Consider the following 225,722-nt stretch of genomic DNA (forward strand, 5'->3'; position numbering starts at 1 on the left):
CTCCCTTGCATGCTGTCGACCAACGACAGGAGCATATGCGGCTGTTTGTAACGGCGTCGTACGGATTTGATGCGCTGTCGGTTGGGGTCCGGATCAACGGGACGGGCGCGAATGCGGGAGCCCGGAAGGCCTGAGGAGCTCAGCAGATCGTACGCATGCGGATGCCATCCACACCCGGTGGGCGACAACTGTGAAGTGGATCACCGACGTTGACCGACGCCGGTTGGGTGAGAGGTACCGGAGGGCGCCGCTTCCCACAGCCGACGAGGCGTCAAAGAGCATGGTGCGAAGGTGAACCGTGTGCCATTTCGCCGGTGATATCACGCGGGTGATATCCCCTGAACCGGGCCGATGGTTGGATGCCCCCATGACTGAGGCACGAGGGGAACTCGCCCTGAACCACCAGGACATGATGCGCGCGAATGAGCTCAACTGGGACGCGCGCACCTCTGTCCACATCGCCAGCAAGTACTACGGGCTCCATGAAGGCGAGACCCCTGATCCGTGTCACTGGTTCGCCCCCTTCGAGTGGGAGGACATGGGTGAGGTGAGCGGCCTCGACGTCCTCCACCTCCAGTGCCACCTCGGTACGGAGACGATCGCCTTCGCCCAGCGGGGGGCGAAGACCGTCGGCCTCGATCTCTCCGGCGAGGCCATCTCCTCGGCCCGCGAGCTCGCGGACCGCGCCGGTATCTCCGTCGAGTACGTCCACGCCAATGTGTACGACGCGGCCGACGTACTGGAGGGGCGCCAGTTCGACATCATCTACACGGGCAAGGGGGCTCTGTACTACCTTCCCGACCTAGGTCCCTGGGCCGAGACGATCGCCAGGCTCCTGCGGCCGGGCGGCAAGCTGTACGTCGCCGAGTTCCACCCCCTCCTCAACGCCCTCAGGCCCCGGCCCCACGAAGGCGACGGCCCGGACCACGTGGGCCACGACCGCCATGCCCGGAGCCTGGAGGTCGGCCACGACTACCTGGCCAACGGGGTCATGCACCGCGAGTCGACCCATACGTACACCGATGGGCCGGCGATCGAGGAGAACGCCAAGGACTTCTTCGAGTGGATGCACGGGCTCGATGACGTGATCAACGCGATCACCGGCGCGGGACTGAGGGTCGAGAGTCTCCGGGAGAGCCCGCTGCTGCCCTGGCGGCGCTGGGAGCGGATGTCACCCACTCCCGACGGATGGTGGCAGCTGCCTGCCGACGAACCCCGGATTCCGCTGTTCTACGCCCTGCTCGCCGGGCAAGGATGACGGACCCCTCTCCGCCGTACTCCTGACGCGTCCGACGGCCGGGCCGGTCCCGCGACCACAGGGTCACGCCCCGGCCGTCAGGTCGTACACCGCGAAGTCCGTCACCGGCCGGTAGCCGATCCGCTGGTAGAGGGCGTTGCTGGTGGGATTGGCGAGGTCCGTGAAGAGGAGCACCTGCTCCGCTCCCCGGGCGAGCGCGGTCAGGCCGGCCTCGGTGGTCGCGGCACCCGCGTAGCCGCGCCTTCGCAGGTGCTCCGGGGTGTAGACGGGGGCCACCCGTATCTGCCCGGCGACCAGGGCCGTCAGCCCCGCCATCGAAACGGGTGTCCCGTCGGGGGTCTCCCAGAAGGTGATCGCGCGGTCGGCGATATGCGCATCGGCCCACGCACCGGGGTCCTGGGCGCCGCCCCCGTCGATGTCCCGCACGAATTGCGCGTACCACCGCGCGACCAGCTCCCGGTCCCGCGCCTCCGCGACCCGGGCGCGGCCCTCCGGCACCGGCTCGGGCCGCTGGAGCTCCCCGAGCCGGTAAAGCCGCAGGCGCTCCTGGAGCCGGGGCTCGGCCCCCGTAAGCGTCCGCCATGCCTCGGCGAACGCGGCGGCGGTCGTGGCGTCCGCGTTGATCCCGGGGACGGGGTCGCCCACGGCCTCCAGATGCGCGGCCAGCGAACCGGCCTCCTCCGGCGTGAGGGGCGTGACGATCAGCGGGCGGGGCGGCGTCCGGAAGTACGCGGCGCGCACCTCGCCGTCCCGCTCCAGCACTCCGAAGACGGGCGCCTCGTCCCCGTACGCCTGCGAGCCCCGCGCGCGCAGCCCCGCGCACACGGTCAGGGTGACGGTGTGCAGAGCGGGCCGCGACCGCAGGAAGTCCCCGGCGCGGGCGAGGAAGGAATGAACGTCGGCGATACGAAGCCAGTTCGAGGTATCCATGGCTCATCCTCCCGCGGCGGGGGAGGGGAGCGCCTGTGGTTTTCGGGACCCGCGACCGGGCTACTCGACGTCGATCCCGTACTCCGTGACCAACTCCTCCAGACCGCCCCGGTATCCCTTGCCTCCGGTGACGAACTCCCAGTCGCCGTTGGCACGTCGGCGGAACGAGCCCAGGACGAGCGCGGTCTCGCCGGGCCGGCCGTCCGAGACGTCCAGCTGGCCGAGCGGGGTGCGCTCGGCGTCGAGCAGCCGGATCCCGGCGTCGGTGAAGCCGGACAGGTCGGCGTCGGGGTTGGCGACGGGATCGACCGCGGCGATGATGACGAGCCGGTCCGCGCGCGACGGGAGCGCGTCGAAGCCGACCTGGATCGCGGCCTTGTCGGGCGCGACGGGAATCAGCTCGCGGACCGAGCCGTCCGGGGTGCGCCGGTTGTTGAAGAACACGAAGTGGTCGTCGTCCAGGACGCGGTTGCCCTGGCAGACGAGCGCGCAGACGTCCAGGGCGACCGGGCCCGACCAGTACATGCCGAGCACGTTGTGGTCGTCGTCGCGGCTCTCGGTGTCCGGCGCGGTCCGCTGGGCCGGCACCGGCCGCTCCCCGCCGCCCAGCCGCCCGCGCAGCCCGTGCCGGTGCAGCAGATCGACCAGCTCGGAGCCCGGGACCAGCTCCAGCGGCTTGCCGTTGGCGAAGGTGTGCGAACCGGGCCCGAACGTGGAGGTGGTGACCAGGACGCCCTTGTTGGCGCCGGCGTCCTGGACCGTCCCGTACAGATCGCGGACGGCCGTCGGCGGCACGGTGTTGCGGTAGCGCTTCACCTGGACGACGATCTTGCCGCCGCGTATCGGCGTCGGGTCCAGCGCGTCGACGTCCACGCCGCCGTCGTTGGAGCGCTGCGTGGTGACGGCCTGCATGCCCATGGCCCGGAAGAGCTCGGCGACCAGCGCCTCGAAGGCGAGCGGGTCCATCTCGTACAGGTCGGGCTCCTCGTCGCCGCCGTGCGTCACGACCCCGTTGCCGACGTCCTCGGGGACCCGGCCGGGCCGCACCGCGGCGTACTGGTCGGGGCGCGTGGACAGCTGCCCGCGCAACCCGTCCACCAGGCAGTTCACCGCGTTCACCTGCTCCAGGTGCAGCCCGGCGAAGTCCGCCCGGGTCGCCATGACCGTGCCCAGGAACATGGGCACCCGCCGCCCGGTCACCGGGTCGTGGTCGTCCACGAAGCCGTTCAGCGCGACCGACTCCAGGGCCCCGAACTCGTCGGCGGCGAAGAGATCACGCAGGACGAGCAGCAGGCACTGGGCGAGCACGTCCCGGTACAGGGCCCGGCGCTGCGTGACCGGCCGGGGCGACTCCTTCTCCTGGTCCGCGTTGACCATGTACCGCACGGACTTGGCCTCGGGGACGACGTCGTACCGGGGCAGCTCCCAGTTCAGCACCAGCTGCCGTGCGCCCGAGTCGTACGCCGCCGCCACCTGCCGGGGCAGCTCGTCGGGCCAGCCGGTGGAGGCGTAGAGCGCGGCGGAGAAGTACTCCACGGCCGCCTCGGCGTCCCCGGCGCGCAGTCCGGCGGTCATCTCCGCGATCCCGGCGTTGTGGAGCCGGATCTCCGCCAGCCGCGCGTCCGCCCACTGCTGGTACTGCCGCTGGTACGTGGTGAACTGCGCCTGCCGCTGCGCCTCGGCTGCCTGCGCCGCCTGCCGGTCCCGCTCGAACCTGGCCCGCGCCTCGGCCTGCGCCTGGGCCCGCCGCCCGGCGGTCCACCCGCCGCCCTGCGCCTCGTACCGCCCCGGATCGGGCATGGGCACCGGCTGCGCCAGCGGCCCCGGCGCGAACGGCTCGACCTGCTCCGCCCGGGTCAGCGCCGAGGCCCGGAACGCCGGCGCCCGGCACCCGGCCGCCAGCAGCCCCTGCAACGCCTCGACCCGGGCGTCCAACTCCCGCGTACGCCGCCGCGCCTCGGCCTCGCGCTGCTCCCGGTAGGCCGCCTTCTGCTCCCGCTGACTGCGGGCGACCTCCCGCTGATACGCCCGCTGCGCCCGCTCCTGATCCCGCTGATACCGGGCTTGCGCCTCCTGCTGCCGCTGCTGCTGCCGCTGCGCCTCGGCCCATACGGCGACCAACCCATTGGAGCGACGACTCATCCCGCCCAGGCCCTCCCCACCGGGACGCGCCCGGCCCCCTCAATCAGCAGTGATGGCGCAACTTTAATGCGCAACGGTCCCGGGTCCCATGAACTCGACAGGGTTTGGGGGGAAGTTGAAGGTGCGAGGATGAGCCGTCCATCGCGTGGACCTCATGGAGGCTCTGATGCCGCTCGCCCTGTTGCCGTACATCGACGAGCACGAGACGGTCATCGAGGCGGCGGCCGACGACGTCTGGCGCGGCCTGAGCGAGACCCTGGACCGCTCCTTCGCGGGCCCCGGCGCGACCGCCTGCGCCCGCCTGGTCGGCGCTACGGACCGTACGCCCTCCGGCCCCCGCCCCCTGACGGAGGACGCGACGCTCCCCGGCTTCCGGGTGACCACCGCAACCCCGCCCCACGAGCTGGCCCTGTCGGGACGCCACCGCTTCTCGACGTACACCCTGACCTTCCGCCTGGACGAGCTGTCCCCCACCCGGTCCCGCCTGCGTGCGGAAAGCCGGGCCGCCTTCCCGGGCCCGGCAGGCGGTGCCTACCGCCGCCTGGTCATCACGACAGGCGGCCACGCCCTGGGCATGCGCCGCCTCCTGAGAGCGATCCGCCACTGCTCCGAGCAACCCCCGGCCGCGAACGGCCCCGGACCACCTGGCAAACGCCCGTCCCGCACTCGCTTTGGTTGTCCCTACAACCTTTCAGCCCTTCCAGAGGTCTGGAACGGCTGATGAGATCTTGATTCCCTGGGGGGAACAGCATGAGAAGACGCACCCTCTCGGCGCTGTGCGCACTCGGCGCACTCGGCGCATTCGGTGGCGTGCTCGCGGCTCCGACGGCGGCACAGGCGGCCGACCCGCACCCGTCGGGCCCCTCGGTCCGGACCGACGAGACCCGGATCTACGTGGACTTCGGCACGCGCACGCTGCCGAAGGACCTGAAGGTGCTCCTGCGCAAGTCGGGCACCGACACCCCGGTGGCGACCATCGATGAGTTCAGCTTCCTGGAGGACACGGACCCCTGCATGCCGTCCTGCCAGGACGACCCCGGCGAGACCGCCGTCGAGACCACCCCGCTGCGCCTGGCGGACCTGGGCCAGTACGCGGTGGACGTCGAGTACGACGGCACCGAGGGTGAAACGATCCTTCACAAGGACGAGGCGGTCTTCGACTACCACCTGATCCCGCAGGTCAAGACGTTCGAGGTGAGCGGGAAACCGGACCTGGAGCACAGGACGGTGACCGTCAAGGCGGACGCGACGCTGCGCGACCCGCGCGACGGGACCGAGACGCCGATGGCGAACGGCCGGCTGGTGCTGGAGACGACCGCGGCGAAGACGGGACTGACCACCGACGCCGCGGGTCACGTCGAGAGGCCCTTCACCTTCACGGGCACGGAGAAGCACGACGCGACGACGCAGCAGAACGACGTGAGATTGGTCCTCCGGCCGGCCGGCGTGGACGCCGCGCACGGTCTGACCCGCCAGGTCGAGGTCGGCTACACCACGACCGACATCACGCTGGACTCGCCCACGGTGCGGGGCGCGGACGGGACGGATGCCCCGTTGACCGGCCGGGCCACCTACCGCGACAACAACGGCGTCTCCAAGCCGGTCCCCGTCGGCACCCCGATGGCGGTGTACACCGTACGGGCCTTCAAGACCGGGGAGGACGGCCGCTTCACCGCCCAGGTCCCCGTCTACGGCACCCGACGGCAGACGATCGCTCTCCTCGGCACGCCATGGCTGTCCACCAGGTACGCGTACGTCAGCCCCGACCCCACGACGAGCGCGGGCTTCCACAAGCTCCCCACGGTCACCGTCAGCCGGTACAAGAAGGTCACGGTGTCAAGCGTCTTCGACCGCTACGACGTTCCGGCTCCGACGACCCTGAAGGTGAACCTCCAGTTCAAGGCGGAGGGCACCACGACCTGGGTCACCAAGAAGACCATCGACAGCCCCGCCATCGCGGGCGACACCTCCCGTACGGTCACGGCCGCGGACCTGCCCTACCAGGGCGTGGGCGTCTGGCGGTTCCAGTTCCCCGGCACCAAGCAGATCCCGGCCGGTCCCGCCCCGGAGTCGTACCTGGTGTACCGCCGGATGACGGCCTTCCCGGAGTTCAACGCGAACCCCGAGCCGGTCAAGGCGGGCGCCCCCCTCACGATCACCGGCAAGCTCAACACGAAGAGCGAGGACAACGGGCAGTGGTCCGCGCTCGCCGGCGCGCGGATCGACGTCTACTTCCGCGCGAAGGGCACGACCACCTGGCGCGGGGCCGGCGTCGCCGTGACGGGCAATGACGGCAGGTTCACGAAGACCTTCACGGCGGCCAAGGACGGCGACTGGCAGGCCAAGTACGACGGGGACGAATGGAATCACTTCTACAGCTACAGCCGCCTGGACTTCGTGGACGTCCAGTGAGCACGGCCCGTGTGAGGTGACCGCACCCGCCCGCTCGCGTCCCGGGGCTCTTCCGGGACGCGACGGGCACGACTTCGTCGAGCCGCAGGGTGGGTGACTACGCGCAGCGGATTCCGGACGACTGGGCCAGGGCCCGGATGACCGCGGGCGTCACGGCCGGCCGAACCGCACGTCCAAGATCTGCGGCGCACGGGCAACACTCTCCTGCCTCAACGGCCGGGGCCAGTACGCGGGAGCTGAGGACGCGATGGGACACAGCAGCTCCCGGGCCGCGCTGACCCACCATCACCCGGCACTCGCCGTGAGTCCGCGGCGGGGGTCTGTTGTGAGACTTCCTGCCCATGCGTGGCCGGGTCGTCGGCGACATAGCGGCACGTCCATGGCACGACACCTGCAACACGGAAGGGCCGGCCTGGGAGGAACCCCCTCCCGAGCCGGCCCTTCTGCCTGTGCCCCCGGCAGGATTCGAACCTGCGACACCCGCTTTAGGAGAGCGGTGCTCTATCCCCTGAGCTACGAAGGCCGGGCGCCCGCCGTGAAGGTGGGGCCCCGGTCGGTCGCCCTGCCTCGCGCCCAGGGGCGTGCACAAGGTCGACTGACCGCTGACAGCCTAGCGGATCGAGGTCGGGGCGGGTGCGCCCGTCAGGAGTCGGGGCTCAGGACCGCGTCACCTGTACCCGGTAGTCGCCCTTGTCGTCCTTCTCCAGCACCGAGATCCGTATGCCGTTCGTCCGGTCCGTGAAGGTGTCGCCCGGCTGGTACGGGGCGTCCGAGAGTTCGGCGTGGACGTTGGGGAGGCGGGTGCAGCCGGGGCTGTTCCTGGTGCTGTCGGCCACCGAGATCGGGCCCTGGCCCGTGTCCACGTCGGAGCTGACCTTGTAGATCAGGACGCCGGGGCGGCAGACCGCCTGGTCGTTGCCCGCCTGGGTGCGGACCTCCACCGCGTAGCCGGACTCCGCGGTCAGGGGGACGAAGGCCAGCTTCAGGCCGCCCCGGGTGGCCAGGGGCTGCAGGACGTGGTCCGTGGTGCCGGGGCGGGCGGCGCAGCTCACCTGGTCGTTGTCCAGCCAGCCCAGCTTCCACTTGTGCCAGCCCAGGAGATCGTTGTTGGCGCCCCAGTCCTCGGACATGATGTCCCAGTGCCCGACGGAGCCGCCGCCCTCCATCGTGTAGAGGTCGGGCAGGCCGAAGACGTGGCCGTTCTCGTGGGGGAGGACCCGGTAGCCGGTCTGGTCGTACGAGCCGGAGCCGTCGTCCTGGCGGCTGTAGACGAATGAGGTGTTGGACAGCGGCACCCCGTCCGCGATGGGGGCGTCGTCGTTGCCCGAGAAGGTCACCGAGAGCACGGTGTCCAGGGCGGAGGGCCCGGCGTTCGGGGTGACCAGGATGTTGACCAGGTCGTATGCGTCGAAGTCCACCTTCGGGTCCGCGGCCGCCACGATGTCCTGGACCAGGTGGCGGTAGCCCGGTTCGTACGGGGAGCCCCGCTCGATTCCGTACTCCTCGAAGGGCAGCGGCATCCGCAGCCACGAGCGGATCGGCGCCTCGGGTATGTAGGTGAGGCGGCCGTAGGAGCTCGTCCGGAACCACTTCGTGGTCTGCGGGAAGAATTCGGCCAGGCGGTCCACGGCCGGCCCGGTGCCCTCCGCGTCCGGGAAGTCGATCATGAGGTTCAGCGCGCGGACGCGGCCGGTGGAACGGGCGTAGCCGGGCTGCGTCGGCATCCCCTCCGACATCTGTACGCCCATGGCCGAGGCGATCCGGCAGGGGCCGAGCCCCGTGGCCAGGGGGGCCGTCGCGGCGGGGCCGGCCGACGCGGGGCTCTGGAGGGGCAGCGTGCTGCTCGCGGTCGCCAGGGCCGCGATGACCAGGGCCGTTGCAGCGCCGAGAGCGACCGGGCGGCGGTGCGTGCGTATCCGGTGGCGGGGCTGCTGCATCGAGGCGCCTTCCGGTCCGCGGCAGCCGGCCGACCCCGGCTGCGCTCTGCCGTCAGCCTCTGCCGGGTGATCGCGGGCCGCTCGTTGGGTGCGCCGTTCGGCTGGTTTCCCCGGGGCGATGGTGTGCGTGACGCAGGTCACAAATGGTCGGGAAATAACCGGGGACCGCTTCCCCGTTTGCACCGGTGTCCCCGCGAAACGGGGAAGCGGTCCCCGGTTGGTCCCCAGCCGTGACCGCAGCCGTAAGCACCGGAAGACAAGGAGCATCGCCGTGGCCACCACCGCACCCGCGCAGCCCCGTACGCCCAAGCCGAGGGCCGACGCGCTGCGCAACCGGGAGCGGATCGTCACGGCCGCGCGCGAGATGTTCGTCGAGTTCGGGCCCGACGTGCCCCTCGACGAGGTCGCCCGCCGCGCCGGCGTCGGCAACGCGACGCTCTACCGGAACTTCCCCGACCGGGCCGCCCTCGTCCACGAGGTCGTGCTCGCGGTCACCTCCCGTACCACCGACCGCGCCGAGGAGGCCACCGCCGAGGAAGCGGACCCCTTCGCCGCGCTCACCCGCTTCGTCCACGCGGCGGCCGACGAACGCATCGGGGCCCTGTGCCCCATGCTCTCCGGCGGCTTCGACAAGGACCACCCCGAACTGCTCGCCGAGCGCCGGCGCCTCGAAGAGGCCGTCGAAGGGCTCGTCGCGCGCGCCATGTCCGCGGGGCGCCTGCGCACCGACATCGCCGTCGGTGACGTACTGGTCGCCCTCTCCCAGCTCACCCGGCCGCTGCCGGGCATCGCCTGCCCGAACATCGACCGGTTCACCCACCGCCACATCCAGCTGTTCCTGGACGGACTCGAGGCCCCGGCCCGGTCCGTACTCCCCGGAACGCCGGCGACCTTGGAGGACCTGCGGCGCCGGATGTGACGTGATCCGCGCCCGCCCTTCCCCCTTCCCTCATACCTGAAGCCCACGACACCCCGTCAGACCTGCCCTCAGCCGTGCCCGCGCCCAGCGGACGCACGGTTCGCGATCTCTCGCGCCCTCGCGCGCTCCTAGGTGGCTACTCCCATGTCGAAAACAGCTGATATCCGACTCCCCGATCCCAGTCGCTGGAAGGCCCTGGCCTTCATCGCGCTCGCGCAGCTGATGGTGGTGCTCGACGCCACGATCGTGAACATCGCGCTGCCGCACGCCCAGACCGCCCTCGGCATCACCGACGCCAACAAGCAGTGGGTCATCACCGCCTACGCCCTCGCCTTCGGCGGGCTGCTGCTCTTCGGCGGGCGCATCGCCGACCTCTGGGGCCGCAAGCGCACCTTCGTCGTCGGCCTGATCGGCTTCGCGCTGGCCTCCGCGCTCGGTGGCGCGGCGCAGAACCAGGGCATGCTGTTCGGCTCCCGCGCCCTCCAGGGCGTCTTCGGCGCGCTGCTCGCGCCGGCCGCGCTCTCGCTGCTCGCGGTGATGTTCACCGACGCCAAGGAGCGCGCCAAGGCGTTCGGCATCTACGGGGCGATCGCCGGTGGCGGTGGCGCCGTCGGCCTGATCCTCGGCGGCTTCCTCACCCAGACGCTGAACTGGCGCTGGACCTTCTTCGTCAACATCCCCTTCGCGATCGTCGCCGCCGCCGGTGCCTACTTCGTCATCCGCGAGCCGGCCGGCACCCGCAACCGCTCGTCGCTCGACATCCCGGGCGTCGTCCTGTCCGCGCTGGGTCTGGTCTCGCTGGTGTACGGGTTCACCCGCGCGGAGTCCGCGGGCTGGTCGGACGCGCTGACCGTCGGTTCGTTCGTCGCCGCCGGTGTGCTGCTGCTGTCCTTCGTCCTGACCGAGGCCAAGGTCAAGTCGCCGCTGCTCCCGCTGCGCGTCGTGATGGACCGCAACCGCGGTGGCGTCTACCTCTCGCTGGGCCTGGCCGTCATCGCGATGTTCGGCCTGTTCCTCTTCCTCACGTACTACCTCCAGGTCGTCAAGGGCTACTCGCCGATCAAGACCGGCTTCGCCTTCATGCCGATGATCGCGGGCATGATCACCGGCTCCACGCAGATCGGTGCCCGGCTGATGACCCGGGTCCCGGCGCGCACGCTGATGGGCCCGGGCTTCCTGACCGCCGCCGTCGGCATGCTGCTGCTCACCCAGCTGGACATCGACTCCTCGTACGCGGCGGTCATCCTGCCGGGCCAGCTGCTGCTGGGCCTGGGCATGGGTACGGCGTTCATGCCGGCGATGTCGCTGGCCACGCACGGTGTCGAAGCGCGTGACGCGGGTGTCGCCTCGGCGATGGTCAACACCTCGCAGCAGGTCGGCGGTGCGATCGGTACGGCGCTGCTGAACACGATCGCCGCCTCGGCCGCCACGGCGTACGCCACCTCGCACGCCGCGCTCGGCGCCAAGAACCCCGAGCTGCTGAAGCTCCAGTCGATGGTGCACGGCTTCACCGGTGCCATCTGGTGGGCCGTCGGCATCCTGGTGGTGGCCGCCGCGATCGCGCTGACCTTCGTCAACGCGGGCCGTCCGGTTCCGGCGGAGACCTCCGGAGGTTCCGCTTCCGGCGACGCGGAGGGTGTCGAGGACGAGATCAGGGTCCCGGTCGTCGCCCACTGATCCCGGCCGCCCGCGCGGATACGTTTCTGCCCCGGTTCCCTCGTACGGAGGGACCGGGGCAGACGTGCGTGCCGGCGGGGCTCAGCGCAGCCAGGGGAGGTCGGCGTCCGCGCCCTCCGGCTGGAGTCCGGCCGCCAGGATCTGCATGATCTCCCCCAGCGAGTGCACCTGCTCGGGCGTGAGGCGGTCGAACATCGCCTGGCGGACGGCCTTCACATGGCCGGGGGCGGAGCGGCGCAGCATCGCGTGGCCCTCGTCGGTCAGGACGGCGTTCTGGCCGCGCTTGTCGGAAGGGCAGTCCTCGCGGCGTACCCAGCCGTTCTTCTCCAGCCGGGCGACCGCGTGGGAGAGGCGGGAGCGGGTGATCTTGGCGTTCCTGGCCAGTTCGGTCATGCGCAGCCGTCGGTGGGGTGCCTGGGAGAGCTGGACGAGCAGGCCGTAGTAGATGTGCGGCATGCCGGCATCGGCCTGCAACTGGCGGTCGAGGTGATCCTCCAGGAGCGTGGTGGCGTGCAGATACGCGCGCCAGACGCATTGTTCTTCGTCGGTGAGCCAGAGCGGCGCACCGGTTGATGCCGTGGTCATGTACTCCACTGTACGACCTTTTCTTGAAAGTTGAACTAGATAGAGCTAAGGTCTCTCAAGGTGGGAGCTTGAAGATTAAAGAATCCTTCCTCTTGAAGCCCTCCAAGAAGAATTACCTTGAGTAGCCGCAGTTGGGGAGTGTCATGACAATCACCGCGGAGCGCATGCCCGCCCTCTACCTCTCCCACGGCGCCCCGCCGCTCGCGGACGACCCCGTCTGGCCCGGGGAGCTGGCCGCCTGGTCGGCGGAGCTGCCGCGCCCCACCGCCGTCCTGATGGTGTCCGCGCACTGGGAGGAGGCCCCGCTCGCGCTCGGCGCCACCGAGACGCTTCCGCTGGTGTACGACTTCTGGGGCTTCCCCGAGCACTACTACCAGGTGCGGTACGCCGCCCCCGGCGCCCCGCGGCTCGCCGAGAACGTCCGCAAACTGCTGCGCGGCGCCGGCACGCCGGTCCAGGACATCCCGGACCGCGGCCTCGACCACGGCGCGTACGTACCGCTGGTCGAGATGTTCCCGGAAGCCGACATTCCGGTGCTCCAGATCTCCCTGCCGACGCTCGACCCGCAGAAGCTGATGGACATCGGGCGCAAGCTGGCGCCGCTGCGCGACGAGGGCGTCCTGATCATCGGCAGCGGCTTCTTCACGCACAACCTCGCCGCCCTGCGCCACACCGGCGGCGGCGTCCCCGGCTGGTCGGCGGAGTTCGACGACTGGGGAAACCGCGCACTCCAGGCGCAGGACATCGACGCGCTCCTGGACTTCGAGCACAAGTCCCCGGCGGGCCGCCTGGCGCACCCGCGCACCGAGCACTTCGCCCCGCTCTTCGTCACCCTCGGCGCCGCCGAGCAGGAACTCGGCCAGGGGCGCAGCGTGATCGACGGCTTCTGGATGGGGCTGGCGAAGCGCTCGGTGCAGTACGGCTGACCTCGTTACGGCCGAAGCGCTCGGTGCAGTACGGCTGACCTCGCTACGGCCGAGGCGCTCGGTGCGGCACGGCTGACCTCGCTACGGCCGAGGCGCTCGGTGCGGTACGGCTGGCCTCGGTACGGCCGAAGCGTCTACAGCGCCGGAGGGTTCAGCTCCACCGAGCGCAGCGCCGCCGCCAGGGCCGGCGCGTCGCCCACGTCCAGCGCGGTGTCCGTGAACTTGATGGTGTGGTCGTCGCCGTGCGCCGCCGCCCGCGCGAACACCTCCCCGGCCGTGAGCGACGCCCCGTACCCCGCCGGGAGGACGGCGGCCTCGGCGGGGGAGTACGCGGCGGTCACCGCCGCGCTCGCCGCCCACGCGGCCCCCACGCTCGGCGCCCACAGCTCGCGCGGCAGCGCCGGCAGCGTCCGCAGGACGGCATTGGGCGCGGTCGCCGCGTGCACCAGCATCACCGGCGCACCGTGCCCGTACTCCGCGTAGCGGTGGACGGCGGCCCCCACCAGCTCCTCCAGCCCGGCACGCGCCTCGTCCGCCCCGGCCGCGGCCGCGCCCCGCCACTGCGGGAAGGCCGTGATCTGGGCCAGCCGGGCCCGGATGCCGCCGGTCTGGTCGGGCACCCGGGGCACGGCGTCCAGCGCGGCGCCGGCGGTGCGGACCGGGGTGAGCGGGGCCGGCGGGGGCAGCGGCTGGTGGCGGGCCGCCCAGTAGCCGAGCGCGTGGGCCAGCTCCCTGACCCGGGGGCCGGTCTCCTCGGTCGTCAACAGGGTGCGCACGCCGTGGCCCACCCGGATCACCGGGTGCGTGGCGCCGCCCGCGATGCCCGGGAGCAGCCGGGGCCACCACTCGGCGAGCACGTCGCGCCAGGGCCGGCCGGCGGTCTCCCGCTCGAAGTACGCCGCCCAGTCGGCGATGCGGCGGGGGTCGCCCAGGGCCTCCCGCCAGTTTGCCGGGGTGACCTCGGCGAAACGGTCCGGCATGTCTTCCAGCTTCGCCCGGTAGTGGTCGAGCCAGCGGTGCACGGTGGCCGCCTGGCCGTTGCGGACCAGGGCCTCCACGGCCATGGGCGCGTGATTGGACAGCCAGCCGTCGCGCTCGGGGCCGGAGGAGTGCAGCCGCTCCAGGGCCTCGTCGAGCGTGCCGGTGGAGTCGGGGACGGTGCGATGCGTCGTCTCGTTCATGACAGTGACGCTAGGCACCTGGTGCGCGCCCGGTAACGGACTGCGGTCCCAAGGTCCCGGGCATGGGGCCTAGGACTCCGGACGGGGGCCGGCGAGGCCGGGACCCGGGACAGCGGACCGGGCAACCGGCGACCCGTACCCGGCGTCTTCCGGGGTACTAGCGCGGAAGAGTTACCGCAGAGGCTGTTGAGAGGGCTCCGGACCCCCGGGCGCCCGCTCTGACCAGCGCGGACGTGCTTGGCTGCGGCATGCGCCCGCCCCGGCGGCGAAACAGGGTACTGCATGATCGCGAAATTTAATGCCATGCATGGGAATTCTGTCCGGATTCCAGTCGTTGTTTCCATCGGATGCAGGGCACCCGGGAGGGTGTCGCGACCTACTCAGCAAGGGAGCACGCATGGCAACCCGTGCCGTCGCCCGTCGTTCGTCCGCCACCGGCGGGACCAACCGGGCGAGCAGTGTTCGCGCCGTGGGCGGAGAGATCGCCGATCGCGACCTGGTCGGCATGTACTTGGACGAGATAGCGCGTACGCCGCTGCTCGACGCCGCCAAGGAGGTCGACCTCTCACAGGCGGTCGAGGCCGGGGTCTACGCACGCCAGATCCTCGACGGCGAAGTGGAGAGCGACGCGGGCGGTGCCTCGCGCGAGGAGCTGGAAGCGCTGGTCGCCGAGGGCGAGCGCGCCAAGGACGTGTTCATCCGCTCCAACCTCCGTCTCGTTGTCGCCGTCGCCCGCCGCTACCCGCGGGCCGGGCTCCCCCTGCTCGACCTGATCCAGGAGGGCAACGCGGGCCTGGTGCGCGCGGTCGAGAAGTTCGACTACGCCAAGGGCTTCAAGTTCTCCACGTACGCCACGTGGTGGATCCGCCAGGCCATCACCCGCTCCATAGCGGACCAGTCGCGCACGATCCGGCTCCCCGTCCACCTGGTGGAGGAGCTGGGCCGCATCCGCCGGGTGCAGCGCGAGTTCAACCGGGAGAACGGCCGCGACCCGGAGCACGCCGAGATCGCCGCCGAGCTGGGCTCGACGCCGGCGCGCGTCGGCGATGTCCTGGACTGGGCCCGCGACCCGGTCAGCCTCAACATGTCCGTGGACGACGAGGGCGACACGCAGTTCGGCGACCTGCTGGAGGACACCTCCGCCATCTCGCCCGAGCAGTCCGTGCTCACGCTGCTGCGCAGCGAGGAGCTGGAGGAGCTGATCGGCAAGCTGGACAACCGCACCGCGTCGATCATCCGCATGCGGTACGGCATCGAGGACGGCCGCGAGCGCACGCTCACCGAGGTCGGCAAGGAGCACGGCCTCACCCGCGAGCGCATCCGCCAGATCGAGAAGCACGCACTGCTCGAATTGAAGCGAATGGCTCACGACACGGGCTTTGACGCTGCGGCCTGAGCCCGAGTCCAGTAACCTCCGAATTGGGCCGCTTCACACGGCCCCCCTGAGCTGAGTCCCGGCGCCCACCCCCCCTGGCGCCGGGGCTCATTCTTTTACGCGCCGCCCGGTTCCCCGCCGGCTCCCGCGCGGCTGAGCCGGCCGCCCAGCTCCGCCACGTACGCCACCAGCCGCGGCGGCCGGTGCACGGTGAATTCGCAGTCCACCATCGCGAGCCGCACGGCCACCCATTCCAGCTGGTCCCGCAGCACGGCCCGCAGCCGGCAGCCGCCCTCGCCCTCCGGTTCCAGCTGACCCAGCCGGCCGTGCAGCCGCGACGCCACGAACTCCGGCGGCGCCGCGAAGCTCACCTCCACCTCGATCTCGGGCTGACGGCGCGCCATCGAGCTGGACAGGAACTCCGCCGCGTCCCCCTCCGGCAGCTCCCTCGGCGCGAACCGGGCCCCGGTCGCGAACGGCTCGCTGACCCGGTCCACCCGGAAGGTGCGCCACGCCTCGCGCCCCAGGTCGTACGCCACGAGATACCAGCGCCACCCGGTGCTCACCAGCCGGTACGGCTCGACCTGGCGCCGCGTCTCAACGCCGTCGCCCGCCCGGTACGCGAAACGCAGCCGCTCCCGCCCGGTGACCGCCGAGGCCATGACGGTCAGGGTCTCCGGGGCGATGGTGGAACCGTCGCCCCGGGCCAGCGGGACCGTCGCGTTCTGGAGGGTGGAGACCCGGTGGCGCAGCCGGGACGGCAGCACCTGCTCCAGCTTGGCCAGCGCCCGTACGGACGCCTCGTCGACGCCCTCGATGGCATGGCCGGCGCCGGCCCGCAGCCCCACCGCGATGGCGACCGCCTCCTCGTCGTCCAGGAGGAGCGGCGGCATGGCGGTGCCCGCCACGAGCCGGTAGCCGCCGACCGAGCCGCGTGAAGCCTCGACCGGATAGCCGAGGTCGCGCAGGCGGTCGACGTCGCGCCGGATCGTGCGCGGGCTGACGGCGAGCCGCTCGGCGAGCTCGCTGCCCGGCCACTCGCGCGGTGTCTGGAGCAGTGACAGCAGATTCAGCAGTCGTGCCGGGGTATCGGTCATGCCACCCAGCATGCGCGCTCATTGGGTCACGAACTGTCCTATTGGCTGTTTAGGTTCTTCCCATGACTTCCTCCGCACCACTGCCGTCTCCCGCGGCTCCTTCCGACCGCCGCCGGTGGTTCGCCCTGGCCATCGTGATGACCGCGGCCTTCATGGACCTGGTCGACGTCACGATCGTCAACATCGCCATCCCCAGCATCAAGCAGGACACCGGCGCCTCGTTCAGCTCCATCCAGTGGATCGTCGCCGGATACGCCCTGGCCTTCGCCGCCGGGCTCATCACCGGCGGCCGGCTCGGTGACATCTACGGCCGCAAGCGGCTCTTCCTCATCGGCATAGCGGGATTCACCCTCGCCTCCGCGCTCTGCGGCTTCGCCGCCAACCCGGAGATACTGGTCGCCTCCCGCTTCCTCCAGGGCGCGACGGCGGCCCTGATGGTGCCGCAGGTCCTGTCGATCGTGCACGCCACCTTCCCCGCCCACGAGCGCGGCAAGGTCTTCGGCCTCTTCGGCGCGATCGTCGGCCTCGGAGCCGTCTCCGGGCCCCTGCTGGGCGCGCTGCTGACCGAGTGGAACATCGCCGGTCTCGAATGGCGCCCGATCTTCCTGATCAACCTGCCCGTCGGCATCCTCGGCCTGGTCCTCGGCAGCAAGTTCATCACCGAGTCCAAGTCGCCCAAGGCGCTGCGCCTCGACCTGGTCGGCGTCGTGCTCGTCACGCTCGCCATGCTGATGCTGATCTACCCGCTGACCCGCGGCCGTGAGCTGGGCTGGCCGCTGTGGGGCTATCTGTCGATGGCCGGGAGCCTCCTCGTCTTCCTCGTCCTGGTGCTGTTCGAGCGCGCCAAGGCCGGCCGTGACGGGGCGCCGCTGATCGAACTGTCGCTGTTCCGGGTCAGGAGCTTCGCCGCCGGTATCGCCGTGCAGCTGACCTTCGGCGTCGGGCTCGGCATCTTCTTCCTGGTCTGGACGCTGTACATGCAGATGGGCCTCGGCTGGACCGCGCTGCGGGCCGGTACGACCGGAATCCCGTTCTCCGTCTCCGTCTCGGTGGCCGCCGGCCTCTCCGTGCAGAAGCTGGTGCCCCGCTTCGGTCGCAAGGTCCTCCAGGCGGGTGCCCTGCTCATGGCGGCCGGACTGCTGCTCTACATCGGGGAGTCGAACCACTACGGCATGGACATCACGTCCCTCCAGATGGCGCTGCCCCTGGTCGTCATGGGTGTCGGCATGGGCCTGATCGTGGCGCCGCTGGCCGACGCGGTGCTGTCCGAGGTGCCGAAGGAGCACTCCGGTTCCGCCTCAGGCCTGTTCAACACCGTGCAGCAGATGGGCAACGCGCTCGGCCTCGGGCTGGTCTCGGTCGTCTTCTACGGGGCGATCGGCGACCGGCTCACCCGGGCGCAGATCGGCCCGGCGTACGCGGACGCCTTCGAACAGTCGCTGTGGTGGGTGACCGGTGTGCTGCTGCTGATCTTCGTGGTGATGTTCGCCCTGCCGGCGAGGCCGAAGCAGCACGTCGAGGGCGCGGCGGAGGACGAGCCCGTCGCGGAGGAGTCCCCCAAGGAGCCGGTGCTCACGCACTGAGCCGGCGGTGTACGAGGCGGAGTCACCGGCGCCCGCGTCCCTCCGGGGAGACGCGGGCACCCGTGCGGGCGGCCCGGGGGGCGGGAGCCGGTCCCGGCCCAGCGGTCAGCAGATGCGCGTACGGGCTTCCATCGCGCAGCGGGCCGTCTCCTCGTCGCCGTACACCTCGCACATGTGGCGGCCGTCCGGGGTCGCCGTGTGCTCGACCTCCCACAGGCTCGTCTCGCTGCCGTCGAGGAGCAGGAACGCGTGCTCGTACAGCGTGAAGCCGGCGTCCCGGCCCTCCACGCGGCACTGGCGGCCGAAGACCTGCGTGATGTGGTGCGCGAAGGCGGCCCGCAGCAGCCGGGCGGTCTCCTCGCCGGGCACGTCGCCGTTCTCCGCGCGGCGCAGCACGCGGCGGGCGTGGTCCGCGGAGTTGTCCGGCGCGTACATCCGGGGGAGCGGGGCCGGGGGCGCGGCCAGCAGCGCCGACATGAGCTCCAGGTCGGCCTGGGCCCCCTCCTCGTCGCAGAAGTCGGGAACGTCCCACAGGCTGCCGGTCAGCCGGGCGGCGGCGATGTGGGCGTCCGCCTCGTCGTCGTACACCTCGTGCTGCCGGGTGTCGGGATGGCCGTCGCCGCGCGGCCCGCTGTGCACCAGCTCCCACAGGGTCAGGGCGGAGCCGTCGCTCAGCAGATACGCATGGCGGTAGGTCTCGCGGTGCAGGTCGGCGCTGTGGTGCGAGGAGTACAGGGAGCTGCTGTGGGCCAGCGCGGAGCCCAGCCGCTCCACCGTGCCGTCGGGGAGGTCGAACGAATTGAGAGCCCGACGCAGGATTCGCTCGAGGTGCTGATCGGTCGTCTCGTACGGATCGCTCAAGGTGCTGTCTCCAGGCCGTCGCCGCGTGTGACTTGGTGCGTGCATAACGTAGCCCCTGGGGCTGACATCAGGACCGGGGTTCAGAAAAACGCACGGGGCGCACGGAAGGTTCCGCGCACGCGGCTCGACCTCCTCGCGCGGGCCGGGCTTCCTCACGCGGGCGGCGGGCCCGTCCCGGCGCCCGGCCCGCTCCCGCCGCGCGGGGACGGCCCGTAGAGGTCGCCGTACGAGGGGAAGGTGCCCCCGCCGTCGCGGCCGTGGACGCCCTTCGCCGCCCGGACCGCCTTCACGATGGCCCGGGTCACCGCCTCCGCACCCGCCGCGAGCAGCGGGTTGAGGACGACGGGATCCTCCGCGTCCAGGTCCCGCCGGCCCGTGGCGAGGGCGAACACGGTGTCCCCGTCGGTCATCAGGTGCACGGGCCGGATCGCGCGCGCCAGCCCGTCGTGCGCGGTGCCGGCCAGCTTCTGCGCCTGCGCGCGGGTGAGCCCGGCGTCGGTGGCGACGACGGCGAGCGTGGTGTTGAGCGGGGGGCGCGCATCCGTGCCGCGCGCGTGGGCCAGGCGCCGTCGCGCCCCCTCGTGGACGTCGGCCGGCGGGGCGACGGCCGGCTCCTCGCCCCCGTACTCCCCGAACAGCACCCCCGTACGGGGGTCGAGCACCGAGCCCGCCGCGTTGACCACGACGAGCGCGCCGACGGTGAGCCCGGACGGGAGGAGGATGCTCGCGGTCCCCACCCCGCCCTTGAGCTGCCCGGCGACCGCCCCCGTGCCCGCGCCGACGCACCCCTCGGCGACCGCCGCGCCCTCCTCGGCCCGGGCGGCGTCCTCCACGGCCGCCCGGCCCGTCGCCGCGTCCGGCCTGGCCCGCCAGTCGCCGCCCCGCCCCAGGTCGAACACGCAGGCCGCCGGGACCACGGGGACCACCTGGGCCGGATCGGGGCCCACCCGCACCCCGCGCCCCCGCTCCTCCAGCCAGGCCATCACCCCGGACGCCGCGTCGAGCCCGTACGCGCTGCCGCCGGTGAGCACGACCGCGTCGATGCGCTGGACCAGGTTGCGCGGATCCAACGCGTCCGTCTCCCGCGTCCCCGGACCGCCCCCTCGCACATCGACGGCGGCGACCACCCCGCCCTCGGGCGCGAGCACCACGGTGGTACCGGTGAGGGCGCCCTTCCCGGGGACCTGGGCATGGCCGACGCGCAGCCCGCGCACATCGGTGAGGGAGTCCTGACGAGGCATCCGGTGCTCCTTCGGGGCGGAGGTGGAGGGGTGAGCGGTCAAGGTACCGCCGCCGCCGCCGAAGGCCCCTGACGCCCGGGGGGGCTCCCCCCCCGCCCCCGCCCCCCCCGCCCCCCGCCCCGCCCGCCTCCGCTCACCCACCCCGCCCCGCCCCCACCCCCGCGACTCGCTCACCCCCTGGCCCCGCAAAACAGGACCAATCGCCTCACACCGCCCTACCGTGGCACCGTGACCGAGCCACCTGAAGCCGCAGGCGCAGCCGCGCAGCCCGTTCCCGGGGGTCGTACCGGAGCCGTCGACGGGGCCGGCGGTGCGCCGGCGCCAGGCGGGTCAGGGCGGGTCGGAGGGCTCGTTCCCAGGTCCGTCACCGCCCGGGCGACCGCGGCAGGCGTCATCGTCTCCCTTCTGCTCGTCGTGGCCATCGTGCTCGGCAGCAGGTTCCTGGAGCACTTCGACTCCGCGCTGCTGCCGTACGCCGTGGCCACGGTGTTCCTGGCCTTCGGCGTCGCGTACCGGTACACCGTGTGGGTCTCCGCCCCCGGGGCCAAGCGGCTGTTCAAGAAGGGCTGGGGGAGCCTCTTCTCGGTGGCCAACTTCCGCCGCGCGCCCACCGCGCTGCCGAAGATGACCGCCACCTACCTCGGCTTCCAGAAGTTCCTCGGCGCCCGCTCGCACGCCCGCTGGGCCGCCCACCAGCTGATCTTCTGGGGCTGCGTCCTCGCCGCGCTGATCACCTTCCCGCTGACCTGGGGCTGGTTCACCTTCACCTCGGGCACCGGCTCCGGACCCGGCTACGAGATGCGTATCTGGGGCTTCAAGATCATCGGGTTCGACTCGCTCGACTTCCTGGGCTGGCTGATGTTCCACGGCCTGGACATCGCCGCCGTCCTCGTCATCCCCGGCGCCTCCTACTTCCTGTGGCGGCGGATGAAGGACCGGGCGGCCATCACGGGCCAGCGATTCGCCTACGACCTGGTGCCGCTGATCGCACTCATCGTCATCTCCGTGACCGGGCTGCTGCTCACCTTCTCCTCGATCTTCCTGCACGGCGGCGGCTACGAGTTCCTGGCGATCCTCCACATGGTCGCGGTGGTCTTCACCCTCATCTACATCCCGTTCGGGAAGTTCTTCCACATCGTCCAGCGCCCCGCCGCCGTCGGTATGCAGCTGTTCAAGTACACCGGCCGGCAGGAGGAAGAGGTCTTCGCCTGCCGCCGCTGCGAGGAACCCATCGACACCGCCCCGTACGTCGACAACCTCCGCGGCACCATGCGCGATCTCAGCCTCGGCTTCGACGAGTGGGCCGAATACTGCCCGCGCTGCAAGCGGGTGCTGCGAGGCAGCGCCTATCTCTCCCAGGTGAAGAAGGGCTTCAAATGACCGCGGACTCGCGAACGCCCGAACCGCATGCGGTCGTTCCCATCGACCCCTCCCTCGCGCCGCCGGGCACCCGCGCCTTCCGCGACGCGGGCGGCATCCCCGCCGACCGGTGGCACGCCGACCAGAACGGCGAGACCCTCGTCCCCACCCACTGCTGCTTCTGCGGCGTCCAGTGCGGCATGTATCTGCGCGTCGACCGCGGCGGCAAGGTCTTCGGCGTCGAACCCCGCAACCACGACATCAACCGCATGCGCCTGTGCCCGAAGGGCATCAACGCCTACCAGCAGGTCAACCACCCCGACCGGCTCACCGCCCCCCTCATGCGCCGCTCCCGCGACGAGGATTTCCAGGAGGTGTCCTGGGAGGAGGCGCTCGACTTCACGGTCTCCGAGATCCGACGCATCCAGGAGCAGTACGGGAAGGACGCCTTCGGGCTGTTCGGTGGTGCCAGCCTCTTCTCCGAGAAGACCTACCTCGTGGGCAAGTTCGCCCGCGTCGCCCTGAAGACCCGCCACGTCGACTACAACGGCCGGCTCTGCATGGTCAGCGCCGCCGCCGCCAACAAGCTCGCCTTCAACATCGACCGGGCCGGCAACCCCTTCGCGGACATGCTGCTCACCGACTGCCTGCTGATCGCCGGCTCCAACGTCGGTGAGTGCTTCCCCGTGCTGACCCAGTACGTGTGGGGAGCGCGGGACCGCGGCGCCGGCCTCATCGTCATCGACCCGCGCGAGACCGCCATCGCGCGCACCGCCGACATCCACGTCGCCCTGAAGCCCGGTACCGACGCCGCCTTCTTCAACTCCCTGCTCTGCGTGATCATCGAAGAGGGCCTGACCAACGAGGACTACCTGGCGGCCCACGCCACCGGCTGGAACGAGGTGCGGTCCAAGGCGCTGGAGTACCCGCCGTCCCGCGCCGCCGAGATCTGCGGCGTCCCCGCCGAGCAGATCGTCCAGGTCGCCCGCACCTTCGCCCGCGCGCCCCGGGCCATGGCCTGGCACGCCCGAGGGATCGAGCACCAGTCCCAGGGCGTCGAGAACTGCCTCACCGTCATCAACCTCTGCACGGCCACCGGCCACATCGGCAGGCCCGGCGCGGGCTACGGCACCCTCACCGGCCAGGGCAACGGGCAGGGCGGCCGCGAGCACGGCCAGAAATCGGACCTCCTCCCGGGCGGCCGCTCCATCAACAACGAGGAGCACCGCCGGCAGATCTGCGAGATCTGGGGGATCGACGAATCGGAACTCCCCCAGGCCGGGACCTCGATGATGGAAATGATCCACCAGATGCGGCGGGGTGAGATCCGCGGGCTGATGGGTGTCTGCAACAACCCCATCATCTCCCTGCCGAACTACCCCGTGGTCAAGGAGGGGTACGACGCCAACGAGTTCCATGTCCAACTCGACTTCTTCCTTTCCGAATCCGCGGCCAATGCCCATGTGGTCCTTCCCGTCACCTCCTGGGCCGAGGACGAAGGAGTGATGGCCAACGCCGAGGCCAGGGTCGTCAAGCACAACAAGGCCCAGGACCCGCCCCCCGGCGTACGGACCGACACCTGGGTCATGTGTGAACTCGCCCGCCGCCTCGGCGTGGGCGACAAGTTCGCGTTCAACGGCTCCCGCGACGTCTTCGACGAGCTCCGCGTGGCCTCTGCCGGAACGGTCATCGACTACTACGGCATCACCTACGAACGGCTGGAGGAGACGGGCGGCATCTCCTGGCCCTGCCCCTCCAAGGACCACCCGGGCACGCCCCGGCTCTTCGAAGACGGCAGGACCTACCACCCCGACGGCAAGATCCACATGCAGGTCGTCGAGTGGCACCCGCCGATGGACCCGTACAGCGACGAGTTCCCCATGTCCCTCACGACCGGCCGCACCGTCGCCCACTTCCTCTCCGGCAACCAGACCCGGCGCCTGGGAGCCCTCGTCGAACAGACCCCCCGCCCCTGGGCCGAGATCCACCCCTCCCACGGTTTCCGCAACGGCGAACCGGTCCGTGTGGTCACCAGGCGCGGCAGCGCCTCCTACCCGGCCCTCGTCACCGAGGCCATCCGTCCCGACACCGTCTTCATCCCGTACCACTGGCCGTTCCCCACGTCGGCCAACGTCCTCACCATCGACGCCCTCGACCCCCGCTCCAAGATCCCCGAGTACAAGGTGTGCGCCTGCCGCATCGAGCACGCCGACGCGGTCGACGTGGTGGCGGCCCCTCCGGTCCCACCCGGCCACGTCGCCTACCCGGAGGCCCAGGTCTCCCGCACCGACCCGCTGCCGCCCACGTCCCCGCAGGGCCGCGGCACCTCCGAGAGGAGCTGATGCCCGCATGATGGGCCGAACGATCTTCGTCGACCCGGGCCGCTGCATCGGCTGCCAGGCGTGTGTCTCCGCCTGCCGCGAATGCGACTCGCACCGCGGAAAGTCCATGATCCACCTCGACTACACCGACGAGGGCCAGTCCGTCGCCTCCCTTCCCACCGTCTGCATGCACTGTGAGGACCCCGTCGCCCCGTGCGCCGAGGTGTGCCCCGCCGACGCGATCCTGGTGACCGCCGACGGCGTGGTGCAGCAGGCCGACACCACCCGCTGCATCGGCTGCGCCAACTGCGTCAACGCCTGCCCCTTCGGCGTACCGAAGATCGACCTCCAGGCGAAGCTGCAGATGAAGTGCAACCTCTGCTACGACCGCACCGCCTACGGCCTCGCCCCCATGTGCGCCACCGTCTGCCCGACCGGAGCGCTCTTCTACGGCACCGCCGAGGAACTCCAGGCCGAACGCCCCGGTGTCCAGGTCGCCGACTCCTTCGTCTTCGGCGAGAGCGAGGTCCGCACCGGCGTCGCGATGGTCGTGCCCGCCGACCGGGTCCAGTGGCCGGTCCCCGGCGGCCTGCCCGTCGTGGAGATCAACGGGAAGGACGTCCGACGGTGACCGAGACCGGCTACCCGCCCCCCGGCGACCCGAAGCAGCCCCCGCCCCGCGACCCCGGCAGCACGCCCCCCGCCGCCCCCGGACAGCCGGCCTCCGGCGACCCCCGCGAGGCCCTGCACGACCGGATCGCCGCCGACGCCCTCACCACCCGGCGGGACTACCTGCGCATCGTCGCCACCGTGTCCGGCGGGCTCGCCATCGGCGGTCTCGGCGTCGCCGGCGGCATCCTGCCCCGCCACGGCGACCCCGACGACGGCAAGGCCCCCGCCCCGAAGAAGATCGCCGCCCAGCTCCTCCCCGGCGAGTCCATCGCCTTCGACTACCCCGACGAGGAGGACCGCGCGGTCGCCGTCCGGCTCAACGACGGCACCCTCGTCGGCTACTCCGCCATCTGCACCCACCTCGCCTGCGGCGTGCTCTGGCGCAAGGACCGGGGCACCGAGGGCGAGCTGTACTGCCCCTGCCACGAAGGCGTCTTCGACGCCCGCAGCGGCGAGGTCACCGCAGGCCCGCCGCCCCGGGGGCTGCCCAAGGTCGTGCTCACCGAGGAGACCGACGGCAGCATCTGGGCCGTCGGCACCACCCGCTCCGGCGAGAGCATCGAGCACGGGCTGTGCCGCCAGTTCGGCGAGGAACGCCCCGACCTGGCCTCCCGCCTCGGCTGCCCCGGCGTCCGCGACGGCGCCGAGGCACCACCCGCCCCCGGCGGACCCGCCCGCACGCTGGCCCCCGGACCGGTCGCCCCCGGCCCGTCCCGTACGCGTACCGGAGCCGGGGCGGCCGACACCACCGAGAGCCCGTCATGAGCGACGACGACCGCCGGACCCCCGGGGCCCCGGGCCCGCAGCCCGCGCCCGACCCGCAGACCCCCGGGCCCCCGCAGCACCCCGGCCCGCGCTACCCCGCGTACCACCCCGGCAGCGCGCGGGCCGAGCTCAACCGGCCCGTCCACGAGCGCTACCCGCAGATCCGGCCCACCAGCGGCTACGGCGACCCCCGCGTCCGCCACACCGGGCCCGGACCCGGTGCCGGCACCGACCAGGAACCCGAGCGGTCCTCCAAGCTCACCGCCCGACTCGTGCTGGCCATGTCCGTCGTCATCGGGCAGCTGTGGGGCCTCACGGTCATCGTGGACGAGTGGATGGAGGGCAACTCCGGCACCGCGTGGTGGGGCGCCGGCTTCCTCTGCCTGTCGTTCCTCGTCGTGCTCGGGCTCTGGCTGCTCGACCCCAAGGACCGCTGACCGGCCGACCGGGGCGGGGCGGCCGTACCCTGGGGGTATGAGTACCGCCCCCGCCCCCGGACCGCGCGACGCGGAGCCCACCACGCCGGACCGGCCCAGGCCCAAGCCGGCGCTGATCTTCGACGATCCGCTGGACCAGCAGTCCGCGGACGATACGGACCAGGGGTGGGGCGAGCGGGCCCCGTCCGGCGGCAGCGCCGCGGACCTGGCACGTTTCCTCGACGAGAAGCCCCCGCACCACATCTGACGCCGGGCCCCGGCCAGGGCGGTGACCCAGCGCCGTACGGCCCGGGCAGCACGCCTCAGCACAGGACCACCGCGAATCCACCGGAGATCCCCGCACCGGCCAGGTCCGCCGCCGTCGCCCTGGGCACCGCGAGCACGACCAGCGCACCCTCGCCCGACGAGCCCCCGGCGTCCGCCCGCGGCACCCGCTCCACGCGCGCACCCCTGGCCACCACCCGGGCCTCCGCCGTCGCCCCCGGACCCCCCGACGCGACCACGTCCACGCGGTCGCCCGGCCGCAGCAGCCGCACGGTCTCCGCGTCCGCGATCCGTACCGGCGCCGACACCAGGCGTACCGGAGGCGAAGCCCGCTCCCGGGACGCCGCCCGCGCCGTGTCACCGCCGTGCCCGCCTGCACCGCCCCCTGCCAGTCCGGAGACGGCCAGGGCGGCGGCGGTCAGCGCCAGGCCCGCCGCCATCGACCGCCGCTGCCGCCACACCGCACGGCGCAGCCGCTGACCGGCACCCCCGCGCACCCGCAGCGGCGGGAACGCGGGTACCCCGCACGGCGGGGGAGCGGGCAACGGCCCCGGTGGCGCGCCCGCGTACGGAGCGGTGGAAGCGGTCTGGGTGAAGGAGTGGGAACCGGACGAGCGCATCGCGAACACCGCCTGCGTCAGGGGCCGATGGGTCGGGCCGAGCAGCCGGAACCCCGAGGTCCCGGCTGCCGGACAACGCCCACGATCCACCAGCCGCCGGATTCTCGCCGGAGCCTGTGGACCGTCCACCACATGTGGAAAACTCCGTCACCCGCAGCGGGAAACCGGCGGGCGGGAAACCCGCGGGCGGGAAACCCGCAGAGGGGAACACCCGCAGCCCGAAGCCCCGCCGCACAGACGGGAACACCCGCAGCCCGAAGCCCCGCCGCAGCCAAACACCCCCTACGGCAGCGCGAGCCCCGTCTCGATCCCGTCCAGCGCGTGCCCGCACGGGCAGTTCCGGTCCTCCGCAGCCGGCAGCCCCGCCACCGCGTCGAAGAGGACCGAGCGCAGCCGGTCCACATTGGCGGCGAAGACCTTCAGCACCTCCTCGTGGGAGACGCCCTCGCCGGCCTCCGCGCCCGCGTCCAGGTCCGTGACCAGGGTCATCGTGGTGTAGCAGAGGCCCAGTTCACGGGCGAGCACCGCCTCGGGGTGCCCGGTCATGCCGACCACGGACCAGCCCATCGCCGCGTGCCAGCGCGATTCGGCGCGGGTGGAGAAGCGCGGCCCCTCGACCACCACCAGCGTGCCGCCGTCCACCGCCTTCCAGTCCCGGCCCCGCGCGGCGGCCAGCGCGACCTTGCGGCCCTCGGGGCAGTACGGGTCCGCGAAACCCAGGTGCACCACGTTCGGCAGGACCCCGTCGGCCCGGGGCTCACCGTCGTAATAGGTCTGCACACGGGTCTTCGTCCGGTCCACCAGTTGGTCCGGCACGATCAGGGTGCCCGGCCCGTACTCCGGGCGCAGGCCGCCCACCGCGCACGGGCCCAGCACCTGGCGCACCCCGACCGAGCGCAGCGCCCACAGGTTGGCGCGGTAGTTGATGCGGTGCGGGGGCACGTGGTGGCCCCGGCCGTGCCGTGGGAGGAAGGCGACCCGGCGGCCACCGGTCTCGCCGATGAAGACGGAGTCGCTGGGGTCTCCGTACGGGGTTTCCACGCGGACCTCGGTGACGTCCTCCAGGAAGGAGTACAGCCCCGAGCCGCCGATCACGCCGATCTCTGCGTTCACCATGCGGTCACCCTAGGCCGTGTCCGCGCAGCCCCTTCCGGCGGGCGCGGGCGCGCGAAAACCCCGCCGAGCAGGTCGGCGGGGTCTTCGTGAAAGCTGTGGAGCCGGTCGCTCAGGCGGCCGACGAACCGCTCGTCGAGGAAGAGGAGGACGACGACGCGGACGCCGGGGCGGCCGACGACTTCGTCTCCGACGACTTCGTCTCCGACGACGTCGAGGAGCTGGACGAGGACGACCCGGAGCCGGTGCTCTTCGAGGCGGAGGAAGCCGGCGTGCTGCTCGACGAGGAGCCGCGGCTGTCGTTCCGGTAGAAGCCGGAACCCTTGAAGACGATGCCGACCGCCGAGAACACCTTCTTCAGGCGTCCATCGCAGTTCGGGCACACCGTGAGGGCGTCATCGGTGAACTTCTGCACCGCTTCGAGGCCCTCGCCACACTCGGTGCACTGGTACTGGTAGGTCGGCACTTTGTTCCTCCTGGCACTCTGACTCGATGAGTGCTAACGACGCTCCATAGTGACGTATTCCGTGGAATCAGTCCACCGTGACCGGCCCGCGGTGACCGATACCACGCGCCACGGTCCGCCCCGCACCGGCCGCCAGGAGCCTCGAACGCAGCGTCAGCAGGGTCGCCAGGGCCAGCACCGTACCCACCAGCGGGACCAGGAAACCGGCGCTCGCGCCGTGCCCGTCCGCGAGTTGGCCGGCCACCGTCACCGCCGCCGCCTGGCCCAGCGCGACCGCACCCGTCAACCAGGTGAACGCCTCGGTCCGCGCCGAGCCCGGCACCAGCGCCTCGACCAGCGTGTAGCCGCTGATCAGGGCCGGAGCGATGCAGAGCCCGACCAGCAGGCCGAGCCCGGCGAGCAGCGGCGCCGAGTGCACCGCCCACAGGCCCGACGCGGTCAGCGCCAGCGCCGTGTAGCCGACGAGCAGGCGGCGGCGGGGGCCGGACTTCCAGGCGATGGCCCCGCAGGCGATCCCGGCGAGCATGTTGCCGGCGGCGAAGATCCCGTACAGCACACCGTTGGCGCCCGGGTTGCCGATCTCCTCGGCGAACGCGGTCAGCGAGACCTGCATGCCGCCGAAGACCGAGCCGATGCCGAGGAAGGCGACCGCCAGCACGCGTACGCCGGGGATCGACAGGGCCGAGGCGTGCCGCTCGGCGCCGGGCAGGGCGCGGTCGCGGACCGGCGGCTGCGTGGCGCGTCGCGCGGCGAAGAGCAGGCCGCCGAACAGGGTGAGCGCGGCCTCCGCGATCAGGCCGGCCGCCGGGTGCACGCCCGTGCAGAGCGCGGTGGCGACGACCGGGCCGATGACGAAGGTGAACTCGTCCGTCACCGACTCGAACGCGGCGGCCGTCGCCAGCAGCGGGGACGCCTCGCGGCCCGGTGCCGCGCCGAGCATCGCCGCCCAGCGGGCCCGCACCATGGGGCCGATCTGCGGGACGGACGCGCCGGTCGGGACGGCCGCGGCGAACAGCGCCCACAGGGGCGCGTCCGCCAGGGCGAGTGTCACCAGGAGCGAGACGGAGGCGGTGTGGACCAGGACGCCGGGCAGCAGCACGGCCCGCTGGCCGAACCGGTCGGCGAGCTTGCCGGTCTGCGGGGCGAACAGGGCCATGGAGACCCCGGTGACGGCCGCGACGGCGCCTGCACTGCCGTACGAGCCGGTGGTGTGCTGGACCAGCAGCACGATGCCGATGGTCAGCATCGCGAAGGGTTGCCGTGCGGCGAAGCCGGGAAGGAGGAAGGTCCACGCCCCGGGGGTGCGCAGCAGCTGCCCGTATCCGGGGCGTTCGGAGACCGTGGACGCCACGGTCCTTGCCTTTCTGCCGCCTGGTGGCCGTGCCCCCGGGGCGGCCGGCACTGGAGTGCGGGCCCGGGCGGGGCTGCCGAGAGCTGTCCTCTTCGCGCGGAACTGCGGTAGATGCCGGGCGCTCGCGGCCGGTGTGCGGGCACAACCGGTACGGAGGACGCCACGACCGCCATACGGTCGCGCCAGCTCTGCGTCAGGCAGAGTTGGTCGATCAATCGGTGGTTCTGGGTTTCCTTCATGCTACAGGCAGGAAGGGCGGAGGCCCTGTGATTGTGTGCGCCCCGCCCTTCGTCGCCTGTGAACGCGGTGTGTGCTCAGTGATGTGCCTTCGCGTCGCGCTTCTTGCCCTTGTCCGCCCTGCCGCCGAGCTTCTTGACCGCCTTGAGCGCCCCGCCCACCTGCGGCACGGGGGACTCCTGTCCGGTGGGGTGTCCGCCGGGCGTTCCGAGCCAGCCGGCCAGCTTGCCGCCCTCGGCGACCGCGCGCAGCCGTGCCTCGGCCGCGTCGCGCACCGGGTCGGTGGCCACGACGAGCAGTTCGTCGCCACGCCTGAGCACCGTCGAGGGGGCGGGTACGAAGCTCTTGTCGTCCCGCACCACGAGGGTGACCGCGGCGCCCGCGGGCATGCGGAGCTCCCCGACCTCGACGCCGTGCATCTTCGACTTCGCGGGGACGGCCACCGACAGCAGGTGCCCGCGCAGCCGTTCCAGGGGCGCCGATTCGATGCCCAGGTCGGCCGCCTCGGACGGGTCGTCGCCGATATCGAGGGCCTTGGCGAGCCAGGGAAGGGTCGGGCCCTGGATGAGGGTGTAGACGACGACCAGGACGAAGACGATGTTGAAGACCCGGGTGGAGCCTTCGATCCCGGACACCATGGGAATGGTCGCCAGAATGATGGGTACGGCGCCGCGCAGCCCGGCCCACGACATGAGGGCCTTCTCCTGCCAGGGCAATCGGAACGGCACCAGCGAGATGAAGACCTCCAGCGGCCGGGCCACCACGGTCAGCACCAGGCCCACGACGACGGCGGGCCAGAAGTCGTCCAGCAGGTCGTGCGGCGTGACCAGCAGACCGAGCAGGACGAACATGCCGATCTGGGCGAGCCAGCCGAGCCCGTCCGCGAAGCCCCGGGTCGCCGGCCAGTGCGGCAGCTTGGCGTTGCCGAGGATCATCGAGGCCAGGTAGACGGCGAGGAACCCGCTGCCGTGGAGCATGGCACCGGCGGCGTACGCGGACACCGCGATGGCCATGACGGCGATCGGGTAGAGGCCGGAGGCGGGGAGCGCCACATGGCGCAGCCCGTACGAGCCGAGCCAGCCCACGGCGATGCCGACGGCGGCGCCGATGGCCAGCTCCAGGGCTATCTCGCCGATCAGCACGTACCAGCTGTCGACCTCGCCGATGGTCGAGAAGGCGACGACCAGGATGACCACGGGGGCGTCGTTGAAGCCGGATTCGGCTTCCAGGACACCGGTGACGCGGGCGGGCAGCGGGACCTTGCGAAGCACGGAGAAGACCGCCGCGGCGTCCGTCGAGGAGACGACCGCGCCGATGATGAGCGCCTGCCGCCATTCCAGGCCGACCAGATAGTGCGCCCCGGCCGCGGTCACGCCCACGCTGATGCCGACGCCGACGAGCGACAGCATCACGGCCGCGGGCAGCGCCGGTCTGACCTCTTTCCACTTCGTGCCGAGTCCGCCCTCGGCGAGGATCACGACGAGTGCCGCGTAGCCGATGACCTGCGTCAGTTCCGCGTTGTCGAACTTGACGTCGAAGAAGCCGTCCTGGCCCATGGCGATACCGATGCCGAGGTACAGGAGCAGGCTGGGGAGCCCGCTGCGGGACGAGACGCGTACCGCTACGACGGCGACGAGCAGGACGAGTGAGCAGACGAGCAGGAGTTCGTTGAGCGTGTGGACAGTCAGTGGCCGGTCCCTTCCCTGCGTACGCCTGCCGGATCGTCTTCCGGCGGCCGGTACTTCGTTACCTTACCTAATCTTTAACGTTTTCTTGATGCGTTCGAGTATTCGTACGATCACTACGCAATTCGAGCCATCCTGATACCGCGTCCGAGTGGGTGACGCGCTGCGCCTATGGTTGCTCCTGCACTCCCAGGACCGCCCTGCCCTCGAAGGACAGCGATGCCCGCCACAACAACCGCCTCTTCCGGATCCACCGGTACCGCCGGTGGCGGGCCGCGCAAGAAGAAGAAGGGGCGCCGCGCCCGCCTGCTCGTGATCGTTCTGGTGCTGGCGCTGGTCGCGGGCATCGGTTACGGAACGTACTGGTCCGTGTCCACCGTGCGCGCCTCGTACCCGCAGACCAACGGGACCATCCACCTCGACGGCCTCTCCGGCAACGTCGACGTCAAGCGCGACGGCTATGGCATCCCGCAGATCTACGCGGACTCGGACGCCGACCTGTTCCGCGCCCAGGGCTTCGTACAGGCGCAGGACCGCTTCTGGGAGATGGACGTACGCCGTCACCTGACGGCAGGCCGGCTCTCCGAGATGTTCGGTTCCGGCCAGGTCGAGACGGACTCCTTCCTGCGGACGCTGGGCTGGCGCAAGGTCGCGCAGGAGGAGTACGACACCGTCCTCTCCGCCGAGACCAAGAAGAACCTCCAGGCGTACGCGGACGGCGTGAACGCCTACCTCAAGGGGCGCGACGGCAAGGACATCTCCGTCGAGTACGCCGCGCTCGGCCTCACCAACGACTACAAGCCGTCGGAGTGGACCCCGGTCGACTCGGTCGCCTGGCTGAAGGCCATGGCCTGGGACCTGCGCGGCAACATGCAGGACGAGATCGACCGCTCGCTGATGACGAGCCGGCTCGACGCCGACGAGATCGAGCAGCTCTACCCCGCATACCCGTACGACAAGCACGAGCCGATCGTCACCGAGGGCGGCATCTCCTCGGTCACCGGCACGTTCGACCCTAAGGCGACGGACACCGGCGCGAGCGACGCGAACACCGTCGCCGGCGCGACCCAGGGGCTGAACACGCAGCTCGGCGCGCTCTCCGACACCCTGGACGAGATTCCCGCGCTGCTCGGCCCGAACGGCACCGGCATCGGCTCGAACTCCTGGGTGGTCTCCGGCACGTACACGACGACCAACAAGCCGCTGCTCGCCAACGACCCGCACCTCGCGCCGATGCTGCCGTCCCTCTGGTACCAGATGGGCCTTCACTGCCGGCAGGTCTCCGAAACCTGCAAGTACGACACCGCCGGCTACACCTTCTCCGGCATGCCCGGTGTGATCATCGGCCACAACCAGGACATCGCCTGGGGCTTCACCAACCTCGGCGCCGACGTCACCGACCTCTTCCTGGAGAAGGTCTCCGGCGACGGCTACCTGTACGACGGCAGGACCAAGCCCTTCACCACCCGCGAGGAGACCATCAAGGTCGCGGGCGGCAAGGACCGGCACATCACGGTCCGCGAGACCAACAACGGCCCGCTGGTCTCCGACCGCAGCAGCGAGCTGGAGAAGGTCGGCCAGAAGGCCCCCGTCACCAACTCCGCGCCGGACCGCGCCGACGGTTACGCCGTCGCGCTGAAGTGGACCGCGCTGGAGCCCGGCCACTCCATGGACGCCGTGTTCGAGCTGAACCGCGCCAAGGACTTCACGAGCTTCCGCAAGGCGTCCGAGCACTTCGAGGTTCCCTCGCAGAACCTCATCTACGCCGACACCAAGGGCAACATCGGCTACCAGGCCCCGGGGAAGATCCCGGTCCGCAAGCAGGGGGACGGCACCACGCCCAGCCCCGGCTGGTCCTCGGCGTACGGCTGGAAGAAGGACCCGATCCCGTTCGACGAGCTGCCCTACGAGTACAACCCGAAGCGCGGCTACATCGTCACCGCCAACCAGGCCGTGATCGACGAGGACGAGTACCCCTACCTGCTCACCAAGGACTGGGGCTACGGCAGCCGCAGCCAGCGGATCAACGACCTCATCCAGTCGAAGATCAAGGGCGGCGGCAAGATCTCGACCGAAGACATGCAGAAGATGCAGATGGACAACACCAGCGAGATCGCCGCGCTGCTGGTGCCCGAACTGCTGAAGATCAACGTCTCCGACAAGGACGTCCGCCAGGCGCAGAAGCTGCTGGAGGGCTGGGACTACACCCAGGAGGCCGACTCGGCCGCCGCCGCGTACTTCAACGGCGTCTGGCGCAACATCCTGAAGCTGGCCTTCGGCGACAAGCTGCCCAAGGAGATGCGCGTCGAGGGCGAGTGCCTGAACGTGCCGCCGCCGAAGAACTCGGGCCCGGCCGACGAGCAGGACCGGCTGGTACGCGAGTGCGGCCAGCGCTCCCCGGACTCCGCGCAGCCGGACGGCGGTGACCGCTGGTACCAGGTCGTCGCGAACCTCATGGACAAGCCGGACAGCAAGTGGTGGAAGTCGCCCAAGAGCCGCAAGGACAAGGCGACCGAGACCCGCGACCAGCTGTTCGCCCGCGCCATGGAGGACGCCCGATGGGAGCTGACGGCCAAGCTGGGCAAGGACATCACCACCTGGAACTGGGGCCGGCTGCACCAGCTGACCCTGAAGAACCAGACCCTCGGCACCGAGGGCCCCGGACTCCTCCAGCGGGTCCTCAACCGGGGCCCCTGGAACCTCGGCGGCGGCGAGGCCGCGGTGGACGCCACCGGCTGGAACGCGGCCGGCGGCTACGAGGTGGTCTGGGTGCCGTCGATGCGGATGGTCGTCAACGTGGCCGACTGGGACAAGTCCCGCTGGATCAACCTCACCGGTGCCTCCGGGCACGCGTTCGCCGCGCACTACACCGACCAGACCGACAAGTGGGTCAACGGTGAGCTGCTGCCGTGGGCCTACGGCACGAACGCCGTGGCCGGGACGACGACGGACACGCTGACCCTGAAACCGTAAGTGCCTCTCAAGGCCCCCGGTGCTTCAGCTCACGCCGAAGCGCCGGGGGCCTTGTGGTGTGACCACCGCGTCCACGGGGAAGTCGTGCGGCTCCGCCGGGACCCGTGCGGTCACCTCGTTCGCGTACAGCAGGACGATGAGCGCGGGCGTGGCCCCGGCGGCCGTCAGGCGCGCCAGCACCCGGTCGTAGCTGCCGCCGCCGCGCCCCAGGCGCATGCCGCGCGCGTCCACCGCGAGACCGGGCAGCAGCACCGCGTCCGCCTCCAGGACGGCGTCGGGGCCCAGCCGCCCGCCGGTGGGTTCGAGCAGCCCGCGCCCCGCCTTCGCGAGCCGTTCCGCGCCCTCGTACGGTGCCCAGTCCAGGTCGTTGTCGGCGAGGAGCACCGGCAGCAGCACCCGGACGCCCCGCGCGCGCAGCGCGTCCAGCAGGGCGCGGGTGCCCGGCTCGCGCCCCACCGAGACGTACGCGGCGACGGTGCCGGCCCCGCTCAGCTCCGGCAGTCCGAGCGCGTGGCGGGCGAGAACCGAGGCGGCCCGTTCGACGTCCTGGCCCGTCAGCAGGCGGCGCGCGGCGAGCAGTTCACGCCGCAAGAGCGCCTTTGCGGACATTTCGGTGTTCAACGGGGCACCTACCGGCCTCTCGTACAGGGTTATATGAGGACGAAGTTAACCGGAGGCTCATCTTCCGCCCATGTCTCACCGCTAGGGTTCAGCGCATGACCCAGCCGAACTCCAGGATCAGCAAGGCCGTCATCCCGGCGGCAGGACTCGGGACCCGTTTCCTTCCGGCCACGAAGGCCACTCCCAAGGAGATGCTGCCTGTCGTCGACAAGCCTGCCATCCAGTACGTCGTCGAGGAAGCGGTGGCCGCCGGGCTGCACGACGTACTGATGATCACCGGCCGCAACAAGCGTCCCCTGGAGGACCACTTCGACCGGAACTACGAGCTGGAGGGCGCCCTGACCCGCAAGGGCGACGCCGACCGGCTGCGCAAGGTCCGCGAGTCCACCGACCTCGCCACCATGCACTACGTCCGCCAGGGCGACCCCCGGGGCCTGGGTCACGCCGTCCTGTGCGCCGCGCCCCACGTCGGTGACGAACCGTTCGCGGTGCTCCTGGGCGACGACCTGATCGACCCCCGCGATCCGCTGCTGTCCCGGATGACCGAGGTCCAGGAGCGCGAGGGCGGCAGCGTCATCGCGCTCATGGAGGTCCCGCCCGCGATGATCCATCAGTACGGCTGCGCGGCCGTGGAGCCCACCGCCGAGGCGGACGTCGTACGCGTCACCGGCCTGGTCGAGAAGCCGGAACCGGCCGACGCGCCCAGCAACCTCGCGGTCATCGGCCGCTACGTCCTGGACCCCGCCGTGTTCGAGATACTGCGCCGGACCGAGCCGGGCCGGGGCAACGAGATCCAGCTGACCGACGCCCTGCAACTGCTCGCCGAGGACGAGAAGGCCGGCGGACCCGTCCACGGCGTCGTCTTCAAGGGCCGCCGCTACGACACCGGCGACCGCAGCGACTATCTGCGTGCCATTGTCAGACTCGCGTGCGAACGTGAAGATCTGGGGCCGGAGTTCCGCAGCTGGCTCCGCCGGTACGTCACCGAGGAGATGTAGCACGTTGAGCAGCACGATCTGGTCGGTGGACGAGCACCTGGAAGACATCCTCGCCGCGGTGAAGCCGCTCGAACCCATCGAGCTGCAACTGCCCGAGGCCCAGGGCTGCGTCCTGGTCGAGGATGTCGTGGTGGAGGTCGCCCTGCCGCCCTTCGACAACAGCTCGATGGACGGTTACGCGGTCCGCGTCGCCGATGTCGAGGGCGCCACCGAGGAATTCCCCGCCGTCCTCACCGTCGTCGGGGACGTCGCGGCCGGCGACGACGGACTCGGCCCCGGCCGGCGCGTCGGCGCGGGCGAGGCCGCCCGCATCATGACCGGCGCCCCGCTCCCGGAGGGCGCCGAGGCCGTCGTCCCCGTCGAGTGGACCGACGGCGGCACGGGCGAGGGCCCCGCCGCCGCGATGCGCGCCCACAGCGACGCCCCGGAGGGCGCCGGCGGAGAGGTCCGCGTCCACCGCCCCGCCGAGGCCCGCGCCCACGTACGGGAGCGGGGCAGCGATGTGCGCCCCGGCGACCTCGCGCTCAAGGCGGGCACGGTGATCGGACCGCCCCAGATCGGCCTGCTCGCCGCGATCGGCCGCTCCACCGTCAAGGTGCGGCCCCGCCCCCGCGTCGTCGTCCTGTCCACCGGCAGTGAACTCGTGCAGCCCGGCGGCGAGCTGACCGGCGGCCGGATCTACGACTCCAACAGCTTCGCCCTCACCGCCGCAGCCCGGGACGCGGGGGCGATCGCCTACCGCGTCGGTGCCGTCGCCGACGACGCCGAGACCCTGCGCGCCACCATCGAGGACCAGCTGATCCGCGCCGACCTCGTCGTCACCACGGGCGGCGTCAGCGTCGGCGCGTACGACGTGGTGAAGGAGGCCCTGTCCTCCGTCGGCGACGAGGACGAGCCGGGCGGCGGAGTGGACTTCCGCAAGCTCGCCATGCAGCCGGGCAAACCGCAGGGCTTCGGCTCCATCGGCCCCGACCACACCCCGCTGCTCGCCCTCCCCGGGAACCCGGTCTCCAGCTACGTCTCCTTCGAGCTGTTCGTCCGCCCCGCGATCCGCACCCTGATGGGCCTGCCCGCCGCCGACCGATCGACGGTGAAGGCCGTGCTCGTCGCGGACAAGGCCCTGTCCTCACCCGCCGGGAAGCGCCAGTTCCTGCGCGGGACGTACGACGCCGAGGCCGGTACCGTCACGCCCGTCGGCGGCTCCGGCTCGCATCTGATCGCCGCGCTCGCCCGGGCGGACGCCCTGATCGTGCTCCGCGAGGACGTCACCTCCGCCGAACCCGGCTCCGACACCGAGGTGATCCTGCTCCGCTGACCGCGCCCCGGTGGCGGTACGGTAACTGGCGCTGTGCCGTCCGGGGGACACCCCCCGGCCTCCGGACCGCGCCCCGGTGCGGCCCGGGGAATCCGGCGCCCTACCGCTAGGCGGAGTGAGTTGAGTACGCAGAACAGGCTGACGCACATCGACGAGGCGGGGGCCGCCCGCATGGTCGACGTCTCCGGGAAGGACGTCACCGCGCGCGTCGCCCGGGCCAGTGGCCGGGTCCTCGTGTCGCCGCGTGTCGTCGAACTGCTCCGGGGTGAGGGAGTCCCCAAGGGCGACGCGCTCGCCACCGCGCGGATCGCCGGGATCATGGGCGCCAAGCGCACCCCGGACCTGATCCCCCTCTGCCACCCGCTGGCCGTCTCCGGGGCCGGCGTCGAGCTGAGCGTGGCCGACGATGCCGTGGTGATCAGCGCCACGGTGAAGACCACCGACCGCACGGGCGTCGAGATGGAGGCCCTGACCGCGGTGTCGGTCGCCGCGCTCACCGTCGTGGACATGGTCAAGGCGGTCGACAAGGCGGCGGTCATCACGGACATCCGGGTCGAGACGAAGTCGGGCGGCAAGTCCGGCGACTACGTACGCGCCCAGGCGCCCGGGACCGACGCGTGAGCGCCGCCGGCGCCCCGGCCCCGTACCGCGCCCTCGTCGTGACCGCGTCGAACCGTGCGTCCGCCGGGGTCTACGCGGACAAGGGCGGGCCGCTGATCGCCGAGGCACTGACCGGGCTCGGCTTCACGGTCGAAGGGCCGGAGGTCGTGCCCGACGGCGACCCGGTCGAGCGGGCGCTGCGGACCGCGGTGGCCGCCGCGTACGACGTGGTCGTCACCACCGGCGGTACGGGCATCTCGCCCACCGACCGCACCCCCGAGGCCACCCGCCGCGTCCTGGACCACGAGGTGCCCGGCATCCCCGAGGCGATCCGGGCCGAGGGCCGCGACAAGGTCCCCACCGCCGCGCTCTCGCGCGGCCTGGCGGGTGTGGCCGGCCACACCCTGATCGTCAACCTCCCCGGCTCGACCGGCGGGGTGCGCGACGGCCTCGCCGTCCTCGAACGGCTCCTGGTGCACGCCGTGGACCAGCTGCGCGGCGGCGACCACCCCCGACCCGGGAGCCCGAGCTGAACGTCCCCACCTGGCCGGTGATCCTGGCGGACGGCGATGTCGCCCTCCGGCCCATCAAGCTGCGCGACCAGCGGGACTGGCGCGAGGTCAACCGGCGCAACCGGGACTGGCTGCGCCCCTGGGAGGCGACGGTCCCGCCGCCCGCGCCGGGCGGACCGGTCGCCCAGCGGCCCACGTACCGCCAGATGATCCGCCATCTGCGCTCCGAGGCGAACGCGGGCCGGATGCTGCCGTTCGCCATCGAGTACCGGGGCCGGCTGGTCGGGCAGCTGACCGTCGCCGGGATCACCTGGGGCTCGATGTGTTCGGGGCACGTCGGCTACTGGGTGGACCGGGAGGTGGCCGGGCGCGGGGTGATGCCCACCGCCGTCGCGCTCGCCGTGGACCACTGCTTCCGGGTGGTGGGGCTCCATCGCATCGAGGTGTGCATCCGGCCCGAGAACGGGCCGAGCCGGCGGGTCGTGGAGAAACTCGGATTTCGCGAGGAGGGGCTGCGTCCGCGTTATCTGCACATCGACGGGGCGTGGCGCGATCACCTGATCTACGCGCTCACGGCGGAGGAAGTGCCGGACGGGCTGCTGCGGAGGTGGCACCGCTCGCGGCCCGTTCCCCGTACGGATCAGCCGGAGCCTCCCGCGTAAATAAAAAGTTTGTTCGAATTACTCTCGATCGGCTGATTCGGACCCTCACAAAAAAGTCCGCGATATCGGCCGGATCGTGCGACACACCGCGCCAATTGGCGGATGCCTCCGCGCAAACCCCTCTACGGTGTGGGATGTGAGCAGCAGCGGCCTCATTTACGCAGTCATCGTCGGGGCCTGGGCCGCCTACTTGGTGCCGATGTGGCTCCGCAGGCAGGACGAGCTGAACGAAGAGCGTCCGACGGAGCGCTTCAGCACCGCCATCCGGCTGCTGTCCGGCCGGGCGGCGATGGAGCGCCGTTATGCCAAGGGGCTCCAGGAGCGCACCGAGGACGAGGCGGCACCCGACGCCGACCCGGACGCGAGCACGGACCGAATGGACTCCGTCGACGTCCGGGCCTTCGCCGCGCCTCCGGCGCACACCGAGGTCCGGATCCACGACCCGGCCGGTACGCCGGAGCGCGCCCCCCGCAAGCGGCGTGGCGCCGAGCCCGCCGCCCCCGGCCCCGCCCGGCGCGCGCGCCCCGGGGGCATCGACGCGGAACGCGCCCGGCGCGCGCAGCGGCTCCAGGTCCTCGCGCGCCGCCGGCGCACCACCGTGATGCTCTTCCTCGTCTTCACGCTGGGCGCGATCGTCGCCGCGGTCGGCGGCCTGCGCTTCCTGTGGGCGCCGGCGGTCCCGGCGGTGCTCCTCAGCGCGTACATCGCGCACCTGAGGGCGCACGAGCGGCGCCGGTTCGCCTTCACCATGGACCAGCGGCGCGCCGAGGTGGCGGCCCAGCGACTCCGCGAGAACCGCCCCCGCCGCCACCAGCCCGCCCCCACGGCCCCGGCCGAGGCCGACGAGGACTCCGAGCCGCGCCACCCGGCCCCCGAGCCGACGCCCACGGTTTCCCCGCAGGAGGCCGGCCGCCGCGCCCTGGTCGAGCAGACGGACCACGCGGAGTGGGTGGACCAGCAGCGCGAGCGCGGCCGGGTCCAGGGCGACAGCTGGGAGCCGGTCCCGGTGCCCCTGCCCACCTACGTCACCGCCCCGGTCGCCCCGCGCGCCACGGGCGGGGTCGAGGTCGGCGACCCGGAGACCTGGAGCGCGGCCCGCTCCAGCGCCGCCGAGCCCGCGCAGCCGGACCCCGCGACACCCCCGGTGGACCCGGCGCCGCGCCAGCGCTCCCCGCAGTCCCGCCGTTCCCGCGACCGGGGCCGCACCCCGCTCTTCGACCAGTACGAGGACGGCGACCGCCCCCGCGCGGCCAACGAGTGACGGTGCGTCGGCGGCCGTGAGCCACGCCACGGCTGACCAGCGCGGAACGGATTTCCGAGCACCCCCTGGAGGGTGCTAGAGTTTCACACGTCGCAAGGGCCTGTGGCGCAGTCTGGTAGCGCACCTCGTTCGCATCGAGGGGGTCTGGGGTTCAAATCCCCACAGGTCCACTTGCACGACTGTTCTTGAGTTGGCTCAGGAATGGTGACGAGATCCCGTCCGATCGCAAGATCGGGCGGGATTTTCGGCTTTTGCCGGAGTCCTCGGGGCTTCGCCTCCTCCGGGACGGCTGCCCCACCGTGGCCCGCCGGGGCTGAACGCGCTACGCCCGGGCGCCCATCGGGAGGTTCGCGCCGCCCGTGCAGTCGAGCACGACACCGGTGATGAAGCCGTTCGTCGCGAGGGAGTGGATGGCCTGCGCCACGTCGGCGGCCTGGCCGACCCGGCCCGCCGGGGTCGTCCTGGCGAGGCCCTCGAAGAGCGCTGCGCGCTGCTCCGCCGGAACGCGGTCCCACCACGGGGTGTCGATCACGCCGGGGGAGACGGCGTTGACGCGGAGCGGGGCCAGCTCGACCGCGAGGGGCGGAACCATCGCCTCAAGGGCGCCGTTGATCGCCGCGAGACCCGACGTGCCGGGGAAGGCCGCGCGGGCCGAGGCCGCCGTGATCAGGGTGACGGAGCCGTGCCGGCGGTCGAGGCGCGGGAGCGCGGCCTGGAGGATGCGGATCTGGGGCCAGAACTTGGCGTCGAAGCCGGTGGCGAGCTCCGCGAGGTCCAGTTCGGAGAAGGCGCCGCTGCCCGCGGCGCCGCTGACCGCTATGACCAGGTGGTCGATGGGGCCGGATGCGGCGAAGAAGGCCGCGATGTCCTCCTGTGAGGCGGCGTCCATCCGGTGGGTGGCCGTCTTGCCGCCGATGCGGGAGGCCGCCTCGTCCAGGCGGGTCTGCGAGCGGCCCGTGATGGTCACCTCCGCCCCCGTGGCCGCGAAGAGCGCGGCCGTGGCCTCGCCGATGCCGGAACTGCCGCCCATGACGACGACGTGGGCGGGGGTCTCGGCGGCGGGGGTGTGGTCCGTGGTCATGGTGGAGGTCCTCCGTAAGCGCTGGGCGCGACTGTCGTTCATGCGATGTCTTCCCGTACCTGTTGACGAGACTGTGGGTCTCGATAAAGTAAGTGTTGTCGAGACCGACGGTCTCGTCAAGGGGTTCGAGGGCAGGAACGGGAAAGGGTGTGCGCCATGGCGGACTCGGAATCGGACACGGGCGGGGCGCGGCCCCACACCGGGCGTCGGCGCAACGAAGCGGCGCGACAGGCCATCCTCGACGCCGCGCTGCGGCTGCTCGGGGAGGCCGAGGGCGACTCCGTCACCGTCGAGACCATCGCGCGGGCGGCCGGCGTAGGAAAGCAGACGCTCTACCGGTGGTGGCCCTCGAAGGGGGCCGTCTTCCTGGAGGCCCTCGCGGAACGCGCCCAGCAGACGGTGCCCGCGCCGGACCACGGGAACCTGCGCGACGATCTCCGGGTGCTCGTCGCCGCCACCTTCGCCGGGGCCCAGCGGCCACCTGTGGGCCCGGCGCTGCGCGCCCTGGCCCGGGAGGCCGCCCGCGACCCCCAGCTCGCCGTGCTCATGCGGGAGTTCACCGAGTCCCGCCGCGCTGCCCTGCGCGAGGTGCTGGAGCGGGGGCGGGAGCGCGGCGAGCTGGAGGCCGGACGCGACCTCGACCTGATGGTCGACCAGGTGTACGGCGTCTTCTGGTACCGCTTCCTGCTCGGCCACGCCCCCTTGGACGAGGGCACCGCCACCATCCTCGCGGACTCGCTGCTGCCCTGACGGCCGCTCATGACGTGTCCGGAATCGGGGCCGACGTCGGGAAACGTGACTCGGATGCGCTTCGCGGTCACTCGTGCGCGGGAACGGGGACTCCATCACCGCCCAGTGAGTGGGGAACGATCACTGCCGCGCTGGGAAGCGATCTCCAGTGCCTTGGCAGTGCGGTCATCCGGGCCCCGGACCGGGTGGCCAGGCGAGGGCCAGGAGGGCCGCGTCGTCGTAGGTGTCGGTGCGGTTGTAGTCCTGGGCGTCGTCGAGCAGCCAGGTGAGCAGGTGTTGCGGGTCGACCGGTGGGGAATGGGCGCGCTGGTAAGCCGTCAGGCGGGCGGCGAGCGGATAGAAGGTCCCGGCCTCGTTCCGGGTCTCCGCGATGCCGTCGGTGTACAGCAGGAGTGTGTCGCCGGGCCGCAGGAGCGTTCCGGCCGACTGCGGGCCGTCCGCGTCGGCGGGTGCGCTCGCGAGGGTGCTCAGCCCCAGGGGGAGGCCGGTGCCGGCCGGGAGTTCCTGGACCGTGCCGTCGCGCAGTACGAGTGAGGGCGGGTGGCCGCAGGAGTACGCCTCCGTGCGGCCGCCGGGCGCGATCTGGATGAGGAGAGCGGTGACGAACGCCTCGTCGTCGCGCAGGAAGCGGTTCAGGCCGGTGTCGAGGCGACCGGCCAGGCGGCCGAGCGTGGCTTCCTCGTACGCCGCCTCGTGAAACGAGCCGAGGACCGCTGAGGCGGTGGACACGGCGCCGAGCCCCTTCCCGCGTACGTCCCCGATAAGCGCGCGCACCCCGAACTCGGTGTCCGCCACCGCGTAGAGGTCGCCCCCGATGCGCGCGTACTGTGCGGCGGCCAGATAGCTCGCGGCCGTACGGAAGTGGCCCAGCGTCTCGGGCGGCGGACGCAGCACCGCCCGCTGCGCGGTCTCGGCGACGGACACGACCTTCCGCAGCCGCGCGGACTCCCGCTCCCCGCGTCGCACCACGAAGCAGCCCAGCGCGGCGATGGCGCAGATCACCGCGGTGGTGCCGATCGCCGAGCCGATCCGCTGCGGCTCGGCCGGCAGGAGCAGCCAGCGGATCCCCACCGCCGCCACCGCCGAACCGACGATCACCGGCGGCCCGAACCCGAACGAGATGACGGCCGGAATCGCGACCAGCACCGAGGCGATGTGCGAGGAGGGCGGGGTGCTCAGTTGCAGGACCACCACGAGGGCGCACAGGACGAGGGCGGTGCCCAGCACCGCCGCCTTGGGGCCACGCTTCGTCACGGCCCGCTCCCCGTCCTGACTGTCGCGGACGCTCCCCTCACCACGCCCGGCACGCATCCCGCGGCGCCTCCCTTCCGTGTGCTCACGTGACACAGCCATTGTTGGACAGCTCCAGGCATCCCGCCCGTGGACCGGCGCGGGCCGGGGACGCATCCGGTAAGGACCTCATGCCCCGTGTCGGTGAGTCCGTCGAGCCGGCGGCGCGACGAGCCGCTGAGCAGAAGCTTCGCGATGCCCGCCGGGTCCACGCACCCGGGGGACGGCCCTGAAGGCGGCGTTCCGAAGGCGGGGTGAGGGGAACGGCTCGGTGTCAGACCGTGCCGCCCTCCCCGAGCGGCTTCGCGTAGCAGTGGCTGCTGTCGTACGTGCGGTAGTGGCCGAACTTCTCGCACGGGGTGTAGCCGCTGGAGAGGTACAGGGCGATGGCCTCCGGCTGGCGGTCGCCGGTCTCCAGGACCATGCGGGTGCGGCCCGCGGCGCGGGCGTCCGCCTCCAGGGCGGCCAGGATGCGGCGGGCGAGGCCCTGGCCGCGGCCCTCCGGTATGACGTACATCCGCTTCAGCTCGGCGTCGCCGTCCGAGTAGCCCTCGTCGTTGCGCTCCTGCGAGCGCCAGCCGCCCGTGGCGACGGGCTGGTCCGACGCGTCGTACGCGATCAGGTACAGCCCGTGAGGCGGGTCGAACATCGTGGCGTCCAGCGGTGTGACATCGCCCCCATCGCCGTACCGCTCGGCGTATTCGAGCTGCACGCGGTCGTTGAGTTTGACGGCATCGGGGTGGTCGAAGGCCCGGACTTGGATATTCATGCGAAGTATCGTACATGTATGCGGCATCGTGGGCCGATATCGTGCGGGGATGCTCACCGTGACCAGCGTGAATGTAAACGGACTCCGCGCCGCGGCCAAGAAGGGCTTCGTCGAGTGGCTGGCGCAGACCGATGCCGACGTGGTCTGCCTCCAGGAGGTGCGCGCCGAGCCCGAGCAGCTGCCCGCGGACGTACGCGACCCCGAGGGCTGGCACACCGTCCACGCGCCGGCCGCCGCCAAGGGCCGGGCCGGGGTCTCCCTCTACTCGCGGCGCGCCCCCGAGCGGGTGCAGATCGGTTTCGGCGGTTACGGGCACGCCGGGTGCGAGGAGTTCGACACGAGCGGGCGGTACGTCGAGATCGACCTGCCCGGCGTCACGGTCGCGAGCCTCTACCTGCCCTCCGGCGAGGTCGGCACCGAGCGGCAGGACGAGAAGGAGCGCTTCATGGCCGCCTTCCTGCCCTACCTCGTCGGGCTGAAGGCGCGCGCCGCCGCCGAGGGCCGCGAGGTCGTCGTCTGCGGCGACTGGAACATCGCCCACCAGGAGGCCGACCTCAAGAACTGGCGCGCCAACCGCAAGAGCTCCGGCTTCCTCCCCGAGGAGCGCGAGTGGCTGACCCGGGTCTTCGCGGAGGCCGCGTACGTCGACGTCGTACGCGCCCTGCACCCGGACGTCGAGGGCCCGTACTCGTGGTGGTCGTACCGGGGGCGCGCCTTCGACAACGACACCGGCTGGCGGATCGACTACCAGGTCGCGACCCCCGGGCTCGCCGGCCGCGCGGTGAAGGCGTGGGTCGAACGGGCGGCCACGCACGGCGAGCGGTGGAGCGACCATGCGCCGGTGACGGTGGTGTACGAGCAGTAGGGGCGGGGTAGGGCGGGGGTGCTGCGCCCCTGGCCTGAACCTACCCGGGCGGGAGGCGGATCACGCCCCGCCTGCGCCTGCGCCTCCGGCCCCGCCTGTGCCGCCGCGCCCCGCCTGCGCCTCCGGCCCCCCCTGCGCCTCCGGTGGCTCCGGCTTCCGCCGCAGCCTCCGGTCCAGCGCCATCGACAGCTCCGCGTCCACCACAGCCCGCGCCAGCGGCCGCAGTTGGGGCGGCTCCGGGTCGGTCTCCGCGCCGTACTCCTGGAGCACCGAGACGAACAGGTCCGCCAACGCCTCCGCGTGCCTGCGGACCTGGCGGCCCGTGGTCAGGACCGCGGTGAGCGGCACGCCTTCCCGTACCAGCTCCGCCGACACCTCCAGCAGGCGGCGGCTGATGTGGACGATCTCCTCGCCGTCCGTCCCCAGGTAGCCCAGCTCCATTGCCAGCGCCAGGTTCTCCGGCGTGGACTCGCCCTCGAAGTAGTCCGCCAGCTGCTCGGGCGTCAGGCGGACCGGGGTCTCCTCGGACGGTTCGCCCAGGCCCAGCACCTCCGCGACATCGCGGCCGCTCTCGAACGTACGGGCGAGATCGGCGATGCCGGTCAACGTGTGGCCGCGCTCCAGGAGGCCCGTGATCGTGCGCAGGCGGGCCAGGTGGTGGTCGTCGTACCAGGCGATGCGGCCCTCGCGGCGGGGCGGCGAGATCAGGCCGCGCTCACGGTAGAAGCGCACGGTCCGCACGGGGATGCCGGCCTCCCTGGCCAGCTCCTCCATGCGGTACTCGCGGTGCTCGGGTCCTTCTGCCACCCCCGCACCTTATCCGCCTCCCTGGCGAGGAAAACGCGTCCGAGCCGCAAGTTGTACCGCCGGTAACTTTCCTCCGTCCACCCCCTACCCATCGGTACTCCGCTGCTCTACCCTCCCAACCATGCCAGTGATTGCTGGCAGAGTCGTGTGACGTACCGCGGGAGGCGGCAGCATGGCCCAGCACGAGCATGTACGCGTGGCGGTGATCGGATCCGGATTCGGGGGCCTCGGCGCCGCGGTCCGGCTGCGCCGCGAAGGCATCACCGATTTCGTGATCCTGGAGCGCGCCGGTTCCGTCGGCGGCACCTGGCGCGACAACAGCTACCCCGGCTGCGCCTGCGACGTACCGTCCCACCTGTACTCCTTCTCGTTCGCACCCAACCCCGAGTGGCCGCGCACCTTCTCCGGGCAGGAGCACATCCGCGCCTACCTGGAGCACGTCGCCGACACCTTCGGGCTCCGCGCCCACCTGCGCCTCAACCACGAGGTGACGCAGATGCGGTGGGACAACGACGAGCTGCACTGGGTCATCGACAGCGCCGACGGGACCACCGTCGTCGCGGACGTCGTCGTCTCCGCGACCGGACCGCTCTCCGACCCGAAGATGCCCGACATTCCGGGGCTCGCCGACTTCCCCGGCAAGGTCTTCCACTCCGCCCGCTGGGACCACGACGCCGACCTCACCGGCAAGCGCGTCGCGATGATCGGCACCGGCGCCTCCGCCATCCAGATCGTGCCCGCGATCCAGCCGAAGGTCGGCAAGCTGACGCTCTTCCAGCGCACCCCGCCCTGGGTCATGCCCCGCATGGACCGGAAGATCAGCGGCCTGGAGCGCACGCTGCACCGCGCCCTGCCCGTCACCGGCACCGCCCGCCGCGGACTCCTCTGGGGCATCCGGGAGTTGCAGGTCAGCGCCTTCACCAAGCACCCCGACCAGCTCGGCCTGGTCGAGCGCATAGCGAAGTCCAACATGGCCCGCGCCATCAAGGACCCGGCCCTGCGCGCCAAGCTGACCCCCTCCTACCGCATCGGCTGCAAGCGCATCCTGCTGTCGAGCACGTACTACCCCGCCCTCGCCCAGCCCAATGTCGATGTCGTCGCCTCCGGCCTCGCCGAGATCCGCGGCAACACCGTCGTCGCGTCCGACGGTACGGAGGCCGAGGTCGACGCGATCATCTTCGGCACCGGCTTCCACGTCACCGACATGCCGATCGCCGAACGCGTCGTCGGCGCCGACGGGATCACGCTCACCGAGTCCTGGAAGGACGGCATGCAGGCGCTGCGCGGCGCCAGCGCGGCCGGCTTCCCCAACTGGATGACGATCATCGGCCCCAACACCGGGCTCGGGAACTCCTCGATGATCCTCATGATCGAGTCCCAGCTGAACTACATGGCCGACTACCTGCGCCAGCTGAACCTCCTCGGCGGCAAGGCGGCCCTCGACGCCCGCCCCTCCGCCGTCCACACGTGGAACCGCCGCGTCCAGGAGCGTATGAAGCGCACCGTCTGGAACACCGGCGGCTGCAACAGCTGGTACCTGGACGCCAACGGCCGCAACACCACCGTCTGGCCCGGCACCACCTCCGAGTTCCGCAGGGCCACCCGGACCGTCGACATGGCCGAGTACCAGGTCCTGCGCCCGCCCCTCCCCGCCCAGCGCGCGTCCGGCGACACCGTCTCCGAGGAGGCCGTCCGATGAGCCGCCCCCTGCCCGTCGCCGGCCGCCGCCCCGCGGCCGCCCGCGAACTCCTCGCGGTCTCCGCCGACGGCTCCCGCATACACGTCGAGGTCCATGGCCAGGAGGGCGCGCCCGCCGTCGTCCTCTCCCACGGCTGGACCTGCAACACCAGCTTCTGGGACGCCCAGATACGGGACCTCGCCGTCGACCACCGCGTCATCGCCTACGACCAGCGCGGCCACGGCACCTCGCCCGCCGCCGCCCGCGACGGCTACAGCACCGACGCCCTCGCCGACGACCTCGAAGCCGTCCTCGCCGCGACCCTCGCCCCCGGCGAGAAGGCCGTCCTCGCCGGGCACTCCATGGGCGGCATGACCATCATGTCCGCCTCCCGCCGCCCGAAGCTGCGCGAGCACGCCGTCGCCGTCCTGCTGTGCAGCACCGGCAGCTCCCGGCTCCTCGCCGAGTCGCTGGTCGTGCCGATGCGCGCCGGAGCCGTACGCACGCGTCTCACCCGCGCCATCCTCGGCGCGCGCGCCCCCCTCGGACCGGTCACACCGGTCTCCCGGCGGATACTGAAGTACGGGACGATGGGCGCGGGTTCGGCCCCCGACCGGGTCGACACCTGCGCCCGCATCGTGCACGCCTGCCCCCGCATACCCCGGGTCGCCTGGGGGAACGTCCTCGCGGATCTCGATCTGGAAGAGGGCGTACGGGAGTTGCGCGTGCCCACCGCGGTCATCGCGGGCACGGAGGACCGGCTCACGCCGCCCGTCCACGCCCGCGCCCTCGCGGCGGCCCTGCCCGACTGCCTCGGCCTCACCGAGCTGGCGGGCATGGGGCACATGACGCCCGTCGAGGCGCCGGAGGTCGTGACGGCGAAGATACGGGAGCTGGTGGCCGCCTACCTGCCGTCCGGCCCGGACCGGGACGCGCGGGGTACCACAGACATCGAGGGCAAGGAGGAGGTCGCATGAGCGGCACGGGAAGTCTCGAAGGACAGGTCGTCGTCGTCACCGGCGCGGCACGCGGCGTCGGTGAACTCCTCGCCCGCAAACTCTCCGCCCGGGGCGCGATCCTCGCCCTCGTCGGCCTCGAACCCGACGAGCTGAAGAAGGTATCGGCACGCCTCCACGGTGAAAGCGACCACTGGCACGCCGATGTGACGGACCATGAGACAATGGTCCGGGTGGCCCAGGACGTCAAGGCGCGCTTCGGCAAGATCGACATCGTCGTCGCCAACGCGGGCGTCGCCACCGGCGGTCCGCTGGTCGACTCCGACCCCGTCGCCTGGCGCCGCGTCATCGAGGTCAACCTCATCGGCGGCGCGGTCACGGCTCGCGCCTTCCTGCCCGTCCTCATGGAGAGCCGGGGCTACTTCCTCCAGATCGCGTCCCTCGCCGCGATGACCCCGGCCCCGATGATGAGCGCCTACTGCGCCTCCAAGTCGGGTGTCGAGGCGTTCGCGCACAGCCTGCGCGCAGAAGTCGGCTACAAGGGCGTGAAGGTCGGCGTCGGCTACCTCTCCTGGACCGACACCGACATGGTGCGCGGCGCCGACGAGGACGACGTCATGCGCGACCTGCGGAAGCGCCTCCCGTGGCCCACCAACCGCACGTACCCCCTCGGCCCCGCCGTCGACCGCATCGTCGCCGGCATCGAGCGCCGCTCCGCCCACGTCTACGCCCAGTGGTGGCTGCGCGGCATGCAGTCCGTACGCGGCTACCTGCCGACCCTCATCGGCGTCGTCGGCCAGCGTGAGATGCGCCGCTTCGGCCCGCGCATGGAGGGCCTGAGCCGCGGTCTCGTCGGCGCCGGGGGCGCCGCTGACCAGCAGGAACGCGCCTCGCGTACGCAGCGTGAGTGATCGACATGCGGAGCGTGGCGGCCCGTGTGAATCTGGTCGAGGCCCCACCGGGGCCACACCCCCACGCACCACATAGGAGTGAACAGCATGGGTATCGCCGACCAGTTCAAGGACAAGGCCAAGGACCTCGCGGGCCAGGCGCAGGACCAGGCGCAGGACCGCCGGCGCCAGGGCCAGGGCCAGGACCGCGACCGCGCGAAGGACGCGACCCAGCAGGGCCGCGACCGCGCGAAGGGCGCCGGCCAGCGCGCCCAGGACGAGGCGAGCGAGCGCTTCGACCGGTAACGGCCTTGCGGTGACGCCGAGGGGCGCGCCCGGATTCTTCCGGGCGCGCCCCTTCCGCTGCCCGAGGAGCCGTCCGGCGGGCCCCGACGGCCGCCCTCGCTTCAGCTTCAGCCGGAGATGGACGTCACCCTGCGAACCTCTGCCGAGTCACCCTGCGTTGCCCTCTCGGGCCTGGAGTCCTGCTCTGCCGGCCGTGTATCCATGAAGCGTCGCCATTCTCAGTTGCTGCGGAGCGGGCCTTGAGTGATCACGAGAACCTGAAGAAGTCCACCGGCCCTCTCCGGGCACCGGCCGCGAAGCAGGTGGGCGTGCCGCAGGCGCCGCATGAGGGGCTGTGGGCCCTGCAGGCCAAGCACGGGAACGCGGCCATCGTCCAGATGCTCCGAGAGGCCGGCCATCCTTGGGTCCAGCAGCGGCCCGAGCGGCACCAGCACGGATCCGGCTGCGGTCACCAGGCCGCTTGGCAGGCCGGAACCACGGATGCGGCGCCCGTGCAACGGTCCACCGTTCACGAGGTGCTCCGAGCCCCCGGCAGGGCCATGGACGACGCGACCCGCACCGACATGGAGGCCCGGCTGGGCGCGGACTTCTCGGACGTGCGCATCCACGACGGTTCCGCGGCCGCGGCCTCTGCGGCCGAGGTCGGTGCCCGCGCCTACACGTCCGGCAACCATGTCGTCATCGGCGCCGGCGGCACCGACAGGCACACCCTCGCCCACGAGCTGACCCACGTCATCCAGCAACGCCAGGGGCCCGTCGCCGGCACCGACAACGGCACCGGGCTCAAGGTCTCCGACCCGGCGGACCGCTTCGAGCGCGAGGCGGAAGCCAACGCGAAGCGCGCCCTTGCCGCGACGCCTCCGGTCAACGCCCCCGAAAGCACGCCGGCGAAGCCCGGGCAGGGCGCGTCCTCGGTCCACGGCCGGCCCCACCTGCAACGCACCAAGACGAAGGAAGTGCCGGCCGCAGCGACCAAGCGGGCCATGGACAAGATGACGTCGGACTGGACGCAGATGCCCTATGCCGGGGGGAAATGGCCCGATTCCGTCGAGAATAGCCCCAAGCGCCGTATGGACGCCGACGAGCAGGCTCTGCGCCACGTGGCGCGGCGGTTCTTCAACAGCGGAAAGGACTACATCGAGGGGGACGGGAACCAGGAGACCCAGGTCATGTCCGTCGGCGGCGGGATCCTTGTCGCCTGCAACGACAATGGCACATCTGCCGGGATCCTGCGGACCCTCCAGACACGCACTCTCGCCGATGTCATGCGGGACTCGGACGGGGCGGGAAGCGACGCCAGAGCCAAGAGGTCGGCGGACTACATGACCAACCTCGGTGAGGGGAACGGCCGGGACGGCGCGGTCAACACCTTCATGACCACTGCCATGGCCGTGCAGGACGGCGTGTTGACGGCACAAACGGCGACGGAGGCAGCGTCGACGATCGGGGGCGGGCACATGGATGGGAAGATCGTCTTCATCCATTCCGGCTTCGAAGAACTCCACGCGGAGCAGAAGCTGGTGCTGGCCCTGCTCCAGGCCGGCTGGACCGGTGCGGCGACGATCGTCGGCAAGAAGAGGCCGTGCACCTCGTGCTTCCTCTCCTTGTCGATCGCGAAACACAAGAAGCTTCCTCAGCTGTCCTTCCAGACGAAACCCGGCGGCTACTGGGCAACCGCGAACGCCGGACTCACGAGAATCGCCAACGCGGCAGGGGTCAAGGACGAGAAGGAGCTCGACGAGCTGATCCAGAAGTACGCGCCGGCGACGGTTCACCGCACCGGCCCGGACGGGAGCCAGCAGTACGGCTCCGACTCCGAGGAGTCCGACGTCGAGATGGCCGGGTAAGGGCCTCAGCACTGCTCTCGCGGCGGTCAGGCGGCTTGCCAGCGCTGGTTGTCACGGCCGTTGCACTCCCAGAGCACGATCTGGGAACCGCTCGCCCCTCCGAAGAGATCCAGGCACTTGCCGGTGGACGCGGACACCAGCTCCTTGCCGGAAAGGCCGATGCGCTGCGGGGAGGACCGGTCGCAGCCGGCCAGGACGACCGGAGTGCGGTCCTCGGTCCCGGTGACGGTCGCGCAGAGTCCGCCCTGCCGCAGACTGCCGTCCGCACCCACACTCCAGGACTGGGCGGACGAGCTGTCGCAGACGGACGCGCCGAGCTGCGCCCCGGACCCCGCGCCCGTCAGGCACTTGCCCGACGCCTCGACGGACAGCGGGAACGCGCGCACCTCGGCCGAGTCGCCGCCCTTGCCGCCGCCCGGCTTCGTGGCGCTGTCCGTACCCGCTCCGCTCGCGTCCGGCGACGGGCCGGACCCCGCCGCCTGCGCCGTGCTCCGGCCCGGACCGGGCGTGCTCCGCCGCTTCGTGCCCGGTGACGGGGAGGCGGTGGCGGACGGGGTCACGGAGCCGGCCGCCGTCGGGTCCGCCGTCGAACCCCCGGGCAGCGGCGACCGGTCCCCGCCCCCCTCGGCCCCGCCCCCGGCCCGCACAGGCCCTTCGGCCGGCGCGGCGGCCCGGCGGCCGGAGCCCTCGGCGCCCCCGCCGGCCGTGACGGCCACGCCCGCGACGACGGCGACGGCCACCACACCGACGACCGCGGCCAGGACGCGCGCCCGTCGCTGGAACGCCCGACGTCGTGGGGGAGCGGCCGGGGATATGTCGCGCGCCTCCGCCTCGGAGGACTCCGGCGCGCCGGACTCCCCGGGACGGCTCTGCGTCGGGGCGCTCCGGCCCGCCTCATCCCCGGCGCTCTCGGCGTTCCCGGCCTCCTCCGCCCGCTGCGCCGCGATCGCCCGAGCCAGCGCGGCACGGGCGGAATCGAGCTTCGCCGCGTCGTTGCTCCGCAGTGGCTCGGCGGGCCGTGAGCCGGCGGGTCCGGTGACGTTTCGCTTCGGCAGCTCTGGCATTCGGTTGTGCTCCTAGCATGGGCGATCGAGCTCCGAGGAACGCTCGGGGACGAAGGGGGCGACCCACGGCGCCTGCTGTCCCCTTGCGCGGCACATGTATGCGGGGCGCGTAGGGGAGGGTGGCAGTGGATCAATCCCCATCCAATCGCCGCATGACCTGATAAAGAAAGGCGAACACGCCGGTGTCAGCGAGGAGTTGGTCGAGCGGTTCGCGAGGGGGGCGCGGGCCCACGCAGAAGGGGCGCGCCCGGTCGTTCCGGGTGCGCCCCTTCTGCGTGGGTGCTGTGTCAGGCGGTCTTGACCGCCTCGATGAACGGCGCCCAGGCGGCGGCGTTGACGACGAGCGCGGGCCCGTCGGGCCGCTTGGAGTCACGGACGGGGACGAGGCCGGGGTGGCCGTCGGCGACTTCGAGGCAGTTTCCGCCAGAGCCGTTGCTGTAGCTGCTCTTGCGCCAGCGGGTGGTGCTCAGATCAAGGGTTGTGCTGGCCATTCCGGAACTCCTCAGCCGCCTTCTTCAGCAGGGCCAGGGACACCTCCGGCGGCAGCGCGGCGGCCCTGAGGCGATCGTATGCGTTGCGGTACTGCTTAACGAGCCCCGGATCATCGATGGTCTGTCCGTGGTATGCGCCTTCGGTGTAGAACAGCGGGGGTTCGTCATCGAAGTTCAGCAGCAGCAGCGGCATCTCACTGATGGGGCGGGTGGCCGCGTTCCACGGGAGGATCTGTAGAACGACCCGACGGCTTTGTACCAGGGCGGTGATGTGATCCAACTGCTCGGCCATCTCCGCTGGCTCCAGCAGTGAGTGGCGGAGCACCGACTCGTCCAGAACCACCCAGTATTCGGGCTTCTTGGGGTCGGCGAACAGCTTGGCTCGCTGCTGCCGGGCATCGATCTTTGCCTGTACCTCCTCGGGAGTGTCCAGAGGATGCGTGGCCTGGATGACGGCTCGCGCGTAGGCAGGGGTCTGGAGGAGTCCCGGGATGAGATTGCCCGACCACTCATTGATGGTCCGGGCGCGGACCTCCGCTTCCACGACGTTGGCGAAGAACGCTGCGTGCCCCTTGCTTTGGGCCTCGCGCACGTCTTCACAACGCCGAACGAAAAAGTCCGTGCCCAGCTTGCGGTCCACATGCACCGCGAGATCTTGCGGCATGCGGCGGGCGCCGTGCTCGATAGCGCTGAGCATGGGGACCCCGTAATAACTGCCCTCAAGCAGCTTCTCCAGGGTCAGGCCCGCCGCCTCCCTCTGGTAGCGCAGCTCCTTCCCGTAGAACTGCGGCACCCCCGCCGAACCGTCGATGTCCTTCGCCACCGCCGACCGCCTTTCACACCTCGCTCTGTGGAGCGGAATCGGCTTCCACCGTAGAGACCCATGCGGCAGCGTGTGAGGTGTTCGTCACAGCAAGCAACCGAAAGGTGGACTGCCCTCATGGACCACGCCCCGTACGACATCGGCCCGGAGATCGACGCGTTGCGCGCGGCGCTCAAGGCGAACGGGATCACGCTGCCGTCACTCGGAGTTGACCCGCTGACGCTCGCGGGTCGGCCGAGCCGGCCGCCGCTCGTCGCGCTCGGTAACTGCAATACGGAGACCGCGCGCCGGCTGGCCGAGGTGCTGCAGAGGGCGGCCGGAGGATGAACGGGCTGCCGCTGACATGGGAGTTCCTGGCGGTCCCGCAGGCGGTGCCGGAGGTGCGGCAGATACTGCGGGAGCGGTTCGAAGGCGAGGACGCGGGCGATCTCGTGCTGTGCGTCAGCGAGTTGCTGGCGAACGTGATCACTCACGTGGGGGAGCGCACGCCGGTGGCGCTACGGGTGAGCGCGACGCCCTCGGGACGCGTACGGGTAGCGGTGAGCGACCCCGCGGCGACGGTGTGGCCCGTACTCCGGGAGACCGGCCCGGAGGGCACGTCGGGCCGGGGACTCCAACTGCTGGACGCGCTCGCCCTGCGGTGGGGCGTGGAGCAGGCCCCGTACCGGAAGACGGTGTGGTGCGAACTGCGTGCGCCGAAGAGCCGGGCGGGCTTCCGTCCCGACGGAGCGGAGTCGACGGCAACGCGGTACGGATCACGTACCGGTTCGCCCCCGAACAGCGCATCGTGCTGCTGACGGTCTTCCGCAAGACCAGTCAGCGGGAGAGTGCCGAGGCCGAGCGGGCTCAGCGGGTTCAGGACGCCTGTGAGACCGGTCATGGCCCTGCTGAGCACAGTGACGAGCGGACCGGTGAGGAGCGCCGGTGAAACCCTCCGAGTGGAAGACCCGCAGGACGCGGAAACTCCTGGGGGAGACGGTCGAGGAGTCCTCCGCCTACACCGAAGCCGGGTATGCCTGCGCCCTCGGCCAAGCCGTCTGCGACCGGCGGACGGCGCTCGGCATGTCACAGACGGAACTGGCACGTCGTGCCGGAATGACCCAGCCGCAGATCTCCGACATCGAGGGCGGGGGCTCGGTGCCGACCCTCCCGTTGCTCCCCCGTCTGGCCACGGCCCTGGTCGCGTCCCTGGCGATCGACCTCGACCACGACACCTCGGCCTCCACCTTCACGCCGCACGGAAACCACGAGCCGGAAGCGGGGCGGAGGCGAACGGGGATCTGCGGCCCGAGGGGATGGCGGGCCGACCCTGCCGGCGGTCACCGACTTCTGCCCGCGAGCGCTCTCAGAAGCTGTCGTACGTGGGCCGTCCCGCAGGCCGGTAGACGGCCAGGACCGTGCCGCCCTTGGTCGCCGAGACGCTGACCGGCTCCAGGGCGGTCGGGATCGCGCCGTCGGCGAAGAGGCGTTTGCCGGTGCCGATGATCACCGGGTGGATGGTGAGGCGGTACTCGTCCACCAGGCCCTCGCGCATCAGGGTCTGGGCGAGGTCGCCGCTGCCGACGACGTTGATGTTGCGGCCCTCGGTGGCCTTGAGGCGGCGTACGGCGTCGGCGGTGTCGCCCTCAAGGAGGGTGGAGTTCTGCCAGTCGACGGAAGGCAGGGTGCGGGACGCCACGTACTTGTGCATGGAGTTCATCCGCTCGGTGAACGGGTTGGCCGGGTCGGCGGACGGCCAGTACGAGGCGAAGATGTCGTACGTCTTGCGGCCGAGGAGCATCGCGTCGGTGTCCTCGTACCAGCCGGCGATGGCCGCGCCGACCTCGTCGTCGGACACCGGCTTCTGCCAGCCGCCGTGGGTGAAGCCGCTCTCGGCGTCCTCGTCGGAGGCGCCGGGGGCCTGCATGACGCCGTCGAGGGTCAGGAACGTGGAGACGATGATCTTGCGCATGATGAGTCTTCCTCTCGTCGTGGGGTGACCGTGCGGCCGGTGGCGTCCTCAGCGGACGACGTCGAAGACGTTTTTCTGGATGCCGTTCGGGAACGCCTCGTGCTCCACGAGCTTCAGGTGCCGGGTGTCCTTGTCCGCCGCGCTGAACAGGCGCTTTCCGGCGCCGAGGAGGAGCGGGAAGACGAGGAGGTGGTAGCGGTCGATCAGGCCGGCGTCGGAGAGCGCGTGGTTGAGGGTGGCGCTGCCGTGGACGATGACCGGGCCGCCGTCGGTCTCCTTGAGCGCGGCGACGTCGTCCAGCGAGCGCAGGATGTGCGTTTCGCCCCAGGTGTCCACGAGGCCGTCCTCGGTGAGCGTGGTGGACACGACGTACTTGGGCATCGCCTTGTAGCCCGCGAACTCCGCCATGCCCGGCCACACGGGGCTGAACGCCTCGTAGCTGACCCGCCCCATCATGAGCGCCCCGGCCTCCTCCTGCTCCCGGCCCTTGATCTCGTACGCCTCGGGCAGGAAGTCGATGCCCTTGAAGGTCCAGCCGGAGTTCCGGTAGCCGGGCTCGCCGCCGGGGGCCTCCACGACACCGTCGAGGGAGACGAAGGCGGTGCTGATGAGTGTGCGCATGATGTCCTCGGGGTACGTGCGGCGGGTTTTACATGGGTTCAGACTGCGGGCGGCCGGGAAAGTCATCGGTCCGGCGTTCCGGACGGGTCCCCCGGATGGCAGAGTCGGTACGCATGATCGATGACGCCATGAAGGAACGACTCCACAACAACCTGCGGACCGCCCGTGAGGCCGTCGTCTGGAAGCTCGACGGGCTCGGGGAGTACGACATCCGGCGGCCGCTGACCTGGACCGGGACCAATCTGCTGGGGCTCGTCAAGCACCTGTCGTTCTGGGAGGCCCGGTACTTCGGGGAGGTCTTCGGGCGGTCGTTCCCCGAGCCGCTTCCCCGGTGGCAGGACAACGAACCGGGCGGACCGGAGATGTGGGCCGCCGAGGGGGAGTCGCGGGAGGAGATCGTCGGGCGCTACCGGCGGGTGTGGGCGCACACCGATGCGACGATCGCCGCCCTCGCGCTCGACGCGCCGGGGCGGGTCGAGTGGTGGGGGCGGCCCGAGGTGCGGCTGTTCGACATCATGGTCCACATGCACGGCGAGACCGCCCGCCACGCGGGCCACGCCGACATCCTCCGCGAACAGCTCGACCACGCGACGGGCCGAGTGGCCGCGTACGCCGAACCGCAGCAGGACGCGGCGTTCTGGGACGCCCACCGCGCGAAGGTCGAACGCGCGGCGAAGGCCGCCGAGGGCGCGTAGCGCTCAGCGGGCCCGCCTGCGCAGCGCCTTCACCTCGCGGTCCGCCTCCCACGCGTCCGCCACCGGGCCCAGGTGGCCGAGCTTGTCCGGGTTGATCACCGAGTGGACCGTCTGGATGCGGCCCTCCAGCACGTCCAGGGCCAGGATGTGGAGCACGCCGCCGTCGCGCACCCGGAACAGCGCGCCCGGGCGGCCGTTGACCTCGCGGGGCTCGCAGGTGATGCCCGCCTCCGCCATGAGGGGGTAGACCGTGGCGAGCAGCCGGGCCGCGTTCTCCGCGCCGACGACGGTTCGGGCCAGCTGCGGGGCCTTGCCGCCGCCGTCGCCGACGAGCTGGACGTCGGCGGAGAGCAGGCTCCGCAGCCCCTCCACATCGCCCCGGGACAGCGCGTCGAAGAACCGGCCCGCCAGCTCGCGCTGCTCCGCGCGGTCCGCCTCGAACCGGGGCCGGCCCTCGTGCATATGGCGGCGGGCCCGCACGAGCAGCTGGCGGCAGGCCGCCTCGGAGCGGCCCACCGCCGCCGCGATGTCCCCGAAGCCGAAGGCGAAGACCTCCCGCAGCACGAACACCGACCGCTCCAGCGGACTCAGCCGTTCCAGGAGGAGCAGCGACGCCATCGACACCGAGTCCGCCAGCTCGGCGGCGCGTGCCGGGTCCGCGTACGGGTCGTCCAGCAGCGGTTCGGGCAGCCACGGGCCGACGTACTCCTCCCGCCGCACCCGGGCCGACCGCAGCACGTCGATCGCGATCCGGGTCACCGTGGTGGACAGGAACGCCTTCACCGACTCCGGCCGGGTGGCCGAGGCGTCGTAACGGAGCCAGGTCTCCTGGACGGCGTCCTCCGCCTCGGCGACGCTGCCCAGGATGCGGTACGCGATCGAGAACAGCAGCGCCCGAAGCTCCTCGAACTCCTCGGCCTTGCCCATGCCGGTTCCCTTCCCGTGATCGGTGTACGCGGCGACGGTCAGTGGAACGTGCCGGGCTCGTAGTCGCCCGCCGGCTGCTGCGTGATGACGTTCAGACGGTTCACCGCGTTCATGAACGAGACCAGCATGACGAGCGCGGTGAGCTGCTCCTCGTCGTACAGCTCGGCGGCGTACGCCCAGGTCTCGTCGTCCACCCCGGTCGCCGCGTCGGCCGTACGCGTGCCCTGCTCGGCGAAGGCGAGGGCGGCGCGCTCGGCGTCGGTGAACACGGTGGCCTCCCGCCAGGCCGCGACGAGATTCAGCCGCACCGCGCTCTCCCCTCCCGCGACGGCGTCCTTGGTGTGCATGTCGATGCAGACCGCGCAGCCGTTGATCTGGCTGACGCGGAGGGCCACGAGCTCCTGCGTCGTGGTGGGGAGCGGCAGGTCCTTCACCTCCCGGCCGCAGGCCATGAAGTACTTGAGGGCCTTGCCGGCGACGGGGTTCGTGAAGTAGTTGAGCCGTGCGTTCATCGGGTGCTCCTCGGGATCGCTGTGGTGCGTTCATTCCCGGGACGAGACAGCGGGCGCGGCTGTGACACGGGGGTGCGTGGTGTGACGCAGGTCTCCTGGTCTACGCCAGTCGTACGCGTACGGCCTCGGCGGCCCAGTCGAGTGCGGGGCCCGTGCTCTCCGGGGCGGGCCAGCCGTTGATCACGGCGAGCAGCTCGGCGTACCGGTCACGGCGCGGGTCGTTGAGGCGCCGGAGCCGGGGGAGGAGCCCGTCGGCGCGGGCGTGCTCGGTCGTGATGGCCGCGACGACGGGATCCGCGTCGGGCGAGGCGGGGTCGAGGCCGGCGGCCAGGGCGGGGGCGACGAGAGCGCGTACGGCGGCGGTGAAGTCACGGCGGGGGAGGCCGCCCCGGGGCCGCTCGGCCGCGAGATCCCGGAGCGTCCGCCGGAGGCCGGCGCGGAATGCGGGGTCCTGGGCCAGCGCGGCCCACTCCGCCCAGGCGCGGGCCCGGTCGGGGTCGGGGTCGGGCGCCTCGGGCACTTCGGGGGTCATGGTGCGGGCGACGCCGTCGAGCGCGAGGCCGTCGAAGACCGCGTGGAGGAAGTCGGCGACGAGGCGCCGGCGTTCGTCGTCGGTGAGCCGGGCGAGCTGATGCATGCGATCGGTCTCCTCAGGGGTGAGCCGGCGCTCGGCCACGGCGGCCAGCAGCGCCTGCCGCAGGCGCAGGACGCGGATCTGCGCCTCCAGCGCCTCCACGTGCGCCGCGGCGACTTCGGGCAACGGCAGCTCCCGGTCGGCCACCTTGCGGATCGTGTCTAGGCCGAGCCCGAGCTCCCGCAGGGTCCGTACGAGCGCGAGGCGCGCCACGGCGTCGGGGCCGTAGCGGCGGTAGCCGGCCGGGGTGCGGGCGGTCGGCGCCACGATCCCGCGATCGGAGTAGTACCGAATCGTCTTCACACTGAGCCCGGTCCGCCGGGCCAGCTCCCCGATCGAGTGAAGCGCGTCGCCGTCCATGGGGCCAGCTTGGGGTCTCCCCCTGGGGGAGACGCAAGGGCGGCGAGGGATGGCAGGATGGGCGCAGGGGAGGCGGGGCGATGGGCATGCATACGCCTGCGGACTGGCTGGAAGCGGCGCGCGCCGGGACCGACGGCGCCGCCCTGCACCAACTGGCGCGCAGCCCGTACGTCTTCGTCCGCCAGGCACTGGCCGCCAACCCGGCCACGGTGCCCGGCACCTTGCTGGAACTGACCGGGACCCGCGACAGCCCCTGGAACGACAACAAGCTCCTGCTCCTGCTGGCCGAGCCCCCCCGCGCCGACCGGGCCGTCCTGCGGGGCGTCCTCGACGCCGTAGCGGCCATGCTCGCCGAGGGCGAACGCCCCTACGCGGCGGTGCTCGCGCTGGCGGACCGCCCGGAGCTGACGGCGGCAGAGGTCCGCCGGCTCGGCTCGCTACAGGGGGCGTCGGCGCGCCTTCGCAACGGATTGGAACGGCGCCTGGCCTTTCGTACACCTCCTTGAGCAGGGCCCTGCCGACCTGAGGAGAACCGCATGAACCGGCACCTTCCCGTTCTCGCCGCCGCCGCGGCCGTTCTCCTTGCCGCCGGCTGCAGCGGGGCTGCCGGGCACGCGCCGCAGAAGCGCGCCGGAAGCCCGGCCCCGCGGCCCTCGTCGCGCGCGGCCGGCCTCGGACTCCCCGCGCACACAGCCGTATACGTCCCCGAGACGCACGGCTCCGCCGAACTCGACCTCAAGCGGTTCACGCCCGGGCAGGGCGTCTACACGGTCTACGCCCGCTGCACGGGCAAGGGCCGGGTGACGATCGTCGACGCCGACCGGCCCGAGGCCGATCCCAGCCGCGTCGCCTGCAACGGGGTCGTCACCGTGGGGCGTGTCTACAGCGAGGCGGAGACGCAGGCGCTCCGTATGCGGGTGCGGGGCGGGACGGCCACGTGGGCGGTGGCGGTCGTGAGCGGTGCGCACGAGAGGTGAAGCGACCGGGCCCGGCCGGGCCGCACGCCAACTCGCCTGGCACCATGCGCCCATGACCACCCAGGACATACAGATCCGGGGCGAGGCGCTGGTCGCCGCCGCTCTGGCCAAGGATGCCAAGGCCGCCCACCGGCACACGGACTTCTTCGTGTTCGGCAGACACATCGACGAGGGCATCCCCTACTGGGAGCGGGCGGTCGAGGCCGGGGACATCTGGTCGCACTACACCCTCGCCCGGTACCGGAAGATCCGGGGCGACCGGCAGGCGGCGGACGCGCTCTACCGGGAGTGGGCCGAGTTCGACGCGGGGTGTGCGTACGGGCTCGGGGTGCTGTTGCGGGAGGACGGGAACACCGGGGAAGCCGCCGAGTGGTTCCGGCGGGGGTGGGAGAACGGGCGGCACCTCGACTGCAAGATCGAGCTGGGGAAGCTCATGGCGGCCGAGGGGCGGTGCGCGGAGGCGTCCGCGTTCCTGATGAGCGACGTGGAACTGGGGGACATCGCGGTCTACCGCTGGTCCCAGCTCTTCGACTCGTTCGAGGAGGTCATCGACCGGGTCGCCGCGGACCTGGACATCGCCGAGGCCGACGGGGACGGCGAGGCCGCGGCGAAGGCGGCGCGCGGGCTCGTCGAGCTCAACGAGCACTTCGCGGACTACCCGGGGATCGCCGACGAGGTCGAGGAGTTGTACCGCCAGGCGTCCGGGCTCAGTGCCGAGGCGGGGATGTACTACGCGATATTCCTCACCGACACCGGCCGCGAGGAGTGCTGGCCCGAGGCCATCGAGCTGTTTCTCCGGGCCCGTGAGGCGGGAGTTCCACAGGCCGCCACCCTGCTCGGGAACAAGTTCGAACAGCGCGGGCACCTGGCGGAGGCCGAGCGCGCCCACCTGCTCGCCGTCGAGGCGGGCGAGGAGCAGCCCCAGTGGAACCTCGGGATGCTGTGCCTGCGGCTCGGCCGGTACGACGAGGCCGAGCACTGGTTCGGGCAGTTCGGCGAGGACGAGGAGGCCGTGCAGCAGCTCGCCCGGATCGCCGCGCTCCGCGGGGGCGGCCCCCGCACGGCCGACGAGCCGGACTTCCTGCTGCTGCCCGGACTGCGCGAGCGTGCCGAGGCGGGGGACGCCGAGGCCGGGTACGCGTACGCCTCGATGCTCAACGACTGGGGCGGCAAGAACGCCCGCTACCTGCTCCCGTGGATGGAGCCCGCGGCGCGCGCCGGAAACTCGGACGCGGCGTACGACGTGGCCCAGCTGTACGCGCGGCTGCGCCGCTTCACGGACCGCGACACGTGGCACCGCGTGGCCGCCGAGGCCGGCGACCACCACTCCTGCCACCACATGGGCTGGCTCTCCGACTACCACCACGACTACCAGGAGTCCGAGCGCTGGTACGTACGCGCGGCCGGTCTCGGCTCCCGGCTCGACTCCATGCTCGCGGGCAAGCTGATGGTCCAGCGCGGGGCGTACGCGGAGGCCGAACCGTACCTCCGCCGAGCCTGGGAGGAGGGCGACGACCACGACGCGTTCCGTACGGAGACCGCCGGCTACTACGGAGTCGCCCTGCGCCACCTGGGCCGGCTGGACGAGGCCATGGACCTCCTGACGATTGCCGACGAGCGGTGGTACGAGGACGTGCGCAGCCGCTACAACACGGACGATCTGGATGTCCTGGCCCGGATGATCGATCCGGAGAAGGAACTGGAGGCGCTGGACGAGGCGATGGAGGCGGAGGACGACCAGGAGTGAACCCGCCGCCTACCTCGGCGGCAGCGGCGGCCTCCTCAGGTCCGGGGCCGTGTCGTACGTCGGCGGGGTGGCCGGCGGACGCGCGGCCAGCAGGTCCAGCGCCACGCGGACCGCGTCGTCCAGGACCGCGTAGCGGCCCTCCGCCCAGTCCAGCGGGGTGCGCAGCGCCTCCAGGTCCGGTTCGACGCCGTGGTTCTCGACGGACCAGCCGTACGTGTCGAACCAGGCGGCGTTCATCGGCACCGTGATCACCGTGCCGTCGCCCAGGCGGTGGCGGCCGGTCATGCCGACGACGCCGCCCCAGGTGCGCTGGCCGACGACCGGGCCCAGCTTCAGCAAGCGGAACGCGGCGGTGATCATGTCGCCGTCGGAGGAGGTGGCCTCGTCGGCGAGGGCGACGACGGGACCCCGGGGGGCGTTGGAGGCGTAGGACACCGGCTGGGCGTTGCGGGTCAGGTCCCAGCCCAGGATCGTACGGGTGAGCTTCTCCACGACCAGCTCGCTGATGTGGCCGCCGGCGTTGCCGCGTACGTCCACGATCAGCGCGGGGCGCGACACCTCCATGCGCAGGTCGCGGTTGAACTGGGCCCAGCCGGAACCGCCCATGTCGGGGATGTGGAGGTAGCCGCACCGCCCCCCGCTCAGTTCCCGGACCACCTCGCGGCGCTTGGCGACCCAGTCCTGATAGCGCAGAGGGCGTTCGTCGACGAGGGGCACGACCGCGATGCGGCGCGGGCGGCCCCCGCCCTCCGCCGGGCGGAAGGTCAGCTCGACCGTCGTCCCGCCCGCCGCCGCCAGCAGGGGGTACGGCCCGGCGACCGGGTCCACCGGGCGGCCGTCCACATGGGTCAGCACCGCCCCCTCGCGGATTCCCGTACCGGCCAGCGGGGAACGCGCCTTGGAGTCCGAGGAGTCGCCGGGCAGGATGCGCAGCAGGGTCCAGTCGCCGTCCCGGCACGCGAAGTTGGCGCCGAGCAGGCCGATCGCGCGCTGGTAGTGCGGCGGGCCCTCGTTGCGGCGCGCGGGCGACACGTACGCGTGCGAGGTGCCCAGCTCGCCCAGCACCTCGCGCAGCAGGTCGGCGAACTCGTCGGGTGTGGCGACGCGTTCGACCAGGGGGCGGTACTGGTCCAGGACCGCCGGCCAGTCGATGCCGCACATGTCCGGCTCCCAGAAGTACGAGCGGGTGATGCGGCCCGCCTCGTCGTACGCCTGGCGCCACTCGGCCGCCGGGTCCACCTCGTGCAGGATGCGGCGCAGGTCCAGGTAGACGGTCGAGTCGTTGTCGCCGGGCTCCGTCGCGGGGACCGCGCGCAGCTCGCCGTCGTCCATCACGACCAGCCGGGAGGCGTCGCCGCTGACCTCGAACCAGTCGAGGTGGCCCACGAGTTCGGTCTTCTTCGCCTTGGCGATGTTGAAGTGCTCCAGGGTCGGCCGGCCCGACATGTCCGCCGGGTTGGCGAAGGTCTCGCCGAGCGCTCCGGAGATCGGCCAGCGCAGCCACACCAGACCGCCGCCGCTCACCGGCGCCAGCGCGGAGTACTTCGAGGCGGAGACCGGGAACGGCGTGACCCGGCTCTCCAGGCCCTCGAACTCGACCGTGACCGTGGACCCCTCCGTCATCCCCGCCTCGGCCGAGTCGACCGGATCCAGGCCGCCCGCCGCGGGCCGGCCGTCGGGGAGCAGGGCGAAGGGGGACGGGGTCGCCGAGGAGAGCGGGACCAGGTAGGGGCGGCAGCCGAGCGGGAAGGACAGGTCGCCGGTGTGGACGTCGTACACCGGGTCGAAGCCGCGCCAGGACAGGAACGCCAGATACCGGCCGTCGCCCGTGAAGACCGGGTTCTCGTCCTCGAAGCGGCCGTTGGTGACGTCCACGATCACGGGCTCGCCAGGACCGCCGATCCGGGCCAGCTTGATCTTGCGCAGCGAGCGGCCGATGCCCGGGTGCGACCAGGTGAGCCAGGCGCCGTCGGGGGAGAACGCCAGGTCGCGGACGGGCCCGTTGACGGACCGGATCAGCTCGGCCGGCTCGCCGGTGGACGTCTCCTCGCCGGTGTCCAGGAGCAGCAGGCGGCCGTCGTGCGAGGCGATGGCGAGGCGTTCGCCGTCCGGGTCGGAGACCATCTCCTGGACCCGGCCGATCCGGCCCCAGGCCAGGCGGCGCGTGGGGCGGTCGCCGCTGGCGCGCGGCAGCTGGGCGATCTCGACCGCGTCCTCGCCCTCCGCGTCGGTGACGTACGCGACCTGGCCCCCGCTGCCCAGCATCTCCGGGAGCCGCACCCGTACGCCCGGGGTGTCCGAGATGGTGCGGGCGGGCCCGTCGCGGTGCGTGAGCCAGTACAGGCTGCCGCGTACCGACACGGCGCTCGCCCGGCCCGTCTCGTCCACGGAGACCGCGTCCACATGGCTCGACGCCGGCACCTGGTACGTACGGCGTCCGGAGCGCGGGCCGCCGAGCCGGACCTCCAGCTTCCGGGGCACGGCGTCGGGCGTCTCCAGGTCGTCCACGAGCCACAGCTCGCCCGCGCACTGGTAGACCACCCGGCGCCCGTCGCTCGCCGCGTGCCGGGCGTAGAACGCGTCGTGGTCGGTGTGGCGGCGCAGACCGGTGCCGTCGGGGCGGCAGGAGTAGAGGTTGCCGACGCCCTCGTGGTCGGAGAGGAACGCGATCCGGCCGCCCACGAACATCGGGGTGTCGAGGTGCCCGCCGATGTCCGGGAGCAGCCGCTCGCCGTGCAGCCACAGCCGGCCCATGGCCCCGCCCCGGTAGCGCTTCCAGGCCGCCGGTTCGTGCGGCGGGGTGCCGGTGAGCAGCAGGGTGCGGCGCTCGCCGTCGGTGTCGGCGACCGCGATGTCGGTGACCGGGCCCCAGGGGAGCTTGCCGCCGGGGCTGCCGTCGGTGGGGACGCTGTAGGCCCAGGAGAAGTAGGAGAACGGCTGGCTGTGCGAGGAGACGGCGAGGATCTGCGCCGCGTCGCCGGGGTCGGGCGTCCAGCCGCAGACCCGGGTGTCGGTGGAGCCCCAGTAGGTGAGCCGGCGGGACGGTCCGCCGGCGACCGGGGCGAGGTGGATCTCCGGGTCGAGGCTCCGCCACGACGTGTACGCGATCCGGGTCCCGTCGGGCGAGAACCGGGGATGGCCGACTCTGGTCCGGTCGGCGGTGACCCGCCAGGCCCGGCCGGGGCGCTCCCCCTCGGCGGCGAGCGGGGCGACCCAGAGGTCGTCCTCGGCCGCGAAGCAGAGCAGATCCTCGTGGAGGTGCGGGAACCGGAGATACGAGACGTCGTCACTCACCCCCCAATGCTTTCCGCGCGAGGGGGGTGCGGCAACTCAGGGAGACCCGCTTTCTGTGGCGCGAACCACAAACGAAACCGTTTCGTTTCGCTCGGCGGGCGAGGTACCGTTCTGCTGTACGAAACGGTTTCGTTCGATGGCTTATCGGACAGGAGGTCGAACCCATGGCACGCACACGGCTCACGCCCGAGCGTGAGAGCGAGCTGTACGCCGCCGTGCTCGACCTGCTCCGCGAAGTCGGCTACGACGCCCTCACGATGGACGCCGTCGCCGCCCGTACGCATTCCAGCAAGGCCACCCTCTACCGCCAGTGGGGGAGCAAGCCGGCGCTCGTCGTCACGGCCCTCCGGCACAACAAACCCGGCACCCTCGGCGAGGTCGACACCGGCTCGCTGCGCGGTGACTTCCACGCCGTACTCAACCGCAGTGACGACTGTCAGATGGAGAAGGACGCCGCGCTGATGCGGGGTCTGAGCCATGCCGTCCACGACAACCCCGACCTCCTGCAGGCCCTGCGCGAACTGCTCATCGAACCGGAGATGACCGGTCTCGACACGCTGCTGCGCCGGGCCGTGGACCGGGGAGAGGTGAGCGCGGAGAACCCGGCGCTCAAATACGTACCGCACATGCTGGTGGGCGCCGTCGCCACCCGGCAACTGGTCGAGGACCGCCCCGTCGACCAGGCATTCCTTCTCGACTACGTCGACTCCGTGATCCTCCCCGCTCTCGGAGCCTGACCTTCTCGGTCCCCGCGCTTTTTCGCACGGCCCCTCCCCAAGCCCCACCTGACACGCCGCTCTCGTCGTCGGGCTGGTACCTCACGCCCTTTTCCACTCAACGACCTGACCGGGAGTACGCCCTCGTGGCCACATTCCTCTACAAGCTCGGACGGCTCGCCTTCCGGCGCCGCCGCTACGTCGCCCTGATCTGGGTGGCACTGCTGGCGCTCGCCGGGTTCGGCGCGTCCTCCGCAGCCACCGCGACCTCCAGCTCCTTCTCCATCCCCGGTACGGAGGCCCAGAAGGCGTTCGACCTGCTGGAACAGCGCTTCCCTGCCGCCAGCGCCGACGGCGCCACCGCGCGCATCGTCTTCAAGGCCCCCGAGCACGAGAAGATGACGGACGCGGCCAACAAGGCCGAGGTCAACAAGATCACCCGGGAGCTGAAGGAAGGCTCCGACCAGATCGCCTCGGTCACCGACCCGTACACCGGCAAGGCCGTCTCCAAGAACGGCTCCACCGCGTACATCTCGGTCTCGTACAAGGTCAACTCGATGGAGCTGACCGACGCGACCCGGGACGCGCTGGAGGACGCGGGCACCCACGCCCAGAAGAGCGGGATGACCGTGGAGATCGGCGGTGACGCGCTCCAGGTGATGCCGGAGACCGGCGCCACCGAGGTCATCGGCATCGCGCTGGCGGCCGTGGTGCTCGTCATCACCTTCGGTTCGCTCATCGCGGCCGGGCTGCCGCTGCTCACCGCCCTGATCGGGGTCGGCATCGGCGTCTCCACGATCACCGCCCTGGCCAACGTGCTCGACCTGGGCTCCACCACCTCCACGCTCGCGATGATGATCGGCCTCGCCGTCGGCATCGACTACGCGCTGTTCATCGTCTCCCGCTACCGCGCCGAGCTGGCCGAGGGCCGGGAACGCGAGGAAGCGGCGGGCCGGGCGGTCGGCACGGCCGGGTCCGCGGTCGTCTTCGCCGGGCTCACCGTGGTCATCGCCCTCGTCGGCCTGGCCGTCGTCAACATCCCGATGCTCTCCAAGATGGGCTTCGCCGCGGCCGGCACGGTCGCCATCGCCGTGCTCATCGCCCTCACCCTCGTCCCGGCCCTGCTGGGCTTCGTGGGCAAGCGCATCGTGGGGCGCAAGGCGCGCAAGGCCGCCGACGCGGAGAACAGGCCCGAGGCGAAGCCGAACATGGGCACTCGCTGGGCCCGGTTCGTGCTGCGGAAGCCGGTCTGGGTGCTGCTCGTCGGCGTCCTGGGCCTCGGTGCCATCGCCGTACCGGCCGCCTCGCTGGAGATGGGCCTGCCGGACGACGGCTCCCAGCCCACCAGCACCACTCAGCGCCGCGCCTACGACCTGCTCTCCGACGGCTTCGGCCCCGGCTTCAACGGGCCGCTGCTCGTCGTCGTGGACACCGAGGACAGCGCGGACGGCAAGGCCGCGGCCAAGCAGGTCGGCGACGAGATCGCCGGGATCAAGGGCGTCGTCGCCGTCACCCCGGCCACGTTCAACAAGGCCGGCGACGCGGCGACGATCACCGTCGTCCCGAAGGACCGCCCCAGCTCCGTCGAGACGGAGAACGTGGTCCACGCGATCCGCGACGCGGGCAAGGACATCAAGTCCGACACCGGCGCCGAGGTGCTGGTCACCGGCTCCACCGCGATGAACATCGACTTCTCGCAGAAGATGAACGACGCGCTGCTGCCCTACCTGGCGCTCGTGGTCGGCCTCGCCTTCCTGCTGCTGATGGTGGTCTTCCGGTCGGTGCTGGTGCCGCTGAAGGCGGCGCTCGGCTTCCTGCTCTCGGTCGTCGCGGCCCTGGGCGCGGTCGTCGCGGTCTTCCAGTGGGGCTGGCTCGGCTCGCTCTTCGGGGTCGAGCAGACCGGTCCGATCATGTCGATGATGCCGATCTTCATGGTGGGCGTGGTCTTCGGCCTCGCCATGGACTACGAGGTCTTCCTCGTCACCCGTATGCGTGAGGCGTACGTCCACGGCGAGAAGCCCGGCCAGGCCATCGTCACCGGCTTCAAGCACGGGGCGCGGGTCGTCACGGCCGCCGCCGTGATCATGATCGCGGTGTTCTCCGGCTTCATCGGCTCCAGCGAGCAGATGATCAAGATGATCGGCTTCTCGCTGGCGATCGCCGTCTTCTTCGACGCGTTCGTCGTCCGCATGGCGATCGTGCCCGCCGTCCTGGCGCTGCTGGGCAAGCGTGCCTGGTGGCTGCCGCGCTGGCTGGACCGCGCGCTGCCCAACGTGGACGTCGAGGGCGAGGGCCTGCGCAAGGACCTGGACGAGCCCGCCGCCGGTGACGGCGGACCGGAGTCCGGCGGTGAGCGCGAACTGATCCGCGTCTGAGCGCGCGGACCGAACTCCGGGGCCGCGTTCGAGCGGTGCGCGGCCCCGGGAGCCCGGGTTACCTGTGGGGACGGGGGGCCGGGGCGGCGGGAGCCCCCGTGCACGGTGTGCACGGGGGCTCCCGGCGTTGTCAGGCGCGGGCGGTCTCCGGCTTCGGCACCTCGTGCTGCGGTGCCTCCTGGTGCGTACGCCGCAGGAAGCGGACCAGCGGGGCGCAGTCGAACTGGACGACGTCGACACCGGCCGTGTCGTGGCGTTCCATGATCACCTGGACCCTGCCGCAGGGCCATATCCGCCAGCCGTCCTGCTCGACCGGGTAGCGCAGCCCGCGCTCCAGGAGCTCGCGCTCGACGGCCCACTCCGTGCCGCCCGGGTAGGCGATGCGGACCGTCGCGGGGGAGTCCGCGCCGTCGAACCGCAGCTCGACCGGGACGACGGGCAGGTCGCGGGCGTCGGTGACGAGCCGGGCGCGGGCATGGTCATGGATCACGGAGGACATGGGCCGACTCTCCATCCTGCTTCTGCAACTTTGCTACTTAATGTCCCATATTTCACGTAAAGGGCACTATGGAAGCCCTATGCAGTTGTGTGGGACGCGCTCTTGCGAACGCTTCGCAACAAGGTCCTATCATTGAGAGGTTCACGACCCCGCGCACCCGGCGCAGCCACGCGAGAACGCAGGAAGCGGAGCCTCCCCCATGCATGTACCCGACGGATTCATCAACGCACCCGTCTCCGCCGTCGCGGGCGTCGTCGCCGCCGGTGCCGTCGCCGTCAGCCTGAAGGGGGCCCGGCGCGAACTCGATGAGCGGACCGCGCCGCTGGCCGGTCTGGTCGCCGCGTTCATCTTCGCCGTGCAGATGCTGAACTTCCCCGTCGCCGCCGGCACCAGCGGCCATCTGCTCGGCGGGGCGCTGGCCGCGATACTCGTCGGGCCGTATACGGGCGTGCTCTGCATATCCGTCGTCCTGCTGATGCAGGGCATCCTCTTCGCCGACGGCGGCCTCACCGCGCTCGGCGTCAACGTCCTCGACATGGGCGTGGTCACCACCGTCGTCGCGTACGCCCTCTTCCGCGGCCTGGTCGGCGTGCTGCCGCGCACCCGCCGCTCGATGACCGCCGCCTCGTTCGTCGCCGCGCTGGTCTCCGTACCGGCCGCCGCCTGCGCCTTCACGCTGATGTACTGGATCGGCGGGACCACCGACATCCCGATCGGCAAGGTCTTCACCGCCATGGTCGGCGTCCACGTCCTCATCGGCATCGGCGAGGCCGTGATCACCGCGCTCACCGTCGGCGCCGTCCTCGCCGTCCGCCCCGACCTGGTCCACGGCGCGAAGGGGCTCGCCGCCCCGCTCAAGCTCCGCGTCGACGGCGAACTGGTCGACGCCCCGGCGCCCGCCCGCGAGCCCGCCCCCGCCGCGCACCGCCCGACCCGCGGCCTGTGGGCGACCGGCCTGGTCACCGCCCTCGTGCTCGCCGGGTTCGTCTCCTTCTACGCCTCCGCCGACCCGGACGGCCTGGAGAAGGTCGCCGCCGACAAGGGCATCGACAAGGAGGCCAAGGAGCACGCCACCGCGGACTCCCCGCTCGCCGACTACGGCGTCAAGGACGTCTCCGACGCCCGGCTCTCCGGCGGTCTCGCCGGAGTGATCGGCGTCGGCGCCACCCTCGTCGCGGGCAGCGGCGCCTTCTACGTGGTCTCGCGCCGCCGCCGTGCGCAGGGCGAGGCCGACACCCGTACCGAGGAGAAGGTCTGACATGGGCGCCGGCCACGCCCACAAGCTCTACCGGCACGGGTACTCACCGGTCCACGACCTGCCGCCGCACTGCAAGCTCGCCGCCGTGTTCTGCTTCGTCGTGGTGGTCGTCTCCACCCCGCGCGAGGCCGTCTGGGCCTTCGGGCTCTACGCGCTGCTCATCGCGGGCGTCACCGCGCTCGCCCGCATGCCGGCCGGCTTCCTGCTCAAGCGGCTGCTGATCGAGGTGCCGTTCGTCGCGTTCGCCCTGCTCATGCCGTTCGTCGTGCCCGGCGAGCACACCCACGTACTCGGCCTCTCCGTCAGCGTCCCCGGCCTCTGGGGCGCCTGGAACGTGCTGGCCAAGGGCACCCTCGGGGTCGCCGCCTCCGTGCTGCTCGCCTCCACCACCGAACTGCGCGAGCTGCTGCTCGGCCTCCAGCGCCTGAAACTGCCGCCGCTGCTCGTCCAGATCGCCTCCTTCATGATCCGGTACGGCGATGTGATCACCGACGAGATGCGCCGCATGTCCATCGCCCGCCGCTCCCGGGGCTTCGAGGCGCGCGGCGTACGGCACTGGGGCGTCCTCGCCAAGTCGGCCGGGGCCCTGTTCATCCGCTCCTACGAGCGCGGCGAACGCGTCCACCTCGCGATGGTCAGCCGCGGCTACGCGGGCACCATGCCCGTCATCGACGAGGTGACCGCCTCGCGCACCCAGTGGGCGTACGCCTCGGCCCTCCCGCTGCTCGCCCTCGCCGTGTGTCTGGTGGGATGGACCGCATGAGCCCCGACCCCGCCCCCGTACCGCCCTCCCTGGAGGTCAGCGGCCTCGCGTACGCGTATCCCGACGGCCACCAGGCGCTCTTCGGCGTCGACCTGACCGTCGGACGCGGCGAACGCGTCGCGCTCCTCGGCCCGAACGGCGCCGGCAAGACGACCCTGGTCCTCCACCTCAACGGCATCCTGGAGGCGGGCGCCGGGTCGGTGCGCGTCGCCGGGATGCCGGTGGACAAGCGCACCATGGCCGAGATCCGCCGCCGCGTCGGCATCGTCTTCCAGGACCCCGACGACCAGCTCTTCATGCCCACCGTCCGCGAGGACGTCGCCTTCGGTCCCGCCGCCGGGGGACTGCGCGGCGTGGAGCTGGAGGAGCGGGTCATGGAGGCGCTCCAGCAGGTCGGCATGGAGGAGTACGCGGGCCGGCCGCCGCACCACCTCTCCTTCGGGCAGCGCCGCCGCGTCGCCGTCGCCACGGTCCTCGCCATGCGGCCGGAGATCCTCGTCCTGGACGAGCCCTCCTCCAATCTGGACCCGGCGTCCCGGCGCGAACTCGCCGACATCCTGCGCTCCCTGGACGTCACCGTCCTGATGGTCACGCACGACCTCCCGTACGCGCTGGAGCTGTGCCCCCGCGCGGTGATCCTCAGCGAGGGGGTCATCGCCGCCGACGACCGCACCCAGGACCTCCTCTGCGACGAGCCCCTGATGCGCGCCCACCGCCTGGAGCTGCCCTTCGGCTTCGACCCGCGTTCCGTGACGGTGAATTCGGGGTGACCCGCCCCACCTCCCACCTGCGGTGCCGTGCACCATGGGGGGATGAGCGGCAGTGCGGCAGCAGGCGTGGACGTACGGGGCACGGCGGCGCCCGGATTCGAAGCGGTCCGGGACGCGTTCGTCCGTAACTTCGAGGAGCGCGGGGACCGGGGAGCGGCGGTCGCCGTCTACCGGCACGGGCGCAAGGTGGTCGACCTGTGGGCCGGCACCAGAGACGTGGACGGCACCGAACCCTGGGCGGTCGACACCGTCCAGGTCGTCCGCTCCGCCGGCAAGGGCATCGCCGCCGCCGTCCCGCTGCTGCTCCACCAGCGCGGCCAGATCGACCTGCACGCCCCGGTCTCCACGTACTGGCCGGAGTTCAAGGCGAACGGCAAGGAACGCGTCCTCGTCCGCCACCTCCTCGCCCACCGGGCCGGCGTCCCGGCCCTGGACCGGCCGCTGACCCCGGAGGAGGCCGCGGACGGGGTGAGCGGGGCGCACGCCGTCGCCGCCCAGGCCCCGGCCTGGGAGCCCGGCACCGCGCACGGCTACCACGCGCAGACCTACAGCTGGCTCATCGGCGAACTCGTGCGGCGCGTCACCGGGCGCACCGTCGGCCGCTGGGTCGCCGAGGAGATCGCCCGCCCGCTCGGCCTCGACTTCTGGTTCGGCATCCCCGGCGACGAGGCCCACCGGGTGGGGCGGATCGGGCCCGTCGAGGCCCCGGCCGCCGAGAACACCGGGGCGCTGCGGATGCGCCCGAAGCGGTCCGTCGTGGACGCCTACCGCGACCCGGGGTCCCTGACCCGGCGGGCGTTCGGCGCGATCGACCCGCTGCCCGACGAGAACGACGCGGCGTACCGGGCCGCCGAACTCCCCGCGTCCAACGGCACCGCGACCGCGCGCGGCCTGGCCCGCTGCTACGCCGCGATGATCGGCCCGGTCGACGGCCAGCGGCTGTTCGCCCCGGCGACCCTGACGCTCGCGCGCACCGAGGAGTCGGCGGGCCCGGACCAGGTCCTCGTCGTCAACACCCGCTTCGGCCTCGGCTACATGCTCCACGGCCCGGCGAGCCCGCTCCTCGCGCCGGGCTCCTTCGGGCATCCGGGCCGGGGCGGCTCGCTGGGCTTCGCGGACCCGGAGAGCGGGATCGCCTTCGGGTACGTGACGAATGGGCTCCAGAAGGGGGTCACGGCCGACCCCAGGGCGCAGGCGTTGGTGCGGGCGGTGCGGTCGGCGTTGTGACGGGTGGGTGCTCGGGGGGAGTTGCCGCTGGCCGCCCCCGGGCCCAGGTCCTGATCCGCGAGGTACGGTCGGCGTCATGACTCCTGCGCGCTTCGACGGATACGGCGTCCTCATCACCGGTGCGGGCCGGGGCATCGGCGCAGCCACCGCCCGCCTGCTGGCCTCGGAGGGCGCCCGCGTCCTCGTCACCGACCTGGACGCCGGCCGGGCGGATGCCGTGGCGGCGGAGATCCGGGCGGACGGGCGCGTGGCCGAGGCGCTGGTCTGCGACGTGGCGGACCGGGCGGCGGTCGAGGCGGCGGTGGCGTACGCCGTGGAGACCTTCGGAGGGCTCGACGTCCTCGTCAACAACGCGTACGCGTGCAGCCTGGACAGCACGCTCTTCGAGGACGAGCAGGACGAGACCTGGCACCGCGACCTCGACATCTCGCTGGGCGGCGCGTACCGCTGCTCGCGCGCCGCGATGCCGCACCTCGCCGCGTCGGGCCGGGGCGCCATCGTCTCCATCGGCTCCGTCAACGGACTGCAGGACTTCGGCAACCACGCCTACAGCGCCGCGAAGGCGGGCCTCGCGAGCCTCACCCGGACCCTCGCCGGCCACGCGGGCCCGCGCGGGGTCCGCGCCAACCTCGTCGTCCCCGGCACGATCCGCACCGACGCCTGGGCGGGCCGCGAGGCGGAGTTGGACCGGGTCAGCGCGCTGTACCCGCTGGGCCGGGTCGGGGAGCCGGAGGACATCGCGAAGGCGGTGGCGTTTCTCGCGTCGTCGGACGCGGAGTGGGTCACGGGCACGTCGCTGTGCGTGGACGGGGGGCTTACGGCGGTGAATACGGGGTTCCGGAACGCCGTCACCGGGTAGCCGCGAACGCTCACCCCGCCCGCGTGCAAGTACGGGGTGAGACCGCCGCCCGGGCGGGCTCGGACAGGAGAACCCATGGACCCGGACGAGGACCTGCTCACCCGTTCCGCACGGGAGCCCACGGCCTTCGAACCGCTGGTCGCCCGGCACTCCCCGGCCCTGCACGGCTACCTCGTACGCCGCGCCCCGGCCGCCGCCGACGACCTGCTCTCCGAGGTGTGGCTCCAGGCGTACGCCCACCGCGCGACGTTCGAGGCCGCGCGCGGCTCCGCCCGGGGCTGGCTGTTCGGCGTCGCCCGCAACGTGCTGTCCCGCCACCGGCAGACCACGGCGCGCGCCGCCGCCCGCACCGAGCCCGGGCCCGACGCCGAGGCCACGACGGCCGACCCCTGGCAGGCCGTCGACCAGCGCCTGGACGCGGCCTCGGTGGCCCCGGAGCTGCGCCGCAGACTCGCCGAACTCCCGTCCGCGGAGCGCGAACTGCTGCTGCTCGTGGCCTGGGAGCAGCTGACCCCCGCCGAGGCGGCCGCCGCCGTCGGCATCCCCGCCGGAACCGCCCGTTCCCGCCTGCACCGGGCCCGCGCCCGCCTGCGCGACGGACTGACCGGCCCCGCCCGTACGACCCTGACGGGAGATTTCGCATGACGCACGAGAACCGCCCCACGGACCTGATCGACTTCCCCGGCGCCGCCGCCCTGGAGCGCGCCGGCCGCACCGAACCCCTCGACCCGGCGGTCCAGGCCCGCGCGCACGCGCTGATCCTGGACGCCATCGCGGCGGACGCCGCGCCTGGCCCCGTTGCCGTTTCACGCTTCGGACGCCGCCGGGTGTTCGCCCTCGCGGCGGCGGTCGCGGCGGTGGCGGTGGGCGTGGCGGTCCTCCCGGTCACCGATGTCGGCGGCGACGGCCCGGCGGCCAGCGCGTCGGCGTCGGAGGTGTTCACGAGCATGGCCGGCCACATCACCATCTCCGACAAGTACAACGCGCAGACGATCACCGACGCGTACTGGAAGACGACCATCCGGACGTGGGTCGAGGGGGGCCGGGCCCACACCGACGACATCTACCTGGGCCGCGACAAGGTCGTCATCAAGACGCACAACGGCCGCACGGTCACCAAGGAGAACCCGAACGGCACCAGTTGGCAGGTCGGCGCCGGGCAGATCGGCTGGGACGACCTGAACACCCTCCCCACCCGCCCCGACGCCCTCCGCCGCACCCTCGCGGCCGGCGCGAAGGGCTCCGCCGCCGAGCAGACCGTCCGCCAGGCAGGCGAACTCCTCACCGGCGCCCCGGCCTCCCCACGCCTGCGCGCCGCGCTCTACCGGGTCCTCGCGGACACACCGGGCGCGGTGGTGACCGAGGGCGTCAAGGACGCGATGGGCCGCACCGGCACCCGTATCTCCTGGAAGTGGAAGGAGAAGTTGCCCGCCCACAGCGCCCACGACCCGAACTGGATCGTGCAACCGTCCACCGGCCGCCTTCTGGAACGCAACTACACCCCGGTCGGCCAGGACGGCCACATCACCGACCGCGACACGTACCTGTACGCGGGCCCGGCGAAGACGACGGGGTGAGCCCCACCGCCGCCCATGGCCGCACGGCGGACGGCCGCCGGGTCGTGGGCGGTGGCGCGGTCCACACCCGGTCCACCGGGTCGGCTCAGTCGCCGGAGGAGCCCCAGAAGTAGATCTCCCGCGGCTCCCCCTGTTCGTCATGGAGCACGGCGCACCGCCCGTACCAGCGCCGGCAGTCGAACTCCTCGAACCTCGGCACGTGATGCCGGGTGAGCTTCCGCGTCCCCAGGACACGCAGCGCCTCGTCCTCCGTCACCTGCTTCATCGTGGAGTGGCCCGGCTCCTCGTCCGGCCCGATGATCCGGAAGATGTCGAGGATCGAGTGCGTCCCCGCTTCCTGGGCGAACTCGTCGGCCCACAGATCCTCCTCGGTCTCAGGCCACGGCAACCGTTCCTCCTCCGGCCTCCAGTCAGCGCCCGAAACCCAGCAGTAGTCCCGCTCCTGGAAGACCTTCCGGCGCAGGGCATCGAACGCCCCGACGAGATCCTCCTGATACGGAACCGAGTAGTCCCACCCCGACGCGCCCATACGGCCCCTCCCTACACCTCTTCCAGAACGGCCGGACGCTAACAGCGGCCACTGACAACCGCCTGGGCCACAAGAGGTGAGGCTCCGCCGAGGTAGTCCGGCCAGCACGTCCCACACGCGACAGCGGTGCCTCCGACAAGCCGGACTCAGAGGGAACGCTCGGGTGGCAGGCGAGCCGGCCCCGAGCTTTCCTGAGCCACGCCGCCATGAAAGCGGCACAGGAGGTGCTCCGGACTCATGGTGAGGACGGATACCGGAAAAAGGGGGTGCAGCGCCCCTTTGCCGAACCTAGCCCTGGTCAGCCCCAGTCAGCCGCCGCTCTGCGATGCTGGAGGTCGATCGAGAGGGGCCGCAGCGATGCAGTGGAAGATCCACGGGGAACGTCCCATCTACGAGAACAGCTGGGTGAACCTGTGGCTCACCGACGTCGAGACACCGGACGGCAACCGTTGGGAACACCACGTCGTCAAGCTCCGGCACCTGGCGGTGGCCGCCGTCGTCAATGAGCGGCGCGAGGTCCTGATGATGTGGCGCCATCGCTTCATCACCGACGCCTGGGCATGGGAGCTGCCCATGGGACTGGTCGAGGAGGGCGAGACGCCGGCCGAAGCGGCGGCCCGTGAGGTGCTGGAGGAGACCGGCTGGCGCCCCGACCCGCTGAAGCCACTCATCTACGCCGAACCGGCCAACGGCATCACCGACTCCCAGCACCACATCTTCCGCGCCGACGGGGCGACGTACGAGTGCCCGCCGACCGAGAAGAACGAGTCGGACCGGATCGAGTGGATTCCGCTGGCCGATGTGCGGGCGATGATCGACCGCCGCGAGATCGTCAGCAGCGGCTCCCTGGTCGGGCTGCTGTACGTACTCATGGATGAGGCGATCCGCTGATCTGGCGGGGCAGCGATTCCCGGAGCCGGGACTCGAACGCGACTGCGGCTGGTTCCCGGCGATAGGGTCCCAACTGCTCGTAGAACTCCCGGAGGTGGCCGCCGACTCGTTGCGAGCTGACGGCCGCTGCCGGGGCAAGGGCGTCCATGGCTGTGTGGCACGCCTCGTCGAGTTTGCCGCGCTGGAGTTGGGTGCGGGCGAGCCAGAAGGCGTGGAAGGCGCGGCCTCGGTGGTTCGTCCGGTGCTCTCGGCGGAGGGCGTCCGCGATGAGGGGTTCGGCGAGGGCGGCTTCGCCCAGGCGGCCGTGCGCGATTCCGGTGTCAACGATCAGTTTCGTTTCGTCGAAGTAGGCGACCCAGGCCGGGTCCGGATCCCCGGTGCTGATCCGCCCGAACTGGGTGTGGGCTTCCGAGATCGCGGTGTGAGTCGCGCTGTGATTGCCGAGGGTTGCGTGGGCAAAGGCTTCGCGCATCGCGAGCATGGCGAGCACGCGCGCCGTCGTGCCCGCTGCTTCTCTGGCCTGGTCCCGGGCAGCGGTGACGAGTGCGAGGGCGTCCCCGGGCTTTTCCTCGTACGTGGCCTGAAGGCTCATGCAAGCGAGAACGTTGGCCATGAACTGGCGGTCTTCGATCGCCCTGGCGAGGCCGAGGGATTCGGTGAAGTAGGCGCGTGCCTGGTTGTACTGGCGGGCGTCGAAGTAGGTCCACCCGGTGAGTCGGGCCAACTCGGCTGCGATGTTGTGCAGCCCGGTTCGCAGAGGGTTCGGTCGCTGTTCCTTGAGGAGATCGACGACGTAACGGAGCTGGCCGACGACCGCCGGCCTTAAGGTCTCGCCCCCGTGCTCGTCGTCTCTGCGCCAGTAATCCGCGATTGATGAGCGCAGCGCGTCCAGCGTCGCGGGGCTGAGATCGTGCTCGGCCGCCAGGGCAAGAATGCTGTCGACGTCCGCCCCCGGCAGTCCGGCGCCAAGCGCCTCGACAGCTGTGGGGGGCACTTCGGCTGCTTCGCGGGGCGCGGCCGTCAGGCTGGGAGGCGTTTCCCAGGAGCGTCGCGCAAGCCCGAGCATGTGCCCGGGAATGCGCAGCCCGTCCGAGATCCGCTCGATCACGTCCATGTGCAGCAACTGCCGCGTACCGGAAATCACTTCGCCCACCCGGCTGGGAGTCAGGTCGCAGCGACGCGCGATCATCGACGGATAGATGCCCGCTCGCGCTTTGACCAGGTGAAAGATGCGGCCGAAGTCTCTGGCCCTGCACGCCTCGATCATCGCCGGATTCATGAGCAGGCTGACTGGGAGCTCCTGTGAGCGGGATGGCTCGGGCATCGGGCACGCTCCAGCATGAGGGCTACGAATTGCTGCGGTTGGCCTACTGACGGTGATGTTACCCAGGTTGAGTAACCCGCTTGGCCTTTCCGGGAGGGCCCGTGGATGGCGATGCTCCTGGTCATGGCGAACGGACAGAACGAGGTGCGGATGACGTTGCGGGTTTCCCGCGACTCCGGCCGGACGCGGGGGCCCCTCACGGCGGTACGCGTGTGTGAGGGACCGGTCGTCCCGGATAACCCGGGCCGCTACCCGCCGTGCGTCTGCCCCCGGTGCTCGCGGCAGGCCGGCAACGCCATCGCGTCCTTCCTGACGGTGTCGTGATGCGGTGCGCGCGCTGGCGCTGGGTGCCCCTCGCCCTGGCACGGGAAGCGCGAGAGAAGTCGGCTGCCCCGTACATCGACGGTGCCGTTCAGTGCCAGCTGTCCGCACACGACGAAGGCGAACACTTCGGCCTCCTCACCGACAACGGCGCGTACGGAACCGCGCTGTGGCTCCGCTGGCGCGGGGCGGACGAGCCGGAGCTTGTAGTGCTGTCGGACTGCCCGGTGGCCGCCCCGGGGCGCGACGGTGACGGCTGCTGCCTGTTCGCCGACCACGCCAAGCAGCACACCTGGGAAGACACCCACGAGGAGGCCCCGTGCACCAGCTGATCGCGAGCCCCTACAACGGAAGGTTCCTTATCGCCCGTCCCGGCTCCAAGGGCGGCATGCGCATCCCCCGGGCCCTGTACGAGGAACTGGCCTCGATCGCCGAGAGCAGCAGCCCTCTGCCGGCCTGGCTCCTCGACCACGCCCGCACAGCCTGGAACGTAGACCTGGCCGAGACTGCGATGCGGGACGCCGTTCTCGTACGCTCCCAGACCCGTCTCGGGTATGGCCGGGCCACGTACGAGATCAACAAGGGCTGCAACTTCAACTGCGAGCACTGCTACCTCGCCGAGCGGAAGTTCGAAGGGCTGCCCTGGCCTGACAAGGTCCGGCTCCTGCGCCTGCTGCGGGACGCTGGGGTGCTGTGGCTCCAGTTCACAGGTGGCGAGCCTCTGATCGATAGGGACTTCGTGGACGCGTACGCGCTCGCGCACAGCTCCGGAATGCTGATTGAGATCCTGACCAACGGCTCCCGGCTCCACCGTCCCGAGATCATTGATCTCCTGCGCGAACTGCCGCCGCACAAGGTGACCGTCTCCCTGTACGGGGCGACCCCGGACAGCTTCGACTCGCTCACCCGCAAACCTGGAGCGTTCAAGCTGGTCGAGAAGGGGCTCGTCGCGGCACGCGAGGCCGGAATCGCGCTGGAACTTGCGCTGATCATCACCCGGCACAACGCCCACGAGTTGGACGCCATGCGCGCACTCGCCGAGCGGTACGGGGCGAGCCATCAGGAGTACGGCACGATCTCGCCCACGTACACCGGCACGCCCGAACCGCTGGCAGCGCAGGCAGCCGGATTCCTGGACAAGAACAGCATCTTCAAGGGGTGCCCGGCCGGTCACACCTTTTTCCACGTCGACCCGCATGGTCTGGCGACCATGTGCAAGGTCGGCCGCGAGAACCCCATCGACCTCATGTCCGAGGGCCTGGACGGACTCCTCCGTCTGCCACGCATCGCCGATGCCCAAATGCTTCGCACCGGTGGCTGCGGCGGCTGTCAGCTTTCCGGCACTTGCCGGGTCTGCCGACCGCTCGCCAAGGCGTACCAGGAGGCGAAGGCACCACTGAACACCTACTGCCAACACGGAAGCGAGGAAGCGTCATGACCGCTGTCATGGTGGAGATCAGCCCCCGACCGCCGGTCCTGGAGGAGCCGGAGGGAGTGATCCTCCTGGACGACCTGGAGGCGCTGTCCGAGGGCGCCGTCCCGGGCTGCAACGACGACAACCCGTACCGGTAGACAACCGGTCGCGTACACCTGCGGGGGTTCCGGACATTTTTCCGCCCGGGGCCCCCGCACCACCGCCTTCTGGAAGAGTGAAGCCCCATGGCGACCACCCGCATCGTCCTTGATCAGCTGCCGCCCGCCGCTCGTACCGCCGTCGAGGAGCACACCGGTCCCCTCCTCACGGTCGAAGAAGCGACCGAGGGCTTCAACAGCGAGATCGCGGCCCGCGTCACGTCCGCCGCGGGCACGTGGCACGTCAAGGGGCTGCGTACGGACCACCCCCGCGCCTGGACCCAACACCGGGAAGCCACCGTCGCCCCCTTCCTCACCGGCCTGGCCCCCTCCCTCCGCTGGCACGTCGAGACGGCCGGCTGGGACCTCCTGGGCTTCGAAGCGCTCACAGGCCACCACGCCGTCTACGCCCCCGGCTCCCCGGATCTTCCCGAAGTCGCCTCTCTCCTGCGTCGCCTCGGCGATGCCCCCTGCCCCGGCATCGAACTCCGCCGGGCCGAACAGCGCCTGGAGCGGTACGCCGTCCACCCGGACGACCTCCACTTCTTCGCCGGACCTCATCTGCTCCACACCGACCTGAACAACACCAACGTCCTCGTGGACGACGACGCCCCGGCGGGCGAACGGGCCCGCTTGGTCGACTGGGCCTGGGCCACCCGCGGCGCGGCCTGGCTCGACGCCGGCTACTGGGTCATCTGGCTCATCGCATCCGGCCACACCCCCGCCTCGGCCGAACACCGGGCCGCCGAAATCCCCTCCTGGCACACCGCCCCCGCCGAAGGCATCACCGCCTTCGCCGCCGCCAACGCCAACGTCTGGTCCGAGATCAGCAGTGCCGACCCGGACCCGTGGACCCAGCGCCTCGCGGCTGCCGCCACCGCCTGGCACGTGCACCGTTCGGGCGGGTGAGAGGGCGGGGCGCCTACGCTGGTGACCATGACCTCAGTGGAGGAGGAGCGCCCGCGCGCGCTGCTCGCGGGTGCTTCGCGGCGGTGGGTGCGGGCGCTGCCGTGGGCCGTGGCGTTCGTGCTGTGCGTCGCTCTGCTGCCCACCACCATCCAGGTCCTCACCGCCGACTACGGTCTGAACGGGGGCGTCGCCGCCGCGCTGGCCGTCGCCCAGGCCGCACCGCTGCTGCTCGCCGTCGTACGGCCGCTGCTCGCCTGGTACGTGATCTTCGCGGGGGACGTGGCGGGGGCGCTCGCCCTGCTCGCCGTCGACTTCGAGGACCGCCTGCTGTGGCCGTTCCCGCCCATGCAGATCGTCGGGTACGTCGGGCTCTGCCTCGCCCTGGGCCTGCGCGAGCGGCGCCGGACGCTGATACGGGTGTGGCTGGTCACGGCAGGGGCGAACGTGGCCCTGGGGTTCGCCGCACCCCACGGCTTCGGCGCCCGGGACCTGCTGTTCACCATCCTCGGGGGCGTCGCGCTCCTGCTGGGCGGCGCGTTCCGTGAGCGGTCCGAGGTCCAGCGCAGACTGGCCGAGCAGGAGACGATCAGCGAGGCGGAGCGCGGCCGGCGCACGCTGCTGGAGGAGCGCGCCCGGATCGCCCGCGAACTGCACGACGTGGTGGCCCATCACATGTCCGTCATCACGGTCCAGGCGGACACCGCGGAGTACCGCCACGACGGGCTGCCCCCGGAGATGCGGGAGGAGTTCACCACCATCGCGGCCACCGCGCGTCAGTCGCTCGGCGAGATGCGACGGCTCCTCGGCGTACTGCGCAACGAGGAGGCGCAGGGCGAACTCGTGCCCCAGCCGGGCCTGGCGCAGATCGGGGCCCTGGCGGAGGCGACGGCGAGGGCGAGCGGGCCGGTGGAGTTCACCCCCTGCGACGCCGACGTGCCCGAGGCGGTGGGCCTGTCCGCCTACCGGATCGTCCAGGAGGCCCTGGCGAACGTCGTGCGGCACGCGCCGGGCGCGCACACGCGGGTCTCGCTGTCCGTGTCCGAGCCCGATCCGCCGGCCGGCCCCCGGCTCACCGTCCTGGTCGTCAACGGCCCGCCCCCGGAGCCTCCCACCGGGCCGCTCGAAACGAGCGGCACCGGGCACGGGCTCGTCGGCATGCGCGAACGGGTACGGATCATCGGCGGCACCCTCGACGCGGGGCCGCTCCCCGACGGCGGCTTCCGCGTCGCCGCCCTGCTCCCTCTGACCGGAACGGACCCCACGTGACGACACGGGTCATCATCGTCGACGACCAGGCCATGGTGCGGGCGGGCTTCGCCGCACTGCTGGCCGCCCAGAGCGACATCGACGTGGTGGGCGAGGCCCCCGACGGCGCGCAGGGCGTCGAGCTGAGCAGGCGCACCCGCCCCGACGTCGTGCTGATGGATGTCCGGATGCCCGGGATGAACGGCCTGGAGGCCGCACGCGAACTCCTGCACCCGCCGTCGGGCGTGACCCACCGGCCGCGCGTCCTGATGCTCACCACCTTCGACGTCGACGACTACGTCTACGAGGCGCTGCGGGCGGGCGCGAGCGGCTTCCTCCTCAAGGACGCGCCGCCGGCCGACCTGATCGCGGCGGTCCGCGTCGTGGCCTCGGGCGACGCGCTTCTCGCCCCCTCCGTGACCCGCCGCCTCATCGCGGACTTCGTCAAGCAGCGCCCCGCCGCCCGGGGCAAGCCCGCGCAGCGGCTGGGCGGCCTCACGGAGCGCGAGACCGAAGTCCTCTCCCTGGTGGCCCGCGGCCTGTCGAACGCGGAGATCGCGCAGACCCTGGTGCTGGCCGAGCAGACGGTGAAGACCCACGTCAGCCGCGTCCTCACCAAACTCGACCTGCGCGACCGCGCCCAGGCCGTGGTCTTCGCCTACGAGTCGGGGCTGGTGACCACGGGCGAGTAGGACGGGTCCGCCGCGCGTACGGGTGTGCCCCGCGTACGGGTGTGCCCCGCGTACGGGTGTGCCCCGCGTACGGGTGTGCCCCGCGTACGGGTTCACGCGCGCACGGGCCCCCACCCGCTCTCCGCCACCCCCTACCGCCGTAGCACAGCCACGTTGGCTCTCGGGTATGACGCCCCGCGCACAGCCTTCCCCGCACTCTTCACCCGTAGGAGAAACGCACGTGTGAGGGAGACCGGAAGATGAGGCTACGCAGGAGCAAGCGGGCGACGGCGGGGGCCCGGCCCGAGGCGGGCCACGGGCCCGGGGCCCCGGCCGCCACGCCCGGTCTCGCGGTCGAACTGCGCGACGTCCGGCGGCACTACGGACGCGGGGCGGGCACGGTGCACGCCCTCGCGGGCATCGACCTGGCCCTGCCGAGCGGCACGTTCACCGCGGTCATGGGCCCGTCCGGGTCCGGCAAGTCCACGTTCCTCCAGTGCGCCGCCGGGCTCGACCGGCCGTCGGCGGGCTCGGTGCGCGTCGGCGGTACGGAGATCACCGGCATGGACGAGAACGAGCTCACCGAGCTCCGCCGCAGCCGCCTCGGCTTCGTCTTCCAGGCGTTCAACCTGCTGCCGTCGCTGACCGTGGAGCAGAACGTCCTGCTGCCGATGCGCCTGGCCGGGCAGCGCCAGGACCGGCACCGGGCGCAGGAGGTGCTCGCGCAGGTCGGGCTCGCGGACAAGGCGCGGCGCCGGCCGTCCGAGCTCTCCGGCGGTCAGCAGCAGCGCGTGGCCGTCGCCCGCGCCCTGATCACCGGCCCCGACGTGATCTTCGCGGACGAGCCCACCGGCGCCCTCGACACCGGCACCGCCGCCGAGGTCCTCGGCCTGCTGCGCAACGCGGTGGATGCCCTCGGTGCCACCGTCGTCATGGTCACCCACGACCCGGCCGCGGCAGCCTGGGCCGACCGGGTGCTGTTCCTCGCCGACGGCGCCTTCGCCGACCACGTCGAGCGCGGCACGGCGGAGCGGATCGCGGCCAGGATGGCCGCGCTCACCGCACGTACCGCCCGAGCCGGGGCGATGTCAGGGGCGGCGGCATGAGGCGCCCCAACGGACTGGCACGCGAGGCCATCCGGTTCAAGCCCGCGTCCTTCGCGGGCACCTTCCTCGCGCTGCTGATGTCCGCGCTGATCGTCTCGGCCTGCGGAATCCTGCTGGAGACCAGCCTCCGTGCCTCGGTGCCGCCGGAGCGGTACGCCGGCGCGCCGGTCGTCGTGGCGGCCGACCAGAACGAGTACGTCGTCACCGGCAGCGGCGAGGACCTGGAGAAGGAGGCGACGCCGCTGCCGGACACCGCGCGGATGGACGCCGGGCTGGCGGCGAAGGCCGCCGAGGCGCCGGGCGCGGCCGCAGCCGTCGCGGACTTCACCTTCCCGGTGCACGCGCGGGGCGCTGCGCTCACCGCGCACGGATGGGGCTCCCACAGCTTCACCGGCACCTCGCTGACCGCGGGCTCCGCGCCCCGCGAGGGCGAGGTCGTGCTCGACACCGGGGCGGCCCGCGCCGCACGGGCCTCCGTGGGGGACACCGTCGCGCTGGAAACCGCCGCCGGGCAGCGGGACTTCCGCCTCGCCGGCGTCGCCGAGGCCGGTCCCCGGGAGACCGCGCGGGACTCCGGCGAAGCGGGCGCCACGGCCTGGTTCGCCGACGCCCAGGCCCCCGTCCTCGCCGGGCACCCCGGCAGGGCCGACGCCGTCGTCGTGCTGGCGGAGAAGGGCACCGGCGCCGGCACCCTCGGCGACGCCGTGAAGCGGGCCCTGGCCGGCTCCGGCGTCCAGGTCCACACCGGCGACGACCGCGGCGCCGTCGAGGACCCGGGCCTCGCGTCCGCCAAGCTGACGCTCTTCGGGATCGGGGGGTCCTTCGGAGGCATCGCCGCCATCGTCGCCGTCTTCACCGCCGCCGGCACCGTGGCGCTCTCGGTCGGTCAGCGGGCCCGCTCCTTCGCCCTGCTGCGTGCCATCGGCGCCACCCCCCGGCAGGTCCGCCGCGCGGTCGCCTCCGAAGCGCTGCTCGTCGCACCGCTCGCCGGCATCGCCGGCTGCCTGCCCGGCATCGGGCTCGCGCACTGGTGGTTCGGGCAGCTCCAGGACCGTGGTGCCGTCCCGCACGCCGTGGACCTGCACGTCTCCGGGCTCCCGCTGCTCGCCGCCGTCGTCCTGGGGCTGCTCACCGCGCTCGGCGCGGGCTGGATCGCCGGGCGCCGGCCGGCGCGGATCGCGCCGGGACAGGCGCTGTCGGAGGCGTCGGTGGAGCGGCTGCGGCCCGGGCTGGTCCGCACCTTCCTCGGCGTCGCCGCCCTCGTCGGGGGTTCGATCCTCACGGGTGTGTCCGCCCGTTCGGCGGGGGACGACGCGGCCGGTGCCGCCCTCGGCGTCGTCATGCTCTTCATGCTCGCCGTCGGACTGCTCGGCCCGCTGGTGGCGCGGCTGTGCGCGGGACTGTTCGGCCTGCCGCTGCGCGGCGCGGGCCCGGCGGCCGGACTCGCGGCGGCCAACTCCCGCGCCAACGCCCGCCGCCTCGCCTCCGCGATCACCCCGATCGTGCTCGCCGTGGCGTTCTCCTCGACCCTCGTGTTCATGCACACGAGCGAGAACCACGCCGCCGACAAGCAGTTGCGCGCCGGTATCACCGCGGACCACGTGGTGACGGACCCGGCCGGGCTCCCGGTGGACGCGGTGGCCCGCGCGGCCCGCACGCCGGGCGTGGAGACGTCCGTCGGACTGCTGAACACCCAGGTGCTGGTGCCGACCGGCTCGGGCGAGTTCAAGTCGCTGCAGGGTGCGGCCACCCAGGGCGTCACCGGCTCCGGTGCCGCCCTCGCGAAGGTCCAGGATCTGGACGTACGCGCGGGCAGCCTCGACCGGCTCGGCGCGGGCCGCATCGCCATCGACCGGACGCTGGCGGACTCGGCGGACGCCGGCGTCGGCGACCGGCTCCCGCTCTACCTCCCGGACGGGACCGAGGCCGCTCCCGAGATCGTCGCGGTCTACGGCCGTGGCCTCGGCCTGGCCACGGTGACCATGGACCGGGCGTCCCTGGCCGGGCACGTCACCTCGGGTTTCGACAGCACGGTGCTGGTACGGGGCGGCTCGGCGAAGGCGCTCGCCGGCCTGGGCGAGGTCACCGACGCCTCCGGCTACGCCACCGAGCGGAACGCGGAGGCGGAGCTGGGCGCCTGGATGAACTCCACCATGGCCGCGGTGCTCGGCGGTTTCGCGGCCGTCGCCGCGGTCAACACCCTGGTGATGACGGTCCGGGACCGCCGTCCCGAGCTCGGCGCGCTGCGCCTGATCGGCGCCACCCGCCGGCAGGTGATGACGATGCTGCGCTGGGAGGCCCTGCTCGTCTCTGCGGCGGGCCTGGTCCTCGGCTCCGCGATCGCCGCGGCCACGCTGATCCCGATGATGAACGGCGTGACCGGCGACGCGCCGTACGTGCCCCCGTTGATGTACGGGGCCCTCGCGGCGGCGGTCGGCGGCCTGGCCCTGCTCGCGGTCACGCTGCCGGCCAGGACCGGGCCGCGCGGCCGGGCTTAGGCGCCGCTGGGCGTAGGCGCCGCCGGCCCCCGGGGGCAGTCCCGGGGGCCGGCGGCGGCGTGACCGTTCCCTCAAACGGCACGCCGAGGTGGTGGTGCCGCCCCTTCGGCGGTCGGGGCGGACCCGCGGACGTCAGCTGTAGACGCCGAACTCGTACAGCGAGTAGCCCCAGCCCGTGCCGCGCGCGGTGCCGTTGACGCGGACGTAGCGGCCGGTGGCGGTGACGTCGAGGTCGTCGATGTCACCGTTGCCGTCGGTCACGGTCTTGATCGTCGTCCAGTTCCGGCCGTCCTCGGACGTCTGGATCTCGTAGCCCTTCGCGTACGCCGGGTCCCACGCGAGCTGCACGTGCTTGATGGCCGTGGAGGTGCCGAGGTCGACCTGGAGCCACTGCGGGTCGCTCCAGTCGCTCGCCCAGCGGGTGTCGGACCTGCCGTCCACCGCGTTGTCCGCGCCGCACGGGCAGCCGCCGGTCGGGTCCGTCTGGAAGGAGGAGGCCGTGGCGGGCTTGCCCTGCGAGACGTTGGTGCCGTCCACCTCGGGCGGGACCACCTTGAGGGACTTGGTCTCGATGCCCACGTTGCCGTGGCCGTCCCGGGCCTTCACGTACACCTTGTAGACGCCCGTCCTGCCGGGTGTCTTCGCGGTCAGGGTGCCGTCGCCGTTGTCCTTGGTCTCGGCGGGGACCAGGGCCTTGTTCTGGTCGATGTAGTTGCTGCTGAACAGGACCTGGTACGTGATCGCGTCGCCGTCCGGGTCCGTGGTGTGCGTGCTGACGCGCACGTCGGAGCCGGTGGGGACGCCCTCGGTGGCGTTCTCCACGGTCATGTCGGAGATCACCGGCGGGGTGTTGTCACCGGAGGTGCCGGCGCCGTACGCCTTCTTCACCGCGTAGTACGAGAGCCGCTTCTCGCCGCCCGGCAGCAGGTTGAACCACACACCGCCGAAGTCGTCCTCGGTGCCGTAGTGGAACATCGTGGCGCCCAGGGCCACTCCCGTGTGCCCCGTGACGCAGCCCCACGCCTCGGTGTAACCCTCCGCCTTCGCGGCGTCGGTGGGCTCCTCCGGTACGCCGTTGGCGTCGTCGTCCACCTCCCACTCACCGGCCGGACCGGTCTCCGTGACGATGTACGGCTTGTCGTAACCGCCCTGCTCCCAGTCCGACCTGACGTTGCAGACCGCGTCGTAGGAGTTGACCGCGTACAGGTCCAGGTCCGGGGCGTTCTTCTTGTAGTACGGCCAGGCGCCGGTCCACGCGTCGGTGGAGGTGACCGGGTGGTTGGGGTCGACCTCGTGGATCCTCTTTGCGATGTCGTTGACGAAGGAGGTGTACGCGTTGCGCTGGGCCTCCAGCTCGTCGCCGCCGTAGCAGTTCTGCAGGCCGAGCGTGGACTCGTTGCCCACGTTCCACATCAGCACGCCGGGGTTGTCCTTGTAGGTGTCGACCCACTTGGGGAACTCGGCGAGCATGTCGTTCTTGTACTGCGTGTCCGTGAGGTAGTCGACGCAGCCGCCGCTGCCGGGGCCGCCGCCGGGCTGGAGCCAGAAGCCGGCGATCACCTTGACGCCGTTGGCCGCCGCCGTGTCGAACAGCGGCTTGCTGGTGGCGTCCGTGCCCCAGGTGCGGATCGTGTTGACGCCCATGGACGCCAGGTCGGGCAGGTACTTCCCGGCGTCCGCGACCGAGGGGCCCCAGGTGAGGCCCTTGACCGTATACGGCGAACCGTCCACGGTCAGCTGCCAGTCGCCCTGCGTACCGGTGACCTTGACGACGTTGCCGGCCGCCTGTGCCGCAGGCGCCTGGAGGGCGAGCAGCCCGCCGCCGAGGAGGGTGGCCGCGGCGACCGGGGCCAGCAGGCGCCGGGTGGTGCGGGTCGTGCGGGTGGGGGGATGGTGCATGCGTCTCTCTCCTTGCGTGTGGGGGGAGTTGGGGGGTGTCGTGCGCGCGTGGTCCGGGGCCTCCGCGATCATGGAGAGCGCTCTCCGATGAGGGCCGAAAAAAGGCCCCGGACCTGTGGGGGTGCGCGCACCGCCGGTTACGGCAGCCGGTAGTTCCCGTCGAGCACCGCGCCCTTGTCGGGGTGGTTCTCGTCGTAGCCGTGCGGGTCGCACTGGAGGCCGCCCTTGATGCAGTGGGTGACCATCGCGTCCAGCGTGGCGGTGTCCCAGGCGTTCATGAAGTCGTAGTGGAACGAGTAGCCCGCCCCGCTCGCCAGCCTCACCTGCGACATGTCACCGTTGACCGGCCACGCCATCTTGAACTCGATCATCGGCAGCGCGACCGGGTGGTCCGCCGGGCAGGAGTTGTAGTTGGCGCCGCCCGCGACCGGGTATGCCATGTGGCTCTTGTGGTCCGGCGTGTCCAGGTGGATGCCGTCCCAGCAACTCGGCGCCTGGAGACGCAGGTTGAGCTGCACGTCCCGGCGGTCGGGGCAGGACGCGGGGAAGTCGTAGTTCTTGAACGAGTCACCGCACTCCCAGCCCTCCACGGTGCCCTTGAGGTTCTTGAACTCCTCCTTGCTCTGCATCGGGCTGCCGACGACGAACCGCAGGCCCTTGGGGAAGGTGCGGACGCTGCGGTAGTCGGTGACGCCCGCCTTGTAGTAGATGGTCTGGACGCCGTCGGGGAGGATCTTCTGGTCCCCCTTGAACAGGCTCGGCATCCAGTACGCCGACTTGTCACCGGGCGCCAGACACGTGGTGTTACCGGTCTCCAGCGAGGCGGCCGTGGTGGTGGCGTTGGTCGTGGTGTTGCCCATGAACGTGTGGTCGTGGGACTTGCCGGGCTGGCCCGGGTAGACGATCGGGTCGTCCGGCGCGGTGTGCGTGGGGGCGCACTTGGCCTGGAACTCGTGGAAGTACGCCGAGGGCGGGACGTCCATCGAGGGGGTGACCCCGGTGACCGGCGGGTCGGCCATGATGTAGCCGTCCCCGTCCGGGTCGTCGCCCGACGCCCGGGTGGACGCCGGCATGCCGGGCATCCCCGGCATCGAGTAGGCCGCGTGCTCGGTGTGCGCGGCTGCGCCCGTCTCCGGGGCCGCGTTCGCCGTCGCGGCGATCCCGGCGATTCCGGCCGTGGTGAGGCTCAGCGAGGTGAACAAGAGCAGTCCGGTGAGGGTTCTGGACCTCCGTGGCATGGAGAGACCTCCTGCGCGTCGTGGGGGAGTGCGGGGTGGAGGAGAGCGCCCGGCCGGGGAGGACGGAAGCGGTGCGGTCATTCTTGGAGAGCGCTCTCCCGTTGGAGTGTTCCGTCCCTGACAAGAGCGTGTCAATACTTCGTGTCGGCACTTCATGAGTCGGTCCCGTCCGGTACGGGGATGCCGAGCGCCCCCAGGAACGCCGTCGTGGCCGGGGTGCGGCCGGAACGGCTCCAGATCGCGTGCTGGACGCGGACCGGCGCGTCGGACACCTCGACCGCGACGATGCCGGGGAGCCGGTCGGCGTACGCCGGGGGCAGCATCGCCACCGCCAGGCCGGGGGTGACGAGGCTCGCGATGTAGTCCGCGGTGGTGACTTCGAAGGCGACGTCCCGGACGAGTCCGGCGGCGGAGAACGCCTGGTCGGTCTGGGCTCGTCCGGCCGTGCCCGCCGGAAAGTCCACGAACACCTCCGAGGCGAGTCTCCGCAGGTCCACGGAGGGCGCCCCGGCCAGCGGATGGCCGGGTGCGACCACGGCGACGAGCCGGTCCCGGGCCAGTTCGTGGCGGCCGACGCCCCGGGGCACTGCGGTCGCGGGCAGTCCGAGGAAGGCCACGTCGAGGGTGCCCTCGCGGACCTGTTCGGCCAGCTCGTCGCTGGCGCCCACGCGCAGGCTGACGCGCACGTGGGGGTGGCGCCGGCGGAAGTCGCCCAGGGCGGCCGGGATGTCGACGGCGGTGACCGTCGGGATCAGGCCCACCGCGAGCCGGCCGCGCACCTCGCCGACCGCCGCCGCGACCTCGGCGGCGGCGCGGTCGGCGGCCTCCAGGCACTGGCGGGCGGCCGGCAGGAACGCCTCGCCGGCCGGGGTCAGCCGCACCCGGCGGGTGGTCCGTTCGAAGAGCCGCCCGCCCAGCTCCCGTTCCAGGCGGGCGATCTGATGACTCAGGGCCGACTGCACGACGAGGCACCGCTCGGCGGCCCGGGTGAAGCTGCTGGTCTCGGCCACGGCGATCACGTAACGCATCTGCTGGAGCTCCATGGGCGCATCGTCCATCCATCGCGATTCGAGATCAATCCCGTGACAGACATGTGTTGGACTCATCAATGGGCCCGGGCCGAGACTTCGAGACATGACAAGCCGACCCACGCGGGGGGCTGCCGGGGCGCTGCCCCGCACCGCCCTGACCGCGCTCGCCCCGGCGGTGTGGGGCACGACCTACATCGTCACCACGGAGTTCCTGCCGGCCGGGCACCCGCTGTTCGCCGGCCTCCTGCGCGCCCTGCCCGCCGGGCTGATCGCCCTCGCCGTCACCCGCACGCTGCCGCGCGGCGCCTGGTGGGGGAAGGCGGCGGTGCTCGGGGTGCTCAACATCGGGCTCTTCCTGCCGCTGCTGTTCATCGCGGCGGAACGGCTGCCGGGCGGTGCGGCCGCCACCCTCGGTGCCGCGCAGCCGCTCGTCGTCGCCGTCCTCGCGGTCGCCGTCCTGCGCCAGCCCCTGTCCGCCCGGCCCCTGTTGTGGGGCGCTACGGGGGTGCTGGGCGTCGGCCTCGTGGTCATCGGGCCCGGGGCGGAACTGGACGCCGCCGGGGTGGCCGCGGGCCTCGCCGGGGCCGCGACGATGGGGCTCGGGGTGACGCTCACCAAACGGTGGGGGCGGCCGGAGGGCGTCGGCCCGCTCGCCTTCACGGGCTGGCAGCTCACCGCCGGGGGCCTCTTCCTGGCGCCGGTGACCTTCCTGGCCGAGGGCGCGCCGCCCGCGATCGACGGCCGCGCCGCGCTCGGCTACCTCTGGCTGGGCCTGATCGGCGGGCTGCTGACGTACGCCCTGTGGTTCCGGGGCATCGGCGCGCTGCCGGTGACCTCGGTCGCCGTCCTCGGCCTGCTCTCGCCGCTCGTCGCGGCCGGCCTGGGCGCGCTCGTCCTCGGCCAGACGCTCGGCCCGGTCCAGCTGGCGGGCTTCGCGCTCGCCCTCGCCTCGATCGTCGGGGGCCAGCTCCCGGGGCGCGCTCCTGTCGTCCTCCCCACTCCCGTACCGGAAAGGACTCCTCGATGAGGATCGCCGTTCTCGGAGCCGCAGGCATGGCCGGCTCCCGCGTCGTCACCGAAGCCGCGCACCGGGGCCACGCGCTCCTCGCGGTGTACCGCTCGACCCGCCCGGACACCCTGCCGCCCGGGGTCACCCCGGTGGCGGGCGACGCGGACGACACCGACGCGATGTGCGCCCTGTTCGAGGGCGTCGACGCGGTGGTGGCCGCCACCCGTCCGCCGGTGGGGCGCGAGCACACGATCGCGGCGACGACGACCGCCCTGCTGGACGCTGCGGCGAAGACCGGGACGCGCGTCCTGGTGATCGGCGGCGCGGGCCCGCTGGAGGTGCCCGGGCACCCCGGGCGTCTGGTGGTCGACGATCCCGCGTACGTACCGCCGCAGTGGCGCACGGTGGCCGCCGCCAGCTCCGCCCAGCTCGCCGCCTGCCGGGCGCACCCGGCTGCCGACTGGACCTACCTCAGCCCGCCGGCCGTCCTCGAACCGGGCCCCCGCACCGGCACGTACCGCCGGGGCACGACCACCCTGCTCACCACGGAGGACGGCGCGTCCCGCATCGCGGCGGAGGACTTGGCGGCGGCGGTCCTGGACGAGCTGGAACGGCCGCGCGGGGAGCGGCACTTCACGGTGGGCTACTGAGGCCCGGCGGACCGCAGGGCGGCGGCGATCCTGTCGTGGATCAGGAAGTCGGCGGGGTCGCGGTTCTCCTTGAGCCGGTCCAGGTCCCCGGGGCCGAACCAGCCGTAGTCGCTGATCTTGGCCCACTCCAGGGCGGGGTGGTCCAGGTCGCCGTCCACCTCCACGAGGTAGTCCGCCTCGTGGCGCAGCCCGCCGTCGTCGCCGGTCCACGTGGTGACGCCGAGCAGGGTCCGTAGCCGGCGCAGGCGCCATCCCGTCTCCTCGCCCACTTCCCGGGCGAGGGCGGTCAACAGGGTCTCGCCGGGCTCCACATGGCCGCCCACGATGTCCCAGCAGCCGGGGAACAGCCGCTGGCGGGGGCCGCGCTTCTGGGCGAAGGCGCGGCCCAGGCCGTCGAGGATCACCGCGCCGACGGCCCACGTCTCGCCCTCGGCGGGGACGGGTACGCCGACGCCGGGGTCGACCGGCACGGGCCGGTCCGCCGCCGCCCCGGGCCCCTGGTCCGCCGGACCCGTCACGGCCCCGCCCGCAGGACCTCCGCGACGACCGGGCCCGCCGCGTCGCCGCCGTGGCCGCCGGACTGGACCAGGGCGGCGGCCGCCAGGTCGTTGCTGAAGCCGGTGAACCAGCTGTCGGACGTGGCGTGGCCGTCGACCTCCGCCGAGCCCGTCTTGGCGCCCTTGTCACCGCGCACGTTCGCCATGGCCTCGGTCGCGGTGCCCTCGGGGGCGGTCGCGGTGTAGCGGAGCATCTCCGTCAGCTGCGACGAGACCCCGGGCGGCAGCGGGCTCGCGACGGCGAAGGTCCGGTTGTCCAGGTCCTTGGGGACGATGTATGGCTGCAGGAATTGGCCCTTCACCGCGGTGGCGGTCACCGAGGCCATGTTGAGGGGGTTCATCTCGATCTTGCCCTGGCCGATGAACGAGGCGGCCGTCTCGGCGTCCTGGGACGCGGGGACGCTGCCGTCGACCGTGACGATGCCCGACTGCCAGTTCTGGCCGATACCGAAGTACTGCTTGGCCTCGTTGCCCAGCGCGGTGTCGCGCTTGTCGCCCAGGGGCAGCACCGGCTTGATGAACGCGGTGTTGCAGGACCGGGCGAACGCCGTCTTCAGCGTGGCGCTCGGCATCGAGAAGTTGTTCAGGTTGTGGAAGGTGACCCCCAGCCAGGGCACGGACGACGGGCACTTGACCGGGCCGTTGGCGCTGCCCAGGCCGTTCTGGATGATCATCGCGGCGGTGATGATCTTCATCGTGGAGCCGGGGGCGACCTTGCCCTTCCGGGCCGCGTCGAAGCCGTCGCCCCGGTTGTTCGCGATGGCCCGGATCGCCCCCGTCGACGGTTCGACCGCGGCGACCGACGCCTCCGCGAACTTCTTCACGCCCCGCTCGGCCGCCGCTTGGATCTTCGCGTCGATCGTTGTCTGCAGCTTGCCGGACTTGCCCTTGACCAGGGTCAGCAGCGTCTTGTCCGCGCCGTCGGCGTTCGCGCTGTTGATCCAGGTCTCGATGCCCGTCGTGCCGCCGGCCTTCTCGCCGTACTTATTGCGCAGCTCGTCCAGGATGCCGCCGAGCGACGGGTACTCCTCCTTGGTGAGCACCTGCCCGTTGCGGTCGAGTGCCTCGATCGACGCGGTGGAGGACTCGCCCGTCTCCAGGGACTCGCCCTTGGCGAGGTCCGGGTGGATGACGGAGGGCTTCCAGTCCACCAGTGGACGGCCCGTGGTCAGTCCGCGTACGACGGTGAGCTTCGAGGCGTACGACCAGGACTTCGTCGTGCCCTTGTACGAGACGGTCGCCTTCACGGTGTACGGGACCGTCGAGCCCGCCGCCTCGCCCGGGGTGATCACGGCCTTGGTGACGTGCGCCGTGTCGCTGTAACCGGTCAACGCGGTCTCCGCGTCGGCCTTGTTGTTGGTGAGCGCCGCCGCGACCGCCGCGTCGCCCTCCGCCCACGCGGCGAGGAACTTCTTCGACGTGTCGGCGATCTCCTCCCCGGTGACCGGGCCGGACCTCACCTCGGAGGAGTCGGCGGCCGTGCTCGTACCGCCGCCGACACCGCTGTCCCCGAGGCCGTCCAGGATGTTGTACGCCCCGTACCCCACCCCGCCCAGCACGAGCGCGAACACCCCGCCGACTATGCCTACCTTCGCTCCACTGCGCATTCCCTGCCGTCCCCATCCCCCGGAGCCTGCTTCTTGAACACGTTCAAGAAGGCTGTACGGGGCACCTTACGGGACCGTGGTGACGGGAGTACCGGTTGTTATCGGAATGCGACGCGGACATGACGTGAATGGCGGGAAGGGCGCCCTCAGATCCAGGTGTCCAGCCACATCCGGTCCCGCCACGAGTCCTCCGGGATCGGTGTCCCCGTGAACAGCGGCCAGAAGTAGATGAAGTTCCAGATGATCAGCAGCACCAGCACACCGGCCGCCACCGCCCCCAGCGTCCGCCGCCGCTCCCCGGAGGGATCGTGCTTCGCGAGCCCGAGCTCGTACCGGGGCCCCGTCTCCGCCGCCGGCCCCAGCATCGCGCCGATCATCATCGACACCGCCAGGCACAGGAACGGCACGAAGACGACCGCGTAGAACAGGAAGATCGTGCGCTCCTGGTACAGGAACCACGGCACCCACCCCGCGGCCACCCCGCAGGCGATCGCGCCCGCCCGCCAGTCGCGGCGGAACGCCCACCGCCACAGCACGTACACCAGGGCGAAGCAGGCCGCCCACCACAGCAGCGGCGTCCCGAGCGCCAGCACCTCGCGGGAGCACTTCCCGGTCACCGACTCCGCGCAGCCGTTCTGCTCCTCGTAGAAGTACGAGACGGGCCGGCCCAGCACGATCCAGCTCCACGGGTTGGACTGGTACGTGTGCCCGGACGTCAGGTGGACGTGGAAGTCGTACACCTGGTGCTCGTAGTGCCACAGGCTGCGCAGCCAGTCCGGCAGCCAGGTCCAGCTGCCGCCCCTGCCGTCGGTCGTCGCCCAGTCCCGGAAGTAGCCGTGCCGGTCCGGCGAGTTCCGCACGATCCAGCCCGTCCAGGACGCGAGGTACGTGACGAGCGCGACCGGGACCACCGAGACGAACGCCGGGAGCACGTCCCGCAGCAGCACCGCCGTGTACGGGCGCACGGCCCCGGCGGTGCGGCGCGCGCCCACGTCCCACAACACGGTCATCAGGCCGAACGCGACCATGATGTACAGGCCGTTCCACTTCGTCGCGGCGGCCAGGCCCAGCGAGACACCGGCGGCGATCCGCCACGGCCGCCACCCCAGGCGCAGGTGCTCCGCGATCCCCGCGTCGGGACGCAGCACGCCTTCCTCGTCCACCGGCAGCGCGGCCGCGAGCCGGGCCCTCGCCCAGTCGCGGTCGATCAGCAGGCAGCCGAACGCGGCCAGCACGAAGAACATCAGCACCAGGTCGAGCAGCGCGGTGCGGCTCATCACGAAGTGCAGCCCGTCCACCGCGAGCAGCCCGCCCGCCAGGCAGCCGAGGAACGTCGAGCGGAACAGCCGGCGGCCGATCCGGCACAGCATCAGCACCGACAGCGTGCCGAGCACGGCGACCATGAACCGCCACCCGAAGGGCGTGAACCCGAACATCTGCTCGCCGAGACCGATGATCCACTTGCCCACGGGCGGGTGCACCACATACCCGGGGTCGGTCGGCACCGGCACCTGCGAGGGGTCGTTCAGGATCAGCTTGTCGACGTCCTTGGGCCACGCGCCCTCGTACCCCTGGTTGATCAGCGCCCAGGAGTCCTTCGCGTAGTACGTCTCGTCGAATATCACCGCGTGCGGGCTGCCCAGCTTCCAGAAGCGCAGCACCCCCGCGACCGCCGCCACCAGCAGCGGACCGCCCCACGCCGACCAGCGGACCAGCCGGTCCGCGAGCAGCGGGGGCACGCCGAGCACCGCCCACAGCTGCTTCCCGGGCCGTGTGTACGGCGGGATCAGCCGCTCCCGCAACCCGATTCCCGGGCGCGGGGAGTGGCCGAAGCGGCGCAGCCGCCGCTGCCAGGAGGTCGGCTCCGGGCCGTGCTGTTCCCCGGCGTCTTGGCCCTGCCGGGCTTCGGGCGCAGTACTCGTCACCGCGCCATCGTAGGGAACACGTCTGTGGGAGCGGTGCTCCCCGTGCGGGAGGATGGGGCTTGTGACTGGAACGACTGGAACGCTCGTGCTCGCAGGGACCCCCATCGGCGACCTGGCGGACGCCCCGCCCCGCCTCGCCGCCGAACTGGAGGCGGCCGACGTCATCGCGGCCGAGGACACCCGCAGGCTGCGCCGGCTGACCCAGGGGCTCGGCGTCCACACCACCGGACGGGTCGTCTCGTACTTCGAGGGCAACGAGTCCGCCCGTACGCCCGAACTCGTGGAGGCACTGGCCGGCGGGGCCCGGGTGCTGCTGGTCACGGACGCCGGTATGCCGTCCGTCTCGGACCCCGGCTACCGGCTGGTCGCCGCCGCCGTGGAGCAGGACATCAAGGTCACCGCCGTGCCCGGCCCGTCCGCCGTGCTCACCGCGCTCGCCCTGTCCGCGCTGCCGGTGGACCGGTTCTGCTTCGAGGGGTTCCTGCCGCGCAAGGGCGGCGAACGCCTCACCAAGCTCCGTGAGGTCGCCCGCGAGCCCCGCACGATGGTCTTCTTCGAGGCCCCGCACCGCCTGGACGACACCCTCGCCGCGATGGCCGAGGTCTTCGGCGCCGAGCGGCGGGGCGCGGTGTGCCGCGAGCTGACCAAGACGTACGAGGAGGTCAAGCGCGGTCCGCTGGGCGATCTCGCCGCCTGGTCGGCCGCCGAGCAGGTACGCGGGGAGATCACCGTGGTCGTGGAGGGCGCGAGCTCCACGGGTGAGGAACCGGACGCCGAGGAGCTGGTGCGCAGGGTGCGGGTGCGCGAGGAGGCGGGGGAGCGGCGCAAGGAGGCGATCGCCGCCGTCGCCGCCGAGGCGGGCGTGCCCAAGCGAGAGGTGTTCGACGCCGTGGTGTCGGCAAAGAACGCTGCTCGGACCGGCCACGCGGACGGCAAAGGACTATCGTGAAAAGCAAAGCGAGAGCCGCGTACCGGCACCTTTGACCACGAGAAGGCCAAAACCGCTCCAACACTCGACAGGGCCCGGTGCGCTCCCGCCGGAGAAGGCGTCCACTGGAAGGCAGGGCGCATTCCCCGGAGTGCTTGTCCGACGGACAAGAGGAGCAGGCATGAGCGACACCACAGCAGCCACCGCACACGAGGCATACGCCTTCGCCTGCATGAGGTGCGGACACGGCTGGGAGCAGGCGTACGAGATAGAACACCACGTCGACGCGTCCGGCCACGCCTACGTGGTCTACAAGGCGGACGGGGAACGGGTGCCCTCGCCCCTGTCCACCCCCACCTGCGCCAACTGCGGCGGGCACGTCGTGCGGATCATGCGGGCCGGCCGGGTCTCGACCGTCCAGCAGCTCATGTACAACCAGAACCGTTCCCAGCCCGCGGCCGGGCCGCTGATCCCGGAGGAGCCGGCCGAGGAGCCCATGGCCGCCACCGCCGTCCCGGCCTCCGGCCACCACTGGCACCTCTCCGACCTCCTGCACCCGTTCCGCAAGTGACGTCGTAGCGACCCCGACGGGCGGACCGCCCCGATCCTCGTACGATCGTGGCCATGAGCCGCAGCGAAGCCCCGCCCCTGCCGGAACCCCTCCGGGTGCCGGTCGCCGATTCGCACACCCACCTGGACATGCAGGACGGCACCGTCGAGGAGGGCCTGGCCAGGGCCGCCGCGGTGAACGTGACGACCGTGGTCCAGGTCGGCTGCGACGTGAAGGGGTCCCGCTGGGCCGCCGAGACCGCCGCCGCGCACGCGAACGTCCACGCGGCGGTGGCCCTCCACCCCAACGAGGCGCCGCGCATCGTGCACGGGGATCAAGGGGGCACCTCCCAGCCCCCTGGGGCTGGGGGAGGCTGGTCGCGGCAGGGCGCGCGCGAGGCCGGCGGCACCGCCGCGCTGCACGAAGCCCTCGCCGAGATCGACGCGCTGGCCGCGCTGCCGCACGTACGCGGGGTGGGCGAGACCGGGCTCGACTATTTCCGGACCGGCCCCGAGGGCATGGCAGCCCAGGAGGAGTCGTTCCGGGCCCACATCGAGATCGCCAAGCGCCACGGCAAGGCCCTCGTCATCCACGACCGCGAGGCCCACGCGGACGTCCTGCGCGTCCTCGCGGACGCGGGGGCGCCCGAGCGGACCGTCTTCCACTGCTACTCCGGCGACGCGGACATGGCCCGGGTCTGCGCGGAGGCCGGGTACTTCATGTCGTTCGCCGGGAACATGACCTTCAAGAACGCCCAGCCGCTGCGCGACGCGCTGGCGGTCGCCCCGCTGGAACTGGTCCTGGTCGAGACGGACGCCCCGTTCCTGACCCCCGCCCCGTACCGGGGACGGCCCAACGCGCCGTACCTGATCCCGGTGACGCTGCGGGCGATGGCGGCGGTGAAGGGGCTGGACGAGGACGTGCTCGCGGAGGCGATCGCGGACAACACGGCCAGGGCGTTCGACTACTGAGTGGGGGCCCGCCCAGGGCCCCGTACGCTTTACGGGTGAGCACCACTGAGCCCGACGCCCTCCTGGGCCCCGCAGACATCCGCGAACTCGCCGACACCCTCGGCGTACGCCCCACCAAGCAGCGGGGGCAGAACTTCGTCATCGACGCCAACACGGTCCGCCGGATCGTGCGGACGGCGGAGGTCCGGCCGGACGACGTGGTGGTCGAGATCGGCCCGGGCCTCGGCTCGCTGACCCTCGCGCTGCTGGAGGCCGCCGACCGCGTGGTCGCCGTCGAGATCGACGACGTACTCGCGGCGGCCCTGCCCGCCACCGTCGCCGCCCGGATGCCCGCCCGCGCCGACCGCTTCGCGCTGGTGCACTCGGACGCCATGCTGGTACGCGAGCTGCCGGGCCCACCGCCCACGGCGCTGGTCGCCAACCTCCCGTACAACGTCGCCGTGCCGGTGCTGCTCACCGTGCTCGACCGCTTCCCCAGCATCGAGCGGACGCTCGTCATGGTGCAGGCGGAGGTCGCGGACCGGCTGGCCGCCCGGCCGGGCAACAAGGTGTACGGGGTGCCGTCGGTGAAGGCGAACTGGTACACGGACGTCAAGCGCGCCGGGTCCATCGGCCGCAAGGTCTTCTGGCCCGCGCCGAACGTGGACTCCGGGCTCGTCTCGCTGGTGCGCCGCCGCGAGCCGGTGGCGACGACCGCGAGCAAGGAAGAGGTTTTCGCGGTGGTGGACGCGGCGTTCGCCCAGCGCCGCAAGACGCTGCGCGCGGCGCTGGCCGGGTGGGCCGGTTCCGCGCCGGCCGCCGAGGCCGCGCTGGTCGCGGCGGGCATCTCGCCGCAGGCGCGCGGGGAGTCCCTGACGATCGAGGAGTTCGCGGCGGTCGCCGAGAACAAGCCGCGGACGGACCGGACCGCCACGCACGAGACCGGGAGCGCGCAGTGAGTGTCACCGTACGGGTCCCCGCCAAGGTCAACGTCCAGCTCGCGGTCGGCGCCGCGCGCCCCGACGGCTTCCACGACCTGGCCAACGTCTTCCTCGCCGTCGGCCTGTACGACGAGGTCACCGCCACCCCCGCCGACAGCCTGCGGATCACCTGCTCCGGGCCGGACGCGGCGCAGGTCCCGCTGGACGCGTCGAACCTGGCCGCGCGGGCGGCGTCCGCACTGGCCGCGCTCCACGGCATCGCGCCGGACGTGCACCTCCACATCGACAAGGACATCCCGGTCGCCGGCGGCATGGCGGGCGGCAGCGCGGACGGGGCCGGCGCCCTGCTGGCCTGCGACGCGCTGTGGGGGACCGGCACCCCGCGCGAGGACCTGCTCGCCCTCTGCGCCGAGCTGGGCAGCGACGTGCCGTTCAGCCTGGTCGGCGGCGCAGCGCTCGGCACCGGCCGGGGCGAGCGGCTGACCCCGGTCGAGGTGGGCGGCACCTTCCACTGGGTGTTCGCGGTGGCCGACGGCGGGCTCTCCACCCCGGCGGTGTACCGCGAGTTCGACCGCCTCACGGCGGGCACCCGCGTCCCGGAACCGGTGGCGTCGGACGCCCTCCTCGACGCGCTGCGATCGGGCGACCCGAAGGCCCTGGCCGGCACCCTGAGCAACGACCTCCAGGCCCCCGCGCTGGCCCTGCGCCCTTCCCTCTCCGCCACCCTGGCGGCGGGCACGGAGGCGGGCGCGCTGGCGGCCCTGGTCTCGGGCTCGGGCCCGACGACCGCGTTCCTCGTGGAGGACGAGGCGACGGCCCACGAGGTGGCCGCCGCCCTCACGGCCTCGGGCACCTGCCGCACGGCGCGCACGGCGGCCTCCCCGGCGCGGGGGGCGACGGTCCTGTAGGGCGGGTCAGCCCACCCGTACCGACGTCTTCGCCAGCTCGTACGCCGGCAGCATGCCCCCGTGCTCGTCCGAGTCGAGGCCGCCCAGGTGGATCACGACCGGGCCGTCGGGGGTCGGGAGGGCGAAGGCGTGGGCGGGGCGGTCCTCGTCCATGAGTTCGCTGTGGAGCGTGTAAGCCACCTCGGTCAGCGTCAGCTTTCCGGCCGTGACCTGCTTGTACGCGGCCTTCGAGGCGTCCTCGTCGGCCTTGACGAAGCCCTCCAGCGTCTCGCGCGGCGAAGCGCCCTTGCCCTCGCCCTGCCAGACCCGCAGGAACCCGATGTGCCCGGCCGGCTTCGCGTCGATCTCGCAGACCATGGTGACCGGGCCCTGCGTCCCGAGTTCGGCCAGCTCCGAGTCCGGGTCGACCTCGACGGCCTTCGGCTTCCAGTCCTTCGCCAGGTCGAACGTCACCGGCAGCTCGCAGCCGGAGCCGGCACCGCCGACCGTGCCGCCCTTGGCCGCGGTCTTCACCGCGGGCGCCGAGGACTTCTCCGGCTTCGCGTCCGCGCCGGAATCCGCGTCCGACGAGCAGCCGGTCAGCGCGGACGCGGCCATCAGTACGGGCAGCAGCCCGCGAACCGTACGACGTGTCATGGAAATCCCCACCCCTGATCGTTTGCGCGCAACGTACACCGGGGCGGATCGGCGCTCGTACGGAGGTCCGTGCGGCGGCGACTACGCTGGAAGGCCGGAGTCTTCCTCGTAGCTGGAGCGTTTGTGGCCGTCAACCTCATCAATGTCGAGCAGGTCAGCAAGGTCTACGGCACCCGTGCCCTGCTCGACGGTGTCTCCCTCGGCGTCTCGGAGGGCGACCGGATCGGTGTCGTCGGCCGCAACGGCGACGGCAAGACGACCCTGATCCGGATGCTCGCCCGGCTGGAGGAGGCGGACACCGGCCGCGTCACGCACAGCGGCGGGCTGCGCCTCGGCGTGCTCACCCAGCACGACTCGCTCGACCCCCGGGCCACCATCCGCCACGAGGTCATCGGCGACCTCGCCGACCACGAGTGGGCGGGCAGCGCCAAGATCCGCGACGTGCTGACCGGCCTCTTCGGCGGGCTCGGCCTGCCGGGCTTCGCCGACGGCCTGGACACGGTCATCGCCCCGCTCTCCGGCGGCGAGCGGCGCCGGATCGCGCTCGCCAAGCTGCTCATCGCCGAGCAGGACCTCATCGTCCTGGACGAGCCGACCAACCACCTCGACGTCGAGGGCATCTCCTGGCTCGCCGGCCATCTGCGCGCCCGCCGCTCCGCGCTGGTCTGCGTCACCCACGACCGCTGGTTCCTGGACCAGGTCTGCACCCGCATGTGGGACGTGCAGCGCGGCACGGTCCACGAGTACGAGGGCGGCTACAGCGACTACGTGTTCGCCCGCGCCGAACGGGAGCGGATCGCCGCGACCGAGGAGACCAAGCGGCAGAACCTGATGCGCAAGGAGCTGGCCTGGCTGCGGCGCGGTGCCCCCGCCCGCACCGCCAAGCCCCGCTACCGCATCGAGGCCGCCAACGAGCTGATCGCGGACGTGCCGCCGCCGCGCGACACCAGCGAGCTGATGAAGTTCGCCAACGCCCGGCTCGGCAAGACCGTGTTCGACCTGGAGGACGTCACCGTCCAGGCGGGCCCCAAGACCCTGCTCCAGCACCTCACCTGGCAGCTCGGCCCCGGCGACCGCATCGGCCTGGTCGGGGTCAACGGCGCCGGCAAGACCTCGCTGCTGCGGGCGCTCGCCGAGGCCGCCCGCAGCGAGGGCGAGGTCCAGCCCGCCGCCGGGAAGATCGTCGTCGGCAAGACCGTCCGGCTCGCCTACCTCTCCCAGGAGGTCCACGAGCTGGACCCGAACCTGCGCGTGCTGGAGGCCGTCCAGCAGGTGCGGGACCGGGTGGACCTCGGCAAGGGGCGGGAGATGACCGCCGGACAGCTCTGCGAGCAGTTCGGCTTCGCCAAGGAGAAGCAGTGGACGCCCGTCGGCGACCTCTCCGGCGGCGAGCGGCGCCGGCTCCAGATCCTGCGGCTGCTGATGGACGAGCCCAACGTGCTCTTCCTGGACGAGCCGACCAACGACCTCGACATCGAGACCCTGACCCAGCTGGAGGACCTGCTCGACGGCTGGCCCGGCTCCATGCTCGTGATCTCCCACGACCGGTTCTTCGTCGAGCGCACCACGGACCGGGTCATGGCCCTGCTCGGCGACCAGGCGCTGCGGATGCTGCCGCGCGGCATCGACGAGTACCTGGAGCGCAGGCAGCGCCAGGCCGAGACGTCCGCCCCCGCGGCCGCCCCGGCCGCCGCGCGGACCGCCGCCCCGGCGCCCGCGGTCTCCGCGCAGGCGGCCCGCGCGGCCAAGAAGGAGCTCCAGAAGGTCGAACGGCAGCTGGAGAAGATGTCGTCCCGCGAGACGACCCTGCACGCCCAGATCGCCGAGAACGCCACGGACTTCGAGAAGGTCGCGAAGCTGGACGCGGAGCTGCGGGAACTGGTCGCCGAGCGCGACGTGTTGGAGATGCGCTGGCTGGAACTGGCCGAGGACGCCTGACCGTCGTCACAGGTGAGGCGGGTGGTAGAAAGGATTTTCGCCCGGTACGGGGGACAACCGTGCCGCTTCACCAGTGACAACGGAACAGGGGGACGGGTCCGATGAGCCAGCCGCCCGGACAGCAGCCGCCGCAGGGCGGGTTCGGGGCACCGTACGATCCGGCGACCGGCCCGTACGACGCGCCCACCCAGCCGCCCGGCCCCTACGGAGCACCCCAGCCCGGCCCGTACACCCAGCCGCCCACCCGGCCCGGCTACGGCTACCCGCCGCAGCCCGGCCCCTACGGGCAGGCCCAGCCGGGCCCGTACACGCAGCCGGGGCTGCACCAGATGCCCACCCAGCAGCAGTACGCCGCCCCCGCCCCCGGCGGGCCGCAGGGCCCGGGCGGGCCGTTCCGGGGCCGGGTCGCGAAGATCGTCGGGGCAGTGGCCGCCGTGGCGCTCCTCGCGGGCGGCGGGATCTGGTTCGCCACCGGTGGCGGAGAGCACGACAAGCCCCTCGCCGGGCCGACCCACTCCGCCGAGCCCACCGTGACGCCGTCCCCGACCAAGGGCGGGGCCACCGGGAAGCCGGTGGTCAGCCCCGAGGAGGAGGCCCGGGCCATCAACGCCGGGGCCGAGCCGGGCGAGGCGAAGGTCGCCTGGATCCAGAAGGGCGGCATCGACCTGCCGCGCAACGGAGAAGACCAGTTCGGCCCCTGGTTCGCCGGGGACACCGTCGTCCGGGCCCTGTTCAACACGGTCTCCGGCTACTCGGTCTCCGACGGCACCCGGCGATGGAACCTCCGGCTGCCGGCCAAGATGTGCTCGGCGCCCTCGCAGCCCACCGCCGACGGCCGGATCGTCCTCGGGATCAGGCACGACACCGCTGCCGACGCCGAGTGCGACACGCTCCAGATGGTCGACCTGAAGACCGGCAAGGCCGGCTGGCGCAAGTCGTACGTCCGCAAGGGGGTCTGGGACGGGCTCTCCGACCTCGCGATGTCCATCAACGGCGACACCGTGACCGTCGGCCGCACCAGCCGGACCGAGGGCTTCCGGATCAGCGACGGCAAGCAGCTCTTCGGTGAACGGCCCGGCACCTGCCAGCCGTTCGGCCTCGCCAGCGGACCGGTGGCCATCGCGGCGGTCAGCTGCCACACCGCCGACGACCAGTACAAGGACCAGCAGGTGCAGCGGATCGACCCCGCCACCGGCAAGGCCCTGTGGACGTACAAGCTCAAGAAGGACTGGGAGGTCGCGCAGATCCTCTCCGTCAGCCCGCTCGTCGTCTCGCTCAAGCAGCCGGAGAAGTGGGCGATCCTCGTCCTCAACGCCGACGGCACCTACCGCTCCCAGCTCTCCGGCGGACCGGGCGACCTCCAGCTCAAGTGCGAGCGGGACATGATGTCGCTCGGCCGGAACCTGGACAACTGCGTGGGCGTGGCCGCCGACGCGAACACCCTCTACATGAGAACCGACTACGGCGAGTTCGGGGACCTCCACGCCAACAAGGTCGCGGCCTTCGACCTGGCCACCGGGAAGTTCCGCTGGTCGGCCGACGCACCGGGAGGCCAGGCCGTCACCCCGCTGCGCACCGAGGGCGGCAAGCTGCTGATGTACGTCCACGCGGTCAAGGGCAAGGGCGGCGGGATCGCCTCCCTCCCCTCCACCGGCGGCACCCCCCGGTTCGTGCAGCGCCACCCGGCGTCCGGCGCCGACCTGGAGCGCGGCATCTACGAACCGCGCATCGTGTACACCGGCGGACGCTGCCTGCTGACGCCGTCACGGCTCAGCGGCATCAGCGGCGACGACGAGGTGGACATGCGCTCCATGGTGGTCTTCGGCAGCTGACGGGCCGAAGCATCACAGCGGCATCACGGCCCGGTCCTCCCTTGGGAACAGGGGCGGACCGAACCGGAAGGCGCCCTCGGACGGGTGGTACAAAGAAGTCCCGCTCGACTGACGTGACACTGCGGGATCCATGCCCGATTCGCTCCATTTCGCCGTGGCTCAGGGGGCCTTGCCCCCAGGTGCCGGCGAGATCGCGGGGGAGTCCGGAACGGGCACCGGACCGCACGAAGGGGGACGCGCTGATGACCCAGCCGCCCGGACAGCAACCGCCGCAGGGAGGCTTCGGCGCTCCGCAGGAGCCGCCGCACGGGGTACCGCAGCCGCCCCAGGGCCCGCCGCAGACTCCGCCGCCGCCCGCCGCGCCGCCCCAGGCCCCCGCCGCGCCGCCGCCCCCGCCGCCCGCACAGCCGGGCTACGGCTACCCGCAGCAGCCCGGCCCGTACGACAAGCCGCAGCAGCCGGGGCCGTACGGCCAGCAGCCGCAGCCCGGCCCCTACGGACAGCAGCCGCAGCAGCCCGGCCCCTACGGACAGCAGCAGCCCGGCCCGTACAACCAGCAGCCCGGCCCGTACGGGCAGCCGCAGCCGGGTCCGTACGGCCAGCAGGCGCAGGCCGGTTACGGCTTCCCGCCGCAGCACCCCGGCGCGCCCGTGCCGCCCGGCCCGAACGGCCCCGGCGGCGGCCCGTTCAAGCGCAAGCCGGCCATGATCATCGGGGCTGCGGTCGCCGCGCTCCTGGTCATCGGCGGCGGCGTGTACTTCGCGACGAGCGGCGGCGACGGCGACGACGACAAGCCGGTCGCCAAGAAGAGCGAGCAGGTCGCGAAGCCGTCCGGGTCGCCCTCCGTCGACCAGGGAGACGGCAACGGCACCGGCCGGGAGGAGGACGACGACCTCAACAGCGGCCGCAAGGACGGCGAGGCCAAGGTCCTCTGGCTCCAGAAGAACGACGTCGACCTCCCGCGCAACGGCGCGGACGTCTACGGCCCCTGGATCGTCGGCGACACCATCGTCAAGGGCATGTACCGCACGGTCTCCGGCTACTCGGTCGCCGACGGCAAGCAGGCGTGGACGCTGAAACTGCCGGCCGACATCTGCTCCGCGCCCGAGCAGACCACCGCCGACGGCAAGATCGTCATCGCGATCAAGAACGGCACCACCGACAAGGCCGACTGCTCCGCCCTCCAGCAGATCGACCTCAACACGGGCAAGGCCGGATGGAAGAAGGAGGTCGAGAAGAGCGGCCTCTTCGACATGATGTCCGACCTCTCCATGGCCATCAGCGGCGACACCGTCACGGCCGGCCGCACCGGTGCGTCCAACGCCTTCCGGGTCAGCGACGGCAAGGAGGTCTTCGGCAAGCGGAGCGGCAACTGCCAGCCGTTCGCCTTCGCCGGCGGCCCCAAGCTCATCGCCGCGGTCAACTGCCGCACCGACGACATCGAGAACCCGCAGCAGGAGATCGAGGAACTCGACCCCAGCACCGGCAAGGCGAAGTGGACCTACAAGCCCGCCCGCGGCTGGGAGGTCGAGAAGGTCTACTCGGTGACTCCCCTCGTCGTCTCCCTCACCAAGGGCGACTCCAGCGACGACAAGAAGTGGACCATCATCGCGCTCCGCGAGAACGGCACGCTGCGCTCCCAGCTGTCCAGCGACAAGGGTGACAAGTTCTCCCCGGACTGCGGCGGCGGCTTCACCATCTTCGGCCAGCAGCTCCAGGGCTGCGTCGGCGTCGCCGCCGACGCCAACACCTTCTACATGTCCACCACGGACGACTCCAGCGGCTCCGCCCGCACCAACAAGGTCGTCGCGTTCAACCTGAACACCGGCAAGACGAAGTGGAAGGCGAACTCCCCCGCCGAGCAGACCATGGAGCCGCTCGGCATGGAGGGCGGCAACATCCTGCTCTACATCGACGGCGGCTACAGCAAGGGCGGCGGCATCGCGACCCTCTCCCCGGCCGGCGGCAGCCCGAAGACGGTGCTCCAGCACCCGGACTCGACCTCGGAGATCGAGCGCGGCTTCTACAACCCGAAGATCCAGTACGTGGACGGGCGTTCGTTCATCACGAGCGGGCGGGTCAGCGCGGGCAACGACAAGGAAGAGCTGCAGACGAACACCATGATGGCCTTCGGCAACTGACGGCTCACCCCTCCCTGACGAACCCGACCGATCTCCCTTCCCCGAGGTACGCAACGCCATGACCCAGCCGCCCCAGCAGCCGCCCAACGACCCGCCCCAGGGCGGCTTCGGCGCCCCGCAGGACCCGCCCCCCGGTGGCTTCGGCGCCCCGACCCCGCCCCCCGGCCCGCCTCAGCAGCAGCCGGGCTACGGCTACCCGCCGCCCCAGCCGCCCCAGCCGCCCACGCAGCCGGGCTACGGCTTCCCGCAGGCGCAGCCGCCCCAGCCGCCCACGCAGCCGGGCTACGGCTTCCCGCAGCACGGCCAGCAGCAGCCGCCCACCCAGCCCGGCTACGGCTTCCCGCAGCAGGGCCAGCAGCAGCCGTACGGTTACCCGACCGCCCCGATGCAGCCGGCGTACCAGCCGCCGCAGCAGGGCGGGGGCGGGAAGAAGTTCTCCACCCAGGCGCAGATCATCGTCGCCGCCGTGGTCGCGGTCGCCCTGATCGTCGGCGGCGGCCTCTGGTACGCCTCCAGCGGCGGGGACGACAAGAAGGACGAGGCGGGCTCCTCCGCCGGCACCTCCGGCGAGAACAAGGGCGGCAAGGGCGACGACGGCGGGAAGGGCGGCGGCACCGGCGGCAAGGAGAAGGCCCCGGCGAACGTCGACTCGGCCGTCGGCTTCCAGCTTCCGCAGCCCAAGGTCACCGACGTCACCACCGTCGACGGCTCCTGGGTCACCGACAAGGCGTACGTGAAGTCGGGCGTCAACGAGGTCGTCGGCTACGACCTGGACAAGGGCACCAAGCTCTGGTCGATCCCGCTGGACGGCCAGGTGTGCGCCGCGTCCCGGCACATGAGCAAGGACTACAAGACCGCCATCCTCTTCGAGGAGGCCAAGCGGACGAAGGCCAAGAACTACCAGAGCTGCAACAAGGTCGGCGCCCTCGACCTGGCCACCGGCAAGCTGCTGTGGAGCAAGTCGATCACCGCCTCCACCGGCGGTGACCGCCCGGTCCGCTTCGCCGAGGTCACCCTCAGCGGGAACACGGTCGCCGCCGGCGGCACCGACGGCGGCGCCGCCTTCAAGCTGGACACCGGCGCCGAGCTCTGGAAGCCGAAGGCCAGCACCGACGGCTGCTACGACGCGGGGTACGGCGGCGGCGAGGCCCTGGCCGTCGTCCGCAAGTGCGGTACGTACGACGACCCGCAGCTCGTCATCCAGTCGCTGAACCCGACGACGGGTGCCCCGCTCTCCTCGTACAAGATGCCGGCCGGCGTCGACTACGCGAGCATCGTCTCCACCAAGCCGCTCGTCGTCGCCGCCGACGTCGGCGACACCGCCGGCGACGGCAGCAGCATCTCGGACTTCTTCTCGATCGACGAGGCCACCGGCAAGCTGAAGATCCGCATCTCCGCCGACGCCGAGAAGTACGCGGCCAGGTGCGGTTCCACCGAGGTCGAGCAGTGCCAGCACCTCGCCGTCGGCAACAACCGCATCTACCTGCCGACCGAGGAGCACGAGGGGACCGGCGAGAGCTTCAGCCGGACCAACGAGATCGTCTCCTTCGACCTCACCACCGGCAAGCAGACCGGCGACCGGGCCGACGCGGGCGAGAAGTTCACGATGTTCCCGCTGCGCATGGACGGCAACAACATCATCGCGTACCGGGAACCCCCGTACGACAAGGGCGGTGAGGTCGTCTCCATCGACGGCAGCACCTTCAAGCAGACGGTCCTGATGCGCAACCCGTCCGACGAGGCCACCCGGGACGCGGAGACCAGCTTCTCCGCCGACTACGCGGAGTTCCGCTACGAGCAGGGGCACTTCTTCATCTCCGAGACGATGATCAGCGCACCGCGCAAGAGCTCGTACGACGAGAAGGAGTACCTGGTGGTGTCCTTCCGCACCAGCTGAGCGCGAATCACGGATGTGGGGGTGGAACCGGCCGGTTCCACCCCCACACGCGTACCCGGCCGTGTAACTTGCAGGCCCTGGAGGGCCGGGGGGCCCGTGCCGGTGCGACGGGGGGAATGGGGCGATGGGTGTCCGGCTGATGGTGGTCGACGACCACCGACTGCTCGCCGAGGCGCTGGCCTCGGCGCTGAAGCTGCGCGGCCACCGGGTGCTGGCCGCCGCCGCGCCCACCGCCGGGGCGGCGGACCTCGTCGTCGGACGGGCCCCGGAGGTCTGCCTGTTCGGTACCGCGTCGCCCGCCGTGCCCGGCACGTTCGACCCCGTCGTCCGGATCCGGCGCGAACGCCCGCAGACCGCGGTGGTCGTGCTCGGCCCGGTCCCCAGCCCGCGCGGGATCGCCGCCGCCTTCGCCGCCGGGGCCGCCGGGTACGTCCGGCACGACGAGCGGATCGAGGGCGTGGAGCGCGCCATGGTCAAGGCCAGGGCCGGGGAGGCGGCCATCGCGCCCCAGCTCCTCCAGGGCGCCTTCGCCGAACTGCTCGACCCGGTGGCCCAGCCGGACGACGAGGGCCGCAGGCTGCTGCGGCTGCTCACCCCGCGCGAGGTCGAGGTGCTGGTCCGGGTCGCTGAGGGCGAGGACACCCGGCTGATCGCGGCCGGGATGCGGATCGCGCCGAGCACCGCCCGTACGCACGTCCAGCGCGTCCTGATGAAGCTCGGCGTCGGCTCCCGGCTGGAGGCCGCCGCCCTGGCCGCCCGGACCGGGCTGCTGGACCGGGCGGCGGTGACACGCCAGGGGCCGGACCCCGTCGGCTGACGGTGTCCGGCCCCTGCCGCGTAACGGCGTATCAGCTCTCCGGGGTGTCCTCAGGAGCGGGCTCCGGGGCCTGGGCCGGGCGCAGCTTCATCCAGACCAGGAAGAACAGGCCGAGGGCCAGCATGGCGAGGCCGGTCCAGAGGTTGATGTGGACGCCCTGGGCCTTCTTCAGGTCCGCGTCGGACGGGCTGATCCCGGCGATCGTCACGATGATCCCGTAGACCACGAAGAGGCCGCCGATGATCCGCCGGATGTCGAAGAGGCGGGCCGCCGTGGCGGACTTCTGCTCCAGGTCGGAGACTTCCTTGTGCAGGTCGGACATGGTGGGTTGCTCCGATCAGAACGAGTAGGGGACGTAGCACAGGGCGGCGAGCACGATGGCCCCCCAGCCCAGGAGTGCGGGCCTGCGGTACCAGGCGCTGTCGCCCTCCTCGGGCACCTCGGGGGCGCCCGGGGACTCGGTTCCGTAGACGAGGCCGGCGAGTTCGGCCTCGGGCTTGGGAGCGGTGAAGAGCGTGACCGCGATCATGACGACCGCGCCGGCGACGAAGCCGACGATCGCGGAGACGAAGTTGGCGCCCTGGTCGCTCGGGATGTCGATGACGCCCTGCTTGTAGATGACGAAGTAGTTGACCATCGCGGCCGTGGTGCCCGCGAGCAGGCCCCAGACACCGGACTTCATCGAGGCGCGCTTCCAGAACATGCCGATGATGAAGACGACGAAGAGCGGCACGTTGAAGAACGAGAAGAGCGTCTGGAGGTAGCTCATGATGTTGGAGAAGCTGGCGGCGATGAACGCGGTGCCGATGGAGGCCAGCACGCCGAGCGCCGTGATCATCCGGCCGAAGCGCAGGTAGTACGCGTCGGACTCGTCCTTCTTCACGTACCGCGCCCAGATGTCCGTGGTGAACACGGTGTTGAACGAGGAGACGTTGGCGGCCATACCCGCCATGAACGCGGCCAGCAGACCGGTCACCGCGATGCCGAGCACACCGTTGGGCAGCAGCTCGCGCATCAGCAGCGGGATCGCGTCGTTGTACGTGGTGCCGGAGCCGGCGGCGCCGATGTTCGGCACGACCACGGCGGCGACCAGGCCGGGGATCATCACGGCGAAGACGATGAACATCTTCGGGAAGGCGGCGATCAGCGGGGTGCGCTGGGCGGCCGAGAGGTTCTTCGCGGACAGGGCGCGCTGCACCTCGGCGAAGTTCGTCGTCCAGTAGCCGAAGGAGAGCACGAAGCCGAGGCCGAGGACGATCGTCAGCCAGTTGGCGCCGAGCGGGTTGGCGTCACCGATGCCCGTGCCGCCCCAGGCCGACATGAAGTTGGAGCCGTGCTTCGACGTCAGCGAATCGCTCAGCCCGTCCCAGCCGCCGACGCGCTTGAGACCCAGCAGGGTCAGCGGGATCAGCGCGGCGAGGATGACGAAGAACTGGAGGACCTCGTTGTAGATCGCGGAGGAGAGCCCGCCGATCGTGATGTAGACGAGGACGAAGAGGCCCGCGACGACGATCGCGACCCACTGCGGCCAGCCGAGCAGCGCCTCCACGACGATCGACAGGGCGTACAGGTTGACGCCCGCGATCAGGATCGCCGAGAAGGCGAAGAGTATGGAGCTCAGCAGGTGCGCGGACTTGTCGAAGCGCTGGAGCAGGAACTCCGGCACCGAGCGCACCTTCGAGCGGTAGTAGAACGGCATCATCACGAGGCCGAGGAAGACCATCGCGGGGATGGCGCCGATCCAGTACCAGTGCACCACCGCGACGCCGTACTGCGCGCCCGTCGCCGCCATGCCCAGGATCTCGGTGGCGCCGAGATTCGCCGCGACGAAGGCCAGCCCCGTCACCCATGCGGGCAGTGACCGTCCCGAGAGGAAGAAGTCGAGGCTGGTTTTGACACTCGCCCGGGCGGCGAAGCCGATGCCGAGCACGACGACGAAGTAGATCGCCAGGATCGTGTAGTCGAGCCAGTTCGTGGGGAGCCGGAGCTCTGCTGCCAGATATTGCATGTGGGGGACTCGCTTCGTTGCGCGAACGGAACCCGAAGGAAACTACGCTCTTGTGTTCGGAAAGTGAACAGTTCCCCAGCGGTTCTTTGTTTGTTTGTGATCGTATTGGTGGAATCGCAGCCTTCAAGCGGCCGTGATCCCCCCTCGCATCGCCCGTATGCCCCCGCCGTCGACTCATTGACGCATCTGTTGACTTGTGGTTCATTGTGTTGGCTTATGTTTGGTGGGAGGAGTCTGGTGAAGAAGACGGTTACGACGCTCGCCGACGGCCGGGAGCTGATCTACTACGACAGCCGCGACGACCTCGTGCGCGAGGCCGTCGACACGCGCCCGCTCGACGCCGTCTCCACCTCGTCCGAGATCCGGCGCGACCCCCTCCTCGGCGACAGCGTGGCCATCGCCTCGCACCGCCAGGGCCGGATCTACCACCCGCCCGCCGACGAGTGCCCGCTGTGCCCCTCGCGCGAGGGCCGGCAGAGCGAGATCCCGGAGCCCGACTACGACGTCGCCGTCTTCGAGAACCGCTTCCCCTCGCTCGCCGGCGACTCCGGCCGCTGCGAGGTCGTCTGCTTCACCTCCGACCACGACGCCTCGTTCGCCGACCTCACCGAGGAGCAGGCCGGGCTCGTCCTGGACGCCTGGACCGACCGCACCGCGGCCCTGGCCCGGCTCCCGCAGGTCAAGCAGGTGTTCTGCTTCGAGAACCGGGGCGCCGAGATCGGCGTCACGCTCGGCCACCCGCACGGCCAGATCTACGGCTACCCCTTCATCACCCCGCGCACCGAGCTGATGCTCCGCTCGATGGCCGCCCACCACGCGAAGACCGGCCGCAACCTCTTCGACGACGTGACCGCCCGCGAGGAGGCGGACGGCTCCCGGATCGTGCTCGCCACCGAGCACTGGATCGCCTTCGTCCCGTACGCGGCCCACTGGCCGTACGAGGTCCACCTCCACCCGCGCCAACGCGTCCCCGACCTGCTGGAGCTGGGCAAGGAGGCGCGCACGGAGTTCCCACAGGTCTATCTGGAACTGTTGAGGCGATTCGACCGGATCTTCGGACCCGGAGAGCCGCCGACCCCGTACATCTCCGCCTGGCACCAGGCGCCGTTCGGGATCCCCGGACGTGAGGACTTCGGGCTCCACCTCGAGCTTTTCACCATCCGACGGACCTCCGGCAAGCTGAAGTTCCTCGCGGGTTCCGAATCCGGCATGAGCGTGTTCATCAACGACGTGCCGCCGGAGACCGCGGCCCAGCGACTGCGAGAGGTAGCGAGCCAGTGAGCAAGACCCCGAAGAAGTACCTGGTCACCGGTGGCGCCGGTTACGTGGGCAGTGTCGTCGCCCAGCACCTGCTTGAGGCCGGCCACACCGTCACCGTCCTGGACGACCTCTCCACCGGCTTCCGCGAGGGCGTCCCGGCCGGGGCCGGCTTCATCGAGGGCCGCGTCCAGGACGCCGCCAAGTGGCTCGACGCCTCCTACGACGGGGTCCTCCACTTCGCCGCGTACTCCCAGGTCGGCGAGTCCGTCACCGACCCCGAGAAGTACTGGCTCAACAACGTCGGCGGCTCCACCGCCCTGCTCGCCGCGATGCGCGACGCCGGGGTGCGCACCCTGGTCTTCTCCTCCACCGCCGCGACCTACGGCGAGCCGGTCTCCAGCCCCATCACGGAGGCCGACCCCACCGCCCCGACCAGCCCGTACGGCGCGACCAAACTCGCCGTCGACCACATGATCACCGGCGAGGCCGCCGCCCACGGCCTGGCCGCCGTCTCGCTGCGCTACTTCAACGTGGCCGGGGCGTACGGCGACTGCGGCGAGCGGCACAGCCCCGAGTCCCACCTCATCCCGCTGGTCCTCCAGGTCGCCCTCGGGCGGCGCGAGTCGATCTCCGTCTACGGCGACGACTACCCGACCCCGGACGGCACCTGCGTCCGCGACTACATCCACGTCGCGGACCTGGCCGAGGCGCACCTCCTCGCCCTCGACGCCGCCACCCCCGGCGAGCACCTGATCTGCAACCTCGGCAACGGCAACGGCTTCTCGGTCCGCGAGGTCATCGAGACGGTCCGCGAGGTCACCGGCCACCCCGTTCCCGAGACCGCGGCCCCGCGCCGCGCCGGAGACCCGGCCGTCCTCGTCGCCTCCGCCGCCACCGCCAGGGAGCGGCTCGGCTGGCAGCCGTCCCGCGCCGACCTGGCCGGAATCGTCTCCGACGCCTGGACGTTCGCCCGCCGAGAGGAGCCCACCGCACCATGACCGAGGACCACGCAGAGCTGACCGCCTCCTTCACCGAGCTGTACGGAAGCGAGCCCGAGGGGATCTGGGCCGCACCCGGCCGGGTCAACCTGATCGGCGAGTACACCGACTTCAACGACGGCTTCGTCATGCCGCTCGCGCTCCCGCACACCGCGCGCGCCGCCGTCGCCCGCCGCACCGACGGCGAACTGCGGCTGCACTCCACCGACGTGCCCGGAGGCGTCGTCCGGCTCCGCGTGGACGGGCTGACCCCGAACGAGGGCCACGGCTGGGCCGCCTACCCGGCCGGCGTCGTCTGGGCGCTGCGCGAGGCGGGCCACGCGGTCACCGGCGCCGACATCCAGCTGACCTCCACCGTCCCCACGGGCGCCGGGCTCTCCTCGTCCGCCGCCCTCGAAGTGGTCACCGCCCTCGCCCTCAACGACCTCTTCGGCCTCGGGCTCGACGCGGCGGAGCTCGCGGTCATCGCCCAGCGCGCGGAGAACGCCTTCGTCGGCGTCCCCTGCGGGGTCATGGACCAGATGGCGTCCGCCTGCTGCACCGAGGGCCACGCCCTGCACCTGGACACCCGGGACCTCGGCCGCCGCCAGGTGCCCTTCGACCTGGCCGCGCACGGGCTGCGGCTCCTGGTGGTCGACACCCGCGTCAAGCACGCGCTCGGCGACGGGGCCTACGCGGAGCGCCGGGCCGGCTGCGAGGAGGGCGCCCGCCTGCTCGGCATACCCACCCTGCGCGACCTGCCGTACGAGGAGCTGGGCGCCGCCCTGGACCGGCTCGCGGAGGCCGGCGCGGACGAGTCCGTCGTGCGGTACGTACGCCATGTGGTCGGCGACAACCAGCGCGTCGAGCAGGTCATCGCGCTGCTCGACGCGGGCGACGTGCGCGCGGCCGGCCCGGTCCTCACGGCGGGACACATCTCGCTCCGCGACGACCTGCGGGTCTCCTGCGTGGAGCTCGACGTCGTGGTCGAGGCGGCCAACGCGGCCGGGGCGCTCGGGGCGCGGATGACCGGGGGCGGCTTCGGCGGCTCGGCGATCGTGCTGGTCGAGGAGGAGCGGGCGGACGCGGTCACCAAGTCCGTCCTGGAGGCGTTCACCGCGGCCGGCTACGGCACCCCGGGCGTCTTCCCCGCGGTGCCGTCTGCGGGCGCACGCCGGCTGGTCTGACCCGGCGGACGCCCGCGGGCGTCAGCGGAGTTCCTTGGTGAGGGTGAACTCCGTGACGCCCGGCGGGAAGTCGTCCACCCGCCCGCGCACCTCGTACCCCTGCTTCCGGTAGAAGCCGGGGGCCTGGAAGTCCCAGGTCTCCACCCGGGAGCGGGTGCAGGCCCGGTCCGCCCGCGCCACCCGTTCCGCCTCGGCGAGCAGCCGCGCGCCGAGGCCGGAACCCCGGTGCGCGGTATCGACCCACAGCAGCTCCAGGTGGAGCCAGCGCGCCCAGGTGTGGGCCGCGAGACCGCCCGCGAGGCGCCCCTCGGCATCCAGCGCCCAGACGTGCAGCGGCTCCTCGTGCGCGTCGGGCGCGCCGCGCAGGGCGGCCATGTGCGGTGAGCGCGCGGTGTTGTCGTCCCGCAGCCGCCGGTGCAGCTGCACACGTCGTTCCTTGTTCACTTCCGTCTCAAGATGGAACATGCGCCCCACCCTAGGGCGCACCCCTGGACAACTTCCGCCAATTCCCTTCCCCCCGGGCCCCCCGCCCGTACCCTGATGCTCAGCGCCGGCGGGGGGCCTGCGCCGTATTCAGGGGCACGGGACAGCCGGGCGCAGCACCGTGCGGGTCCGGCCCCGTCGGGGGACGCACGCTTGGGGGCGCCCCGTCATTCACAGCATGGGGGTGCCTGTGGCCCGTATCCGGGTTCTCGTGGTGGACGACCACCGGATCTTCGCCGAGTCGCTGGCGGCCGCGCTCGCGGCCGAGCCGGACGTCGAGGTGGCCGCGGCCGGCAGCGGCCCGGCGGCGCTGCGCTGTCTGGAGCGCGCGGCGGCCGAGGGCCGGGGGTACGACGTGCTGCTGGCCGACGCGGAGCTGGGCGCCGTCGCCGCGCCCGCCCGCACCGGCGCGGGCCCGCTCCCGGTGCCCGCCCCGCGCTCCGGACCCGGCCCGGCCGGTCCGGTCGACGGGATCGCCCTGGTCGGCGCGGTGCGCGTGGCGCGTCCCTCGGTGCGTACGGTCGTGCTCGCCGAGAAGGACGACCCGGCCCGGGCCGCGCTCGCCCTCCAGGCCGGGGCCTGCGGCTGGGTCGCCAAGGACAGCTCGCTGCAACGGCTGCTGGCGGTGATCCGGGGGGTGCTGCGCGACGAGACACATCTGCCCGCCGCCCTGCTGACGGGGGTGCTGCGGGAGCTGCTGGCCGACCGCAAGCACCGCACCGAGAGCGAGAAGCTGGTCGAGTCGCTGACCCCGCGCGAGCGCGAGGTGCTGCGGTGCATGGTCGCGGGCCTGGGCCGCAAGGCGGTCGCGGAGCGGCTGTTCCTCTCACCGCACACCGTGCGGACGCACATGCAGAACGTGCTGGGGAAGCTCGGCGTGCACTCGACGCTGGCCGCCGTGGCGCTGGCCAGACGCGCGGGCGTCGGCCCCGTCGACCTGGAGGAGCCGGAGCTAGCCGGGGATGTTGTCGAACGGGGCGGTCAACTGGCGTAGCAGCCCGGCCAGTTCGCCGCGCTGCTGGCGGGAGAGCTCGCCGAGGATGGCCCGCTCCTGGGCCAGGAGGCCCGCCAGGGACTGGTCGGCCTTGTCACGGCCCTCGGCGGTGAGCCGGACCAGCACGCCGCGCCGGTCGCTGGGGTCGGGCAGCCGCTCGACCAGGTTCTTCTTGGTGAGGCGGTCGATGCGGTTGGTCATCGTGCCCGAGGTGACCAGGGTCTGGGTGAGCAGCTGGCCGGGGGAGAGCTGGTAGGGGGCGCCGGCCCGGCGCAGCGACGTGAGGACGTCGAACTCCCACGGTTCGAGCTGGTGCTCGGCGAAGGCGATGCGGCGGGCCCGGTCGAGGTGCCGGGCCAGGCGGGAGACGCGGCTGAGGACCTCGAGCGGTTCCACGTCGAGGTCGGGGCGCTCGCGGCGCCATGCAGCGACCAGACGGTCGACCTCGTCCTCCATGTGGATCAGTGTAGAGGGTCTGTCGACATGAAGTCTCTTGAATTCGAGTGTCTTGACATCAAGATACTCGCGGTCGATCCTGGAAACCATGACCGCACCCCTCTGGGACCCGCAGCAGTACCTGCGCCACGCGGACCACCGCACCCGCCCCTTCCACGACCTCCTGGCCCGCGTCCCCGACCCGCCGGACAGCCCCGGAGACGCCCCCGCCCCCCGCATCGCCGACCTCGGCTGCGGCGCCGGCAACGTCACCGCCCTGCTCGCCGAGCGCTGGCCGCACGCCCGGATCACCGGCTACGACAACTCCCCGCAGATGCTGGAGAGGGCCCGCGCCCACGCCACGGAACTGCTGGACTTCACCGAGGCCGACGCGGCCGTCTGGGCGCCCCCGGAGCCGTACGGCCTGATCGTCTCCAACGCCCTGCTCCAGTGGGTCCCCGGCCACGCCGCCCGCCTGCCGGTCTGGCTGGACGCCCTGCTCCCCGGCGGCACCCTCGCCCTCCAGGTCCCCGGCAACTTCGACCAGCCCTCGCACGTCCTGATGCGCGAACTCGCGGAGTCCCCGCGCTGGCGCCCCCGCCTCGGCGGCCTGCTGCGCCACGCGGACGCCGTGCTGAGCCCCGCCGGATACCTGGACGCGCTGACCGGCCCCGGGACCACCGCCGACGTCTGGGAGACCACCTACCTCCACCTGCTCCCGGGCGAGGACCCCGTCCTGGACTGGGTCAAAGGCACCGGGCTGCGCCCCGTGCTCACCGCGCTCGCCGATGACGAGGAGGCCCGGGACGCCTTCCTCGCCGACTACCGCGACCGGCTGCGCACGGCCTACCCGAAGGGCCCGCACGGCACGGTCCTCCCGTTCCGCCGCATCTTCGCCGTCGCCCACCGGGAGCCCCGATGATCGCCTCGCTCGACCACGTCCAGCTCGCCGCTCCGGAAGGCAGCGAGGAAGCCCTGCGCGCGTACTACACGGACGTCCTCGGCATGACGGAGATCCCGAAGCCACCTGTGCTCGCGGCCCGGGGCGGCTGCTGGTTCGCCGCCGGGCCCGTCCAGCTGCACCTGGGCATCGAGGCGGACTTCCGCCCCGCCCGCAAGGCCCATCCGGGCCTGCGCGTCACGGACATCGAGGCGTACGCGGCCCGGCTGGCCGAGCGCGGCGCCGAAGTGGTCTGGGACGACGACCTCCCGGGCCACCGCCGCTTCTACAGCCACGACCCGGTGGGCAACCGGCTGGAGTTCCTGGAGCCGGTGACCGGCTGAGCCCCGGCACACGGGAGCGCCCCGCCCCCGCGCGTGCGGGAACGGGGCGCCGTGGGGCACGCGGGCCTAGAACAGGCTGTTGTAGATGTCCCAGCCGTAGCCGATCTTGACGCGCTTGCTGATCGTGCCGGTGCCGGTGGACGAGTAGCGGTACACGTCGCCCTTGCCGTCGACGCCGATCAGGTCGGCGAAGCCGTCGCCGTCCATGTCGCCCGGGGCCGCGAGCTGCTTGTACGTGTTGTAGCCGTAGCCGAGCCCGACGCGGGCCGAGAGCGGCTTGGCGGCCTTGCCGGTGCCCTTGTACAGGTACAGGTCGCCCTTGGTGTCGCGGGCCACGACGTCGGCGAGGCCGTCGCCGCTGAGGTCGCCGGCGCCGACGAGTGCGGTGTAGGTGTCGTAGCCGTAGCCGACCTTGACCTTGGCGGCGAAGCCGGTGCCGAGCCCGTTGCCCTGGTACAGGTACAGGTCGCCCTTGGTGTCGCGGGCCAGCAGGTCGCCCTTGCCGTCACCGCTCAGGTCGCCCGGGCCGGTCAGGTTGTTGTAGTCCTGCCAGCCGTCGCCGATGAATTCGTCGTTGATGCCGAGTCTGCCGTCGAAGTTCTGGACCAGTTCGGCCGTGCCGTCGTGGCCGAGGGACGACGCGAACGCCAGCCCCACGTTGTTCCAGCCCTCGTCCTCGCCGTTGTGCCCGCGCGGGCCGAACGTCCCGTCGTTGCGCGAGTCGTACCAGTACAGGCCGCCGGGCTTGGTGCGGGCCAGGACCTCGTGCTTGCCCCAGTCGGGGTTGCCGCCCGCGCCGGCGAACAGCGCCGCCTTGTTCCACCCCGTGGCGCCGGCCTCGCGTGCCTTGAAGGTGCCGTCGCCGATGGAGTGGTACACGTAGCTGTCGCCGCCGGGCTTACGGGCGAGGAGGTCGCCGAGACCGTCGCCGTCGACGTCGTCGACGGCGATCAGCTGGTTGTAGACGTCCCATCCGTAGCCCACCTTGACGCGCGTCTTGAAGGGCTTCGCCGCGTCGCCGGTAGCGGCGTAGAAGTACACGTCACCGGCGGGCGTACGGGCGATCACGTCGCCCAACCCGTCGCGGTTGACGTCGTTGACGCCCACGACCTGGTTGTAGACGTTCCAGCCGTACCCCACCTTGACGCCGGCCTTGAAGGGCGCGCTCTTCACGTCGCCGGTGGAGATGTAGACGTAGACGTCACCGGAAGGCGTCCGCGCGAGGAGATCGGCGCGGCCGTCGCCGTCCAGGTCACCGGGGGCGGTGACCTTGTTGAACTTCTGCCAGCCGTTGCCCGACCAGGTGGCGCTGCCGGTGCCCTTCTCGCCCGTGCTCCGGAAGAGCGAGAGCTTGCCCGAGGCCGACAGCGCCAGGATCTCGGGCTTGGCGTCGCCGTCCAGGTCGCCCGGCGTGATGATGTCCTTGAACATCTCGTACCGGTCGGCACTGTCGATCTTGTACGGGTGCGTGCCGTACGTGTTCGTCGAGGTGTACAGGACACCGTCCAGGTCGCGGTACAGCATGTTGCTGGAGCCGTCGCCGTCCAGGTCGCGCAGCGGCTTGGCCGGGACGACCGAGGACGGGGACTGCGCGGTGGCGCCGCTCGGGGCGGACGCCGGGTCATCGGCCGAGGCCGGAGCCGCCAGCAGCATGCCGGCGGAGAGAACGAGTGCGGTGCAGGCCGCGATCCGGCTCGCGCGCTTCGGGCGCACGACGGAACGGCCGGGTATCACAGAGGACAAAGCCCCCCCAGGGGTTGCAGCGCCCCGTCCCCGCGGGTGCGGGGACGGGGGCGCGATCGTTGACGCGGTGACGCGGGCCTAGTACAGGCCGTTGTAGATGTCCCAGCCGTAGCCGATCTCGACGCGCTTCTCGATCGTGCCGGTGCCGGTGGACGAGTAGCGGTACACGTCACCCGCGCCGTCGACGCCGACCAGGTCGGCCTTGCCGTCGCCGTCGAGGTCGCCCGGGGCCGCGAACTGCGTGTAGATGTTGTAGCCGGTGCCGATCTCGGAGCGGGCCGAGAGCGGCTTGGCGGCGTCGCCCGTGCCCTTGTACAGGTACAGCGTGCCGTCCGTGGCACGGGCCACGACGTCCGCGAGGCCGTCGCCGCTGATGTCACCGGCGCCGACGATCTTGTTGTACGTGTCGTAGCCGTAGCCGACCTTGACCTTGGTCGCGAACTTCGTGCCGAGCCCGTTGCCCTGGTACAGGTACAGGTCGCCCCCGGTGTCGCGGGCCAGCAGGTCGCCCTTGCCGTCGCCGGTCAGGTCGCCCGGGCCGGTCAGGCTGTTGTAGACCTGCCAGCCGGAGCCGATCTGCTCGGCGCCGACGTAGAGCGTGCCCTTGTAGACCTGGAGGAGGTCGGCCCAGCCGTCGTTGTCCAGCGAGGAGGCCAGCGACAGGCTCACCTGGTTCCAGCCGGTGTCCGAGCTGTCCAGCTGACGCGGGAAGAACTTCTCGTTGTTCCGGCTCTGGTACCAGTACAGGCTGCCGCCCTTGGTACGCGCCTCCAGCTCCTGCTTCCCGAAGACCGGGTTGCCGCCCGCCCCGGCGTACAGCGCGGCGGCGTTCCAGCCCGTGCCGGCCTCCTCGCGGGGGGAGGACGTCCCGTCGCCCACGGCGCGGTAGAAGTAGAGGTCACCGCCCGGCTTGCGGGCCATCAGGTCGCCGAAACCGTCGCCGTCGACGTCGTCACAGCCGATGATCTGGTTGTAGATGTCCCAGCCGTAGCCGACCATGGGGAGCCGCTTGAACGGGTTCGTCGCGTCACCGGTGCCGAGGTAGGCGTACACGTCGCCACTGGGCGTACGGCCCAGGACGTCGCCGATGCCGTCGCCGTCCACGTCGTTCATGCCGACGATCTGGTCGTAGATGTTCCAGCCGGAGCCCACCTCGACACCGGCCTCGAACGGCGCGCTGTCCACGCTGCCGGTGGAGATGTAGAGGTAGATGTCACCGGCCGGCGTACGTGCGAGCAGGTCGCCGCGGCCGTCGCCGTCCAGGTCACCGGGGGCGATGACCTTGTTGAACTTCTGCCAGCCGTTGCCCGACCAGGTGACGGGGCTGGTCGTGTTCGCGTCCAGGCTCCGGTAGAGCGAGAGCTTGCCGGTCGCCGACAGCGTCAGGACCTCGGCGTTGCCGTCGCCGTCGAGGTCGCCCGGGGTGATGATGTCCTTGGACATCTCCAGCTGGTCGTCACTGTTGATCGTGTACGGGTGCGATTCGCCGGCGGCGTCCGTGACGGCGTACACATTGCCGTCCAGGCCCCGGTACAGCTGGTCGCTGCGGCCGTCGCCGTCCAGGTCCGCACGCGGCTTGGCCGGGACGACGGAGGACGGGGACTGGGCACCCGCCACGCCCGGCGCACCGGACTTCTTCTTCGCCGCGGGCTTCGGCAGGCTGAGCGTCGGCTGCCCGCCGAGCGCGGCGGTGGACTGCGCGGTGGCGCCGGCCGGGGCGGGCGCCGGGCCATCGGCCGAGGCCGGAGCCGCCAGCAGCATGCCGGCGGAGAGAACGAGTGCGGTGCAGGCCGCGATCCGGCTCGCGCGCTTCGGGCGCGGGACGGAACGGCCGGGTTCCACAGAAGTCAAAGCCCCCCCAGGGGTGATGTGGTGGAACCGGGAGAAACGCCTTCACGGGCACGGTGCGTGCAGGGTGAAGCATTCCCGGGATGTGCCCAGACTGTACAACGCCCCGTCCCCGCGCGGGCGGGAACGGGGCGTCACGATGGGGCGGTCACGCGGGCCTAGTAGAGGCCGTTGTAGATGTCCCAGCCGTAGCCGATCTTGACGCGCTTGCTGATCTTGCCGGTGCCGGTGGACGAGTAGCGGTACACGTCGCCCTTGCCGTCGACGCCGACCAGGTCGGCCTTGCCGTCGCCGTCCAGGTCACCCGGGGCCGCGAGCTGCTTGTACGTGTTGTAGCCGTAGCCGAGCTTGACGCGGGCCTTGAGCGGCTTGGTGGCGTTGCCCGTGCCCTTGTACAGGTACAGGTTGCCCTTGGTGTCGCGGGCCACGACGTCCGCGAGGCCGTCACCGCTGAGGTCACCCGCCCCGACGATCTTGTTGTACGTGTTGAAGCCGTAGCCGACCTTGATCCTGGCCGCGAGCTTGGTGCCGAGCCCGTTGCCCTTGAACAGGTACAGGCTGCCGGACTTGGTGCGGCCGAGCAGGTCGCCCTTGCCGTCGCCGCTGAGGTCGCCGGGGCCCACGAGGGCGGTGTAGCCGCTCCAGCCGCCGCCGAGGCCCGTGCCCTCGTTGTAGAGCGTGCCGTTGTACGTCTCCAGCAGGTCGGCGTAGCCGTCCTTGTCGAGCGACGACGGGAAGTTGATGTTCGCCCCGGCCCAGCCGCCGCTGTCGCTCGCCTGAATGCGGGCGCTGAGCTTGCCGTTGTTCTTCGCGTAGTACCAGTAGAGCGTGCCGCCCTTGGTACGCGTCATCAGCTCGTTCTTGCCGAAGTCGGGGTTGCCGCCCTGACCCGCGAAGAGGGACGCGGCGTTCCAGCCGGTACCGCCGCCCCTCCGCTTGAGGAAGGTGCCGTAGCCGGTGGACTCGTAGAAGTACAGTGCGCCGCCCGGCGTGCGCGCCAGCAGGTCACCGAGGCCGTCGCCGGTGTAGTCGTCGGCCGGGATGATCTGGTTGTAGATGTCCCAGCCGTAACCGGCCTTGACGCGCGCCTTGTACGGCGCCGAGGCCTTCCCGGTGCCCGCGTAGTAGTACAGGTCACCGGCGGGCGTACGGGCGTAGAGGTCGCCGATCCCGTCGCCGTTGACGTCGTTGGCGCCGACGATCTGGTCGTACGAGCCCCAGCCGTAGCCCACCCTGACGCCGGCCTTGAAGGGCGCGCTGCCCAGGTTGCCGGTGGCGGTGTACAGGTAGATGTCGCCCGACGGGGTGCGGGCCAGCAGGTCGCCGCGGCCGTCGCCGTTCAGGTCGCCCGCCGAGACGACCTTGTTGTACCGCTGCCAGCCGGTGCCGCTCCAGTAGGGGTAGGACGCCCCGGTGGAGTCCTGGCCCGAGCGGAGCGAGAGCGTGCCGGACGCGGACAGCGTGAGGATCTCCGGGCTGCCGTCCTGGTTCAGGTCGCCCGGCGTGATGATGTCCTTGTACTTCTCGTCGACGTCGTCCATACCGATGTAGTACGGGTAGTCGTCGGCGCTGCCCGCCGGACTGATGTACAGGTTGTCGTCGATCGCGCGGTACAGCATGTCGCTGTTGCCGTCGCCGGTGACGTCGAAGCGCGGCGCGGCGGGAACGACCGCCGCCTGCGCGCCCTCGACCCCCGCCGCCCGCGACTTCTTCTTCGCGGTGGGCGCGGGCAGGGTCAGCGTGGGCTGCGCGTCGAGGGCGGGGACGCGCGGCTGGGTGGCGCGGTGCGGCGCGGGCGCCGCGTCATCGGCCGAGGCCGGAGCGGCCAGCAGCATGCCGGCCGAGAGGACGAGAGCGGTGCAGGCGGCGAGCCGCCGCGCACGCTTCGAGCGTGCGGGCATGGCACGGCCGGGTTCCACAGAAGTCAAAGCCCCCCCAGGGGTACGTGGTGGAACCGGGAGAACGGCCTTCACGAGTGCGTCACGCGCAGGGTGAGGCATTCCCGGGATGTTCACAGACTCTACAACTGTGACTGCCGGGACTGAAGTGGTTTACCGATGAAACAAGACTGCTTCGGCCGTCAGCTCCTGCGGTGTCCTATCAGCCGCGGCTTCGACTCCAGGTTCTCCAGACCGTGCCAGGCCAGGTTCACCAGATGGGCCGCGACCTCCGCCTTCTTCGGCTTGCGCGCGTTCACCCACCACTGGCCGGTCAGCGCCACCATGCCCACCAGCGCCTGCGCGTACAGTGGGGCCAGCTTCGGATCGAAGCCCCGGGCCTTGAACTCCAGGCCCAGGATGTCCTCGACCTGGGTGGCGATGTCGCTGATCAGGGAGGCGAAGGTGCCCGTCGACTGGGCGACCGGGGAGTCCCGGACCAGGATGCGGAACCCGTCGGTGTACGTCTCGATGTAGTCCAGCAGCGCGAACGCCGCCTGCTCCAGGAGCTCCCGGGGGTGCCCCGCGGTCAGGGCACTCGTCACCATGTCCAGGAGCTGGCGCATCTCCCGGTCCACCACGACCGCGTACAGCCCCTCCTTGCCGCCGAAGTGTTCGTAGACGACAGGCTTCGACACCCCCGCGCGGGCCGCGATCTCCTCGACCGACGTGCCCTCGAAGCCCTTGTCGGCGAACAGGGTGCGACCGATGTCCAGCAGCTGCTCGCGGCGCTCCTTCCCCGTCATCCGCACCCGGCGGGCCCGCCGGGACGAAGGTGTACGGGTGTTCTCGCTGCCTGCGCTGGAGTCGGTCGCCACGTCGTCCATCATGCCGCGTCGGCCGCCGCGCGGTTGCGCCGGGACTCGATACGGGCCTCGTCCGGCCAGCGCACGTCGTACGCCCAGCCGGCCTGCTCGAACCAGCGGATGAGACGCGCGCTCGAATCGATCTGACCGCGCATCACGCCGTGCCGCGCGCTCGTCGGGTCCGCGTGGTGCAGGTTGTGCCAGGACTCGCCGCACGACAGGACCGCCAGCCACCACACGTTGCCGGACTTGTCCCGCGACTTGAAGGGGCGCTTGCCGACCGCGTGGCAGATCGAGTTGATCGACCACGTCACGTGGTGCAGCAGCGCCACCCGTACCAGCGAGCCCCAGAAGAACGCCGTCGCCGCGCCCCACCACGACATCGTCACCAGGCCGCCGACCAGCGGGGGGATCGCCAGCGAGATGATCGTGAAGGTCAGGAAGTGGCGCGAGATCCGGCGGATCGCCGGGTCCTTGATCAGGTCCGGCGCGTACTTCTGCTGCGGGGTCTGCTCCTCGTCGAACATCCATGCGATGTGGGCCCACCACAGGCCCTTCAGCAGCGCCGGCAGCGTCTCGCCGAACCGCCACGGCGAGTGCGGGTCACCGTCCGCGTCCGAGAACCGGTGGTGCTTGCGGTGATCGGCCACCCAGCGCACCAGAGGGCCCTCGACGGCCAGCGAACCCGCCACCGCGAGCGCGATGCGGAGCGGACGCTTCGCCTTGAACGAACCGTGCGTGAAATACCGGTGGAAGCCGATCGTGATGCCGTGGCAGCCGATGAAGTACATCGCCACCAGCAGACCCAGATCGAGCCAGCTCACCCCGCGGCCCCAGGCCAGCGGCACCGCCGCCACCAGGGCCACGAACGGCACGACGATGAACAGCAGGAGCGCGATCTGCTCGATCGACCGCTTGTCGTCCCCGCCGAGCGTGGCGGAGGGAAGAGCCTGACCACCGGCCGCCGGGGTGGCGGCCTCGATCACATCGGGGCTGGTCTTCATGGGGAGTCCCCTGAGGGTGAGAACGGGACGGACAACCGTGGTTACGCACCCGTAACCTACGGCCTCGTAAGTATGGCAGTGCGAAGGCCCGCCCACGAGAGGGCGAAACACCGCGCACAGACGCACGAATACCGGGTAGACACACACCGCGTACCCCGGACGGACCCCCCGACAACACGGACGGCCGTCCGGGGCGCGAACAGCACCGAAAGCACGGACACCTATCCTGGAGAGGTCGGACAGCGCGGTCCGCACCCTGCTTTCCGGGGTGGCGTCGGCATCCGCCGACCGCGGCCCCGGGTCCCGTGCACCACCACTGCAAGGAGCCGCACACTGTGAGCAGTGCCGACCAGACCCCCGCCGCCAGCCCCGAGCTGCGCGCCGACATCCGCCGCCTCGGCGACCTGCTGGGCGAGACCCTGGTACGCCAAGAGGGTCAGGAACTCCTCGACCTCGTCGAGCGCGTACGCGCCCTGACCCGCACCGACGGCGAGGCCGCCGCCGAGCTCCTCGGCGACACCGGCCTGGAGACCGCCGCCAAGCTCGTCCGCGCCTTCTCCACCTACTTCCACCTGGCCAACGTGACCGAGCAGGTCCACCGCGCCCACGAAATGCGCGACCGCCGGTCCGCCGAGGGCGGCCTCCTGGCCCGCACCGCCGACCGCCTCAAGGACGCCGACCCCGAGCACCTGCGCGCCACCGTCAAGAACCTCAACGTGCGCCCCGTCTTCACCGCGCACCCCACCGAGGCCGCCCGGCGCTCCGTCCTCAACAAGCTCCGCCGCATCGCCGCCCTCCTGGAAACCCCGGTCATCGAGGCCGACCGCCGCCGCCAGGACCTCAGGCTCGCCGAGAACATCGACCTCATCTGGCAGACCGACGAACTCCGCGTCGTACGACCCGAGCCCACCGACGAGGCCCGGAACGCGATCTACTACCTGGACGAACTGCACGCCAACGCCGTCGGCGACGTCCTGGAGGACCTGGCCGCCGAACTGGAGCGCGTCGGGGTCGAGCTCCCCGCCGGCACCCGCCCCCTCACCTTCGGCACGTGGATCGGCGGCGACCGCGACGGCAACCCCAACGTGACCCCCCAGGTCACCTGGGACGTCCTCATCCTCCAGCACGAGCACGGCATCACCGACGCCCTCGAACTGGTCGACCAGCTCCGCGGACTGCTCTCCAACTCCATCCGCTACACCGGCGCCACCGACGAACTCCTCGCCTCCCTCCAGGCCGACCTGGACCTCCTCCCCGAGATCAGCCCCCGCTACAAGCGGCTGAACGCCGAGGAGCCCTACCGGCTCAAGGCCACCTGCATCCGCCAGAAGCTCGTCAACACCCGCGAACGCCTCGCCAGCGGCCGCCCCCACCGCCCCGGCTGCGACTACCTCGGCACCGCCGAACTCGTCAGCGACCTCGCCCTCATCCAGGACTCCCTGCGCCGCCACAAGGCCGGCATCGTCGCCGACGGCCGCATGGACCGCACCATCCGCACGCTCTCCGCGTTCGGCCTCCAACTCGCCACCATGGACGTCCGCGAACACGCCGACGCCCACCACCACACCCTCGGCCAGCTCTTCGACCGGCTCGGCGAGGAATCCTGGCGCTACGCCGACATGCCCCGCGACTACCGGCAGAAGCTCCTCGCCAAGGAACTCCGCTCCCGCCGCCCCCTCGCCCCCACGCCGGCCCCGCTCGACGCCGCCGGCGAGAAGACCCTCGGCGTCTTCCACACCATCAAGGAAGCCTTCGAGCGCTTCGGCCCCGAGGTCATCGAGTCCTACATCATCTCGATGTGCCAGGGCGCCGACGACGTCTTCGCCGCCGCCGTCCTCGCCCGCGAGGCCGGCCTCATCGACCTCCACGGCGGCTGGGCCAAGATCGGCATCGTGCCGCTCCTGGAGACCACCGACGAACTGCGCGCCGCCGACGTCATCCTCGACGAGATGCTCGCCGACCCCTCCTACCGACGCCTCGTCTCCCTGCGCGGCGACGTCCAGGAGGTCATGCTCGGCTACTCCGACTCCTCCAAGTTCGGCGGCATCACCACCTCCCAGTGGGAGATCCACCGCGCCCAGCGCCGCCTGCGCGACGTCGCCCACCGCTACGGCGTACGGCTCCGCCTCTTCCACGGCCGCGGCGGCACCGTCGGCCGCGGCGGCGGCCCCTCGCACGACGCCATCCTCGCCCAGCCCTGGGGCACCCTGGAGGGCGAGATCAAGGTCACCGAGCAGGGCGAGGTCATCTCCGACAAGTACCTCATCCCGGCACTCGCCCGCGAGAACCTGGAACTGACCGTCGCGGCCACCCTCCAGGCATCCGCCCTGCACACCGCACCCCGCCAGTCCGACGAGGCCCTCGCCCGCTGGGACGCGGCCATGGACACCGTCTCGGACGCCGCCCACGCCGCGTACCGCAAGCTGGTCGAGGACCCCGACCTGCCGTCGTACTTCCTCGCCTCCACCCCCGTGGACCAGCTCGCCAACCTGCACCTGGGCTCACGGCCCTCCCGCCGCCCCGGCTCCGGCGTCTCCCTCGACGGACTCCGCGCCATCCCGTGGGTCTTCGGCTGGACCCAGTCCCGCCAGATCGTCCCCGGCTGGTTCGGCGTCGGCTCCGGCCTCAAGGCCCTGCGCGAGGCCGGTCTCGACACCGTCCTGGAAGAGATGCACGAGCAGTGGCACTTCTTCCGCAACTTCATCTCCAACGTCGAGATGACCCTCGCCAAGACCGACCTGCGCATCGCCCGGCACTACGTCGACACCCTCGTCCCCGACGAGCTCAAGCACGTCTTCGACGTCATCGAGGCCGAACACGCCCTCACCGTCCAGGAAGTCCTGCGCGTCACCGGCGGCGAGAAGCTGCTCGACACCAACCCGGTGCTCCAGCAGACCTTCTCCATCCGCGACGCCTACCTGGACCCGATCTCCTACCTCCAGGTCTCCCTGCTCGCCCGCCAGCGCCAGGCCGCCGAACGCGGCGAGGAAGAGGACCCCCTCCTCGCCCGCGCCCTGCTGCTCACCGTCAACGGCGTCGCCGCGGGCCTCCGCAACACCGGCTGACCCGGCCACACACGCAGACGGGGCGCGGGGATCTCCTCCCCGCGCCCCGTCGCACGTCGGCACCCGCCCGCACCACCTCGGCCGCCCCCCGCGCGACCGGTCGGGCCGGACCCGTACCCCTCAGCAGTTGTACGCGGACTGCGCCCGCTCCAGACCCTCCGCCAGCAGACACTCCACCGCGTCCGCCGCCCGGTCCACCTCGAACGCCAGCTCCTTGCGCTCAGCGGACGAGAAGTCCTTCAGCACGAAGTCCGCGACCTGCATCCGCCCCGGCGGCCGGCCGATCCCGAACCGCACCCGGTGATAGTCCGCACCCATCGCCTTCGTCATCGACTTCAGCCCGTTGTGCCCGTTGTCCCCGCCGCCCAGCTTCAGCCGCAGCGTCCCGTAATCGATGTCCAGCTCGTCGTGGACCGCCACCACATGGTCCAGCGGCACCTTGTAGAAGTCCCGCAGCGCCGCCACCGGACCCCCGGACAGATTCATGTACGACATCGGCTTCGCGACCACCACCCGGCGGCTCAGCGGCCCGGGCGGACCGATCCGGCCCTCCAGCACCTGCGCCTGTGCCTTCGGGGCACGCTTGAACCTGCCGCCGATCCGCTCGGCGAGCAGGTCGGCGACCATGAAACCGACGTTGTGCCGGTTCGCCGCGTACTCGGGGCCGGGATTGCCCAGCCCCACGATCAGCCAGGGGTCGGTGGCGTCGGACATCGCGCGAAGTCTCCTCGTTCGTGCACGGTGCGTCCGTGCACAGCGGGCATGGACGGGAAAACGGGGCGGCGGCTCCCGTAAAGGGAGACCACCGCCCCGTCAGTCAAGCAGGCGGGACGGGACTCAGCCCTCCTCGCCCTCACCCTCGGCGGACTCGGCGGCCGGCTCCTCGGCCTGCGCGGCGACGACCTGGAGCACGATGGCATCCTCGTCACCGGCGAGCACGGAGCCCTTGGGCAGCGGGATGTCCTTGGCGAGGATCGACGCACCGGCGTCCAGACCCTGCACGGAGACCGTGACGGACTCGGGGATGTGGGTGGCCTCGGCCTCGACGAGCAGGGTGTTCTGCACGTACTCGAGCAGGTTGCCGCCCGGGGCCAGGTCGCCCTCGACGTGCACCGCGATCTCGACGTTGACCTTCTCGCCGCGCTTCACGGTCAGCAGGTCGACGTGCTCGATGTCGCCCTTGAGCGGGTTGCGCTGCACGGCCTTCGGGATGACCAGGGCGTCCTTGCCGTCGAGCTCGATGCCGATCAGGACGTTGGCGGTACGGAGCGCGAGCTGCAGCTCGTGGGCCGGGAGCGTGATGTGGACGGACTCGGCGCCGTGGCCGTAGACGACCGCGGGGACCTGCTGGGCACGGCGCGCGCGGCGGGCGGCACCCTTGCCGAACTCGGTACGGACCTGGGCGGCGAGCTTGATCTCGGCCATGGCGGCACTCCTCGTGAGGTGACGGAAGAACGAACGGTCACCCGGCCAACAACTGGCCTGCTACGAAGAGCGCGCCGATAACGGATCGCCGTACATGAGTACGGCCTCCCTCGCCGAGCAACTCGCTGAGTCTACCCGGCGGGGAGGCCGCACCCCAAAGTGGATCAACGACGGCGCACTCGCCGCCCCGGTCCGACCGCTCCTACTGCTCCTCGAACAGGCTCGTGACCGAGCCGTCCTCGAAGACCTCGCGCACCGCGCGGGCGATCGTCGGGGCGATCGAGAGCACCGTGATCTTGTCGAGCTCCAGCTCACCCGGCGTCGGCAGGGTGTCCGTGAACACGAACTCGCTGACCTTCGAGTTCTTCAGGCGGTCCGCCGCGGGGCCCGAGAGCACACCGTGCGTCGCCGTCACTATGACGTCCTCGGCGCCGTGCGCGAACAGGGCGTCGGCGGCGGCGCAGATCGTGCCGCCCGTGTCGATCATGTCGTCGACCAGGACGCAGACCCGGCCCTTCACATTGCCGACGACCTCGTGGACGGTCACCTGGTTGGCGACGTCCTTGTCACGGCGCTTGTGCACGATCGCCAGCGGGGCGTCGAGCCGGTCGCACCAGCGGTCGGCGACGCGCACCCGGCCGGCGTCCGGCGAGACGATCGTCAGCTTGGAACGGTCCACCTTGGCGCCCACGTAGTCCGCCAGGATCGGCAGCGCGAACAGGTGGTCCACCGGGCCGTCGAAGAAGCCCTGGATCTGGTCCGTGTGCAGATCGACGGTCAGTATCCGGTCCGCGCCCGCCGTCTTCATCAGGTCCGCGATCAGACGGGCCGAGATCGGCTCGCGGCCGCGGTGCTTCTTGTCCTGGCGGGCGTAGCCGTAGAACGGCACGATCACCGTGATCGAACGGGCCGACGCGCGCTTCAGCGCGTCGATCATGATCAGCTGCTCCATGATCCACTTGTTGATCGGAGCCGTGTGGCTCTGGATCAGGAAGCAGTCGGCGCCGCGCGCCGACTCCTGGAAGCGGACGTAGATCTCACCGTTGGCGAAATCGAAAGCCTTCGTCGGCACGAGGCCCACACCCAGCTGGTGCGCGACCTCCTCGGCCAGCTCGGGGTGGGCGCGGCCGGAGAAGAACATCAGTTTCTTCTCGCCGGTCGTCTTGATCCCGGTCACAGCACAGTCTCCTCAGACGTGTTCCTGGCGCCGCACGCAGATGTCCCGATGTGCAACGAGCCAGCCGAAATGGGGTGAGCACCTATCACGGTACGCGGTGTGGGACGCACCTGTTTCCGGTCAGCTTTCGCCGGCCGGCCTCTCCTCCGCAGCCTGAGCCGCCTGCGCGGCAGCGCTTCCGGGACGCTTGCGCGCCACCCAACCCTCGATATTCCTTTGCTGGCCCCGGGCCACGGCCAGCGAACCGGACGGCACGTCCTTCGTGATGACCGAACCGGCGGCGGTGTAAACCCCGTCCCCGACCGTGACAGGCGCCACAAACATATTGTCCGACCCGGTACGGCAGTGCGACCCGATCGTCGTGTGGTGCTTGGCCACCCCGTCGTAGTTCACGAACACGCTCGCGGCGCCGATGTTGGTGTGGTCGCCGATGGTCGCGTCACCCACGTACGACAGGTGCGGGACCTTGGTCCCCTCGCCGATCGTCGCGTTCTTCATCTCGACGTACGTCCCGGCCTTGGCCTTCGGCCCCAGCTTGGTGCCCGGCCGCAGGTAGGCGTACGGGCCCACCAGCGCGCCCGGGCCCACCTCGGCGCCGTCCGCCACCGTGTTGTCCACCCGCGCGCCCGCGTGCACGACGGTGTCCGTCAGCCGCGAGTTCGGGCCGACCTCGGCGTCCTCCGCGAGGTGCGTGGCGCCCAGCAGCTGCGTCCCCGGGTGCACGATCGCGTCCCGCTCGAACGTCACCGTGACGTCGATCAGCGTCGAGGCGGGGTCGACCACGGTCACACCGGCCGTCATGGCACGCTCGAGCAGCCGCTGGTTCAGCAGCCGGCGGGCCTCCGCCAGCTGCACGCGGTTGTTGATGCCCAGGATCTCCCGGTGGTCGCCCGCCACGCAGGCGCCGACCCGGCGCCCGGCCTCGCGCAGGATCGACAGCACGTCGGTGAGGTACTCCTCGCCCTGGCTGTTGTCCGTCCGCACCTGGCCGAGCGCCTCGGCCAGGAGCTTCCCGTCGAACGCGAACACCCCGGAGTTGATCTCCCGGATCGCCCGCTGCTCGTCCGTGGCGTCCTTGTGCTCCACGATCTCGGTGACCGCACCGCTCGCCGCGTCGCGCACGATCCGCCCGTAGCCGGTGGAGTCCGGCACCTCGGCGCTGAGCACGGTGACCGCGTTGCCGTCGGCGGTGTGCGTGGCGGCGAGCGCGGCCAGCGTCCCGCCGGACAGCAGCGGGGTGTCCCCGCACACGACGACGACGGTGCCCTCGACGCCCCCGCCCAGCTCGTCGAGCGCGACCCGCACCGCGTTCCCGGTGCCCTTCTGCTCGGCCTGGTAAGCGGTGCGCACCTGCGCGTCGGCGCCGCTGAGGTGGGCGGTGACCTGCTCGTGGGCATGGCCCACGACCACGACGAGGTGCTGGGGGTCCAGCTCACGGGAGGCGGCGACGACATGACCGACGAGCGAGCGCCCGGAGATCTCGTGCAGAACCTTGGGGGTCTTCGACTTCATGCGGGTGCCCTCACCCGCTGCGAGGACGACGACGGCTGCCGGGCGTACGGAGCTCAACGGATAGGCCCTTCGGCTTCGGGTGGTGGACATCCGCAGGATACCGGGGGGTGTCGGGCCGGACATGGGCGCGGGCCCCGACCTAGGTGGTCGGGGCCCGCGTACAGGAGCTCCCCCGCCAGGACTTGAACCCGGACAGATGGCACCAAAAGCCACAGTGCTGCCAATTACACCACGGGGGATTAATTCGAGCTAAACCGGACATTACTCCGGTCTGCTCGATCGGCACCCAACACTATGCCGTACCAAGCCCCTTCGACGCGACGATAGAGGTCGGCACTCTTGGTCACGTAGATGACGAGGCAGCCGTGATAAGTGGCTCCGGTGTTCTTGCGGTTGGTCTTCGGGTGGTGCTTCTTGAGGGTGGCTCGCTTGAACGCGGTGCGCGGCACTCCTGCCAGCGCCGCCCAGAAATCCTCGGCGGCCGCCACGTCCGCTGTCTCGTGGATGCTGACGCGGAGGTGCAGGCGTTCCCGCGTGACACCAAGCAGGTCGAGCCACGTCAGGTACACCTTGATGACGTGGGGATCGCTGTTGATGAAGACCAGGTTCTCCCGGCGGCTGTAGGGCTTGTCCTTGGCGCCCTCGGCCCAGTAGAGCGTCACCCCTGCCAGGAAGAGTTCCCGGTCGGAGAGCCGGCCCACTGACTCGCGTGCCACTCGCTTGGTCGCCTCGCGCATCTCGTCCCGGGCGGCGCGCAGACCGGCCAGGCCGGCGTTCATGAGCGCCAGGCGCTCTTCCTCCGTGTAGCGGGGTGCGGGCTTCGGCAGATCCCGTACCCACAGCGAGATCGAACTCTTCGAGCATCCCAGCTCCACCTGGATCTGGTCGTACGTCTTCCCCTCCAGCCGCAGTTCCCGAGCCTTCGCCCTCAGGTCGTCCTTGGCGCGCGGGCGCTTGGTCCACCCCGGTGGGGGCTCGCCCTCCAGGAGGCGGTGGAGGATGTCGTTGTTGAAGACCTTCAGCCGGTCCCGGATCTGGCGCACGCTCAATCCCTCGCGCCGCAACGCCACCGCCCGTTCGCGCAGGCCCTCGAAATCCGCGTACTTGCTCGTGATCTCCGTCATGCGCCAAGCGTTGTCCGGAATCCGGACGTCCGGGTCGAAGGGGCGGTCGATTCGTTATTTCGGGCGGTTGTTCGTCATTCGGCCCCGATCGAACGTACGACGTGCTGCGCAGGTCACCCGAAAATGGGATGCGGGCGCCCGTACGCTGGATGCCATGACCGCAACGGGGGAAGACCGGGAAGCGGCGGGTCCGACCACCCGTGGCTACTGGTGGTGGGAACGGCGACGGAGTGTCGCGCTGGATGTGGGACTGGCGCTGGCGTCGGCGGTGGAGTGCGGGTTCGAAGGGGTGGACTTCGCGGGGGACACCGGGCTTCCGGTGCCCTTCGGGGTGGTGTTCGGGGTGATCGCGGGGGCCGTGCTGCTGGTGCGGCGGCGGTGGCCGATCGCCGTGGTGCTGGTCTCGATCGCGACGACGCCCGCCGAGATGGGCTTCCTGATGGGCCTCGTCGGGCTGTACACGCTGGCCGCGTCCGAGGTGCCCCGGCGGATCACCGCGGTGCTGATGAGCATGGCCCTGGTCGGGACGTTCATCGTGACGTACGTACGGCTGCGCCAAGGCGTCGACGAGAACGCCGACTTCGGGCCCGGCGACTGGTACGTGCCCATGCTGTCCCTCTTCATGGCCGTCGGGCTGACCGCCCCGCCCGTGCTGTTCGGGCTGTACATAGGGGCCAGGCGCCGGCTGATGGAGAGCCTGCGGGAGCGCGCGGACTCGCTGGAGCGGGAGCTGTCGCTGCTCGCGGACCGGGCCGAGGAGCGGGCCGAGTGGGCCCGTACGGAGGAGCGGACCCGGATCGCCCGCGAGATGCACGACGTGGTCGCCCACCGGGTGAGCCTGATGGTCGTGCACGCGGCGGCGCTCCAGGCCGTGGCGCCCAAGGACCCCGCGAAGGCCGTGCGCAACGCGGCCCTGGTCGGTGACATGGGGCGCCAGGCGCTCACCGAGCTCCGCGAGATGCTGGGCGTCCTGCGGAGCGGTGACCCGGCAACGGCCCGGGTGGAGCAGGTGCCGCTGGCTTCCGTGGGCCGGGCGGCGCAGGCCGCGGCGGAGGACGGGCCGCGGCTGGACGAGGTGGAGGCGCTGGTCGGCCAGTCGCGGGCGGCGGGCATGACCGTGGAGCTGTCGGTCGAGGGCTCCGCCCGCACGTACGCGCCCGAGGTCGAGCAGACCGCGTACCGGGTGGTGCAGGAGGCCCTGACCAACGTCCACAAGCACGCGGCGGGCGCGAAGACGTGGGTGCGGCTGGCGCACCGGGGCGCCGAGGTCGCCATGCAGGTGGAGAACGGCCCGACGGACGCGGCGACGGCCGACGCGGGTCTGCCCAGCGGTGGCAACGGCCTCGTCGGCATGCGCGAACGCGTGCTGGGCCTGGGCGGAGTCTTCGTCTCGGGCCCGACGGACGCGGGCGGCTTCCGGGTCTCGGCGGTCCTGCCGGACGAGGGCGGCGCCTGAAGCCTGCGGCGCCGCTCCCGGCCCGTCCGGCGGGGGCATTTCAAGCCGGTCCGGCGTTTGAGGACGGAATCCTCGCGGTGGTGACCCCGCGCCAGGCGTGAACCGGCAGTCCGGGGGCCCGACGCGACCGCGCACCCGCGCGCGGCGTGAGGCCGCGGCCCGGCGGGCCCCTCAGCCCGAGACCAGCCGCTCCGGCTGCAACCCCGTCACCAGCGTCGCCAGCGCCGTGTCGATGTCCTGGCCGAGGTACCAGTCCCCGGTGTGGTCGATGGAGTACACCCGCCCCGTCAGGTCGATCGCCAGGACGGCCTGGCCGTCCCCCTCCTCGCCGAGCGGTGCGACCTCGGTCGCCAGCGCGCGGCCGAGGTCGCCCAGGGTGCGGGCCAGGTGCAGCCCGCACAGGGGGTCGATGCGGACGGCCGGCGGTGCGATCTGGCGGCCGGGCGCCGTGGCGGTGATCCGGAGGCCGCCGAACTCGGCCCACGCCTCGACGGCGGCCGGGAAGACGGCGTGCTGGTGCCCGGCGGGCGAGGCGTGCGAGCGCAGGGCGTCGGCCCATTCCTCGGCCTGGCGGATGTCCCAGCGGCCGGGCGCCCAGCCGGCGGCGCGCAGGGCGGCGTCGACGGCGACGGGGAAGCGGGTGGTGGACTGGCGGTCGGGGCCGGTCTGCCGGGGCAGGTCGGTGCGGTCGTGCATGGCGCGGTCAGCTCTTCTCTGCGCTGGTGGCCGCGCCGGTCGCGGTGAGGTCGACCGGGCGTACGCCGAAGTGGGCGAGCATGACGGCGCAGGAGCGGCAGGGCGCCGCGTAGGTGCCGTGCAGGGGGTCGCCGTCCTCGCGGATGCGGCGGGCGGTGAGCCGGGCGTGCTTGAGGGCGCGGCGGGCCTCGCCGTTGGTGAGGGGCTTGCGCTGGGCGCGCTTGGAGCGCCCGGCCTCGGCGGCGGTGAGGTGCCGGGAGAGGAGTATGGCCTCGGGGCAGCGGCCGGTGAACCGTTCGCGCTGGGCGCTGGGGAGGGTGTCCAGGAAGTCCTGGACGAGGTGGTGGAGTACCGGCGGCTGGTCGCCCTTGCCGGCGGTGCAGGTGAGTGTTTCGCCGCGTACGGACAGGGCGGCGGCGACGGCGGGCAGGATGCCGTCGCGTCGCTGGCCGAGGCGGGGCGCGGGGCCCTTCTCGGTGCTGCTCCAGCTGAGTCGTGGGTCTCCGGTCGTGACGGTCTGTGCAGAGTGTGCGGTGTGCATGGTGCTGTGTCCCTCCCGTGCCCGCAGCGGCCGCTGCCTTCTGTGCACGCCCCCGTGTTTGCGGGTGACAGCCTGCCAAATGTGTCGGGTCCTGTGAAAGCTGGGTCGGTGAAACGTGTCTGCGTGTCGCGGTTCGGTGGCGCTCCCGTCGCCCGTCCGTCACCTGGTTGTGACGTTTGGTGACGGTTGTGGCCAGGGGACGGCGGGGCCGGTCCCCGTACGGGTGACACCGCTTAGGCTGTGCCTGGACCGCCTCCTGGGCAGGTCGGTCCTCATCAGCCAGACGCAGCAGGGGGCAACCGCCATGACGACAGGTCGGCTCGGGCAGCAAGCCGCGCCACCGAACGCGGCCTACGCCGGGCAGCTCGTGCACTTCCCGGACCCGGTCCGGGCGTCCCGCCACCCCAGAGGGGTGCGGATGGACGAGAACGGCTGTCCGGACTTCTCGCCGTACGCGCGCGCCGCGGCGGAGATCGCGGAGCCTCCGCAGGGTTTCGGTGTGGATGAGCTGCGGCTCACGGACTACGTGTCCGCGAACGCGGCGCTGGCCGAGGCGGGGCACGAGTTGTGGGACACGATCCCGCCGGTGGCGACGCCGCACGGCTGGACCTGGCACCACGTGCCGGGCGGCCGCCGGATGGAGCTGGTCCCGGTCGAGGTGAAGGCGCTGCTGCGCCATCACGGTGGGCTGGCGTCCACGGAGGTGGACCAGGACAAGCGGGGGACGCGCCCGCTCCAGGAGACGCGCCCGGCGCACTTCCGGCTGCCGAAGGGCGCCGTGGCGGTGAGCGAGCAGCAGATCCTGGGTGCCGAGGAGGACCTCGGTTACCGGCTGCCGGGGGCGTACCGCTCGTTCCTGAAGGCGGCGGGCGGTTCGGCCCCGGTGGGTGCGGCGCTCGATGCGGAGCTGGGGCTCCTGATCGACCAGCCGTTCTTCACGGTGCGCGAGGAGGCCGCCGTGAACGACCTGGTGTACGTCAACAAGTGCCTGCGTGATCACCTGACGAAGGACTACCTCGGTGTCGCCTTCGTGCAGGGTGGTCTGCTCGCGGTGAAGGTGCGGGGCGAGGGCCTGGGTTCGGTGTGGTTCTGTGCGTACGACGACGCCCGGGACCGTGACGGCTGGACGGTGCAGGAGCGGGTGGACCGGCTGCTGCTGCCGTGCGGTGAGGACTTCGACGCGTTCCTCCAGCGGCTCGCGGGCAATCCGCCGGAGCTGGAGACGGTGGCGAACCTGATGGTGGACGGCGGCTTCGCGCAGGCCGTCCCGGTGGAGGGGTGAGCGCGATGGTGACCTTCGCTCAGGCGCAGGAGCGCGCGGACGAGTGGGTGAACGGTGACGTTCCGGCGTATCAGCATCGCGAGGTGCGTGTACGTGAATTCGAACTCGGATTCGTGGTGTGGGCCGAGGACCGTGCGGACGGACCGGTCTCCGACGGTGGCCGGCAGCGGCTGGTGATCGCGCGGGACAGCGGTGAGGCGACGCTGTGGCCCGGGCTGCCGGTCGGTGAGGTGATCCGGCGGTACGAGGAGGAGTACGGCGCGCACGAAGTGGAGCCGGCCGCCCCGGCGCCGCCCGAGCGGGTGGACCTGAATCAGACGTCGTTCCTGCTGAGTCCGCCGGAGTGGCTTCAGGAGGCGGCGGACAAGCTGGGCATCCCGGACCGGCGTGCGGAGCGGGACGGCACCCCGCCGCCCGCGCCGGAGGCTCCGTCGTCCTTCCCGCCGCCGGCGCCGATCCCGTCGCCTTCGTCGCCTTCGCAGGGCGGTTCGGTGGCGTACGAGCCGACCGCGTCGGACGGCGTGCCGGCGTCCTCTCTGCAGCCGCCCGTGGGGGCCACGCCGTGGGCGGGGACCGATGTGAACGGGGACTCGGACGATGCGGAGGTGGCGCTTCCGGCGACGGTGTTCGCGCCGCCGCTGTCGGGCGCCGACGACGAGGAGGAGCTGCCCCCGGTCGTCCCGGCGGACGCGCCGACGGCGTTGATGTCGGGCGGCAGCCAGTTGCCGAAGACCGCGATCGCGCCGAGCCTGGGCGGCGGGCGCCCGCCGACGGGTCCGCCGGTGCCGGGTCCGCCGGTGCCGGGGACCGCCGTGCCGGGGCCGCCGGTTCCAGGGACGGGCGTGCCCGGTCCGCCCGTGCCCGGGCAGCACACCCCGCCGCCCGCCCAGCACACCCCGCCTCCCGGTCCGCCCGGCGGGCCGGGGGACATCGCCGACGCCGCGACGAGCAAGGCGGCCATCACGCCGCGCGCCCAGCGCGGGGGCACGCCTCCGCCGCCGCCCGGTGCCCCCGGTACTCCGGGCGCCCGGCCGGGTGCGCCGGTGCCGCCGCCCGGTGCCCCCGGTACTCCGGGCGCCCGGCCGGGTGCGCCCGTGCCGCCGCCCTCGGGTCCGGGTGCGCCCGGCGCGCCCGCGGGCGGCTATGTGCCGACGCAGCTCGTCTCCCAGCTGGGCCCGCCCGGGGCTCCGCAGCCGCCCGGTCCGCCGTCGCCGCCGCCCGCCGGCGGGGTGCACCAGGCGGCCACGATGTTCGCGGACCCGAACGCGTCGTCCGGCGGACCGGGCGTCCCGCAACCGCCCGGTCCGCCGGGTGTTCCGGGCGCGCCCCAGCCGCCCGGCCCGCCCGGTGCGCCGGTCGGGCAGCAGCCGCCTCCGCCGCCGGGGGCGATGCCTCCGCCCGGCCCGGGCGGGGTGCATCACGCGGCGACGATGCTCGCGGGGCCGGCGCAGGCCGGTCCGGGGGCGCCGCAGCCGCCGGGTCCGCCGATGGGCGCGCCGCCCGCGTACGGCTATCCGCAGGCGCCGCCCGGTCAGCCGACCGTGGGTCCGGGCTATCAGGCGGTGCTGCGGTTCCGGGCGCCGGACGGCAGTGAGCAGCAGCTGATCCGCCGCTCGGCGCCGGGTACGCCGCACCCGGAGTGGCAGATGCTGCACGAGCTGCGGGCGATGAACGTGCCGCCGCAGCAGGTGATCGAGCTGCACACGGAGCTGGAGTCCTGTGAGCTGCCCGGCGGGTACTGCGCCCGGATGATCCGGGAGACCTGGCCGCAGGTGCGAATCACGTCGGTCGCCCCGTACGGCACGGACCACGCGAGCCGGCAGCAGGGGATGCAGCATCTGCTGACGCACCAGGGTGAGCTGCACCAGGTGGCGGACGGTCCCGCGCGGCCCGCGCCGGTGCGGGCTCCGCTGCCGCAGATGCAGCCGGCGCCGCCGGTGCCGCCGGAGGCGCTGGCCGAGGAGATGATGCAGACCTTCGGTCCGCAGGGTGTCCTCCGCTTCGACCAGCGAGCGGTGTCGCGTCAGGGCGTGCCGGAGATCGTGGCGCGGACCCTGGTGTGGGCGGGTCTGCCCGCCGACTTCGGGCCGTTCTTCTGGGCGCAGCCGGGACAGCCGGTGGTGCCGACGCTGGCGGAGCTGGCGGCCCAGCGGCAGGTGCAGCCCGCGTCGGACGCGGGGTCGTATCTGGTGATGGGCTCGGACTTCGGCCGGGCGGTCTGCGTCCAGTACGGCACGGCGCACATCGTGGCGGTGCCGGTGGAGTCGGGGCCGGGTGGTGCGCCGGTGCCGCCGCAGTTCGTGAACACGGGGCTGCCGGAGTTCGTGCGCTGTATGGCGTTGCTGGGCCGGATGTGGCGGCTGCGGTACGGCCTGAACCCGGAGCAGGCGGGCCGCTGGACGGTGGACTTCCAGGCGCAGCTGGTGGCGCTGGACGCGGCGGCGCTGGCGTCGCCGGAGAGCTGGTGGTCGGTGCTGCTGGAACAGATGTGGGACGGCCTCATCTGACCGTTCCGTGTGCGGGGCGTGGTGCCCGGTCCCTTGCGGGGGGCCGGGCACCACGCCTTTCCCGTGTGTGATGCCGGTCGCTTCCGTCCGGAAAGCGCCGCATCGATTCAGACTTCCCGACCAATTGCCGCATCCTTGACCTATCGCTCGTTGGCCGGAGCGTCGGAGTCGGGAAGATCGGAAAGAGGCGTCAGGGATGAGTTCTGCACCGGGGTCCGCGTACGGGTTCGTCGGTGTACGGGGCCGTGGGTACCGTCCGGAGCAGGTGGACCGTGCGGTGGCGGCCCTGTCCGCGGAGTGCGACGAGGCCGTGGCGCGGGTGGCCCGGCTGACGGAGCTGGCGGAGGAGCTGGCGGCGGAGTCGGCCCGGCTGGACGAGGCCGTGGCGCGGCTGGCCCCGCCGGACTACGCGCCGCTGGGGGAGCGGGCGCAGCGGATCCTGGCGCTGGCGGAGGAGGAGGCCGGGGAGCTCCGGGGTGCGGCCCAGGAGGAGGCGCAGGCGCTCCGGGACGAGGCGGACGCGGCGGCCCGGGCTCTGAGGGACGCGGCGCGCACGGACGCGGAGGCGGTCCGGGCGGCGGCGGAGAGCGCGGCCGGTGAGCTGGTGGCGGCGGCGGAGGCGGCGGCCGGTGAGGAGCTGGAGGCGGCTCGTGCCGAGGCGGCCGGGCTGCGCGAGGAGGCCGAGTCCGCGATGGCGGCGACCCGCAGTCGTACGGCGAGTGTGCTGGCGCACCAGGAGCAGGAGCACGCCGAGCGGTGGAAGGCGGCGGAGCGGGAGCTCGCGGACGCCGAGGCGGCGCAGGCCGCGGAGCACGCCGGGCTGATGGAGCGCGCGGAGGCGGATCTCGCGGCGGCGCGCCGGGCCCGGGCGGAGGCGGAGGAGGCCGCGCGGCACGGTCAGGAGGACGCGGAGGCGCGGGCCGCCGAGCTGATCGCGCGGGCGCGGGTGCGCGAGGAGCGGGTGGTGCGGGAGACCGAGCGCGTCCTGCGGGTGCACGAGGAGGGCCGCGAGGAGGTCCGGGCCCACATGGCCCATGTGCGCAGTTCGCTCGCGGCGCTGACGGGGCGGGTGTCCCCGGCGGCGGAAACTTCGCGGGAGGACGCGGCACAGGTGCCCGCGCAGGACAGGGCGCGCGGCTGACGTTCCCTCAGGGGCGCGGCCAGGGGCGGCGCGAGAGCTGCTCGATGCTGCTGTTGAACCGTTTGAGGTAGTCGGCGAAGGCCGCGATGTCCTCGTCGGGCCAGTCGTGCATGACCTGGTCCAGGGAGCGCACGACGCGTTCTCGTTCCGCGTCCAGGAGCCGTGCGCCCTCGTCCGTGATGCGGAACTTGCGGGCCATGCCGCCGTCGGGGTCCGGGATGCGTTCGGCGAGGCCGGCGCGGGTCACGGCGGCGGTCTGGCGGTTGAGGGTGGAGGCGTCGAGGCCGAAGGCGTCGCTGAGTTCGCCGTTGGACATGGGGCCCTGGACGCGGAGCCGGCTCAGCAGGATGTACGCGCTGCGGTCGAGGAGGGCGTATTTGTGGCGTCCGCCGCGGTGGTCGGCGAGGCTGTGGCGGCCGAGCAGCATCTGCTCGTACTCCACCTCTTCCGTGGGCCTGGGCATGGGGGCGCCTCCTGCTTCTGCTGCTTGTGGGCGGCGGCTCATTCTCGCATGGAATGTGTATGTGACACATAATGTGTATGACACATTGGGCATGTACGATGCATGTCGCTGTCCCGGCAGGCGGGACCATGCCCCAAGGAGCCCCCCTTCATGGATGCCCCCCAGCCGACGGCGAGGTCGGGCGCCGTCGTCGCCACCCTGGCCTTCGCCGGCACCGTGGCAGCGGTCATGCAGACGCTGGTCACGCCCCTCATCGCGGAACTGCCCAAGATCCTGGACACCTCGTCCTCCAACGCGGCCTGGGTCATCACCGTGACCCTGCTGGTCTCCGCGGTGTGCGTGCCGGTCTCCGGCCGGCTCGGCGACCTGCTGGGCAAGCGGCGGATGCTGCTCGCCTGCTCGGTGCCGCTGATCGCCGGCTCGGTGGTCTGCGCGCTCTCGTCCTCCGTCGTGCCGATGATCGTCGGCCGCGGGCTCCAGGGCATGGGCATGGGCATGGTCCCGCTCGGGATCGCCCTGCTGCGCGACGTGGTGCCGCCGGAGAAGATGAGCTCGTCCATCGCGCTGGTCAGCGCCTCGCTCGGGATCGGCGGCGCGCTCGGGCTGCCGATCGCCTCGGCGGTCGCCCAGTACGCCAGCTGGCGCGTGCTGTTCTGGGGCTCGGCCGTGCTGGCCGCCGCGATCTGCGCGCTGATCTGGTTCCTGATCCCGGACGTCCCGGCGGGCGCCAAGGGGCAGCGCTTCGACGTGCCCGGCGCGCTCGGCCTCGCGGCCGGCCTGGTCTCGCTGCTCCTCGCCGTCTCCAAGGGCGCCGACTGGGGCTGGGGCTCCACGACGACCATCGGCCTGTTCGCCGCCGCCGTCGTGATCCTCCTCGCCTGGGGCTTCTGGGAGCTGCGCACCACGGACCCGCTGGTGGACCTGCGTACCACCGCCCGCCCCCGGGTCCTCATCACCAACATCGCGTCGCTCTTCGTCGGCTTCGGCATGTACGCGGGCATGCTGATCGCGCCGCAGCTGCTCCAGTTCCCCGAGGCCACCGGCTACGGGCTCGGCCAGACGATGCTCCAGGCCGGCCTGTGGATGGCCCCCGGCGGCATCATGATGATGGTCGTCTCCCCGTTCGGCGGAAAGCTCACCGACGCCCGCGGCCCGAAGTTCACCCTGATCTGCGGCGTCCTCGTCATCGCCGCCGCCTACGGCCTGGGCATCCTGCTGATGGGTTCCGCCTGGGGCCTGATGCTGTTCCTCATGGTCAGCAGCAGCGGCGTCGGCCTCGCGTACGGGGCGATGCCCGCCCTCATCATGAGCGCGGTCCCGGCCTCCGAGACCGCCGCCGCGAACGGCTTCAACACCCTCATGCGCGCCCTCGGCACCTCGGTCGGCGCCGCCGTGATCGGGGCGGTCCTCGCCCAGATGACCACCGAGGCGGGCGGCTACACCTTCACCTCGGAGTCCGGCTTCCGCACCGGCCTGATCTTCGGCTGCGGCGTCGCCCTGATCGCGGTCGCCATCTCCGCCTTCATCCCGGCGGTACGAGGCTCCGCCACGGCCTCCGACAAGGCGGACACCCCGTCCGCCCCGGAGACGGCGGCGGCCAACGGCTGACCCACCGCACACCCCGGACCGCCCGGCTCGCCGCCCCCGCACGGGGCACCGAGCCGGGCGGTCCGCGTCGCACGGAGCTTCACGCCCCCAGCCCGTGCCGGTCCGCCCACGCGCTGATCGCCGAGGCCAGCTCCTCGGGACGGTCCTCCGGGGAGTGGTGGCCGGCCGGGCCGTGGCGGGAGACCTCCAGGCCCGCGATGTTCGCCTCGCACCAGGCCACGGCCGCCGCGTCGGTCATGGCGCCGGGGCCGGGCTCGAACGCGGCCAGGAGCTTGGGCACCTCGGGGCTCGCGGCGAGCCAGGCGTCGTAGCGCTCGATACGGGCCACGACGTCGGCGGGCTCACCGTCCAGCGGCATCATGCGCGTCCACGCCAGGACCGGGCGGCGGCTGTCCGGGGTCGGGAAGGGGCGGCGGTAGACGTCGAGATCGGCGGGGTCGAGCGGGGTGGCGAGCGTCCCCGGCAGCCCCTCGATGAACGCGCTCTGCTCCAGGACGATGCTCTCGCCCACCCCGGGCGTCCGCAGGAGGGTGAACAGCTCGCGTCCGGCGGCCGGGAACTCGTCACCGTACAGCGGTTTGACGATCGTCTCCGTGAAGGCGAGCGCGCGGACGGCCCCCGGGAGGCGCGCGGCCCGGTCGAAGGCGAGCGCGCCGCCCCAGTCGTGACCGATCAGTACGGCCTCGGACAGGCCGAGCGCGTCGAACCAGGCGTCCAGGTGCCGGGCGTGGTCCTCGAAGGAGTAGGCGAGGCCGGGCTTCCCGGAGTCGCCCATGCCGATGAGGTCGGGGGCCAGCAGCCGGCGGCCGGGCGCGGCCACCCCCGGCAGGACGTTGCGCCAGAGGTGGGAGGAGGTGGGGTTGCCGTGCAGGAAGACGAACGGCAGACCGTCGGGGTCGCCCGACTCGCGGTAGTGGACGGTGGTGCCGAGGACGGGAACGGTGGACATGGCGGAGCGTCACATCGCTTTCAGGTCGCAGGACTTCATACGTTGAGGCGCAGCACCCGGTCGACGGTGATCTCGATGACGACCGGGTCCGGCGGGGCGGGCGGTGCGGAGCCGTACCGGGCGGTGTAGCGGCGTACCGCCTCCGCCAGGCGTACGGGATCGGTGTCGACGGACGCCCGGCCTTCGAGGGTGATCCAGCGCGGCCCGTCCGCCTGGCAGAGGGCGACCCGGGCCGCCGGGCCGCCCGCCGCCACATTGCGCGCCTTGCGGGTGCCGGCCCGGGTGGTCACCCGGGCGAGGCCGGTGGCCGCGTCGAAGGTGAAGCGGACGGGGGCGACGTGCGGGGTGCCGTCGGGGCGGAGCGTGGTGAGCGTGGCGGTGCGCGGGAGGGCGAGGAAGCCGCGGGCGGCGGCGGTGAGGCGGGGCAGGTCCCGGCTCACTTCTTCCTCACCCCCTCGTTCCAGATCAGCTTGGCGATGTTCGGCTTCACGGCGGTCGTGACGACGCCCATGGCCGTACGGACATGGCGTCGTTCCTCCAGTTCGCGCAGCATGCTCGCGGCGAGGTCGGGGCGGGCCGTGAAGACGCCGTCGGCGCTGGACGGGGCGGTGCGGTAGTCGGTGACCTCCGGGTGCTCGAAGAGGCCCGACGGCCGGACCAGGGTCCAGTCGAGTGCCGTGCGGCGGACGACGTCCTCCATGCGGCGCATGTCCGCGTGCAGGGTGCGGCCGAGGCGCCGGTTCACCAGCGGGTCGAGCACATGGTTGAAGAAGTGCGCCCCGGTGGGCCGCCAGCCGGGGTCGGCGATGCTGGAGCTGACGACCAGCAGCCGCCCCACGCCGTGCCGGCTCATGGCCCGCGTGATGGCCGCGGCGCTCTGCGAGTACAGGGTGATGGGCTGCTTGCTGAAGCGGGCGCCGAGAGCCGACAGGACCGCGTCCGCCCCCTCGACCGCGGCGTCCACGGCCGCCGGGTCGGTGGCGTCGGCGACGGCCGGGGTGACCCCGGGGCGGGCCCGCAGCGAACCGGGACGGCGGATGACGGCGGTGACCTCGTGACCGGCGGCGACGGCCTGCTCGGTGAGGTGGCGTCCGGTCGGGCCGGTGGCGCCGAAGAGCGTGATGCGCATGGCGGGGCTGCTTCCTTCGGGGTGCGGTGGGAACTCCCTTGACTGTGCGGATCACGCCCCGCACGCTCAACGCTGATGAATAACGCCGTGTCCGCCCCCGCCAGGCCCCGTGGCCGTCCACGGGGCAATCCGCCGACCCGCGCTTCGCTCGTCGTGGCGGCGCGGGCGCTGTTCCTGGAACGCGGCTACCGGGCCACCACGCTGCGCGCCGTGGCCGCCGCCGCCGGGGTCGACCCGGCTCTGATCTCGTATCACTTCGGTTCCAAGAAGGGCCTGTTCGCCGAGGTGATGCAGGTCGGGTGCGCCGAGGCGCTGGCGGTGGACGAGGTGCTGGGCGGTGATCCGGCCACCCTGCCCGGACGGCTCATCGACGCGGTGACGGGCCTGTGGGAGGACGCCGAGTTCCGCCGGCTCGCCACCCGGGGCGAGGCCGCCGAGGAGGCCGTCCGCGACTACCTGGAACAGGAACTGCTGGGGCGGCTCGTTGAATTCCTCGGCGGACCGGACGCGACCGCCCGCGCCACCGCCGTGGTGACCGTGCTCGGCGGGATCATCTACACCCGCTATCTGAACCCCCTCCCCACCCCGGCCGCCCTCACCCCGGCCGAGACCCGCGCCGCCCTCAGCCCGGCCGTACGCGCGGCACTCGCCCCCCGGCGCCGGTAGGAAGCTCCTCTCCGCCCTGCGGCGTGGACCCCTGGGTGCACTCCCTGAGACCGGGGTCCACCCGGGGGTCCAACCCCCTAGGGGGAGCTCCTTACTGCGGGCCAGGGGCCGTTCCTCCCGGTGGAGGACGTGCGGGGGCGGGGTCTCTCCGTAGCGTGGTTGTCGTACCGCAGACGTACCGCAGACCTGCCGCCGAAGGGCGGACCTCAGGGGAAGGGGTGGGGAAAACCCCACCGGAAGACTGCGCTGGGCACCAGCGCGCCGGACCCCCTGCGCACAGCAGACTTCACAGCAGACGGCGACAACCCGTCGCTGACCGACATAGGAGAAAAACCGTGACAACGGCTGTAACCATTCCCAGGCACGGGGGCACTGGAGGGCGTACGGCCGTGGCTGCGCGGGCGCGGCAGGTCGTCAAGGCGTACGGGACCGGCGAGACCCGGGTCGTCGCGCTCGACCACGTCGACGTGGACATCGCCCGCGGGCAGTTCACCGCGATCATGGGCCCGTCCGGCTCCGGCAAGTCGACGCTGATGCACTGCCTGGCCGGGCTCGACACCGTGACGTCCGGGCAGATCCACGTCGCCGACACCGAGATCACCGGGCTCAAGGACAAGAAGCTCACCCAGCTCCGGCGCGACCGCATCGGGTTCATCTTCCAGGCGTTCAACCTGCTCCCGACGCTGAACGCGCTGGAGAACATCACGCTGCCGATGGACATCGCCGGCCGCAAGCCCGACGCCGCCTGGCTCAACCAGGTCGTGGAGACCGTGGGCCTCGCCGGCCGGCTCAAGCACCGGCCGACCCAGCTCTCCGGCGGCCAGCAGCAGCGCGTCGCGGTGGCCCGGGCCCTCGCCGCCAAGCCGGAGATCATCTTCGGTGACGAGCCCACCGGCAACCTGGACTCCCGGGCCGGCGCCGAGGTCCTGAGCTTCCTGCGCAGGTCCGTGGACGAGCTGGGCCAGACCATCGTCATGGTCACCCACGACCCGGTCGCCGCCTCCTACGCGGACCGGGTGCTCTACCTCGCCGACGGGCGCATCGTGGACGAGATGCACAACCCCACCGCCGACCAGGTGCTGGACCGCATGAAGGACTTCGACGCGCGCGGGCGGACGTCATGACCGTCTGGAAGACCTCGATGCGCAACTTCCTCGCGCACAAGGGACGCATGGCGCTCTCCGCCGTCGCCGTCCTGCTCTCGGTGGCGTTCGTCTGCGGCACGCTCGTCTTCACCGACACCATGAACACCACGTTCGACAAGCTCTTCGCCGCGACCTCCGCCGACGTCACCGTCAGCCCGAAGAAGGCCAAGGCCGACGACATCCCGGAGAACGGCAGGCCGGAATCGCTGCCCGCCTCCGTCCTCGCGAAGACCGGCAAGGCCGACGGGGTGAAGAAGGCCGAGGGCGGCGTCTCCAGCTCGTCCGTCACCGTGGTCGACAGCCACAACGAGAACATGGGCTCCGAGACCGGCGCCCCGACGATCGCCGCCAACTGGACGCAGAACGACCTGCGGTCCATGGAGATCACCTCCGGCCACGCCCCGCGCGGCCCGACCGAGATCATGGTCGACGCCGACACCGCCGGGAAGCACCACCTGAAGATCGGCGACGAGCTGCGCACGATCGCGGCCACCGGCGACCTCAAGGGGAAGATCACCGGCATCGTCGCCTTCAAGGTGACCAACCCGGGCGCGGCCATCGTCTACCTCGACACCGCCACCGCCCAGCGCGCGCTGCTCGGCGCCCCCGACGTCTTCTCGCACATCTCCCTCACCGCCGAACCCGGCGTCAGCGACACCCAGCTGAAGCAGAACGTGGCCAGGACGCTCGACGGCTCGACCGCGTACAAGATCCAGACCCAGCAGGAAGCGGCCGACGCCAACAAGGACTCCATGGGGTCGTTCCTCGACGTCATGAAGTACGCGATGCTCGGCTTCGCCGGGATCGCCTTCCTCGTCGGCATCTTCCTCATCGTCAACACCTTCTCGATGCTGGTCGCCCAGCGCACCCGTGAGATCGGCCTGATGCGGGCCATCGGCTCCAGCAGCGAGCAGGTCAACCGCTCGGTGCTCCTGGAGGCGGTGCTCCTGGGAGTCGTCGGCTCGGTCCTCGGCGTCGGCGCCGGCGTCGGGCTCGCCATCGGGCTGATGAAGGTCATGGGCGCCATCGGCATGGAGCTGTCCACCGAGGACCTGACCATCTCCTGGGTGACCCCGGTCACCGGGCTCGCGCTCGGCATCATCGTCACCGTCCTCGCCGCCTACATCCCGGCCCGCCGGGCCGGCAAGGTCTCCCCGATGGCCGCCCTGCGCGACGCCGGCACCCCGGCGGACGCCAAGTCGGGCTGGGTCCGGGCGGGTATCGGCCTCGTCGTCACCGGCGCCGGCGCCGCCGCCCTGTGGGCGACGACGCGGGTGGACGAGGCGAGCGACGGTTCGGGCCTCCTCGGCCTGGGGGTCGTGCTGACGCTCGTCGGCTTCATCGTCATCGGCCCGCTGCTCGCAGGAGTCGTCGTACGGGGACTGAGCGCGGTCCTGCTGCGGTTCTTCGGCCCCGTCGGCCGGCTCGCCGAGCGCAACGCGCTGCGCAACCCGCGCCGCACCGGCGCCACCGGCGCGGCCCTGATGATCGGCCTCGCCCTGGTGGCGTGCCTGTCCGTGGTCGGCTCGTCCATGGTCGCCTCGGCCACCGACGAGCTGGACAAGTCGGTGGGCGCGGACTTCATCGTCCAGTCCTCCGTCCCCGACCAGCTGATCGTCCCGCAGGCAGCCGAGGCCCTGGCCTCCGCGCCCGGCATCGACCACCTCACCCACTACAAGGTGATCGGCGCGAAGCTGACCGGTCCGGACGGCAAGACGGTCGACGAGGACGTCACCGCGGCCGACCCGACCTACGCCCAGGACGTGCGCCGCGAGGTCCTCTCCGGCGACCTGGCCGCCGCCTACGGCAAGGACGCCATGTCGGTCGGCGAGGAGTTCGCCACCGCCCACCGCGTCAAGGTCGGTGACACCCTCACCGTCGCGTTCAAGGGCGGCGAGCCGGCGAAGCTGAAGGTCGCCGCGATCACCTCGGACGAGACCAGCCTCGACCAGGGCGCCATGTACCTCAACACCACGACCGCCCAGCGGTACGTCCCCGCCGACAAGATGCCCCAGAACATGATCATGTTCGCCAAGGCGAAGGACGGCCAGGAGGACGCGGCGTACGCGGCGCTGAAGAGCTCGGTCGCGAAGTACCCGCAGTACAAGGTGCAGAATCAGGCCGACTTCAAGGAGGACCTGAAGGACCAGATCGGCCAGCTCCTGAACGTCGTGTACGGCCTGCTCGCCCTGGCGATCATCGTCGCGGTGCTCGGTGTGGTGAACACGCTGGCCCTGTCGGTGGTCGAGCGGACCCGCGAGATCGGCCTGATGCGCGCCATCGGCCTCTCCCGCCGCCAGCTGCGCCGCATGATCCGGCTGGAGTCCGTGGTCATCGCCCTCTTCGGCGCCCTGCTCGGCCTCGGCCTGGGCATGGGCTGGGGCACCTCGGCCCAGAAGCTGCTGGCCCTGGAGGGCCTGGGCGTCCTGGACATCCCGTGGCCGACCATCATCACGGTGTTCGTCGCGTCCGCCTTCGTCGGACTGTTCGCGGCCCTGGTCCCGGCCTTCCGGGCGGGCCGGATGAACGTCCTGAACGCGATCGCCACGGACGGGTGAGACGGACGGCCCCACGCTGACGGAATCCGGCCCCGGTCACGCTCCTCGGAGTGTGACCGGGGCCGGTGGGGTGTACGGCCTCGCGCAAGCGGCCGCCTTCCCCGAGTCGTAGGCTGGAACCCCCGGTGCGTTTCACGTGTCGGGCCCTTCGCGTTGCCCCCGGGGCAGCGCGCCCTGGCGGCAGCCGGCCGTCAGAGGCCCTTCTCCTCACCCGGACGGAAGCCCTTCATGAGCCTGAACGGTCTGCTGGATGTCGTCGTACGTGATCCGGCGCTCGACGAAGCGGTGACGGCCGCCGGTGACGGCCACCGGATGCACATCGACCTGGTGGGCCCGCCCGCCGCGCGGCCCTTCGCCATTGCCGCGCTGGCCCGGGACGCCGGGCGGACGGTGCTCGCGGTCACCGCGACCGGCCGGGAGGCGGAGGACCTGGCGGCCGCGCTGCGCACCATGCTGCCGCCGGACACGATCGCGGAGTTCCCGTCCTGGGAGACCCTGCCGCACGAGCGCCTCTCGCCCCGCTCCGACACCGTGGGCCGCCGGCTCGCCGTGCTGCGGCGCCTCGCGCACCCGCGCGCCGACGACCCGGAGACCGGGCCGGTCTCGGTGGTCGTCGCGCCGATCCGGTCCGTACTCCAGCCCCAGGTCAAGGGGCTCGCGGACCTGGAGCCCGTCGCGCTGCGCACCGGGCAGAGCGCCGACCTCGGTGAGACCGTGGAAGCGCTGGCGGCAGCCGCGTACGCCCGGGTCGAACTGGTCGAGAAGCGCGGGGAGTTCGCGGTGCGCGGCGGAATCCTGGACGTGTTCCCGCCCACCGAGGAGCACCCGCTCCGGGTGGAGTTCTGGGGCGACGACGTCGAGGAGGTCCGCTACTTCAAGATCGCCGACCAGCGGTCCCTGGAGGTCGCCGAGCACGGCCTGTGGGCGCCGCCCTGCCGGGAGCTCCTGCTGACGGACGAGGTGCGGGAGCGGGCCGCCGCGCTCGCCGAGGCCCACCCGGAACTGGGCGAACTCCTCGACAAGATCGCCGAGGGCATCGCGGTGGAGGGCATGGAATCCCTGGCGCCGGTCCTCGTGGACGACATGGAGCTGCTGCTCGACGTGCTGCCCAAGGGTGCGATGGCCGTCGTCTGCGACCCCGAGCGGGTCCGGACCCGGGCCGCGGACCTGGTCGCGACCAGCCAGGAGTTCCTCCAGGCGTCCTGGGCGGCCTCGGCGGGCGGCGGCGAGGCCCCGATCGACGTCGGCGCGGCCTCGCTGCGGGGTATCGCGGACGTGCGCGAGCGGGCCCGTGAACTGGACATGATGTGGTGGTCGATCTCCCCGTTCGCCGCCGACGCCGAGCTGGACGCGGACACGCTGGCGCTCGGGATGCAGGCCCCCGAGACGTACCGGGGCGACACCGCGCGGGCGTTCGCCGACACCAAGGGCCGGCTGGCCGACGGCTGGCGCACGGTGTACGTCACGGAGGGCCAGGGGCTCGCCTCCCGTACCGTCGAGATGCTGGGCGGCGAGGGCATCGCGGCACGGCTCGACCCGGACCTGGAGGAGATCACCCCGTCCGTGGTCCACGTCTCGTGCGGGGCCATCGACCACGGCTTCGTCCACCCCGGCCTGAAGCTCGCCGTGCTCACGGAGACGGACCTCACCGGGCAGCGCACCGCCACCAAGGACCTGGGCCGGATGCCGGTCCGGCGGCGCAAGACGATCGACCCGCTGACGCTGGAGACCGGCGACTACATCGTGCACGAGCAGCACGGGGTGGGCCGCTACATCGAGATGGTGCAGCGCACGGTGCAGGGCGCGACGCGCGAGTACCTGCTGGTCGAGTACGCGCCCGCCAAGCGCGGGCAGCCCGGCGACCGGCTGTACATCCCGACCGACCAGCTGGAGCAGGTCACCAAGTACGTCGGCGGCGAGGCCCCGACCCTGCACCGGCTCGGCGGCGCGGACTGGACGAAGACGAAGGCGCGCGCCAAGAAGGCCGTCAAGGAGATCGCCGCCGACCTGATCAAGCTGTACTCGGCCCGGATGGCGGCCCCCGGCCACACCTTCGGCCCGGACACCCCCTGGCAGCGCGAGCTGGAGGACGCTTTCCCGTACGCGGAGACGCCCGACCAGCTGACGACGATCGCCGAGGTGAAGGAGGACATGGAGAAGTCGGTCCCGATGGACCGGTTGATCTGCGGCGACGTGGGGTACGGCAAGACGGAGATCGCGGTCCGCGCCGCGTTCAAGGCGGTACAGGACGGGAAGCAGGTCGCCGTCCTCGTCCCCACCACGCTGCTCGTGCAGCAGCACTACGGCACGTTCACCGAGCGCTATTCCCAGTTCCCCGTCAACGTACGCGCGCTGAGCCGCTTCCAGTCCGAGTCCGAGTCCAAGGCGACCCTCGCCGGGCTGAAGGACGGCTCCGTGGACCTGGTCATCGGCACCCACCGCCTGTTCTCCTCGGAGACGAAGTTCAAGGACCTGGGTCTCGTCATCGTGGACGAGGAGCAGCGGTTCGGCGTCGAGCACAAGGAGCAGCTGAAGAAGCTCCGCGCCAACGTGGACGTGCTGACCATGTCCGCGACGCCCATCCCCCGTACGCTCGAAATGGCGGTCACCGGCATCCGCGAGATGTCCACCATCACCACCCCGCCCGAGGAGCGCCACCCCGTCCTGACTTTCGTCGGGCCGTACGAGGAGAAGCAGATCGGCGCCGCGATCCGGCGTGAACTGCTGCGCGAGGGCCAGGCGTTCTACATCCACAACCGGGTCGAGTCGATCGACCGGGCGGCGGCGCGGCTGCGCGAGATCGTGCCCGAGGCGCGGATCGCCACGGCGCACGGCCAGATGTCCGAACAGGCCCTGGAACAGGTCGTGGTGGACTTCTGGGAGAAGAAGTTCGACGTGCTGGTCTCCACGACGATCGTGGAGTCCGGCATCGACATCTCCAACGCGAACACCCTGATCGTGGAGCGCGGCGACAACTTCGGCCTCTCCCAGCTCCACCAGCTGCGCGGCCGCGTCGGCCGTGGCCGCGACCGGGGTTACGCGTACTTCCTCTACCCGCCGGAGAAACCGCTCACCGAGACCGCCCACGAGCGCCTGGCGACGATCGCCCAGCACACCGAGATGGGCGCCGGCATGTACGTGGCCATGAAGGACCTGGAGATCCGGGGCGCGGGCAACCTCCTCGGCGGCGAGCAGTCCGGCCACATCGCGGGCGTCGGCTTCGACCTGTACGTACGCATGGTGGGCGAGGCGGTCGCGGACTACCGGGCGTCCCTGGAGGGCGGCGTGGAGGAGGAGCCGCCGCTGGAGGTCAAGATCGAGCTCCCGGTCGACGCGCACGTCCCGCACGACTACGCCCCCGGCGAGCGGCTGCGCCTCCAGGCGTACCGCTCGATCGCCTCGGCGTCCTCGGAGGACGACATCAAGGCGGTCCGCGAGGAGCTGACCGACCGCTACGGCAAGCTCCCCGAGCCGGTCGAGAACCTCCTCCTGGTGGCGGGCCTGCGCATGCTGGCGCGCGCCTGCGGAGTCGGCGACATCGTGCTCCAGGGCCCGAACATCCGCTTCGCACCGGTGGAACTGCGCGAGTCGCAGGAGCTGCGCCTGAAGCGGCTGTACCCGAAGACGGTCATCAAGCCGGCGGTCCACCAGATCCTGGTCCCGCGCCCGACGACGGGCAAGATCGGCGGCAAGCCGGTGGTGGGACGCGAACTGCTGGCGTGGACGGGGGAGTTCCTGACGACGATCCTCGGGTCGTAGAACCCCGGAAGGCTGCTGGAGTCCATGTGTGAGAGTTGACTCTCACAATATGTGAGAGGATACTCTCACGTCATGGACTCCAGCAACCGCATGGGCGACCTCGACATCACCGACCCGCAGACGATGCGCGCCCTGGCGCACCCGGTGCGCCTGGCGATCCTCGAACGGCTGGGCCGGGACGGACCGGCGACCGCCACCGAGCTGGCGCCGGACGTCGGGGCGACCCCCTCGGTGACCAGCTGGCACCTGCGCCACCTCGCGACGTTCGGCCTGGTCCGCGACAGCGCCCCCGGCCCCGACCGCCGCAGCCGCCGCTGGGAGGCGGTCGCGCGCGGCTTCCGCTTCGAGGCGCCGCAGGACCCGGCGGACGGCGAGGGCCACTCGGCCGCGCGGGAACTGTCGCGCCAGATGTTCCTGCGCACCGCGGACCTCCCGGCCCGCTGGGCCGCCGAGGTCGAGCCCGGCCTCGACCCGAAGTGGCGCGCGGCCGCCGGTCTGGCCCACACCCGGGTCACGGTGACCGACGAGGAACTCGCCGCGATCGAGGACGGGATCGAGCGGGTGCTCGCCCCGTACGTCACCCGCGACGCGGCGGACCGCCCCGAGGGAAGCCGGGGCGTGGCGCTGCTGCGGTACGCGCTGCCGGAGAGCGGGACCGAAGAGGGGCCGGCCTCGTGACCACCGAATCCGGTGCGTCCGCCGAGGCATCCCCGTCCGCGAACGCGCCGTCGTTAGGGCGGGACCGGCGGTTCACCCGCTTCTGGGCGGGGAACACCGTCTCCCAGTTCGGCGACCGGATCACCGAACTGGCCCTGCCGCTGATCGCCGTCAGCACCCTGGGCGCCTCCGCCAACCAGGTCGCCTGGCTGACCGCCCTCGTCTGGGCGCCCAACCTGCTCGGGATATTCGTGGGTGCGTGGGTGGACCGGCGCCCCCGCAAACGCCGTCTGATGGTCCTGGCCGACATCCTGCGCGCGGCGGTCCTGCTGAGCCTGCCGGCCGCGTACCTCCTGGGATCGGTGACGCTGACCCAGCTGTACGTGGTGGCGGTCCTGGCGGGCGCGGGCGGGCTGCTGTTCAACATGGCGTACCCGCCGTTCTTCGTACAGCTCGTGCCGAGGGCGTCGTACGTGGACGCCAACAGCAGGATCAGCACCAGCCGTTCGGCCTCCTACGTGGCCGGCCCCGCGCTCGGCGGCGCGCTGGTCCAGGCGCTGACCGCGCCCGTCGCGATCGTGGTGGACGCGCTGTCGTTCCTGGCGTCGGCGGCGCTGATCGGCCGCATCCCGGTCGAGGAGCCGCCCGTCACCGGCCCGGCGGCGCCCCCGCTGCTGCGCGGCGCCCGCGAGGGCCTGGCGTTCGTGGCGCGCCACCCGGTGCTGCGGGCGTCCCTGGGCTGCGCGACGACGGTCAACTTCTTCACCTTCGTCGGCGGCAGCGGCCTGCTCGTTTTGTTCGCGACGCGCGACCTCGGCCTGTCGGCCGGCGCGATCGGCCTCGCCCTGGGCCTCGGTGCGTCCGGTGCGCTGCTCGGCGCGGTGTGTGCCCCGGCGCTCTCCCGCCGCCTGGGCGTGGGCCGGGGCATCCTCGTGGGGGCCGTCCTCTTCCCCGCCCCGATCGCCCTCGCCGCCGCCGCGAACGGCCCGCTCTGGCTCCGCGCCACCGCGCTGGCCGGGGCGGAGTTCCTCTCGGGCTTCGGCGTCATGCTGTTCGACGTCAACCTCAACTCCCTCCAGACGGCGGTGATCCCGGACGGGATGCGCAGCCGGGTGGCGGGCGCCTTCGGCACGGTCAACTACGGCGTACGCCCGGTGGGCGCGGTGGCCGGAGGCGCCCTGGCCACCCTCCTCGGCCTGCGCCCCACGCTCCTGACGGCAGCGGTGGGCGGCTGCCTCTCCCTGCTCTGGCTCCTGCCGTCCCCGATTCCGCGCATCCGGTCGCTGGGAGAGTCGGACGTGGGGGCGTACGAGGTCAGTTCCCGCCCGGAGTGAAGCACCCGGCCCGGCGGGACAGGTACAGCAGCTCGCCGCGCTCGTCGGTGCGGGTGTGGGCGTGTGCCATGCCGAGGCGGCTCAAGACCTTCAGCGAGGCGGCGTTGTGCGGGCGCACCGTGGCCCAGACACGCGCGATCCCGGCGGCGTCGCACTCCGCCAGCACCGCGCGGGCGGCCTCACCGGCGAGCCCCCGGCCCTGGTGCGAGCGGCGGATCTCGTAGCCGATCTCCGGTCCGGCGCGGCCGGTCCGGCCCGCGAAGATCCCGCAGTTCCCCACCAGCGGGCCGCCGTCCCGCAGCCACGCCCCGTACCAGACGAGCCCGGTCTCGGCGTGGAACGCGGTCCGGCGGGCGATCCACTCCTCGGTGCGGGCGAGCGAGGCGACGGGGCCGGTTCCGATGGTGTGGGTCTCCGGATCCCCGAACAGCTCGTGCAGGGCGGGGGCGTCGTCCGGCCGGAAGCGCCGGAGGAGCAGCCGGGGCGTGTCGATCCTGTCGCGCATCCGTCCTCCGGGGTGGCGTCGGGGCCCTCATCGTGTCATCCGGCCGCCCCGGGGCCCTCCGCGAGCAGCAGTCGGCCGAGGAGGCGGAACACCTCCTCCGGGTCGCGGCCCCCCACCGCGCCGTCCAGGTTGCCGCTGAGGAGCAGCGTGGCGAAGCCGTGGGCCAGGGACCAGGCGGCGATGCCGGAGAGGCGGGGGTCGTCGGTGGGGGGCAGGGTGGCGACGCCCGCGCGCAGTTCCGCCGTGGCGCGGTCCTTCGCGGCGAGGAGGTCCGGGTCGTCCGTGCGGTACAGGTCCGGCTGGAACATCACCTGGAAGTGGGCCGGGTGCTCCCTCGAGAACCGTACGTACGCCACGCCCCGCTCCCGGAGGTCCGGCGCCCCGGCCAGGGCGTCCGCGAACAGGGCGTAGCCCTCGGCGGCGATCGCGGTGAGCAGGCCCGTGCGGTCCTTGAAGTGGTGGGCGGGCGCGGCGTGGGAGACGCCGGCCCGGCGGGCGAGGTCGCGCAGGCTGAGCGCGGCGGGTCCCTCGGTGCGGATGACGTCGAGGGCGGCCGTGAGGACGGCCCGCCGCAGGTCGCCGTGGTGGTAGGCGCGGTCGCTGGTCATGGACAGCAGGTTACGCGGGATCTAGGCGTTGACAAGTTCGCGGTCGGCGCGCACTCTTGGGATCTAGGCACCGGCTAGATGGCCGGTGCGCGGCGGAGGGTGTGGTCATGTCCGATGAGCTGGGTCGCGTACGGCAGCTGTGGCACCTGCTGGAGCCGGTGCACGCCGTCCTGTACTACGCGCCGGAGGCGTTCGAGGAGGCCGCCGCCCTCGGGTACGCCGTCGACGAGCGGTGGCCGAGCTACTTCGCCTGGCGCGCGGCGCCGCTGGGCGATGCGGGGGCGGACCTGGTCGCCGAGACGTTCTACAGCTTCAGCCCGCGCATGGTCGGCGTGCACGTCCCCGCCGTCTGGTCGGTCGCCTCGCCGGACGCGGTGCTCGCCGCGCGGGGCCGGGCCGTGGACCGTGCGTACCGGAAGTTGCTGGGCGAGGCGGTCGCCGCGCCGGGGACGGCCGAGGCCGCCGCGCTGCTGCGGCGCGTGGTGGAGGCCGCCGACACGGCGGACCGGCCGCTCGCCGCCGCGAACGCCGCGCTGCCCGTGCCGGGCGAACCGCACCTCGCGGTCTGGCACGCGGCGACGGTCCTGCGCGAACACCGGGGCGACGGTCACCTCGCGGCGCTGGCGCACGCGGAGCTGGACCCGGTCGAGGCGCTGGTGTCCTTCGCGGCGATCGGGGCGGCCCGGCCGGAGGTCTTCGGCAGCCGGGGCTGGGGCGACGAGAAGTGGCGGGCGGCGCTCGAACGGCTGGAGAAGCGGGGGCTGGTGGCCGGTGACGGCACGGCGACCGAGGCGGGCCGGGCGCTGCGGGCGGAGGTGGAGCGGCGTACGGACGAGGCGGCGGCGGGGCCGTGGCGGGTGCTCGTGCCGGAGGAGCGGGAACGGCTCGCGGAACTGCTGGGGCCGCTGTGGGTGGCGGCGATCGGGTCGGGGCTGCTGCCGTCGGAGAACACGTTGGGCATCGGGAAGGTATGAGGGCGGGTGACCCGGCCCGCACAGGGGAACGGGTCGCAGCCATGAAATCCTCCTCGCGGGGAAGGCATTCATAGAATTCCCTGGTTGGTTCGGCTTTCTCACCGTCAGGACGGCTACGAGTGATATCTCCCCGCGTGTGTCGAGTGGTGGCGCCCGCCCTGGCCGCCACGGCCGTGCTGGCGCTGAGCGGCTGCGACCCCGATCAACTGCCCAAGGACATCGACACCACCGGCGGCGGCGCGGACGGCGGCGGCCAGTCCGTCACCGGCTTCGGTGCCAGCCCGCTGACGAACGACGACGGTACGAAGCCCGGCCTCGCGCCCCTCACCTCCGACAAGGACCGGGCGGCGGCGCGGAAGGTCATCGAGAAGGTCGCCACCAAGGGGCGCGGCCCCAAGACCGGTTACGAGCGGGACGAGTTCGGGTACGCGTGGAAGGACTCGGTGGACGACGTCCCCCTGTCCCACAACGGTTGCGACACCCGTAACGACCTGCTCGCCCGCGACGGCAAGGACGTCGAGCTGCGCTCCGGCTCGAAGTGCGTGGTCGTCTCCATGACCCTCAAGGACCCGTACACCGGCAAGACCATCGAGTGGCGCAAGCAGCAGGCGACCAAGGTGCAGATCGACCACGTCATGCCGCTGTCGTACGACTGGCAGATGGGCGCCGCCCACTGGAACGAGGCCAAGCGGCAGCAGATCGCCAACGACCCGCTCAACCTCATCCCCGTGGACGGCCCGGCCAACAACGCCAAGCGCGACGCGGGCCCGGCGACCTGGCTCCCCCCGTACAAGCCGATCCGCTGTGCGTACGTGCTCCGCTTCGCGCAGGTCTCGCTGAAGTACGACCTGCCGGTGACGCGCGCCGACAAGGACATGATGCTGAAGCAGTGCGGCGGCTGACGCGGCAGTAGTCGCGTGGGGCGGCCGGCCCGGTCCGCCGCCCCGCGGCCGCGCTCTCCTCAGAGCCCCGAGCCCCCCGTGGCGTCGATCACCGTGCCCGTCACCCAGCGGGAGTCGTCCGAGGCGAGGAACGCCACGATGTCCGCGACGTCCTCCGCCTGTCCGACCCGGCCCAGGGCTGCCAGCGACGCGGACCGGGCCTGGGCCTCGGCGTCGCCGCGCAGCCAGTCCGCGTTGATGTCGGTGTCGATGATGCCGGGGGCCACCGAGTTGACCGTGATGTTGCGCGGGCCCAGCTCCTTGGCGAGGGTGCGCGTGAAGTTGTCCAGGGCGCCCTTCGTCGCGCTGTAGGCGATGATGTCCGGCATCGCGATCCGGGCCGCGCCGCTGGATATGTTGATGACCCGGCCGCCGTCGCGCAGCCGGTCGAGCCCGTGGCGGACGATGAAGAACGGCGCCCGCACGTTGACGGCGAACACCGCGTCGAACGCCTCCTCGGTGAGCGAGGACAACTCCGAGTAGAGCCCGGCGCCCGCGTTGTTCACGATGATGTCAACGCCGCCGCCGGGCGCGTGCGCGGTGATCCGCTCGTCGAACGCCTCCCACAGTGCGGCCGCGTCGCCATGGGCGCCCAGCTCGGCGCGGAGGGCGAACGCGGTGCCGCCGTTCTTCCGGATGACCTCCACGACCTCGTCGGCCGCTGCCGCGTCCCGGGCGTAGGCGACGGCGACGACGGCCCCGTCCCGCCCCAGCCGTTCCGCGATGCCTCTGCCGATGCCCCGGCTGCCGCCGGTGACCAGTGCGACCTTGCCCTCAAGTGCGTGTGCGGACATGGCTGTTCCCCTCAGCAATTTGTTGAGTGATCGTTCCAGAAAGAACGTAGCACGACTTCTTGAGTGGGCGCTCTAGAATGTGGGGCATGGGTGAGACAGGTGCGGCGCGCGGACGGCCGCGCTCCTTCGACCGGGACGCCGCGCTCGCGGCGGCCGTCCGGCTGTTCTGGGAGCGGGGCTACGGGGCGACCTCGATCGGTGAGCTGACGGAGGCGATGGGCATCCGGCCCGCGAGCCTCTACGCCGCGTTCGGCGACAAGCGGTCGCTGTTCGAGGAGGCGGTCGCCGCGTACGGAAGGACGCCGGGCGGGAGCTTCATGGGCGACGCCCTGGAACAGGAGCCCACCGCCTACCGCGCGTTCGCGCGCATCCTGCGGGAGGCGGCCCGGATCTACGCCGACCCCTCGCACCCGGCGGGCTGCATGGTGATCACGGCGGCCGTCAACGTCGCCCCGCAGGACGCCGGGGTGGGCGCTCGGCTGCGAGAGGTGCGCAACGGCAACATCGAGGCGTGGGAGGCGCGGCTGCGGGACGCGCAGCGCACGGGCGAACTGCCGGAGCGGGTGGACCCCCGGGTCCTCGCCGGGTACTTCGCCACGGTCGTCCAGGGCATGTCCCAGCGCTCCTGCGACGGGGCGGGCCCGGAGGAGCTGGCCGAGATCGCCGAACTGGCGCTGGCCGCCTGGCCGGGGGAGCGGCAGGGCTGAGCGGACGCGGAAAACCCGCCCTGGGGGCGGGTTCCACGGGTGCCGGGCGCGCCGCGCGGGTCAGAGCTTCAGGTCCCACTGCGTCGAGTCGTACGAGAAGTCGGGGTTGACCTCGATGGTCAGGTTCTTCACGTCGGCCGGTGCGTCGAACGCGTAGAGCACCGTGACCTTCTTGCCGGGCAGGATCGTGCCGCTGAAGCCCTCGCCGACCTTGTCGTCGAAGATCTGCTCCGCGTCCACCCCGTCCTCGCCGGCCCGGGCCTCGACGGTGACCAGCGCGGAGTCGAACTTCTCCTTGCCCGCGTTCTCGATGACGACGGGGACGCGGTACGCCTTGTTGCCCTTGGTGTGGCCGACCGCGTACTCGCTCGGGGAGTACTTCGCCGCGTCGCCGACCGTGACCGTGAGGTCGTCGTCGTACACGGCCGCGTCGCCGGCCTCCAGCGCCTCGCCGGTGGGCTTCTCCTCCTTGCCGGCCTTGTCGCCGGACTTCCCCTTCTCCTCGCCCTTGCCGGAGCCCTTGCCCGCCTTCGGCTTCGCGGAGGCCGTCGTCTCCGACACCGCCTTGTTGAGGTCGTCCACCGCGTCGTCCACCGCCTTGAAGGTGATCACCGCGCCGACCACCGACATGATCAGCGCGATCAGGGCGAGGACGGTGCCGAACGTGGCCATGTTCTTGTTCGTCGCCTCCCCCCTCTTGGCGCGGCCCCGTCCGACGAGCCCCAGGATCAGCGCGATCGTCCCGAGGATGCCCGCCAGCCAGAAGAGGAACGGGATGAGGCCGGACACCGCGCCGACGAGCCCGAGGATCAGTGCGGCGATGCCCAGCCCGTTTCGCGCGGGGCGCAGGCCGGGTGCGTGAGCGGGGCCGTACGGCTGCTGCGGCTGGGACTGCGGGGACTGCGGGGACTGCGGCGGCTGCGTGAACTGGGACATGGCTGTGCCCTTCGGCAAGTACGGGATGAGTGGTGAGCGGATCCACCTGTCGTCGCTCGTTCAGCGACGGGTCAATCACAGCATCATCTGTGAACCGAGTCAACACTGTTCACGCGAGACGGATTCGTGCACGCTGTGAATCAGTGACCGATGGAGCGCCGTGCACGGGTCGGTATGCTCGCCCCACAGGCCCCAGATGTGCGGCCGACCCGCCGCCGGCGGTACAGCACAGGGAGACAGCACGTGCCGGAGAACGCGACAGAGGTGACCGCCGCCGGGATCGCCCGCCTGGCGGGCGTGGGACGCGCCGCCGTCAGCAACTGGCGCCGCCGGCACGCCGACTTCCCCCAGCCCGTGGGCGGCACCGAGACCAGCCCGTCCTTCGCCCTGCCCGAGGTCGAGCGGTGGCTGCGCGACCAGGGCAAGCTGGTCGAGGTCCCCCTCCGCGAACGCGTCTGGCAGCAGCTGGCCGGCCACCCGGCGGGCCCCGTCACCGCCCTCGTCCACACCGGCTGCGCCCTGCTCCTGGTGAACCGCAGCCCCGCCGCCTGGCGGGAGATCACCGGTGTGTCCGACGAACGGATGGCCGGCGTGCTCTCCCTCGCGCTGGACGACGCCCTCGCCGCCCGCTTCGGACCCGCCGGGAACGGGCGCGCCGTCCGCACCCCGGACCGCGCCGAACTGCTCCCGTCCGTGCCGCTGCTGCGCGGCGCCGCCGAGCTGGCCGCCGAGACCGGCGTCCGGGAGGCGTACGAGTTCCTGCTCGGCCGTCAGCTCGACGCCAACCCGCGCCAGTACACGCTGACCCCGCCCGGCCTCGCCGAACTGATGGCGGAGCTGGCCGGCCCCGGCGTGCGCACGGTGCTCGACCCGGCGGCGGGGACCGGCGCACTGCTCACCGCGGCCCTCGGCGCGCCGGACGCCCCGGGAAGCGCCGCCCCCACCGCCCTCCACGCCCAGGAGAGCGACCCCGGCCTCGCCGCCGTCACCGCGCTCCGCCTCGCCCTGCGCCCCGCCCCCGCCGGACGCACGATCGACGTGCGCACCGGGGACACCCTGCGCACCGACGCCTTCCCGGGCCTGGCCGCCGACGCGGTGCTCTGCCACCCGCCGTTCAACGAGCGCAACTGGGGCCACGACGAACTCGCCTACGACCCCCGCTGGGAGTACGGCTTCCCCGCCCGCACCGAGTCCGAACTCGCCTGGGTGCAGCACGCCCTGGCCCGGCTGCGCGACGGCGGCACCGCCGTCCTGCTGATGCCGCCCGCCGCCGCCTCCCGCCGCTCCGGCCGCCGCGTCCGCGCCGACCTCCTGCGCCGGGGCGCCCTGCGCGCCGTCATCGCGCTCCCGGCCGGTGCCGCACCCCCGTACGGCGTCCCGCTCCACCTGTGGGTGCTGCGCAGGCCCGGCGCCGAGCCGCGGCCCCACCCCGAACTGCTGCTGATCGACACCGCCGAGCCCGCCGAGCAGACCACCGGCGGCGGCCGGGGCCGCCTCGACTGGCCGGCCCTGCGCCACGCCGTGCTCGACGCCTGGCACACGTACGACGGCCCAGGCACCCCGGGCGACCGACGCAGGACCGCAGAGGGCGAACAGCGCGGCACACCCCCCGGCGCCGCCTCCCGCACCGTCCCCGTCATCGAACTCCTCGACGACGACGTCGATCTCGCCCCCGCCCGCCACCTCCCGTCCCCCGCCGCCACCGGCGGACCCGCCGAGCTGGCCGGCGTGAGGGAACGGCTGACCAGGACCCTGGAACTCGCCACGAGCCTCACTCCGCCGCCCCCCGCCCCCACCGCACCCGCGCACCGCCCGCTCACCACCATCGGCGAACTCGCCCGGGCGGGCGCCCTCCAGCTCCGCCACGGCGGCGCGGGCACCGGGACCGGCCCCGTCCTCACCGAGCACGACGTCCTCGGCGGCACCCCGCCCTCCGGCACCACGGCCGCCGGCGGCACCCCCGAGGAGCCCGTCCTCGTCGCGGCCGGCGACGTCGTCGTGCCCGTGCTCGGCGGTGTCACCGTCGTCCGGGTCGTGGACGAGGCCACCGAGGGCGCCGCGCTCGGCCGCAACCTCCAGCTGCTGCGCCCCGACCCGACCGTGCTCGACCCCTGGTTCCTCGCCGGCTTCCTGCGCGGCACCACCAACAACCGGCAGGCCAGCAGCCACGCCTCCACCGCGACCCGGCTCGACGCCCGCCGCCTCCAACTGCCGCGCCTGCCCCTGGCCGAGCAGCGGCGCTACGGCGAACGGTTCCGCGCGCTCGCCGCGTTCGAGGACGCGCTGCGCCTCGCGGGGCGGCTCGGCGGACAGCTCGTCCAGGGCCTCTACGACGGCCTGACGGACGGTACGGTCACGCCGGAGTGACCGGAACCACAACGGTTCCGCACAACCCCGGGCCCTCTGTCGGTGTCGCCCCTTACGCTCGGATCCGCACGCACGCCCGTGTGCGCGCGGACGTATCACGACCAGGCAATCCAGGAGCAGCCATGTACGCCCCGGGTCTTCCGCCCACGGCGCCGCGCCGAGTCCCCGGCAGGGCCTGGATCGTCTCCATGCGCGTGCTGTTCCCCGTGCTCGCCGTCTGCTCCCTCGGACTGCTCCTGTGGGCCCCGCTGCTCAGGCTGGCGTTCGTCCGCCGCCGGGCCCTCGACTGGTGGACCGCCGGTGCCGGCTTCGTGTTCGTCTGCGTGCTGCTGCCCATCCTCGGCAGGGACGAACCGAACGTGGAGGCGCACGGCATCGACTACGTGCTCATACCCCTGCTGCTCCTGGTGCTGGCGGGTGCCTGCGTGTACTACCTCGTCGCCGACGTACGTTTCTACGCGCGGCTGAGGGGCAAGACCGCCGGCTTCCCGCAGCCCGGGTCCGGCTACCCGTACGTGACCACCGTGCCCACGCCGCCGTACGGACAGCCGCAGCCCTACCCGCCGCACCCCGACCGGCAGCAGCCCTACCCGCTTCCCCTCACGCGCTGCCCCCAGCCCGAGGACGCCCGCCCCGCCCCGCCCCAGCGCATCGACCAGGTCCGCGCCGAACTGGACGAGCTGAGCGACTACCTCCGCAAGGAGGAGGGCCGGTGAGCGGTCGCCTCATCGGCGGGCGGTACGAGCTGGCGACGATCCTCGGCCAGGGCGGCATGGGCCAGGTCTGGACGGCGTACGACCAGCGCCTCGACCGCCGGGTCGCGGTCAAGCTGCTGCGCCCCGACCGGGTCACCGGACCCATCGGCGGCGAGGCCGCCGACGAGCTTCGCCGCCGCTTCGTCCGCGAGTGCCGGGTCACCGCACAGGTGGACCACCCCGGCCTGGTCACCGTGCACGACGCCGGCAGCGACGGCGACGACCTCTTCCTCGTCATGCAGTACGTGGAGGGCGCCGACCTCGGCGACCACCTCGCCGAGCACGACCCCTACCCCTGGCCCTGGGCCGTCGCGGTGGCCGCGCAGCTGTGCGCCGTCCTCAGCGCCGTGCACGCCGTGCCGATCGTCCACCGCGACCTCAAGCCCCGCAACGTGATGGTCCGTCCGGACGGCACCGTGCTCGTCCTCGACCTCGGCGTCGCGTCCGTCCTCGACACCGACACCACCCGCCTCACGCACACCGGCTCGCCCATCGGCTCCCCGGCCTACATGGCCCCCGAGCAGGCCATGGGCGGCGCGGTCGGCCCGTACACCGACCTCTACGCCCTCGGTGTCCTCCTGCACGAACTCCTCAGCGGCGATGTGCCGTTCGCCGGGTCCACCGCCCTCGGCGTGCTGCACCGGCACCTGTACGAACCGCCGCTGCCCGTCCGGCAGATCCGGCCCGACATCCCCGAGGCGCTCGAAACGCTCGTGCTGCGGCTGCTCGCCAAGGACCCGCAGCACCGCCCGGCCGGCGCCCAGGAGGTGTACGAGCACCTCGCCCCGCTGCTGCCCGCACGCGGCTCCCGGCCGCCCGCCGGGCCGCTCGACCCCACCCGCCCCTTCCTGCGCCCGCACGCCCCCTGGCCCGACCGCGCCACGGTCCCGCCACCGGCCATGCCCGCCGCCCCGCCGGCCCGGACGGACGTCGCCGCCGCCGTGGACGAGGTCAAGCGGCTCCTCGGCGAGGGGCGCATCACCCAGGCCGTGGACATGCTCGGCGGGCTCCTCCCGGTCGCCGCCGAACAGCACGGATCCGGCTCCCCGGTCGTCCGCATCCTGCGCAAGCAGTACGCGGCCACCCTCATGGACGACGGCCAGTACCGCCGCGCCCTGCCCGAACTGCGCCGGCTCGCCGACGACCGGGCCGCCGAGGCCGGCCCCGCCGACCCGCAGACCCTCGGCTACCGCTGCGACGTCGCCCAGTGCCTGGAACAGCTCGGCGAAGCCGCCGCCGCGCTCGCGGAGTACCGCGCCGTGCTGCCGTACTACGAGAACCAGTACGCCACGGGCAACGACCCGGCACGCTCGTACGAGATCCGCCACCGCATCGGACAGCTGCTGCTCGCCCTCGGCGACCACGCGAACGCGCGCGCCCAGCTCCAGTCCCTGCTGTACGACACCGAGCGCGCCTACGGCCCGCACCACCCGCTGCCCGTCGAACTGCGCCGCCGGCTGGAGCGCCAGATGGAGGTCCGGGGCGGTTGAGGAAACGTGCTCCGGGGAACGCGTCCGGGGCCGTTCACCCGATGGCCGCCCACCGGCCACACCGGGCTCCGGAAGGCGACACATTGACCGGTTGATGTACATGGGTGCTGATCTCGCTGGTGGTGCCTTGTTTCAACGAGGAAGAGATCCTCGAACGCTTCCATGAACGCGTCACGGACGAAATGTCCCGTCTCGGGCACGCGTTCGAGGTCGTCTACATCGATGACGGAAGCGCCGACCGGACCCTGCCCCTCATCCAGGAGCTGGCCACCGCCGACGCGCGCGTCCGCTACGTCTCCTTCAGCCGCAACTTCGGCAAGGAGGCCGCCATGCTGGCCGGTCTCCAGCACGCGGAGGGGGACGCCGTCGTCCTGATGGACGCCGACCTCCAGCACCCGCCGGAGCTGGTCGGCCGCATGCTCCAGGAGCACGCCCGGGGATACGACCAGGTCATCGCCCGCCGCACCCGCGCCGGCGACCGCGTCACCCGCACCCTCACCGCCCGCGCCTACTACCGGCTGATCAACCGCCTCGTGGACGTCGAACTCGTCGACGGTGTCGGAGACTTCCGCCTCCTGTCCCGCCGCGCGGCCGACGCCGTGCTCTCGCTCACCGAGTACAACCGCTTCTCCAAGGGCCTCTTCGCCTGGGTCGGCTTCCCCACCACGACGTTCAGCTACGAGAACGCCGTACGGGAACAGGGCCGCTCCGCCTGGACCTTCGGCAAGCTCCTCAACTACGGCCTGGACGGGCTGCTCTCCTTCAACAACAAGCCCCTGCGCGCCGCCCTCTACCTCGGCCTGCTCCTGACCTCCGTCGCCCTCGCCTACGCCGCCTGGATCGTCGGCGTCGCCCTCGTGAAGGGCGTCGACACCCCCGGCTACGTCACCCTGCTCGTCGTCGTCACCGCACTCGCCGGCGTCCAGATGGTGCTCGCCGGGGTCGTCGGCGAATACGTCGGCCGCATCTACTACGAGGTCAAGCGCCGCCCGCACTTCCTGGTCAAGGCCACCAACGCCCGGACCCGCGAAGCCGCCGAACCGGAGCCGCGGGAGTTCGTACGCCGATGAAGCTCACCGCGCAGATCGCACGCTTCGCCCTCGTGGGCGCGGTGAACACCGGCACGTACTACGGCCTCTACCTGCTCCTGCTGCACCGGCTGCCGTACATCGCCGCCCACGTACTCGCCTTCGTGCTCAGCATGATCGGCTCGTTCTTCCTGAACTCGTACTTCACGTACCGCACCCGGCCCACCTGGCGGAAGTTCCTGCTCTTCCCCCTCACCAACGCGGCCAACTTCGTCATCACCACCGGCGGCGTCTACCTCCTGGTCGACCTGGCCGGATTCAGCGACCGCTACGCCCCGCCGGCGGCCGCCGCGGCCGCCATCCCCCTCACGTTCGTGGTCTCACGCACGATCATGCTGCGGCCGGACGCGCCGCCCCGTAAGCGGCCCGAACCGGTGGGCTGAGACGGCGGTCGGGAGGCCGGGGCGGGTAGGACACAATGTCCCTGCACGCGGGGGGACCGCCCTCGCGCGGCTTGGATCGCACGAATCACCGAGGGATGTCGTGAACGGTAGAAGAAGCCGGGCTCTGCTGAAGGCCGTTACGCCGATGCTGGAGCCCGGTGAGCAGGTCGTGGCGATGTCCCTGGTGAACCTGAGCGAGGTCTCGGTCAAGCGGAACCTGGCGATGGGCGTCGCCTCGGCGGTGCTGAGCGGCGGAACGATGATCGCGGCGGCGTCCCCCCAGCCGATGTACCTGGCGGCCAGCCGCGAGCGGCTCTTCCTCTTCGTCGCCAACCCGGCCTTCGCCAAGCCGGACCGGCACCTGACGACGCTCACCCTCCAGGGCCTCAGGCGCACCGAGATCAAGAACCGGGTCGTGAAGAAGTCCTTCGACCTGGTCGACGAGTCCACGGGCAGCGCGCTGCGCCTCTTCTTCCCCGCCCTGGTCAGGAACAACGGCCTGGACGCCGTGGCCGGACTCGTCCCCGTCGCGGGAGCCACCGCCTGAAGCGGGGCGGCCCGCATCTCCAACTCCTCCCGAATCGTTGGTCGAATCAGTGGCCCGGACCGGTTCCACTCCCTAACATCGATCACCGCAAGGCTTTGTGCACCGCCGCACAATCTCCTCGGGAGGCTCCTTTGCACCGCCGCCGTCGCACCGCGCTCACCGTCTCCGCCGCGCTCCTCGCCGCAGCGCCGCTCCTCACCGCCTGCGGCAGCCAGGCCCACCCCGGCGCCGCGGCCGTCGTGGGCGGTGACCGGATCACGGTGTCCACCGTGCAGGCTCAGGTGGCCGACGTGCGCGAGGCGCAGGGCTCCTCCGCCCAGTCCGCCCAGCTCACCGACCAGTCCGGCCAGCTCGCCCGCGCCAAACTCCACGGGCTGATCCTGGACCGCGTCCTGGACCGGGCCGCGGCGGACGCGGGCGTCACGGTGAGCCGCGCGGAGATCCAGCAGATGCGCAAGTCGGCCGTCGCCCAGTACCACGGCGAGAAGGGGCTCCGGCAGGCCGTCCTCCAGGAGCGCTGGCTCGCCCCGGGCCAGATCGACTCCTTCCTGCGCGAGCAGATCCAGATCACGAAGCTCGGCCAGGCCCTCGGCGCCGACCCGTCCACACCCGAGGGCACCAAGGCCATCGGCGACGCGCTGACCAAGGCGTCCAAGGCGCTGAACGTCGACGTCAACCCCCGCTACGGCACCTGGGACAACCAGCAGATCCAGCTGGCCGACTACAAGGCCCCGTGGATCTCCCAGGTCACCAAGCCCGCCCAGGCGCCCGCCGAGGCCGGGGCCTGAGCCCGCTCCGACGGCCGGGGTAGATTCGGTGACGTGAACGCTGAAGACCCCGGCCGCATCGTCCTGCTCACCGTCAGCCACCGGGTCGCGCCCGGACTGCTGTCCTGGCCCGCCTGGCAGGCGCTGAACGGCGCCGACGAGGTGCGCTGCGGCGAGCCGGAGCAGCCGCAGCTGCCGTATCTGCGCGAGGCCGGCGTCACCGTCACCCCGGGCGTCCCCGACGCCCAGGAGCTCGTGGACGCCTGCGCGGGCGGCCGGACGGTGGTCGTCCTCACCGGCGGCGCGGGCAACCAGCCGCTCACCGACGGCCTGGCCCGGCTGGCCGGCTCCGGGCGGCTGCGGATGCCCGACCTGGAGCTGCTGCCCGGCTCGTACGACCTGCCGGGCGCCCGGCTCCTCGACCTCGTCCAGGTCATGGACCGCATCCGCGTCGAGTGCCCGTGGACCTCGCAGAAGACCCACAAGGGCCTCGCCAAGTACGCCATCGAGGAGGCGTACGAGCTGGTCGAGGCGATCGAGGACGGCGACCGCGAGGAACTGCGCGAGGAGCTGGGGGACGTACTGCTCCAGGTCGTCTTCCACGCGCGCATCGCGGAGGAAGGCCTCCCGGGCAGCGGTGAGGAGCCGTTCTCCGTGGACGACGTGGCCGGCACGCTCATCGAGAAGCTGATCCACCGCCACCCGCACGTCTTCGGCGACGAGACCGCCGAGGTCCCGGAGGACAGTCGCGCCCACTGGCTGCGCACCAAGGCGATCGAGAAGCAGCGTGCGTCGGTCACCGACGGGGTACCGCTCGGCCAGCCCGCCCTCGCGCTCGCCGCGAAGCTCGCGAGCCGGGCCCGTACCGCCGGACTCGACGTCCCCCTCCCCGAGGGCGACGACATCGGCTACCGCCTCCTCGCCCTCGCCGTACGGGCCCAGGAGGAGGGCGTCGACCCGGAGGCCGCGCTGCGCGCCGCGGGACGCGCGTACCGGGACGCGATCCGGACGGCGGAGGGCACCGGATAACGTCGGGGAGTGAACGACAGCCCCGCCGAAGCCGCGTCCGTACCCGCCGGCTGCCCCGCCCACACCTCGTCCGCCCCCGCGCCCGAGCTCTTCACGTGGGAGTTCGCCACCGATCCGTACCCCGCGTACGCCTGGCTGCGCGAGCACAGTCCCGTGCACCGCACCACGCTGCCCAGCGGGGTCGAGGCATGGCTCGTCACCCGGTACGCGGACGCCCGGCAGGCCCTCGCAGACTCCCGGCTGTCCAAGAACCCGGCGCACCACGCCGAGCCCGCGCACGCCAAGGGGAAGACCGGCATCCCCGGGGAGCGCAAGGCCGAGCTGATGACGCACCTGCTCAACATCGACCCGCCCGACCACACCCGGCTGCGCCGTCTGGTCTCCAAAGCGTTCACTCCCCGGCGCATCGCGCAGTTCACGCCGCGGGTGCAGGAGCTGACGGACCGTCTCATCGACGGGTTCGTGGAGAAGGGCGAGGCCGACCTGATCCACGAGTTCGCCTTCCCGCTCCCCATCTACGCGATCTGCGACCTGCTCGGCGTGCCCCGCGAGGACCAGGACGACTTCCGCGACTGGGCGGGCATGATGATCCGGCACGGCGGCGGGCCGCGCGGCGGCGTTGCCCGGTCCGTGAAGAAGATGCGGGCCTATCTGCTCGAACTGATCCACCGCAAGCGCGAGGATCTGGGCGACGACCTGATCTCCGGGCTGATCCGGGCGAGCGACCACGGCGAGCACCTGACCGAGAACGAGGCCGCGGCGATGGCCTTCATCCTTTTGTTCGCCGGCTTCGAAACGACCGTCAACCTGATCGGCAACGGCGTCCACACGCTGCTGAACCACCCCGCCGAGCGCGATCGGCTGCAACGCTCGCTGGCGACGGGCGACACCGGGCTGCTGGCCACCGGGATCGAGGAACTGCTGCGCTACGACGGTCCGGTAGAGCTCGCCACCTGGAGGTTCGCCACCGAGCCGCTCGCCATCGGAGGGCAGCGCGTCGAGGAGGGCGATCCGGTGCTCGTGGTGCTCGCGGCGGCCGACCGGGACCCCGAGCGGTTCGCCGGACCGGACACACTGGACCTGTCGCGGAGCGACAATCAGCACCTCGGCTACGGCCACGGCATCCATTACTGTCTGGGAGCTCCGCTCGCCCGGCTGGAGGGACAGGCGGCGCTCGCCACCCTGCTGACACGCCTTCCCGACCTGCGACTTGCAGGGGAATCAGCCGATTTGCGATGGCGCGGCGGGCTCATCATGCGTGGATTGCGCACCCTGCCGGTGCGCTTCACGCCGGGGGAGCGCGTGGACGAAAGTGACACTCTGTCAGCTCTGTGACTTTCACGTGATCTGCGCTGCATCGACTTGTGACTCACGTTCGAGTTTCGCTAGGTTCACCGTTCGACTCACCAGTCGCTTGTCAGTCACACGGAAGGCATCTCCCATGGGCTCCGCGAACGGCAGACACCGCCGCCCTCGTCAGGCACCCGCCATCGTCGTCGCCGCAGGCGTGACCGGCTCGGCCATCGCCATCCCGCTGCTCGGCGCGGTGAGCGCGCACGCGGCGGACTCCTCGACCTGGGACCGGGTGGCCGACTGCGAGAGCGGCGGAAGCTGGAGCGCCGACCTCGGCAACGGCTCCTACGGCGGTCTCCAGTTCACGCCGGAGCTGTGGAAGGCGTACGGCGGTGAGGCGTACGCCGAGCGCGCCGACCTCGCCAGCCGCTCGCAGCAGATCGCGGTCGCCGAGCGGGTCCTGGCAGCCAAGGGCCCGACGGCGTGGCCGAGCTGTGCGGTGGTCTCCGGGCTCACCAGGGCCACGGGCGCGGCGGACGTGGACCCGGGCGACGAGGATGCGGACGAGCCCGCCCGGAGCGCCGACGCGGGCCTCGACGCCGGTCTCGGCACCGACCCGGTGGACGACGCCTCCTCGGGCTCGTCGGCCGCCCCCTCGGACGAGGCGGCCGATGGGGCCACCACGGGCGAGGAGGCCGGCAAGGGCTCCGGCAGGCACGCGGGCCGGAGCGCGGAGGAGAGCGGCAAGGGCGAGGCGTCCGCCTCCCCGTCGGCCGACCCGTCCGCCGGCCCCTCCGGCACCCCGTCCGCCGATCCGTCCACCACGCCCTCGGCCGACCCCTCGGCGGACCCCTCCGCCGGCGCGACGGACGACGCCCGGGCGCAGGGCGGCAAGCACCGGGGTGCCCCGGCCGCCGACGACGGTGCCGGGGCGGCCGAGGGGCGCGACGCGGGCCGGCACGCCTCGCGGGGGGACGGCGAGGCACGCGACGGCGCCACGCGGCCGGCTGACGGCACGTACACCGTGCGGCCGGGCGACAACCTCTGGGCGATCGCCGACGCGCAGGACCTGCCCGGCGGCTGGCCCGAGCTGTACGAGGCGAACAAGAACGAGGTGGGCTCCGACCCGGACCTCATCCTGCCCGGCCAGAACCTCGATCTGGACCTGGCTGACGCGGGCCGGGAGAAGGCCGCCGAGAGCGCCGGATGAGCCGTTAGGACCCTCTGAGGTTTGGGTGGTTTAAGAGGCCCATGTCCCACTTTTGACCGAGTGAGACATGGGTCTCTTTGCGTGAACTGACACTTCTTTTCCGGGAGGTCCCCCCACATCCGTTCCGACCTGCGCAAATGAGGGTTCATCGGATGCTCTTACGGGATGATTATCCGGTATGTCCGTCTTTGAATATGACCGTTGAGTGTGATTACGGTCGGAACCGCTCGCACCGCGGGCCCCGTCGACCGTCACGCCGAATCCTGCCGTCGGTCGAAGGGAACAGACGCGAAAGCGCCGTAGGCAGGAGCGGGGGACCCAGGTAGGCGCTGGGCCTGGTCGTCGGGAGACGTGTCAGGACCGGCTAGGGGTGAAGTCGCGCCAGGAGCGCGGCCGGGCAACTCACTTGGCCCGAACCCGACAGCTCACCTCGCAGGCGTCGGTGAGGAGAAGACTCGATGCTGCTCAACCGCAAGGGCAACAAGCACCGCCGCCCCTCCAAGGCCGTCCGTGTCGCCACGCTCGCCGGTGTCGCCGGTGCCGCCGTCGCCGTGCCGCTGATGGGCGCCACCAACGCCTCCGCCGCCTCCGTCGCCACGTGGGACGCCGTCGCCCAGTGCGAGTCCGGCGGCAACTGGTCGATCAACACCGGCAACGGCTACTACGGCGGCCTGCAGTTCTCCCAGTCCAGCTGGGCCGCCGCCGGCGGTACGCAGTACGCGCCCCGCGCCGACCTGGCCACCAAGTCCCAGCAGATCGCCACCGCCGAGAAGCTCCTCGACATGCAGGGCCCGGGTGCCTGGTCCTGCGCCGGTGCCGGCAACCTGACCAACGACGGCGTCGACCCGGGCGTCGACGCCGGCTCCGGTGCCGCCAAGCAGGAGGCCGCTCCCAAGCAGGAGGCCGCCCCGAAGAAGGCCGAGCGCACCGAGGCCCCGGCCACCAACCGCTCCGACCGCTCGGACGCCCCGAAGAAGACGGTCACCACCCCCACCGGCAAGAAGGTCGCCAAGGGTGACGGCGAGTACAAGGTCGTCGCCGGCGACACGCTGAGCAAGATCGCCGCCGACCGCCACGTCAAGGGCGGCTGGGAGCGGCTGTTCAAGCTGAACAAGGACATCGTCCAGGACGCCGACCTGATCTACCCGGGTCAGCAGCTCCACCTGACGAAGTAACGAAGCAACGGCGGTCCCTCCTCGCTGATCGCTCAGGCCGCCCCGGCCCGGCACGCGCTCTCCCCCCCGTGTGTGCCGGGCCGGGGCACGCCGCATCAAGGGGTCCGCACCTCGTGGATCGTTCAACTGTTGTAGTTACTGAGCAGTAAGTATTTGATGTTCCGCCCCGGTATGCCCGCCCTTGGGTCCTTTTTCATCCCAGGGGGCGGGCGGTCGGCCGACGCAGACGGCCGGGCCGGTTAGGCTCTTGTCGCAAGGCCAAAGTGACCCTGCACAACCAGCGTCATATCCCAGAAGGAGATGCCTCGTGCCGTCCATCGACGTCGTCGTAGCCCGGGAAATCCTCGACTCCCGGGGCAACCCCACGGTCGAGGTCGAGGTCGGCCTCGACGACGGCAGCACCGGTCGTGCTGCTGTTCCGTCCGGCGCCTCCACCGGCGCGTTCGAGGCCATTGAGCTTCGCGACGGCGACCCCAACCGCTACCAGGGCAAGGGCGTCGAGAAGGCCGTCCTCGCCGTGATCGAGCAGATCGGCCCGGAGCTCGTCGGGTACGACGCCACCGAGCAGCGCCTCATCGACCAGGCGATGTTCGACCTGGACGCCACGGAGAACAAGGGCTCGCTCGGCGCCAACGCCATCCTCGGCGTCTCCCTCGCCGTCGCCCACGCCGCCTCCGAGGCCAGCGACCTCCCGCTGTTCCGCTACCTCGGCGGCCCGAACGCGCACCTGCTGCCCGTTCCGATGATGAACATCCTGAACGGCGGCTCGCACGCCGACTCCAACGTGGACATCCAGGAGTTCATGATCGCGCCCATCGGCGCCGAGTCCTTCTCCGAGGCGCTGCGCTGGGGCGCCGAGGTCTACCACACGCTGAAGAAGGTCCTGAAGACCAAGGGCCTGTCCACCGGCCTCGGTGACGAGGGCGGCTTCGCGCCGAACCTGGAGTCCAACCGCGCCGCCCTCGACCTCATCATCGAGGCCATCAAGGAGGCCGGTTACGCCCCGGGCAAGGACATCGCGCTCGCGCTCGACGTCGCTGCCTCGGAGTTCTACAAGGACGGCTCGTACGAGTTCGAGGGCAAGTCCCGCTCGGCCGCCGAGATGACCGAGTACTACGAGGAGCTCGTCTCCGCGTACCCGCTGGTCTCCATCGAGGACCCGCTGTACGAGGACGACTGGGCCGGCTGGAAGGTCATCACCGACAAGCTGGGCGCCAAGGTCCAGATCGTCGGCGACGACCTCTTCGTCACCAACCCGGAGCGCCTGGCCCGCGGCATCGAGGAGGGCTCCGCCAACGCCCTGCTCGTCAAGGTCAACCAGATCGGTTCGCTGACCGAGACCCTGGACGCCGTCGAGCTGGCCCAGCGCAACGGCTTCAAGTGCATGATGTCGCACCGCTCCGGCGAGACCGAGGACGTCACCATCGCCGACCTCGCCGTCGCCGTGAACTGCGGTCAGATCAAGACCGGTGCCCCGGCCCGCTCGGACCGCGTCGCCAAGTACAACCAGCTCCTGCGCATCGAGGAGATCCTCGACGACGCCGCGGTGTACGCGGGCCGCTCGGCGTTCCCCCGCTTCAAGGGCTGACGAACACAGCAGGGCTGACAGCCCGGCAGGGCGACCGCCCCCGCCTCCGTCCGTCCCCGCGCCCGGTCACGTACCGTGTGCGGGGACGGACGTCGTAATGGGGAGGCGGGAACATGGCCGTGAAGGACCGGGACCGGTTCTCCACCGCGACCCGGCTGCGGCTGCTCGGTGAGCAGACCGCCGCCCGCGTCTACCGGTCCCAGAACCGGCGTCAGGCCCGCCGCTCCCGGCTCACCGGCCGGGCCGCCTTCCTGGCCCTGGTCGTCTGCTCCCTGGTCGTCGCCCTCGCGTACCCGATGCGTCAGTACGTGTCGCAGCGCGACGAGATCGCCGACCAGCGCAGGCAGGCGCGGGAGGCCGAGGTGCGCACCGAGGAGCTGCGGGACCAGAAGGCCCGGCTCCAGGACGACGCGTACATCAAGCGGCTGGCCCGCGAGCACCTGCACTACGTTCTTCCCGGGGAGACCGGCTACACCGTGGTCGACCCCGACGCGGTCGAGGAGCGCAACGGGAAGCCGGCCGAGACGGGCCGGCCCTGGCACTCCAACCTGTGGGACGGCGTGGACAGCGCCGACCGCGGCTGACGGCCGTCCCCATCCCCGTACCTCTGCAGAACCCGCGGTTCGAGCAGTCCGATCAGCACCCTAGGCAGGCATGGAAACGCCCCCTCCCCAGACCGAGCCCACCGTCCCCACCGAGGCGGACATCGCCGCGTTCCAGCAGCAGCTGGGCCGCCCGCCGCGCGGGCTGCGCGCCATCGCGCACCGCTGTCCGTGCGGCAACCCGGACGTGGTCGAGACACAGCCCCGGCTGGAGGACGGCACGCCGTTCCCGACGACGTACTACCTGACGTGCCCGCGCGCCGCGTCCGCGATCGGCACGCTGGAGGCGAACGGGGTCATGAAGGAGATGACCGAGCGCCTGGGCAGGGAGCCCGAGCTCGCGGCGGCCTACCGGGCGGCGCACGAGGACTACATCGCGCGCCGCGACGCCATCGAGGTCCTGGAGGGCTTCCCGAGCGCGGGCGGCATGCCGGACCGGGTGAAGTGCCTGCACGTGCTCGTCGGGCACTCGCTGGCGGCCGGACCCGGTGTCAACCCGCTGGGCGACGAGGCGATCGCGATGCTCCCGGAGTGGTGGCGCAAGGGCCCCTGCGTGTCGCCGTGCGGCGAGCAGGGAACGGACGAGGGCTGAGGGGGCGGCAGACATGACGCGCGTGGCCGCCATCGACTGCGGTACCAATTCGATCCGCCTGCTGGTCGCGGACGCCGACCCGGTCACCGGGGAGCTCGTCGAGTACGCCCGGCGGATGGAGATCGTCCGGCTGGGGCAGGGCGTCGACCGGACCGGCCGGCTCGCCCCGGAGGCGCTGGAGCGCACGTTCGCCGCCTGCCGGGACTACGCGGCGGTGATCGCGGAGCACGGCGCCGAGAAGGTGCGCTTCGTCGCCACCTCCGCCTCCCGGGACGCGGAGAACCGGGACGACTTCGTGCGCGGGGTGCTGGACATCCTGGGCGTCGAGCCGGAGGTGATCAGCGGGGACCAGGAGGCCGCGTTCTCGTTCGCCGGGGCGACCAAGGAGCTGACCGGGCGCGACGACCTCGCGAAGCCGTACCTGGTCGTGGACATCGGCGGCGGCTCCACCGAGTTCGTGGTGGGCGACGACCGGGTGCGGGCCGCCCGGTCCGTGGACATCGGCTGCGTCCGGATGACCGAGCGCCACCTCGTGCGGGACGGCGTTGTCGCCGATCCGCCCCCGCCCGAGGGGGCCGACGCGATCCGCGCCGATGTGGCCGCCGCCCTGGACCTGGCGGAGGAGACCGTCCCGCTCGCCTCGGCGGCCACGCTGGTGGGCCTGGCGGGGACGGTCACCACGGTGGCCGCGATAGCCCTGGGGCTCGAGGAGTACGACTCCGAGGCGATCCACCACTCCCGCGTCTCCCTGGAGCAGGTCCGGGAGATCACCGCGCGGCTGCTGGCCTCGACCCATGCGGAGCGCGCGGCGTTCGGCGCGATGCACCCGGGCCGGGTCGACGTGATCCCGTCCGGTGCGCTGATCCTCCAGGCCGTGATGGAGCGGACCGGGGCGCGCGAGGTCGTGGTGAGCGAGCACGACATTCTTGACGGAATCGCCTTCTCGCTGGCGTGAGCCGGGCGCTCATGCGTCGTCCCGCCCGCACCGTTGAGTGGGCGGGACGTGCCTGGTGGGGCGGGTCTCGGGCCGCCTCGCCACCAACTTCGTGAACTTCTTCACAAGGAATTGCCCACCCCGGGCCGGTCTTCTGCTCCGGATGGGTCGCGCGGGGGGTGAGCGGGGTCACTCGGGGACCGGACCGAAAGGTTCCGGGAGTGTTGCGCCCAGGTGGACCGTGAGGGCCCCGCGCCCGGGGCCGAGGGCCAAGGGCCAGCTCGCAGGCGGTGAACAACGTTCACCACCGTAGCGGGGTTCCCGGTGCGGGTCATGACCTGGGTCACGTGGGCGGCGAACTATAGCAGAGGGTGACCAGAACCTTGTGAAGGGGCTCACGAGCATGCCCCCCGAGTGGGGTGGATACTCGATGGCATGAGCACCACGGAGCGTCCCAGGATCCTCGTAGTAGGCGGTGGGTACGTAGGTCTGTACGCAGCTCGGCGCATCCTCAAGAAGATGCGCTACGGCGAGGCGACCGTCACGGTCGTCGACCCCCGGTCGTACATGACCTATCAGCCCTTCCTCCCCGAAGCTGCTGCCGGCAGCATCTCGCCTCGGCATGTCGTCGTCCCGCTGCGACGCGTCCTGCCCAAGGCCGAGGTGCTCACCGGTCGTGTCACCACGATCGACCAGGACCGCAAGGTCGCCACGGTCGCGCCGCTCGTCGGCGAGGCCTACGAGCTGCCCTTCGACTACCTGGTCATCGCGCTCGGCGCGGTCTCCCGCACCTTCCCGATCCCCGGCCTCGCCGAGCAGGGCATCGGCATGAAGGGCATCGAGGAGGCCATCGGCCTGCGCAACCACGTCCTGGAGCAGCTGGACAAGGCCGACTCCACGACCGACGAGGACGTCCGCCGCCGGGCCCTCACCTTCGTCTTCGTGGGCGGCGGTTTCGCCGGTGCGGAGACCATCGGCGAGGTCGAGGACATGGCCCGCGACGCGGCGAAGTACTACACGAACGTGAAGCGCGAGGACATGCGCTTCATCCTGGTCGACGCCGCCGACAAGATCCTCCCCGAGGTCGGCCCGAAGCTCGGGACCTGGGGCCGCGAGCACCTGGAGTCCCGCGGTGTCGAGGTCTTCCTCTCGACCTCCATGGACTCCTGCGTCGACGGCCACGTGGTGCTGAAGAACGGCCTTGAGGTCGACTCCAACACCATCGTGTGGACCGCCGGTGTGAAGCCGAACCCGGCGCTGGCCCGCTTCGGTCTGCCGCTCGGCCCCCGAGGCCACGTGGACACCACCGAGAAGCTCCAGGTGCAGGGCACCGACTACATCTGGGCCGCGGGCGACAACGCCCAGGTCCCGGACATGGTCGGCCGCAAGGCGGGCAACCCGAACGCCTGGTGCCCGCCGAACGCCCAGCACGCGCTGCGTCAGGCCAAGGTCCTCGGCGACAACGTCATCTCCGGGATGCGCGGCTTCCCGCAGGCCGACTACAGCCACGCCAACAAGGGCGCGGTCGCCGGTCTGGGCCTGCACAAGGGCGTGGCGATGATCGTCATGGGCAAGATGAAGATCAAGCTCAAGGGCCGCCTCGCCTGGTACATGCACCGTGGCTACCACGGTCTGGCGATGCCCACCTGGAACCGCAAGATCCGGATCTTCGCCGACTGGACCCTCGCGATGTTCCTCAAGCGCGAGGTCGTCTCCCTCGGCGCCATGGAGACGCCGCGCGAGGAGTTCTACGAGGCCGCCAAGCCGGCCCCCGCGCCGGCCGCCGCCAAGCCCGTGGGCGAGAAGGCCAAGGCCTCCTAACTCCGCGAGGCCCCAGCGGCCGCAGTACGACGCCCGAAGGGGCCGTCCGCCATCCGTGGTGCGGACGGCCCCTTCGGCGTATCCGGGTACGAGCGGGCGGCGCGCGGCGCGGGCCGCGCCCCCGGCGGATGGGTGTGGCGTGCACGCATTTTGCCGTTCCCTTGCCCGGTAGCGGGATGGCCGGGCCGCCGCAGACTGTTGTGGGGGATGTACCACGCCAAGGCGCCCCGGGTGCCGGGGCGTGGTCCGGGACATGTGTGGGCATGTCTGGGCACGTCGGGAAACACCGTCACGGAGGTGTGCGCCATGGCAGACGCCGCATCGCGGCTGACCGCTCTCGCCCAGCAGTTGCTGGGCCAACCCCTACCGGTCCGCGTCCGGGCCTGGGACGGCAGCGAATCCGGACCGCCCGGGGCCCCCGTCCTCGTCATCAAAAACCGCCGGGTCCTGCGCCGGCTGCTGTGGAAGCCGGGCGAACTGGGCCTGGCCCGCGCCTGGGTGGCCGGCGAACTCGACATCGAGGGCGACCTCTACGCGGCCCTGGACCTGATGGCCGGGCTCATCTGGGAGCGCGCGACCGACGCGCCGGGCGGCCTCCGGGCACTGCGCGACCCGAAGGTGCGTGCCGCCGCCACGGACCTGCTGAAGCTGTCCAGGCCCTGGCTGCCGCCCGCCCCGCCGCCCGAGGAGGTGCGGGCGCGCAGCGGCACGCTGCACACCAGACGCCGCGACAAGGAGGCCATCAGCCACCACTACGACGTGGGCAACGACTTCTACGAACTGGTCCTGGGACCGTCCATGGTCTACTCCTGCGCCTACTGGGAGGACGCCGGGACCCTGGAGGGCGCCCAGCGCGACAAGCTCGACCTCGTCTGCCGCAAACTGGCCCTCAAGGAGGGCGACCGCCTGCTGGACGTCGGCTGCGGCTGGGGCTCCATGGCCATCCACGCCGCCCGCGAGTACGGCGCCCGCGTCACCGGCGTCACCCTCTCCACCGAACAGGCCGCCTACGCCCGGAAGCGCATCGCCGACGAGGGTCTGACCGACCGTGTGGAGATCCGGGTCCAGGACTACCGGGACGTCCGCGACGGGCCCTACGACGCCATCTCGTCCATCGGCATGGCGGAGCACGTCGGCTCCGTCCGCTACCGGGAGTACGCCGACGACCTCTTCGCCCTCCTCAAGCCCGGCGGGCGCCTCCTCAACCACCAGATCGGGCGCCGCCCGGAGAAGGACGAGTCGGCGTACGAGATCGACGCGTTCATCGACGCGTACGTCTTCCCGGACGGGGAGCTGGCCCCGGTCGGCCGGACCCTCGCCATCCTGGAGGAAGCCGGCTTCGAGGCCCGGGACGTCGAGGCGCTGCGCGAGCACTACGCGCTGACCCTGCGTCAGTGGGTCGCCAACCTGGAGCGGGGCTGGGAGAGCGCCGTGAAGACGGTCTCGCCCGGCCGGGCCCGGGTCTGGCGGCTCTACATGGCCGCGTCCGCCCTCTCCTTCGAGCGCAACAAGATCGGGGTCAACCAGATCCTCGCGGTGCGCCCGGAGCCGGACGGCGCCTCGCGCATGCCGCTGCGCGCCCGCGCCTGGAAGGCCGACGCGACCGCCTGAGCGGCGTAAGGCACGGAAGGGGCCGGTGTCCGCGGACACCGGCCCCTTCCCTCGTACCGTTCCGGTTACTCGGTCTTGATGGCCGTCAGCATGTTGAGCCTGGCGGCGCTGCGGGCGGGCCACAGGGCGGCGAGCACACCGACCAGACCGGCCAGGAGCAGGAAGAGCGCGATCCGGCCCCACGGGATCACCAGCACGTACTGCGGGATCTCCTTGGCCACGGTCTGCCCGATCGCCCAGCCGAGGAACAGCCCGAGCCCGATGCCGACCACCGCGCCGAACAGCGAGATCACCACCGCTTCGAGCCGGATCATCCGCTTGACCCGGCGCCGGTCCAGGCCGATCGCCCGCAGCATGCCGATCTCCTGCTGACGCTCGAACACCGACATGGCCAGGGTGTTGACGACCCCGAGCACCGCGATGATCAGCGCCATGCCGAGCAGGCCGTACATGATGTTCATCGCGAGGTTGACGCCGCCGCCGAACATGTCCCGGATGTCCTGACGGTCCATGATGCTCATGCCCGGGTTGTCACCCAGCGCGTCCACCAGCGCCTGTTCGTTGGCCGCGCTCGCGCCCCCCTCCGACTTCACCCAGATCTCCTGGATGTCGCCCTTGCCCTCGTGCGGGGCGACGGTCGCGCGGGGGATCAGGACCGGCGAGAGGAACTCGTTGTCCTTGTAGAGCGCGCCGACCTTCAGCGTGCCCTTCTTCTTGTCGTGGTACGTGACCTCGACGGTGTCCCCGGGCTTCCAGCCGTGCGACTTCGCGGTCTTCTCCGCGACCGCGATCCGGCCCTCCTCCAGGGTGTCCAGGGAGCCCGCGACGGTGTCGACGGTGAGCACCTGCTGCACGTCGCCCGGGGTGACGCCGGAGGCCGAGACGCCCTGCCCGCCGATCGTCAGCCAGACGGCCTGCTGGGGCGAGGCGGCGGTGACGCCGTCGGCCTTCTCCAGGGCGGTCAGCGCCGACTCGTCGAGCGCGTCACCGCTGGCCATCGAGACCATGTAGTCGGCCTTGATGTTGTCCGTGGTCACCTTGTCGACCGCTTGGCCGAGGGTGACGCCGAGCACCGAGATCCCGGTGACGAGGGTGAGGCCGATCGCCAGCGCGGACGCGGTGGCCCCGGTGCGCCGGGGGTTGCGGACGGCGTTCTGCGCGGCCAGCTTGCCGGAGACCCCGAACAGCCACCGCAGCAGCGGGCGCACCAGGGCGATCACCGGACGGGACAGCAGCGGGATGAGGACGATGACGCCGATCAGCGCGAGGAACGTGCCGCCCGCGATGAGCAGCTGGCCGTCCGACCCGGCCTGGGCCGCGCCGCCGACGATCGCCGCCGTGCCCAGCAGCGTGATGACGCCGCCGATGGTGTTGCGCACGACGAGGGACTTGACCGTGGCCACCGCGTGCGCGCTGTTCATCGCGGCGACCGGCGGGATCTTCGCGGCCCGGCGGGCGGGCAGCCAGGCGGCCAGGACGGTGATCAGGACGCCGACGGCGAACGCGGCGAGCACCGTGACCGGGGCGATCACCAGCGGCCCGGCCGGGATCTTGCCGCCGAGCAGGCTCATCGCGGAGCGCAGCCCGGTCGCGAGGCCGAGGCCCACCGCGAAGCCGACGACGGAGGCGATGAGGCCGACCACGGCCGCCTCCAGGAGCACCGAGCGCTTGACCTGGCGGCGGGACGCGCCGACGGCGCGCATCAGGGCCAGCTCCTTGGTGCGCTGGGCGACCAGCATGGTGAAGGTGTTGGCGATCAGGAAGACGCCGACGAAGAGGGCGACACCGGCGAAGGCGAGCAGCAGCTTGTTGAGGTCGCCGAGCCCCGCCTCGATGTCCTCGGCCTGCTCGTCCGCGCGCACCTTGCCGGTCTTGGCCTCGGCGTCCCTGGGCAGCAGCGGTTTCACGGCCGCCAGCAGCCGCTGGTCGGAGGCGCCGGGCGCGGCGGTGACGGAGACGTCCTTGAACTCGCCGGGGCGCAGGAACAGCTTCTGCGCGACCGGGGTGTCGAAGAGGACCAGGCTGCCGCCGGCGTTGACGGCGCCGTCCTCGGTGGTGAAGACCCCGGAGAGGGTGTACTCCTTCACCGGCCCGTTGGTGGCGACGCGGACCTTGTCACCGACCTCGTACGCGCCCTTCTTCGCGGTGTCGCGGTCCAGCGCGATGCTGCCGGGCTCGGTGGGGCCCGTGCCGTCCGTGAAGGCGTACGCGGGGTCCTTGCCGTCCTGACCGGGGGCGAAGTTGGAGCCGGTGTTGGACCAGCCGTTGCCGATGAGCTTGCCGTCGGGGTCGGCGACCCCGGCGAAGCCGTCGACCCGGCCGGTGACGGACGCGACGCCGTCCAGGGCCCGGATCTTCTTCAGGGTGGCCTCGTCGACGGCGGCGGTCTCCTTGTCGCGCTGGTCGGCGTGGGTGGTGACGGCGACGGCGATGTCGTCGTAGCTCTTGGCCGACTGGTTGCGGAAGGCGTTGCCGAGGGTGTCGGTGAAGACCAGGGTGCCCGAGACGAAGGCCACGCCGAGCATCACGGCGAGGATCGTCATCAGCAGCCTGGCCTTGTGCGCGAGCACGTTGCGCAGGGCGGTACGGAACATGTCTGTCAGTCCTGGGTGTCTGCCGGCCCGGGGAACGGGGAGCCGGAGGAAGGGGTACGAAGCGCCGGTACGGGCCGGCTCAGCTGGTGCGGCCCTTGGCGTCGAACGCCTTCATCCGGTCCAGCACCCCGTCGGCGGTGGGGTGGATCATCTGGTCGACGATCGCCCCGTCCGCCAGGAAGATGACCCGGTCCGCGTAGGAGGCGGCGACCGGGTCGTGGGTCACCATCACCACGGTCTGGCCCAGTTCGCGCACGGAGTTGCGCAGGAAGCCAAGGACCTCGGCGCCGGAGCGGGAGTCGAGGTTGCCGGTCGGCTCGTCCCCGAAGATGATCTCGGGCTGCGAGGCCAGGGCGCGGGCCACCGCCACGCGCTGCTGCTGGCCGCCGGAGAGCTCGGTGGGGCGGTGCTTCAGCCGGTCGGAGAGGCCGACCATGTCGATGACCCGGTGCAGCCACTCCTGGTTCGGCTTGCGGCCCGCGATGTCCATCGGGAGCGTGATGTTCTCCAGGGCGGTGAGCGTCGGCAGCAGGTTGAACGCCTGGAAGATGAAGCCGATCTTGTCCCGGCGCAGCTGCGTGAGCTGCTTGTCCTTCAGCGAGCCCAGCTCCGTCTCGCCGATGCGCACCGACCCGCTGCTGAAGCTGTCGAGCCCGGCGACGCAGTGCATCAGCGTGGACTTGCCGGAGCCCGACGGGCCCATGATCGCGGTGAACTCGCCCTGCGGGAAGTCCACGGTGACCCGGTCGAGAGCGGTCACCCGGGTCTCGCCCTCGCCGTAGACCTTGGACAGTTCCGTGGCGCGGGCGGCCACCGCGGTGGCGCGGTGAGCGGTGGACATGGTGGTCACAGCAGACTCCAGGGTGGGGTGCGTACGGGACGGGGCCCGCCCGGCGGCCCGCCGCGTCGGCGTGGGCCCCCGGGTCAGGGGTACCGCTCCATCGTCTCCGCCGGACGGCCACCGGTCGTCACTCCCGGTGCCCGTTCCCGGGGCCCTCTTGAGTCGCATGATCCGCCCGCCGGCGTCCTCCTCGGGTATGACATCCGCCTCCGCGCGGCCTAGGGGAGCTGCTTCGGCGCCCTCGTCGACCCGCGTGGCACCAGGCGGGCCGTGCTGTCCTCGGATCCCTCCGCGCCACCGTCCGTGACCAGGGACAGCAGGGTGCGGGCCGCGAGGCCCCCGTACGCCGGGATGTCGCGGCTCAGCGCCGTCAGCGGCGGCCGGACGACCCGGGAGAGCTGGGAGTCGTCCCAGGCGACGAGCGAGAGGTCGCCCGGCACGTCGAGCCCCATCTCCTGGGCGACCGAGAGCCCGGCGACGGCCATGATGTCGTTGTCGTACACGATCGCGGTGGGCCGCCCGGGCGAGCTGATCAGGCGGCGCGTGGCGTGCGCCCCGTCGTCGCCGGAGTAGCCCGTGTGCACGATGACCGGCTCGCCGAGGCCCAGCTCGGCGCAGACCTCGCGCTGGGCCCGGTCGCGCAGGGCGGTGTGGTTCAGCTCCGGCATCCCGGCGACCCGGGCGACCGAGCGGTGACCGAGGGCGGCGAGATACGCGAAGGTGTCGCGGACCGCCGCCGCGTCGTCGGACCATACGGCGGGCAGCGGACCGGCCGCCGAGGGGTGGCCGATCGCCACGGCGGGCAGGCCGAGTTCGGCGACGCCCTCGATGCGGGGGTCGGCGCCGCGCAGGTCGGTGAGGAAGACGCCGTCCACCCGGCCCTCGCCCCACCAGCGGCGGTAGACCTCCAGCTCCTGGGCCGGGTCCGTGACGACCTGGAGGAGCAGGGCGCAGCCGCGCGGCGAGAGCTCGGACTCGATGCCGCTGATCAGCTCCATGAAGAACGGCTCGACGCCGAGCAGCCGGGCGGGCCGGCACAGCGCGAGGCCCACCGCGTCGGCCCTGGCCCGGGTGAGGGCGCGGGCCGCGCTGTTGGGGCGCCAGCCGATCTCCTGCGCGATGGCCTTGATGGCGGACCGGGTCGCGGGGGAGACGCCCGGCCGGTCGTTCAGCGCGTAGGAAACGGCGACCTTGGACACCCCGGCGCGGGCCGCGATGTCGGCGATCGTGGGGCGGTGCTTGGGCATGCGGCCTCGCTTAACCGGTTCGTGCAGCGTGCGCATCCTAGCCGCAGCGGCGGGTGCGCACGGACCTCTCCGCCGGCCGCGATCATCCAACTCGCCTGCGCCGTACATGAAATGGGAGCGCTCCCGCACTCTTGACAGGGGCATGGGGCGGCCTTAACTTCACGGCACTTACCCGGTTCAGTAGCTCCGCTCGGCAGGACGGCGGGGAGAAGGAGGGACGATGGGCACGGGATTCCGGGGACGGATCGCGGCCACGCTCGCCGTGATCGCACTCGCCGCCACCGCGTGCACGGGGGGCGGCTCTTCGGGCGGCTCGGGCGGTTCCGGCGGCGGGGGAGGCGGCGCCCTTCCCCGTAACGAGACGCTCTACACCACCGGCACCCAGTGGGGGCCTCCGGCCAACTACAACCCGCTGCACAACTGGGACCACGCCACCGGCACCAAGGGCCTGGTCTACGAGACCCTGTTCCACTTCGACCCCAACGCGGGCAAGCTGACGCCCTGGCTCGCCGAGTCGGGCAGCTGGACCGGGGACAAGACGTACGAGGTGAAGCTGCGCCCCGGCATCAAGTGGTCCGACGGCAAGCCCCTCACCGCGAAGGACGTCGCCTACTCCTACGGGATCGGGAAGATCGAGGCATCCGCCTTCCACAGCCTGTGGAGCTGGCTCTCCGGCGCCGATGCGGTGGACCCCACCACGGTCCGCTTCACCTTCAAGGAGGCCCGCTACCAGGAGTGGGACTTCACGCTGTACGGGCAGCCCATCGTTCCCGAACACATCTGGGGCAAACGGTCCGAGAAGGAGGTCCTGGACGGCGTCAACGACAAGCCCGTCGGCACCGGCGCGTACACGTTGAAGAGCCACACCCAGGACCGGGTCGTCTGGCAGCGGCGTGACGACTGGTGGGGCGTCAAGGCGCTCTCCATGAAGCCCGCGCCCCGCTACATCGTGGACGTCTCCAACCCCAGCAACGAGGTCGTCATCGGCCAGCTCGGCCAGAACCAGCTGGACCTGAGCAACAACTTCCTGCCCGGCGCCGCCTCCCTGGTCAAGAGCAAGAAGGTCGTCTCGTACTACGACGAGCCGCCCTACATGCTCTCCGCCAACACCGCCTGGCTGGTGCCCAACACCACGAAGAAGCCGATGAACGACGCCGCCTTCCGCAGGGCGCTCGCCGCCTCCGTGGACACCGGGAAGATCGTCAAGGGCGTGTACGGGGGCCTGGTCAAGGCCGCCGATCCGACCGGCCTGCTCCCGCAGTGGGACAAGTACATCGACAAGGGCCTCGTCGCGAGCGAGGGCTTCTCCTTCGACACCGCCGAGGCCAAGCAGATCCTCGCGGACGCCGGCTACAAGGACACCGACGGCGACGGCCTGGTGGAGAACAAGGACGGCTCGAAGATCAGCCTGAAGCTGGCCGTGCCCACCGGCTGGACCGACTGGATGGAGGCCGCCAAGGTCATCGCCTCGTCCGCCAAGGCCGCCGGGATCAAGATCACCACCGAGTTCCCCGACGCCAACGCCCTCAACGAGCAGCGCGGCAAGGGCAACTTCGACCTCGTCGTCAACAACGAGCGTCAGCTCTCCAGCACCCCGTGGACGTACTACGAGTACATGTTCCAGCTGCCCGTCCAGAAGCAGCAGAACACCGTCAACTTCGGCCGCTACGAGAACGAGGACGCCTGGAAGCTCGTCCAGCAGCTCGGCGCGGTGAAGACCGACGACACCGAGGGCATGAAGAAGGTCATCTCCAGGATCCAGGACATCCAGCTGAAGGAGATGCCCGTCATCCCCCTCTGGTACAACGGCCTGTGGGCCCAGTCCACCACCGGCACCTGGACCAACTGGCCCTCGGACGCGCCCGGAGCGCCCAAGTACGCCCCCGCGATGTGGCGCAACTGGCTGGAGATGGGCGGCTTTGAAGCGCTCACCCAGCTGAAGCCCGCCAAGTGACACGGCAGTTCTGAGAGCGGCCGGTCCCCGGGGGTGCGTTCCCCCGGCCGGCCGCTCCCATTCCACGACCGCCCCGCCGTGCGCGCCGACCTGACCGCAGCCCGCACGGCGGGGCTCTCTCCGGGGAGCCCTCTTGCGCCGCTACTTCGCCCGCAAACTACTCATCTACGCGCTGACCTTCGTCGTCGCCGTCACCGTCAACTGGATGATCCCGCGCTTCATGCCCGGCGATCCGGTCGCCGCCATGGTGGCCCGCGCCCGGGTCTCGCAGCCCGAGGCCGTCGAGGCCATGCGCGCCTACTACAACAACCTCTTCGGCTTCGACGAGCCCGTCTGGCAGCAGTACCTGCACTTCTGGAGCGCCCTCCTCCAGGGCGACTTCGGCCTGTCCATCTGGGTGTTCCCCAAACCCGTCGCCGACGTTCTGCTCGACGCACTCCCGTACACCCTCGGGCTGATGATCCCGGCCGTCCTGCTCAGCTGGTTCGTCGGGAACTGGGCCGGAGCGCTCGCCGCCCGCCGCAAGGTGCTCGACAACACCGTGCTCCCGGCCGGCTACCTGCTCACCGCCATGCCCTACATGTGGATCGCCGTCATCCTCGCCTGGGCCCTCGGCTCCAAGGCGGGCTGGTTCCCGCTCTCCGGCGGCTACAGCCTCGACATCCAGCCCACCTGGTCCTTCGACTTCGCGGCGGACCTGTTCCAGCACTGGGTGCTGCCGTTCCTGTCGCTGTTCCTCGTCGCGCTCGGCGGCTGGGCCATCGGCATGCGCAACATGATCATCTACGAGCTGGAGTCGGACTACTCCAACTACCTCTCGGCCCTCGGCGCCCCCCAGCGCCTCATCCGCCGCTACGCCTTCCGCAACGCCGTCCTGCCCCAGATCACCGGACTCGCCCTCCAGCTGGGCGTCCTGGTCGCCGGAGCGCTCGTCACCGAGATCGTCTTCGCGTACCCCGGACTCGGCTCGCTCATTCTCGCCGCGATCCAGAACCAGGACTTCTTCCTGCTCCAGGGCGCGTTCCTGTTCATCGTCATCGGCGTCCTGATCGCCAACTTCCTCATCGACATCGTGTACGTCGTGGTCGATCCCCGTACCCGTACCGGCATGGCAGGAGGCCAGTCATGAGCACCGTGCCCGAACCGGCCACCGAGCCCGCCGCACCCTCCGCCCCCGCCGCCCGGCCGGGCCGCGAGACGCTGCACTACGCCGTACGCAACCCCAAGCTGCTCATCGGGTTCACCGTCGTCGTGCTGCTCCTGCTCGTCGGGATCATCGGCCCCCCGCTCCTCGACAACGCCGACCCCAACGAATACGTCGGCCCGCAGGCGGCCCCGCCCGACTCCACGTACTGGATGGGCACCACCACCTTCGGGCAGGACGTCTACGCCCAGTTCGTGCACGGGCTGCGCTCGACGTTCCTGGTCGGCGTCGTCGGCGGCGCCATCGCCGCGGTGATCGCCATGCTCGTCGGCTTCCTGGCCGGCTACCGGGGGGGTGCCGTGGACGAGATCCTCAACATGCTCACCAACGTCGTCCTGGTGCTGCCCGCGCTCGCCGTCCTGCTGATCATCAACGCGTACCTCGGGGTCCGCTCGGTGCCCGTGCAGGGCCTGTTCATCGGTCTGACCTCCTGGCCGTGGGCGGCCCGGGCCATCCGGGCACAGACCTTCTCGCTGCGCACCCGCGAATTCGTGGACCTCGCCCGGCTCAGCGGGAGCGGCACCTGGCGGATCATCTTCCGCGAGATCGCGCCCAACATGAGCTCGTACCTCTTCATGATGTTCATCCTGCTGTTCGGCGGTTCGGTCCTGATCGCCTCCTCGCTCGACTTCATCGGGCTCGGCCCCACCGAGGGCGTCTCCCTCGGGCTGATGCTCCAGAGCGCCCAGCAGTGGAGCGCCCTCCAGCTCGGCATGTGGTGGTGGTTCGTTCCGCCCGGCGCCGGGATCACCGCGATCGTCGGAGCGCTGTACGTCGCCAACGTCGGCCTCGACGAGGTCTTCAACCCCAAGCTGCGGGAGGCCTGACCATGACCGCGACCGCTCTCCGGGAGGTCTGAGCGCATGACCCTGACCGTGACCGACCTCCGGGTCCACTACCGCACCCTGCGCGGTGAGGTACGGGCCCTGGACGGCGTCTCCTTCGACCTCGCCGACGGGGAGATCCTGGGCCTCGCCGGTGAGTCCGGGTGCGGCAAGAGCACGCTCGGCAAGTCGCTGATCCGCCTCGACGGCCGGATGCGCCACGCGGGCGGCACCGTCACGCTGGACGGCGACGACGTGCCCGTGGCCGACGACCGGGCGATGAACGCCTTCCGCTTCCACCGGATCTCGCTCGTCCCGCAGTACTCGATGAGCGCCCTCAACCCGACCCGCCGCATCGGCCGCATGATCCGCGAGCTGCTCGCGTCGCGCGGCGCGAGCGTGGACACCGCCGAACTGCACCGCAGGCTCGACCTGGTGGGCCTGGACCACGACGTCCTGGACCGCTACCCGATCGAGCTGTCCGGCGGGATGAAGCAGCGCACCGTCATGGTGATCTCCACCCTGCTCGACCCGTCCGTCCTCATCGCCGACGAGGTCACCTCCGCGCTCGACGTCTCCACCCAGCGCGCCGTCGTCGGCGCGCTCACCGGGCTGCGCGACAAGGGCCTGGTCACCAGCATGATCTTCGTGACCCACGACCTCGGGCTCACCTCGCACATCGCGGACTCCATCATGGTCATGTACGCGGGCAAGCTCGCCGAGAAGGCGCCCACGAAGACCCTCACGACCGCGCCCCGCCACCCGTACACCAAGCTCCTGCTCGGCGCGCTCCCCGAGGTCGGGGCCCGGCACGCCGACCGCCCCCTCACGGGCATCGCCGGGGCCCCGCCCTCGCTCCTGAACCCCCCGGCCGGCTGCCGCTTCCGCGACCGCTGCCCCGTCGCGGACGAGCGCTGCGCCGAGGAGCCCCCGGTCGTCGAGATCGCCCCCCGCCACTCCGTCGCATGCTGGAAGGCCTGATGCTGACCCTCGACCACGTCACCAAGACCTACCGGGCCGGGGCGTTCGGAGGCGGCTCCGTCACCGCCGTCGACCGGGTCTCCTTCACCGCGGCCCCCGGCGAGGTCGTCTCCCTCATCGGCGAGAGCGGCAGCGGCAAGTCCACCATCGGCCGCATGATCCTCGGCCTCACCGGCGTCAGCTCCGGCACCCTCACCCTGGACGGGCAGCGGGTGCGGCCCGGCAAGGACTTCTACCGCCGCGTCCAGGGCGTCTTCCAGGACCCCTTCTCCTGCTACAACCCCGTCTTCCGCGCCGACCGCGTCTTCGACCTGGTCCGCCGCGCGTACCACCCGGGCGTCCGCGACGCGGAGTGGGCCGACCGCGTCGAGAAGGCGGTACGCGATGTGCGCCTTGACCCCGCGCAGGTCCTCGGCCGCTATCCGCACCAGCTCAGCGGTGGCCAGCTGCAACGCCTGCTCATCGCCCGCGCCCTCCTGCTCGACCTGAGCTTCCTGGTCGCCGACGAGATCACCAGCATGCTCGACGCCTCCACCCGCATCGACGTCCTCAACCTCCTGGCCGGGCTCAAGGAACGCGGACTCGGCGTCCTCTACATCACGCACGACCTCGCGCTCGGCACGTACCTGGCGGAGAAGACGGTGGTGCTGCGCCGGGGCCGGGTGGTCGAACGCGGCGACACCCAGAAGGTGTTCGGCAACCCCCTCCACCCGTACACCCGCACCCTGCTGGCCGCTGTGCCCCGCCTCAACCAGCCGTGGGACCCTCCGCAGCCGGTGACGTCCTGCGCGTTCCACGGGGCGGGCGGACCGGCGGCCGGGGACCCGTCCGAGAGCGGACCGGCCGCCACCGACCTGCGCGAGACCGAGCCGGACCACTTCGTCGCCTGCGCCCAGCTCCCCGACTGCGGAAGGACCCCCGCGTGACCCTTCGCCACCTGCCCCTGCGCGACGGCTGGACGCTCCACCCGGCCGGGCCCGTGCCCCCGGGGCTCCCCACAGGAGGCATTCCCGACGGCGTCCCCGCCACCGTCCCCGGCTGCGTCCACACCGACCTGCTGGCCGCCGGGCTCATCGAGGACCCGTATCTGGACGACAACGAGACCCGGCTCGGCTGGATCGGCCGCACCGACTGGACGTACCGCACCGCCTTCGGCTGGACGCCCGACGGCCACGACCACGCCGCCCTGTGCTTCGACGGCCTCGACACGGTCGCGACGGTCCTGCTCAACGGCACGGAGATCGGCCGGACGGCGAATCAGCACCGGTCGTACCGGTTTCCCGTGGACGAGCTGCTGCGCGAGGGGGAAAACACCCTCGACGTGACGTTCACCGCGCCCTATGCCTACGCCGAGGAACTGCGCGACCGCCTCGGCGACCGCCCCGGCGCCTACGCGGAGCCGTACGCCTTCATCCGCAAAATGGCCTGCAACTTCGGCTGGGACTGGGGGCCCACGCTGGTCACCTCCGGCATCTGGCGCCCGGTCGCCCTGGAGACGTGGAGCGGTCCGCGCATCGCGTCCGTGAAACTGCTGCCCGACCTGGACCCGGAGGGCGTGCCCTTCCTGACCGCCGAGCTGGAGATCGATCACGACGGACTCGAACCGGTCTCGGGCTCGGTCAAGGTGGTCGGCGCGGGCACCGTCTTCGTCCTCTCGCAGGACGAGCACCGCGTCACGGCCGGCCTCCCGGTCCCGCAGGCCGAGCCCTGGTGGCCGCACAGCCACGGCGAACAGCCGCTGTACGAGGTGGAGGTCCGCGTCGGCGACCACGTCCGCCACCTCCGCACGGGGTTCCGGTCCGTCACGCTCGAACCGGAGGCGTTCCGGATCTCGGTGAACGGCGAGCCGGTCTTCGTGCGCGGGGTGAACTGGATCCCCGAGGACTGCTTCCCTTCGCGCCTGACAAGGCAACAGCTCTCCGACCGCCTCGACCAGGCCGTCGCCGCCCACGTCAACCTGGTCCGGGTGTGGGGCGGCGGGCTCTACGAGAGCGACGACTTCTACGAACTGTGCGACGAGAAGGGGCTCCTGGTCTGGCAGGACTTCCCCTTCGCCTGCGCCGCGTATCCGGAGGAGCAGCCGCTGTGGGACGAGGTGGCGGCCGAGGCGCGTGAGAACGTCACCCGTCTGGCCCCGCACCCTTCCCTGGTCCTGTGGTGCGGAAACAACGAGAACCTGGAGGGCCACGCCGACTGGGGCTGGCAGAAGGAGCTCGGCGACCGCACCTGGGGCCACGGCTACTACCACCGGCTGCTGCCCGCCATCGTCGCCGAGACCGACCCGACCCGCCCGTACTGGCCGGGATCGCCGTACTCCGGCAGCCCCGACGCCCACCCGCAGGACCCGGAGCGGGGCACCATCCACATCTGGGACGTGTGGAACCGCGCCGACTACCGCGCCTACGCCGACCGGGTGCCGCGTTTCGTCGCGGAGTTCGGCTTCCAGGGGCCGCCCGCGTACGCCACACTCCGCCGCGCGGTCAGCGGCCCGCTCACCCCGGGCGCCCCGCTCCTGGCCCACCACCAGAAGGCCGAGGACGGCGACGCGAAGCTGCTGCGCGGCCTGGGCGACCATCTGCCGCAGCCCGGCGCGGACTTCGACGACTGGCACTGGCTCACCCAGCTCAACCAGGCCCGCGCCGTCGCGTTCGGCATCCGCCACTTCCGCTCCCACGCCCCGTACTGCATGGGGACCATCGTCTGGCAGCTCAACGACTGCTGGCCGGTCGTCTCCTGGTCGGCGGTCGACGGCGACGGCCGCCGCAAGCCGTTCTGGCACGCGCTGCGTTCGGTGTACGAGGACCACCTGATCGCCGTCCGCGACGGCTCCGTCCATCTGGTCAACGACACGGCGGCCCCCTGGGCGGGCAGCCTCCGCCTGGCCCGGCACGCCCTGGACGGCACGGTCCTGGCCGAGGAGGCCCTGCCGGTGACCACGGCCCCCCGCACCACGACGAGCGTCCCGCTGCCGGCCTCGCTCGCGACGCCCGCCGACCCGGCGCGCGAACTCCTTGTCGCCCGCCTGGACGACACCAGGACCCTGCACTTCTACGAGGAGGACACACGCCTCGCCCTTCCGCCGGCGCGCTACGGGGTGACGGTGACGGCGGAGGAGGGCGCCCCGGTCCCCACGTACCGCGTCGAGGTGACGGCGGAGACCCTTCTCCGGGACCTCTGCCTCTTCCCCGACCGCCTCCACCCGGACGCCGAGGCCGACACGATGCTCGTCACGCTCCTCCCCGGCGAGAGCACCACGATCCGGGTCGCGGGCGCGGTGCTGGAGGACCCCTCCGCGCTGGCGACCCGCCCGGTGCTGCGGTGCGTGAACGACCGGGTCGCGACCTAAAATCAGCCACGAGGTGGCGCGCCCCTGGCGATCGGTGGCGCGCCCCTGGCGAATCGACTGTGTCGGTGCGGCGACTTTCCGTCAATTCACCCGGCACCCCCGCACTGCCGCCATCTCGCCCGGGCATGTGGGTATGCCTCCGACGTGCGCTGACGGGGACTCAAGAGATCGATAAATAAGACAACATCGAGCCACTGTTCGTCTGCTCGCGCCGGGCCCCCCGGATAGGGTCATGTGCCAACGCGGAGCCGCGCGCCAAGCCCGGATGGTGGAATGCAGACACGGCGAGCTTAAACCTCGCTGCCCCTCGGGGGCGTACCGGTTCGAGTCCGGTTCCGGGCACCACAGCGCCTTCGGCGCCGCAGGGATACGGTCGCCCGGGGAACCTGACGAACCCCCGCTGTCAGTGCCGGCTGCTGGGATGGCAGCCCGGACGACGACAACGTGGGGTGGGGCCATGGGCACCTGGGGCGCGGGCAATTTCGACAGTGATACGGCGGCGGATCAACTTTCCGGGCTGGTGGACCGGCTCGTCGCCGAGGTGGGCGAGGCCATGGGCGGGGATCCCGCAGGGATCGAGCCCGATGAGTACGACGGGGTGGCCGTCCTCTGCAATCCGGAGCTGCTGCTCCTTCTGCGCGAACGCGGCTGGGCCGGCGTCAGTCTGCCCGCGCCGGAGGTGATCCGGGGCCGGCGGGAAACGTACATGGCCGTGTGGGAGCGGACCGTCGACGGGCTGGAGCCCGCCGACGGATTCAAGGACGAGCGGAGGGCGGTGCTGGCGGGCACCTTTGACCGTCTGGCGGAGGCCGCCGCGGAGCGGGAGGTGTCCAGTGGCTGGGAAGTCCGGTGGGGCGTGGGACCGGATACCGGCAGGTTGGGCGCATGACCGATGCGCATCAGTACAAGCACGACCTGCGGCTCTACCTCCAGGACGCCCGCGACGCCTTCCTCTGGAAGCTCGACGGGCTGTCCGAGTACGACATCCGGCGGCCCCTCACCCCCACCGGCACCAACCTGCTCGGGCTCGTCAAGCATGTGACCGGGGCCGAGGCGTTCTACCTCGGGACCGCCTTCGGCCGGCCCGTCGACGCGCCGGCCCTGTGGATCGCCGGGGACGCCGAGCCGAACGCCGACCTGTGGGCCACGGCCGACGAGTCCCGCGAGGAGATCACCGGGCAGTACCGGCGGGTGTGGGCGCACTCCGACGCGACCGTCGAGGCGTTCGGTCTCGACGCGGTGGGGGTCCTCCCCGGGGAGGGCGGGCCCGCGCTGTCGCTCCATCGCATCCTCGTCCACCTCGTCGCCGAGACCCAGCGTCATGCCGGGCACGCCGACCTCGTCCGGGAGCTGATCGACGGGGCGGCCGGGCTGCGGCGGGGGAGCGAGGACATGGCGCCCGGTGACGAGGCATGGTGGCGTCGCCACAGGGAAGAGGTGGAGAGCGCGGCCCGGGAAGCGGGCGGGCGGTCCGCCGGGTGAGGTCGTCCGCCGACGGAGGCGACCGGACGCATCCGCACCGTGACCGCGCACGGCCCGGTCCGGGGGCAAAGATCCTCCTTCGGCACTAGGACGATTGCTTTGCCTACCCATTACTCTTGTGGGAAGGCCACGCTGGGTGGCCATGGAGGAGTGAGATGAGGAGCAGCAACCCGGTCTTCTCGCGACGGGGCTTCAGCCGCGACAACGGTTACGCGGGCTTCAACGCGGCGCCGCAGGCCGGGGCCCCCGCAGCGGGTGCCAACCCGTACGCGCAGGGCACCGCCCCGAACCCGTACGCGACGAACCCCTACGCCCCCACGGGCGCCCCCGCGCCCGCCCGTACCGGCGCGATGACGATCGACGACGTCGTCACCCGCACGGCGATGACGCTGGGCACGGTCGTGCTCGGTGCCGCGCTCGCCTGGGCGCTGCTGCCGGTGGACGAGGCGAACCTCAACAAGTCGTACGGCATCGCCATCGGCGCCGCGCTCATCGCGTTCGTGCTGTCGATGGTCCAGTCCTTCAAGCGCAAGCCCGTACCCGCGCTGATCCTCGCGTACGCCGCCTTCGAGGGTGTTTTCCTCGGCGTCATCTCCAGCGCGGTCAGCACGTACATCGGGCCCGGCGTCGTGATGCAGGCGGTGATGGGCACCATGTGTGTCTTCGCCGGTGTGCTGCTCGCGTACAAGATGCGCTGGATCCGCGTCACCCGCCGCTTCTACGGCTTCGTGATGGCCGCCGCCATGGGCTTCCTGCTCCTGATGGCCGTCAACCTGCTGTTCGCCGTCTTCGGCGGCGGTGACGGCCTCGGCTTCCGCAGCGGTGGCCTCGGCATCCTCTTCGGCGTCATCGGCATCATCCTGGGCGCCTGCTTCCTGGCCCTGGACTTCAAGCAGGTCGAGGACGGCATCGCGTACGGCGCTCCGCGCGAGGAGTCCTGGCTGGCCGCCTTCGGCCTCACCATGACCCTGGTGTGGATCTACCTGGAGATGCTGCGCCTGCTCTCCATCCTCAGCGGCGACGACTGATCCGCCCCGCCGCCCCGAAGCGGCCCGTGGTCTCCCTTCCGGAGGCCGCGGGCCGCTTCCGCGTGTGCGGGTAGGGTCGCGGGGTGCTCGATACGACCCCCCTGATCATCGCCGTGGACCGATTCGCCGACCGGCTGCGCGCCGCCCCGCAGAGCAGGCTGCAACGGGGAGCGGCGGCCCGGGGCCTCGCCGCCGCGCGCGAGCTGTCGGCGCGGGCCCAGCGCGCCGAGGAGCCCGGCCGGGAGCCCAGGGTCATGCCGGACGCCGGGGTGTTCGCCGTCGGCGACCAGCTCGCCGTCGCCGGCCGCGACCTGGCCGTGGCACTGGAAACGGCCCCGTCCGAGGAGCTGGACGAGGCCGTGCGATGCGTCGAGGAAGCGGCCGCGCGGGCCTTCGAGTAGGGCGCGCGTCGCGGGGGGAGGCGGCAGGTCATGCCGGGGACCGACGTCGGTGCGGGCTCAGAAGCTCGCTATGACGCGGTCGGCGAGTATGTAGACGTTCTCCTTGCCGCACGAGAACGTCAGCGCGTACGCCCCCGAGACGCCGGAGCCGCCCAGCAGCACCGGGTGCTCGCCCGCGCGCAGCGACTCGGCCAGGCGCTCGGCCGTCTCGCGGTGGCCGGGGGTCATACAGAGCGTCGTGCCGTCGGCGAACACGTACACGTCGAGCGTGCCGAGCGGGCCCGGGCGCACGTCGGACAGCTCCGTGCGGCTGTCCGCCAGCTCCTCCAGGCGGTTCACGGTGCGCTCGTGGTCGGTGACGACGGGCGTCTGTACGGGGACGAAGTCGGGGTGCGAGGGGTGGCGGCGGCGGGCCGCGGCCAGCTCGGGGGAGTCCTCGGCGAACTCCGTCTCCGGCAGCTCCGCCAGCTCGGTCAGCTCGTCCAAGGCCTCGGCCGCTTCGAGGTCCATCGCGTCGAGACCGGCGAAATCGCTCTGACGCGGCATGAAGAACGGGGCGTCCTCGCCCAGACCGGCCAGCCCGCCCAGCAGGGAAGGGGCGTCGGCGGCGTCGCGCGCCTCCTGCGAGGCCCAGAACGCGCGGGCCTCGGCGAGCTCCCGCTCGCGCTCCTCGGCCAGCGCCTCGGCGACGGCCGCGCGTATTTCTTCGGCGGAGGTGGTGTCGTTGCGGGTCTGAGGGGGTACAGCCGCTGTACGGGCGTAACCGTCGGCCAGCTCCTTACGGAGCGCCGAGACCTGCCTGCGCAGCCCGTGAGCGGCGTGCAGAGCGGCGGCGCCCACAGCCGTGGCAGCGGCGGTGGTCAGCAACAGGGCAATAGGCATGGCGCTCACTGACATACTCCCGGTTTCAATCGATCCCCCGACTTCCTACATCAGCTTGTGCCCTGGCGGCACCATGTGTCAGTGCATTACGTCACGAAATGGACAGGACTTTGGGCCCGGTGTGAACCACTGTTGTAGGTGTGACCTGCACAAACGACTCTCCCCCAGGAGATAGATCACATCCTGGGGGAGATTCGGTCACGGTCGGGGCTCGGTGGCCCGCAGGGGCCCGAAACCGGCCCTGATCAGCTCAGACGCTCGATGACCATGGCCATGCCCTGGCCGCCGCCGACGCACATGGTCTCCAGGCCGAACTGCTTGTCGTGGAACTGGAGGCTGTTGATCAGCGTGCCGGTGATCCGCGCGCCGGTCATGCCGAAGGGGTGGCCGACGGCGATGGCGCCACCGTTGACGTTGACCTTCTCCAACGGCAGGCCGAGGTCGCGGTAGGAGGGGATGACCTGGGCGGCGAACGCCTCGTTGATCTCCGCGAGGTCGATGTCGCCGACGGTCAGGCCGGCCCTCTTGAGCGCCTGCTTGCTGGCCTCGACGGGGCCGTAGCCCATGATCTCGGGGGAGAGGCCCGAGACGCCGGTGGAGACGATCCGGGCGAGCGGGGTCAGGCCCAGCTCGCGCGCCTTGGTGTCGGACATGATCACGAGCGCGGCGGCGCCGTCGTTGAGCGGGCAGCAGTTGCCCGCCGTGACCAGGCCGTCCGGACGGAAGACCGGCTTCAGGCCCTGGACGCCCTCCAGCGTGACGCCCGCGCGCGGGCCGTCGTCCTTGGCCACGACGGTGCCGTCCGGCGTGGTCACCGGGGTGATCTCGCGCTCCCAGAACCCGTTCTTCAGGGCCTCCTCGGCGAGGTTCTGCGACCGTACGCCGAACTCGTCCATGTCCTGACGCGTCACGCCCTTGAGGCGGGCCAGGTTCTCCGCGGTCTGGCCCATCGAGATGTAGGCGTCCGGGACCAGGCCGTCCTCGCGCGGGTCGTGCCAGCTCGCACCGGACTCCTCGGCGCGGGCCGCGGTGCGGGCCTCGGCCTCCGCGAAGAGCGGGTTGTGCGTGTCCGGCAGGCTGTCCGAGTTGCCCTTGGAGAAGCGGGACACCATCTCGACACCGGCCGAGATGAAGACGTCGCCCTCGCCGGCCTTGATGGCGTGCAGGGCCATGCGGCTCGTCTGGAGGGAGGACGAGCAGTAGCGGGTGACCGTGCAGCCGGGAAGGTGGTCCATCCCCATCTGCACGGCGATGATGCGGCCCAGGTTGTTGCCCTGCTCGCCGCCGGGCAGACCGCAGCCGAGCATCAGGTCGTCGATGTCCTTCGGGTCCAGCTCGGGGACCTTGGCCAGGGCGGTCTGGATGATCGTCGCGGTCAGGTCGTCCGCGCGCAGGTCCTTGAGCGAACCCTTGAAGGCCCGGCCGATGGGCGAACGGGCGGCAGAGACGATCACGGCTTCGGGCATCACGCGGCTCCATGAGGGCTGAGGGCGGACAGGCTGCCTGAGGGATCCGGCAGACCCGGCGGTACGGCACGACTGCTCTGGAAATTACCCGGACGTAGCGCCCGGGTCACCCGACCCGGCGTGTGATGCGGGCCTCTTTTCTAAGCGAGCGCTCAGTCAATGGTCCTCTTCCGGGGCGCCCGCTCAGTCAATGGTCCCCATCCGGGGCGCCCGCTCAGTCAACCGTCCCCTTCCCGGGCCGCCCGCTCGGCCGGCGGACCCACGCGTGCCTCGGTGCGCCGTCCGCGTCCGTGCCCGCGCCCGGCCGGTGCTCCAGGCGCGTCGAGCCCCCGGGCTCCGGGTGCGGGTGAGGGTGCGGCTCCGTGGCGGCGGGCAGACGCCGCCGCCTGCGGTGCTTGAGCAGGGCCCAGGGTGCCCGGGCCCCCGTGACCTCCGTACCGGCCTCCTTGGCCGCCTGGGAGGCCGCCTTGGCCACGGGCAGCATGTCCTCGCGCCGGGCGCCGTCCAGCCGGTCCGACTCCGGCCACAGGCCGAGCACCGCGCACAGGGTCGGCAGCACCGCCATGGACGCGGTCGCGTACCCCTCGGCCGACGGGTGGTAGTTGTCCGGGCCGAACAGCTCCCGCGGATTCGCCTCGAACTCCGGGCCCAGCAGGTCCCCCAGCGACACCGTGCGCCCGCCCTGCTCCACCGTGCCGATGGTCTGCGCGGCCGCCAGCTGCCGGCTCACCCGCCGGGCCAGCCAGCGCAGCGGCTGGTACACCGGCTCGATCGTGCCCAGATCCGGACAGGTCCCGACCACGACCTCCGCTCCGGCCGTCCGCAGCCTGCGCACCGCCGTCGTCAGACAGCGCACCGACTGCGTGGCGGGCATCCGGTGCGTCACGTCGTTCGCCCCGATCATGATCACGCACACGTCCGGAGTCCGCGCCGGGTCCGTGAGCATCAGCGAGACCTGCCGCTCCAGATCGTCCGACCTGGCACCCGGCAGCGCGACGTTGCGCAGGTCCACCGGCCGCTCGGACACCGCCGCGAGCCCCGAAGCCAGCAGCGCCCCCGGGGTCTGCCCGGCCCGCCGGACCCCCTGCCCGGCCGCCGTGGAGTCCCCGAGCAGCCCGAGGCGCAAGGGCTCCGCCGGGCCCGTGAACGCCACCCCGTACCGTCCGTCCGCGCTCGGCGGGACCGGGGCGACACCGCCGCCCACCTGCCGCTTCGCCAGCTGGACCTCCGCCAGCAGGACGCCCACCGCCGCGGCGCCCAGCAGCCCGATGCTGCCCCCGCCGTAGGCCGCGCCCGCCGCGATCCGCCGTGCCACTCTCGCCGTCGACACAGTCCGGTCCACCTCCTCGTCCCACGTACCGCAGTAGAGCCGTACACAGAGCTACCTGCCCGCTACCGGCCGTTGTTCAATCGCGCCGCCCAATCCCGTGCCCGTGCGCATACGCTTGCCGGACCATCTCGGAGACCCCGGAGTACACGGTGCAATTCCACGATTCGATGATCAGTCTCGTAGGCAATACCCCGCTGGTGAGGCTGCGCAGTGTCACGGCCGGCATCCAGGCGACGGTCCTGGCCAAGGTCGAGTACTTCAACCCCGGCGGGTCGGTCAAGGACCGCATCGCCCTGCGCATGATCGAGGCCGCCGAACAGAGCGGCGAGCTGAAGCCCGGCGGCACGATCGTCGAGCCGACGAGCGGCAACACGGGCGTCGGCCTGGCGATCGTCGCGCAGCAGAAGGGGTACAAGTGCGTCTTCGTCTGCCCGGACAAGGTGTCCACGGACAAGATCAACGTACTGCGCGCCTATGGTGCCGAGGTCGTCGTCTGCCCCACGGCGGTCGACCCCGAGCACCCCGACTCGTACTACAACGTCTCCGACCGGCTGGTCCGTGAGACGCCGGGCGCCTGGAAGCCCGACCAGTACTCCAACCCGAACAACCCGCGCTCGCACTACGAGACCACGGGCCCCGAGCTGTGGGAGCAGACGGAGGGGAAGATCACCCATTTCGTGGCGGGTGTCGGGACCGGCGGCACGATCAGCGGCACCGGCCGCTATCTGAAGGAGGCCAGCGGCGGCAGGGTCAAGGTCGTCGGTGCCGACCCGGAGGGCTCGGTCTACTCCGGCGGCTCCGGCCGGCCGTACCTCGTCGAGGGCGTCGGCGAGGACTTCTGGCCCTCCGCGTACGACCGCGAGGTCACCGACGAGATCGTCGCCGTGTCCGACAAGGACTCCTTCCAGATGACCCGCCGGCTCGCCAAGGAGGAGGGGCTGCTCGTCGGCGGCTCCTGCGGCATGGCGGTCGTGGGCGCCCTGGAGGTCGCGAAGCGGCTCGGGCCCGAGGACGTGGTCGTCGTCCTGCTCCCGGACAGCGGGCGCGGCTACCTGTCGAAGATCTTCAACGACGAGTGGATGGCGGACTACGGCTTCCTGGAGGACACCGGGCCCTCGGCGCGGGTCGCGGACGTCCTGAACCACAAGGAGGGGCCGATCCCCACCCTCGTCCACATGCACCCGGAGGAGACGGTCGGCGAGGCGATCGACGTGCTGCGCGAGTACGGCGTCTCGCAGATGCCGATCGTCAAGCCGGGCGCGGGCCACCCGGACGTGATGGCCGCCGAGGTCATCGGCTCGGTCGTGGAGCGCGAGCTGCTGAACGCCCTGTTCGCCCAGCGCGCCTCGCTCAGCGACCCGCTGGAGAAGCACATGTCGGCCCCGCTGCCGCAGGTCGGCTCCGGCGAGCCCGTCGAGGACCTGATGGCGGTGCTCGGCGGCACCGGTGCGGCGGACGCGGCGATCGTGCTGGTGGAGGGCAGGCCGAAGGGCGTCGTCAGCCGCCAGGACCTGCTGGCGTACCTGGCGAAGGACGCCCCGGCGGCCGCGAAGTAGCCGGGTGGGCGCGCACTTCGCGGAAACGGTACGTGCGCGTCATGTGGCCGCAGCACCGGCTTAACACGGCTCGGGCACATTGGTGGATGTCGGCAGGGAAACCCGCCGGCACCGGAACGGCGACAACGGACTACGGAGCGGCTCCCGGACCTCCACCGTCGCCCGGACGCGCCACCCGGCCCTGACCCGGACCGCGTCCCTCGCGGGGACCGCCGTCGTCCCGCCCCCTGGGAAACCGGGGGTGCGGCGGTCCCCGCGACTACCGTTCTACGCGCGCAGCTCGCGCGTCCCCTTCCGTTCTACGCGTGCAGCTCGGCGCGTCCCCTGCCGCTCCACGCGTGCAGCTCGGCGCGTCCCTTACCGCTCTACGCGTGCAGCTCCCGTGCGTTCCCGTCCGCCGCCCAGCTCGCCAGCAGGGCGATGCGCTCGGCGGTCTCCGAACCGGGCTCCGGGGTGTAGACGACCAGCGAGAGATCCGGTTCACCGGGCACCGCCAGCGTCTCGTACGGCAGCGTCAGGGCGCCCACCACGGGGTGGGCCATCCGCTTCACGCCGTACGTCTTCGCCTTCACCTGGTGGTCGGCCCACAGCCGGCGGAAGTCCTCGCTCCTCAGCGACAGCTCACCCACCAGCGCCGCGAGCTCCTTGTCGTCCGGGTGCAGCCCCGCGTCCAGCCTCAGATACGCGACCGTCTCCGCCGCCACCGCCGGCCAGTCCGGGTACAGCTCGCGCGCCCCCGGGTCCAGGAACGCCTGACGCGGCATGTTCCGCTCGGCGGCCGGCATCCGGGAGAAGCCGGAGAGGGCGTCCCCCAGCGCGTTCCACGCCAGCACGTCCATCCGGCGGCCCAGCACGAAGGCGGGCGCCCGGTCGAACAGGTCGAGCAGCAGCCGCAGGCCCGGGCGCAGCCGCCGTCCCGAAGGGTTCGCCGCCTTGCGGGACTTGGGGCGCGCCACCGTCCGCAGATACGCGTGCTCCGTCTCGTCGAGCCGGAGCACCCGGGCTATCGCGTCGAGCACCGCGTCCGAGACGCTGGGCCCGCGCCCCTGCTCCAGCCGGACGTAGTAGTCGACGCTCACCCCGGCGAGCTGCGCCACCTCCTCGCGCCGCAGCCCCGGGACCCGCCTGCGGCCGTACGAGTTGAGCCCCACGTCCTCCGGGGTGATGCGGGCACGCCGTGAGCGCAGGAAGTCTCCGAGTTCGCCGTCCATGGCCCGATCGTAGGAGAACGGTCTCCGCCCAGCCTGGTACTGGCAGACCCAGGAACAACGCATCCCTGGGTGGGCGGCGCTCACCGGCGCAGTGTGGGGCCCGAGCCGGAACACCGGCCGCGGACACCACACCAGGGAGCACCCCATGCCGTACGAGACCCTCGCCGGCCGCACCGCCGTCATCACCGGAGCCGCCAGCGGCATGGGCGCGGCGACCGCCCGGCTGCTCGCCGCGCAGGGCGTACGGGTGGCCCTGCTGGCCCGCCGCGCGGAGCGGCTGGAGGAGCTGGCCGCGAAGATCACCGCGGACGGCGGCCGGGCCCTCGCCGTCGCCGCCGACGTCACCGACCAGGCGTCCGTGGACGCGGCGGCGGACCGGGTGCACGCCGCGTTCGGCCCGGTGGACCTGGTCGTCAACGCGGCCGGGGTGATGCTGCCGAACCCCGTGGACGCGGGGCGCGTGGACGAGTGGCAGCGGATGCTCGACACCAATGTGGCCGGTGCGCTGCGCGTCATCCGGGCCTTCACCGCGGACCTGGTGGCCGTCGCCGCCGAGGGCCGCACCGCCGACCTGGTCAACATCTCCTCGATCGGCGCGCACATCACGTTCCCCAACTACGCGGTCTACGGCGCCACCAAGGCCGCGCTCACCTACCTGTCGGCCTCGCTGCGCACCGAACTCGGCCCGCGCGACGTCCGCGTCACCAACATCGAGCCCGGCCTCACCGACTCGGAGCTGGCGGGCCACGTCGACAACGCGGAGCTGAGCGGCCAGCTGGACGGCATGTTCGAGGCGCTGGGCGGCCTCTCGTCCGACGAGATCGCCGACCTCATCGCGTACACCACGAGCCGCGCCCGCCACGTCAACCTGCGTCAGCTGGTCGTGCTGCCGACCCGGCAGGCGTGAGGCTCAGTCCTCCCAGTCGGAGGCCGTCCGCCGCTCCTCGCGGCCCCGGAACAGCCGCCTGCCGTGGCCGGCCTGGAACGCGTTGACGCCGACGATCCCGAGCCAGGCGACGACGAGCCCGCCGAAGCCCGCGTTCGCGACGCCGATCGCGGACAGCGGCACGGCCAGGACCAGGGAGACGATGCCGAAGCCGTAGCGCTCTCCGAAGTGCCCGGGCGGCCGCTCCGGGGTCCGCGCGCCCCGCGCGACGGCGGTCCGCTCCTCGGCGAGATGCCGCCGGACCCTGCGGTCGAGCGTGGCGTCGAGCCGCTGCTCCACCTTCTCCAGGAACGACTCGACGAGCGCGGAGTCGTAGTCGGCCCCCAGCTCGCTGCGGGCCTGCAAAGTCGCCTTGAGCTCCCTGTCGAGCTCGGTGTCGGGTGCGTCCATGGTTCTTACGGTACGGAGCGGAGGCGGCCGGGACAGTGGGGTTAGCCCCCGGGTTTCGGGCCTGACGCGGGGGACGGCCCCGACCCGTTGCATATGGACATGCAGACACCTTGCTGGCTGAATGGATTCGTCGGCGCCGGGCCTCGGCGCGGCGGATCTACCGAGGGGACAGGATGAGCGGGAGCAGCCCGGCCGCGCGGTTGCAGGAGCTGTTCGAGGGGCGCCGGCTGACGCCCACGCAGCGGCGCATCGCGCACTCGATGGTGCGCAGGGCCGGAGACGCCCCGTTTCTCTCCAGCGTCGAGCTGGCCGAGCTGGCCGGGGTCAGCCAGCCCTCCGTCACCCGGTTCGCCGTCGCTCTCGGCTTCGACGGCTACCCCGCGCTGCGCAAGCACCTGCGCGAGGTCGCCCCGGCCGGGGCGGAGGCGGGCGAGGGCGACGAGACGTGCAACGAGTACCAGCAGGCGGTGCTCGGGGAGATCGAGAACCTGCGCCACCTGGCCGAACTCCTCGCCGACCCGGGCCCCGTCGAGCGGGCGGGCCGGCTGCTCGCCGCGTCCCGCCCGCTGCCGGTGCTCGGGCTGCGCGCGGCGTCCTCGCAGGCGCGCGGGTTCGGGTACTTCGCGGCGAAGGTGCACCCGGACGTGCGGGTGCTCGACGAGGGCGGCAGCATGCTGCACGACCGGATCGACGCCGCCCGGCGCGCCGGGGCGACGGCGCTGATCTGCTTCGCGCTGCCCCGCCACCCGCGCGAGGTCGTGGACGCCCTGGCGTACGCGCGCGGCCGGGACCTCACCGTGGTGTCGGTGGCCGACTCCGCGTTCGCGCCGGTGGCCCGCCACAGCGACCTGCTCATCCCGGCCGCCGTCGGCACCGGCCTCGCCTTCGACACCGCCTGCGCCCCGATGCTGCTGGGCCGGGTCCTCCTGGAGGCCATGTGCGACAACCTGCCCGACGCCCAGGCCCGCCTGGAGGAGTTCGACGCGGGGGCGGCGGCGCGGGGGCTGTTCGTGGAGTGAACCGGGGGCGCGGGCCGCGGGCGGCCCGCGCCCCCGGGGAGCGCCCCGCTCAGACCTCCAGGTCCGCCTCGATCTTCTTCAGCTGGTGGCGGGCCATGGCCAGGTTCGCGCGGCCGGCGTCGAGGACCAGGTAGAGGAACAGGCCGTTGTTGCCGCGGGTCTTGAGAAGGCGGATCAGGTGGTACTGGGTGCCCAGGGTGATCAGGATGTCCTCGATCTCGTCCTTGATGCCCAGGTGCTCCATGGTGCGGAGCTTGGCGCGTACGACGTCGGTGTTGCCGGCCGCCGCGACCTCCAGGTTGAAGTCCTTGCCGCCGCCGAGTGTGCCCAGCGCCATGCCGCTCGTGTAGTCGACGAGGGCGACACCGGTGGTGCCCTCGATGGACGACATCGCTTCCTTCAGTGACGCTTCGGTGTTCGCCATGAGTGGTGCTCCCTTTCTCTGACCGGCCACCGCGGCCGGTTCCGTTGCGTGGTGCGGGGTGGTGCCAGTGGTTCTGGCGGGCTCAGGTCGGGCGTTGCGGGAGGGCGCCCGGCTGCTGCGGGGCGCGGGGCGCGGGGGCCGGCTGCGGGGCCCGGGCCAGGGCACGGTCGATCAGTTCGCCGATACGGGAGCCGGCCCGGCGGCCCTCCAGATGGAGCCGGCCGACGTTGATCCGGTCCTCGGCGAGCAGGGTCAGGACGGCCTGGGACCCGGCCGCGTACGTCGCGATGTAGCCCGTTTCGCCGCGCACGAGGAGTTCGCGGAAGCCGTTCCGCCCGGTCGCCTCGGTCATCCGGATCGCGACGCCGAGCGCGGCGGCGGTGAGCGCGGCGACCCCCTCGGCCTCGACGCCCGGGGTGTCGTGGGCCAGGACGAGCCCGTCGGTGCTGGCCGCCAGCGCGCCGGAGAGGAGCGGGACCCGTGCCCGTAACCGCTGGAGTTCGGCGAGGACGTCCTGTGCTTCGGCTTCGGGCACCATCAGCTGTCTCCTTCCGGCACGCTGTCTGAGCGCGCGTATCACAGGGCCTCCAATGCGTCTCGGAGCCGGCGCAGCAGGGCGACGTCGGGGTCGGCCGTGACCTCGGGGAACGCGATCCGGCCCGGGTCCGGGGCGCCCGGGGCCGCCGGCGGGACCGGCTCGACCAGACCGGCCGCCGCGAGCCGCCGCAGGTCGACCAGGACGTGGAACGCGGACCTGCCGAGCTCCTGTGCGATGCCGGTGGCCGTACGCACCCCGTCCACGCGCTCCAGCACGCGGCGCCGGCCCACCGGCACGGGCGCGTCGGACGGCAGGCCCGTCCGCGTCAGCGGGGCCGTGTCCACCGCGGCGTCCGGCCAGATCCGGTCCAGCAGTTCGCGCCGTCGCAGGGTCTCGCGCTGCACCGCGTCCACCGGGACCGGCCGCACGGGGCCGATCCAGTGCGCGACCCCGTACCGGAAGCGCGCCGGCGTCCGGGTCGGCGCGAGGGCGAAGAACGCCGCGTCGTACAGGGCGCCCAGGTGGCACAGCTCCAGCGCGCCGCCAGGCACCCGGCCGCTGTCCACGAGATGGCGGCCGACCCGCTGCCCGGCCCCCGCCTCGGCGACCGCGTCCCACCAGCCCTCGCGGCGCAGCGCACCGCCCCGGGTCAGCAGGACGTCGATCCCGGGCGTCGCGGGGGACTCGGCGTGCACGACCTTGCCGTCGGCGAGGTAGAGCGTGCCCCGGTCGCGCATCAGGGCGCCGGTGGCCCGTTCGGCGGCGAGGCGCTGGAGCATCGGGGAGAGCACGGGGGCCGCGTCCTCGTCCGCGAGGGCGGCGGCGGTCATGCGAGGACCAGCCGCTCGGCGATCTCGCCGAGGCGTATCCGGGCGAGCGCGAGGTTGCCCTCGGCGCGGTCCAGCCACAGGTGGAGGAAGACGCTGCTGTCGAAGTCCGTCTCCACGAACCGGAGGATGTGGTAGCCGGCGCGGGTGGTGACGATGACGTCCTCGACCGGGGGAGCGCTCCCGGCCGCGCCCGCCGCCGGCTCCGGCGCCCCGAGGGCGAAGGCGGGCTGTTCGGCCGCCATCCGCGCCACCTCGGCCGTCTCCGCGGCGGTGGCCTCGTGGTCGCCGTTGGGCGAGTCGCCGACGGTGCCGAGGGCGAGACCGCTCGTCCAGTCGACAACGGCGGCGCCCCTGGCACCGGGCAGTCTCATGACGTCGAGCAGGCACTCGTCGATTCCGGGCACGCGGATTCCCCTCCGACACGGCGTTCGGCTGTGACCCAGAGGTTACGCATCGTGCTCTCTCCTGGTGGAAGTTCTGGCATTTTCCATCGGTACATGCGGGTGGTTGGTGGAGAATGCCCCGCCGCGCGCGGCTTCTGACGTGGCGGTGGGCCCTTGCGGCCCCGCCTGTTGACTGGACGTATTCAGCAACCCAAGATGTGAATAGAAAAATCACAGACGCGAGGAGGCACCGCCATGTCAGGACCCCGCCCCGTACGGGCGCCGCGCGGTACGGAACTGACCGCCCTGGGATGGCAGCAGGAAGCCGCCCTGCGGATGCTCCAGAACAACCTGGACCCCGAGGTCGCCGAGCACCCCGACAAGCTCGTCGTCTACGGCGGCACCGGCAAGGCGGCCCGCGACTGGCGCTCGTTCGACGCGATGGTCCGTACGCTGCGCACGCTCAAGCAGGACGAGACGATGCTCGTCCAGTCCGGGCGGCCGGTCGGCGTCATGCAGACGCACGAGTGGGCGCCGCGCGTCCTGATCGCCAACTCCAACCTGGTCGGCGACTGGGCGAACTGGGAGGAGTTCCGCCGCCTGGAGGCGCTCGGGCTCACCATGTACGGCCAGATGACCGCCGGTTCCTGGATCTACATCGGCACCCAGGGCATCCTCCAGGGCACCTACGAGACCTTCGCCGCCGTCGCCGCCAAGAAGTTCGGCGGGACGCTGGCCGGGACGATCACCCTGACCGCCGGGCTCGGCGGCATGGGCGGCGCCCAGCCGCTCGCCGTGACGATGAACGACGGCGTCGCGATCTGCGTCGACTGCGACCCGCGCGCCATCGAGCGCCGCATCGAGCACCGCTACCTGGACGTCCGCGCCGACTCCCCGGAGCACGCGCTCCAGCTCGCCGTCGAGGCCCGGGACGCCCGCCGCCCGCTCTCCATCGGCCTCCTGGGCAACGCGGCGGAGTTGCTGCCCCGGATGCTCGCCGAGGGCGCCCCCATCGACATCGTCACCGACCAGACCAGCGCGCACGACCCGCTGGCCTACCTGCCTGTCGGCGTCGACTTCGACGACATGGCCGCGTACGCCGCCGAGAAGCCCGCCGACTTCACCAGCCGGGCCCGCGAGTCGATGGCCCGTCACGTCGAGGCGATGGTCGGCTTCATGGACGCCGGCGCGGAGGTCTTCGACTACGGCAACTCGATCCGGGGCGAGGCGCGGCTCGCCGGATACGAGCGCGCCTTCGACTTCCCCGGCTTCGTCCCCGCCTACATCCGGCCGCTGTTCTGCGAGGGGAAGGGCCCGTTCCGCTGGGCGGCCCTGTCCGGCGAGGCGTCCGACATCCACAAGACGGACAAGGCGCTGCTCGAACTCTTCCCGGAGAACGAGTCCCTGCACCGCTGGATCAGGATGGCCGGCGAGCGCGTCCACTTCCAGGGCCTGCCCGCCCGCATCTGCTGGCTCGGCTACGGCGAACGCGACCGGGCCGGCGAGCGCTTCAACGACATGGTGGCGAGCGGCGAACTCGCTGCGCCGCTGGCGATCGGGCGCGACCACCTGGACTGCGGGTCCGTGGCCTCCCCGTACCGCGAGACCGAGTCCATGCTCGACGGCTCCGACGCGATCGCGGACTGGCCGCTGCTGAACGCCATGGTCAACGTGGCGTCGGGCGCCTCCTGGGTCTCCCTGCACCACGGTGGCGGGGTCGGCATGGGCCGGTCCATCCACGCCGGACAGGTGACCGTCGCGGACGGCACACCGCTGGCCGGCGAGAAGATCCGGCGGGTGCTGACGAACGACCCGGGCATGGGCGTGATCCGGCACGTGGACGCGGGCTACGACATCGCGGAGTCGGTGGCGGAGGACAAGGGCGTGCGCGTACCGATGCGGGACGAGGCGTGACGCGCTCGCAGCCCGGCTTCCAGACCATGTGGGCCGAGCTGGCCCCCATCGGCCGGCACCCCGGCAGCGGGGGATACCGGCGGTACGCCTGGACCGGGGCCGATTCCGAGTGCCGGGCCTGGTTCCGGGCGCAGGCCGAGGCGCGGGGGCTGACGGTCGAGGTCGACCGGAACGGCAACCAGTGGGCCTGGCTCGGGGACCCGCTCGCCGGGGACGCCGTCGTCACCGGCTCGCACCTCGACTCGGTGCCCGACGGCGGCGCCTTCGACGGGCCGCTCGGCGTCGTCTCCTCGTTCGCCGCGCTCGATGAACTCCGCCGCAGGGGAGTGGAGTTCACCAAGCCGCTGGCCATCGCCAACTTCGGCGACGAGGAGGGCGCCCGGTTCGGCCTCGCCTGCGTCGGCTCCCGGCTCGCCGCCGGGCAGCTGACCGTCGAGGCCGCGCACCGGCTGCGCGACGCGGACGGCGTCACCCTCCCGCAGGCCATGGCCGCCGCCGGTCACGACCCCGACGCCATCGGCCCCGACCCCGAACGGCTCGCCCGGATCGGCGCCTTCGTGGAGCTCCACGTCGAGCAGGGCCGCGCCCTCGACCTCACCGGCGACCCCGTCGGCATCGCCTCCGCGATCTGGCCGCACGGGCGCTGGCGGTTCGACTTCCGGGGCGAGGCCAACCACGCGGGCACCACCCGGCTCGCCGACCGCCGGGACCCGATGCTCACGTACGCCGAGACCGTCATCGCCGCCCGGCGTGAGGCGGAACTCGCGGGCGCCCTCGCCACCTTCGGCAAGGTCGCCGTCGAGCCCAACGGGGTCAACGCCATCCCCTCGCTCGTGCGCGGCTGGCTCGACTCCCGCGCCGCCGACCAGGACACCCTGGACACCGTCGTCGCCGCCGTCGAGCGCGCCGCCCGGGAGCACGCGGAGCGGGCCGGTATCGACCTCGACGTCGTCCGCGAGTCGTTCACGCCCGTGGTCGAGTTCCGGCACGCCCTGCGCGACGAGCTGTCCACCCTGCTCAAGGGCTCCGCCCGCGGCACCGGGCGCCCGGTCCCCGTCCTCGGCACCGGCGCCGGGCACGACGCGGGTATTTTGTCCGCTTCGGTCCCGACCGCCATGCTGTTCGTACGGAACCCGACCGGGATCTCGCACTCGCCGGCCGAGCACGCCGCCGAGGACGACTGCGCGGCCGGGGTCATCGCACTCGCCGACGTACTGGAAGGTCTCGCGTGCCGCTGACGACGGAGGCGACGGACACACCCGTCACCGAGACGTACTGGCTGTCCCACGCCTGGCTCGGCACCCATGTCGAGCCGGGCGTCGCCCTGGACGTGTCCGACGGGCGGATCGCCCGCGTACGCTTCGGAGTAATCGCCGCCCCGCCCGGCGCCACCGCGCTGCGCGGGCTCACCCTGCCGGGCCTGGCCAACACCCACTCGCACGCCTTCCACCGCGCCCTGCGCTCCACCGTCCAGGTCGGCTCGGGCACCTTCTGGACCTGGCGCGAGACCATGTACCAGGTGGCGTCCCGGCTCACGCCCGACACCTACTACGCCCTCGCCCGCGCCGTGTACGCGGAGATGGCGCTCGCGGGCATCACCGCGGTCGGCGAATTCCACTATCTGCACCACGCGCCCGGCGGCACCCCCTACGACAACCCGAACGCCATGGGCGAGGCCCTGATCGCGGCCGCCCGCGCGGCCGGCATCCGGATCACCCTGCTCGACACCGCCTACCTCTCCGCCGGATTCGGCTCCGGGCCCGACGACTACCGCGAACCCGACCGGCACCAGGTGCGCTTCAGCGACGGGACCGCCGACGCCTGGGCCGAACGCGCCGCCCTCCTCAAGGGCGACGACCACACGGTCATCGGCGCCGCCGTCCACTCCGTGCGGGCGGTCCCGGCCGGGCAGCTCTCCACCGTCGCCCGCTGGGCCGAGGAGCGCCGAGCCCCCCTGCACGTCCACCTCTCCGAGCAGACCGCTGAGAACGACGCCTGCCTCGCCGCCCACGGACGCACCCCCGCCCGGCTCCTCGCGGACCACGGCGTCCTCGGACCCCGCACCACCGGCATCCACAACACCCACCTCACCGCCGAGGACATCGCCCTCATCGGCTCCACCTCCACCGGCACCTGCATGTGCCCGACCACCGAACGGGACCTCGCCGACGGCATCGGCCCCGCCGCCGCCCTCCAGCACGCCGGCTCCCCGCTCTCGCTCGGCAGCGACAGCCACGCGGTGATCGACCTCTTCGAGGAGGCCCGCGCGATGGAGCTGAACGAGCGCCTGCGCACCCGCAGGCGCGGCCACTGGACGGCCGCCGCCCTGCTGCGCGCCGCCTCCGCCGACGGCCACGCCGCGCTCGGCCGGCCCGAAGCGGGCGTCCTCGAACCGGGCGCCCCCGCCGACCTGGTGACCATCGCGCTCGACTCCGTCAGGACAGCGGGACCGGTGCCACGGCTGGCAGCGGAGACCGCCGTATTCGCCGCCTCCGCCGCGGACGTCCGCCACACCGTGGTAGCGGGGCGCCATCTCGTACGCGACGGACGGCACACGCTGGTGGACGACGTCCCGCAAACGCTCGCACGGGCCATCGGCGCGCTGCGGCCCTGAGCGCCGCCCCGGCGAACACCCCCCGGCTCCCACGCAAGGAGAGCAGTCCCCCGATGACGACGACCGCCATCACCCACATCTCCGCACTGGTCACCAACGACCCCTCCCTCGGCGACGAGTCCCCCCTCGGACTGATCCAGGACGCGGCCGTCGTCATCGAGGGCGACCGCGTCGTCTGGACCGGTGCGTCCAGCAAAGCACCCGCCACTGACAACGCCGTCGACGCGGCCGGCCGGGCCGTGCTCCCCGGCTTCGTGGACTCCCACTCCCACCTGGTCTTCGCGGGTGACCGCACCCAGGAGTTCAACGCCCGGATGTCCGGCCGCCCCTACAGCGCGGGCGGCATCCGCACCACCGTCGCCGCCACCCGCGCCGCCACCGACGAGCAGCTCTCCGCCAACGTCGCCCGCTACCTCGCCGAGGCGCTGCGCCAGGGCACCACCACCTTCGAGACCAAGTCCGGCTACGGCCTCACCGTCGAGGACGAGGCCCGCGCCCTGCGCATCGCCGCCCACCACACCGACGAGGTCACCTTCCTCGGCGCCCACATCGTCTCCCCGGACTACGCCGACGACCCCGCCGGATACGTGGACCTGGTCACCGGACCGATGCTCGACGCCTGCGCCCCGTACGCCCGCTGGATCGACGTCTTCTGCGAGCGCGGCGCCTTCGACGGCGACCAGGCGCGGGCGGTCCTCACCGCCGGCCGCGCCAAGGGCCTGCACCCCCGGGTCCACGCCAACCAGCTCGGCCACGGCCCCGGCGTCCAGCTCGCAGTGGAGCTCGACGCCGCCTCCGCCGACCACTGCACCCACCTCACCGACGCGGACGTCGACGCCCTGGCCCAGTCGGACACCGTCGCGACGCTGCTGCCCGGCGCCGAGTTCTCCACCCGCGCCGCCTGGCCGGACGCCCGCCGACTGCTCGACGCGGGCGCCACCGTGGCCCTGTCCACGGACTGCAACCCGGGCTCTTCTTTCACCTCGTCCCTGCCGTTCTGCATCGCCCTCGCCGTGCGGGACATGGGCATGACCCCGGACGAGGCCCTCTGGTCCGCCACGGCGGGCGGCGCGGCGGCCCTGCGGCGCGACGACGTCGGCCGGCTCGCCCCGGGCGCCCGCGCCGACCTGGTGGTCCTGGACGCGCCCAGCCACGTCCACCTGGCGTACCGGCCGGGCGTTCCGCTCGTACACGCGGTGTGGCGCGCGGGCGAACGCGTGGTCTGACCTCGGGCAGGGGCCCGGAACGCGGAAGGACCTGCCCCGTCCGGGGCAGGTCCTTTCCGGCTGTCCGCACACGGCGCGGGAGACGGCTCACTCGTCCAGCGTCAGGCCCTTGCGGAGCTTGACCAGGGTGCGCGAGAGCAGTCGCGACACGTGCATCTGCGAGATGCCCAGCTCTTCGCCGATCTCCGACTGCGTCATGTTGGCGACGAAGCGGAGCGAGAGGATCTGGCGGTCGCGGCCCGGCAGCGAGGCGATGAGCGGCTTCAGGGACTCGACGTACTCGATGCCTTCGAGCCCGTGGTCCTCGTAGCCGATCCGGTCGGCCAGCGCGCCCTCGTGCTCGTCCTCCTCGGGCTTGGCGTCGAGCGAGCTCGCGGTGTACGCGTTGCTCGCGGCCATGCCCTCCACGACCTCGTCACGGGTGAGGCCGAGGCGGTCGGCGAGCTCGCCCACGGTGGGCGCCCGGTCGAGCTGCTGGGCGAGCTCGTCGCCCGCCTTGGCCAGGTCGAGCCGCAGCTCCTGCAGGCGGCGCGGGACGCGCACGGACCAGCTGGTGTCGCGGAAGAAACGCTTGATCTCGCCGACGATGGTCGGCATCGCGAAGGTCGGGAACTCGACGCCCCGGCTGAGCTCGAAGCGGTCGATCGCCTTGATCAGGCCGATCGTGCCGACCTGGACGATGTCCTCCATCGGCTCGCTCCGGGAGCGGAACCGGGAGGCGGCGAACTTGACCAGGGCCAGATTCAGCTCGACGAGGGTGTTGCGTACGTAGGAGTACTCCGGCGTGCCCTCTTCGAGGGTCTCCAGCCGGGTGAAGAGCGTCTTCGACAGGGCCCTGGCGTCCAGCGCCCCCACCTCGGTGTAGGGCGGGATCTCGGGAAGTCCCTCGAGTCCGTCGAGCGCTTCGGTGTGTGATTCGGTCAGTCCCTGAGGACATGCCGACGGCGCGTTGTGGGTACGCGGTACGTCGAGCCGGGGTGACATGGGGTCTCCTCCATCGTTCTCGGCATATGGCTGCCGATGCCCATACGTGTTCCTGCGGTGAAGCGGCGCCTCCGAAGCCGGTCGCGTTTTTTGGGGTCCCTCTACCCTTACCTGCTCGCCATGACTCGGTACAACCTCCAATTGCCCCTATATGTCCGCTTTGTTGAGGTCTCTGGCTACCGCGTGGCGCAGGGAACGCGTAGTGTTTCAAGAACATCAGCGACAGCTGGGCACGCATCCGCAGGTGCGGGGATGCGGACAGTGACGAGCGGCGAAGAGGGACGGGCATGGACCGCGGGACGGTCGGCAGTGCGAACCGGGGTCGGCTTCAGGTCGAGGCCCGGACCGAGGGGCGCAGCGAAGTGGTGACACCCGTGGGTGAGCTCGATCACCACACGGCGGATCTGCTGCGCGAGCCGCTGGAGAGCGCGGTCGAGCAGGGGCGTGCGCGCCTGGTGGTCGACTGCTCGCGGCTCGACTTCTGTGATTCCACCGGGCTGAACGTGCTGCTCGGTGCGCGCCTCAAGGCGGAGGAAGCCGGGGGAGGGGTTCATCTGGCCGCGATGCAGCCCGTGGTGGCGCGGGTCTTCGAGATCACGGGGGCCGAGGCGGTGTTCACCGTCCACGCCTCCCTCGCCGAGGCCCTGGAAACCTGACCGGGCCGCGCTCCGGCGTGCCCGGCCGCCTCGTCCTGCGCGTGGGTTACGCGATCGGCGAAGCGGTAAGGGGTGTCGTCGCGGTTCGGCCGGGCAGGAGATCTTCCGGCGAGCCCGGGCAGCCTGGCCCCCCGTGCCCGTGCGGTTCCTGTATCAGTGTCCGTATCGGTATTCGTAGTCGTATCCGTTCAATGGTTCGTATCTGTCCAATGGCGACATGGTGAATCGGTGAGGTGAAGCGCTGATGAGCACCACCCGGCAGCATCCGCCGGGCGACTTCGGCCGCGAGCCGGAGGGCGCGGGCGTTTCCTCCGCCGAGCCCGCCCGGCCGGACGAGGCCGCCGAGCAGCGGCAGTGGCGCACGCTGTCGTTGCGGGAGGCCACCGGCATCGTGCCGACGGCCCGTGATTTCGCCCGCCAGGCGCTCCATGACTGGGGCTGGCTCCCCGCGTCCAGCGCCGACCACCGCGCCGCCGCGGAGGACGTCCTGCTGGTCGTCTCCGAGCTGGTCACCAACGCGTGCCTGCACGCGGGCGGCCCCGACGAGCTCCGGATCGCCCGCAGCGCCAAGGCGCTCCGCGTGGAGGTCGCCGACGGCGGCGCGGGCCAGCCCTCGCCGCGTACGCCGCACCGGGCCGGGCGCCCCGGCGGCCACGGCATGTTCATCGTGCAGCGGCTCTGCCTGGACTGGGGGGTCGTACGGGTGCCGGGCGAGCCCGGCAAGACCGTGTGGGCGGAGCTGGCCGCTCCGGCGTAACGGCCGTCCCGAGGCATACGGAAGGGGCCGCCGCACCGATTCGCCGGTGCGGCGGCCCCTTCCGTATGCCTGTACGGGCTACGGGATCAGCGCACGTCGCCCATGTGCTGGGTGACCTTCTTGCGGTACATCCAGATGCCGACACCGGCGATGACCGCGAGGACCGCCTCGAAGGCGACCGCTCCCGTGGTGTCCAGGTCGACCCCGATCGCCGGGGCCGTCAGCAGACCGGTCAGGGAGTCGCCCGCGGTGACCGCGAGGAACCACACGCCCATCATCTGCGAGCTGTACTTCGCCGGGGCCATCTTCGTGGTCACCGACAGGCCGACCGGTGAGAGGCACAGCTCCGCGACGGTCTGGATGAAGTAGATCGCGACCAGCCACATCGGGCTGACCCGGCCGCCGTTGGCGGCGGTGTCGATCAGCGGGATCAGGAAGACGACGAAGGAGATGCCGATCAGCACGAGGCTGGAGGCGAACTTGACGGCGGTGCTCGGCTCCTTGCCGCGCTTGTTCAGCCACAGCCAGCCCGAGGCGACCACGGGGGCGATCGCCATGATGAAGATCGGGTTCAGCGACTGGTACCAGGACGTCGGGAAGTCGAAGCCCAGCAGGTGGTTCGTGGTCGAGTTCTCGCCGAAGATCGACAGGGTCGAGCCGTTCTGGTCGTAGATCATCCAGAAGACGGCGGCGACCACGAAGAACCAGATGTAACCCGACAGCTTGGACTGCTCGGTCGTCGTCAGCTCCTTGTCGCGCTTCATGCGCGTCAGGACCGCGACCGGGATGACCAGACCGGCGATGCTCAGCGGCACGGTGGCCCAGTCGGCGAAGTTGCCGGTGACGGCCATCAGGCCGTACAGCACGGCCGCGACGACCAGCCAGATCAGGCCCTTGCGCAGCGCGGACTGCTTCTCCTGCTCGGTGGCGGGCGTCGACACGATGTCGCTCTGCGGGCTCAGGTGGCGGGTGCCGAGCATGAACTGGGCGAGGCCCAGGGCCATGCCGAGCGCCGCGAGCGCGAAGCCGAAGTGCCAGTTGACGTTCTCGCCGACGGTGCCGATGGTCAGCGGGGCGAGGAAGGCACCCACGTTGATGCCGATGTAGAAGAGCGTGAAGCCACCGTCACGGCGCGGGTCCTCCGGGCCGTCGTAGAGGTGGCCGACCATCGTGGAGATGTTCGCCTTCAGCAGCCCGGAACCGAGCGCCACGAGCACCAGGCCCGCGAAGAAGGTCACCGAGTTCGGCACGGCGAGCGTGATGTGGCCGAGGATGACGACGGCGCCGCCGATGGCGACCGTCTTGCGCGGCCCCCAGAAGCGGTCGGCCATCCAGCCGCCGGGCATGGCGAGCAGGTAGACCATCGCCATGTAGACCGAGTAGATCGCCGTCGCCGTAGTGGCGTTCATGTGCATGCCGCCGGGCGCGATCAGGTACAGCGGGAGCAGTGCCTTCATGCCGTAGAAGCTGTAGCGCTCCCACATCTCGGTCATGAAGAGCGTGGCCAGGCCCCGGGGGTGGCCGAAGAAGGTCTTCTCGCCACCAGCGGTGCTCGACGGGTCCTTCGTCAGGCTGGACGCCATGATCGATCCTTGTGTGCTCGGGACGCGGCGCCTCGACGAAGCGGGTACGCGCCCGGTGGGGGGAGGCCGGCACCGCCGCGGGTACGCCCTCCGCGACGGGATCCACACCCGGAGCGCCTTCATCGGCGGCCCGGGCCCGGCCCACAGGTCATTCACTGAAACTTCCGGGCCGGCGGGTACCGGCCCGCACACAAAAGAGACCCTTGGCGCTCAGAGCTGCCCAAAGGTCCTTGAGTAGTGCAATAGGCGTTGAGACACCATACGACACGACAGAGCCCGATATGGAAGGACTTGAGAGATGGATCACAGGTCCAGGTGCAACCACACTCGCATATTCGAAGGTCCTACCGGTAACGGCGCCCAGTCCCGCAGGGCTCTCGGATCGCCTCCCGAGGTGTCCGCCGCGCGGACTACCATCAGTGCATGACCCGTGTACTGCTCGCCGAGGACGACGCATCCATCTCGGAGCCGCTGGCCCGCGCCCTGCGGCGGGAGGGTTACGAGGTCGAGGTGCGGGAAGACGGTCCGACCGCGCTCGACGCCGGACTCCAGGGCGGCATCGACCTGGTCGTGCTCGACCTGGGGCTGCCCGGGATGGACGGCCTGGAAGTCGCCCGCCGGCTGCGTGCCGAGGGTCACACCGTGCCGGTCCTCGTCCTGACCGCCCGAGCGGACGAGGTGGACACGGTCGTCGGGCTCGACGCGGGCGCCGACGACTACGTCACCAAGCCCTTCCGCCTCGCCGAGCTCCTCGCCCGGGTCCGGGCCCTGCTGCGGCGCGGCGCCACCGAGCCCGCCCCCCAGCCCGCCACGCACGGCGTCCGCATCGACGTCGAATCGCACCGGGCCTGGATGGGCGAGGAGGAGTTGCAGCTCACCGCGAAGGAGTTCGACCTCCTGCGGGTCCTCGTCCGGGACGCGGGCCGGGTCGTCACCCGCGACCAGCTGATGCGCGAGGTCTGGGACACCACGTGGTGGTCGTCCACCAAGACGCTCGACATGCACATCTCCTGGCTCCGCAAGAAACTCGGCGACGATGCGGCCAACCCGCGCTACATCGCCACGGTCCGGGGCGTCGGCTTCCGCTTCGAGAAGAGCTAGGGCCTGTAGCGTCCCCGCTGTCCGCCCGACCGCCCGAGCCGACTGACGTACAGAAGCAGGCATGCGCCGACGACTGATCAACTCGACCCTCGCCGTCGTGCTCGTGGTGATCGCCGTCTTCGGCGTCTCCCTCGTCATCGTCGAGACCCGCACCATCAGCAGCAGCGCGCAGGAGAGCGTCGACTCCGAGGCGCTGCGGCTGATCAGCGTCATCGAGAGCCGGCTCCTGGGCGCCGAGCGGATCAATCCCGCGGTGCTGGCCGAGCAGATCGACGACAAGCGCTACGCCCTGGTCAAGATGCCCGGCCGCGCCCCCATCGAGGTCGGCGAGCGCCCCAGTGGCAGTGTGATCACCGCCACCGAGACGGGTGAGCACGGCGAGAAGGTCACCGTCGAGGAGTCCCGCTCCGCCGTCACCCGCGAGGTCGGCCGCACCCTGATGATCATCGGCGCGGTGGCGCTGCTGGCCATCGTCTCCGCCGTCCTCCTCGCCGTACGCCAGGCCGACAAGCTCGCGTCGCCGCTCACCGACCTCGCGGAGACCGCCGAGCGCCTGGGCTCCGGCGACCCCCGCCCGCGCCACAAGCGGTACGGGGTGCCCGAGCTGGACCGCGTCGCCGATGTCCTGGACTCCTCCGCCGAGCGGATCGCCCGGATGCTGACCGCCGAACGCCGGCTCGCCGCGGACGCCTCCCACCAGCTGCGTACGCCGCTCACGGCCCTGTCCATGCGGATCGAGGAGATCTCGCTGACCGACGACCCGGAGACCGTGAAGGAGGAGGCGCACATCGCCCTCGCCCAGGTCGAACGGCTCACGGACGTGGTGGAGCGGCTGCTGACCAACGCCCGGGACCCCCGGACCGGCTCGGCGGTCGTCTTCGACCTGGACGAGGTCGTCAAGCAGCAGATCGAGGAGTGGCGCCCGGCCTACCGGGGCGAGGGGCGCGCCATCGTCTGCTCCGGCAAGCAGGGGCTGAGCGCCGTCGGCACCCCGGGCGCGGTCGCCCAGGTCCTGGCCGCGCTGATCGAGAACTCCCTGATGCACGGCGGCGGTACGGTCGCGCTGCGCACGAGGGTCACCGGCAACCAGGCGGTCATCGAGGTCACGGATGAGGGCCCCGGCGTCCCGGCGGACCTGGGCGCCAGGATCTTCGAGCGCACCATCAGCGGCCGCAACTCCACGGGCATCGGCCTGGCGGTCGCCCGCGACCTCGCCGAGGCGGACGGCGGCCGTCTGGAACTCCTCCAGCAGCAGCCCCCGGTCTTCGCCCTGTTCCTGAGCCGCATGGCCCCGGACAGAGCGGAACCGGAACGCCCGGTGCGGTAACGGAGGCGCTACCGGCGCGCCGGGTCCGCCTCGACCCGTACGGCGGGCGCCGGCACGGTCACGGGGGCCTCTTTGTCGGCAACGGCCTCCGAAGGCGCGGGGAGCGCCTTGAAGACCCACGTCCGGTACGACCAGAAGCGGAACAGCGTCGCGACGCCGATCCCGACGATCTTGAAGACGTTGCTCTGGACCGGGGTGTCCCAGCCGAACCCGTACGTCGCCACGTACAGCACACCGGTCTCGATCACCGCGCCCACCGCGCTGAACAGCAGGAACAGCGTCAGCTCACGCGTGCGGCCGGTCTTGTCGCGGTCACCGTACGTCCAGTAGCGGAAGCCCACGTAGTTGCAGAGGATCGCGACAACCGTGGCGAGGAGACCCGCGCGCACGGTCGGGATGTCCGTGTACCGCCACAGCAGGTTGGAGACGGCGATGTTGACGACCAGGCCGACCGCGCCGACCACGCCGAACTTGGCGATTTCCCGGGCCAGCAGCTCCAGCCGGGCCCGCAGTGCGCCTCGTTCGCTCATGTGATCGCTCAGCCCGTCCGTAAGTTCGGCTTCGTGTTCCGTCAACCCGGCCATGCTAACCAGGACGCCCACCGGACGCCTGTGCGTTGAGCGCGGGTGTGGCGGGCTCAACCCCGCCCACGGGCGTCGGCGGCCGGTGCGGATACCCTGGGAACGTGACGTTCCCGGTAGTCGGCATGGTCGGTGGCGGTCAGCTCGCCCGTATGACCCACGAGGCGGGCATCCCCCTCGGCATCAAGTTCAAGCTCCTCAGCGACACCGCTCAGGACTCCGCGGCCCAGGTGGCGGGCGAGGTCGTCGTCGGCGACTATCGCGACCTGGAGACGCTGAGAGCCTTCGCGCGCGGCTGTGACGTGATCACCTTCGATCACGAGCACGTGCCCACCGAGCACCTGCGGGCCCTGGAGGCGGACGGCATCCCCGTGCGCCCCGGCCCCGACGCTCTGGTGCACGCCCAGGACAAGGGGGTGATGCGCGCGAAGCTCACCGAGATCGGCGCGCCCTGCCCCCGTCACCGCATCGTGGAGGACCCGGCCGACGTCGTGGCCTTCGCTGCGGAGGGCGGTGGCTTCCCGGTCGTCCTCAAGACCGTGCGCGGCGGCTACGACGGCAAGGGCGTCTGGGTGGTCCGCTCCGAGGCGGACGCGGCCGAGCCGTTCCGGGCCGGGGTCCCGGTCCTCGCGGAGGAGAAGGTCGACTTCGTACGGGAGCTGGCGGCCAACATCGTCCGCTCGCCGCACGGCCAGGCCGTGGCCTACCCGGTCGTCGAGTCGATCCAGGTCGACGGCGTCTGCGACACGGTCATCGCCCCGGCCCCCGAGCTGGACGAGGCGCTGGCGGGCGAGGCCCAGCAGCTCGCGCTGCGCATCGCGTCCGAGCTGGGCGTCGTCGGGCACCTCGCGGTCGAGCTCTTCGAGACCCGTGACGGCCGCATCCTGGTCAACGAGCTGGCGATGCGCCCGCACAACTCCGGCCACTGGACCATGGACGGCGCGATCACCTCGCAGTTCGCCAACCACGTCCGCGCGGTCCTCGACCTCCCCCTCGGCGACCCGCGCCCCCGCGCCCCCTGGACGGTCATGTGCAACGTCCTCGGCGGCGACTACCCGGACATGTACCAGGGCTACCTGCACTGCATGGCGCGCGACCCGCAGCTCAAGATCCACATGTACGGCAAGGACGTGAAGCCCGGCCGCAAGATCGGACACGTCAACACCTACGGCGACGATCTGGCGGACGTGCGCGAGCGCGCCCGGCACGCGGCCGACTACCTGCGAGGAACGATCACCGAATGACTTCCCCCGCCTCCGCCGCACCGGTCGTCGGCATCGTCATGGGCTCGGATTCCGACTGGCCCGTCATGGAAGCGGCGGCCAAGGCCCTGGACGAGTTCGCGATCCCGTACGAGGTCGACGTCGTCTCCGCCCACCGCATGCCCCGCGAGATGATCGCGTACGGCGAGAACGCGGCGGGCCGCGGCCTCAAGGCGATCATCGCGGGCGCGGGCGGCGCCGCCCACCTGCCCGGCATGCTCGCCTCGGTCACCCCGCTGCCCGTCATCGGCGTCCCGGTCCCGCTGAAGTACCTGGACGGCATGGACAGCCTCATGTCCATCGTCCAGATGCCCGCCGGCATCCCCGTCGCCACGGTCTCCATCGCCGGCGCGCGCAACGCCGGCCTGCTGGCCGTCCGCGTCCTGGCCGCGGCCGACCCCGAGCTCCAGGGCCGGATGACGGAGTTCCTGGGCGACCTCAACGACCAGGCCACCGAGAAGGGCAAGCGGCTGCGCCAGAAGGCGGCGGGCGCGGAATCCTTCGGCTTCGGGAAGTAGGCGCCATGACGGACCGACTGGACCGGGCCCGGGAACTCCTCGCGGAGTACCCGGTCGTCGACGGCCACAACGACCTGCCGTGGGCGCTGCGCGAGCAGGCCGGCTACGACCTGGCCGTACGCGACATCGCCACCGACCAGTCGGCCCACCTGCACACCGACATCCCCCGGCTCCGCGCCGGGGGCGTCGGCGCCCAGTTCTGGTCCGTCTACGTGCGCTCCGACCTCGCGGGCGACGCCGCCGTCAGCGCGACCCTGGAACAGATCGACGTCGTCGCCGAACTCCTCGACCGCTACCCGGCCGACCTCCGGCGCGCCCTGACCGCCGACGACATGGAGGCCGCCCGCGCCGAGGGCCGGATCGCCTCCCTGATGGGCGCCGAGGGCGGCCACTCCATCGCGAACTCGCTGGGCACCCTGCGCGGGCTGTACGCCCTGGGCGTCCGCTACATGACGCTCACCCACAACGACAACATCGCCTGGGCGGACTCCGCGACCGACGAGCCCGGGGTGGGCGGCCTCTCGCCGTTCGGCCACGAGGTCGTCCGTGAGATGAACCGCACCGGCATGCTGGTCGACCTCTCGCACGTCGCGGCGACGACCATGCGGGACGCGCTCGCCACCTCCGTCGCGCCGGTGATGTTCTCGCACTCCTCCGCACGCGCCGTCTGCGACCACCCGCGCAACATCCCCGACGACGTCCTCGCCCAGCTCCCGGCCAACGGCGGCATCGCCATGGCCACCTTCGTACCGAAGTTCGTCCTGCCCGAGGCCGTCGCCTGGACGCAGGCCGCCGACGAGAACCTGCGCGCGCACGGGCTGCACCACCTGGACACCACCGAGCGCGCGATGAAGCTGCATGCCGCGTTCGAGGCGGCGAACCCGCGCCCGGCCGCGACCGTGGCCACCATCGCCGACCACCTCGACCACATGCGCGAGGTCGCGGGCGTCGACCACATCGGCATCGGCGGCGACTACGACGGCACCGCGTTCCTCCCGCAGGGCCTGGAGAGCGTGGCCGGCTACCCCAACCTGATCGCGGAGCTGCTGCGCCGGGGCTGGTCCGCCGCCGACCTGGCCAAGCTCACCTGGCACAACGCCGTACGGGTGCTGCGCGCCGCCGAGGACGTGGCGCGGGACCTGCGCACCCGGCGCGGCCCGTCGCACGCCACGATCGAAGAGCTGGACGCCCCGGCGGCCTGAGCCACCGGGACGCCTTTCCAGAGGGCTCTAACAGGCGCAGAGACAGAAGGGGTGCCCCGCCGGGTCGGCGTACACCCGGAAGGTGCGCTCCCGGTCGTCCGCCTCCAGCACCGTCGCGCCCAGCGCCAGCACCTCCCGCTCCGCCGCGTCCAGATCCGCCACGGTCAGGTCCAGGTGGAACTGCTGCGAGGCGTCGGCGCTCGGCCACTTCGGCGGTACGAAGCCGGGCGCGGCCTGGAAGGCGAGCGGGGCGCCCGCACCTCCGGTGAGCTCCACCCAGTCCTCCCGCTGCTCCACCTCGCCGCCGATCAGCGCCGCGTAGAAGTTCGCCAGGGCGACGGGGTCGGGGCAGTCCAGGACGACGGCACCCACTGCGGCCAGAGCCATGTTGCTTCCTCCTCGGGCAGACTTCGGACAGGCCGTACCAGTCTGCCCCGGGGTCAGGCCGTCGGTCGGCCCATCGCCCGGTAGGTCCAGCCGGCCTCGCGCCACGCGACGGGGTCGAGCGCGTTGCGCCCGTCGAGGATGATCCGGTGCCCCGCGACCGCGCCCAGCGCCTCCGCGTCCAGCTCGCGGAACTCCCGCCACTCCGTCAGGTGCAGCACGACGTCCGCGCCGCGCACCGCGTCGAGCGCGCTCTCCGCGTAACCGAGGGTGGGGAAGAGGCGGCGGGCGTTCTCCATGCCCTTCGGGTCGAAGACGGTGACCTGGCCGCCCTGGAGGTGGATCTGGCCGGCCACGTTGAGCGCGGGGGAGTCGCGTACGTCGTCCGAGTCCGGCTTGAACGTGGCGCCCAGCACGGCGACCCGCTTGCCGAGGAAGGAGGTGCCGCCCACGGCCTCCCGGGCCAGCTCGACCATGTGGCCCCGGCGGCGCATGTTGATCGAGTCGACCTCGCGCAGGAACGTCAGCGCCTGGTCGACGCCCAGCTCACCGGCGCGGGCCATGAAGGCGCGGATGTCCTTGGGCAGGCAGCCGCCGCCGAAGCCGATGCCGGCCCGCAGGAACTTCTTGCCGATGCGCTCGTCGTGGCCGATCGCCTCGGCCAGCTTCGCCACGTCGCCGCCGGCGGCCTCGCAGATCTCGGCCATGGCGTTGATGAACGAGATCTTGGTGGCCAGGAAGGAGTTGGCGGCCGTCTTCACCAGTTCGGCGGTCGGGTAGTCCGTCACGACGAACGGGGAGCCCTCGGCGACCGGGACGGCGTACACCTCGCGCAGCACCTTCTCGGCCCGCTCACTCGTCACGCCGACGACGATCCGGTCCGGGTGCAGCGTGTCGTCCACCGCGAAGCCCTCGCGCAGGAACTCCGGGTTCCAGGCCAGCTCGGCGTCGGCGCCCACGGGGGCCAGCTCCGCGAGGCGGGCGGCGAGGCGGGCGGCGGAGCCGACGGGCACGGTGGACTTGCCGACGACGAGGGCGGGGCGGGTCAGGAGGGGGGCCAGCGAGTCGAAGGCGCTCTCGACGTACGTCATGTCGCAGGCGTACTCGCCGTGCTTCTGGGGAGTGTTGGTGCAGACGAAGTGCACGTCGCCGAACTCGGCGACCTCTTCCCAGGAGGTGGTGAAGCGAAGCCGCCCGGTGGAGCCCTCGATGCCCGCGACGTGCCGCTGGAGCATCTCTTCGAGGCCCGGCTCGTACATCGGCACCCGGCCGGCGGACAGCGTCTCGATCTTCTCGGGAACGACGTCGAGGCCCAGGACCTCGAAGCCGAGCTCCGCCATGGCCGCGGCGTGCGTGGCGCCCAGATAGCCGGTGCCGATCACGGTGATCCTGAGGGCCATGAAGTGCTCCTGTGAGGTGCGGACAGAGATGCGGTGCACGAGCATAGTCCCGCCCGTGAAACCTCCCCTTTGCGGTTGTCGCGCAGCTCACGGCCCGAGCGCGTATGCCGGGGGAGGGGGGAACACCTAAAATTGGGTTACTTAACGGTAGTTAGCACCCTGGGGAGTGAGCGTCTTGGCGGGTTCGACCGATTTCGACCTGTA

At 71.9% G+C, this 225,722-nt stretch carries 205 protein-coding genes, 4 tRNA genes, 1 pseudogene and 1 riboswitch (1 of these 211 cut by a window edge); of the genes and pseudogenes, 130 read left to right on the top strand and 80 right to left on the bottom strand.

All coding sequences use genetic code 11. From position 1 onward, the window contains the following. Positions 1-367: 367 nt before the first annotated feature. Entirely contained in the window at positions 368-1,258 is an 891-nt protein-coding gene (locus ABZ565_RS06960) for a class I SAM-dependent methyltransferase (RefSeq protein WP_361021285.1), read from the top strand. Between the two features lie 63 nt (positions 1,259-1,321). Here ABZ565_RS06960 and ABZ565_RS06965 read toward each other — a convergent pair whose 3' ends face one another. Together ABZ565_RS06965 and ABZ565_RS06970 are read right to left on the bottom strand one after the other, a co-directional pair. Then, complete coding sequence (locus tag ABZ565_RS06965) at positions 1,322-2,188, bottom strand: GNAT family N-acetyltransferase (RefSeq protein WP_361021287.1); 867 nt, start codon at positions 2,186-2,188, stop codon at positions 1,322-1,324. 60 nt (positions 2,189-2,248) lie between these two features. Further along, positions 2,249-4,330: a restriction endonuclease gene (locus tag ABZ565_RS06970; RefSeq protein WP_361021289.1), complete on the bottom strand. Its 2,082-nt coding sequence runs from the start codon at positions 4,328-4,330 to the stop codon at positions 2,249-2,251. Between the two features lie 145 nt (positions 4,331-4,475). Between ABZ565_RS06970 and ABZ565_RS06975 the strand changes: the two genes are divergently transcribed. Both ABZ565_RS06975 and ABZ565_RS06980 read left to right on the top strand, forming a co-directional pair. Further along, positions 4,476-5,051, top strand: a complete 576-nt coding sequence (locus ABZ565_RS06975) for an SRPBCC family protein (RefSeq protein ID WP_361021291.1) — start codon at positions 4,476-4,478, stop codon at positions 5,049-5,051. 29 nt (positions 5,052-5,080) lie between these two features. Continuing rightward, entirely contained in the window at positions 5,081-6,742 is a 1,662-nt protein-coding gene (locus ABZ565_RS06980) for a hypothetical protein (RefSeq protein ID WP_361021293.1), read from the top strand. Positions 6,743-7,192: 450 nt separating this feature from the next. On the opposite strand, the gene ABZ565_RS06985 is transcribed toward ABZ565_RS06980, so the two are convergent. Both ABZ565_RS06985 and ABZ565_RS06990 read right to left on the bottom strand, forming a co-directional pair. Further along, positions 7,193-7,265, bottom strand: a tRNA-Arg gene (locus ABZ565_RS06985). A 133-nt stretch (positions 7,266-7,398) separates the two neighbouring features. Then, the gene (locus ABZ565_RS06990) at positions 7,399-8,679 is read right to left on the bottom strand and encodes a M6 family metalloprotease domain-containing protein (RefSeq protein ID WP_361021295.1); all 1,281 of its coding nucleotides are present in this window, start codon (positions 8,677-8,679) and stop codon (positions 7,399-7,401) included. Positions 8,680-8,950: 271 nt separating this feature from the next. Here ABZ565_RS06990 and ABZ565_RS06995 point away from each other — a divergent pair, with 271 nt between their 5' ends. Then, a complete protein-coding gene (locus ABZ565_RS06995) occupies positions 8,951-9,598 on the top strand; it encodes a TetR/AcrR family transcriptional regulator (protein WP_361021297.1) in 648 nt (215 codons plus the stop codon). Between the two features lie 144 nt (positions 9,599-9,742). Continuing rightward, positions 9,743-11,275, top strand: coding sequence for an MFS transporter (locus ABZ565_RS07000; RefSeq protein WP_361021299.1), 1,533 nt, complete (start codon positions 9,743-9,745; stop codon positions 11,273-11,275). A gap of 81 nt (positions 11,276-11,356) precedes the next feature. On the opposite strand, the gene ABZ565_RS07005 is transcribed toward ABZ565_RS07000, so the two are convergent. Next, positions 11,357-11,869, bottom strand: a complete 513-nt coding sequence (locus ABZ565_RS07005; protein ID WP_361021300.1) for a MarR family transcriptional regulator — start codon at positions 11,867-11,869, stop codon at positions 11,357-11,359. Positions 11,870-12,003: 134 nt separating this feature from the next. Here ABZ565_RS07005 and ABZ565_RS07010 point away from each other — a divergent pair, with 134 nt between their 5' ends. After that, positions 12,004-12,786, top strand: coding sequence for a class III extradiol ring-cleavage dioxygenase (locus ABZ565_RS07010; RefSeq protein WP_361021302.1), 783 nt, complete (start codon positions 12,004-12,006; stop codon positions 12,784-12,786). Positions 12,787-12,920: 134 nt separating this feature from the next. Here ABZ565_RS07010 and ABZ565_RS07015 read toward each other — a convergent pair whose 3' ends face one another. Further along, on the bottom strand, positions 12,921-13,967 hold the full coding sequence (locus ABZ565_RS07015; protein WP_361021304.1) for a questin oxidase family protein: 1,047 nt from the start codon (positions 13,965-13,967) through the stop codon (positions 12,921-12,923). Between the two features lie 397 nt (positions 13,968-14,364). On the opposite strand from ABZ565_RS07015, the gene ABZ565_RS07020 reads away from it, so the two are divergent. Further along, positions 14,365-15,363, top strand: a complete 999-nt coding sequence (locus tag ABZ565_RS07020; RefSeq protein ID WP_361021306.1) for a sigma-70 family RNA polymerase sigma factor — start codon at positions 14,365-14,367, stop codon at positions 15,361-15,363. Between the two features lie 95 nt (positions 15,364-15,458). On the opposite strand, the gene ABZ565_RS07025 is transcribed toward ABZ565_RS07020, so the two are convergent. Further along, complete coding sequence (locus ABZ565_RS07025; protein ID WP_361021308.1) at positions 15,459-16,439, bottom strand: YafY family protein; 981 nt, start codon at positions 16,437-16,439, stop codon at positions 15,459-15,461. A 62-nt stretch (positions 16,440-16,501) separates the two neighbouring features. Between ABZ565_RS07025 and ABZ565_RS07030 the strand changes: the two genes are divergently transcribed. After that, positions 16,502-18,022, top strand: coding sequence for an MFS transporter (locus tag ABZ565_RS07030; protein ID WP_361021310.1), 1,521 nt, complete (start codon positions 16,502-16,504; stop codon positions 18,020-18,022). A 105-nt stretch (positions 18,023-18,127) separates the two neighbouring features. Here the strand turns inward: ABZ565_RS07030 and ABZ565_RS07035 are convergent, their stop codons facing one another. Together ABZ565_RS07035 and ABZ565_RS07040 are read right to left on the bottom strand one after the other, a co-directional pair. Continuing rightward, positions 18,128-18,883 carry a DUF6227 family protein gene (locus ABZ565_RS07035; RefSeq protein WP_361021312.1) on the bottom strand — a complete coding sequence of 252 codons (756 nt, stop codon included), beginning with the start codon at positions 18,881-18,883 and terminating at the stop codon, positions 18,128-18,130. A 152-nt stretch (positions 18,884-19,035) separates the two neighbouring features. Then, the gene (locus ABZ565_RS07040; protein ID WP_361021314.1) at positions 19,036-20,124 is read right to left on the bottom strand and encodes a P1 family peptidase; all 1,089 of its coding nucleotides are present in this window, start codon (positions 20,122-20,124) and stop codon (positions 19,036-19,038) included. Positions 20,125-20,352: 228 nt separating this feature from the next. Here ABZ565_RS07040 and ABZ565_RS07045 point away from each other — a divergent pair, with 228 nt between their 5' ends. From ABZ565_RS07045 to ABZ565_RS07070, 6 genes are read left to right on the top strand one after another with little or no spacing between them, the layout of a single operon-like run. Continuing rightward, positions 20,353-21,504, top strand: a complete 1,152-nt coding sequence (locus tag ABZ565_RS07045) for an MFS transporter (RefSeq protein ID WP_361021316.1) — start codon at positions 20,353-20,355, stop codon at positions 21,502-21,504. After that, positions 21,501-23,825 carry a molybdopterin oxidoreductase family protein gene (locus ABZ565_RS07050; RefSeq protein ID WP_361021318.1) on the top strand — a complete coding sequence of 775 codons (2,325 nt, stop codon included), beginning with the start codon at positions 21,501-21,503 and terminating at the stop codon, positions 23,823-23,825. Before ABZ565_RS07045 ends, ABZ565_RS07050 begins: the two co-directional genes overlap by 4 nt. A gap of 7 nt (positions 23,826-23,832) precedes the next feature. Next, positions 23,833-24,435 carry a 4Fe-4S dicluster domain-containing protein gene (locus ABZ565_RS07055; protein ID WP_361021320.1) on the top strand — a complete coding sequence of 201 codons (603 nt, stop codon included), beginning with the start codon at positions 23,833-23,835 and terminating at the stop codon, positions 24,433-24,435. Beyond that, the gene (locus ABZ565_RS07060) at positions 24,432-25,241 is read left to right on the top strand and encodes a Rieske (2Fe-2S) protein (RefSeq protein WP_361021322.1); all 810 of its coding nucleotides are present in this window, start codon (positions 24,432-24,434) and stop codon (positions 25,239-25,241) included. The genes ABZ565_RS07055 and ABZ565_RS07060 overlap by 4 nt, the downstream gene beginning before the upstream one ends. Next, the gene (locus ABZ565_RS07065; protein WP_361021324.1) at positions 25,238-25,678 is read left to right on the top strand and encodes a hypothetical protein; all 441 of its coding nucleotides are present in this window, start codon (positions 25,238-25,240) and stop codon (positions 25,676-25,678) included. Before ABZ565_RS07060 ends, ABZ565_RS07065 begins: the two co-directional genes overlap by 4 nt. 37 nt (positions 25,679-25,715) lie before the next feature. Next, a complete protein-coding gene (locus ABZ565_RS07070; protein ID WP_361021326.1) occupies positions 25,716-25,925 on the top strand; it encodes a hypothetical protein in 210 nt (69 codons plus the stop codon). A gap of 55 nt (positions 25,926-25,980) precedes the next feature. Here ABZ565_RS07070 and ABZ565_RS07075 read toward each other — a convergent pair whose 3' ends face one another. The 5 genes from ABZ565_RS07075 to ABZ565_RS07095 form a co-directional block, all read right to left on the bottom strand. Next, a complete protein-coding gene (locus ABZ565_RS07075; RefSeq protein WP_361021328.1) occupies positions 25,981-26,562 on the bottom strand; it encodes a hypothetical protein in 582 nt (193 codons plus the stop codon). Between the two features lie 282 nt (positions 26,563-26,844). Next, on the bottom strand, positions 26,845-27,678 hold the full coding sequence (locus ABZ565_RS07080; protein ID WP_361021330.1) for an S-methyl-5'-thioadenosine phosphorylase: 834 nt from the start codon (positions 27,676-27,678) through the stop codon (positions 26,845-26,847). Positions 27,679-27,787: 109 nt separating this feature from the next. Further along, entirely contained in the window at positions 27,788-28,141 is a 354-nt protein-coding gene (locus ABZ565_RS07085; RefSeq protein ID WP_361021332.1) for an FmdB family zinc ribbon protein, read from the bottom strand. 67 nt (positions 28,142-28,208) lie between these two features. Beyond that, complete coding sequence (locus ABZ565_RS07090) at positions 28,209-29,492, bottom strand: MFS transporter (protein ID WP_361021334.1); 1,284 nt, start codon at positions 29,490-29,492, stop codon at positions 28,209-28,211. A gap of 314 nt (positions 29,493-29,806) precedes the next feature. Further along, positions 29,807-31,390, bottom strand: a complete 1,584-nt coding sequence (locus tag ABZ565_RS07095) for a potassium/proton antiporter (protein ID WP_361021904.1) — start codon at positions 31,388-31,390, stop codon at positions 29,807-29,809. Between the two features lie 243 nt (positions 31,391-31,633). Between ABZ565_RS07095 and ABZ565_RS07100 the strand changes: the two genes are divergently transcribed. Then, positions 31,634-34,387, top strand: coding sequence for a penicillin acylase family protein (locus ABZ565_RS07100; protein ID WP_361021336.1), 2,754 nt, complete (start codon positions 31,634-31,636; stop codon positions 34,385-34,387). A gap of 24 nt (positions 34,388-34,411) precedes the next feature. On the opposite strand, the gene ABZ565_RS07105 is transcribed toward ABZ565_RS07100, so the two are convergent. After that, positions 34,412-34,996 (bottom strand): 5-formyltetrahydrofolate cyclo-ligase, encoded by a 585-nt coding sequence (locus tag ABZ565_RS07105; RefSeq protein WP_361021907.1) that lies wholly within the window; start codon positions 34,994-34,996, stop codon positions 34,412-34,414. A gap of 107 nt (positions 34,997-35,103) precedes the next feature. Here ABZ565_RS07105 and galU point away from each other — a divergent pair, with 107 nt between their 5' ends. The 7 genes from galU to ABZ565_RS07140 all read left to right on the top strand — a co-directional run bounded on the left by galU (position 35,104) and on the right by ABZ565_RS07140 (position 40,526). Continuing rightward, the gene (galU, locus tag ABZ565_RS07110; protein WP_361021338.1) at positions 35,104-36,006 is read left to right on the top strand and encodes a UTP--glucose-1-phosphate uridylyltransferase GalU; all 903 of its coding nucleotides are present in this window, start codon (positions 35,104-35,106) and stop codon (positions 36,004-36,006) included. 4 nt (positions 36,007-36,010) lie between these two features. After that, a complete protein-coding gene (gene glp / locus ABZ565_RS07115) occupies positions 36,011-37,321 on the top strand; it encodes a gephyrin-like molybdotransferase Glp (protein WP_361021340.1) in 1,311 nt (436 codons plus the stop codon). 120 nt (positions 37,322-37,441) lie between these two features. Further along, on the top strand, positions 37,442-37,942 hold the full coding sequence (gene moaC / locus ABZ565_RS07120) for a cyclic pyranopterin monophosphate synthase MoaC (protein ID WP_361021342.1): 501 nt from the start codon (positions 37,442-37,444) through the stop codon (positions 37,940-37,942). After that, positions 37,939-38,454 carry a MogA/MoaB family molybdenum cofactor biosynthesis protein gene (locus ABZ565_RS07125; RefSeq protein WP_361021343.1) on the top strand — a complete coding sequence of 172 codons (516 nt, stop codon included), beginning with the start codon at positions 37,939-37,941 and terminating at the stop codon, positions 38,452-38,454. The genes moaC and ABZ565_RS07125 overlap by 4 nt, the downstream gene beginning before the upstream one ends. A 17-nt stretch (positions 38,455-38,471) precedes the next feature. Continuing rightward, on the top strand, positions 38,472-39,095 hold the full coding sequence (locus tag ABZ565_RS07130; RefSeq protein ID WP_361021345.1) for a GNAT family protein: 624 nt from the start codon (positions 38,472-38,474) through the stop codon (positions 39,093-39,095). A 136-nt stretch (positions 39,096-39,231) separates the two neighbouring features. Further along, complete coding sequence (gene glpR, locus ABZ565_RS07135) at positions 39,232-40,356, top strand: gephyrin-like molybdotransferase receptor GlpR (protein WP_361021347.1); 1,125 nt, start codon at positions 39,232-39,234, stop codon at positions 40,354-40,356. 96 nt (positions 40,357-40,452) lie between these two features. Then, positions 40,453-40,526, top strand: a tRNA-Ala gene (locus ABZ565_RS07140). Positions 40,527-40,678: 152 nt separating this feature from the next. Here ABZ565_RS07140 and ABZ565_RS07145 read toward each other — a convergent pair. After that, positions 40,679-41,437, bottom strand: a complete 759-nt coding sequence (locus ABZ565_RS07145) for an SDR family oxidoreductase (protein WP_361021349.1) — start codon at positions 41,435-41,437, stop codon at positions 40,679-40,681. Between the two features lie 156 nt (positions 41,438-41,593). Here ABZ565_RS07145 and ABZ565_RS07150 point away from each other — a divergent pair, with 156 nt between their 5' ends. Then, on the top strand, positions 41,594-42,187 hold the full coding sequence (locus tag ABZ565_RS07150; RefSeq protein WP_361021351.1) for a TetR/AcrR family transcriptional regulator: 594 nt from the start codon (positions 41,594-41,596) through the stop codon (positions 42,185-42,187). Positions 42,188-42,352: 165 nt separating this feature from the next. Here ABZ565_RS07150 and ABZ565_RS07155 read toward each other — a convergent pair whose 3' ends face one another. Both ABZ565_RS07155 and ABZ565_RS07160 read right to left on the bottom strand, forming a co-directional pair. After that, positions 42,353-43,441, bottom strand: coding sequence for a PP2C family protein-serine/threonine phosphatase (locus ABZ565_RS07155; RefSeq protein ID WP_361021353.1), 1,089 nt, complete (start codon positions 43,439-43,441; stop codon positions 42,353-42,355). A gap of 310 nt (positions 43,442-43,751) precedes the next feature. Then, positions 43,752-44,246, bottom strand: a complete 495-nt coding sequence (locus ABZ565_RS07160; protein WP_361021355.1) for a GNAT family N-acetyltransferase — start codon at positions 44,244-44,246, stop codon at positions 43,752-43,754. 49 nt (positions 44,247-44,295) lie between these two features. On the opposite strand from ABZ565_RS07160, the gene ABZ565_RS07165 reads away from it, so the two are divergent. Then, positions 44,296-45,111, top strand: coding sequence for an exodeoxyribonuclease III (locus tag ABZ565_RS07165; protein WP_361021357.1), 816 nt, complete (start codon positions 44,296-44,298; stop codon positions 45,109-45,111). A gap of 60 nt (positions 45,112-45,171) precedes the next feature. Here the strand turns inward: ABZ565_RS07165 and ABZ565_RS07170 are convergent, their stop codons facing one another. Further along, a complete protein-coding gene (locus tag ABZ565_RS07170) occupies positions 45,172-45,885 on the bottom strand; it encodes a MerR family transcriptional regulator (protein WP_361021910.1) in 714 nt (237 codons plus the stop codon). 205 nt (positions 45,886-46,090) lie between these two features. Here ABZ565_RS07170 and ABZ565_RS07175 point away from each other — a divergent pair, with 205 nt between their 5' ends. From ABZ565_RS07175 to ABZ565_RS07195, 5 genes are all read left to right on the top strand, one after another. Further along, on the top strand, positions 46,091-47,617 hold the full coding sequence (locus tag ABZ565_RS07175; protein ID WP_361021359.1) for an NAD(P)/FAD-dependent oxidoreductase: 1,527 nt from the start codon (positions 46,091-46,093) through the stop codon (positions 47,615-47,617). After that, complete coding sequence (locus tag ABZ565_RS07180; protein ID WP_361021361.1) at positions 47,614-48,573, top strand: alpha/beta fold hydrolase; 960 nt, start codon at positions 47,614-47,616, stop codon at positions 48,571-48,573. The genes ABZ565_RS07175 and ABZ565_RS07180 overlap by 4 nt, the downstream gene beginning before the upstream one ends. After that, complete coding sequence (locus ABZ565_RS07185) at positions 48,570-49,463, top strand: SDR family oxidoreductase (RefSeq protein WP_361021364.1); 894 nt, start codon at positions 48,570-48,572, stop codon at positions 49,461-49,463. The genes ABZ565_RS07180 and ABZ565_RS07185 overlap by 4 nt, the downstream gene beginning before the upstream one ends. An 87-nt stretch (positions 49,464-49,550) precedes the next feature. Continuing rightward, positions 49,551-49,748: a hypothetical protein gene (locus tag ABZ565_RS07190; RefSeq protein ID WP_361021367.1), complete on the top strand. Its 198-nt coding sequence runs from the start codon at positions 49,551-49,553 to the stop codon at positions 49,746-49,748. 239 nt (positions 49,749-49,987) lie between these two features. After that, positions 49,988-51,595 carry a DUF4157 domain-containing protein gene (locus tag ABZ565_RS07195; protein WP_361021370.1) on the top strand — a complete coding sequence of 536 codons (1,608 nt, stop codon included), beginning with the start codon at positions 49,988-49,990 and terminating at the stop codon, positions 51,593-51,595. A 26-nt stretch (positions 51,596-51,621) separates the two neighbouring features. Here ABZ565_RS07195 and ABZ565_RS07200 read toward each other — a convergent pair whose 3' ends face one another. From ABZ565_RS07200 to ABZ565_RS07210, 3 genes are all read right to left on the bottom strand, one after another. Further along, complete coding sequence (locus ABZ565_RS07200) at positions 51,622-52,659, bottom strand: ricin-type beta-trefoil lectin domain protein (RefSeq protein WP_361021373.1); 1,038 nt, start codon at positions 52,657-52,659, stop codon at positions 51,622-51,624. Positions 52,660-52,946: 287 nt separating this feature from the next. Continuing rightward, positions 52,947-53,150 carry a DUF397 domain-containing protein gene (locus ABZ565_RS07205; RefSeq protein WP_361021376.1) on the bottom strand — a complete coding sequence of 68 codons (204 nt, stop codon included), beginning with the start codon at positions 53,148-53,150 and terminating at the stop codon, positions 52,947-52,949. Further along, the gene (locus ABZ565_RS07210) at positions 53,131-53,973 is read right to left on the bottom strand and encodes a helix-turn-helix transcriptional regulator (RefSeq protein WP_361021379.1); all 843 of its coding nucleotides are present in this window, start codon (positions 53,971-53,973) and stop codon (positions 53,131-53,133) included. Before ABZ565_RS07210 ends, ABZ565_RS07205 begins: the two co-directional genes overlap by 20 nt. A gap of 117 nt (positions 53,974-54,090) precedes the next feature. On the opposite strand from ABZ565_RS07210, the gene ABZ565_RS07215 reads away from it, so the two are divergent. The 3 genes and pseudogenes from ABZ565_RS07215 to ABZ565_RS07225 all read left to right on the top strand — a co-directional run. Then, the gene (locus ABZ565_RS07215; protein ID WP_361021382.1) at positions 54,091-54,300 is read left to right on the top strand and encodes a hypothetical protein; all 210 of its coding nucleotides are present in this window, start codon (positions 54,091-54,093) and stop codon (positions 54,298-54,300) included. Further along, the gene (locus ABZ565_RS07220) at positions 54,297-54,770 is read left to right on the top strand and encodes an ATP-binding protein (RefSeq protein WP_361021385.1); all 474 of its coding nucleotides are present in this window, start codon (positions 54,297-54,299) and stop codon (positions 54,768-54,770) included. Before ABZ565_RS07215 ends, ABZ565_RS07220 begins: the two co-directional genes overlap by 4 nt. A gap of 127 nt (positions 54,771-54,897) precedes the next feature. After that, positions 54,898-55,212 (top strand): annotated as a pseudogene (locus tag ABZ565_RS07225) (helix-turn-helix transcriptional regulator); the annotation flags it as partial. A 106-nt stretch (positions 55,213-55,318) separates the two neighbouring features. On the opposite strand, the gene ABZ565_RS07230 reads toward ABZ565_RS07225, so the two are convergent. Beyond that, a complete protein-coding gene (locus tag ABZ565_RS07230) occupies positions 55,319-55,924 on the bottom strand; it encodes a dihydrofolate reductase family protein (protein ID WP_361021388.1) in 606 nt (201 codons plus the stop codon). A 48-nt stretch (positions 55,925-55,972) separates the two neighbouring features. Beyond that, a complete protein-coding gene (locus ABZ565_RS07235) occupies positions 55,973-56,545 on the bottom strand; it encodes a dihydrofolate reductase family protein (protein ID WP_361021391.1) in 573 nt (190 codons plus the stop codon). 113 nt (positions 56,546-56,658) lie between these two features. On the opposite strand from ABZ565_RS07235, the gene ABZ565_RS07240 reads away from it, so the two are divergent. Beyond that, positions 56,659-57,240 (top strand): DinB family protein, encoded by a 582-nt coding sequence (locus ABZ565_RS07240; RefSeq protein WP_361021394.1) that lies wholly within the window; start codon positions 56,659-56,661, stop codon positions 57,238-57,240. A gap of 3 nt (positions 57,241-57,243) precedes the next feature. Here ABZ565_RS07240 and ABZ565_RS07245 read toward each other — a convergent pair whose 3' ends face one another. The 3 genes from ABZ565_RS07245 to ABZ565_RS07255 form a co-directional block, all read right to left on the bottom strand. Further along, entirely contained in the window at positions 57,244-58,167 is a 924-nt protein-coding gene (locus ABZ565_RS07245; protein ID WP_361021397.1) for an RNA polymerase sigma-70 factor, read from the bottom strand. Between the two features lie 38 nt (positions 58,168-58,205). Further along, positions 58,206-58,679 carry a carboxymuconolactone decarboxylase family protein gene (locus ABZ565_RS07250; RefSeq protein ID WP_361021400.1) on the bottom strand — a complete coding sequence of 158 codons (474 nt, stop codon included), beginning with the start codon at positions 58,677-58,679 and terminating at the stop codon, positions 58,206-58,208. A 100-nt stretch (positions 58,680-58,779) separates the two neighbouring features. Continuing rightward, complete coding sequence (locus ABZ565_RS07255; RefSeq protein WP_361021403.1) at positions 58,780-59,673, bottom strand: MerR family transcriptional regulator; 894 nt, start codon at positions 59,671-59,673, stop codon at positions 58,780-58,782. 80 nt (positions 59,674-59,753) lie between these two features. Here ABZ565_RS07255 and ABZ565_RS07260 point away from each other — a divergent pair, with 80 nt between their 5' ends. From ABZ565_RS07260 to ABZ565_RS07270, 3 genes are read left to right on the top strand one after another with little or no spacing between them, the layout of a single operon-like run. Beyond that, positions 59,754-60,179 (top strand): hypothetical protein, encoded by a 426-nt coding sequence (locus ABZ565_RS07260; RefSeq protein WP_361021406.1) that lies wholly within the window; start codon positions 59,754-59,756, stop codon positions 60,177-60,179. Between the two features lie 30 nt (positions 60,180-60,209). Next, positions 60,210-60,650, top strand: coding sequence for a hypothetical protein (locus ABZ565_RS07265; protein ID WP_361021409.1), 441 nt, complete (start codon positions 60,210-60,212; stop codon positions 60,648-60,650). Between the two features lie 52 nt (positions 60,651-60,702). Next, a complete protein-coding gene (locus ABZ565_RS07270; protein WP_361021412.1) occupies positions 60,703-62,397 on the top strand; it encodes a sel1 repeat family protein in 1,695 nt (564 codons plus the stop codon). 9 nt (positions 62,398-62,406) lie between these two features. On the opposite strand, the gene ABZ565_RS07275 is transcribed toward ABZ565_RS07270, so the two are convergent. Then, positions 62,407-65,691, bottom strand: a complete 3,285-nt coding sequence (locus tag ABZ565_RS07275; protein ID WP_361021415.1) for a S41 family peptidase — start codon at positions 65,689-65,691, stop codon at positions 62,407-62,409. Positions 65,692-65,855: 164 nt separating this feature from the next. Here ABZ565_RS07275 and ABZ565_RS07280 point away from each other — a divergent pair, with 164 nt between their 5' ends. Both ABZ565_RS07280 and ABZ565_RS07285 read left to right on the top strand, forming a co-directional pair. After that, positions 65,856-66,428, top strand: a complete 573-nt coding sequence (locus ABZ565_RS07280; RefSeq protein ID WP_361021418.1) for a TetR/AcrR family transcriptional regulator — start codon at positions 65,856-65,858, stop codon at positions 66,426-66,428. A gap of 125 nt (positions 66,429-66,553) precedes the next feature. Continuing rightward, the gene (locus tag ABZ565_RS07285) at positions 66,554-68,782 is read left to right on the top strand and encodes an MMPL family transporter (RefSeq protein ID WP_361021421.1); all 2,229 of its coding nucleotides are present in this window, start codon (positions 66,554-66,556) and stop codon (positions 68,780-68,782) included. 130 nt (positions 68,783-68,912) lie between these two features. Here the strand turns inward: ABZ565_RS07285 and ABZ565_RS07290 are convergent, their stop codons facing one another. Next, a complete protein-coding gene (locus ABZ565_RS07290) occupies positions 68,913-69,281 on the bottom strand; it encodes an SsgA family sporulation/cell division regulator (RefSeq protein WP_361021423.1) in 369 nt (122 codons plus the stop codon). Between the two features lie 199 nt (positions 69,282-69,480). Here ABZ565_RS07290 and ABZ565_RS07295 point away from each other — a divergent pair, with 199 nt between their 5' ends. The 7 genes from ABZ565_RS07295 to ABZ565_RS07325 all read left to right on the top strand — a co-directional run bounded on the left by ABZ565_RS07295 (position 69,481) and on the right by ABZ565_RS07325 (position 75,735). Beyond that, a complete protein-coding gene (locus ABZ565_RS07295; protein ID WP_361021426.1) occupies positions 69,481-70,539 on the top strand; it encodes an energy-coupling factor ABC transporter permease in 1,059 nt (352 codons plus the stop codon). Between the two features lies 1 nt (position 70,540). Further along, complete coding sequence (gene cbiQ / locus ABZ565_RS07300; protein ID WP_361021429.1) at positions 70,541-71,302, top strand: cobalt ECF transporter T component CbiQ; 762 nt, start codon at positions 70,541-70,543, stop codon at positions 71,300-71,302. Continuing rightward, entirely contained in the window at positions 71,299-72,072 is a 774-nt protein-coding gene (locus tag ABZ565_RS07305) for an ABC transporter ATP-binding protein (protein ID WP_361021432.1), read from the top strand. Before cbiQ ends, ABZ565_RS07305 begins: the two co-directional genes overlap by 4 nt. A gap of 66 nt (positions 72,073-72,138) precedes the next feature. Further along, positions 72,139-73,299: a serine hydrolase domain-containing protein gene (locus ABZ565_RS07310; RefSeq protein ID WP_361021913.1), complete on the top strand. Its 1,161-nt coding sequence runs from the start codon at positions 72,139-72,141 to the stop codon at positions 73,297-73,299. A gap of 76 nt (positions 73,300-73,375) precedes the next feature. After that, the gene (locus tag ABZ565_RS07315) at positions 73,376-74,158 is read left to right on the top strand and encodes an SDR family NAD(P)-dependent oxidoreductase (RefSeq protein ID WP_361021435.1); all 783 of its coding nucleotides are present in this window, start codon (positions 73,376-73,378) and stop codon (positions 74,156-74,158) included. A 75-nt stretch (positions 74,159-74,233) separates the two neighbouring features. Further along, positions 74,234-74,803, top strand: coding sequence for an RNA polymerase sigma factor (locus ABZ565_RS07320; protein WP_361021438.1), 570 nt, complete (start codon positions 74,234-74,236; stop codon positions 74,801-74,803). Then, a complete protein-coding gene (locus ABZ565_RS07325) occupies positions 74,800-75,735 on the top strand; it encodes a CU044_5270 family protein (protein ID WP_361021441.1) in 936 nt (311 codons plus the stop codon). The genes ABZ565_RS07320 and ABZ565_RS07325 overlap by 4 nt, the downstream gene beginning before the upstream one ends. 85 nt (positions 75,736-75,820) lie before the next feature. Here the strand turns inward: ABZ565_RS07325 and ABZ565_RS07330 are convergent, their stop codons facing one another. Next, a complete protein-coding gene (locus ABZ565_RS07330) occupies positions 75,821-76,264 on the bottom strand; it encodes a hypothetical protein (RefSeq protein ID WP_361021444.1) in 444 nt (147 codons plus the stop codon). Positions 76,265-76,621: 357 nt separating this feature from the next. Between ABZ565_RS07330 and ABZ565_RS07335 the strand changes: the two genes are divergently transcribed. Then, positions 76,622-77,155, top strand: coding sequence for an NUDIX hydrolase (locus ABZ565_RS07335; RefSeq protein WP_361021447.1), 534 nt, complete (start codon positions 76,622-76,624; stop codon positions 77,153-77,155). Here ABZ565_RS07335 and ABZ565_RS07340 read toward each other — a convergent pair. Continuing rightward, complete coding sequence (locus tag ABZ565_RS07340) at positions 77,133-78,479, bottom strand: hypothetical protein (protein WP_361021450.1); 1,347 nt, start codon at positions 78,477-78,479, stop codon at positions 77,133-77,135. The genes ABZ565_RS07335 and ABZ565_RS07340 overlap by 23 nt on opposite strands. Before the next feature lie 323 nt (positions 78,480-78,802). Here ABZ565_RS07340 and ABZ565_RS07345 point away from each other — a divergent pair, with 323 nt between their 5' ends. From ABZ565_RS07345 to ABZ565_RS07380, 8 genes are all read left to right on the top strand, one after another. Then, the gene (locus tag ABZ565_RS07345) at positions 78,803-79,132 is read left to right on the top strand and encodes a hypothetical protein (protein WP_361021916.1); all 330 of its coding nucleotides are present in this window, start codon (positions 78,803-78,805) and stop codon (positions 79,130-79,132) included. Continuing rightward, positions 79,120-80,238 (top strand): radical SAM protein, encoded by a 1,119-nt coding sequence (locus tag ABZ565_RS07350; protein ID WP_361021453.1) that lies wholly within the window; start codon positions 79,120-79,122, stop codon positions 80,236-80,238. Before ABZ565_RS07345 ends, ABZ565_RS07350 begins: the two co-directional genes overlap by 13 nt. Continuing rightward, complete coding sequence (locus ABZ565_RS07355; protein ID WP_361021456.1) at positions 80,235-80,372, top strand: hypothetical protein; 138 nt, start codon at positions 80,235-80,237, stop codon at positions 80,370-80,372. The genes ABZ565_RS07350 and ABZ565_RS07355 overlap by 4 nt, the downstream gene beginning before the upstream one ends. An 87-nt stretch (positions 80,373-80,459) precedes the next feature. Next, entirely contained in the window at positions 80,460-81,281 is an 822-nt protein-coding gene (locus ABZ565_RS07360; protein WP_361021459.1) for an aminoglycoside phosphotransferase, read from the top strand. 27 nt (positions 81,282-81,308) lie between these two features. After that, positions 81,309-82,547, top strand: coding sequence for a histidine kinase (locus ABZ565_RS07365; RefSeq protein WP_361021462.1), 1,239 nt, complete (start codon positions 81,309-81,311; stop codon positions 82,545-82,547). After that, positions 82,544-83,218: a response regulator transcription factor gene (locus ABZ565_RS07370; protein WP_361021465.1), complete on the top strand. Its 675-nt coding sequence runs from the start codon at positions 82,544-82,546 to the stop codon at positions 83,216-83,218. Before ABZ565_RS07365 ends, ABZ565_RS07370 begins: the two co-directional genes overlap by 4 nt. A gap of 239 nt (positions 83,219-83,457) precedes the next feature. Next, positions 83,458-84,303 (top strand): ABC transporter ATP-binding protein, encoded by an 846-nt coding sequence (locus ABZ565_RS07375; protein WP_361021468.1) that lies wholly within the window; start codon positions 83,458-83,460, stop codon positions 84,301-84,303. After that, positions 84,300-86,801 (top strand): FtsX-like permease family protein, encoded by a 2,502-nt coding sequence (locus ABZ565_RS07380; RefSeq protein WP_361021471.1) that lies wholly within the window; start codon positions 84,300-84,302, stop codon positions 86,799-86,801. Before ABZ565_RS07375 ends, ABZ565_RS07380 begins: the two co-directional genes overlap by 4 nt. A gap of 132 nt (positions 86,802-86,933) precedes the next feature. Here ABZ565_RS07380 and ABZ565_RS07385 read toward each other — a convergent pair whose 3' ends face one another. The 3 genes from ABZ565_RS07385 to ABZ565_RS07395 all read right to left on the bottom strand — a co-directional run bounded on the left by ABZ565_RS07385 (position 86,934) and on the right by ABZ565_RS07395 (position 90,981). Then, positions 86,934-88,700 (bottom strand): discoidin domain-containing protein, encoded by a 1,767-nt coding sequence (locus ABZ565_RS07385; RefSeq protein ID WP_361021474.1) that lies wholly within the window; start codon positions 88,698-88,700, stop codon positions 86,934-86,936. 137 nt (positions 88,701-88,837) lie between these two features. Continuing rightward, positions 88,838-89,938 (bottom strand): DUF1996 domain-containing protein, encoded by a 1,101-nt coding sequence (locus ABZ565_RS07390; RefSeq protein WP_361021477.1) that lies wholly within the window; start codon positions 89,936-89,938, stop codon positions 88,838-88,840. Positions 89,939-90,090: 152 nt separating this feature from the next. Next, the gene (locus tag ABZ565_RS07395) at positions 90,091-90,981 is read right to left on the bottom strand and encodes a LysR family transcriptional regulator (protein WP_361021480.1); all 891 of its coding nucleotides are present in this window, start codon (positions 90,979-90,981) and stop codon (positions 90,091-90,093) included. 91 nt (positions 90,982-91,072) lie between these two features. Here ABZ565_RS07395 and ABZ565_RS07400 point away from each other — a divergent pair, with 91 nt between their 5' ends. Together ABZ565_RS07400 and ABZ565_RS07405 are read left to right on the top strand one after the other, a co-directional pair. Further along, positions 91,073-91,996 carry an EamA family transporter gene (locus ABZ565_RS07400; protein ID WP_361021483.1) on the top strand — a complete coding sequence of 308 codons (924 nt, stop codon included), beginning with the start codon at positions 91,073-91,075 and terminating at the stop codon, positions 91,994-91,996. After that, positions 91,993-92,628 (top strand): NAD(P)H-binding protein, encoded by a 636-nt coding sequence (locus ABZ565_RS07405; RefSeq protein WP_361021486.1) that lies wholly within the window; start codon positions 91,993-91,995, stop codon positions 92,626-92,628. Before ABZ565_RS07400 ends, ABZ565_RS07405 begins: the two co-directional genes overlap by 4 nt. On the opposite strand, the gene ABZ565_RS07410 is transcribed toward ABZ565_RS07405, so the two are convergent. The 3 genes from ABZ565_RS07410 to ABZ565_RS07420 form a co-directional block, all read right to left on the bottom strand. Continuing rightward, a complete protein-coding gene (locus tag ABZ565_RS07410; protein ID WP_361021489.1) occupies positions 92,622-93,146 on the bottom strand; it encodes an NUDIX domain-containing protein in 525 nt (174 codons plus the stop codon). The genes ABZ565_RS07405 and ABZ565_RS07410 overlap by 7 nt on opposite strands. Continuing rightward, the gene (locus tag ABZ565_RS07415) at positions 93,143-94,792 is read right to left on the bottom strand and encodes a penicillin-binding transpeptidase domain-containing protein (protein ID WP_361021492.1); all 1,650 of its coding nucleotides are present in this window, start codon (positions 94,790-94,792) and stop codon (positions 93,143-93,145) included. The genes ABZ565_RS07410 and ABZ565_RS07415 overlap by 4 nt, the downstream gene beginning before the upstream one ends. A 146-nt stretch (positions 94,793-94,938) precedes the next feature. After that, positions 94,939-96,717, bottom strand: a complete 1,779-nt coding sequence (locus ABZ565_RS07420; protein ID WP_361021495.1) for a phospholipid carrier-dependent glycosyltransferase — start codon at positions 96,715-96,717, stop codon at positions 94,939-94,941. A gap of 52 nt (positions 96,718-96,769) precedes the next feature. Between ABZ565_RS07420 and rsmI the strand changes: the two genes are divergently transcribed. The 5 genes from rsmI (at position 96,770) to ABZ565_RS07445 (ending at position 100,994) form a co-directional block, all read left to right on the top strand. Next, entirely contained in the window at positions 96,770-97,666 is an 897-nt protein-coding gene (gene rsmI / locus ABZ565_RS07425) for a 16S rRNA (cytidine(1402)-2'-O)-methyltransferase (protein WP_361021498.1), read from the top strand. A gap of 160 nt (positions 97,667-97,826) precedes the next feature. Further along, a complete protein-coding gene (locus ABZ565_RS07430; RefSeq protein ID WP_361021501.1) occupies positions 97,827-98,216 on the top strand; it encodes a hypothetical protein in 390 nt (129 codons plus the stop codon). A gap of 53 nt (positions 98,217-98,269) precedes the next feature. After that, positions 98,270-99,166: a TatD family hydrolase gene (locus ABZ565_RS07435; protein ID WP_361021504.1), complete on the top strand. Its 897-nt coding sequence runs from the start codon at positions 98,270-98,272 to the stop codon at positions 99,164-99,166. A gap of 35 nt (positions 99,167-99,201) precedes the next feature. Continuing rightward, positions 99,202-100,104 carry a 16S rRNA (adenine(1518)-N(6)/adenine(1519)-N(6))-dimethyltransferase RsmA gene (gene rsmA, locus ABZ565_RS07440; RefSeq protein WP_361021506.1) on the top strand — a complete coding sequence of 301 codons (903 nt, stop codon included), beginning with the start codon at positions 99,202-99,204 and terminating at the stop codon, positions 100,102-100,104. Then, entirely contained in the window at positions 100,101-100,994 is an 894-nt protein-coding gene (locus tag ABZ565_RS07445) for a 4-(cytidine 5'-diphospho)-2-C-methyl-D-erythritol kinase (RefSeq protein WP_361021509.1), read from the top strand. The genes rsmA and ABZ565_RS07445 overlap by 4 nt, the downstream gene beginning before the upstream one ends. Before the next feature lie 6 nt (positions 100,995-101,000). Here ABZ565_RS07445 and ABZ565_RS07450 read toward each other — a convergent pair whose 3' ends face one another. Continuing rightward, complete coding sequence (locus tag ABZ565_RS07450) at positions 101,001-101,630, bottom strand: lipoprotein (protein ID WP_361021512.1); 630 nt, start codon at positions 101,628-101,630, stop codon at positions 101,001-101,003. Between the two features lie 123 nt (positions 101,631-101,753). Between ABZ565_RS07450 and ABZ565_RS07455 the strand changes: the two genes are divergently transcribed. From ABZ565_RS07455 to ABZ565_RS07475, 5 genes are all read left to right on the top strand, one after another. Then, a complete protein-coding gene (locus tag ABZ565_RS07455; RefSeq protein ID WP_361021515.1) occupies positions 101,754-103,568 on the top strand; it encodes an ABC-F family ATP-binding cassette domain-containing protein in 1,815 nt (604 codons plus the stop codon). A gap of 101 nt (positions 103,569-103,669) precedes the next feature. After that, positions 103,670-105,400 (top strand): PQQ-binding-like beta-propeller repeat protein, encoded by a 1,731-nt coding sequence (locus ABZ565_RS07460; protein ID WP_361021518.1) that lies wholly within the window; start codon positions 103,670-103,672, stop codon positions 105,398-105,400. A gap of 242 nt (positions 105,401-105,642) precedes the next feature. Continuing rightward, positions 105,643-107,541 carry a PQQ-binding-like beta-propeller repeat protein gene (locus tag ABZ565_RS07465; protein ID WP_361021521.1) on the top strand — a complete coding sequence of 633 codons (1,899 nt, stop codon included), beginning with the start codon at positions 105,643-105,645 and terminating at the stop codon, positions 107,539-107,541. Between the two features lie 58 nt (positions 107,542-107,599). Then, complete coding sequence (locus tag ABZ565_RS07470) at positions 107,600-109,438, top strand: PQQ-binding-like beta-propeller repeat protein (protein ID WP_361021524.1); 1,839 nt, start codon at positions 107,600-107,602, stop codon at positions 109,436-109,438. A gap of 124 nt (positions 109,439-109,562) precedes the next feature. Next, on the top strand, positions 109,563-110,255 hold the full coding sequence (locus ABZ565_RS07475) for a LuxR C-terminal-related transcriptional regulator (RefSeq protein WP_361021527.1): 693 nt from the start codon (positions 109,563-109,565) through the stop codon (positions 110,253-110,255). A gap of 31 nt (positions 110,256-110,286) precedes the next feature. Here ABZ565_RS07475 and ABZ565_RS07480 read toward each other — a convergent pair whose 3' ends face one another. Together ABZ565_RS07480 and ABZ565_RS07485 are read right to left on the bottom strand one after the other, a co-directional pair. After that, positions 110,287-110,577, bottom strand: a complete 291-nt coding sequence (locus ABZ565_RS07480) for a hypothetical protein (protein WP_361021530.1) — start codon at positions 110,575-110,577, stop codon at positions 110,287-110,289. Between the two features lie 15 nt (positions 110,578-110,592). Next, entirely contained in the window at positions 110,593-112,263 is a 1,671-nt protein-coding gene (locus ABZ565_RS07485; protein WP_361021533.1) for a sodium:solute symporter family protein, read from the bottom strand. 237 nt (positions 112,264-112,500) lie between these two features. Between ABZ565_RS07485 and galT the strand changes: the two genes are divergently transcribed. Genes galT through galK form a run of 3 tightly spaced genes read left to right on the top strand, consistent with a single transcriptional unit; the run spans position 112,501 to position 115,687 of the window. Then, complete coding sequence (gene galT / locus ABZ565_RS07490; RefSeq protein WP_361021536.1) at positions 112,501-113,544, top strand: galactose-1-phosphate uridylyltransferase; 1,044 nt, start codon at positions 112,501-112,503, stop codon at positions 113,542-113,544. Then, positions 113,541-114,521, top strand: a complete 981-nt coding sequence (gene galE / locus ABZ565_RS07495) for a UDP-glucose 4-epimerase GalE (RefSeq protein WP_361021539.1) — start codon at positions 113,541-113,543, stop codon at positions 114,519-114,521. The genes galT and galE overlap by 4 nt, the downstream gene beginning before the upstream one ends. Then, positions 114,518-115,687, top strand: coding sequence for a galactokinase (gene galK / locus ABZ565_RS07500; protein ID WP_361021542.1), 1,170 nt, complete (start codon positions 114,518-114,520; stop codon positions 115,685-115,687). The genes galE and galK overlap by 4 nt, the downstream gene beginning before the upstream one ends. A gap of 21 nt (positions 115,688-115,708) precedes the next feature. Here galK and ABZ565_RS07505 read toward each other — a convergent pair whose 3' ends face one another. Further along, on the bottom strand, positions 115,709-116,152 hold the full coding sequence (locus ABZ565_RS07505; protein WP_361021545.1) for a GNAT family N-acetyltransferase: 444 nt from the start codon (positions 116,150-116,152) through the stop codon (positions 115,709-115,711). Positions 116,153-116,348: 196 nt separating this feature from the next. Here ABZ565_RS07505 and ABZ565_RS07510 point away from each other — a divergent pair, with 196 nt between their 5' ends. Further along, a complete protein-coding gene (locus ABZ565_RS07510; RefSeq protein ID WP_361021548.1) occupies positions 116,349-117,164 on the top strand; it encodes a response regulator transcription factor in 816 nt (271 codons plus the stop codon). Here ABZ565_RS07510 and ABZ565_RS07515 read toward each other — a convergent pair. Beyond that, positions 117,123-117,620, bottom strand: a complete 498-nt coding sequence (locus ABZ565_RS07515; RefSeq protein ID WP_328900557.1) for a MarR family transcriptional regulator — start codon at positions 117,618-117,620, stop codon at positions 117,123-117,125. The two genes, ABZ565_RS07510 and ABZ565_RS07515, sit on opposite strands and share 42 nt — an antisense overlap. 88 nt (positions 117,621-117,708) lie before the next feature. Between ABZ565_RS07515 and ABZ565_RS07520 the strand changes: the two genes are divergently transcribed. Beyond that, positions 117,709-118,521 (top strand): trans-aconitate 2-methyltransferase, encoded by an 813-nt coding sequence (locus ABZ565_RS07520; protein ID WP_361021552.1) that lies wholly within the window; start codon positions 117,709-117,711, stop codon positions 118,519-118,521. Further along, entirely contained in the window at positions 118,518-118,883 is a 366-nt protein-coding gene (locus ABZ565_RS07525) for a VOC family protein (protein WP_361021555.1), read from the top strand. The genes ABZ565_RS07520 and ABZ565_RS07525 overlap by 4 nt, the downstream gene beginning before the upstream one ends. A gap of 66 nt (positions 118,884-118,949) precedes the next feature. Here the strand turns inward: ABZ565_RS07525 and ABZ565_RS07530 are convergent, their stop codons facing one another. From ABZ565_RS07530 to ABZ565_RS07550, 5 genes are all read right to left on the bottom strand, one after another. Beyond that, positions 118,950-120,617: a VCBS repeat-containing protein gene (locus tag ABZ565_RS07530; RefSeq protein ID WP_361021919.1), complete on the bottom strand. Its 1,668-nt coding sequence runs from the start codon at positions 120,615-120,617 to the stop codon at positions 118,950-118,952. A gap of 87 nt (positions 120,618-120,704) precedes the next feature. Beyond that, entirely contained in the window at positions 120,705-122,468 is a 1,764-nt protein-coding gene (locus tag ABZ565_RS07535; RefSeq protein WP_361021922.1) for a VCBS repeat-containing protein, read from the bottom strand. A 164-nt stretch (positions 122,469-122,632) separates the two neighbouring features. Next, positions 122,633-124,375 carry a VCBS repeat-containing protein gene (locus ABZ565_RS07540; protein WP_361021558.1) on the bottom strand — a complete coding sequence of 581 codons (1,743 nt, stop codon included), beginning with the start codon at positions 124,373-124,375 and terminating at the stop codon, positions 122,633-122,635. 179 nt (positions 124,376-124,554) lie between these two features. Next, positions 124,555-125,241 carry a TetR/AcrR family transcriptional regulator gene (locus ABZ565_RS07545; protein ID WP_361021561.1) on the bottom strand — a complete coding sequence of 229 codons (687 nt, stop codon included), beginning with the start codon at positions 125,239-125,241 and terminating at the stop codon, positions 124,555-124,557. Then, positions 125,238-126,221 carry a fatty acid desaturase gene (locus ABZ565_RS07550; RefSeq protein ID WP_361021564.1) on the bottom strand — a complete coding sequence of 328 codons (984 nt, stop codon included), beginning with the start codon at positions 126,219-126,221 and terminating at the stop codon, positions 125,238-125,240. The genes ABZ565_RS07545 and ABZ565_RS07550 overlap by 4 nt, the downstream gene beginning before the upstream one ends. A gap of 335 nt (positions 126,222-126,556) precedes the next feature. On the opposite strand from ABZ565_RS07550, the gene ppc reads away from it, so the two are divergent. Next, positions 126,557-129,286 (top strand): phosphoenolpyruvate carboxylase, encoded by a 2,730-nt coding sequence (ppc, locus tag ABZ565_RS07555; RefSeq protein ID WP_361021567.1) that lies wholly within the window; start codon positions 126,557-126,559, stop codon positions 129,284-129,286. 120 nt (positions 129,287-129,406) lie between these two features. On the opposite strand, the gene pth is transcribed toward ppc, so the two are convergent. From pth to ABZ565_RS07585, 6 genes are all read right to left on the bottom strand, one after another. Continuing rightward, positions 129,407-130,000, bottom strand: coding sequence for an aminoacyl-tRNA hydrolase (pth, locus tag ABZ565_RS07560; RefSeq protein WP_361021570.1), 594 nt, complete (start codon positions 129,998-130,000; stop codon positions 129,407-129,409). A gap of 123 nt (positions 130,001-130,123) precedes the next feature. Further along, positions 130,124-130,711: a 50S ribosomal protein L25/general stress protein Ctc gene (locus ABZ565_RS07565; RefSeq protein WP_361021573.1), complete on the bottom strand. Its 588-nt coding sequence runs from the start codon at positions 130,709-130,711 to the stop codon at positions 130,124-130,126. Between the two features lie 202 nt (positions 130,712-130,913). Beyond that, a complete protein-coding gene (locus ABZ565_RS07570; RefSeq protein ID WP_361021576.1) occupies positions 130,914-131,888 on the bottom strand; it encodes a ribose-phosphate diphosphokinase in 975 nt (324 codons plus the stop codon). A 120-nt stretch (positions 131,889-132,008) separates the two neighbouring features. Then, the gene (gene glmU / locus ABZ565_RS07575) at positions 132,009-133,457 is read right to left on the bottom strand and encodes a bifunctional UDP-N-acetylglucosamine diphosphorylase/glucosamine-1-phosphate N-acetyltransferase GlmU (protein WP_361021579.1); all 1,449 of its coding nucleotides are present in this window, start codon (positions 133,455-133,457) and stop codon (positions 132,009-132,011) included. Between the two features lie 110 nt (positions 133,458-133,567). Then, positions 133,568-133,639 (bottom strand) — tRNA-Gln (locus tag ABZ565_RS07580). After that, on the bottom strand, positions 133,640-134,524 hold the full coding sequence (locus ABZ565_RS07585; protein ID WP_361021582.1) for a hypothetical protein: 885 nt from the start codon (positions 134,522-134,524) through the stop codon (positions 133,640-133,642). A gap of 154 nt (positions 134,525-134,678) precedes the next feature. Between ABZ565_RS07585 and ABZ565_RS07590 the strand changes: the two genes are divergently transcribed. After that, positions 134,679-135,980 (top strand): histidine kinase, encoded by a 1,302-nt coding sequence (locus tag ABZ565_RS07590; RefSeq protein WP_361021585.1) that lies wholly within the window; start codon positions 134,679-134,681, stop codon positions 135,978-135,980. Positions 135,981-136,151: 171 nt separating this feature from the next. Here the strand turns inward: ABZ565_RS07590 and ABZ565_RS07595 are convergent, their stop codons facing one another. Both ABZ565_RS07595 and ABZ565_RS07600 read right to left on the bottom strand, forming a co-directional pair. Then, a complete protein-coding gene (locus ABZ565_RS07595) occupies positions 136,152-136,676 on the bottom strand; it encodes an SUKH-3 domain-containing protein (RefSeq protein ID WP_361021588.1) in 525 nt (174 codons plus the stop codon). A 7-nt stretch (positions 136,677-136,683) separates the two neighbouring features. Next, a complete protein-coding gene (locus tag ABZ565_RS07600; RefSeq protein ID WP_361021591.1) occupies positions 136,684-137,217 on the bottom strand; it encodes a YwqJ-related putative deaminase in 534 nt (177 codons plus the stop codon). A gap of 304 nt (positions 137,218-137,521) precedes the next feature. Here ABZ565_RS07600 and ABZ565_RS07605 point away from each other — a divergent pair, with 304 nt between their 5' ends. From ABZ565_RS07605 to ABZ565_RS07615, 3 genes are all read left to right on the top strand, one after another. Beyond that, positions 137,522-138,499 (top strand): SMI1/KNR4 family protein, encoded by a 978-nt coding sequence (locus ABZ565_RS07605; protein WP_361021594.1) that lies wholly within the window; start codon positions 137,522-137,524, stop codon positions 138,497-138,499. A gap of 5 nt (positions 138,500-138,504) precedes the next feature. After that, positions 138,505-141,006 (top strand): SUKH-4 family immunity protein, encoded by a 2,502-nt coding sequence (locus ABZ565_RS07610; protein ID WP_361021597.1) that lies wholly within the window; start codon positions 138,505-138,507, stop codon positions 141,004-141,006. 196 nt (positions 141,007-141,202) lie between these two features. Continuing rightward, on the top strand, positions 141,203-142,147 hold the full coding sequence (locus ABZ565_RS07615) for a cellulose-binding protein (RefSeq protein ID WP_361021600.1): 945 nt from the start codon (positions 141,203-141,205) through the stop codon (positions 142,145-142,147). Positions 142,148-142,154: 7 nt separating this feature from the next. Here the strand turns inward: ABZ565_RS07615 and ABZ565_RS07620 are convergent, their stop codons facing one another. Then, complete coding sequence (locus ABZ565_RS07620; protein WP_361021603.1) at positions 142,155-142,610, bottom strand: MarR family transcriptional regulator; 456 nt, start codon at positions 142,608-142,610, stop codon at positions 142,155-142,157. A 150-nt stretch (positions 142,611-142,760) separates the two neighbouring features. Here ABZ565_RS07620 and ABZ565_RS07625 point away from each other — a divergent pair, with 150 nt between their 5' ends. Further along, positions 142,761-144,218 (top strand): MFS transporter, encoded by a 1,458-nt coding sequence (locus ABZ565_RS07625; protein WP_361021606.1) that lies wholly within the window; start codon positions 142,761-142,763, stop codon positions 144,216-144,218. Between the two features lie 79 nt (positions 144,219-144,297). Here ABZ565_RS07625 and ABZ565_RS07630 read toward each other — a convergent pair whose 3' ends face one another. Genes ABZ565_RS07630 through ABZ565_RS07640 form a run of 3 tightly spaced genes read right to left on the bottom strand, consistent with a single transcriptional unit; the run spans position 144,298 to position 146,296 of the window. After that, a complete protein-coding gene (locus tag ABZ565_RS07630) occupies positions 144,298-145,167 on the bottom strand; it encodes a haloalkane dehalogenase (protein ID WP_361021609.1) in 870 nt (289 codons plus the stop codon). A 35-nt stretch (positions 145,168-145,202) separates the two neighbouring features. Next, positions 145,203-145,607 (bottom strand): TIGR03618 family F420-dependent PPOX class oxidoreductase, encoded by a 405-nt coding sequence (locus ABZ565_RS07635; protein WP_361021612.1) that lies wholly within the window; start codon positions 145,605-145,607, stop codon positions 145,203-145,205. Beyond that, positions 145,604-146,296, bottom strand: coding sequence for an NAD(P)H-binding protein (locus tag ABZ565_RS07640; RefSeq protein WP_361021615.1), 693 nt, complete (start codon positions 146,294-146,296; stop codon positions 145,604-145,606). Before ABZ565_RS07640 ends, ABZ565_RS07635 begins: the two co-directional genes overlap by 4 nt. A gap of 75 nt (positions 146,297-146,371) precedes the next feature. On the opposite strand from ABZ565_RS07640, the gene ABZ565_RS07645 reads away from it, so the two are divergent. The 6 genes from ABZ565_RS07645 (at position 146,372) to ABZ565_RS07670 (ending at position 156,415) form a co-directional block, all read left to right on the top strand. Then, positions 146,372-146,962 (top strand): TetR family transcriptional regulator, encoded by a 591-nt coding sequence (locus ABZ565_RS07645; protein WP_361021618.1) that lies wholly within the window; start codon positions 146,372-146,374, stop codon positions 146,960-146,962. Positions 146,963-147,297: 335 nt separating this feature from the next. Next, a complete protein-coding gene (locus tag ABZ565_RS07650; RefSeq protein ID WP_361021621.1) occupies positions 147,298-148,086 on the top strand; it encodes an ABC transporter ATP-binding protein in 789 nt (262 codons plus the stop codon). Further along, a complete protein-coding gene (locus tag ABZ565_RS07655; RefSeq protein ID WP_361021624.1) occupies positions 148,083-150,665 on the top strand; it encodes an FtsX-like permease family protein in 2,583 nt (860 codons plus the stop codon). Before ABZ565_RS07650 ends, ABZ565_RS07655 begins: the two co-directional genes overlap by 4 nt. Positions 150,666-150,893: 228 nt before the next feature. After that, positions 150,894-154,424 carry a transcription-repair coupling factor gene (gene mfd, locus ABZ565_RS07660; RefSeq protein WP_361021627.1) on the top strand — a complete coding sequence of 1,177 codons (3,531 nt, stop codon included), beginning with the start codon at positions 150,894-150,896 and terminating at the stop codon, positions 154,422-154,424. A gap of 72 nt (positions 154,425-154,496) precedes the next feature. Continuing rightward, entirely contained in the window at positions 154,497-155,102 is a 606-nt protein-coding gene (locus ABZ565_RS07665) for a helix-turn-helix domain-containing protein (protein WP_361021630.1), read from the top strand. After that, the gene (locus ABZ565_RS07670) at positions 155,099-156,415 is read left to right on the top strand and encodes an MFS transporter (RefSeq protein WP_361021633.1); all 1,317 of its coding nucleotides are present in this window, start codon (positions 155,099-155,101) and stop codon (positions 156,413-156,415) included. Before ABZ565_RS07665 ends, ABZ565_RS07670 begins: the two co-directional genes overlap by 4 nt. Here ABZ565_RS07670 and ABZ565_RS07675 read toward each other — a convergent pair. Continuing rightward, positions 156,396-156,920, bottom strand: coding sequence for a GNAT family N-acetyltransferase (locus ABZ565_RS07675; RefSeq protein ID WP_361021636.1), 525 nt, complete (start codon positions 156,918-156,920; stop codon positions 156,396-156,398). The genes ABZ565_RS07670 and ABZ565_RS07675 overlap by 20 nt on opposite strands. A gap of 35 nt (positions 156,921-156,955) precedes the next feature. Next, positions 156,956-157,528 carry a TetR/AcrR family transcriptional regulator gene (locus ABZ565_RS07680; protein ID WP_361021639.1) on the bottom strand — a complete coding sequence of 191 codons (573 nt, stop codon included), beginning with the start codon at positions 157,526-157,528 and terminating at the stop codon, positions 156,956-156,958. Between the two features lie 107 nt (positions 157,529-157,635). Between ABZ565_RS07680 and ABZ565_RS07685 the strand changes: the two genes are divergently transcribed. Both ABZ565_RS07685 and ABZ565_RS07690 read left to right on the top strand, forming a co-directional pair. Continuing rightward, a complete protein-coding gene (locus tag ABZ565_RS07685; protein WP_361021642.1) occupies positions 157,636-158,502 on the top strand; it encodes a hypothetical protein in 867 nt (288 codons plus the stop codon). Between the two features lie 143 nt (positions 158,503-158,645). Then, on the top strand, positions 158,646-159,404 hold the full coding sequence (locus ABZ565_RS07690; RefSeq protein WP_361021645.1) for an HNH endonuclease family protein: 759 nt from the start codon (positions 158,646-158,648) through the stop codon (positions 159,402-159,404). Positions 159,405-159,463: 59 nt separating this feature from the next. On the opposite strand, the gene ABZ565_RS07695 is transcribed toward ABZ565_RS07690, so the two are convergent. After that, positions 159,464-160,237, bottom strand: coding sequence for an SDR family oxidoreductase (locus ABZ565_RS07695; protein WP_361021648.1), 774 nt, complete (start codon positions 160,235-160,237; stop codon positions 159,464-159,466). Between the two features lie 77 nt (positions 160,238-160,314). Here ABZ565_RS07695 and ABZ565_RS07700 point away from each other — a divergent pair, with 77 nt between their 5' ends. Next, the gene (locus ABZ565_RS07700; RefSeq protein WP_361021650.1) at positions 160,315-160,944 is read left to right on the top strand and encodes a TetR/AcrR family transcriptional regulator; all 630 of its coding nucleotides are present in this window, start codon (positions 160,315-160,317) and stop codon (positions 160,942-160,944) included. A gap of 60 nt (positions 160,945-161,004) precedes the next feature. Here ABZ565_RS07700 and ABZ565_RS07705 read toward each other — a convergent pair whose 3' ends face one another. After that, entirely contained in the window at positions 161,005-161,880 is an 876-nt protein-coding gene (locus tag ABZ565_RS07705; RefSeq protein ID WP_361021653.1) for a DUF4190 domain-containing protein, read from the bottom strand. Positions 161,881-162,123: 243 nt separating this feature from the next. Between ABZ565_RS07705 and ABZ565_RS07710 the strand changes: the two genes are divergently transcribed. The 17 genes from ABZ565_RS07710 to ABZ565_RS07790 all read left to right on the top strand — a co-directional run bounded on the left by ABZ565_RS07710 (position 162,124) and on the right by ABZ565_RS07790 (position 181,132). Continuing rightward, a complete protein-coding gene (locus tag ABZ565_RS07710; RefSeq protein ID WP_361021656.1) occupies positions 162,124-164,247 on the top strand; it encodes an N-6 DNA methylase in 2,124 nt (707 codons plus the stop codon). Positions 164,248-164,369: 122 nt separating this feature from the next. Beyond that, a complete protein-coding gene (locus tag ABZ565_RS07715) occupies positions 164,370-164,963 on the top strand; it encodes a hypothetical protein (RefSeq protein ID WP_361021659.1) in 594 nt (197 codons plus the stop codon). Next, the gene (locus tag ABZ565_RS07720) at positions 164,960-166,492 is read left to right on the top strand and encodes a serine/threonine-protein kinase (protein WP_361021662.1); all 1,533 of its coding nucleotides are present in this window, start codon (positions 164,960-164,962) and stop codon (positions 166,490-166,492) included. Before ABZ565_RS07715 ends, ABZ565_RS07720 begins: the two co-directional genes overlap by 4 nt. A 104-nt stretch (positions 166,493-166,596) precedes the next feature. Further along, on the top strand, positions 166,597-167,562 hold the full coding sequence (locus ABZ565_RS07725) for a glycosyltransferase family 2 protein (protein ID WP_361021665.1): 966 nt from the start codon (positions 166,597-166,599) through the stop codon (positions 167,560-167,562). Then, positions 167,559-167,963 carry a GtrA family protein gene (locus tag ABZ565_RS07730; protein WP_361021668.1) on the top strand — a complete coding sequence of 135 codons (405 nt, stop codon included), beginning with the start codon at positions 167,559-167,561 and terminating at the stop codon, positions 167,961-167,963. Before ABZ565_RS07725 ends, ABZ565_RS07730 begins: the two co-directional genes overlap by 4 nt. Before the next feature lie 100 nt (positions 167,964-168,063). After that, a complete protein-coding gene (locus tag ABZ565_RS07735; RefSeq protein ID WP_361021672.1) occupies positions 168,064-168,510 on the top strand; it encodes a hypothetical protein in 447 nt (148 codons plus the stop codon). A gap of 131 nt (positions 168,511-168,641) precedes the next feature. Further along, on the top strand, positions 168,642-169,298 hold the full coding sequence (locus ABZ565_RS07740) for a SurA N-terminal domain-containing protein (protein ID WP_361021675.1): 657 nt from the start codon (positions 168,642-168,644) through the stop codon (positions 169,296-169,298). Between the two features lie 33 nt (positions 169,299-169,331). Further along, positions 169,332-170,306: a nucleoside triphosphate pyrophosphohydrolase gene (locus tag ABZ565_RS07745; protein WP_361021678.1), complete on the top strand. Its 975-nt coding sequence runs from the start codon at positions 169,332-169,334 to the stop codon at positions 170,304-170,306. A gap of 9 nt (positions 170,307-170,315) precedes the next feature. Further along, positions 170,316-171,641, top strand: coding sequence for a cytochrome P450 (locus tag ABZ565_RS07750; RefSeq protein ID WP_361021682.1), 1,326 nt, complete (start codon positions 170,316-170,318; stop codon positions 171,639-171,641). A gap of 106 nt (positions 171,642-171,747) precedes the next feature. Next, the gene (locus ABZ565_RS07755; protein ID WP_361021685.1) at positions 171,748-172,809 is read left to right on the top strand and encodes a transglycosylase family protein; all 1,062 of its coding nucleotides are present in this window, start codon (positions 171,748-171,750) and stop codon (positions 172,807-172,809) included. Between the two features lie 285 nt (positions 172,810-173,094). Next, positions 173,095-173,263: riboswitch (cyclic di-AMP (ydaO/yuaA leader) on the top strand. A 4-nt stretch (positions 173,264-173,267) separates the two neighbouring features. Next, a complete protein-coding gene (locus ABZ565_RS07760; RefSeq protein ID WP_361021688.1) occupies positions 173,268-173,984 on the top strand; it encodes a transglycosylase family protein in 717 nt (238 codons plus the stop codon). 307 nt (positions 173,985-174,291) lie between these two features. Further along, positions 174,292-175,572, top strand: a complete 1,281-nt coding sequence (gene eno, locus ABZ565_RS07765) for a phosphopyruvate hydratase (protein WP_018104074.1) — start codon at positions 174,292-174,294, stop codon at positions 175,570-175,572. 113 nt (positions 175,573-175,685) lie between these two features. Beyond that, the gene (locus ABZ565_RS07770) at positions 175,686-176,156 is read left to right on the top strand and encodes a septum formation initiator family protein (protein WP_361021691.1); all 471 of its coding nucleotides are present in this window, start codon (positions 175,686-175,688) and stop codon (positions 176,154-176,156) included. Between the two features lie 70 nt (positions 176,157-176,226). After that, on the top strand, positions 176,227-176,766 hold the full coding sequence (locus ABZ565_RS07775; RefSeq protein ID WP_361021694.1) for a DUF501 domain-containing protein: 540 nt from the start codon (positions 176,227-176,229) through the stop codon (positions 176,764-176,766). 13 nt (positions 176,767-176,779) lie between these two features. Continuing rightward, entirely contained in the window at positions 176,780-177,721 is a 942-nt protein-coding gene (locus ABZ565_RS07780; RefSeq protein ID WP_361021697.1) for a Ppx/GppA phosphatase family protein, read from the top strand. Between the two features lie 414 nt (positions 177,722-178,135). Then, on the top strand, positions 178,136-179,521 hold the full coding sequence (locus ABZ565_RS07785) for an NAD(P)/FAD-dependent oxidoreductase (RefSeq protein ID WP_073968545.1): 1,386 nt from the start codon (positions 178,136-178,138) through the stop codon (positions 179,519-179,521). Positions 179,522-179,827: 306 nt separating this feature from the next. After that, positions 179,828-181,132, top strand: coding sequence for a cyclopropane-fatty-acyl-phospholipid synthase family protein (locus ABZ565_RS07790; RefSeq protein WP_361021701.1), 1,305 nt, complete (start codon positions 179,828-179,830; stop codon positions 181,130-181,132). Positions 181,133-181,197: 65 nt separating this feature from the next. Here the strand turns inward: ABZ565_RS07790 and ABZ565_RS07795 are convergent, their stop codons facing one another. The 3 genes from ABZ565_RS07795 to ABZ565_RS07805 all read right to left on the bottom strand — a co-directional run bounded on the left by ABZ565_RS07795 (position 181,198) and on the right by ABZ565_RS07805 (position 185,814). Beyond that, positions 181,198-183,726 carry an FtsX-like permease family protein gene (locus ABZ565_RS07795; protein WP_361021704.1) on the bottom strand — a complete coding sequence of 843 codons (2,529 nt, stop codon included), beginning with the start codon at positions 183,724-183,726 and terminating at the stop codon, positions 181,198-181,200. Positions 183,727-183,805: 79 nt separating this feature from the next. Then, positions 183,806-184,576, bottom strand: a complete 771-nt coding sequence (locus ABZ565_RS07800) for an ABC transporter ATP-binding protein (protein ID WP_018104067.1) — start codon at positions 184,574-184,576, stop codon at positions 183,806-183,808. 209 nt (positions 184,577-184,785) lie between these two features. After that, entirely contained in the window at positions 184,786-185,814 is a 1,029-nt protein-coding gene (locus tag ABZ565_RS07805) for a LacI family DNA-binding transcriptional regulator (protein WP_361021707.1), read from the bottom strand. 220 nt (positions 185,815-186,034) lie between these two features. Here ABZ565_RS07805 and ABZ565_RS07810 point away from each other — a divergent pair, with 220 nt between their 5' ends. From ABZ565_RS07810 to ABZ565_RS07860, 11 genes are all read left to right on the top strand, one after another. Next, positions 186,035-187,768, top strand: a complete 1,734-nt coding sequence (locus ABZ565_RS07810; protein ID WP_361021710.1) for an ABC transporter substrate-binding protein — start codon at positions 186,035-186,037, stop codon at positions 187,766-187,768. 133 nt (positions 187,769-187,901) lie between these two features. Continuing rightward, a complete protein-coding gene (locus ABZ565_RS07815) occupies positions 187,902-188,897 on the top strand; it encodes an ABC transporter permease (protein WP_018104064.1) in 996 nt (331 codons plus the stop codon). Continuing rightward, a complete protein-coding gene (locus ABZ565_RS07820) occupies positions 188,894-189,799 on the top strand; it encodes an ABC transporter permease (RefSeq protein ID WP_328900501.1) in 906 nt (301 codons plus the stop codon). The genes ABZ565_RS07815 and ABZ565_RS07820 overlap by 4 nt, the downstream gene beginning before the upstream one ends. 36 nt (positions 189,800-189,835) lie before the next feature. Next, a complete protein-coding gene (locus ABZ565_RS07825) occupies positions 189,836-190,777 on the top strand; it encodes an ABC transporter ATP-binding protein (protein WP_143620742.1) in 942 nt (313 codons plus the stop codon). Continuing rightward, positions 190,762-191,703 carry an ATP-binding cassette domain-containing protein gene (locus tag ABZ565_RS07830; RefSeq protein WP_361021715.1) on the top strand — a complete coding sequence of 314 codons (942 nt, stop codon included), beginning with the start codon at positions 190,762-190,764 and terminating at the stop codon, positions 191,701-191,703. The genes ABZ565_RS07825 and ABZ565_RS07830 overlap by 16 nt, the downstream gene beginning before the upstream one ends. Continuing rightward, positions 191,700-194,123, top strand: a complete 2,424-nt coding sequence (locus ABZ565_RS07835; RefSeq protein WP_361021718.1) for a glycoside hydrolase family 2 TIM barrel-domain containing protein — start codon at positions 191,700-191,702, stop codon at positions 194,121-194,123. Before ABZ565_RS07830 ends, ABZ565_RS07835 begins: the two co-directional genes overlap by 4 nt. A 259-nt stretch (positions 194,124-194,382) precedes the next feature. Further along, positions 194,383-194,468, top strand: a tRNA-Leu gene (locus tag ABZ565_RS07840). A 112-nt stretch (positions 194,469-194,580) separates the two neighbouring features. After that, a complete protein-coding gene (locus ABZ565_RS07845) occupies positions 194,581-195,012 on the top strand; it encodes a DUF4259 domain-containing protein (protein ID WP_361021721.1) in 432 nt (143 codons plus the stop codon). Then, positions 195,009-195,605 carry a DinB family protein gene (locus tag ABZ565_RS07850; RefSeq protein WP_361021724.1) on the top strand — a complete coding sequence of 199 codons (597 nt, stop codon included), beginning with the start codon at positions 195,009-195,011 and terminating at the stop codon, positions 195,603-195,605. Before ABZ565_RS07845 ends, ABZ565_RS07850 begins: the two co-directional genes overlap by 4 nt. Positions 195,606-195,760: 155 nt before the next feature. After that, a complete protein-coding gene (locus ABZ565_RS07855; protein WP_361021727.1) occupies positions 195,761-196,633 on the top strand; it encodes a Bax inhibitor-1/YccA family protein in 873 nt (290 codons plus the stop codon). Positions 196,634-196,716: 83 nt separating this feature from the next. Continuing rightward, on the top strand, positions 196,717-197,034 hold the full coding sequence (locus ABZ565_RS07860; protein WP_361021730.1) for a hypothetical protein: 318 nt from the start codon (positions 196,717-196,719) through the stop codon (positions 197,032-197,034). Positions 197,035-197,091: 57 nt separating this feature from the next. Here ABZ565_RS07860 and ABZ565_RS07865 read toward each other — a convergent pair whose 3' ends face one another. The 3 genes from ABZ565_RS07865 to ABZ565_RS07875 form a co-directional block, all read right to left on the bottom strand. After that, positions 197,092-197,931: a hypothetical protein gene (locus ABZ565_RS07865; RefSeq protein ID WP_361021733.1), complete on the bottom strand. Its 840-nt coding sequence runs from the start codon at positions 197,929-197,931 to the stop codon at positions 197,092-197,094. A 230-nt stretch (positions 197,932-198,161) separates the two neighbouring features. Further along, positions 198,162-199,382, bottom strand: a complete 1,221-nt coding sequence (locus ABZ565_RS07870; protein ID WP_361021736.1) for an acetyl-CoA C-acetyltransferase — start codon at positions 199,380-199,382, stop codon at positions 198,162-198,164. A gap of 214 nt (positions 199,383-199,596) precedes the next feature. Continuing rightward, on the bottom strand, positions 199,597-200,697 hold the full coding sequence (locus ABZ565_RS07875; RefSeq protein ID WP_361021925.1) for an SGNH/GDSL hydrolase family protein: 1,101 nt from the start codon (positions 200,695-200,697) through the stop codon (positions 199,597-199,599). A 164-nt stretch (positions 200,698-200,861) separates the two neighbouring features. On the opposite strand from ABZ565_RS07875, the gene ABZ565_RS07880 reads away from it, so the two are divergent. Then, positions 200,862-202,268 carry a cystathionine beta-synthase gene (locus ABZ565_RS07880; protein WP_361021739.1) on the top strand — a complete coding sequence of 469 codons (1,407 nt, stop codon included), beginning with the start codon at positions 200,862-200,864 and terminating at the stop codon, positions 202,266-202,268. Positions 202,269-202,633: 365 nt separating this feature from the next. On the opposite strand, the gene ABZ565_RS07885 is transcribed toward ABZ565_RS07880, so the two are convergent. Further along, positions 202,634-203,479: a helix-turn-helix transcriptional regulator gene (locus ABZ565_RS07885; RefSeq protein WP_361021742.1), complete on the bottom strand. Its 846-nt coding sequence runs from the start codon at positions 203,477-203,479 to the stop codon at positions 202,634-202,636. Between the two features lie 145 nt (positions 203,480-203,624). On the opposite strand from ABZ565_RS07885, the gene ABZ565_RS07890 reads away from it, so the two are divergent. Beyond that, on the top strand, positions 203,625-204,386 hold the full coding sequence (locus tag ABZ565_RS07890) for an SDR family oxidoreductase (RefSeq protein ID WP_361021745.1): 762 nt from the start codon (positions 203,625-203,627) through the stop codon (positions 204,384-204,386). A gap of 3 nt (positions 204,387-204,389) precedes the next feature. On the opposite strand, the gene ABZ565_RS07895 is transcribed toward ABZ565_RS07890, so the two are convergent. Further along, positions 204,390-204,815: a hypothetical protein gene (locus tag ABZ565_RS07895; RefSeq protein WP_361021749.1), complete on the bottom strand. Its 426-nt coding sequence runs from the start codon at positions 204,813-204,815 to the stop codon at positions 204,390-204,392. 173 nt (positions 204,816-204,988) lie between these two features. Here ABZ565_RS07895 and ABZ565_RS07900 point away from each other — a divergent pair, with 173 nt between their 5' ends. Next, on the top strand, positions 204,989-205,834 hold the full coding sequence (locus ABZ565_RS07900; RefSeq protein ID WP_361021752.1) for a MurR/RpiR family transcriptional regulator: 846 nt from the start codon (positions 204,989-204,991) through the stop codon (positions 205,832-205,834). A 49-nt stretch (positions 205,835-205,883) separates the two neighbouring features. Here the strand turns inward: ABZ565_RS07900 and ABZ565_RS07905 are convergent, their stop codons facing one another. From ABZ565_RS07905 to ABZ565_RS07920, 4 genes are all read right to left on the bottom strand, one after another. Continuing rightward, entirely contained in the window at positions 205,884-206,258 is a 375-nt protein-coding gene (locus tag ABZ565_RS07905; RefSeq protein ID WP_164400390.1) for a hypothetical protein, read from the bottom strand. An 82-nt stretch (positions 206,259-206,340) separates the two neighbouring features. Beyond that, on the bottom strand, positions 206,341-206,796 hold the full coding sequence (locus ABZ565_RS07910; RefSeq protein WP_361021756.1) for a roadblock/LC7 domain-containing protein: 456 nt from the start codon (positions 206,794-206,796) through the stop codon (positions 206,341-206,343). A 38-nt stretch (positions 206,797-206,834) separates the two neighbouring features. Continuing rightward, positions 206,835-207,626 (bottom strand): transcriptional regulator, encoded by a 792-nt coding sequence (locus tag ABZ565_RS07915; protein WP_361021759.1) that lies wholly within the window; start codon positions 207,624-207,626, stop codon positions 206,835-206,837. Next, positions 207,623-208,030, bottom strand: coding sequence for a hypothetical protein (locus tag ABZ565_RS07920; RefSeq protein WP_361021762.1), 408 nt, complete (start codon positions 208,028-208,030; stop codon positions 207,623-207,625). Before ABZ565_RS07920 ends, ABZ565_RS07915 begins: the two co-directional genes overlap by 4 nt. A gap of 234 nt (positions 208,031-208,264) precedes the next feature. Between ABZ565_RS07920 and hutU the strand changes: the two genes are divergently transcribed. Genes hutU through hutI form a run of 4 tightly spaced genes read left to right on the top strand, consistent with a single transcriptional unit; the run spans position 208,265 to position 213,763 of the window. Further along, a complete protein-coding gene (gene hutU, locus ABZ565_RS07925; protein ID WP_361021764.1) occupies positions 208,265-209,923 on the top strand; it encodes a urocanate hydratase in 1,659 nt (552 codons plus the stop codon). Between the two features lie 26 nt (positions 209,924-209,949). Continuing rightward, a complete protein-coding gene (locus ABZ565_RS07930) occupies positions 209,950-211,161 on the top strand; it encodes an allantoate amidohydrolase (RefSeq protein ID WP_361021928.1) in 1,212 nt (403 codons plus the stop codon). After that, complete coding sequence (locus ABZ565_RS07935; RefSeq protein WP_361021767.1) at positions 211,152-212,537, top strand: formimidoylglutamate deiminase; 1,386 nt, start codon at positions 211,152-211,154, stop codon at positions 212,535-212,537. Before ABZ565_RS07930 ends, ABZ565_RS07935 begins: the two co-directional genes overlap by 10 nt. Before the next feature lie 53 nt (positions 212,538-212,590). Then, positions 212,591-213,763 carry an imidazolonepropionase gene (gene hutI, locus ABZ565_RS07940; RefSeq protein WP_361021770.1) on the top strand — a complete coding sequence of 391 codons (1,173 nt, stop codon included), beginning with the start codon at positions 212,591-212,593 and terminating at the stop codon, positions 213,761-213,763. Between the two features lie 87 nt (positions 213,764-213,850). On the opposite strand, the gene ABZ565_RS07945 is transcribed toward hutI, so the two are convergent. Then, the gene (locus ABZ565_RS07945; RefSeq protein ID WP_361021773.1) at positions 213,851-214,747 is read right to left on the bottom strand and encodes an RNA polymerase sigma factor SigF; all 897 of its coding nucleotides are present in this window, start codon (positions 214,745-214,747) and stop codon (positions 213,851-213,853) included. 287 nt (positions 214,748-215,034) lie between these two features. On the opposite strand from ABZ565_RS07945, the gene ABZ565_RS07950 reads away from it, so the two are divergent. Both ABZ565_RS07950 and ABZ565_RS07955 read left to right on the top strand, forming a co-directional pair. Beyond that, positions 215,035-215,403, top strand: a complete 369-nt coding sequence (locus ABZ565_RS07950) for an STAS domain-containing protein (RefSeq protein ID WP_361021776.1) — start codon at positions 215,035-215,037, stop codon at positions 215,401-215,403. A gap of 244 nt (positions 215,404-215,647) precedes the next feature. Further along, positions 215,648-216,160 carry an ATP-binding protein gene (locus ABZ565_RS07955; protein ID WP_361021779.1) on the top strand — a complete coding sequence of 171 codons (513 nt, stop codon included), beginning with the start codon at positions 215,648-215,650 and terminating at the stop codon, positions 216,158-216,160. Positions 216,161-216,246: 86 nt separating this feature from the next. On the opposite strand, the gene ABZ565_RS07960 is transcribed toward ABZ565_RS07955, so the two are convergent. Next, positions 216,247-217,743: an oligopeptide:H+ symporter gene (locus tag ABZ565_RS07960; protein ID WP_361021781.1), complete on the bottom strand. Its 1,497-nt coding sequence runs from the start codon at positions 217,741-217,743 to the stop codon at positions 216,247-216,249. A 423-nt stretch (positions 217,744-218,166) separates the two neighbouring features. On the opposite strand from ABZ565_RS07960, the gene ABZ565_RS07965 reads away from it, so the two are divergent. Together ABZ565_RS07965 and ABZ565_RS07970 are read left to right on the top strand one after the other, a co-directional pair. Continuing rightward, the gene (locus ABZ565_RS07965; protein WP_018104033.1) at positions 218,167-218,844 is read left to right on the top strand and encodes a response regulator transcription factor; all 678 of its coding nucleotides are present in this window, start codon (positions 218,167-218,169) and stop codon (positions 218,842-218,844) included. Positions 218,845-218,905: 61 nt separating this feature from the next. Next, entirely contained in the window at positions 218,906-220,171 is a 1,266-nt protein-coding gene (locus ABZ565_RS07970; RefSeq protein ID WP_361021784.1) for an ATP-binding protein, read from the top strand. 8 nt (positions 220,172-220,179) lie between these two features. On the opposite strand, the gene ABZ565_RS07975 is transcribed toward ABZ565_RS07970, so the two are convergent. Further along, a complete protein-coding gene (locus tag ABZ565_RS07975) occupies positions 220,180-220,701 on the bottom strand; it encodes a GtrA family protein (protein ID WP_361021931.1) in 522 nt (173 codons plus the stop codon). Positions 220,702-220,856: 155 nt separating this feature from the next. Here ABZ565_RS07975 and ABZ565_RS07980 point away from each other — a divergent pair, with 155 nt between their 5' ends. From ABZ565_RS07980 to ABZ565_RS07990, 3 genes are read left to right on the top strand one after another with little or no spacing between them, the layout of a single operon-like run. After that, entirely contained in the window at positions 220,857-221,996 is a 1,140-nt protein-coding gene (locus ABZ565_RS07980; RefSeq protein ID WP_361021787.1) for a 5-(carboxyamino)imidazole ribonucleotide synthase, read from the top strand. Next, complete coding sequence (gene purE, locus ABZ565_RS07985; protein WP_361021790.1) at positions 221,993-222,532, top strand: 5-(carboxyamino)imidazole ribonucleotide mutase; 540 nt, start codon at positions 221,993-221,995, stop codon at positions 222,530-222,532. Before ABZ565_RS07980 ends, purE begins: the two co-directional genes overlap by 4 nt. A 5-nt stretch (positions 222,533-222,537) precedes the next feature. Beyond that, entirely contained in the window at positions 222,538-223,734 is a 1,197-nt protein-coding gene (locus ABZ565_RS07990; protein ID WP_361021793.1) for a dipeptidase, read from the top strand. Positions 223,735-223,761: 27 nt separating this feature from the next. On the opposite strand, the gene ABZ565_RS07995 is transcribed toward ABZ565_RS07990, so the two are convergent. Both ABZ565_RS07995 and ABZ565_RS08000 read right to left on the bottom strand, forming a co-directional pair. Next, positions 223,762-224,121, bottom strand: a complete 360-nt coding sequence (locus tag ABZ565_RS07995; protein ID WP_361021796.1) for a VOC family protein — start codon at positions 224,119-224,121, stop codon at positions 223,762-223,764. Positions 224,122-224,174: 53 nt separating this feature from the next. Continuing rightward, entirely contained in the window at positions 224,175-225,518 is a 1,344-nt protein-coding gene (locus ABZ565_RS08000; protein ID WP_361021799.1) for a UDP-glucose/GDP-mannose dehydrogenase family protein, read from the bottom strand. Between the two features lie 175 nt (positions 225,519-225,693). Here ABZ565_RS08000 and ABZ565_RS08005 point away from each other — a divergent pair, with 175 nt between their 5' ends. Further along, on the top strand, positions 225,694-225,722 hold the start of the coding sequence (locus ABZ565_RS08005; RefSeq protein WP_018524719.1) for an acyl-CoA dehydrogenase family protein. The gene runs 1,129 nt beyond the window's last position; 29 of the gene's 1,158 nt are visible here — the first part of the coding sequence; it begins with the start codon at positions 225,694-225,696; its stop codon lies off the right edge, out of view.

The sequence above is a fragment of the Streptomyces sp. NPDC016469 genome, from assembly GCF_040632905.1.
Taxonomy (GTDB): Bacteria; Actinomycetota; Actinomycetes; order Streptomycetales; family Streptomycetaceae; genus Streptomyces.

What these genes read in the sequence shown, in the direction of transcription:
- ABZ565_RS07265 (WP_361021409.1), top strand. Translation starts at nt 60,210, where the DNA reads ATGAACCGGCACCTTCCCGTTCTCGCCGCCGCCGCGGCCGTTCTCCTT.
- ABZ565_RS07270 (WP_361021412.1), top strand. Translation starts at nt 60,703, where the DNA reads ATGACCACCCAGGACATACAGATCCGGGGCGAGGCGCTGGTCGCCGCC.
- ABZ565_RS07385 (WP_361021474.1), bottom strand. Translation starts at nt 88,700, where the DNA reads ATGCACCATCCCCCCACCCGCACGACCCGCACCACCCGGCGCCTGCTG.
- ABZ565_RS07665 (WP_361021630.1), top strand. Translation starts at nt 154,497, where the DNA reads ATGGACTCCAGCAACCGCATGGGCGACCTCGACATCACCGACCCGCAG.
- ABZ565_RS07205 (WP_361021376.1), bottom strand. Translation starts at nt 53,150, where the DNA reads ATGGCCAGCACAACCCTTGATCTGAGCACCACCCGCTGGCGCAAGAGC.
- ABZ565_RS07220 (WP_361021385.1), top strand. Translation starts at nt 54,297, where the DNA reads ATGAACGGGCTGCCGCTGACATGGGAGTTCCTGGCGGTCCCGCAGGCG.
- ABZ565_RS06965 (WP_361021287.1), bottom strand. Translation starts at nt 2,188, where the DNA reads ATGGATACCTCGAACTGGCTTCGTATCGCCGACGTTCATTCCTTCCTC.
- ABZ565_RS07050 (WP_361021318.1), top strand. Translation starts at nt 21,501, where the DNA reads ATGACCGCGGACTCGCGAACGCCCGAACCGCATGCGGTCGTTCCCATC.
- ABZ565_RS07330 (WP_361021444.1), bottom strand. Translation starts at nt 76,264, where the DNA reads ATGGGCGCGTCGGGGTGGGACTACTCGGTTCCGTATCAGGAGGATCTC.
- ABZ565_RS07250 (WP_361021400.1), bottom strand. Translation starts at nt 58,679, where the DNA reads ATGAACGCACGGCTCAACTACTTCACGAACCCCGTCGCCGGCAAGGCC.
- ABZ565_RS07025 (WP_361021308.1), bottom strand. Translation starts at nt 16,439, where the DNA reads ATGACCGATACCCCGGCACGACTGCTGAATCTGCTGTCACTGCTCCAG.
- ABZ565_RS07510 (WP_361021548.1), top strand. Translation starts at nt 116,349, where the DNA reads ATGGGGGTGCCTGTGGCCCGTATCCGGGTTCTCGTGGTGGACGACCAC.
- ABZ565_RS07780 (WP_361021697.1), top strand. Translation starts at nt 176,780, where the DNA reads ATGACGCGCGTGGCCGCCATCGACTGCGGTACCAATTCGATCCGCCTG.
- ABZ565_RS07905 (WP_164400390.1), bottom strand. Translation starts at nt 206,258, where the DNA reads ATGGCGAACACCGAAGCGTCACTGAAGGAAGCGATGTCGTCCATCGAG.
- ABZ565_RS06990 (WP_361021295.1), bottom strand. Translation starts at nt 8,679, where the DNA reads ATGCAGCAGCCCCGCCACCGGATACGCACGCACCGCCGCCCGGTCGCT.
- ABZ565_RS07760 (WP_361021688.1), top strand. Translation starts at nt 173,268, where the DNA reads ATGCTGCTCAACCGCAAGGGCAACAAGCACCGCCGCCCCTCCAAGGCC.
- ABZ565_RS07700 (WP_361021650.1), top strand. Translation starts at nt 160,315, where the DNA reads ATGTGGGGCATGGGTGAGACAGGTGCGGCGCGCGGACGGCCGCGCTCC.
- ABZ565_RS07290 (WP_361021423.1), bottom strand. Translation starts at nt 69,281, where the DNA reads ATGTCCTCCGTGATCCATGACCATGCCCGCGCCCGGCTCGTCACCGAC.
- ABZ565_RS07175 (WP_361021359.1), top strand. Translation starts at nt 46,091, where the DNA reads ATGGCCCAGCACGAGCATGTACGCGTGGCGGTGATCGGATCCGGATTC.
- ABZ565_RS06960 (WP_361021285.1), top strand. Translation starts at nt 368, where the DNA reads ATGACTGAGGCACGAGGGGAACTCGCCCTGAACCACCAGGACATGATG.
- ABZ565_RS07605 (WP_361021594.1), top strand. Translation starts at nt 137,522, where the DNA reads ATGACGACAGGTCGGCTCGGGCAGCAAGCCGCGCCACCGAACGCGGCC.
- ABZ565_RS07505 (WP_361021545.1), bottom strand. Translation starts at nt 116,152, where the DNA reads ATGTTCCATCTTGAGACGGAAGTGAACAAGGAACGACGTGTGCAGCTG.
- ABZ565_RS07230 (WP_361021388.1), bottom strand. Translation starts at nt 55,924, where the DNA reads ATGCGCAAGATCATCGTCTCCACGTTCCTGACCCTCGACGGCGTCATG.
- ABZ565_RS07055 (WP_361021320.1), top strand. Translation starts at nt 23,833, where the DNA reads ATGATGGGCCGAACGATCTTCGTCGACCCGGGCCGCTGCATCGGCTGC.
- ABZ565_RS07900 (WP_361021752.1), top strand. Translation starts at nt 204,989, where the DNA reads ATGAGCGGGAGCAGCCCGGCCGCGCGGTTGCAGGAGCTGTTCGAGGGG.
- ABZ565_RS07825 (WP_143620742.1), top strand. Translation starts at nt 189,836, where the DNA reads ATGACCCTGACCGTGACCGACCTCCGGGTCCACTACCGCACCCTGCGC.
- ABZ565_RS07525 (WP_361021555.1), top strand. Translation starts at nt 118,518, where the DNA reads ATGATCGCCTCGCTCGACCACGTCCAGCTCGCCGCTCCGGAAGGCAGC.
- ABZ565_RS07995 (WP_361021796.1), bottom strand. Translation starts at nt 224,121, where the DNA reads ATGGCTCTGGCCGCAGTGGGTGCCGTCGTCCTGGACTGCCCCGACCCC.
- ABZ565_RS07805 (WP_361021707.1), bottom strand. Translation starts at nt 185,814, where the DNA reads ATGCCCAAGCACCGCCCCACGATCGCCGACATCGCGGCCCGCGCCGGG.
- ABZ565_RS07855 (WP_361021727.1), top strand. Translation starts at nt 195,761, where the DNA reads ATGAGGAGCAGCAACCCGGTCTTCTCGCGACGGGGCTTCAGCCGCGAC.
- ABZ565_RS07850 (WP_361021724.1), top strand. Translation starts at nt 195,009, where the DNA reads ATGACCGATGCGCATCAGTACAAGCACGACCTGCGGCTCTACCTCCAG.
- ABZ565_RS07520 (WP_361021552.1), top strand. Translation starts at nt 117,709, where the DNA reads ATGACCGCACCCCTCTGGGACCCGCAGCAGTACCTGCGCCACGCGGAC.
- ABZ565_RS07790 (WP_361021701.1), top strand. Translation starts at nt 179,828, where the DNA reads ATGGCAGACGCCGCATCGCGGCTGACCGCTCTCGCCCAGCAGTTGCTG.
- ABZ565_RS07080 (WP_361021330.1), bottom strand. Translation starts at nt 27,678, where the DNA reads ATGGTGAACGCAGAGATCGGCGTGATCGGCGGCTCGGGGCTGTACTCC.
- ABZ565_RS07810 (WP_361021710.1), top strand. Translation starts at nt 186,035, where the DNA reads ATGGGCACGGGATTCCGGGGACGGATCGCGGCCACGCTCGCCGTGATC.
- ABZ565_RS07260 (WP_361021406.1), top strand. Translation starts at nt 59,754, where the DNA reads ATGGGCATGCATACGCCTGCGGACTGGCTGGAAGCGGCGCGCGCCGGG.
- ABZ565_RS07240 (WP_361021394.1), top strand. Translation starts at nt 56,659, where the DNA reads ATGATCGATGACGCCATGAAGGAACGACTCCACAACAACCTGCGGACC.
- ABZ565_RS07695 (WP_361021648.1), bottom strand. Translation starts at nt 160,237, where the DNA reads ATGTCCGCACACGCACTTGAGGGCAAGGTCGCACTGGTCACCGGCGGC.
- ABZ565_RS07610 (WP_361021597.1), top strand. Translation starts at nt 138,505, where the DNA reads ATGGTGACCTTCGCTCAGGCGCAGGAGCGCGCGGACGAGTGGGTGAAC.
- ABZ565_RS08000 (WP_361021799.1), bottom strand. Translation starts at nt 225,518, where the DNA reads ATGGCCCTCAGGATCACCGTGATCGGCACCGGCTATCTGGGCGCCACG.
- ABZ565_RS07550 (WP_361021564.1), bottom strand. Translation starts at nt 126,221, where the DNA reads ATGAAGACCAGCCCCGATGTGATCGAGGCCGCCACCCCGGCGGCCGGT.
- ABZ565_RS07970 (WP_361021784.1), top strand. Translation starts at nt 218,906, where the DNA reads ATGCGCCGACGACTGATCAACTCGACCCTCGCCGTCGTGCTCGTGGTG.
- ABZ565_RS07355 (WP_361021456.1), top strand. Translation starts at nt 80,235, where the DNA reads ATGACCGCTGTCATGGTGGAGATCAGCCCCCGACCGCCGGTCCTGGAG.
- ABZ565_RS07655 (WP_361021624.1), top strand. Translation starts at nt 148,083, where the DNA reads ATGACCGTCTGGAAGACCTCGATGCGCAACTTCCTCGCGCACAAGGGA.
- ABZ565_RS06980 (WP_361021293.1), top strand. Translation starts at nt 5,081, where the DNA reads ATGAGAAGACGCACCCTCTCGGCGCTGTGCGCACTCGGCGCACTCGGC.
- ABZ565_RS07305 (WP_361021432.1), top strand. Translation starts at nt 71,299, where the DNA reads ATGAGCCCCGACCCCGCCCCCGTACCGCCCTCCCTGGAGGTCAGCGGC.
- ABZ565_RS07280 (WP_361021418.1), top strand. Translation starts at nt 65,856, where the DNA reads ATGGCACGCACACGGCTCACGCCCGAGCGTGAGAGCGAGCTGTACGCC.
- ABZ565_RS06970 (WP_361021289.1), bottom strand. Translation starts at nt 4,330, where the DNA reads ATGAGTCGTCGCTCCAATGGGTTGGTCGCCGTATGGGCCGAGGCGCAG.
- ABZ565_RS07965 (WP_018104033.1), top strand. Translation starts at nt 218,167, where the DNA reads ATGACCCGTGTACTGCTCGCCGAGGACGACGCATCCATCTCGGAGCCG.
- ABZ565_RS07885 (WP_361021742.1), bottom strand. Translation starts at nt 203,479, where the DNA reads ATGGACGGCGAACTCGGAGACTTCCTGCGCTCACGGCGTGCCCGCATC.
- ABZ565_RS07100 (WP_361021336.1), top strand. Translation starts at nt 31,634, where the DNA reads ATGCCCGCCACAACAACCGCCTCTTCCGGATCCACCGGTACCGCCGGT.
- ABZ565_RS07390 (WP_361021477.1), bottom strand. Translation starts at nt 89,938, where the DNA reads ATGCCACGGAGGTCCAGAACCCTCACCGGACTGCTCTTGTTCACCTCG.
- ABZ565_RS07705 (WP_361021653.1), bottom strand. Translation starts at nt 161,880, where the DNA reads ATGTCCCAGTTCACGCAGCCGCCGCAGTCCCCGCAGTCCCCGCAGTCC.
- ABZ565_RS07475 (WP_361021527.1), top strand. Translation starts at nt 109,563, where the DNA reads ATGGGTGTCCGGCTGATGGTGGTCGACGACCACCGACTGCTCGCCGAG.
- ABZ565_RS07325 (WP_361021441.1), top strand. Translation starts at nt 74,800, where the DNA reads ATGACGCACGAGAACCGCCCCACGGACCTGATCGACTTCCCCGGCGCC.
- galU (WP_361021338.1), top strand. Translation starts at nt 35,104, where the DNA reads ATGACCCAGCCGAACTCCAGGATCAGCAAGGCCGTCATCCCGGCGGCA.
- ABZ565_RS07480 (WP_361021530.1), bottom strand. Translation starts at nt 110,577, where the DNA reads ATGTCCGACCTGCACAAGGAAGTCTCCGACCTGGAGCAGAAGTCCGCC.
- ABZ565_RS07625 (WP_361021606.1), top strand. Translation starts at nt 142,761, where the DNA reads ATGGATGCCCCCCAGCCGACGGCGAGGTCGGGCGCCGTCGTCGCCACC.
- ABZ565_RS07620 (WP_361021603.1), bottom strand. Translation starts at nt 142,610, where the DNA reads ATGCCCAGGCCCACGGAAGAGGTGGAGTACGAGCAGATGCTGCTCGGC.
- ABZ565_RS07990 (WP_361021793.1), top strand. Translation starts at nt 222,538, where the DNA reads ATGACGGACCGACTGGACCGGGCCCGGGAACTCCTCGCGGAGTACCCG.
- ABZ565_RS07160 (WP_361021355.1), bottom strand. Translation starts at nt 44,246, where the DNA reads ATGAATATCCAAGTCCGGGCCTTCGACCACCCCGATGCCGTCAAACTC.
- ABZ565_RS07380 (WP_361021471.1), top strand. Translation starts at nt 84,300, where the DNA reads ATGAGGCGCCCCAACGGACTGGCACGCGAGGCCATCCGGTTCAAGCCC.
- ABZ565_RS07915 (WP_361021759.1), bottom strand. Translation starts at nt 207,626, where the DNA reads ATGACCGCCGCCGCCCTCGCGGACGAGGACGCGGCCCCCGTGCTCTCC.
- rsmI (WP_361021498.1), top strand. Translation starts at nt 96,770, where the DNA reads ATGGGGCTTGTGACTGGAACGACTGGAACGCTCGTGCTCGCAGGGACC.
- ABZ565_RS07730 (WP_361021668.1), top strand. Translation starts at nt 167,559, where the DNA reads ATGAAGCTCACCGCGCAGATCGCACGCTTCGCCCTCGTGGGCGCGGTG.
- ABZ565_RS07975 (WP_361021931.1), bottom strand. Translation starts at nt 220,701, where the DNA reads ATGAGCGAACGAGGCGCACTGCGGGCCCGGCTGGAGCTGCTGGCCCGG.
- ABZ565_RS07365 (WP_361021462.1), top strand. Translation starts at nt 81,309, where the DNA reads ATGACCTCAGTGGAGGAGGAGCGCCCGCGCGCGCTGCTCGCGGGTGCT.
- ABZ565_RS07070 (WP_361021326.1), top strand. Translation starts at nt 25,716, where the DNA reads ATGAGTACCGCCCCCGCCCCCGGACCGCGCGACGCGGAGCCCACCACG.
- ABZ565_RS07685 (WP_361021642.1), top strand. Translation starts at nt 157,636, where the DNA reads ATGTCCGATGAGCTGGGTCGCGTACGGCAGCTGTGGCACCTGCTGGAG.
- ABZ565_RS07335 (WP_361021447.1), top strand. Translation starts at nt 76,622, where the DNA reads ATGCAGTGGAAGATCCACGGGGAACGTCCCATCTACGAGAACAGCTGG.
- ABZ565_RS07715 (WP_361021659.1), top strand. Translation starts at nt 164,370, where the DNA reads ATGTACGCCCCGGGTCTTCCGCCCACGGCGCCGCGCCGAGTCCCCGGC.
- ABZ565_RS07615 (WP_361021600.1), top strand. Translation starts at nt 141,203, where the DNA reads ATGAGTTCTGCACCGGGGTCCGCGTACGGGTTCGTCGGTGTACGGGGC.
- ABZ565_RS07465 (WP_361021521.1), top strand. Translation starts at nt 105,643, where the DNA reads ATGACCCAGCCGCCCGGACAGCAACCGCCGCAGGGAGGCTTCGGCGCT.
- ABZ565_RS07585 (WP_361021582.1), bottom strand. Translation starts at nt 134,524, where the DNA reads ATGACGGAGATCACGAGCAAGTACGCGGATTTCGAGGGCCTGCGCGAA.
- galK (WP_361021542.1), top strand. Translation starts at nt 114,518, where the DNA reads ATGACCGAGGACCACGCAGAGCTGACCGCCTCCTTCACCGAGCTGTAC.
- ABZ565_RS07020 (WP_361021306.1), top strand. Translation starts at nt 14,365, where the DNA reads ATGGCAACCCGTGCCGTCGCCCGTCGTTCGTCCGCCACCGGCGGGACC.
- ABZ565_RS07775 (WP_361021694.1), top strand. Translation starts at nt 176,227, where the DNA reads ATGGAAACGCCCCCTCCCCAGACCGAGCCCACCGTCCCCACCGAGGCG.
- ABZ565_RS07450 (WP_361021512.1), bottom strand. Translation starts at nt 101,630, where the DNA reads ATGACACGTCGTACGGTTCGCGGGCTGCTGCCCGTACTGATGGCCGCG.
- ABZ565_RS07830 (WP_361021715.1), top strand. Translation starts at nt 190,762, where the DNA reads ATGCTGGAAGGCCTGATGCTGACCCTCGACCACGTCACCAAGACCTAC.
- ABZ565_RS07200 (WP_361021373.1), bottom strand. Translation starts at nt 52,659, where the DNA reads ATGCCAGAGCTGCCGAAGCGAAACGTCACCGGACCCGCCGGCTCACGG.
- ABZ565_RS07185 (WP_361021364.1), top strand. Translation starts at nt 48,570, where the DNA reads ATGAGCGGCACGGGAAGTCTCGAAGGACAGGTCGTCGTCGTCACCGGC.
- ABZ565_RS07600 (WP_361021591.1), bottom strand. Translation starts at nt 137,217, where the DNA reads ATGCACACCGCACACTCTGCACAGACCGTCACGACCGGAGACCCACGA.
- ABZ565_RS07785 (WP_073968545.1), top strand. Translation starts at nt 178,136, where the DNA reads ATGAGCACCACGGAGCGTCCCAGGATCCTCGTAGTAGGCGGTGGGTAC.
- ABZ565_RS07150 (WP_361021351.1), top strand. Translation starts at nt 41,594, where the DNA reads ATGGCGGACTCGGAATCGGACACGGGCGGGGCGCGGCCCCACACCGGG.
- ABZ565_RS07180 (WP_361021361.1), top strand. Translation starts at nt 47,614, where the DNA reads ATGAGCCGCCCCCTGCCCGTCGCCGGCCGCCGCCCCGCGGCCGCCCGC.
- ABZ565_RS07675 (WP_361021636.1), bottom strand. Translation starts at nt 156,920, where the DNA reads ATGCGCGACAGGATCGACACGCCCCGGCTGCTCCTCCGGCGCTTCCGG.
- ABZ565_RS07145 (WP_361021349.1), bottom strand. Translation starts at nt 41,437, where the DNA reads ATGACCACGGACCACACCCCCGCCGCCGAGACCCCCGCCCACGTCGTC.
- ABZ565_RS07375 (WP_361021468.1), top strand. Translation starts at nt 83,458, where the DNA reads ATGAGGCTACGCAGGAGCAAGCGGGCGACGGCGGGGGCCCGGCCCGAG.
- ABZ565_RS07010 (WP_361021302.1), top strand. Translation starts at nt 12,004, where the DNA reads ATGACAATCACCGCGGAGCGCATGCCCGCCCTCTACCTCTCCCACGGC.
- ABZ565_RS07960 (WP_361021781.1), bottom strand. Translation starts at nt 217,743, where the DNA reads ATGGCGTCCAGCCTGACGAAGGACCCGTCGAGCACCGCTGGTGGCGAG.
- ABZ565_RS07065 (WP_361021324.1), top strand. Translation starts at nt 25,238, where the DNA reads ATGAGCGACGACGACCGCCGGACCCCCGGGGCCCCGGGCCCGCAGCCC.
- ABZ565_RS07590 (WP_361021585.1), top strand. Translation starts at nt 134,679, where the DNA reads ATGACCGCAACGGGGGAAGACCGGGAAGCGGCGGGTCCGACCACCCGT.
- ABZ565_RS07320 (WP_361021438.1), top strand. Translation starts at nt 74,234, where the DNA reads ATGGACCCGGACGAGGACCTGCTCACCCGTTCCGCACGGGAGCCCACG.
- ABZ565_RS07460 (WP_361021518.1), top strand. Translation starts at nt 103,670, where the DNA reads ATGAGCCAGCCGCCCGGACAGCAGCCGCCGCAGGGCGGGTTCGGGGCA.
- ABZ565_RS07910 (WP_361021756.1), bottom strand. Translation starts at nt 206,796, where the DNA reads ATGGTGCCCGAAGCCGAAGCACAGGACGTCCTCGCCGAACTCCAGCGG.
- ABZ565_RS07015 (WP_361021304.1), bottom strand. Translation starts at nt 13,967, where the DNA reads ATGAACGAGACGACGCATCGCACCGTCCCCGACTCCACCGGCACGCTC.
- ABZ565_RS07075 (WP_361021328.1), bottom strand. Translation starts at nt 26,562, where the DNA reads ATGCGCTCGTCCGGTTCCCACTCCTTCACCCAGACCGCTTCCACCGCT.
- ABZ565_RS07930 (WP_361021928.1), top strand. Translation starts at nt 209,950, where the DNA reads ATGTGGGCCGAGCTGGCCCCCATCGGCCGGCACCCCGGCAGCGGGGGA.
- ABZ565_RS07630 (WP_361021609.1), bottom strand. Translation starts at nt 145,167, where the DNA reads ATGTCCACCGTTCCCGTCCTCGGCACCACCGTCCACTACCGCGAGTCG.
- ABZ565_RS07040 (WP_361021314.1), bottom strand. Translation starts at nt 20,124, where the DNA reads ATGCCTCGTCAGGACTCCCTCACCGATGTGCGCGGGCTGCGCGTCGGC.
- ABZ565_RS07950 (WP_361021776.1), top strand. Translation starts at nt 215,035, where the DNA reads ATGGACCGCGGGACGGTCGGCAGTGCGAACCGGGGTCGGCTTCAGGTC.
- ABZ565_RS07345 (WP_361021916.1), top strand. Translation starts at nt 78,803, where the DNA reads ATGCGGTGCGCGCGCTGGCGCTGGGTGCCCCTCGCCCTGGCACGGGAA.
- ABZ565_RS07540 (WP_361021558.1), bottom strand. Translation starts at nt 124,375, where the DNA reads ATGCCCGCACGCTCGAAGCGTGCGCGGCGGCTCGCCGCCTGCACCGCT.
- ABZ565_RS07470 (WP_361021524.1), top strand. Translation starts at nt 107,600, where the DNA reads ATGACCCAGCCGCCCCAGCAGCCGCCCAACGACCCGCCCCAGGGCGGC.
- ABZ565_RS07245 (WP_361021397.1), bottom strand. Translation starts at nt 58,167, where the DNA reads ATGGGCAAGGCCGAGGAGTTCGAGGAGCTTCGGGCGCTGCTGTTCTCG.
- ABZ565_RS07680 (WP_361021639.1), bottom strand. Translation starts at nt 157,528, where the DNA reads ATGACCAGCGACCGCGCCTACCACCACGGCGACCTGCGGCGGGCCGTC.
- ABZ565_RS07770 (WP_361021691.1), top strand. Translation starts at nt 175,686, where the DNA reads ATGGCCGTGAAGGACCGGGACCGGTTCTCCACCGCGACCCGGCTGCGG.
- ABZ565_RS07400 (WP_361021483.1), top strand. Translation starts at nt 91,073, where the DNA reads ATGACAAGCCGACCCACGCGGGGGGCTGCCGGGGCGCTGCCCCGCACC.
- ABZ565_RS07565 (WP_361021573.1), bottom strand. Translation starts at nt 130,711, where the DNA reads ATGGCCGAGATCAAGCTCGCCGCCCAGGTCCGTACCGAGTTCGGCAAG.
- ABZ565_RS07315 (WP_361021435.1), top strand. Translation starts at nt 73,376, where the DNA reads ATGACTCCTGCGCGCTTCGACGGATACGGCGTCCTCATCACCGGTGCG.
- ABZ565_RS07845 (WP_361021721.1), top strand. Translation starts at nt 194,581, where the DNA reads ATGGGCACCTGGGGCGCGGGCAATTTCGACAGTGATACGGCGGCGGAT.
- ABZ565_RS07395 (WP_361021480.1), bottom strand. Translation starts at nt 90,981, where the DNA reads ATGGAGCTCCAGCAGATGCGTTACGTGATCGCCGTGGCCGAGACCAGC.
- ABZ565_RS07545 (WP_361021561.1), bottom strand. Translation starts at nt 125,241, where the DNA reads ATGATGGACGACGTGGCGACCGACTCCAGCGCAGGCAGCGAGAACACC.
- ABZ565_RS07105 (WP_361021907.1), bottom strand. Translation starts at nt 34,996, where the DNA reads ATGTCCGCAAAGGCGCTCTTGCGGCGTGAACTGCTCGCCGCGCGCCGC.
- ABZ565_RS07030 (WP_361021310.1), top strand. Translation starts at nt 16,502, where the DNA reads ATGACTTCCTCCGCACCACTGCCGTCTCCCGCGGCTCCTTCCGACCGC.
- hutI (WP_361021770.1), top strand. Translation starts at nt 212,591, where the DNA reads ATGACGACGACCGCCATCACCCACATCTCCGCACTGGTCACCAACGAC.
- ABZ565_RS07955 (WP_361021779.1), top strand. Translation starts at nt 215,648, where the DNA reads ATGAGCACCACCCGGCAGCATCCGCCGGGCGACTTCGGCCGCGAGCCG.
- ABZ565_RS07000 (WP_361021299.1), top strand. Translation starts at nt 9,743, where the DNA reads ATGTCGAAAACAGCTGATATCCGACTCCCCGATCCCAGTCGCTGGAAG.
- ABZ565_RS07515 (WP_328900557.1), bottom strand. Translation starts at nt 117,620, where the DNA reads ATGGAGGACGAGGTCGACCGTCTGGTCGCTGCATGGCGCCGCGAGCGC.
- ABZ565_RS07640 (WP_361021615.1), bottom strand. Translation starts at nt 146,296, where the DNA reads ATGCGCATCACGCTCTTCGGCGCCACCGGCCCGACCGGACGCCACCTC.
- cbiQ (WP_361021429.1), top strand. Translation starts at nt 70,541, where the DNA reads ATGGGCGCCGGCCACGCCCACAAGCTCTACCGGCACGGGTACTCACCG.
- hutU (WP_361021764.1), top strand. Translation starts at nt 208,265, where the DNA reads ATGTCAGGACCCCGCCCCGTACGGGCGCCGCGCGGTACGGAACTGACC.
- ABZ565_RS07595 (WP_361021588.1), bottom strand. Translation starts at nt 136,676, where the DNA reads ATGCACGACCGCACCGACCTGCCCCGGCAGACCGGCCCCGACCGCCAG.
- ABZ565_RS07415 (WP_361021492.1), bottom strand. Translation starts at nt 94,792, where the DNA reads ATGCGCAGTGGAGCGAAGGTAGGCATAGTCGGCGGGGTGTTCGCGCTC.
- ABZ565_RS07170 (WP_361021910.1), bottom strand. Translation starts at nt 45,885, where the DNA reads ATGGAGGAGCTGGCCAGGGAGGCCGGCATCCCCGTGCGGACCGTGCGC.
- ABZ565_RS07870 (WP_361021736.1), bottom strand. Translation starts at nt 199,382, where the DNA reads ATGCCCGAAGCCGTGATCGTCTCTGCCGCCCGTTCGCCCATCGGCCGG.
- ABZ565_RS07190 (WP_361021367.1), top strand. Translation starts at nt 49,551, where the DNA reads ATGGGTATCGCCGACCAGTTCAAGGACAAGGCCAAGGACCTCGCGGGC.
- ABZ565_RS07430 (WP_361021501.1), top strand. Translation starts at nt 97,827, where the DNA reads ATGAGCGACACCACAGCAGCCACCGCACACGAGGCATACGCCTTCGCC.
- ABZ565_RS07340 (WP_361021450.1), bottom strand. Translation starts at nt 78,479, where the DNA reads ATGCCCGAGCCATCCCGCTCACAGGAGCTCCCAGTCAGCCTGCTCATG.
- ABZ565_RS07895 (WP_361021749.1), bottom strand. Translation starts at nt 204,815, where the DNA reads ATGGACGCACCCGACACCGAGCTCGACAGGGAGCTCAAGGCGACTTTG.
- ABZ565_RS07295 (WP_361021426.1), top strand. Translation starts at nt 69,481, where the DNA reads ATGCATGTACCCGACGGATTCATCAACGCACCCGTCTCCGCCGTCGCG.
- mfd (WP_361021627.1), top strand. Translation starts at nt 150,894, where the DNA reads ATGAGCCTGAACGGTCTGCTGGATGTCGTCGTACGTGATCCGGCGCTC.
- ABZ565_RS07235 (WP_361021391.1), bottom strand. Translation starts at nt 56,545, where the DNA reads ATGCGCACACTCATCAGCACCGCCTTCGTCTCCCTCGACGGTGTCGTG.
- ABZ565_RS07795 (WP_361021704.1), bottom strand. Translation starts at nt 183,726, where the DNA reads ATGTTCCGTACCGCCCTGCGCAACGTGCTCGCGCACAAGGCCAGGCTG.
- ABZ565_RS07755 (WP_361021685.1), top strand. Translation starts at nt 171,748, where the DNA reads ATGGGCTCCGCGAACGGCAGACACCGCCGCCCTCGTCAGGCACCCGCC.
- ABZ565_RS07405 (WP_361021486.1), top strand. Translation starts at nt 91,993, where the DNA reads ATGAGGATCGCCGTTCTCGGAGCCGCAGGCATGGCCGGCTCCCGCGTC.
- ABZ565_RS07255 (WP_361021403.1), bottom strand. Translation starts at nt 59,673, where the DNA reads ATGGACGGCGACGCGCTTCACTCGATCGGGGAGCTGGCCCGGCGGACC.
- ABZ565_RS07485 (WP_361021533.1), bottom strand. Translation starts at nt 112,263, where the DNA reads ATGCAATATCTGGCAGCAGAGCTCCGGCTCCCCACGAACTGGCTCGAC.
- ABZ565_RS07820 (WP_328900501.1), top strand. Translation starts at nt 188,894, where the DNA reads ATGAGCACCGTGCCCGAACCGGCCACCGAGCCCGCCGCACCCTCCGCC.
- purE (WP_361021790.1), top strand. Translation starts at nt 221,993, where the DNA reads ATGACTTCCCCCGCCTCCGCCGCACCGGTCGTCGGCATCGTCATGGGC.
- pth (WP_361021570.1), bottom strand. Translation starts at nt 130,000, where the DNA reads ATGTCCGACGCCACCGACCCCTGGCTGATCGTGGGGCTGGGCAATCCC.
- ABZ565_RS07645 (WP_361021618.1), top strand. Translation starts at nt 146,372, where the DNA reads ATGAATAACGCCGTGTCCGCCCCCGCCAGGCCCCGTGGCCGTCCACGG.
- ABZ565_RS07165 (WP_361021357.1), top strand. Translation starts at nt 44,296, where the DNA reads ATGCTCACCGTGACCAGCGTGAATGTAAACGGACTCCGCGCCGCGGCC.
- ABZ565_RS07865 (WP_361021733.1), bottom strand. Translation starts at nt 197,931, where the DNA reads ATGTCAGTGAGCGCCATGCCTATTGCCCTGTTGCTGACCACCGCCGCT.
- ABZ565_RS07890 (WP_361021745.1), top strand. Translation starts at nt 203,625, where the DNA reads ATGCCGTACGAGACCCTCGCCGGCCGCACCGCCGTCATCACCGGAGCC.
- ABZ565_RS07945 (WP_361021773.1), bottom strand. Translation starts at nt 214,747, where the DNA reads ATGTCACCCCGGCTCGACGTACCGCGTACCCACAACGCGCCGTCGGCA.
- ABZ565_RS07360 (WP_361021459.1), top strand. Translation starts at nt 80,460, where the DNA reads ATGGCGACCACCCGCATCGTCCTTGATCAGCTGCCGCCCGCCGCTCGT.
- ABZ565_RS07435 (WP_361021504.1), top strand. Translation starts at nt 98,270, where the DNA reads ATGAGCCGCAGCGAAGCCCCGCCCCTGCCGGAACCCCTCCGGGTGCCG.
- ABZ565_RS07215 (WP_361021382.1), top strand. Translation starts at nt 54,091, where the DNA reads ATGGACCACGCCCCGTACGACATCGGCCCGGAGATCGACGCGTTGCGC.